Origin of the sequence: Sulfurospirillum deleyianum DSM 6946 (assembly GCF_000024885.1) — a bacterium.
GTDB classification, from domain to species: domain Bacteria; phylum Campylobacterota; class Campylobacteria; order Campylobacterales; family Sulfurospirillaceae; genus Sulfurospirillum; species Sulfurospirillum deleyianum.
This window is the reverse complement of sequence record NC_013512.1, coordinates 575,638-806,323: the sequence shown is the minus strand read 5'-3', so window position 1 is coordinate 806,323 and position 230,686 is coordinate 575,638. Positions and strand designations below refer to the sequence as shown.

The 230,686-nt window shown below is 38.5% G+C and carries 219 protein-coding genes and 4 tRNA genes (2 of these 223 running past the window's edge); 92 read left to right on the top strand and 131 right to left on the bottom strand.

The genetic code is table 11. The features are described from left to right. Positions 1-606 carry the 5' portion of a TorD/DmsD family molecular chaperone gene (locus SDEL_RS04115; RefSeq protein ID WP_012856598.1) on the bottom strand. It extends 138 nt beyond the left edge of the window, so 606 of the gene's 744 nt are visible here — the first part of the coding sequence; it begins with the start codon at positions 604-606; its stop codon lies off the left edge, out of view. 484 nt (positions 607-1,090) lie between these two features. Between SDEL_RS04115 and SDEL_RS04110 the strand changes: the two genes are divergently transcribed. Next, positions 1,091-1,468 carry an ArsR/SmtB family transcription factor gene (locus SDEL_RS04110; protein WP_012856597.1) on the top strand — a complete coding sequence of 126 codons (378 nt, stop codon included), beginning with the start codon at positions 1,091-1,093 and terminating at the stop codon, positions 1,466-1,468. Next, positions 1,455-3,503, top strand: coding sequence for a heavy metal translocating P-type ATPase (locus SDEL_RS04105; protein WP_012856596.1), 2,049 nt, complete (start codon positions 1,455-1,457; stop codon positions 3,501-3,503). Before SDEL_RS04110 ends, SDEL_RS04105 begins: the two co-directional genes overlap by 14 nt. Before the next feature lie 86 nt (positions 3,504-3,589). On the opposite strand, the gene SDEL_RS04100 is transcribed toward SDEL_RS04105, so the two are convergent. From SDEL_RS04100 to SDEL_RS04050, 12 genes are all read right to left on the bottom strand, one after another. After that, positions 3,590-4,054 (bottom strand): threonine/serine exporter family protein, encoded by a 465-nt coding sequence (locus SDEL_RS04100; protein ID WP_012856595.1) that lies wholly within the window; start codon positions 4,052-4,054, stop codon positions 3,590-3,592. 2 nt (positions 4,055-4,056) lie between these two features. Further along, a complete protein-coding gene (locus SDEL_RS04095) occupies positions 4,057-4,788 on the bottom strand; it encodes a threonine/serine exporter family protein (RefSeq protein ID WP_223295843.1) in 732 nt (243 codons plus the stop codon). Positions 4,789-5,093: 305 nt separating this feature from the next. Next, positions 5,094-9,710, bottom strand: coding sequence for a retention module-containing protein (locus SDEL_RS04090; RefSeq protein ID WP_012856593.1), 4,617 nt, complete (start codon positions 9,708-9,710; stop codon positions 5,094-5,096). Positions 9,711-9,869: 159 nt separating this feature from the next. Next, positions 9,870-13,295 carry a VCBS domain-containing protein gene (locus tag SDEL_RS04085; RefSeq protein WP_012856592.1) on the bottom strand — a complete coding sequence of 1,142 codons (3,426 nt, stop codon included), beginning with the start codon at positions 13,293-13,295 and terminating at the stop codon, positions 9,870-9,872. After that, entirely contained in the window at positions 13,292-13,435 is a 144-nt protein-coding gene (locus SDEL_RS12040; RefSeq protein WP_012856591.1) for a hypothetical protein, read from the bottom strand. Before SDEL_RS12040 ends, SDEL_RS04085 begins: the two co-directional genes overlap by 4 nt. Before the next feature lie 117 nt (positions 13,436-13,552). After that, positions 13,553-14,161: a response regulator transcription factor gene (locus tag SDEL_RS04080; RefSeq protein WP_012856590.1), complete on the bottom strand. Its 609-nt coding sequence runs from the start codon at positions 14,159-14,161 to the stop codon at positions 13,553-13,555. Beyond that, entirely contained in the window at positions 14,161-15,483 is a 1,323-nt protein-coding gene (locus tag SDEL_RS04075; protein WP_012856589.1) for an HlyD family type I secretion periplasmic adaptor subunit, read from the bottom strand. The genes SDEL_RS04080 and SDEL_RS04075 overlap by 1 nt, the downstream gene beginning before the upstream one ends. Before the next feature lie 2 nt (positions 15,484-15,485). Then, positions 15,486-17,642: a type I secretion system permease/ATPase gene (locus SDEL_RS04070; protein ID WP_012856588.1), complete on the bottom strand. Its 2,157-nt coding sequence runs from the start codon at positions 17,640-17,642 to the stop codon at positions 15,486-15,488. Positions 17,643-17,644: 2 nt separating this feature from the next. Beyond that, positions 17,645-19,609, bottom strand: a complete 1,965-nt coding sequence (locus SDEL_RS04065) for a bifunctional diguanylate cyclase/phosphodiesterase (RefSeq protein ID WP_012856587.1) — start codon at positions 19,607-19,609, stop codon at positions 17,645-17,647. Further along, positions 19,606-20,247, bottom strand: a complete 642-nt coding sequence (locus SDEL_RS04060) for a transglutaminase-like cysteine peptidase (protein WP_012856586.1) — start codon at positions 20,245-20,247, stop codon at positions 19,606-19,608. Before SDEL_RS04060 ends, SDEL_RS04065 begins: the two co-directional genes overlap by 4 nt. A 25-nt stretch (positions 20,248-20,272) precedes the next feature. Further along, a complete protein-coding gene (locus SDEL_RS04055) occupies positions 20,273-21,595 on the bottom strand; it encodes a TolC family outer membrane protein (protein WP_012856585.1) in 1,323 nt (440 codons plus the stop codon). Positions 21,596-21,824: 229 nt separating this feature from the next. Further along, positions 21,825-22,319, bottom strand: a complete 495-nt coding sequence (locus tag SDEL_RS04050; protein WP_012856584.1) for a CreA family protein — start codon at positions 22,317-22,319, stop codon at positions 21,825-21,827. A 221-nt stretch (positions 22,320-22,540) separates the two neighbouring features. Here SDEL_RS04050 and istA (SDEL_RS04045) point away from each other — a divergent pair, with 221 nt between their 5' ends. The 8 genes from istA (SDEL_RS04045) (at position 22,541) to SDEL_RS04020 (ending at position 26,901) form a co-directional block, all read left to right on the top strand. After that, the gene (istA, locus tag SDEL_RS04045) at positions 22,541-23,389 is read left to right on the top strand and encodes an IS21 family transposase (protein WP_012856583.1); all 849 of its coding nucleotides are present in this window, start codon (positions 22,541-22,543) and stop codon (positions 23,387-23,389) included. A gap of 99 nt (positions 23,390-23,488) precedes the next feature. Continuing rightward, positions 23,489-23,647 carry a hypothetical protein gene (locus tag SDEL_RS12035; protein ID WP_012856582.1) on the top strand — a complete coding sequence of 53 codons (159 nt, stop codon included), beginning with the start codon at positions 23,489-23,491 and terminating at the stop codon, positions 23,645-23,647. Positions 23,648-23,731: 84 nt separating this feature from the next. Further along, on the top strand, positions 23,732-24,301 hold the full coding sequence (locus tag SDEL_RS04040; RefSeq protein WP_041666257.1) for a transposase: 570 nt from the start codon (positions 23,732-23,734) through the stop codon (positions 24,299-24,301). Positions 24,302-24,307: 6 nt separating this feature from the next. Then, entirely contained in the window at positions 24,308-24,595 is a 288-nt protein-coding gene (locus SDEL_RS11760; RefSeq protein ID WP_083762450.1) for a tyrosine-type recombinase/integrase, read from the top strand. A 66-nt stretch (positions 24,596-24,661) separates the two neighbouring features. Beyond that, entirely contained in the window at positions 24,662-25,861 is a 1,200-nt protein-coding gene (locus SDEL_RS04035) for an ATP-binding protein (protein ID WP_012856581.1), read from the top strand. A gap of 18 nt (positions 25,862-25,879) precedes the next feature. Further along, positions 25,880-26,227, top strand: coding sequence for a type II toxin-antitoxin system HicB family antitoxin (locus SDEL_RS11630; protein WP_012856580.1), 348 nt, complete (start codon positions 25,880-25,882; stop codon positions 26,225-26,227). A 66-nt stretch (positions 26,228-26,293) separates the two neighbouring features. Beyond that, positions 26,294-26,605 carry a type II toxin-antitoxin system Phd/YefM family antitoxin gene (locus SDEL_RS04025; RefSeq protein ID WP_012856579.1) on the top strand — a complete coding sequence of 104 codons (312 nt, stop codon included), beginning with the start codon at positions 26,294-26,296 and terminating at the stop codon, positions 26,603-26,605. Beyond that, a complete protein-coding gene (locus tag SDEL_RS04020; protein ID WP_012856578.1) occupies positions 26,605-26,901 on the top strand; it encodes a type II toxin-antitoxin system RelE family toxin in 297 nt (98 codons plus the stop codon). Before SDEL_RS04025 ends, SDEL_RS04020 begins: the two co-directional genes overlap by 1 nt. A gap of 270 nt (positions 26,902-27,171) precedes the next feature. Here SDEL_RS04020 and SDEL_RS04015 read toward each other — a convergent pair whose 3' ends face one another. Next, complete coding sequence (locus SDEL_RS04015) at positions 27,172-27,840, bottom strand: IS982 family transposase (RefSeq protein WP_041666256.1); 669 nt, start codon at positions 27,838-27,840, stop codon at positions 27,172-27,174. Further along, on the bottom strand, positions 27,824-28,009 hold the full coding sequence (locus SDEL_RS12245) for a hypothetical protein (protein WP_041666254.1): 186 nt from the start codon (positions 28,007-28,009) through the stop codon (positions 27,824-27,826). Before SDEL_RS12245 ends, SDEL_RS04015 begins: the two co-directional genes overlap by 17 nt. Before the next feature lie 482 nt (positions 28,010-28,491). Here SDEL_RS12245 and istA (SDEL_RS04005) point away from each other — a divergent pair, with 482 nt between their 5' ends. The 6 genes from istA (SDEL_RS04005) (at position 28,492) to SDEL_RS03985 (ending at position 32,410) form a co-directional block, all read left to right on the top strand. Beyond that, on the top strand, positions 28,492-29,775 hold the full coding sequence (istA, locus tag SDEL_RS04005; RefSeq protein WP_223295842.1) for an IS21 family transposase: 1,284 nt from the start codon (positions 28,492-28,494) through the stop codon (positions 29,773-29,775). 108 nt (positions 29,776-29,883) lie between these two features. After that, positions 29,884-30,039: a hypothetical protein gene (locus SDEL_RS12240; RefSeq protein ID WP_223295841.1), complete on the top strand. Its 156-nt coding sequence runs from the start codon at positions 29,884-29,886 to the stop codon at positions 30,037-30,039. A gap of 13 nt (positions 30,040-30,052) precedes the next feature. Beyond that, complete coding sequence (istB, locus tag SDEL_RS04000; RefSeq protein ID WP_012856575.1) at positions 30,053-30,805, top strand: IS21-like element helper ATPase IstB; 753 nt, start codon at positions 30,053-30,055, stop codon at positions 30,803-30,805. A gap of 179 nt (positions 30,806-30,984) precedes the next feature. After that, on the top strand, positions 30,985-31,470 hold the full coding sequence (locus SDEL_RS03995; RefSeq protein WP_148209242.1) for a hypothetical protein: 486 nt from the start codon (positions 30,985-30,987) through the stop codon (positions 31,468-31,470). Between the two features lie 276 nt (positions 31,471-31,746). After that, positions 31,747-32,046 carry a type II toxin-antitoxin system HigB family toxin gene (locus tag SDEL_RS03990; protein ID WP_012856573.1) on the top strand — a complete coding sequence of 100 codons (300 nt, stop codon included), beginning with the start codon at positions 31,747-31,749 and terminating at the stop codon, positions 32,044-32,046. Position 32,047: 1 nt separating this feature from the next. After that, positions 32,048-32,410 (top strand): helix-turn-helix domain-containing protein, encoded by a 363-nt coding sequence (locus SDEL_RS03985; RefSeq protein WP_012856572.1) that lies wholly within the window; start codon positions 32,048-32,050, stop codon positions 32,408-32,410. A gap of 302 nt (positions 32,411-32,712) precedes the next feature. On the opposite strand, the gene SDEL_RS03980 is transcribed toward SDEL_RS03985, so the two are convergent. Continuing rightward, positions 32,713-33,291, bottom strand: coding sequence for a hypothetical protein (locus SDEL_RS03980; RefSeq protein WP_012856571.1), 579 nt, complete (start codon positions 33,289-33,291; stop codon positions 32,713-32,715). A 482-nt stretch (positions 33,292-33,773) separates the two neighbouring features. On the opposite strand from SDEL_RS03980, the gene SDEL_RS03975 reads away from it, so the two are divergent. From SDEL_RS03975 to SDEL_RS03960, 4 genes are all read left to right on the top strand, one after another. Further along, positions 33,774-34,001, top strand: coding sequence for a hypothetical protein (locus SDEL_RS03975; protein ID WP_012856570.1), 228 nt, complete (start codon positions 33,774-33,776; stop codon positions 33,999-34,001). Between the two features lie 81 nt (positions 34,002-34,082). After that, entirely contained in the window at positions 34,083-34,310 is a 228-nt protein-coding gene (locus SDEL_RS03970; protein ID WP_012856569.1) for a hypothetical protein, read from the top strand. 111 nt (positions 34,311-34,421) lie between these two features. Then, complete coding sequence (locus SDEL_RS03965) at positions 34,422-34,682, top strand: EexN family lipoprotein (RefSeq protein ID WP_012856568.1); 261 nt, start codon at positions 34,422-34,424, stop codon at positions 34,680-34,682. A 19-nt stretch (positions 34,683-34,701) separates the two neighbouring features. Continuing rightward, positions 34,702-35,109 (top strand): hypothetical protein, encoded by a 408-nt coding sequence (locus SDEL_RS03960; RefSeq protein WP_012856567.1) that lies wholly within the window; start codon positions 34,702-34,704, stop codon positions 35,107-35,109. On the opposite strand, the gene SDEL_RS03955 is transcribed toward SDEL_RS03960, so the two are convergent. The 11 genes from SDEL_RS03955 to SDEL_RS03905 all read right to left on the bottom strand — a co-directional run bounded on the left by SDEL_RS03955 (position 35,099) and on the right by SDEL_RS03905 (position 43,621). Continuing rightward, entirely contained in the window at positions 35,099-35,431 is a 333-nt protein-coding gene (locus tag SDEL_RS03955) for an LA2681 family HEPN domain-containing protein (protein ID WP_148209241.1), read from the bottom strand. The genes SDEL_RS03960 and SDEL_RS03955 overlap by 11 nt on opposite strands. Continuing rightward, positions 35,376-36,743, bottom strand: coding sequence for an IS4 family transposase (locus tag SDEL_RS03950; protein WP_012856485.1), 1,368 nt, complete (start codon positions 36,741-36,743; stop codon positions 35,376-35,378). Before SDEL_RS03950 ends, SDEL_RS03955 begins: the two co-directional genes overlap by 56 nt. Before the next feature lie 154 nt (positions 36,744-36,897). Next, positions 36,898-37,455: a hypothetical protein gene (locus SDEL_RS03945; RefSeq protein WP_012856565.1), complete on the bottom strand. Its 558-nt coding sequence runs from the start codon at positions 37,453-37,455 to the stop codon at positions 36,898-36,900. 152 nt (positions 37,456-37,607) lie between these two features. Next, positions 37,608-39,173: a TraI/MobA(P) family conjugative relaxase gene (traI, locus tag SDEL_RS03940; RefSeq protein ID WP_012856564.1), complete on the bottom strand. Its 1,566-nt coding sequence runs from the start codon at positions 39,171-39,173 to the stop codon at positions 37,608-37,610. Next, positions 39,163-39,522, bottom strand: coding sequence for a plasmid mobilization protein (locus tag SDEL_RS03935; RefSeq protein WP_012856563.1), 360 nt, complete (start codon positions 39,520-39,522; stop codon positions 39,163-39,165). The genes traI and SDEL_RS03935 overlap by 11 nt, the downstream gene beginning before the upstream one ends. 211 nt (positions 39,523-39,733) lie before the next feature. Next, positions 39,734-40,417 (bottom strand): hypothetical protein, encoded by a 684-nt coding sequence (locus SDEL_RS03930; RefSeq protein WP_012856562.1) that lies wholly within the window; start codon positions 40,415-40,417, stop codon positions 39,734-39,736. Between the two features lie 3 nt (positions 40,418-40,420). Then, a complete protein-coding gene (locus SDEL_RS03925; protein ID WP_012856561.1) occupies positions 40,421-41,605 on the bottom strand; it encodes a type IV secretion system protein in 1,185 nt (394 codons plus the stop codon). Between the two features lie 7 nt (positions 41,606-41,612). Further along, complete coding sequence (locus SDEL_RS11625; protein ID WP_012856560.1) at positions 41,613-41,978, bottom strand: EexN family lipoprotein; 366 nt, start codon at positions 41,976-41,978, stop codon at positions 41,613-41,615. A 10-nt stretch (positions 41,979-41,988) separates the two neighbouring features. Continuing rightward, a complete protein-coding gene (gene trbJ / locus SDEL_RS03915) occupies positions 41,989-42,765 on the bottom strand; it encodes a P-type conjugative transfer protein TrbJ (protein WP_012856559.1) in 777 nt (258 codons plus the stop codon). A 269-nt stretch (positions 42,766-43,034) separates the two neighbouring features. Further along, positions 43,035-43,424 (bottom strand): hypothetical protein, encoded by a 390-nt coding sequence (locus SDEL_RS03910; protein WP_012856558.1) that lies wholly within the window; start codon positions 43,422-43,424, stop codon positions 43,035-43,037. A gap of 2 nt (positions 43,425-43,426) precedes the next feature. Continuing rightward, positions 43,427-43,621, bottom strand: a complete 195-nt coding sequence (locus SDEL_RS03905) for a helix-turn-helix transcriptional regulator (RefSeq protein WP_012856557.1) — start codon at positions 43,619-43,621, stop codon at positions 43,427-43,429. Between the two features lie 395 nt (positions 43,622-44,016). Between SDEL_RS03905 and SDEL_RS03900 the strand changes: the two genes are divergently transcribed. Continuing rightward, positions 44,017-45,384, top strand: coding sequence for an IS4 family transposase (locus SDEL_RS03900; protein ID WP_012856485.1), 1,368 nt, complete (start codon positions 44,017-44,019; stop codon positions 45,382-45,384). Between the two features lie 182 nt (positions 45,385-45,566). On the opposite strand, the gene SDEL_RS03895 is transcribed toward SDEL_RS03900, so the two are convergent. Both SDEL_RS03895 and SDEL_RS03890 read right to left on the bottom strand, forming a co-directional pair. Beyond that, positions 45,567-46,826, bottom strand: a complete 1,260-nt coding sequence (locus SDEL_RS03895; RefSeq protein ID WP_012856556.1) for a tyrosine-type recombinase/integrase — start codon at positions 46,824-46,826, stop codon at positions 45,567-45,569. A 197-nt stretch (positions 46,827-47,023) separates the two neighbouring features. Beyond that, a tRNA-Met gene (locus SDEL_RS03890) sits at positions 47,024-47,100 on the bottom strand. A gap of 212 nt (positions 47,101-47,312) precedes the next feature. Here SDEL_RS03890 and groES point away from each other — a divergent pair. Genes groES through SDEL_RS03875 form a run of 3 tightly spaced genes read left to right on the top strand, consistent with a single transcriptional unit; the run spans position 47,313 to position 50,094 of the window. Then, positions 47,313-47,579, top strand: coding sequence for a co-chaperone GroES (gene groES / locus SDEL_RS03885; protein ID WP_012856555.1), 267 nt, complete (start codon positions 47,313-47,315; stop codon positions 47,577-47,579). 31 nt (positions 47,580-47,610) lie between these two features. Beyond that, entirely contained in the window at positions 47,611-49,251 is a 1,641-nt protein-coding gene (gene groL, locus SDEL_RS03880; RefSeq protein WP_012856554.1) for a chaperonin GroEL, read from the top strand. A 60-nt stretch (positions 49,252-49,311) separates the two neighbouring features. Continuing rightward, the gene (locus SDEL_RS03875; RefSeq protein WP_012856553.1) at positions 49,312-50,094 is read left to right on the top strand and encodes a hypothetical protein; all 783 of its coding nucleotides are present in this window, start codon (positions 49,312-49,314) and stop codon (positions 50,092-50,094) included. On the opposite strand, the gene SDEL_RS03870 is transcribed toward SDEL_RS03875, so the two are convergent. After that, a complete protein-coding gene (locus tag SDEL_RS03870; protein WP_012856552.1) occupies positions 50,091-50,687 on the bottom strand; it encodes a lactate utilization protein in 597 nt (198 codons plus the stop codon). The two genes, SDEL_RS03875 and SDEL_RS03870, sit on opposite strands and share 4 nt — an antisense overlap. 94 nt (positions 50,688-50,781) lie before the next feature. On the opposite strand from SDEL_RS03870, the gene SDEL_RS03865 reads away from it, so the two are divergent. Continuing rightward, on the top strand, positions 50,782-51,492 hold the full coding sequence (locus tag SDEL_RS03865; protein ID WP_012856551.1) for a YebC/PmpR family DNA-binding transcriptional regulator: 711 nt from the start codon (positions 50,782-50,784) through the stop codon (positions 51,490-51,492). A 62-nt stretch (positions 51,493-51,554) separates the two neighbouring features. Here SDEL_RS03865 and SDEL_RS03860 read toward each other — a convergent pair whose 3' ends face one another. Next, the gene (locus SDEL_RS03860; protein ID WP_012856550.1) at positions 51,555-52,880 is read right to left on the bottom strand and encodes a protein NO VEIN domain-containing protein; all 1,326 of its coding nucleotides are present in this window, start codon (positions 52,878-52,880) and stop codon (positions 51,555-51,557) included. 20 nt (positions 52,881-52,900) lie between these two features. Further along, complete coding sequence (dbpA, locus tag SDEL_RS03855; RefSeq protein WP_012856549.1) at positions 52,901-54,292, bottom strand: ATP-dependent RNA helicase DbpA; 1,392 nt, start codon at positions 54,290-54,292, stop codon at positions 52,901-52,903. A gap of 86 nt (positions 54,293-54,378) precedes the next feature. Here dbpA and SDEL_RS03850 point away from each other — a divergent pair, with 86 nt between their 5' ends. The 7 genes from SDEL_RS03850 (at position 54,379) to SDEL_RS03820 (ending at position 63,823) form a co-directional block, all read left to right on the top strand. Beyond that, positions 54,379-55,266, top strand: coding sequence for a phosphatidylserine decarboxylase (locus SDEL_RS03850; RefSeq protein WP_012856548.1), 888 nt, complete (start codon positions 54,379-54,381; stop codon positions 55,264-55,266). After that, complete coding sequence (locus SDEL_RS03845; protein ID WP_223295840.1) at positions 55,202-57,190, top strand: EAL domain-containing protein; 1,989 nt, start codon at positions 55,202-55,204, stop codon at positions 57,188-57,190. The genes SDEL_RS03850 and SDEL_RS03845 overlap by 65 nt, the downstream gene beginning before the upstream one ends. A 162-nt stretch (positions 57,191-57,352) precedes the next feature. Next, the gene (gene dcuC / locus SDEL_RS03840) at positions 57,353-58,615 is read left to right on the top strand and encodes a C4-dicarboxylate transporter DcuC (RefSeq protein ID WP_223295839.1); all 1,263 of its coding nucleotides are present in this window, start codon (positions 57,353-57,355) and stop codon (positions 58,613-58,615) included. Between the two features lie 9 nt (positions 58,616-58,624). Continuing rightward, positions 58,625-59,863: a Zn-dependent hydrolase gene (locus SDEL_RS03835; protein WP_012856545.1), complete on the top strand. Its 1,239-nt coding sequence runs from the start codon at positions 58,625-58,627 to the stop codon at positions 59,861-59,863. A 3-nt stretch (positions 59,864-59,866) separates the two neighbouring features. Next, complete coding sequence (locus SDEL_RS03830) at positions 59,867-61,180, top strand: amidohydrolase (RefSeq protein ID WP_012856544.1); 1,314 nt, start codon at positions 59,867-59,869, stop codon at positions 61,178-61,180. Between the two features lie 139 nt (positions 61,181-61,319). After that, positions 61,320-63,170: a sensor histidine kinase gene (locus SDEL_RS03825; RefSeq protein ID WP_012856543.1), complete on the top strand. Its 1,851-nt coding sequence runs from the start codon at positions 61,320-61,322 to the stop codon at positions 63,168-63,170. Continuing rightward, positions 63,167-63,823 carry a response regulator transcription factor gene (locus SDEL_RS03820; protein ID WP_012856542.1) on the top strand — a complete coding sequence of 219 codons (657 nt, stop codon included), beginning with the start codon at positions 63,167-63,169 and terminating at the stop codon, positions 63,821-63,823. Before SDEL_RS03825 ends, SDEL_RS03820 begins: the two co-directional genes overlap by 4 nt. Positions 63,824-63,864: 41 nt before the next feature. On the opposite strand, the gene SDEL_RS03815 is transcribed toward SDEL_RS03820, so the two are convergent. From SDEL_RS03815 to SDEL_RS03775, 9 genes are all read right to left on the bottom strand, one after another. After that, on the bottom strand, positions 63,865-64,731 hold the full coding sequence (locus SDEL_RS03815; RefSeq protein ID WP_012856541.1) for a c-type cytochrome: 867 nt from the start codon (positions 64,729-64,731) through the stop codon (positions 63,865-63,867). Continuing rightward, positions 64,728-65,984: a cytochrome b gene (locus SDEL_RS03810; RefSeq protein WP_012856540.1), complete on the bottom strand. Its 1,257-nt coding sequence runs from the start codon at positions 65,982-65,984 to the stop codon at positions 64,728-64,730. The genes SDEL_RS03815 and SDEL_RS03810 overlap by 4 nt, the downstream gene beginning before the upstream one ends. An 11-nt stretch (positions 65,985-65,995) precedes the next feature. Then, a complete protein-coding gene (gene petA, locus SDEL_RS03805) occupies positions 65,996-66,496 on the bottom strand; it encodes a ubiquinol-cytochrome c reductase iron-sulfur subunit (protein ID WP_012856539.1) in 501 nt (166 codons plus the stop codon). A gap of 4 nt (positions 66,497-66,500) precedes the next feature. Further along, positions 66,501-66,794 (bottom strand): c-type cytochrome, encoded by a 294-nt coding sequence (locus SDEL_RS03800; protein ID WP_012856538.1) that lies wholly within the window; start codon positions 66,792-66,794, stop codon positions 66,501-66,503. A 163-nt stretch (positions 66,795-66,957) separates the two neighbouring features. Continuing rightward, the gene (gene torA, locus SDEL_RS03795) at positions 66,958-69,426 is read right to left on the bottom strand and encodes a trimethylamine-N-oxide reductase TorA (RefSeq protein ID WP_012856537.1); all 2,469 of its coding nucleotides are present in this window, start codon (positions 69,424-69,426) and stop codon (positions 66,958-66,960) included. A gap of 9 nt (positions 69,427-69,435) precedes the next feature. Next, entirely contained in the window at positions 69,436-70,026 is a 591-nt protein-coding gene (locus SDEL_RS03790) for a hypothetical protein (RefSeq protein WP_041666250.1), read from the bottom strand. A gap of 109 nt (positions 70,027-70,135) precedes the next feature. Beyond that, entirely contained in the window at positions 70,136-70,846 is a 711-nt protein-coding gene (locus SDEL_RS03785; RefSeq protein ID WP_012856536.1) for a response regulator transcription factor, read from the bottom strand. Beyond that, positions 70,828-72,876, bottom strand: a complete 2,049-nt coding sequence (locus SDEL_RS03780; RefSeq protein ID WP_012856535.1) for a sensor histidine kinase — start codon at positions 72,874-72,876, stop codon at positions 70,828-70,830. Before SDEL_RS03780 ends, SDEL_RS03785 begins: the two co-directional genes overlap by 19 nt. Positions 72,877-72,989: 113 nt before the next feature. Then, positions 72,990-74,144, bottom strand: coding sequence for an OprD family outer membrane porin (locus SDEL_RS03775; protein ID WP_012856534.1), 1,155 nt, complete (start codon positions 74,142-74,144; stop codon positions 72,990-72,992). A 224-nt stretch (positions 74,145-74,368) separates the two neighbouring features. Between SDEL_RS03775 and SDEL_RS03770 the strand changes: the two genes are divergently transcribed. Then, on the top strand, positions 74,369-75,112 hold the full coding sequence (locus SDEL_RS03770) for a ferredoxin-thioredoxin reductase catalytic domain-containing protein (RefSeq protein WP_012856533.1): 744 nt from the start codon (positions 74,369-74,371) through the stop codon (positions 75,110-75,112). Between the two features lie 13 nt (positions 75,113-75,125). Here the strand turns inward: SDEL_RS03770 and SDEL_RS03765 are convergent, their stop codons facing one another. The 9 genes from SDEL_RS03765 to napA all read right to left on the bottom strand — a co-directional run bounded on the left by SDEL_RS03765 (position 75,126) and on the right by napA (position 83,768). Further along, positions 75,126-75,692, bottom strand: coding sequence for a toxin-antitoxin system YwqK family antitoxin (locus SDEL_RS03765; protein WP_012856532.1), 567 nt, complete (start codon positions 75,690-75,692; stop codon positions 75,126-75,128). A gap of 60 nt (positions 75,693-75,752) precedes the next feature. Further along, positions 75,753-76,853 (bottom strand): redox-regulated ATPase YchF, encoded by a 1,101-nt coding sequence (gene ychF, locus SDEL_RS03760; protein WP_012856531.1) that lies wholly within the window; start codon positions 76,851-76,853, stop codon positions 75,753-75,755. Between the two features lie 44 nt (positions 76,854-76,897). Continuing rightward, entirely contained in the window at positions 76,898-77,251 is a 354-nt protein-coding gene (locus tag SDEL_RS03755; protein ID WP_012856530.1) for a chaperone NapD, read from the bottom strand. After that, on the bottom strand, positions 77,248-78,195 hold the full coding sequence (locus SDEL_RS03750; RefSeq protein WP_012856529.1) for a WD40 repeat domain-containing protein: 948 nt from the start codon (positions 78,193-78,195) through the stop codon (positions 77,248-77,250). The genes SDEL_RS03755 and SDEL_RS03750 overlap by 4 nt, the downstream gene beginning before the upstream one ends. After that, complete coding sequence (locus SDEL_RS03745) at positions 78,192-78,707, bottom strand: ferredoxin-type protein NapF (protein ID WP_012856528.1); 516 nt, start codon at positions 78,705-78,707, stop codon at positions 78,192-78,194. The genes SDEL_RS03750 and SDEL_RS03745 overlap by 4 nt, the downstream gene beginning before the upstream one ends. A 2-nt stretch (positions 78,708-78,709) precedes the next feature. Next, on the bottom strand, positions 78,710-79,231 hold the full coding sequence (locus SDEL_RS03740) for a nitrate reductase cytochrome c-type subunit (protein ID WP_012856527.1): 522 nt from the start codon (positions 79,229-79,231) through the stop codon (positions 78,710-78,712). After that, positions 79,224-80,063 (bottom strand): quinol dehydrogenase ferredoxin subunit NapH, encoded by an 840-nt coding sequence (gene napH / locus SDEL_RS03735; RefSeq protein ID WP_012856526.1) that lies wholly within the window; start codon positions 80,061-80,063, stop codon positions 79,224-79,226. The genes SDEL_RS03740 and napH overlap by 8 nt, the downstream gene beginning before the upstream one ends. Further along, positions 80,060-80,875 carry a ferredoxin-type protein NapG gene (gene napG, locus SDEL_RS03730; RefSeq protein ID WP_012856525.1) on the bottom strand — a complete coding sequence of 272 codons (816 nt, stop codon included), beginning with the start codon at positions 80,873-80,875 and terminating at the stop codon, positions 80,060-80,062. The genes napH and napG overlap by 4 nt, the downstream gene beginning before the upstream one ends. A gap of 103 nt (positions 80,876-80,978) precedes the next feature. After that, positions 80,979-83,768, bottom strand: coding sequence for a nitrate reductase catalytic subunit NapA (gene napA / locus SDEL_RS03725; RefSeq protein WP_012856524.1), 2,790 nt, complete (start codon positions 83,766-83,768; stop codon positions 80,979-80,981). A gap of 450 nt (positions 83,769-84,218) precedes the next feature. Here napA and SDEL_RS03720 point away from each other — a divergent pair, with 450 nt between their 5' ends. Together SDEL_RS03720 and SDEL_RS11620 are read left to right on the top strand one after the other, a co-directional pair. Further along, a complete protein-coding gene (locus SDEL_RS03720) occupies positions 84,219-84,917 on the top strand; it encodes a hypothetical protein (protein WP_012856523.1) in 699 nt (232 codons plus the stop codon). A gap of 79 nt (positions 84,918-84,996) precedes the next feature. After that, positions 84,997-87,630, top strand: coding sequence for a lysozyme inhibitor LprI family protein (locus tag SDEL_RS11620; protein WP_012856522.1), 2,634 nt, complete (start codon positions 84,997-84,999; stop codon positions 87,628-87,630). A gap of 126 nt (positions 87,631-87,756) precedes the next feature. Here SDEL_RS11620 and SDEL_RS12235 read toward each other — a convergent pair whose 3' ends face one another. The 3 genes from SDEL_RS12235 to SDEL_RS03700 form a co-directional block, all read right to left on the bottom strand. Beyond that, positions 87,757-87,915: a type II toxin-antitoxin system YafQ family toxin gene (locus tag SDEL_RS12235; RefSeq protein ID WP_148209240.1), complete on the bottom strand. Its 159-nt coding sequence runs from the start codon at positions 87,913-87,915 to the stop codon at positions 87,757-87,759. A 108-nt stretch (positions 87,916-88,023) separates the two neighbouring features. Beyond that, complete coding sequence (locus SDEL_RS03705) at positions 88,024-88,275, bottom strand: type II toxin-antitoxin system RelB/DinJ family antitoxin (protein ID WP_012856521.1); 252 nt, start codon at positions 88,273-88,275, stop codon at positions 88,024-88,026. A 114-nt stretch (positions 88,276-88,389) separates the two neighbouring features. Continuing rightward, positions 88,390-88,584: a CopG family antitoxin gene (locus SDEL_RS03700; protein ID WP_012856520.1), complete on the bottom strand. Its 195-nt coding sequence runs from the start codon at positions 88,582-88,584 to the stop codon at positions 88,390-88,392. A gap of 177 nt (positions 88,585-88,761) precedes the next feature. Between SDEL_RS03700 and SDEL_RS12230 the strand changes: the two genes are divergently transcribed. From SDEL_RS12230 to SDEL_RS03680, 5 genes are read left to right on the top strand one after another with little or no spacing between them, the layout of a single operon-like run. Continuing rightward, a complete protein-coding gene (locus tag SDEL_RS12230) occupies positions 88,762-89,043 on the top strand; it encodes a hypothetical protein (protein WP_049767062.1) in 282 nt (93 codons plus the stop codon). Further along, positions 89,030-90,943 (top strand): TonB-dependent receptor domain-containing protein, encoded by a 1,914-nt coding sequence (locus SDEL_RS03695; RefSeq protein ID WP_049767061.1) that lies wholly within the window; start codon positions 89,030-89,032, stop codon positions 90,941-90,943. Before SDEL_RS12230 ends, SDEL_RS03695 begins: the two co-directional genes overlap by 14 nt. A 12-nt stretch (positions 90,944-90,955) precedes the next feature. Beyond that, positions 90,956-91,384 (top strand): TonB-system energizer ExbB, encoded by a 429-nt coding sequence (gene exbB, locus SDEL_RS03690; protein WP_012856519.1) that lies wholly within the window; start codon positions 90,956-90,958, stop codon positions 91,382-91,384. Beyond that, on the top strand, positions 91,374-91,754 hold the full coding sequence (locus SDEL_RS03685) for a biopolymer transporter ExbD (protein WP_012856518.1): 381 nt from the start codon (positions 91,374-91,376) through the stop codon (positions 91,752-91,754). The genes exbB and SDEL_RS03685 overlap by 11 nt, the downstream gene beginning before the upstream one ends. A 1-nt stretch (position 91,755) precedes the next feature. Continuing rightward, the gene (locus SDEL_RS03680; RefSeq protein ID WP_012856517.1) at positions 91,756-92,394 is read left to right on the top strand and encodes a TonB family protein; all 639 of its coding nucleotides are present in this window, start codon (positions 91,756-91,758) and stop codon (positions 92,392-92,394) included. A 53-nt stretch (positions 92,395-92,447) separates the two neighbouring features. Here the strand turns inward: SDEL_RS03680 and SDEL_RS03675 are convergent, their stop codons facing one another. After that, positions 92,448-93,803: an OprD family outer membrane porin gene (locus SDEL_RS03675; RefSeq protein WP_012856516.1), complete on the bottom strand. Its 1,356-nt coding sequence runs from the start codon at positions 93,801-93,803 to the stop codon at positions 92,448-92,450. Between the two features lie 242 nt (positions 93,804-94,045). On the opposite strand from SDEL_RS03675, the gene SDEL_RS03670 reads away from it, so the two are divergent. Both SDEL_RS03670 and SDEL_RS03665 read left to right on the top strand, forming a co-directional pair. After that, positions 94,046-94,402, top strand: coding sequence for a CidA/LrgA family protein (locus SDEL_RS03670; protein WP_012856515.1), 357 nt, complete (start codon positions 94,046-94,048; stop codon positions 94,400-94,402). Beyond that, positions 94,392-95,102, top strand: coding sequence for an LrgB family protein (locus tag SDEL_RS03665; protein ID WP_012856514.1), 711 nt, complete (start codon positions 94,392-94,394; stop codon positions 95,100-95,102). Before SDEL_RS03670 ends, SDEL_RS03665 begins: the two co-directional genes overlap by 11 nt. Here the strand turns inward: SDEL_RS03665 and SDEL_RS03660 are convergent. The 7 genes from SDEL_RS03660 to nrfH form a co-directional block, all read right to left on the bottom strand. Next, complete coding sequence (locus SDEL_RS03660) at positions 95,099-95,344, bottom strand: CBU_0592 family membrane protein (protein WP_012856513.1); 246 nt, start codon at positions 95,342-95,344, stop codon at positions 95,099-95,101. The two genes, SDEL_RS03665 and SDEL_RS03660, sit on opposite strands and share 4 nt — an antisense overlap. A gap of 73 nt (positions 95,345-95,417) precedes the next feature. Continuing rightward, on the bottom strand, positions 95,418-96,797 hold the full coding sequence (locus SDEL_RS03655; RefSeq protein ID WP_012856512.1) for a type IV pili methyl-accepting chemotaxis transducer N-terminal domain-containing protein: 1,380 nt from the start codon (positions 96,795-96,797) through the stop codon (positions 95,418-95,420). Positions 96,798-96,806: 9 nt separating this feature from the next. Next, positions 96,807-97,472 carry a Crp/Fnr family transcriptional regulator gene (locus tag SDEL_RS03650; RefSeq protein WP_012856511.1) on the bottom strand — a complete coding sequence of 222 codons (666 nt, stop codon included), beginning with the start codon at positions 97,470-97,472 and terminating at the stop codon, positions 96,807-96,809. A 21-nt stretch (positions 97,473-97,493) separates the two neighbouring features. Continuing rightward, positions 97,494-98,144, bottom strand: a complete 651-nt coding sequence (locus SDEL_RS03645) for a hypothetical protein (RefSeq protein ID WP_012856510.1) — start codon at positions 98,142-98,144, stop codon at positions 97,494-97,496. Then, the gene (locus tag SDEL_RS03640) at positions 98,141-100,516 is read right to left on the bottom strand and encodes a cytochrome c biogenesis protein CcsA (RefSeq protein ID WP_012856509.1); all 2,376 of its coding nucleotides are present in this window, start codon (positions 100,514-100,516) and stop codon (positions 98,141-98,143) included. The genes SDEL_RS03645 and SDEL_RS03640 overlap by 4 nt, the downstream gene beginning before the upstream one ends. A gap of 97 nt (positions 100,517-100,613) precedes the next feature. Then, a complete protein-coding gene (gene nrfA / locus SDEL_RS03635; RefSeq protein ID WP_223295838.1) occupies positions 100,614-102,158 on the bottom strand; it encodes an ammonia-forming cytochrome c nitrite reductase in 1,545 nt (514 codons plus the stop codon). A 14-nt stretch (positions 102,159-102,172) separates the two neighbouring features. Then, positions 102,173-102,706, bottom strand: a complete 534-nt coding sequence (nrfH, locus tag SDEL_RS03630; RefSeq protein ID WP_012856507.1) for a cytochrome c nitrite reductase small subunit — start codon at positions 102,704-102,706, stop codon at positions 102,173-102,175. A 401-nt stretch (positions 102,707-103,107) separates the two neighbouring features. On the opposite strand from nrfH, the gene SDEL_RS03625 reads away from it, so the two are divergent. The 14 genes from SDEL_RS03625 to SDEL_RS03560 all read left to right on the top strand — a co-directional run bounded on the left by SDEL_RS03625 (position 103,108) and on the right by SDEL_RS03560 (position 118,064). Then, positions 103,108-103,803, top strand: a complete 696-nt coding sequence (locus SDEL_RS03625) for a response regulator transcription factor (protein ID WP_012856506.1) — start codon at positions 103,108-103,110, stop codon at positions 103,801-103,803. After that, positions 103,787-105,202 carry an ATP-binding protein gene (locus tag SDEL_RS03620; RefSeq protein WP_012856505.1) on the top strand — a complete coding sequence of 472 codons (1,416 nt, stop codon included), beginning with the start codon at positions 103,787-103,789 and terminating at the stop codon, positions 105,200-105,202. Before SDEL_RS03625 ends, SDEL_RS03620 begins: the two co-directional genes overlap by 17 nt. 178 nt (positions 105,203-105,380) lie before the next feature. Beyond that, complete coding sequence (locus SDEL_RS03615) at positions 105,381-107,453, top strand: cytochrome c (protein ID WP_012856504.1); 2,073 nt, start codon at positions 105,381-105,383, stop codon at positions 107,451-107,453. Between the two features lie 78 nt (positions 107,454-107,531). Next, complete coding sequence (locus tag SDEL_RS03610) at positions 107,532-108,323, top strand: FKBP-type peptidyl-prolyl cis-trans isomerase (RefSeq protein ID WP_012856503.1); 792 nt, start codon at positions 107,532-107,534, stop codon at positions 108,321-108,323. 34 nt (positions 108,324-108,357) lie between these two features. Then, the gene (locus tag SDEL_RS03605) at positions 108,358-109,029 is read left to right on the top strand and encodes a 4Fe-4S dicluster domain-containing protein (protein WP_012856502.1); all 672 of its coding nucleotides are present in this window, start codon (positions 108,358-108,360) and stop codon (positions 109,027-109,029) included. Positions 109,030-109,031: 2 nt separating this feature from the next. Next, positions 109,032-109,988 (top strand): NrfD/PsrC family molybdoenzyme membrane anchor subunit, encoded by a 957-nt coding sequence (nrfD, locus tag SDEL_RS03600; protein WP_012856501.1) that lies wholly within the window; start codon positions 109,032-109,034, stop codon positions 109,986-109,988. 9 nt (positions 109,989-109,997) lie between these two features. Next, the gene (locus SDEL_RS03595; RefSeq protein ID WP_012856500.1) at positions 109,998-112,694 is read left to right on the top strand and encodes a cytochrome c biogenesis protein CcsA; all 2,697 of its coding nucleotides are present in this window, start codon (positions 109,998-110,000) and stop codon (positions 112,692-112,694) included. A gap of 33 nt (positions 112,695-112,727) precedes the next feature. Beyond that, the gene (locus SDEL_RS03590; protein ID WP_012856499.1) at positions 112,728-113,576 is read left to right on the top strand and encodes an SEL1-like repeat protein; all 849 of its coding nucleotides are present in this window, start codon (positions 112,728-112,730) and stop codon (positions 113,574-113,576) included. 21 nt (positions 113,577-113,597) lie between these two features. Beyond that, positions 113,598-114,650 (top strand): nitrous oxide reductase accessory protein NosL, encoded by a 1,053-nt coding sequence (locus tag SDEL_RS03585; RefSeq protein WP_012856498.1) that lies wholly within the window; start codon positions 113,598-113,600, stop codon positions 114,648-114,650. Further along, complete coding sequence (locus tag SDEL_RS03580) at positions 114,647-114,835, top strand: hypothetical protein (RefSeq protein ID WP_012856497.1); 189 nt, start codon at positions 114,647-114,649, stop codon at positions 114,833-114,835. The genes SDEL_RS03585 and SDEL_RS03580 overlap by 4 nt, the downstream gene beginning before the upstream one ends. Beyond that, positions 114,825-115,934: an ABC transporter permease gene (locus tag SDEL_RS03575; RefSeq protein ID WP_012856496.1), complete on the top strand. Its 1,110-nt coding sequence runs from the start codon at positions 114,825-114,827 to the stop codon at positions 115,932-115,934. The genes SDEL_RS03580 and SDEL_RS03575 overlap by 11 nt, the downstream gene beginning before the upstream one ends. After that, on the top strand, positions 115,931-116,608 hold the full coding sequence (locus SDEL_RS03570) for an ABC transporter ATP-binding protein (protein ID WP_012856495.1): 678 nt from the start codon (positions 115,931-115,933) through the stop codon (positions 116,606-116,608). Before SDEL_RS03575 ends, SDEL_RS03570 begins: the two co-directional genes overlap by 4 nt. Beyond that, positions 116,605-117,558 carry a hypothetical protein gene (locus SDEL_RS03565; RefSeq protein WP_012856494.1) on the top strand — a complete coding sequence of 318 codons (954 nt, stop codon included), beginning with the start codon at positions 116,605-116,607 and terminating at the stop codon, positions 117,556-117,558. Before SDEL_RS03570 ends, SDEL_RS03565 begins: the two co-directional genes overlap by 4 nt. Continuing rightward, a complete protein-coding gene (locus SDEL_RS03560; RefSeq protein ID WP_012856493.1) occupies positions 117,555-118,064 on the top strand; it encodes a hypothetical protein in 510 nt (169 codons plus the stop codon). The genes SDEL_RS03565 and SDEL_RS03560 overlap by 4 nt, the downstream gene beginning before the upstream one ends. An 83-nt stretch (positions 118,065-118,147) precedes the next feature. Here SDEL_RS03560 and SDEL_RS03555 read toward each other — a convergent pair. From SDEL_RS03555 to SDEL_RS11610, 6 genes are all read right to left on the bottom strand, one after another. Then, positions 118,148-118,222 (bottom strand) — tRNA-Gly (locus SDEL_RS03555). An 18-nt stretch (positions 118,223-118,240) separates the two neighbouring features. Continuing rightward, a complete protein-coding gene (locus tag SDEL_RS03550; protein WP_012856492.1) occupies positions 118,241-118,879 on the bottom strand; it encodes a Crp/Fnr family transcriptional regulator in 639 nt (212 codons plus the stop codon). A gap of 70 nt (positions 118,880-118,949) precedes the next feature. Further along, positions 118,950-120,278, bottom strand: coding sequence for a ShlB/FhaC/HecB family hemolysin secretion/activation protein (locus SDEL_RS03545; protein ID WP_012856491.1), 1,329 nt, complete (start codon positions 120,276-120,278; stop codon positions 118,950-118,952). 83 nt (positions 120,279-120,361) lie between these two features. Beyond that, entirely contained in the window at positions 120,362-120,577 is a 216-nt protein-coding gene (locus SDEL_RS03540) for a hypothetical protein (protein WP_012856490.1), read from the bottom strand. Beyond that, on the bottom strand, positions 120,570-121,490 hold the full coding sequence (locus SDEL_RS03535) for a cache domain-containing protein (protein ID WP_012856489.1): 921 nt from the start codon (positions 121,488-121,490) through the stop codon (positions 120,570-120,572). Before SDEL_RS03535 ends, SDEL_RS03540 begins: the two co-directional genes overlap by 8 nt. Before the next feature lie 82 nt (positions 121,491-121,572). After that, positions 121,573-124,002 (bottom strand): ATP-binding protein, encoded by a 2,430-nt coding sequence (locus SDEL_RS11610; protein WP_190275662.1) that lies wholly within the window; start codon positions 124,000-124,002, stop codon positions 121,573-121,575. Positions 124,003-124,097: 95 nt separating this feature from the next. On the opposite strand from SDEL_RS11610, the gene SDEL_RS03525 reads away from it, so the two are divergent. The 10 genes from SDEL_RS03525 to SDEL_RS03480 all read left to right on the top strand — a co-directional run bounded on the left by SDEL_RS03525 (position 124,098) and on the right by SDEL_RS03480 (position 136,076). Next, on the top strand, positions 124,098-125,534 hold the full coding sequence (locus SDEL_RS03525; RefSeq protein ID WP_012856487.1) for a DASS family sodium-coupled anion symporter: 1,437 nt from the start codon (positions 124,098-124,100) through the stop codon (positions 125,532-125,534). A gap of 12 nt (positions 125,535-125,546) precedes the next feature. Beyond that, positions 125,547-126,257 (top strand): response regulator transcription factor, encoded by a 711-nt coding sequence (locus SDEL_RS03520; protein ID WP_012856486.1) that lies wholly within the window; start codon positions 125,547-125,549, stop codon positions 126,255-126,257. Between the two features lie 118 nt (positions 126,258-126,375). Beyond that, a complete protein-coding gene (locus SDEL_RS03515) occupies positions 126,376-126,972 on the top strand; it encodes an OprD family outer membrane porin (protein WP_049767060.1) in 597 nt (198 codons plus the stop codon). A 154-nt stretch (positions 126,973-127,126) separates the two neighbouring features. Continuing rightward, positions 127,127-128,494: an IS4 family transposase gene (locus tag SDEL_RS03510; protein WP_012856485.1), complete on the top strand. Its 1,368-nt coding sequence runs from the start codon at positions 127,127-127,129 to the stop codon at positions 128,492-128,494. Next, on the top strand, positions 128,491-129,132 hold the full coding sequence (locus SDEL_RS03505) for a hypothetical protein (RefSeq protein WP_041666243.1): 642 nt from the start codon (positions 128,491-128,493) through the stop codon (positions 129,130-129,132). Before SDEL_RS03510 ends, SDEL_RS03505 begins: the two co-directional genes overlap by 4 nt. Before the next feature lie 12 nt (positions 129,133-129,144). Continuing rightward, complete coding sequence (locus SDEL_RS03500; protein WP_012856484.1) at positions 129,145-130,473, top strand: alpha/beta hydrolase; 1,329 nt, start codon at positions 129,145-129,147, stop codon at positions 130,471-130,473. A gap of 295 nt (positions 130,474-130,768) precedes the next feature. Further along, positions 130,769-133,015 carry a glutamine--tRNA ligase/YqeY domain fusion protein gene (locus SDEL_RS03495; protein WP_012856483.1) on the top strand — a complete coding sequence of 749 codons (2,247 nt, stop codon included), beginning with the start codon at positions 130,769-130,771 and terminating at the stop codon, positions 133,013-133,015. Next, a complete protein-coding gene (locus SDEL_RS03490) occupies positions 133,008-134,150 on the top strand; it encodes a glutamate--tRNA ligase family protein (RefSeq protein WP_012856482.1) in 1,143 nt (380 codons plus the stop codon). Before SDEL_RS03495 ends, SDEL_RS03490 begins: the two co-directional genes overlap by 8 nt. Then, positions 134,147-134,443, top strand: a complete 297-nt coding sequence (locus tag SDEL_RS03485; RefSeq protein WP_012856481.1) for a YggT family protein — start codon at positions 134,147-134,149, stop codon at positions 134,441-134,443. Before SDEL_RS03490 ends, SDEL_RS03485 begins: the two co-directional genes overlap by 4 nt. A gap of 34 nt (positions 134,444-134,477) precedes the next feature. Further along, the gene (locus SDEL_RS03480; protein ID WP_223295837.1) at positions 134,478-136,076 is read left to right on the top strand and encodes a lytic transglycosylase domain-containing protein; all 1,599 of its coding nucleotides are present in this window, start codon (positions 134,478-134,480) and stop codon (positions 136,074-136,076) included. Here the strand turns inward: SDEL_RS03480 and SDEL_RS03475 are convergent. Then, positions 136,018-136,497: a hypothetical protein gene (locus SDEL_RS03475; RefSeq protein WP_012856479.1), complete on the bottom strand. Its 480-nt coding sequence runs from the start codon at positions 136,495-136,497 to the stop codon at positions 136,018-136,020. The genes SDEL_RS03480 and SDEL_RS03475 overlap by 59 nt on opposite strands. Positions 136,498-136,608: 111 nt before the next feature. On the opposite strand from SDEL_RS03475, the gene mobB reads away from it, so the two are divergent. From mobB to ybeY, 6 genes are read left to right on the top strand one after another with little or no spacing between them, the layout of a single operon-like run. After that, the gene (mobB, locus tag SDEL_RS03470) at positions 136,609-137,106 is read left to right on the top strand and encodes a molybdopterin-guanine dinucleotide biosynthesis protein B (RefSeq protein WP_012856478.1); all 498 of its coding nucleotides are present in this window, start codon (positions 136,609-136,611) and stop codon (positions 137,104-137,106) included. Between the two features lies 1 nt (position 137,107). After that, entirely contained in the window at positions 137,108-137,944 is an 837-nt protein-coding gene (locus tag SDEL_RS03465) for a class 1 fructose-bisphosphatase (protein ID WP_012856477.1), read from the top strand. After that, positions 137,937-138,134, top strand: a complete 198-nt coding sequence (locus SDEL_RS03460) for a hypothetical protein (RefSeq protein ID WP_012856476.1) — start codon at positions 137,937-137,939, stop codon at positions 138,132-138,134. The genes SDEL_RS03465 and SDEL_RS03460 overlap by 8 nt, the downstream gene beginning before the upstream one ends. 44 nt (positions 138,135-138,178) lie before the next feature. Continuing rightward, a complete protein-coding gene (gene metG / locus SDEL_RS03455; RefSeq protein ID WP_012856475.1) occupies positions 138,179-140,107 on the top strand; it encodes a methionine--tRNA ligase in 1,929 nt (642 codons plus the stop codon). Continuing rightward, positions 140,104-141,117 carry a hypothetical protein gene (locus SDEL_RS03450; RefSeq protein WP_012856474.1) on the top strand — a complete coding sequence of 338 codons (1,014 nt, stop codon included), beginning with the start codon at positions 140,104-140,106 and terminating at the stop codon, positions 141,115-141,117. Before metG ends, SDEL_RS03450 begins: the two co-directional genes overlap by 4 nt. A gap of 10 nt (positions 141,118-141,127) precedes the next feature. Continuing rightward, positions 141,128-141,550: an rRNA maturation RNase YbeY gene (gene ybeY, locus SDEL_RS03445; RefSeq protein ID WP_012856473.1), complete on the top strand. Its 423-nt coding sequence runs from the start codon at positions 141,128-141,130 to the stop codon at positions 141,548-141,550. A gap of 7 nt (positions 141,551-141,557) precedes the next feature. Here the strand turns inward: ybeY and mrdA are convergent, their stop codons facing one another. Genes mrdA through SDEL_RS03375 form a run of 14 tightly spaced genes read right to left on the bottom strand, consistent with a single transcriptional unit; the run spans position 141,558 to position 153,456 of the window. Further along, entirely contained in the window at positions 141,558-143,381 is a 1,824-nt protein-coding gene (mrdA, locus tag SDEL_RS03440; protein WP_012856472.1) for a penicillin-binding protein 2, read from the bottom strand. Beyond that, positions 143,378-143,851, bottom strand: coding sequence for a hypothetical protein (locus SDEL_RS03435; protein ID WP_012856471.1), 474 nt, complete (start codon positions 143,849-143,851; stop codon positions 143,378-143,380). The genes mrdA and SDEL_RS03435 overlap by 4 nt, the downstream gene beginning before the upstream one ends. Then, a complete protein-coding gene (locus SDEL_RS03430) occupies positions 143,818-144,276 on the bottom strand; it encodes an N-acetyltransferase (RefSeq protein WP_012856470.1) in 459 nt (152 codons plus the stop codon). The genes SDEL_RS03435 and SDEL_RS03430 overlap by 34 nt, the downstream gene beginning before the upstream one ends. Further along, positions 144,273-144,875 (bottom strand): ribosome biogenesis GTP-binding protein YihA/YsxC, encoded by a 603-nt coding sequence (gene yihA, locus SDEL_RS03425; RefSeq protein ID WP_012856469.1) that lies wholly within the window; start codon positions 144,873-144,875, stop codon positions 144,273-144,275. Before yihA ends, SDEL_RS03430 begins: the two co-directional genes overlap by 4 nt. Next, entirely contained in the window at positions 144,872-145,336 is a 465-nt protein-coding gene (gene lptA / locus SDEL_RS03420; protein ID WP_012856468.1) for a lipopolysaccharide transport periplasmic protein LptA, read from the bottom strand. Before lptA ends, yihA begins: the two co-directional genes overlap by 4 nt. Continuing rightward, positions 145,337-145,870 (bottom strand): LptA/OstA family protein, encoded by a 534-nt coding sequence (locus SDEL_RS03415; protein WP_012856467.1) that lies wholly within the window; start codon positions 145,868-145,870, stop codon positions 145,337-145,339. Further along, positions 145,861-146,358, bottom strand: coding sequence for a KdsC family phosphatase (locus SDEL_RS03410; RefSeq protein WP_012856466.1), 498 nt, complete (start codon positions 146,356-146,358; stop codon positions 145,861-145,863). The genes SDEL_RS03415 and SDEL_RS03410 overlap by 10 nt, the downstream gene beginning before the upstream one ends. Beyond that, on the bottom strand, positions 146,355-146,927 hold the full coding sequence (hisB, locus tag SDEL_RS03405) for an imidazoleglycerol-phosphate dehydratase HisB (protein WP_012856465.1): 573 nt from the start codon (positions 146,925-146,927) through the stop codon (positions 146,355-146,357). Before hisB ends, SDEL_RS03410 begins: the two co-directional genes overlap by 4 nt. 1 nt (position 146,928) lies before the next feature. Then, positions 146,929-147,723 carry a septal ring lytic transglycosylase RlpA family protein gene (locus SDEL_RS03400; RefSeq protein ID WP_012856464.1) on the bottom strand — a complete coding sequence of 265 codons (795 nt, stop codon included), beginning with the start codon at positions 147,721-147,723 and terminating at the stop codon, positions 146,929-146,931. Beyond that, on the bottom strand, positions 147,704-148,951 hold the full coding sequence (locus SDEL_RS03395; RefSeq protein ID WP_012856463.1) for a lytic transglycosylase domain-containing protein: 1,248 nt from the start codon (positions 148,949-148,951) through the stop codon (positions 147,704-147,706). Before SDEL_RS03395 ends, SDEL_RS03400 begins: the two co-directional genes overlap by 20 nt. A gap of 26 nt (positions 148,952-148,977) precedes the next feature. Then, positions 148,978-149,778, bottom strand: a complete 801-nt coding sequence (locus tag SDEL_RS03390; protein ID WP_012856462.1) for a TatD family hydrolase — start codon at positions 149,776-149,778, stop codon at positions 148,978-148,980. Continuing rightward, the gene (locus SDEL_RS03385; protein ID WP_012856461.1) at positions 149,779-151,032 is read right to left on the bottom strand and encodes a GGDEF domain-containing response regulator; all 1,254 of its coding nucleotides are present in this window, start codon (positions 151,030-151,032) and stop codon (positions 149,779-149,781) included. A 10-nt stretch (positions 151,033-151,042) separates the two neighbouring features. Then, positions 151,043-152,584, bottom strand: a complete 1,542-nt coding sequence (locus tag SDEL_RS03380) for an AAA family ATPase (RefSeq protein WP_012856460.1) — start codon at positions 152,582-152,584, stop codon at positions 151,043-151,045. Continuing rightward, on the bottom strand, positions 152,581-153,456 hold the full coding sequence (locus SDEL_RS03375; RefSeq protein WP_012856459.1) for an NAD(+) kinase: 876 nt from the start codon (positions 153,454-153,456) through the stop codon (positions 152,581-152,583). The genes SDEL_RS03380 and SDEL_RS03375 overlap by 4 nt, the downstream gene beginning before the upstream one ends. Positions 153,457-153,554: 98 nt before the next feature. Between SDEL_RS03375 and SDEL_RS03370 the strand changes: the two genes are divergently transcribed. After that, the gene (locus tag SDEL_RS03370; RefSeq protein WP_012856458.1) at positions 153,555-154,121 is read left to right on the top strand and encodes a YajG family lipoprotein; all 567 of its coding nucleotides are present in this window, start codon (positions 153,555-153,557) and stop codon (positions 154,119-154,121) included. A 25-nt stretch (positions 154,122-154,146) separates the two neighbouring features. Here SDEL_RS03370 and SDEL_RS03365 read toward each other — a convergent pair whose 3' ends face one another. Beyond that, complete coding sequence (locus SDEL_RS03365) at positions 154,147-154,665, bottom strand: GGDEF domain-containing protein (RefSeq protein WP_012856457.1); 519 nt, start codon at positions 154,663-154,665, stop codon at positions 154,147-154,149. A 44-nt stretch (positions 154,666-154,709) separates the two neighbouring features. Then, the gene (locus SDEL_RS03360) at positions 154,710-154,985 is read right to left on the bottom strand and encodes a hypothetical protein (protein ID WP_012856456.1); all 276 of its coding nucleotides are present in this window, start codon (positions 154,983-154,985) and stop codon (positions 154,710-154,712) included. A 168-nt stretch (positions 154,986-155,153) separates the two neighbouring features. Here SDEL_RS03360 and aspS point away from each other — a divergent pair, with 168 nt between their 5' ends. The 3 genes from aspS to SDEL_RS03345 are packed head-to-tail and all read left to right on the top strand — an operon-like array spanning position 155,154 to position 158,224. Further along, complete coding sequence (gene aspS / locus SDEL_RS03355; protein WP_012856455.1) at positions 155,154-156,902, top strand: aspartate--tRNA ligase; 1,749 nt, start codon at positions 155,154-155,156, stop codon at positions 156,900-156,902. A gap of 12 nt (positions 156,903-156,914) precedes the next feature. After that, positions 156,915-157,487 (top strand): adenylate kinase, encoded by a 573-nt coding sequence (locus SDEL_RS03350; RefSeq protein ID WP_012856454.1) that lies wholly within the window; start codon positions 156,915-156,917, stop codon positions 157,485-157,487. Continuing rightward, a complete protein-coding gene (locus SDEL_RS03345; protein ID WP_012856453.1) occupies positions 157,487-158,224 on the top strand; it encodes a competence/damage-inducible protein A in 738 nt (245 codons plus the stop codon). The genes SDEL_RS03350 and SDEL_RS03345 overlap by 1 nt, the downstream gene beginning before the upstream one ends. Here SDEL_RS03345 and SDEL_RS03340 read toward each other — a convergent pair. From SDEL_RS03340 to SDEL_RS03285, 12 genes are all read right to left on the bottom strand, one after another. Beyond that, complete coding sequence (locus tag SDEL_RS03340; RefSeq protein ID WP_012856452.1) at positions 158,208-159,785, bottom strand: N-acetylmuramoyl-L-alanine amidase; 1,578 nt, start codon at positions 159,783-159,785, stop codon at positions 158,208-158,210. The two genes, SDEL_RS03345 and SDEL_RS03340, sit on opposite strands and share 17 nt — an antisense overlap. After that, positions 159,769-160,866 carry a nitronate monooxygenase gene (locus tag SDEL_RS03335; RefSeq protein WP_012856451.1) on the bottom strand — a complete coding sequence of 366 codons (1,098 nt, stop codon included), beginning with the start codon at positions 160,864-160,866 and terminating at the stop codon, positions 159,769-159,771. The genes SDEL_RS03340 and SDEL_RS03335 overlap by 17 nt, the downstream gene beginning before the upstream one ends. Continuing rightward, the gene (tyrS, locus tag SDEL_RS03330) at positions 160,866-162,068 is read right to left on the bottom strand and encodes a tyrosine--tRNA ligase (RefSeq protein WP_223295859.1); all 1,203 of its coding nucleotides are present in this window, start codon (positions 162,066-162,068) and stop codon (positions 160,866-160,868) included. Before tyrS ends, SDEL_RS03335 begins: the two co-directional genes overlap by 1 nt. A 30-nt stretch (positions 162,069-162,098) precedes the next feature. Further along, a complete protein-coding gene (locus SDEL_RS03325) occupies positions 162,099-164,255 on the bottom strand; it encodes a RelA/SpoT family protein (RefSeq protein ID WP_012856449.1) in 2,157 nt (718 codons plus the stop codon). 10 nt (positions 164,256-164,265) lie between these two features. Next, a complete protein-coding gene (locus SDEL_RS03320; RefSeq protein WP_012856448.1) occupies positions 164,266-164,481 on the bottom strand; it encodes a DNA-directed RNA polymerase subunit omega in 216 nt (71 codons plus the stop codon). 9 nt (positions 164,482-164,490) lie between these two features. Next, positions 164,491-165,210: a UMP kinase gene (gene pyrH, locus SDEL_RS03315; protein ID WP_012856447.1), complete on the bottom strand. Its 720-nt coding sequence runs from the start codon at positions 165,208-165,210 to the stop codon at positions 164,491-164,493. Positions 165,211-165,275: 65 nt separating this feature from the next. Continuing rightward, positions 165,276-166,502 (bottom strand): murein hydrolase activator EnvC family protein, encoded by a 1,227-nt coding sequence (locus tag SDEL_RS03310; RefSeq protein WP_012856446.1) that lies wholly within the window; start codon positions 166,500-166,502, stop codon positions 165,276-165,278. Further along, on the bottom strand, positions 166,499-167,308 hold the full coding sequence (locus tag SDEL_RS03305; RefSeq protein WP_012856445.1) for an FtsX-like permease family protein: 810 nt from the start codon (positions 167,306-167,308) through the stop codon (positions 166,499-166,501). Before SDEL_RS03305 ends, SDEL_RS03310 begins: the two co-directional genes overlap by 4 nt. Further along, entirely contained in the window at positions 167,295-167,966 is a 672-nt protein-coding gene (locus SDEL_RS03300) for a cell division ATP-binding protein FtsE (protein ID WP_012856444.1), read from the bottom strand. The genes SDEL_RS03305 and SDEL_RS03300 overlap by 14 nt, the downstream gene beginning before the upstream one ends. Further along, a complete protein-coding gene (trmB, locus tag SDEL_RS03295) occupies positions 167,950-169,128 on the bottom strand; it encodes a tRNA (guanosine(46)-N7)-methyltransferase TrmB (RefSeq protein ID WP_012856443.1) in 1,179 nt (392 codons plus the stop codon). Before trmB ends, SDEL_RS03300 begins: the two co-directional genes overlap by 17 nt. 9 nt (positions 169,129-169,137) lie before the next feature. Then, positions 169,138-170,397, bottom strand: coding sequence for a hypothetical protein (locus SDEL_RS03290; RefSeq protein WP_223295835.1), 1,260 nt, complete (start codon positions 170,395-170,397; stop codon positions 169,138-169,140). Next, entirely contained in the window at positions 170,324-171,304 is a 981-nt protein-coding gene (locus SDEL_RS03285; protein ID WP_012856441.1) for an RluA family pseudouridine synthase, read from the bottom strand. The genes SDEL_RS03290 and SDEL_RS03285 overlap by 74 nt, the downstream gene beginning before the upstream one ends. Positions 171,305-171,441: 137 nt before the next feature. Between SDEL_RS03285 and SDEL_RS03280 the strand changes: the two genes are divergently transcribed. From SDEL_RS03280 to SDEL_RS03260, 5 genes are all read left to right on the top strand, one after another. Continuing rightward, positions 171,442-172,548, top strand: coding sequence for an FtsW/RodA/SpoVE family cell cycle protein (locus SDEL_RS03280; protein WP_012856440.1), 1,107 nt, complete (start codon positions 171,442-171,444; stop codon positions 172,546-172,548). A gap of 80 nt (positions 172,549-172,628) precedes the next feature. Then, positions 172,629-172,705 (top strand) — tRNA-Ile (locus SDEL_RS03275). A 21-nt stretch (positions 172,706-172,726) separates the two neighbouring features. Beyond that, on the top strand, positions 172,727-173,206 hold the full coding sequence (locus SDEL_RS03270; RefSeq protein WP_012856439.1) for a hypothetical protein: 480 nt from the start codon (positions 172,727-172,729) through the stop codon (positions 173,204-173,206). 129 nt (positions 173,207-173,335) lie between these two features. Next, positions 173,336-174,676: an NAD-binding protein gene (locus tag SDEL_RS03265; RefSeq protein WP_012856438.1), complete on the top strand. Its 1,341-nt coding sequence runs from the start codon at positions 173,336-173,338 to the stop codon at positions 174,674-174,676. Positions 174,677-174,690: 14 nt separating this feature from the next. Next, positions 174,691-176,130 (top strand): TrkH family potassium uptake protein, encoded by a 1,440-nt coding sequence (locus SDEL_RS03260; protein WP_012856437.1) that lies wholly within the window; start codon positions 174,691-174,693, stop codon positions 176,128-176,130. Between the two features lie 31 nt (positions 176,131-176,161). Here SDEL_RS03260 and SDEL_RS03255 read toward each other — a convergent pair whose 3' ends face one another. Beyond that, the gene (locus SDEL_RS03255; protein WP_012856436.1) at positions 176,162-177,427 is read right to left on the bottom strand and encodes an aminotransferase class V-fold PLP-dependent enzyme; all 1,266 of its coding nucleotides are present in this window, start codon (positions 177,425-177,427) and stop codon (positions 176,162-176,164) included. A gap of 73 nt (positions 177,428-177,500) precedes the next feature. Between SDEL_RS03255 and SDEL_RS03250 the strand changes: the two genes are divergently transcribed. Beyond that, entirely contained in the window at positions 177,501-178,520 is a 1,020-nt protein-coding gene (locus tag SDEL_RS03250; protein ID WP_041666439.1) for a sensor histidine kinase, read from the top strand. Between the two features lie 6 nt (positions 178,521-178,526). Here the strand turns inward: SDEL_RS03250 and dnaE are convergent, their stop codons facing one another. Beyond that, positions 178,527-182,075, bottom strand: coding sequence for a DNA polymerase III subunit alpha (gene dnaE, locus SDEL_RS03245; protein WP_012856434.1), 3,549 nt, complete (start codon positions 182,073-182,075; stop codon positions 178,527-178,529). 157 nt (positions 182,076-182,232) lie between these two features. Here dnaE and SDEL_RS03240 point away from each other — a divergent pair, with 157 nt between their 5' ends. The 4 genes from SDEL_RS03240 (at position 182,233) to hemJ (ending at position 186,655) form a co-directional block, all read left to right on the top strand. Continuing rightward, a complete protein-coding gene (locus SDEL_RS03240; RefSeq protein WP_012856433.1) occupies positions 182,233-184,203 on the top strand; it encodes a methyl-accepting chemotaxis protein in 1,971 nt (656 codons plus the stop codon). A gap of 211 nt (positions 184,204-184,414) precedes the next feature. Beyond that, positions 184,415-184,849, top strand: coding sequence for a host attachment protein (locus tag SDEL_RS03235; protein ID WP_012856432.1), 435 nt, complete (start codon positions 184,415-184,417; stop codon positions 184,847-184,849). A gap of 163 nt (positions 184,850-185,012) precedes the next feature. Next, entirely contained in the window at positions 185,013-186,044 is a 1,032-nt protein-coding gene (gene amrS / locus SDEL_RS03230) for an AmmeMemoRadiSam system radical SAM enzyme (RefSeq protein WP_012856431.1), read from the top strand. Positions 186,045-186,139: 95 nt separating this feature from the next. Beyond that, on the top strand, positions 186,140-186,655 hold the full coding sequence (gene hemJ / locus SDEL_RS03225; protein ID WP_012856430.1) for a protoporphyrinogen oxidase HemJ: 516 nt from the start codon (positions 186,140-186,142) through the stop codon (positions 186,653-186,655). Here the strand turns inward: hemJ and SDEL_RS03220 are convergent, their stop codons facing one another. Genes SDEL_RS03220 through SDEL_RS03210 form a run of 3 tightly spaced genes read right to left on the bottom strand, consistent with a single transcriptional unit; the run spans position 186,656 to position 189,113 of the window. Then, positions 186,656-187,870, bottom strand: a complete 1,215-nt coding sequence (locus SDEL_RS03220) for a BaiN/RdsA family NAD(P)/FAD-dependent oxidoreductase (protein ID WP_012856429.1) — start codon at positions 187,868-187,870, stop codon at positions 186,656-186,658. Beyond that, entirely contained in the window at positions 187,867-188,706 is an 840-nt protein-coding gene (locus tag SDEL_RS03215; protein ID WP_012856428.1) for a CvfB family protein, read from the bottom strand. The genes SDEL_RS03220 and SDEL_RS03215 overlap by 4 nt, the downstream gene beginning before the upstream one ends. Further along, positions 188,703-189,113 carry a DUF2721 domain-containing protein gene (locus SDEL_RS03210; RefSeq protein ID WP_012856427.1) on the bottom strand — a complete coding sequence of 137 codons (411 nt, stop codon included), beginning with the start codon at positions 189,111-189,113 and terminating at the stop codon, positions 188,703-188,705. The genes SDEL_RS03215 and SDEL_RS03210 overlap by 4 nt, the downstream gene beginning before the upstream one ends. Before the next feature lie 103 nt (positions 189,114-189,216). On the opposite strand from SDEL_RS03210, the gene SDEL_RS03205 reads away from it, so the two are divergent. Continuing rightward, positions 189,217-192,150 carry a MutS-related protein gene (locus SDEL_RS03205; RefSeq protein WP_012856426.1) on the top strand — a complete coding sequence of 978 codons (2,934 nt, stop codon included), beginning with the start codon at positions 189,217-189,219 and terminating at the stop codon, positions 192,148-192,150. A 32-nt stretch (positions 192,151-192,182) separates the two neighbouring features. Here SDEL_RS03205 and SDEL_RS03200 read toward each other — a convergent pair whose 3' ends face one another. Continuing rightward, positions 192,183-192,731 (bottom strand): DJ-1 family glyoxalase III, encoded by a 549-nt coding sequence (locus SDEL_RS03200; protein ID WP_012856425.1) that lies wholly within the window; start codon positions 192,729-192,731, stop codon positions 192,183-192,185. Positions 192,732-192,812: 81 nt separating this feature from the next. Next, positions 192,813-193,376: an elongation factor P gene (efp, locus tag SDEL_RS03195; RefSeq protein WP_012856424.1), complete on the bottom strand. Its 564-nt coding sequence runs from the start codon at positions 193,374-193,376 to the stop codon at positions 192,813-192,815. 221 nt (positions 193,377-193,597) lie between these two features. Between efp and SDEL_RS03190 the strand changes: the two genes are divergently transcribed. Then, entirely contained in the window at positions 193,598-193,846 is a 249-nt protein-coding gene (locus SDEL_RS03190; protein WP_012856423.1) for a hypothetical protein, read from the top strand. After that, the gene (locus SDEL_RS12025; RefSeq protein ID WP_190275661.1) at positions 193,843-194,007 is read left to right on the top strand and encodes a hypothetical protein; all 165 of its coding nucleotides are present in this window, start codon (positions 193,843-193,845) and stop codon (positions 194,005-194,007) included. Before SDEL_RS03190 ends, SDEL_RS12025 begins: the two co-directional genes overlap by 4 nt. 28 nt (positions 194,008-194,035) lie before the next feature. Here the strand turns inward: SDEL_RS12025 and SDEL_RS12365 are convergent, their stop codons facing one another. The 12 genes from SDEL_RS12365 to pheS form a co-directional block, all read right to left on the bottom strand. Then, positions 194,036-195,694, bottom strand: a complete 1,659-nt coding sequence (locus SDEL_RS12365; protein WP_012856422.1) for an efflux RND transporter permease subunit — start codon at positions 195,692-195,694, stop codon at positions 194,036-194,038. After that, positions 195,687-197,276, bottom strand: a complete 1,590-nt coding sequence (locus tag SDEL_RS12360) for an efflux RND transporter permease subunit (protein ID WP_012856421.1) — start codon at positions 197,274-197,276, stop codon at positions 195,687-195,689. The genes SDEL_RS12365 and SDEL_RS12360 overlap by 8 nt, the downstream gene beginning before the upstream one ends. Then, a complete protein-coding gene (locus SDEL_RS03175) occupies positions 197,276-198,082 on the bottom strand; it encodes an efflux RND transporter periplasmic adaptor subunit (protein WP_012856420.1) in 807 nt (268 codons plus the stop codon). The genes SDEL_RS12360 and SDEL_RS03175 overlap by 1 nt, the downstream gene beginning before the upstream one ends. Further along, the gene (locus SDEL_RS03170; protein ID WP_012856419.1) at positions 198,079-199,422 is read right to left on the bottom strand and encodes a TolC family protein; all 1,344 of its coding nucleotides are present in this window, start codon (positions 199,420-199,422) and stop codon (positions 198,079-198,081) included. Before SDEL_RS03170 ends, SDEL_RS03175 begins: the two co-directional genes overlap by 4 nt. A 131-nt stretch (positions 199,423-199,553) precedes the next feature. Next, complete coding sequence (locus SDEL_RS03165) at positions 199,554-200,708, bottom strand: TsoY family (seleno)protein (RefSeq protein WP_012856418.1); 1,155 nt, start codon at positions 200,706-200,708, stop codon at positions 199,554-199,556. Positions 200,709-200,725: 17 nt separating this feature from the next. After that, complete coding sequence (serA, locus tag SDEL_RS03160) at positions 200,726-202,312, bottom strand: phosphoglycerate dehydrogenase (RefSeq protein WP_012856417.1); 1,587 nt, start codon at positions 202,310-202,312, stop codon at positions 200,726-200,728. Next, positions 202,309-202,794: a hypothetical protein gene (locus SDEL_RS03155; protein ID WP_012856416.1), complete on the bottom strand. Its 486-nt coding sequence runs from the start codon at positions 202,792-202,794 to the stop codon at positions 202,309-202,311. Before SDEL_RS03155 ends, serA begins: the two co-directional genes overlap by 4 nt. Before the next feature lie 3 nt (positions 202,795-202,797). After that, positions 202,798-204,474: a 30S ribosomal protein S1 gene (locus SDEL_RS03150; RefSeq protein ID WP_012856415.1), complete on the bottom strand. Its 1,677-nt coding sequence runs from the start codon at positions 204,472-204,474 to the stop codon at positions 202,798-202,800. A gap of 65 nt (positions 204,475-204,539) precedes the next feature. Continuing rightward, on the bottom strand, positions 204,540-205,373 hold the full coding sequence (locus SDEL_RS03145; protein WP_012856414.1) for a 4-hydroxy-3-methylbut-2-enyl diphosphate reductase: 834 nt from the start codon (positions 205,371-205,373) through the stop codon (positions 204,540-204,542). Next, a complete protein-coding gene (gene aroA, locus SDEL_RS03140; protein ID WP_012856413.1) occupies positions 205,370-206,656 on the bottom strand; it encodes a 3-phosphoshikimate 1-carboxyvinyltransferase in 1,287 nt (428 codons plus the stop codon). The genes SDEL_RS03145 and aroA overlap by 4 nt, the downstream gene beginning before the upstream one ends. After that, positions 206,653-208,992 (bottom strand): phenylalanine--tRNA ligase subunit beta, encoded by a 2,340-nt coding sequence (gene pheT / locus SDEL_RS03135; RefSeq protein WP_012856412.1) that lies wholly within the window; start codon positions 208,990-208,992, stop codon positions 206,653-206,655. Before pheT ends, aroA begins: the two co-directional genes overlap by 4 nt. Beyond that, positions 208,989-209,981, bottom strand: a complete 993-nt coding sequence (gene pheS, locus SDEL_RS03130; RefSeq protein ID WP_012856411.1) for a phenylalanine--tRNA ligase subunit alpha — start codon at positions 209,979-209,981, stop codon at positions 208,989-208,991. The genes pheT and pheS overlap by 4 nt, the downstream gene beginning before the upstream one ends. 113 nt (positions 209,982-210,094) lie before the next feature. Between pheS and SDEL_RS03125 the strand changes: the two genes are divergently transcribed. Then, the gene (locus SDEL_RS03125) at positions 210,095-210,451 is read left to right on the top strand and encodes a histidine triad nucleotide-binding protein (RefSeq protein WP_012856410.1); all 357 of its coding nucleotides are present in this window, start codon (positions 210,095-210,097) and stop codon (positions 210,449-210,451) included. Between the two features lie 28 nt (positions 210,452-210,479). On the opposite strand, the gene argH is transcribed toward SDEL_RS03125, so the two are convergent. The 16 genes from argH to nadB form a co-directional block, all read right to left on the bottom strand. Next, positions 210,480-211,871, bottom strand: coding sequence for an argininosuccinate lyase (argH, locus tag SDEL_RS03120; RefSeq protein WP_012856409.1), 1,392 nt, complete (start codon positions 211,869-211,871; stop codon positions 210,480-210,482). Positions 211,872-211,986: 115 nt separating this feature from the next. Further along, positions 211,987-213,564 (bottom strand): phosphoenolpyruvate carboxykinase (ATP), encoded by a 1,578-nt coding sequence (gene pckA, locus SDEL_RS03115; RefSeq protein ID WP_012856408.1) that lies wholly within the window; start codon positions 213,562-213,564, stop codon positions 211,987-211,989. Between the two features lie 21 nt (positions 213,565-213,585). Then, entirely contained in the window at positions 213,586-214,896 is a 1,311-nt protein-coding gene (locus SDEL_RS03110) for a sodium ion-translocating decarboxylase subunit beta (protein WP_012856407.1), read from the bottom strand. A 9-nt stretch (positions 214,897-214,905) separates the two neighbouring features. Next, complete coding sequence (locus SDEL_RS03105; protein ID WP_012856406.1) at positions 214,906-216,711, bottom strand: biotin/lipoyl-containing protein; 1,806 nt, start codon at positions 216,709-216,711, stop codon at positions 214,906-214,908. An 18-nt stretch (positions 216,712-216,729) separates the two neighbouring features. Further along, a complete protein-coding gene (locus tag SDEL_RS03100; RefSeq protein WP_012856405.1) occupies positions 216,730-216,975 on the bottom strand; it encodes an OadG family protein in 246 nt (81 codons plus the stop codon). A 211-nt stretch (positions 216,976-217,186) separates the two neighbouring features. Further along, positions 217,187-217,447: a hypothetical protein gene (locus tag SDEL_RS03095; RefSeq protein WP_012856404.1), complete on the bottom strand. Its 261-nt coding sequence runs from the start codon at positions 217,445-217,447 to the stop codon at positions 217,187-217,189. Positions 217,448-217,589: 142 nt separating this feature from the next. After that, positions 217,590-217,674: transfer RNA gene (locus SDEL_RS03090), tRNA-Leu, on the bottom strand. Positions 217,675-217,720: 46 nt separating this feature from the next. Next, the gene (locus SDEL_RS03085) at positions 217,721-218,023 is read right to left on the bottom strand and encodes a F0F1 ATP synthase subunit C (protein ID WP_012856403.1); all 303 of its coding nucleotides are present in this window, start codon (positions 218,021-218,023) and stop codon (positions 217,721-217,723) included. 101 nt (positions 218,024-218,124) lie between these two features. Next, a complete protein-coding gene (locus SDEL_RS03080) occupies positions 218,125-220,365 on the bottom strand; it encodes a polyribonucleotide nucleotidyltransferase (protein ID WP_012856402.1) in 2,241 nt (746 codons plus the stop codon). A gap of 34 nt (positions 220,366-220,399) precedes the next feature. Continuing rightward, positions 220,400-222,532, bottom strand: coding sequence for an LPS-assembly protein LptD (locus tag SDEL_RS03075; protein ID WP_012856401.1), 2,133 nt, complete (start codon positions 222,530-222,532; stop codon positions 220,400-220,402). Beyond that, positions 222,492-222,947 (bottom strand): RDD family protein, encoded by a 456-nt coding sequence (locus tag SDEL_RS03070; protein ID WP_012856400.1) that lies wholly within the window; start codon positions 222,945-222,947, stop codon positions 222,492-222,494. Before SDEL_RS03070 ends, SDEL_RS03075 begins: the two co-directional genes overlap by 41 nt. Continuing rightward, positions 222,937-224,211, bottom strand: coding sequence for a phosphoribosylamine--glycine ligase (gene purD / locus SDEL_RS03065; RefSeq protein WP_012856399.1), 1,275 nt, complete (start codon positions 224,209-224,211; stop codon positions 222,937-222,939). Before purD ends, SDEL_RS03070 begins: the two co-directional genes overlap by 11 nt. A 280-nt stretch (positions 224,212-224,491) precedes the next feature. After that, positions 224,492-225,136 (bottom strand): uroporphyrinogen-III synthase, encoded by a 645-nt coding sequence (locus tag SDEL_RS03060; RefSeq protein ID WP_012856398.1) that lies wholly within the window; start codon positions 225,134-225,136, stop codon positions 224,492-224,494. Next, positions 225,127-226,662, bottom strand: a complete 1,536-nt coding sequence (guaA, locus tag SDEL_RS03055; protein WP_012856397.1) for a glutamine-hydrolyzing GMP synthase — start codon at positions 226,660-226,662, stop codon at positions 225,127-225,129. Before guaA ends, SDEL_RS03060 begins: the two co-directional genes overlap by 10 nt. A 13-nt stretch (positions 226,663-226,675) precedes the next feature. Next, entirely contained in the window at positions 226,676-228,025 is a 1,350-nt protein-coding gene (gene nhaD / locus SDEL_RS03050; protein ID WP_012856396.1) for a sodium:proton antiporter NhaD, read from the bottom strand. Next, positions 228,026-229,483: an L-aspartate oxidase gene (gene nadB, locus SDEL_RS03045; protein WP_012856395.1), complete on the bottom strand. Its 1,458-nt coding sequence runs from the start codon at positions 229,481-229,483 to the stop codon at positions 228,026-228,028. A 227-nt stretch (positions 229,484-229,710) separates the two neighbouring features. Between nadB and SDEL_RS03040 the strand changes: the two genes are divergently transcribed. Next, positions 229,711-230,037, top strand: coding sequence for a hypothetical protein (locus SDEL_RS03040; protein ID WP_223295834.1), 327 nt, complete (start codon positions 229,711-229,713; stop codon positions 230,035-230,037). Positions 230,038-230,039: 2 nt separating this feature from the next. Further along, positions 230,040-230,686 carry the 5' end (the start) of an excinuclease ABC subunit UvrC gene (gene uvrC, locus SDEL_RS03035; protein WP_041666236.1) on the top strand. It continues 1,156 nt past the right edge of the window, so only the first 647 of its 1,803 coding nucleotides appear in the window; its start codon is at positions 230,040-230,042; the stop codon falls past the right edge of the window.

The following is a 230,686-nucleotide window of genomic DNA, read 5'->3' as shown; positions in this document are numbered from 1 at the left end:
TGCGACATCAAAATAGAGACGCTCAAACGCCATAAACGCATTTAAAACAATGGCGACCGATTTGTAGATACGTGCCATGGGATGCTCATACACTTTGATAATAAACTCATCAATAAAAGGATTAATCACCTCTGTATAAAGGCAGTGTTGCAAAGAGTCATACTCTTTTTGCTCATTCATAATAAGTTCAATCAGCTCATGCATAAAGGTAAAGATAAACCCAACGCTGTCTTCATTCTCTTTAAAATATTGCTCATTACGTCTGATTTTTGTTTTTGCAAGGAAATTTTTTACTTCAAGCTGTTTTCTACCGCTTTCAACCCCTTCATCATAATACGAAGCGGTGTTGCGTACCACTTTATAAGAAGGATTATGAAAAACATCGTCGTATTCTTGAATAAAAGCACTCTCGCCGTTGTGAGCTAAAAAAAGTTGAATTTCCCTTAGCGCCTCACCTGAGTTTTCATCCAATGGATTTTGAGCCATCACTTCCAAAGCCTCACTCAAACCTTCATAACGACTTGGGCTTGTCGTAAAAACAAACAACTTGCTCAGAAAACCATAATAGAGAGAACGGGCTTTATTGACGGATTCTTTATTTAACATGGTTCATTCCTCATTTTTTAAAGTCAATAAAAACAGACCAAAAAGGCTTTTTACATGTAAAGCCTCTCAAACAAGGGAAAACACGGAATCTTTGTAGAAACAAAACCCTATTTTTGTCTTTTTATTTATTCTATCAGTCAAAAGTTTTTGACCAATTTTGAGAAAATGTACCATAGGTAAGCTTAGGCTAAAAAGGTCTAAAAAAAGTAGAAAAAAAACTTAAAAGAAACTTAAATATGCATTTTTAGCATATCGTTTAGAGGGTTGAAGCAGATAAGAGATAGTACATAAAGTTTCCTGAAACTTACCAAAAAGTAGACTTGCCTCTTTTTTATCAGTCAAATATTTTTGACCAAAAAGATTATCTCTCTTTACATGTAAAACATTTTGAGTTCGACTCTCACTTTAAGGATTTTATAATCTACCTTGCTCTAACATATGAATAATTGTTCATATGTACAAACATAAGTAAAAAGGAGCCTTTATGGGTGATGAATTTTGCAGTTGCGATATTTTGCATGAAAACCTCATTGAAATCGTTAAAAAAAAGATGCCACAAGAGGAGAAGCTCTATGATTTGGCGGAGCTTTTTAAAGTCTTTGGCGATACCACACGGGTTAAGATTATCTCTGCACTTTTTGAAGCAGAACTGTGTGTTTGTGACATTGCTGTGCTTTTAGGTATGAGTCAGTCTGCCATTTCTCATCAGCTTCGTGTCCTTCGTCAAGCACGACTTGTCAAACATCGCAAAGAGGGAAAAGTGGTCTTTTACTCCTTGGATGATGAACACATTAAAAGTATTTTCAATCAAGGCTTAGAGCATATATTAGAACCACGAGGATTTGAGCATGCCATTTTCTAAAGAACCCAAAAGCTGTGAGTCAACGCAAAGTTGTTGCTCAAGGTGTGAACCTATCGTTCCAGTCAATGCCAAAAATGAGCACCACCATCATGCACAAGATGAGCATACGCACACCCATGTTTCTCATGACCACGACCACGATGAGCACGACCATCACCATCACCACGGACATAGTGATGAAAGCCTCAAAGAGATGCTTAACTCATCGCAGTTTTATGCCTTTTGTGTCGGGGCTGTTTTATTTGTTTTTGCCCTTTTTATGGATGAGAGCCATCCATGGATGCTTGCAACCTACGTCGCTAGTTTTCTTTTAGTGGGAGGCGAGATTCTCTACGCCGCACTTCGTAATCTTTTTAGAGGAAAACTCTTTGATGAAAACTTTTTGATGGGTTTAGCCACTGTGGGTGCTTTTAGTATCGGCGAGTATCCTGAGGGTGTTTCGGTCATGCTTTTCTTCCGTATTGGTGAGTTTTTTCAAGACTTGGCTGTGGCTCGTTCACGCAAATCCATTACCAAACTCATGGATATTCGCCCCGATTTTGCAAACCTAAAAACAGAGAGTGGAGAGCAAAAAGTCTCCCCCAATGATGTGCCTTTGGGTAGCTTCATCTTGGTTAAAGCAGGGGAAAAAATTCCTTTAGACGGTGTGATTGTGGAGGGTTCATCCACACTTGACACTTCCGCCCTTACCGGTGAAACCCTGCCCAAAGAGGTGAGTAAAGGCGAAGAGGTACTCTCTGGAAGCATCAATAAAACAGGTCTTTTACTGGTTCAAACCACCAAACTTTTTGCCGATTCGACGGTTTCAAAAATTCTCGATTTGGTTCAAAATGCCAGCAATAAAAAGGCTAAAACAGAGCAGTTTATTACCCATTTTGCTAAGTACTACACCCCTTTTGTGGTCATCTCCGCTGCCCTACTCGCCTTTTTACCCCCTCTTTTCATCGAAGGAGCAGAATTTAGTGAGTGGTTTAGGCGTGCTTTAGTCTTTTTAGTTGTCTCTTGCCCTTGCGCACTGGTGGTTTCTATTCCGCTGAGCTTCTTTGGAGGCATTGGTGGGGCATCACGTAATGGTATTTTAATCAAAGGGGGTAACTTTCTTGAAGCCCTTCAAAAGGTCGATACAGTTGTTTTTGATAAAACAGGAACGCTTACCAAAGGTATTTTTAGTGTGACACGCATTCAAGCACTTTCTACCAAAAGTGAAGAAGAGGTGTTAAGACTCGCAGCCCTTGCAGAGATGCACTCCAACCACCCCATAGCACTCTCGATTAAAAGAGCGTATAACGCTTCTCATGAAGGCAACGTCGAACACTATGAAGAGCTTGCGGGGTATGGGGTTAAAGCACACATTGATGGGCAAACCATTCTTGTGGGTAATGATAAACTGCTTCATGAGCAAGGCATTGCGCATGAACGCATTACCACACCGCAGAGCGTTGTTTATGTTGCGTTAGAGGGAGAGTTAGTGGGGTATCTCATCATTGAGGACACCCCAAAAGAAGAGAGTAAAGAAGCTATTTTAGCGCTTCGCTCTTTGGGAATTAACGAAATTATTATGCTCACGGGCGATCATAAAGCCACGGCGCAAAGTGTGGGTGAAAAACTGGGCATTACCCAAATTGAGGCGGAACTTTTACCACATCAAAAAGTAGAAAAACTCGAAGAAATCATGGCACGCAAACAGGGCAAAGGCAAAACCGTTTTTGTCGGCGATGGAATTAATGACGCACCTGTGTTAGCACGCTCTGATGTAGGTATCGCCATGGGTGGAGTTGGCTCTGACGCTGCCATTGAAGCGGCTGACGTGGTGATTATGACCGATGAAATTACCAAAGTCGCCACTGCCCTTAAAATTGCACGTAAAACCCATACGATTGTGTGGCAAAACATCATCTTTGCCCTCGGAGTCAAAGGGGCGATTCTCATTATGGGTGCGTTTGGTGTTGCGACCATGTGGGAAGCGGTTTTTGGCGATGTAGGTGTTGCCCTCATTGCCGTACTTAATGCCACACGAGTACTCACACACAAATAGCTAAAAGCTCCCTTTAGGGGGCTTTTTATTCTTACATGTAAAAAAGATTTTCTATAAAAATGTTCTTTCAAAATAGTATAAAATAACTAAATAATAGGTTTTTTACGCTTGGTATAATACATCGAAGGCAACACCAATCCAAAAGCAATCGCAAATAAAATGCTAATCGCATGCAAACCGTTTTGAATAAAACCAGAAAGCAGAACATCACTCACACCATCACTATTCATTCGAACTAAGCTAATCATCATTTCATACGCATACGTCCCTGGAATCATAGGAATAATAGAAGGAACCGTATACACAGGACGAGGCATCACATAACGACGAGACCAAAAAACACTTATAATGCCTATCGCAGTCGCCGCAATAAACGTCGAAAGTTCAATGGAAAGCGCATTGTTTATCAAGATTTCTCTTAGTCCGTACGTAAACGCACCACCAAAAGCACACAAGGGTAATGTCGAACGAGGCACGTTAAAAATCATCCCAAATCCAACGGAGGGAATCGCTGCCCACAACGCATCTAGTAAAAGAGGTATCCAAGCCATTGTTACCATCCTTTAAGACCTAAAAGCCCCATGGCAAGCATAATGCCAAGAGAAGACATCAGGGTCAATAACGTCGCTTGTGTCCAACGCCCCCATCCCATACTGATATAACCTTTAAAAGCATCCAACATCGAATTGATATAAGGCAAACCTGGAACGAGCAATAAAACACTTGAAGAGAGCACAACACTCTGCGTAGTACTCAGCCCATTATAAAAGGACAAACTACCAATGAGCGTACAGACAAATGCGGTAAAAGCAAAAACGATTAATAAAGAGTAATTGCGATGAGAAAGCTCTCTTCGTACTATCATTCCAACCGAAGCTGCCAAAAAAGTAATCCAAAATCCAGACCAATCCGCACCATGCAAATGGCTAAATGCCGCACACGAAAAACCAATCATAGGAATCAATAACCATACAGGATACGCATCCGCATGAATCGCCATCAATTTTCGCTCAACCGTCATAATATCGCAAGGATTTTTCTCTGTCTCAATGCAAATCGTCACAATTTGATGGACAATAGAGAGATTAATAGGTTGTTCTTGCGCACGTCGTGTTGTCGTCACGGAAGAATCACCAACAAGTGTGGTGAGAACAACCGCAGAGGGAATAAGAGACATCTCAACAGAGGTACACCCTAAAGCAACACCCAAACGAGAAGAGAGCTGTTCAATCAAACGACTTTCAGCACCGTATTCAAGAAGCATCACTGCCACACGAACCACCACCGTCGTGATTCTTGTCTGTTCTTCATGTGAAATCGTAAGGTATCCTTTTTCTATTTTAGAGTTCTTGCAGAACTCTTAGCACACCTTTAAAGCAAAGCTCTAAAGGCTACGTTAACACTAAGTTTTCCTCGGCGGAATGCCCCTGCACACTAGGTGCTTTTCTTTCTTGCAAAAGGAGTTTTGCAAGATGTCTTTTGTAGAGCACATCATAGTCAAAATAGATTTAAACTAAAAGAAGCGATGGTATCGTTATAAAATTTTTTACATGTAAAGAATAAAAGGAGGCAAATCGCCTCCTTTTATCATTAATGAAAGTCGGTATGAACAATGCTCTCTTGCACATCCATTTTAACCACATGGTCACTGCTTTCAAAGCGGGTAAATCCAGCATCTGCGCCCGTGGTTTGGGTCCAGCCTGTGCCATGCAATGTATCATCGCTACCACCCAAAATTTTCAAAATGGTATTACTATCATCGGTGATATTTAAAACATCGGCTGGATTAATGCTCAGCTCAACACTCGCCTTAGTTAAATCCAACACTTCAATGCTCTCTATTTTTCCATCGGTAATGCCGCTTAAATCAACCGTTGCATCGTGAGAAAAGAGCAAAGTATCTACACCATTACCACCATGTATAACACTATCAGCGCTATCGTACACGAAGATGTCATTATTATTTCCACCGTAAAGTTGGTCAACTCCCGCTCCACCATCGAGCGTATCATTGACATTACCTCCATTGAGAATGTCATTCCCTACACCACCATCAAGCGTATCGCTTCCATTACCCCCATTTAATATATCATTTCCTGCACCACCAAAGAGTATATCATTACCGTTATTTCCATTAAGTGTGTCATTACCCGCGTATCCACGCATTAAATCATTTTCATTTGTTCCATTTAATGTATTAGTATTTTCCGTTCCAGAGAGAAGGGATGAAGTCTCGGAAATGGTAACACTCATAATTTCTGAAACACTTGCACTACTGCCATTGGCTTCCGTTGCTGTTGCGGTAATGGAAAGGTTGATCATTCCTGTGTAATTATCAGCAGGTAAGAGGTAAAGATCTTCTAAATCATTCTCACTAAAACTCCATGTACCATCGCTATTTTTTGTTCCACTTGAGAAAGTAGCATTACTCGGAACTCCAGAAATGACTACACTTAGTGTTTCAGAGCCATCTGTATCACCAAGTGTAGCATACAATGAACTGAGCGAAATAGGAGCGCCATAAACCGTATTGTCTCCTGCAAGTTTGAAATTAGCATTTGAAAGGGATAAAGAGGAGTCTTTATTAACATCACTTCCATTTAAAACCAACCATGCAAACGTATAATTTCCTTCCATGCTTGCTGTATAACTGTACGTTCCATTATTAACAAATGTTGTTCCTGTCATTTCAGACGCATTGACGATATAAGAGGTTTTAACGCCTAGAGGATCTGTCACTAAAAGAACCACAATATCATTAAAACCATCCGAAATTTGATTTGCATAATCTTCACCGTTTCTAAAACTGTAATCCCATGAAACACTCATGCCTATACCCATCGTATAGTGTGACTCACTCACTTTACCATCAATAACGTTAACGGTACCACTATCACTTCCATTAGGATTAAAGGTGTCAAGATAGTTAGCATTTACACCTAACTCTACTTCAAGGTTTGTCTGAGATACACCGTTCGAATAGTTTACCCCTTGTGCTGTAATAATTGTATCGCTTTGATGTGTCGATATAACCGTCGCTCCTTGATTAAGGGCAGTGATATTTTGTGTAAACAGCACAGGCGCATCCGCTACAGAAGAGACAACTATACTTACAGTTGCAGCATTTGAAACCGTTGTGCCATCGCTTATGGTATACGTAAAATCTGCTGTACCACTAAAGTTTTCATTAGGGGTAAATGTGATGGTTCCATTGCTGTTTAAAAATGCTGTGCCATTCGTGCCACTGGTCACACTATGAATACTTAAAGCTGAGCTATCAACGTCCGTGTCATTACCCATCAATTGTGCTAAGGTAAATATTGTACTTGTATCTTCTGTTATATTTAATGTATCATTCACCGCTATAGGAGCGTCATTTTTTCCTTCAACATTCATCGTAAACGTCTGTTTTTCAGAAACACCCCCATTGGCATCTCTGATGTAAAAATCAAAACTGCCCGTTGCAACTTCTCCTTGAGGGATAGTATTAAAAGCACTATTTGCTTCGATGCTATACTCTCCATTACTCTTTAATGTCACATTGGCATCAAAGCTCCCTCCACCACTCATATTAAATGTCACGACAATAGGCGCAGAAAAGCTACTGCCATCCGCTTGGGAAATTGTTAAATCTGAAGTTTTACCATCGACATCCGTTGCTCCATTTAAAAGAGAAACGCTTCCTGTCACACCCGTTTGACTCACAACATCTTCATTAAAATTTTCCGTTTGAAACGATGCATTGGATGTAGCACCAGCAACTGCATTTTCGACATTAAATGTCATTTTTCCATTCCACGCCATGGTCTCCGTACCGCTCCTATCCGTGCCACTTGCTATGTAACTTGAAACGCTTTTATCTTCCGCTTGAAGGGTAACTCCACCACTGATTTGAAGCGTACCATTGGCTCCCGTACTCACTGTTCCACCAATGGTAATAGAATCTACAATAAGGTTTCTATCCTCGCTGTAGCCATCACCATCCGTATCGCCACCCCCTTCATACGCATCTTGAACAAACTCAATCGCAATACTCTTTGTGCCTTGCGCCACATCAAAGGTAACGTATTCGTACGAAGTTTGACGTGCTACACTTCCCAAAGAACTTGAAATGTTATAACTACGGAACTCTTCAACGCTAAGGGGTGAGTCATTAAGCTTTACACCATCAACGTAAATATTAAACTTAGGCGCATCGCCTGTGCTCGTGTTAAATCTATCACCTGAGAGTTTAACCATCACAGGAATATCTGCATTTGTTTGCATTGTCTCAAGAGTGGTCACATTCACCTCAGGCGCATCATTTTGTCCTAGAATGGTCATGGTAAATTGTTGTGGTATGGAGAGATTATTGGTTGTTTCACCATCGCTAATGGTGTACCAAAAACTTCCCGTTGCGCTTTGCCCTTCTGGAATAGCATTTAAGAGTTCACTTTGAGAGATGGCATAACTGCCATCGGTATTGATTTTTACGGGAAGATAAATGGTTGAGGTAGCACCTTCTGCATTGGTATAGCTAAAACCTACTTTTATCAGTGTTCCACTGCTACTTACCGCCGTATAATGTGAATTGTCACTGCTAATTTGTGCAATGCTATGCCCACTGCTGGTATCTTCATCACTTAAACCAGCGAGTAAATTGACTCCACCTTGCACAGGGGTAATGGATACAGAAAGCGCATCTTCATTCACACTATCACTTGAAGCGGAAGCAATAGGTGCATCATTAACGACAGTCACGCTAGGGTCAACACTCACGGCACTCCCTAATGTTTTACCATCGTTGGGTGTTAGTGTAAATGCGGGTAAATCACTGCCTGCATTCACCAAAGCTACTCCTGCGGCAGTTAGCGTTACATTGCCACTGCCATCAAGTGCATAGTGCGTCGTATCGCTTAAGTTCACACTCACGCTATCCCCATCCACGTCTGAGGTGCTGTAATGTGCAACAACACTACCTACACCATTACTGCTGGCATCCTCTACAAAGGTAGTGACGGTTGTTACGCTTAATGTCGCAGCCGTATTGTATGGATAATAAGCACCATCTAAAAATTGAAGTTTCTCCACATTTCTAAGCTCTGTGACATCGCCTATGCCATTTCCATCGCTATCACTGCTTACATTTTCACTCACCAAAATAGAACCACTGGCGGTGGTCGTTATGGTATATTCAGAAGCATTTTTGCCAAAGAGAACCGTATCAGCTCCATTGCCCCCATCAATGACAAGTGTATCATTGCTATCGTCTCTATAAGCTATAGGTGAAGCGCTATCGGTGTACACGAGATCATTGCCATCTCCTAAAAGGACAAAATCATCCGTTTGTTCCGTATATGCTCCTGTTCCAGCCCCGTGATAATAGTGTACTGCTGTGCTTTGCGCTGTGGTATTGCCTGAAGCATCCGTTTCTGTGACTTTAAAAAATTCATTGTCACCCACTGGAGTATTAGGGAGATTTGAAATATCCGCATTCCATGTCCCATCAGCTTGAATAATGGCTGTTGCAACCACGTTATTATCTTCATCGTAAAGGGTAATCGTATTGCCCTCTTCTGCGCCTGTTCCACTGATGGTTACTGAAGCATAATTGCCTGTGTTATCAACGATATTGGTAATAGCAAGTTTGGAACTATCAGGAGGCGTAGTATCAGTAATCACTTCACTCATGGATGTGGTGGTTTGAGTCGCTTGTGTATCCGTCAGTATCAAAGGTGTTTCATCGTTGGGCGTTTCATCTATACTTCGTTGTGAAGATTCTACACTGCTCTCATTACCACCTGAAACATAGCGTGCTGTCGCAAAGCCTGACATCAAAGAAGAAGCTGTGGATGTTCCAGCTTCACCGGCAGCGGTTGCTTCTAAGTTTGAAATATCCTCACCTTTTAGCAAAGCAGCTTGTATTTGCTCAACACTTGCTCCAGAAATAATCGCATTCACCGTTTGATTTGCAACTACGGCATCATGCCCAAAACCCTCATTCGATGTATAAACACTCGCATCTATTTTTAAACCATCATTTCCATTTAATGTAATTTCTCGTCCATCAGACAAAGAGAGCATCACACGAGACCCAGCACCTAAGGTACTAATCGTCTCTTCAAAATGAATCGTATCTCCAATAGCTAAAACTCTCTCTTCACCCATAGCATTTTTTACCATGACTAAACCACTTAATTGTTTCACCAAACCCACAGAAAGTGCCATACATTATCCTTCTCTCAGTATTATAAACGCGCGATAATAACAAAATGAGAAGATTTTTAATAGTGTACTTTAGTACAATAAGAAGAGATAACAAGACGCATACAAGGCGTTTATATCTTTACATGTAAAAAGATTCAGAGGGAAAAATCCCTCTGAATTTTAATCAAAATCAGTATGAACAATGCTATCTTGTACATCAATATATACAGGTGTGCTATCTGGCAGTGCACCCTCATAACGTACAAAACCTTCATCAACACCTGTTTGATCCGCAGAGACATTCCATGGTGAATCTTCCCCTGCAATAATCGTACTGGCAACAGCATCACTGCTATCTCCTATAATTTTCAAAATGGTACTGGTATCGTCCGTCATGTCAAAGACGTCTTGTGGATTCAAATTGGTAATGGACACATCTGCTCTTGAGAGGTCAATCACTTCAATATTTTCTAGTTTTGCATCATCAATTAGATTGAAATCAATATTCGAATCCCCAACCAATAGTGTATCTAATCCATCACCGCCATCTATTTGGCTATCAGCGCTATCATAGACTAAGACATCATCATCTACACCACCATAAAGAGCATCTACCCCTTCATCTCCATCAAGAAAATCATCACCCAAACCACCACTTAGGCTATCATTTCCATCATTACCACTGAGTAAATCATCACCTTCGGTTCCAGATAACGTATCATCGCCCAATGTTCCCGAGATTTCATTATAGGAACTTTGCGTTGTTGTCGCGGAATCTGCACCATCCCAAGAGGTAACGCTACTACTAATGGCATTAATTTCATCCACCCCTATATAACGATCTGTCGTAAACGTAATCTCTGCATCTGGGTCAACAACATAGTAGCCATCATTGTCAACGTCATACACCACCACACCGTTTTCATAAAGGCTTGCTCCATCAGGTAATGATGCTTTTTCAATCATAACAGGCGTTAACATTTCACTGCTATCACTCAGTGCGGCATCGATATTGAGAAGATACTCTACGGTAATAGGCGCTACCAAACTCACACTATCAACCTTAAACTCTGCGTTTTTATCACTACCGTCCGCAAAATTGTCGATACGCACCATGTTAAAATACTCATCCGAATCCAAAACAAGCTGTATAGACTGATTATTAGCGGTAGGTAACAACGTATCCATCAAGAATTCTTTGACGAATTCGCCATCTCTTAAAAAGACTATACGTCCTTCATCCACAGAAGTTTTATAACTCTTGATGTCAATGATTGCTTGCTTTGTATAACCATTAAAAAGAATATTTCCCGTTGTTGAGCCAGCATTTAAATGACCGTTAAACACAGGAGCTTCGTACTCAGTACCATAACTGACATCACCTTGTAGCACACTGGTTTGAAGCAACGGCGCATCTGCAACAGGTGTTACATGAATCATCACATCTTGCGTACTGGTTGCCCCACTCGTATCTGTCAGCGTATAACTAAGCTCAATAGCACTACCACTGTAATTATGTGAAGGATTAAACGTATACGTTCCATCACCATTACTGATTAACGTTCCATTGGCTGGATCTTTGAGCGCTACATTATCAATGCTTAAAACATCGTTTGCGTCAATATCACTTGAACCTATCAATAATTGCGCATCCGTAAGGGTAATGGCAGTATCCTCAGCGGTTGTAAATTCATGGTAAGAAGCCACAGGCGTGTCATTGGTACCGGTGATACTCACTTGCACACTGCTATCAACCGTTCCATCCACACTTTTAATGATAAAGGTATCACTAATCACATCACCAGCGTTAAGTTCATTGTAAGCGGCGTTTGCCACATAGCTCCATGTACCATCCGTGGCTAAATTAAAGACACCATAGGTTCCTCCAACATTACTTTGAGCAACGTAAGCGTTTTCACCTGCATCAGGATCAACCACCCCACCAAGGTTTCCACCCGTACTTAAGATCACATCGGTTTCATTAAGTCCTACAATAGCACTGCCTAAAACAGGGGTATCATTGGTACCGGTGATGCTCACTTGTACACTGCTATCAACCGTTCCATCGACACTTTTAATGATAAAGGTATCACTAATCACATCGCCGGCGTTAAGTTCATTGTAAGCGGCGTTTGCCACATAGCTCCATGTACCATCCGTGGCTAAATTAAAGACACCATAGGTTCCTCCAACATTACTTTGAGCAACGTAAGCGTTTTCACCTGCATCAGGATCAACCACCCCACCAAGGTTTCCACCCGTACTTAAGATCACATCAGTTTCATTAAGTCCTACAATAGCACTGCCTAAAACTGGCGTATCATTGGTACCGGTGATGCTCACTTGTACACTGCTATCAACCGTTCCATCCACACTTTTAATGATAAAGGTATCACTAATCACATCGCCGGCGTTAAGTTCATTGTAAGCGGCGTTTGCCACATAGCTCCATGTACCATCCGTGGCTAAATTAAAGACACCATAGGTTCCTCCAACATTACTTTGAGCAACGTAAGCGTTTTCACCTGCATCAGGATCAACCACCCCACCAAGGTTTCCACCCGTACTTAAGATCACATCGGTTTCATTAAGTCCTACAATAGCACTGCCTAAAACAGGGGTATCATTGGTACCGGTGATGCTCACTTGTACACTGCTATCAACCGTTCCATCCACACTTTTAATGATAAAGGTATCACTAATCACATCGCCGGCGTTAAGTTCATTGTAAGCGGCGTTTGCCACATAGCTCCATGTACCATCCGTGGCTAAATTAAAGACACCATAGGTTCCTCCAACATTACTTTGAGCAACGTAAGCGTTTTCACCTGCATCAGGATCAACCACACCACTAAGGGTTCCACCCGTACTTAAGATCACATCGGTTTCATCCAAACCAACTACGGCACTGCCCAGTATTGGCGTGTCATTGATAGGTAAAACATCAATCGAAACGGTATACGTATTACTCGCACCATTACTATCGGTGACACTGTATGTAAAAGAATCTCCACCGTGATAATTGGCATTGGGGGTATAGGTATAGCCTCCATTGTCATTAAGAACAACCGTTCCAGAAGTCGTACCTCCTACCAACGCATAAGTAATGGCATCACCATCCACATCTGTGGCCAAAGGTAGTGTCCCTAAAAGAGGTGTATCCTCATTGGTGACAACACTATCATCCCCTGCTAATGGCGCACTGTTTGCAACGACAACCGTAGCAGCTTCTTCAAGAGGTGCTGTGGGAGGAACATATGTGACATCCTCACCCGTACCTACGTCAAGAGTACGATAATCCGCTACGACATTACTCTCACTACCTCCTGTAAGGTAACGTGCCATCGCATTGGTTGACATCTCACCCCCCACAGGTGCACCACCCTCTCCCGCAGCAGTCGCTTCAAGCTCACTAACATCTTCACCTCTTAAAAGCGCAGCCTGCATCTCTTCAACACTCTTTCCAGACATCACATCACCGACCGTTTGGCTAGAAACGACGGCTTCTTCCCCAAATCCTTCAGCGACATAAACGCTTTTATCTAAGAAAATATCATCATTGCCCGCTAGGGTTATCTCTTTCCCGTCCATCAAAGCAAGAATCACTTTCGAGTCTGCTCCAAAGGTACGTATCGTATCCTCAAAAAGAGTGTGTCACCTACTTTTAATACCCGCTCTTCTCCTTGCATACCTTTTGCAATAACAAGACCTTTAATCTCTTTGATCGTTCCAATTGAAAGTGCCATGATAAAACCCCTTTTATTTGCTTATACAACCATGCTAACACAAAAGAAAAAGGAGGTCTATTGTACCTATGTACAATAGAAACTGACGAAAAATTAAAAATGAAAAAAAGTTTTTTGTTAGAGGACAAGAGCCAAAGCGAGACGGTCTTTAAGACCCGTTTTTTCATAAATAGAGGTTAAATGTGCTTTCACAGTACGCTCAGTAATGCCTTCTCTAAGCGCAATCTCTTTGTTACTCAACCCTTCTTTGATGAGCGAGGCAATCTCTTTCTCTTTGCAAGAGAGTTTTTCAAGAAGATTTTGGTTTACATGTAACGATTTTTGAGAAGAGAGTGTTTGAATCATCGTCTGGATAAATTCAGGATAAAGCCAGACGTTTCCCTTTTTTACAACCAAAAGAGCTTCGTTCAAATGCACCGGTGCCATGTGCGTATTTCCATACGCTTTAATGCCATATTTTAACAGTATAGAACCTTGCGCATAGGTTGGTTTTTGACTTAAAACAATGGTACTTACCCAAGGATACTCATCTCGTAATTGTTCTAAAAAACCTTCCAAATCTTCTCCATAATGACGCTCTTCCATCACTAAAATAGTCTTTACATGTAACGCATTTAAATGAGCAAAAAGCGCTTTCTCATAGTGACACACTTCACACTGTTCAGACGTTAATGCCGCTTGCCATGTTGCAATCACTTCAGGATGTGAAGAGTAGAGTATGACCATTAGCGCTCCCTTAAGGCGTTATGTTTAGCTTTCAAAATGGGTTTTAAAAGGTAATCTAACACGGTCTTTTTCCCTGTTAAAATATCCACACTTGTTGTCATACCGACCATTAATTCCAAAGGTTTTTCAACCGTACCTAAATGATTTTTATCGGTTTTGATATGCACAATATAGTACGTCTCACCCCGCTCATTGGTAATGGTATCAGCACTAATAAAAACTACCTTCCCCGCTAAACCACCATAAATCGAAAAATCATACGCTGTAAATTTCACCATCGCATCAAGCCCTAAACGCAAAAACCCAACATCAGAGGGTTTAACTTTTGCTTCAACCAAAAGGGTGTCTTCACTCGGAACAATCTCCAAAATATCCATACCAGGTTTGACAACGCCTGAGACGGTATTCACTAAAAGTTGCTTAACCGTTCCATCCACAGGGGCACGAACCAACGTTCTTTTTACTCTATCTTCTAAACTGGTTTGGGCTTCATTTAAGCGTGACATTTCTGCAATAATTTCGTTTAACTCTTTTTTAGCTCTGTTTTGAAAATTTAGCTCGGCTTCAAGACGCTTATTTTGAACTTCTGCAATGGCTGATTTCACACGGGGAATAGCCAATCTACTGGTTTGAAGTTCGCCTTGAACATTATTTGTCTGGCGTTTTAACTGTAAAAACTCCATCTCTGAGACCAAGCCTTTTTTGACCAATGGTGCCATAATGTCGATCTCTTTTTTAACCAAATCATAACTGGTACTTAATTGCGCCACTTTGGATTCGAGTTCAGTCAGTTCACTCTCTTTTTGCTTAATCTGCTCATTTAAAATTTGAAATGTTTTTGTCAGTTGTTCTTGATTAGAGTTATATAAACTTTTTTCATACACAATTTGTTGTTGCATTTGCTCATCCAAATCTTGTGAAACCTCAAACGCTTCAGCATTGGCTTCGGCTTCTAAGCGCATGGATTTTGCTTTGAGCTCAATATAACGAAGCCTGTTTTCGCCATACGAACTGGCAAAATTTTTATCATCAATTTTAAGTAAAATCTGCCCTTTTTTAACCCGATCACCCTCTTTGACCAAAATCTCAGAAACAATGCCCCCTTCTAAATTTTGAATCACTTGAAGTTGCTGTGAAGGAATCACCTTCCCTTCTCCTCTGGTTAATTCATCAATCTCCGCAATACTCGCCCAAAGCAGAAGCCACCCAATAGAAATCACCATTATCCAAATCATTTTACGTGAAGAGTTAGGTGCTTTTTGAAGCACTGCTTCACTCAAACTTGACATAAACTCCAAATCATTTTCATTATACTTTGCCATGATTATCTCGTTCCATTTAATTTTGCGAGTACATCTTCTTTTTTACCATCCATCACAATACGTCCATTATCAACCACAATCAAACGATCCACAATCTCTAAAAGAGATATTTTATGCGTAATTAAAAGCGTTGTTTTACCTTCAATATGCTCTTTAAGAAGTTTCTTCGTGTGATTTTCAGCCGTATTGTCCAGTGAATTGGTTGGCTCATCGAGTAAAAGAATAGGCGCATCGAGCAAAAAAGCTCTTGCAATGGCAATACTTTGTCTTTGCCCTAAAGAAAGCCCTTCGCCCCGCTCTAAGATAGGCATATCAAAGCCTAGAGGATGGCTATTAACAAACTCATTAACACCCCCTACTTGTGCCGCCCTTAAAATAGCCTCATCATCGACATAAGGAGCTTTATAAATGATATTTTCTTTAACAGTTCCTTGAAACAAAATGACATCTTGAGGAACATAACCTATATTTTTACGCAAATCCACAGGATCAATCTGATTGATATCAATCCCATCAATCAACACAGACCCTTCAGCAGGTGCGTAAAGCCCTAAAATAAGCTTTTCTATCGTGGTTTTTCCTGAGCCATTGCGTCCTAAAATCGCTACTTTTTCCCCTACGTTAATTTTAAAAGAGACCCCTTCTAAGGAATTTTTTTGCGCTTCAGGATACGCAAATGTGACATTTTTAAACTCTATCGTACCCAAAAGTTTTTCACGACGGACAAAGCGCTTCCCTTCAGGTCGCTCCACAGGCAATTTCATAATGTCATCTAAAGCCTTATACGCCGTTTTGGCTTGTTCGTAGTTGGCAATCAGTGCAGCCACTTGTGCCATCGGCGCAATCGCGCGTGAAGAGAGGATAATCGCCGCAATAAGCCCACCCATCGTTAACTCTACCTCTTTAATCATATACACACCCAAAAGCACCACCACCACAGAATCTAACTGAATCAAAAATGAGGTAACCGTTGTAATAGAGCTCGATAAAATCTTAGCTTTTAAACCACGATTGGCAATCTCTCCTGTGGCTTCTTCCCATTTCCATTGAGCATGACCTCCTGCACTAAAGGCTTTAATGGTCTCTAAGAGCGTTAAACTCTCAATCAAAATGCCATTTTTGACTGCTGAGGCATGGTAAGTGCTCTCAATACTTTGCGTTAAAGCATTTTTCACACTCAGCGTATAAAGCAAAATAAAAATCATCAAAACAATCGGCACTAAAACCATATATCCCGCAATAAAATAGACCATCCCTAAAAAAATCAATGCAAAAGGAAGGTCAATGAGTGCCGCTAAGGTCGAAGAGGTAAAAAAGTTGCGAATCGCATCAAAATCTTTCAGGTTATTGGCAAAGGCACCGACCGATTTTGGACGTGCCGCCATCTTCAAATCCATCACTTTTTCAAACAAAATAGAAGACATAATCACATCGCTCTTTTTTCCTGCGATTTCTAAAAAGTACGAGCGTGTAAACTTTAAAACAATATCCAAAAGATAGACAATAAACACCCCAAGGGCTAAAACCCAGAGTGTTTCTATGGCATTGTTAGGAATCACTCTATCATAAACGTTCATCGTAAATAAGGGACTTGCCAAAATAAAGAGGTTGATTAAAAAAGATGCAATAATCACATCCATGTAAATTTGCTTTGAGCGATTGAGCGTACCCCAAAACCAGCTGGTTCCTGTGTTATTTAAAAGACGTTCCCGAGGGCTATCAAAGGCAAACTCTTTCTTGAGCAAAAAGCAAAACCCCATATACTCTTTTTCAAGAGTGGCTATCTCAACCCAATCCTCACCCTCTGTAATGTCAGGGTGAATAATCTTCGCTTTTGTATGCGTCTCATCAAAACGCTCCAAAATACATGCTGAGCGGTTTTTAAGCACTAAAATACAAGGCAACACCAAAGAAGAGAGTTCATCCAACTCTTTTTGAACCAATTTCGAAACAAATCCCGCACGTTGTGCCGCACGAGAGAAAAGGGATTTTGAGCCCCCTTTTATGGAAAAAAGCTCCACAGAATTAACCCCTTTTTCAATGGGCAAACCCGCCACGAGTGCTTCAGCACTATAAGGAACATTGTAAAGCTTTGTAAAAAGGACTAAGCACGATAACAAAGGATCTTTTGCGTACTCTTTTGCGATTTCTGGTTCCATTCTCATCCTATCATTTTGGGTTCAGCAATCAAACTGCCTTGAATATAATGTATGCCTATTTTTTCGAGTTTCTCTTTTTGTTCAAGCGTTTCAACATTGGTCGCAATAATCTTAATATCCATACTATCCGCAATAATGCCTAAAGAACGATGAGGCGTCTCCAACCCACTCTCACCAAAAAGGTCAATCATATACGAAGCGTGGATTTTAATATACGCAGGATTGATCTGCGCAATCGCTTCGAGCCCCTCTTTGGTCACCACCACATTATCCATTCCCAACCCATACCCAAAGCTACGGATATATTTTGAAAACTTCACCAAAAGCTCAATGGGAACATCCATCCCACACGCAATCTCAAAGTAAAGCTTTGACATCCCTACTTTTTTAAACTTCATAACCGCATTTTCCAGCCATGTCCACTCGTTGCTTTGCAGAAAAATATCTTTCCCTAAATTGATACACAACGCTTTACATGTAAAACGTTTTTCTTCTAAAAGCTCAAGGCTACGCTCAATCACATAATGATCAAGTTGCGCCCCCAATTTCACATCCATCACCATAGGCATAAAATACCCCGCATGGTGAATATGCTGGTGCTGATCTTCAAGGCGCACAAAAAGCTCACTGTGAAAGATATCTTCCACATTATCCAGACGCACAACCTCTTGATGTGCCAGTTTAAAACGCTTTGATTCCATGGCTGCTTTAAGCTCATGCAACCACGCCTCTTTTCCCAGAATCAATGGTACTTCGCCATTCGTCTCTTCAAAATGGTGGATGGAAAAAGCCCCTTTGGCTTTGGAGGCACTGAGCGCAAAATCTGCCTTTGAAAAAAGTTCTTTTGGCTCAATTTTTTGGGTGTAGTGCGCATACCCTATCGTAGTAAAATACTCTTTTTCATCTAAGCCATAACCTTGTTGCATGACTGCTTTGATCGCTGTTGCTATCTCTTCACAAAGCGGCAAAGGAAGTTCAAGAGAGGACAAAGGTACTAAAATCGCAAAATCAGTCTCGTTCAGTTTTGCACACACCGAAGCCTTATACGCCTCTGTGATAGTTTGAATCGCTTCTGCGATAGCTTTGATACACGCCTCACTTTGGGCATATCCTAAATGTGCTTTCATGCCCTCATAATCATTTAACGAGATAAGTATAAGCGCCCCTTGCGCCTCTTTGGATTCACTGCTTAAGTATTCATTGAGTTTTAGGGTAAGATAACGACGATTATAAAGATGTGTAATAGCATCATAATACAAAAGCTCATGATAGCGCTTAACCGCCTCTGCCTCTTTTTCAAAAATTTCTTTGACTTTTCTCACCATACTGTTCATCGCAAAAACAACATTTTTGAGTTCTTGGGTAAAGGGGATGTTTTTTTGAAAGATAAAGTCATTCTCCAAAATTGCTTCTGCTTGCTCTTTGACCCTCGTTAAAGGCTGAAGAATAAGACGTAAAATAAAATGTAAACACACCACACCTAAAAGCGAAACACCCACAAATACGGCTAAAACATCTTTAAAAATTGTCCAAAGCTGACGATATGCATGACCACTGTTTAACTTTACATGTAACATGCCATAAGGCGTCCATCCGAGCATAATCTGAGAACTAGCAACAGGCACATTGACGTTAATATAATCAACAAACCACGCAGGAACATCCGCAACGATAACGGATTGTTCTTTGGAAACCAAAACATTTTTTTCCATATCTTCAAGGAGGATTTTCTCATAATAACCACTGTCAAATACTGAATTAATCATTGTTTCAGCCATGGAAACGTCTTCTAGCGAAGCAACAGAACTAATAGAAAGCCCTAGAGAATTTGCGGTATGAAGCGCATCGGTATAGGCTTGTTCTGTGACGTATTCATTAGAACTGCTGAAGTTAAACCACATCACCGCACCAAAAATAAGCGTTTGAAATATGGATAAAACAATGATTATCTGTTTAAAAAGTGTCATAACTCTTCTCTCCTAATCTTATCGACTAACTCAAACCATTTTTTGTTTTTTTGCATCCCAGAAGGAACAATCTGCCCTAAACCTTGCTGTTTTGCAAGATAAAGCGCATCACCGTTGAAACTGTACACCGGAATCAAATCTTTACGTTTGGTAGCATGCAAAATCTGAAAATTAATATTGTCTAAAACCAAGGGAACGGATTTTGGAGTCTCATAATATGTTAAAACCATGTGTGCTTGTTGAAATTTCACCGCTTTAACATAGGTAAAAAAGAGTTTGGTGGTCGGAACACCTAATTGTTTGAGGGTAAAGTATTTTGCAATCACAAAATCTTCACAATCCCCCGCTCCTTTACCTAAAAACTCCATCCGTGTCGCCCAATAATCTTTTTGTTTCCACAACATTTGATCTGAGACAAATTGCATTTGATTGAAAAAGGCATTGACTTTTTCAAGTTTTTCGCCTTCACTACTCCCTTGCAGTGACGCAAGAAGTGTATTGAGTGATTCAACCCTTCTTTTGGCGTAGAGCCCATATTTTGCTTCAACTTTTTGCAACACTTCTTGTGTAAAAAACGCCTGATTGCAACTGAGTGTTAAAACAACCAGCGCAATCAGAACGAAAAATTTTTTACACATCTTTGCCCCGCTTTATGCCACGGTTCTAAAAAGAAGTACTTTTATGTGAACAAACAGGGACATGATACGTTTTGCCAAAATCATCATAAAAATACTCTGTCAAAACACCCATGTTGTCTAAGAGACGATACTGCGCATAAGCAAAAGTCGCTTCCGCTTCAACCAACGCTTGACGTGCAGAGTAGTACTCACCCTCAGCATCGAGCATATTGATCAAATCACGCTTTCCAATGGCAAACTCTTGCTGATAAGAGTTGAGTGTTTGCTGACTAAAATCTCTATGTTCTTTGAGTAAAGCGATTCTTTTTTGTGTGGAGCTGTAACTCTCCCATGAGAAGGTGACACTCTCCATCAAACCTCTTTGAAGATTGGCTAGAGTCTCTTTTTCTTTGAGCATCAAAACCGCATACTTCTCTTTGTTTAAGAGGTCTGCGCCTTTATTATAGAGGTTATATCGAAATTTAAGCAGTGCAGAATAGGTCTCATCTCTACCATCAATGCCATCCGTATCATGCTCAACCGTACCCGCAAGTTCCAAATCCACTTTCGGGTAAAACGCTGCTTTACTGCCTTCATGTAAGGCATCAGCTAGGCGAATATTGGATTGTTGGACTTTGATAGACGGGTTACATGTAAAGCTTTTTTCTTTAATAAGATCAAAGTTTGCAGGAACAGTTGCATTAAAAATAGGCTTTGCCAACTCATCCGCTTCAACACGTTTTCCATACAATTTTTCAAAGGTAGAAATCGCATCTCTGTAATTATTTTCCTGTGCAATGAGGTTAGACTGCGCTAAAGTATAACGACTCCCTGCTTGTTGCGTTTCAGATAAACGCCCAAATCCCGCATCGGAACGCTCTTTAATTTGCTTATAAATCGCCTCATGCGTTTTGACATTTTCTTGCGCTAAAACCAATAAATCTTTGTGTTTTAAGAGCATAATATACGCATTCACAAACGATAAAATCGTTCTATCAGCTCTCTCCGCAACCCCAAATGCCGCCGCATCAAGTCTACTTTTTTGCTGATGAATGGTATTTTCTGTGGCAAAACCATTAAAAAGATTTTGGTTTAAAACCAGCGAGGTTTCATCCATCAAGCCATCATTATCAATACCCGTTGATGTTTTGACTTTTTCATAACCGTATGAACCCACTAAATCAAGCGTTGGAAAATAACCGTTTTCTGCTATGTTATACTCTTTGAGTACGCCACGGTAAGTTTCAACACTCTCTTTGAACGTTGGATTGGAAGAAAGAATAGATTGAACCCCTTCTTCTAAAGTTAATGAAAAAGCAGCAATAGGGAGCCCAACCAATACCACTGACACTATCTTTGAGAGACGCATAATCTCCTCCTTTTGGTTGATCTAATACAAGAACAAACTCATATTCCTCTCATTGTAACACATTCTCTATAAAGAGTAATCAAATAATATGTATTTCAAAAGTTAAGTGAATCAAAACGAAACGATAACACTTTTTGATAGATAAAAAAGAGGCTTTATTGTTCTACATGTAAAGATTTCATCAGGATATTTGAGGAGAATATACGATGCTATCTACGATTTATCCGTTTCATTTAGACGAAAAAAGTGCATTCGAAATCTGAACCGTTGAAATTGCATTTTTGGGCGAGCCATCAATGAGCTTATCTGAGTAGGTTAAATACACAAGGGTATGACGTTTCGCATCATAAAAACGAACAACTTGAATGTGTTTGAACAAAAAAGAGGTTGATTCTTTAAAAACCCGCTCCCCATCCTTTTTTTTAGATTGAACATCTTGAGGCAAATGAATTATTCCCGTTTGGCGACAAGCAATAGACGCATCTGCCGTATCTTCCGCAATTCCAAATGTCCCTTTCATTCCCCCTGTCTTAGCCCGTGATAAATGGCAAGAGACCCCTGGTATTTTCGGATCGTCAAATGCTTCAACGACGATTTTGTGATTGGCACCAACCAACACAAAAGCAGTATCAACTGAGCCAATTTCTTCTGCATGAAGTGTGATTGCGCCCATTAACACAATGCCACTTATACCTTTAATAAAGTTTGTTATCCTTAAAGCCATTGTATATTCTCCTTTTCTGTCACACACGCATATTTTCATTTGATGAAATTATACATGGCATTAGTAAACATGAGAAATGCATTTAAATCACCTATTGTCAGACGAAGTGCTAAACTCGTCAGTTGAAAATGTAATTTAAGAGTTGCATTTTGATTTAAAACCTTAAGAAACCAAGTTAGATTGGTTAAACTCCATTTTCAGATTTCATGGAAAGGAGTTTGGTGTTAAAAAAAGGTGAAATTAAAATGATAAAGAAGTTTTTAGCTGAGGGATTGAGTAAAAGTGCCATTGCACGAAAGCTAGGTATATCAAGAGATACTGTAAGGCGTTATGCCAATCTTCCTGATGATTATGTTCCTCATATCAATCGACCTCCCGTGATTAATAGTGTTGATCCCTATTTACCCCATATTGCAAAGATGCTAGAGATGTCAGAGCAAACGAAAAGTGAAATCCCATTAACCGTGATTTATGAAGAGATTAAGAAGCTAGGCTATGATGGAAGTTTGCGTTGGTTACAACAAGTGATCCAAAGATATGAGTTAAGAAGTCGAGCCAAATCAGATGAACCTATTATTCGCTTTGAAACCAAACCATCCCAACAGATGCAAGTCGATTGGATTGAGTTTCCTAAAGATAATCTCTCTGCATTTGTGGCAACAATGGGATATTCTAGAGCTTCGTATGTTGAGTATGTTAATAATGAGAAGATTGAGACACTCATTGGATGCCATATGAACGCTTTTAACTACTTTGGAGGTGTTCCAATGGAATGTTTGTATGACAATATGCGAACCGTCATTTTAGGACGTAATAGCTATGGTAGAGGCAAACATAAACTCAATCCACTCTTTGAAGACTTTGCCAAACATTGTCGTTTTAGCATTAAAGTCTGCAAACCATATCGTGCTAAGACCAAAGGAAAAGTGGAGAGATTTAACCACTATCTGCGGTATAACTTTCATAATGGATTGCGTGTGCGACTCTCTATGAAGCATTACACATTAACACTGGAAAATGCCAATGCAGAAGTGTTGAAATGGCTCGATACAACAACAAAAGCTCTTTGACACTTATCCAGCGAAGAAGCGTATCGTTGTTGACTGCGCAAAAGCGTTTATGGCATTGTAGGTTTTTTCTTGAATCAACATCTCAAGCTCAAGGAATTAATGGCACAAAAACGCCTTATTGAAGCTTCCATTGAGACTTTAAAAAAAGAGTTGACGTTTTACCAATTGCCTTCTTTTGAAAAGATTGCTCTGTTTAAAAAACGCTTCTTTGCAAGAGTGGATGTTTACGCCAAAGAGCGCCAAAATAAAAAAGGTTAACCCAAATTGCTAGTTAAAAACGAACAAATGTGGAACGAAAGTTGGTTATTCCATTGGAAAACTTCGTGGCAGAAGGGACTTCCAATGGAACATAAAATTATAGCAACCTATTGTTTAATTGATGAAATGTTAAAAGGCTTAAATGTGAAAAATGATGTGCGTGCTAAAATTACCAATGCTGAGATACTCACTATGGCGTATTTAGCGGTAAGTGATTTTAATGGAAATTACCGTAAAGCACATCTGTATTTAAATTCATCGAAACTCTTCTATCCTATTGATTATTCAAGGTTTATTCGAAGAATCAATGATTTACATTATGTGATTGAAACAGTATTTGGCTATTTATCTGGGCTTTTTTCAACCATACACCCTTCACAAATTTATGCCATTGATTCTTTCCCTGTAGAGTTATGTCAACTCCAAAGAGAAACACAGTGCCAATTGATGCGTCATACGGATTTAAAAGGCTATAACGCTTCAAAGAAGCGATACTTTTATGGCTTCAAAGTGCATATGATAGCGACAACGTCTAAAGAACCCGTGAGTTGCTATATCTCTTTTGGAAAAGTCTCTGATATTAACGTGGCTTATAAACTTATTCCTACACTTCCACAAAATGCAACAGGTATTGGAGATAAGGGTTATGTCTGACACGACATTAATGATACAGAAAAACCTCTATTTGAATCACATAAAAACACCTATGCAAGACATCTTCAAAAAGCACTCAATCTCCTTTTTAATAAAAACTCTAAGATAGATAGAAAACAAAAAGTTGTGCAGCACTCATTAAGGCATACCTTTGCTACAACGGTTTTAAATAATGGTGCTGAGCTCAATACAGTGCGCCATCTTTTAAACCATCGCTCTATTGAGACAAGTTTGCGCTATTCAAAAATGGCTGATTCTACCATGAATAAAGCAGTTGAGAATTTATACGATTAAATATTTATATAAAATAAACAAAAATATACTATAATGTTAATTCTAAATTAACAAAATGGATTTAATATGTTAGACAATATACGAAAACTTGAAAAAAGAATCTTAAATGAGCTTGCAAGCTCTTATAAACGCTACTTGTATGATGCCATAGACTTTTCTTCTCAAATGATAGGCATTGTAGGCGCCCGTGGTGTTGGAAAAACAACGCTTCTTTTACAATATACTCAAACCCTTAAAGAGACAAATGAGCCTTACAAGTCTTTGTATTTTTCATATGACTATCCCACCAACATCGATATTAAGCTCATAGAATTAGCAGAAGAATTTGTGAAGATTGGTGGAACGCACTTAATCATTGATGAGATTCACAAATACACAAATTTTTCTTTGGATTTAAAAGCCATTTATGATTTTTACCCCAAATTTCACGTCATTTTTACAGGCTCATGTGCCACATCGATTTATAATTCACAAGCAGATTTAAGTAGGCGTGTGGTGCTTTATACGATGAATGGTTTATCCTATCGTGAGTTTTTAGAGTTAAAGCATACCATCACACTTCCAAAATACACATTACACGAACTTTTAGAAAACAATGTGGCTATTGTAAATACCCTTGAAAAACAATTTCTGCCCTTAGAATTTTTCAATGAATATTTAACTTTTGGATATTATCCTTTCTATTTTAAAGATACCAATCAATACCTAAGACATCTCAATGCAGTGATTAACCAAACCATTGATATTGATTTGGTCAATTTTGGATTGGTAAAACCTAACTTTACCCATAAACTTAAAAAGTTGCTTCTTATCATTAGTGAATCCGAACCGTTTGAGCTGAACATTACTAAAATTGCGGCAGCCATTGAAGTAAGCCGCAATACCTTGTATGCTTATCTTCACCATCTCCAACTTGGTGGATTGCTCAACATGGTGACAAGTAGTAAAAAAGGCATTAGTAAGCTTAGTAAGCCTGAAAAGCTTTATCTTAATAACACCAATATTTTCTATACTTTTGGCACTGAATCCAAAATAGGCACTATTCGAGAAACTTTTTTTGTCTCTCAACTGTATCATATCCATAAGATTGAAGTGGCTAATAATGGAGATTTTTTAGTGGATAATGCCTATACCTTTGAAGTGGGTGGTGAGAGTAAGAGTTTTAATCAAATCAAAGATATTCCTAACTCATATTTAGTTATAGATACGGATTCAACGGAAAATTCTAAGAAAATTCCTCTTTGGTTATTTGGGTTTTTGTATTAAAAGTTGAAGGGTATTGCTATGAAAAAAGATATCAACTATTACACAAATTTGAACTATGCTATTCTTGTAAAAAAGGTTCAACCAGAAGATGGAAATGGGTGGTTTGCTTATTACAAAGATTTTCAGGGCGTAATGGGGGATGGAAAGAGCAAGGATGAAGCATTACAGGCAGTCAAAGAAGCATTTAAAGCTTATATAGCAATAGCACTTCAAAATAATGATACGATTTTTGAGCCTAATTCTTTTGAAATTTCTGAGTCAGAACTCACCATAGACATAAAAGAAAAAAATGAACTTTCTCAGATTTTAAAGCACGATTCTTTTATTAAAAAAGAGGATTTTATGAAAAAATATAAATTGAGTTAGTAAGCCATACTTGTAATTTACTACTAAATTTACTATAATATTCACATATAAATTAAAGGATACGCCATGACGGTTAAGTATGCTCCTAATGAGCTTTTATCGATTACAGACTTCACTAAAAAAATTGCGGCAATTCTTAAAGGCATCAAAGAAGAATCGTGTGAAAAAATCGGTATTTTAAAAAATAACAAACTTGAAGCAGTGGTCATTTCAACTGATGAATATGAACACCTTAAATCACTTGAAGCACTTTTTGAAGCGATGGAACATCAACAAATTTTTGAAACCATTCAAGCACGAAAAGAGACACCCTTGTCTTCTTATATTCCTCTTGAAGCATTAGCCCAAAAGTTCAATATTGATGTAAAGTCTTTGTAATGTATGCTCTAAAAACCCATCCTTTGGTAGAAGAAGATTTAAAAGCATTTGATAATTCTGTCGTGATTTTAATCTTGAAAAAATTAGCTGGGTTACAACACTCTCCCTTTCGAGGACAACCCCTTGGCAATAAAAATAATCTTGATTTAACAGGCTATTATAAAACTTATGTTTCTAAAAAACAGATACGAATTGTCTATAAAATTATTGACAATGAATTGGTGGTTTATGTTGTTACTATTGGCAAACGAGAAGAGATCGAAGTTTATAAAGAGGCACTTAAAAGACTCAATTGAAACCTATGTTAATTTTTCTATCATTTTTTAACATAGGTTCTAAGCTATGTTAAATTAATCGTCTTTTTTTAACATTTAAAATTAAGCCAAAACTTCATAATCGATTCATTTATTTTGCCCATTTTTAAGTATAATGCGTCTTACAAATTCCCTCATAAGTCTATGCTCTTTGAGGCATAGCTGAGGGTTCTGTCAAAAATCCAAGTTTCCCTATCATATAAGAATTCATTATGAGTTTTTCATTATTTTATATTTCAAAAACCCAAACTGCTAGTTAAACAGAAGAGCTTTTTTGTCATCACTAAGCTTCAAAAAGCAGTTGATAGCATAAGCGGTGATGAAAAGTCTAAGCTTTGTTAAAAAGCCACCAATGGTTGTAGCCTTAATCACTTTACCAAACTTAGCAGTGATCATAGAAAAGGCAGTTTCAACACCTTTTCTAATTCTACGCTTGGTAAAATAATCTTCTTTGTTTTCTTGTTGCATGTTGTTACGCCCAATGGGTGAAAGTACAATCTCAAACTGTTTTAAAAAAGCTTCTAACTTTGATGAAACATACCCTTTATCTCCAATCGTGATTGATTTTTGGGGTAGATGATGCATAAATTGATACCCCGCCGTAACATCGTGTATGGAGCCTTCTGAGATATGTACCATTACAGGCTCTTTATCGGTTGTGACTACCATATGGACTTTAAGCCCATAAAAGAATCTCCCTTTGGATGCATTATAACCTTTCAAAGATGGATCACTCCACAATCTGACTCTGCTTTGCCTTGTGATTTGGTACAATTCAACAGGAAAAGAATCAACAGAGTAAATCTTTGCACTGTTTAATCGCTGAAACAATGAGCCTAAAAACGCAAATAGTGTTGATAACACTTCATTTATTTTGGCTAAGCGACGCAAAAATCTCGTGTAATCAATCCTTTTGACCAACTGCATCCTGATGGGCTTTATAGTAGTTACCACTAAAATCATTCACTGCCATGTACCCAATCAGCAATACCTCTGCGTTACTAATCTCTGCTCTGACATCATCTTTTACACCTGATAGCTTCAAATACTCATCAATCAAGCAATAAACTGTTACAATATCTCGCTCCATAATCTCGCCTCCCACGGCTTTTTATGGAGTCTAAAGCAACTTTCAAACCATTCTCTCAACTAGCAGTTTGGGTTTTATAAGTATGTTGTAAAAGATGCAACATCAATGCACCCACCATTTTCTAGATATGTAGAGTATGACAAGATAGATATAAATGGAACTGTAGTAGTGTCAAAAAAAGAGTTTCTATGTAACTACTTTTAGTAATTTACTTTCTCAATATCTTCTTTCAAAATCTTCACATTCACTTTGTTAGCATAGGTATTCATAGTAATTGAATACTCTTGCGCATGTCCTGCGAGACTGGTAAAAACGGAGTTACTTGGACAGTGATGTCGGTTTTATTTGGACACTAAAACGGTGATTACTTGGACACTTTTTTAGGAACTCCGATAAATCAGTTTCGTTTAAGTAAGGGATATTTTTAAATCTAACTATACTTCAAATAAATCATATTTGGAGTCGAGATGAAAAGGGTATCCATGAGAAAAATCAGTGAGGTGTTACGGCTTCATTTTAAGTTAGGTTTGTCGCTAAGGCAAAGTGCAAATGCCACAGGGACATCAAGAGGAAGTGTGAGTAATTATTGCACACGATTTAAAGAGTTAGCTGTCGATATTGATCGTTTCTTGAGCCTGAATGAAATGATGCAAGAGCAGTTGTTTTACCCAGAGTGTGGATGTGGGATTACGCCACAGGCGTCTAAAGTCATGCCTGATTACATCACCATCCATCATGAACTAAAGAAAAAGCAACAAAGTAAAGTAACCTTAGCGTTGTTGCACGAAGAGTATAAAGAAGCCCATCCCACTAATGCGTATAGCTACACGCAATTTCGTGAACACTACGTGCGGTTTTTAAACCAAATCAACCCATCCATGAGACAAGTGCACATTGCTGGTGAAAAAGTGTTTGTTGATTACAGTGGATTAACCATTCCCATCGTGAATCAAAAGACAGGTGAGGTCTATAAAGCCCAAATCTTTGTAGCGGTTTTAGGAGCAAGTGGGTATACCTTTGTGCATGCCTCCTATTCTCAGAAACAACGAGATTTTATCCTCTCCCATGTATTAGCCTATGACTTTTTTGGAGGTACACCTAAGATTGTAGTGCCTGATAATCTTAAAAGTGCTGTCATCAAACATTCTAAAAAAGAGGGAGTTGTTATTAATGAAAGCTATGCAGCACTGGCCAGACATTACACTATGGCAGTAACACCAGCACGTCCTTATAAGCCCAAAGATAAAGCAAAAGTAGAACTTGGCGTCAAAGGAATACAGCGGTGGATACTAGCAAGGCTAAGGCATCACACCTTTTTTAGTGTGGATGAACTCAATGCAGCACTCTCAAATCTGCTTGATCTTTACAATCATAAAATTATTAAACGCATCGCTAAAAGCAGGACGGAACTTTTTAAAGAACTAGATCAGCCATTTTTACAAGCACTACCACTGCAGCGGTATCTGTATAAAGAATTTAAAGAAGCAACTGTAGCACAAAATTACCATATCTTTTTAGAAGGATGTGAATACTCTGTGCCCTATCAATACCTTGGATTAAGAGTACAAGTATGGCACTCAAGCCATAGTGTTGATATTCATTATAAAGGGACAAAGATAGCCATTCATCCAAAACTGCACTTTGTAGGACAAGTATCAACTCTCCATGAGCATATGCCCTCCCACCATCAGTACCAGAGTGAAAAAACAAATCCAGGACGATTCTTGAATTGGGCCAATACGATTGGTGCCCATACCCTCTCCTAGGTCAAAAAAGAGTTTGAACAAGCTTCGTATCCGCCCAATGCGTATCGCAAACTCAATGCAGTCCTTAGCATGGCAAAACTATACGGGAAAGAGGAACTTGATTTAACGTTGCAATATGCACTGATGCATCACATCAGAGCAACAGCTTCTATCAGATCTATTCTGGATAAAAAACTCTATCTGCAAAAACCTGTCAATAATAGTGTTGCATCAGAAAGTCTGTTTAATAACCACGATAACCTTCGTGGCAATATTTATCATTAGGAGGAAAATCACTATGAATCACACAGCAATACTCAATCTAACGACAGATTTAGGATACAAAGGGTTTAAAGAAGCTTACATGAGGCAAATAGAAGACATAGCCTATCATTCTCTTGGCTTTGAGGAGAGACTCTATCAACTCTTGCAAGCTCAAGATGTTTTTTTAAACAATAAAAGGGTCTTTATGAATTTAAAGCTTTCCAAAATCAAAAATAAACAAGCACTGCTTGAAGATTTAGATTATGACCCAAAACGAAAAATTAACAAAGCACAAATTCTCTCTTTAGCCTCTATGGACTTTATCAGAGCACGCCAAAATATTATCATTAATGGCAAAACGGGTACAGGCAAAACATTTTTAGCCGAAAGCTTTGCGATTCGTGCGATTCAAGAGGGATTTAGTGCTTATTACATTCGAACTGCAACACTGCTTGAAGAGATAAATCTTTCTCGTATTGATGGTAGTTATACAAATCTGGTTAAACGATTTGCACGCTATAAACTTCTTATTCTTGATGACTTTGGCATTTCGCCCATTACAGCAGATGATGCAACCAATCTCTTTGAAATTATTGAAGCACGAAATCAAATGGCTTCAACCATTATTACATCCCAACTTCCCGTTAAAGACTGGTATGATTATTTACAAAACAACACCATCGCTGATGCGATACTTGATAGAGTGGTTAACTCATCCCATAGAGTCTTTATCGATGGTGATTCACTCAGACCAAAATATGGAAAAATTGCAAAAGATTATGAATAATTTTTAGAACACTTGGACACTTTATGCTACAATTAAATTCTAAAAATATCCCTTACCAAAGTGTCCAAGTGTTTCTGACTTTGGTGTCCAAGTTCTCCGATATAGCCAGCTATTTCTCAAAATACAAGTTATTTAGAACTTCTAACTTTTACCATACAACACAAAACAAGATTGACAAGATGTATCAATATTTAAAAGAAAACTATGCTGATATTTTACTTACGATAAAGCAATCAACTACACCTATCTATGAAGTTTTAGAGAAAATGGAAATGGAAAGTATTTTTACATTTGAGATAACCAAAGAGGAAGTAACTTCGTTTGATAGAAAGGCGATTAAAGAGTTTTATGATGCTTACAAAAAAACTTTATCGGATATAGAAATCAAACAAGAGATTTATAACAATTTAGACTTCTTTGAAAAAAAGGCAATACGCTATACTATGTGTCAAGCAATATTTCAAGGGTCAGCTCAAAAGATATTTAATGTGCTTGAATCTTATGAAATTACTTCCAACAAATGGATGGAAGTAGAAATGGATGAAATGCATATGGATCAGTTTTACTATCAAGGGATGTATGAGATTGAGGAATTTTGTTTAGGGAAAGCAATGAAATTATTAAATGACGAAAATGCTATAAAAAATTCACAAAGTTGGAAATAGGTTGGAAAATTCTTTTAAAAGTCTTTTAAAGTGCCTAAATTTAGGGATTATTTGAGTAAGTGGTAAGAGGGGGACTCGAAAAATGCTTATTTTAGGGATTAATATGAATAATTTACTTTTTATACTGTAAAAACTACTGCATAAAAACATTGATACTTATAGATTAAAGCTATTACGATTTCAATGATTTATAAACCGATCTTAAGATATTTCATTTTCTTATGTCGCATGTAAAAACAACTTGACAAATTGGCAACTTAAGAATATAATACGCCCATGAGAGTTATTTCAAAAAAAACCTTACAAGACTTTTATGAGCAAGAGCTATACAAAGATAGCAAGAGCTCTCTTGAATCCTGGTATAAAGAAGCGATCAAGGCCGAGTGGGAAACTCCTAGTCAAATCAAAGAACAATATCGCCATGCAAGTATACTCAAAAACAATAGAGTCGTTTTTAATATTCATGGAAACAAGTATAGGTTGGTTGTCAAAATAAACTTCCCTGCAAAAGTTGTATATATACGTTTTGTGGGCACACATGAGCAGTACGATGCTATAAACGTAGAGGAGATATGAAATGGAAATTACACCAATTAGAACTGACAGTGATTATACGCTAACGTTAAAAAGAATTGATAAACTTATGGATGCCGAGCCTAATACGAAAGAATTTGACGAATTAGATATCTTAGTAACACTTGTTGAAGCCTATGAAGAAAAACACTATAAAATTGATGCTCCAGATCCCATATCTGCTATTAAGTTTAGAATGGAGCAAGATGGACTCAGGCAAAAAGATTTAGTCAGTGCATTGGGTGATGAAACAAGGGTCTCAAAAGTTCTCAAAGGGGAGAGAAGCTTAACAGTAGAAATGATACAAAAGCTCCATTATCAATTTAAAATTCCATTCGAAAGTTTGTTGGGTAAAATAGCTTTTTAGTTCAAAATCTCTTATCAATTTATTAGAGGGTTTAAGAGATCAATGAAAACACTCACATGAAAAGCCAAAATATAGCGATTCTTTGTGAATACAAAGACAAACCTACTACAAAGATGTACCTGAATATTGAACGAGCAATTTGGTCATTCGTCTATTGAAAAAATATATGTTAAAATCAATAGAACCGTAAGAGCTGAAAATAGAGAAATTGCTCACGAAGAAGCAATGGACAAACGAGCCTCATAATATTGGGAAGAATACTGGGTTAGCAAAGTATATTAACTACCCTACTAACCCATCTTTTAATATTGTAAAAACTGAAAATATATAAGTTGTTTACGATCTATATCTTGGTGGATAAGTTGTTTATCATATGCTTTTCTTATCACATAACCTGAACTTTGAAAAGGTTGTTCAACTGGTAGTTTTTTCTCAAATCCATCGAAATTAACTATATTAAAACCATCAAATAAATTAAAATCAATTAAAGCCTTAAAGTCATTTTGAGATATTTGCATATTTAGCGCACTTTGGCAATTAATACTATTTTGAAAATATTGAGGCGTTTTCTCTTTAGTCTTTTCATCTGTAAATACCGTCTTAAAGTCACGATAAGATTTCATATCTTGACATAAATTGAACGTTACATCATAAGGGAATTTATCTATATAGAAAGTTATTTTATCAACTATTTTATCATCAACTTCCTGTACATAAATAAGCGTTGCTATGGCGCTTGCTTTATTTCCAACAATATGGTTTGTATTATTGTATTTCTCAAATCTTTCATTACTATTATGCAAAGTTGTATTCTGTTTTTCAACACAGCCAGTCAAGAAAACCATAACTACAACAAAAACCATTACCCAATTAAACCTCATTTTAATCTCCTATAAAGTTGATATCGATTAAAAAGAATACTATATTAAATATGAAATTTTCATCATATTTTATTTAATTTTCTTAAAAAATCTTATATTATTGTTGAATTAAGCGCAAAAATAGGCATGTATTTTTTAAGACATACTCCAATTTAGTATTTTAAATAGTTTTATCTCGTCATTTGCTTACCTTAAGTAAAAGCTTATAAAAACCTCTTGGGAGCACTATATAGTAAAATTTCTCAACAAATGATTTGGATTACAAATCACTAATAAATGCATGGGGGGGAATATGTGCGTTTTTTTTGGGGGGGGGAAACGTTTTGTATAAAAACCTCTTGAAAGCATCTTACCGTCGAAGTTTAGTAAAAAAGTATTCATATAATTAACCTTAAAGATTACTAAAAAACGATTGATTTATTCACATAATATTATTCTCATAGTACAATATTGAAAATCTATAATCACATAGAGGGGTTAAGATGATTGATTCACCAATAAATAAAGAAGAAAGCATAGCAATTCTTGATGAGTATAAAACTAAACTCACTCAGGAACAATATAGAAGCATTGAACGAGCAATTGGACATTTATCCATTGAAGGCATGTTCCCAAATCGTGTTGAAATTGTTCGATCTGTAAGAACAGTAACCGGAGAAATTACACGAGAACAAGAAATGGCGGAAATTTTGGGAACCAGGGTTGCTTAATATGGGATATATTTTAAAATTCCACTTGAAAGTTTTTGGACAAAATCGCTTTTTAGTTGCCAATCTAGGTGATGTTCTAAAATGATTAATACACCAATAAATAAAGAGGAAAGCATAGCCATTCTTGATGAATACAAAAACAAACTTACCCCTGAGCAGTACAGAAATATCGAATGGATGATTGGCCATTTATCTATTGAAGGAATGTTCCCAAATCGTGTTGAAATTGATCGAGCAGTAAGAACCGAAACTAAAATAATTACCTATGAAGAAGCAACAGCGGAAATTTTGAACATAAGGGGTGCTTAATGTGGATATATGCAGCAAGAACCGAAATTAAATGAATTAAATTTTATGGAGAGTATAAAATATACTCATTTATAGCAATCATTTTTATAACTCAATCTTCAAGGATCATCTATGAGAAAAATTATTTTAAGCACGGTATTTGTTGCAATTGTTTTCAGTTTAACTGGATGTGGAAGCGAAGAAGTCAAAACCGTTGAATATTATAAAACACATATTGCGGAACGAGACGCTAAAATAAAAGAGTGCCTAAATAACCCTGGGGCAAGTAAAGAAAATGCTAATTGCGCTAATGCCGCCTCTGCAAAATTTCATAGTGGTATTGAGATTGACCCAAGCAAAGCAACAGATGCCAAAAAATTTGACAAATTTTAAACCATCAAGGAGGATTAAAATGTCAATTTTAAATAATGCTACATGTGAAAAAATCAAAAAGGCCGCTAGTTTGTATGTCGCAGAGATTAAAGAGATTAATCACTATTTGGTGCAAGAACAAGACACAAATAAGCGTGAAAAGCTTCTATTGCTTAGAACGATCGCAACGATTGAACACGGCAATGCTATTGGCCTTTATAACGACCAGATGGATGATGATTACATGGATGATGATTACATGGATGATGATTACATGGATGATGATTACATGGATGAGCTTACGGTTAAAAATATGGCTTATTGTGCAGAACTTGACACTTCAGAGCTATTCGGCGATATCATGATACTGACAGAGGACACCAAAGAAAAACTCTTCGCTAATCCAACCGGTGAGCGTGAACGCCTGATTAGAGAGCTTAAGATTTAGTCTTTAATTCCTGCAATAAACTAAGATTTTCATTTTTAATACATTCTTCTTGATATATTGTAGCTGATAGATATATTAGAGCTTCACGAGCCATTTGCGCTAAGTGCAATGTCTTCTCTTCTAAATCATCTATCGTTATATCTGGTATTTTTTCTCTATCTGAGTTAGTTATATCTATAGCCTTAATATTGATAAATTTATGTTCCAAATAATTTCTTATTTCATTAATTTTTTGCGCTTCTGGTTCAACAACACTGATAAATAACTCATCTTTCGCACCTAAATCCCAGCAATTCTTGAGTTGCACTTCGTAGTGTAGCAATTATACTGGTAAAATCCTTATTGTTCTTTACAATCTCATCAATTTGTGCTATTTTGTCCATTATTTCAATAAACGCTTGCATAGCAATAGAAAGCGTGTAGAGTTCACACTCCAAATCTTTAAATAATCCACCAATGGTTTTTGGCTCATGGCTGATTCTATTGATGTAGCTGACAATATTGTAAGCAAAGAATGAAAGTGTCATTCTAGCAATCAGTGCTTCATAGATTCTATTTTCTTCTTGTCCAAACCCAAAGTATTCTCTGAGCTCTTTATAGCCTTGTTCTATATCCCATCGTCGTTTATAAATCTCAATAATCTCTTCATCATTGAGTTCTAAATCGGTGGAGACAATAGGGATGAGATTGTCGGTGGTTTTAATAAAAACAATTTTGAGTTTCCCTGCATTTTTATGTTCAACAACGGTTGAAAAATAGCTAAAGCGAATCTTCTTGCCATATGTTCCCACTTTGGCATTTTTAAGCTTTTTGTGTTTTTCATACATGGCATTCAGTGTTTTTTCTTTGTCATTAAAGTTCCAAATCTTAGTGTTGTTAGCAATTCTTGAAATGACCTTTAGACCCAAATCGTTCATCTCTTGGATAAAGGCTGGTTTAGAGTACCAACTGTCAACCAGCAAGTAATCAGCGTATATACCACTGTGTACAGCTCTTTTTACCATAGCCAATGCTATCTTAGACTTACCCTCCATAATCTCCATTCTTCGTTTGTAAGCGTTGCAACGGATATCGAGTTCTGTACTAAACTCTTCAACTTTAACGCGGGCATAGTTTCCCATGCTCATTGCAAAATCTATCATAAAATTTGAATAACCATCACTATAATTCAAAGAAACAACATTGATCCCTCTAATGGTTCGCTTCTCTTTATTGCTCCAAAGTCCATCACGACTCCCCTCTATATATTTACCTGTTTTACCCTCAACCGTATCATCCATAATAAAGACTTTTATTGACGAAGCATCTTGGACTTTATGCAAAAGCTTGATGATTTTTAAAGTGCTTAAAGAGAGAAGTTTTCTCCAGTTGTAGCTACTATTTTGCAAAAGTCTGTAGTAGGTGTCTTTTTTAAAACTCTCATTGCTTTGGTGCATAAACGAAGATATCTTTTTATTCATCACCAACATATAGACAAAGTGTAATACAACAAGATAGGGGGCTACGCCTTCTCTTTTCTTTACAAAGTTAGCACGGTGTAAAATACTCTTGATGTTTAAGAGTTGCAGTGTTTGATATATGGGGTTTTTAAGCGTTGTATTTATGGCCGATAGGATCTGTTCTTGAAGATTCATGGATGATATTCTTTATTTTTATTATAGTTAAAAGTGCCTAATATAGGGCTTTAACAGACTTTTTTCATTTGTCAATATGGAGATGGCACTCTTCTAAACGCTCGAAAGAATAGCCTTTTTAGACTATTCTTTTATTGGAATTAGGTGCGAAAGCTCAGTTATTAATATAAAGAGAAATTTTATTTATTGCTTCTTTTAAATTATCATATGCAAACTTGACAAAAATACTTCTATTGTCTTCATCATGGTCTAACCTCGCATATGTTAAAAAGCATGTACCTCTATTAGCTTGAGCCATGAAAAAATTTGATTCTATATTTAGAGCTTGAGAGTATAATCTTATTGCTTGAATTGTTCTACCAGCATGACTGAAAATATTTGCCAAATTTGTCAGTATAGAACATTGATATTCAATTCGTAATTTCGAGAAATCTTTTTCATTCCTAGCTTTGCGAAGATGAATAATCTCTTGATTCAGTTCATGTTGTTCATAATACCAAATTACAGATGTATTTTGTTCTTGCTTAATTGTTCTTAATGCACTCCAAGCATTTGCTAAAAAATAATATAACGTTGCTTTTATTTTTGAATCAAATAGAGTCTCGACATATTCTTGATTTATTGAAATAATTGTATGTAGCTCTTTTTCGTTTTTTTCTTTACAATCTCTATCAATAATATTTGCTAATTCATCTAATTGAGAGAGTGTCATTGGTCTTCCCTAGTAAAAAGTTATTTGTAATTAAAACTAATGCAAGTACCACTAAATTGGCGATAAAAATACTTATAACATGTAAATAAAACTTTAATATGAATTTTCATTGTTATTTTAACATAGTTATTCTTGATGAAAAAGTGAGTAAATCATAGTTCCATTCCTTTCTTCTCTGATTTTTCATAATCTATTTTTTGATATTGCTTAGGCAACTTTAGTCCCAATTTCATCGATTCATTCAGCACATAAACCATATTTTTAAATTCCGTATTTCCTTGGATTAAAAGCGTGTTCATAGTTCCAAATTTGATTTTTGCCAAATCCATAAACTCCCTAAAAGCAGTTTCACTTTTTTCATATACGAGCTTTAATGTACGCCCAGTATCGATGATTTTGCCTCCGTCAATTTTATAGAAAATCGAACCACTTTTTGATACGTGAGGCTTTTGCCCTGGAAGGATATGTAAAAATAGGCTCTCTTTCGTTTCATCTTGTAAAATGAGCGCATTTACATTTGGATCATCTATGGCTTTGCGGTGTAATGTTTTGACTGCATCGACATTACCAATCGCGACTTTATCAATTAAAAAATCAGTGTATGTTTGGTATCGATTTTTTTGAGAAATTGTTGCTCGCTCTTCATTCAACATTATTTTTAATTCTTTAAAGGCTTTTGCTTGCTCACCATTGAGCAACCGATAGACTTCGCGTTTGACGTAAGGATTTAATTTTGGATCGCTTTTAACCAATGCTCTACGTTCTGCATAATCGTTTTTTAGCTCCGTAAATGCCGTTTTGCTCTTATGTGAATATTGATCGAGTAACTCTTTTTGACTCGTTTGTCTTTCATGCATAATGGTTTTATATTCGGCCCAAAGCGAAGAGCTTTTAGTTCCAAATTGCGTCATAATCGGTTCGTCTATTGATATCTTTGTAAACGTTCCAAAACGTTTGATAAGATTGTTTTTAGAAAGGTCTCGGTCAACATCAGACGCTTTAACATAGAGCGCACGACTTTTATCCGAAATCACTAATCCCGCGCCTCTTTCTCTTAACTCAAGGTTGTATTTATTGAATGATTTTTGTAACGTTTCAAGCGATGCATTTTCATCTTTTATAACGTCTTTGATCTCTTGTAATGCCGATTCTTTGATCCAGGTTAAAAAGCTTTTGACACCAGTGTGTATCTCTTTATCTTTGATTTTTACCGGATCTCTATTTTGGGGAACATGATTGGTTTTTTTAAGGCCATATTTTTCCTCAAGTTCGGCCGCTTTTTCCTGAAGCATACGAATATCTCCAAGCATCTCTTTTTTACATGTAAAGTTTTGAGTATCAATGCGATTAATCGCAATATGCATGTGTAGATTGTTGGTATTGTCGTGAATGACACTTAAGCGTTGATGATATTCAAAGCCAACGGTTTTGACTAATTCATCTTCGATTGATTGCATAATTTCTAGTGAGGGGTTTTCGTCTTCCTGGAATGCCACTATCAAGTGATACGTTGTGTCGCTTTTTGCCGTTGTATTAACTTGCTGAGTGCAATGAATTTCTTTGATATTCAATGAAAAATCATTTTCAAAATTACAATTAGAAAAATGATGTCCCATCACCTTTTCGCCTTCGTGTTTAACGTCTATAAGATAATCAGCTAATCCTGAAAAACTTCCTTGACCGGCTTTCTTCATTTTGGCTATTTTTTTAACGATCATTGAACGCCACCAATTTATGAGTACATGCGATGATTTCGTCTTGTCTCATTTCTATCTTTTCAAGTAATACTTTAACATCCATTTCATCTAATCCCGTACGTCGATTTTTATTGGTAAGCCACATTTTGAGAAGTCCTCCAAGACGGCCGAGGTCTCCTCGACATTTACCCAACTCCAAAAAAGCCATCGCATCAATACGACTGGTGCGTGGATAATTCAGGGCAAGGCTTCTCATATACGTTGATGGCTTCATCCCGAATATATACGCTGAATCTTTTATGTCTTCATACTCACTTTTAGTACATTTAATACCTATAACTTTGTTTCGTATCGTGATTTCATTTTCCATGTTCAATCCTTATTCTATGTCGAACGCAAAGCGTGAGTAAATTCAAGTAGCCAAAGTTAAACTTTGGCCTATCTTGTCCTCATACGTTACGCACTTTTAGCCAATTTTACGCAAATACATTGATTGTAGGTGCATAATTGGCGAAAGTTGCGTTTAATTGCGTATAGTTGGCTAAAGTTGCGAATAGTTGCCTATAATTGTGTAAAAATACCTAATTCTCTCTAATCTTAAGTGCCCTGGGTTGACCATTGCTTATAATTGGCTCTATCAAGAGTAGAAGGTCTGCTTTTGCATTTATTTCTTCAATACCTGATTGATACATTTCAAGCGCCTCTTCGTATTCATCTGTTATATCAAGTGAAATGATCATTGAAAAAACATTTGAGTGGTTGTTTATTTTGTCAAAAATATACAATGCCGCCAAATCAGTAATCCCCGCTTTGATCCATTCGTGATGGATTAAAAGCCTGTAATGCTCAAGTATCAATTGGCAGAATTCAGGATTAAGGACAAGCGTAAACGTCTGTAAATCTTTTGAAATTGCAATAGAGGAAAAAAAAGAAAATCTTTTAGACTGTCCTTTTTCGTTTAACTCCAAAGAAAAGTTTAGGTCACTTCCAAGCAAATTAAATAGCTGATCAATCACGGTTTTGCTTCGATGATCTTCGTTTAAGATAAAATGACGTCTATATTGCTCACTATATGCCGCTTCTTTGATCGAAGAGAAGTTGATCATATCTTTTATCGTATTTGCCTTGATCGTTAAATTTTCCTTATTTGGAGCGTCTAAAAGATACATTCTAAAAAAACAGACAAGGTTATAAAATGCCAATCGTTCCCATTCGCTTAACGAAGGATCATGTTCTTGATGATTAGGTCGGATAATAAGATTCATGGTTTACTCTTTTTGAGATGCGGCAAAAGCTTGCTCTTCATTTTCGCGTTGAAAATTACTTTTTTGTACGCTATCAAATGTGCTTCGTGTTTGTGATTGACCGCTTAGCCCTATAGCACTAGAATGTTTAAAAGCCATACGTCCACCTATGGAACCTCCACCGATATTTTCACCCGCAAAGGATCGTTTGACATCATCAGCAAAAGCGGAGCGGAGATTTTTAAATGTTGATGCCGAAGAATCGCCACCAGCTCTTTGTTCTTTGGCGAGATTTGATGCCACTTTAACTGCCGCACCCATTCCGACCGCACCAACGGCCGCACCAGTCGCTCCACTCATCATAGCTCTTGCAGAGCCAAGCCCGGTGGTTGAATTTGAACCCAAAGAACCTGATAAAATAGCCTCAACTAGTCCTTGGATCATCTGCACAACGCACACCATTAGAATGGCCATTGCTATCATGGTTAAAATTGAGTTGTTATCCGTGTCAACATTAGCCGCAAAATCTTTCATCTTATTAATCGTAAGCCCCATAAACAGCTTTAAAAATAATAATTCAAACCCAACTTTCATAATCGCAAAAATAGGATTATATGCCATTTGTCGAGTTTGACCTAGCCCCCCAAGGGAAAAAACCAATGGGGCAACAGATAAAAGTGCGTACATTTTTACGGTTGTAACAAAGAGTTGAGCACTCATTAAAGCAAAAGAGACGATTAAAATTATTCCCGTAATAACTAAAGCTAATGAATCGCCTATATGAAAGAGGGATATGCCTTTCCAAAGATCATTGACAATATCAATTCCATAATTGAGGACACTATCAACGTCAACAGAAACACCGTTGGCTTGATTTCCAAGTTGACTCAAAGAACTCGGTATTGAAATTAACCAATTGCTATATTGAAACAGTGCAAGGAAAAAACCAACTATAAGAATTTTTCGGAGTAATGGTACAAAAATCGCATCAAATCCAAGCTCTCCTTTGAGTGCAATAAATCCAAATTCAATCACCATGTCAATCGTTACCAATGACCAAAAAACATATTTTGCCGCGGGAAGAAAAGAAGCTCTCCACGAAACACTTGCCACTTGAAAATCAGTTAACAAGGTTTGCGTTTGATTATCGGGGCTTACTGCGGCAAAAATAAAGACCGGTAGGAAAAGAAAGAAAATGATCTTTTTCATTTTAGGCTCATTCTTTGGTGTAGGTTGGCATAAAATCATCCATTGTTTTACCTTTTGGATGAACATGTTTTGTGTCGCTCTCTCGATATGCCGCAATTGCATTAATGCAATTAGGATTTTCTTTCATAACGCCAGGATTATTTTTACACTCTGCTATCTTAGCTTTGCCCTCATCAACATGTGTTTTATAATATTCAACGGTTTTAATCTCTTCGCTACCGCAACCAATTAAGCACAAAATAATTAACAACGGTGGTACAAAAGTAATTAAAAGCATAACCCACCCTGGGACAGGTGTTCTTTTAATTCTCTCAAAACGTGTAGCTTCCTTGACTTCTACAATTGTTTGTGTCATAGGATTAAATTTATACATTGGTAACTCCTTATTTGATAAAAGTATCTATTGATTTGCCATTTGATTTATCTGTTTTTTCAACACTTATGCGACGTTCTGATAAAGCTTGCTGTGCCGTTTCTTTCTCATTCTGTGCCGCGATCCAAGCCGCCTCGGTGCTTGCTTGTGTCATTAAAGTCCAACGGAGTTTTTTATTCTCTTCTGTTTGGTGTAGAGCAATTTCATTCGCCGCTTGTGCTACTTTCATTTGTCCGTCCGCACTTTGACTTTGTGCTTGCAATGTGGCCATTGTTTCATCATCACTTGTAAAGTCCTCCATTTGTAAATTGAGAGACTTGAGCGCGCCGTTAGTGTTCGCCCTGGTACTTGCATTGATGTTTTTGTATTGGTTTGAAAACGTCGTGTTACGGGCTGAATAAGATTGACCGGCAGATGAAAATTGACTGTCATATCCTGGATACATTGTTGAAAATTGACTGTCAAGATTTGACGCGGCGAACGTAACCCCTTGAGACTGTTGCACCAAGTTTTTTAATTGAACAAGATCACGAGAAAACATACTCCATTGTGACGGTGATAGCTGTTGAAGATTTTGGAGCATTGCTTGAGTTTGTTGGATTTGTTGAGATAGGCTACTGAGTTGTGTTGTATATTGCTCAACTTGTTTGGCATATTGCATTATAAGTTGAGCATTATTTAAAATTTGTGTTACCTCACTTGCACCACCAGCCGCCGCACCTCCGAAAACCTTGGTAACCAAGAATAATGAAGCAATTAAGACAATTGAATTTGTTTTCGTTCTCATCTTTGTACTTTCCTTATAATATTTTTTCATTTCAGCTATTCCAAGGATTTGACGATTTGACATTGAAAGTTATATAACTTTTAAAACTCTCATTCTTATCCAAAAGCTTGTTGTGAACACCAAAGAAATAACCATTTTTAGGGTATAGGCCTTTATTATCATTGAATAATTAAGTTTCACTCATAATCCAAATTCAAAATTAGGTAAGTTTTAATAAGTTTTTTAACTTGAAAGTCCTTTTTTTCTTTTTTGGTGTAAAAGAGACTTACCTAGCCTAACCTTACCTTACCTGCGTATCCAACTTGTACACATTCTGTATCCAAAGTGTATACATTATTTGTATCAGTGCCCAAAACTGCCTTTTCTTGGTGAAAAGTAGTTGGCTTGTATCTGTCTTTTTGAATGTAATTGTGAACACGCCAATGACTAATTACAATTACGCCACTTGCAAAAGTGATAATGAATTTTTTAGCAAACAATATACGCATATCATCATCATTCGCATTAATCATTTTTGCAATTTTTTTTGGATTATTAACAAAGCCATCGTCGTCTGCTCTAATCCCTAAATGAAAATATAAGCATTGAGAAGATATTGGCATATCTAAAAATAGGTCACTGTCAATTATTGATTTAGCAAACATTCGTCGCTCAGCCATAATTATTTCTCTATATCTTCAATTCGACTTTGTATAAAGGCATCTAAATCAGATTGTAACCACACAGTCACTTTTGGTGATAATCGTATTGACTTCAATTTACCTTGTCTCGTGTATAGCCAAAGTGTCGACGTAGCGACGGCTAAACGCTCTGCCGCTTTTTTTTCGCGTAATACTGGACTATAAATATTTTCCATTTGTATTCCTTGTAACATGAATGTTTTGATATGTCTTCACTACCAGTTAATACCCAAGAAAGTGAAGTCATTTTCTTCAAACAAGACCATCCTACTACAAACAAAAGAAAATTACAATTATAATAATTTCTTATTTTTGTTGTCAATAAAAATTACAAATATCTATTAATTGTCAATAAAAATTGCAGATAAATCACTCATAATTAAGTATTATGGCTTAAAAGGTTAAATTATATTCTGAGCTTTCGCACCTAATTCCAATAAAAGAATAGTCTAAAAAGGCTATTCTTTCGAGCGTTTAGAAGAGTGCCATCTCCATATTGACAAATGAAAAAAGTCTGTTAAAGCCCTATATTAGGCACTTTTAGCTATAATAAAAATAAAGAATATCATCCATGAATCTTCAAGAACAGATCCTATCGGCCATAAATACAACGCTTAAAAACCCCATATATCAAACACTGCAACTCTTAAACATCAAGAGTATTTTACACCGTGCTAACTTTGTAAAGAAAAGAGAAGGCGTAGCCCCCTATCTTGTTGTATTACACTTTGTCTATATGTTGGTGATGAATAAAAAGATATCTTCGTTTATGCACCAAAGCAATGAGAGTTTTAAAAAAGACACCTACTACAGACTTTTGCAAAATAGTAGCTACAACTGGAGAAAACTTCTCTCTTTAAGCACTTTAAAAATCATCAAGCTTTTGCATAAAGTCCAAGATGCTTCGTCAATAAAAGTCTTTATTATGGATGATACGGTTGAGGGTAAAACAGGTAAATATATAGAGGGGAGTCGTGATGGACTTTGGAGCAATAAAGAGAAGCGAACCATTAGAGGGATCAATGTTGTTTCTTTGAATTATAGTGATGGTTATTCAAATTTTATGATAGATTTTGCAATGAGCATGGGAAACTATGCCCGCGTTAAAGTTGAAGAGTTTAGTACAGAACTCGATATCCGTTGCAACGCTTACAAACGAAGAATGGAGATTATGGAGGGTAAGTCTAAGATAGCATTGGCTATGGTAAAAAGAGCTGTACACAGTGGTATATACGCTGATTACTTGCTGGTTGACAGTTGGTACTCTAAACCAGCCTTTATCCAAGAGATGAACGATTTGGGTCTAAAGGTCATTTCAAGAATTGCTAACAACACTAAGATTTGGAACTTTAATGACAAAGAAAAAACACTGAATGCCATGTATGAAAAACACAAAAAGCTTAAAAATGCCAAAGTGGGAACATATGGCAAGAAGATTCGCTTTAGCTATTTTTCAACCGTTGTTGAACATAAAAATGCAGGGAAACTCAAAATTGTTTTTATTAAAACCACCGACAATCTCATCCCTATTGTCTCCACCGATTTAGAACTCAATGATGAAGAGATTATTGAGATTTATAAACGACGATGGGATATAGAACAAGGCTATAAAGAGCTCAGAGAATACTTTGGGTTTGGACAAGAAGAAAATAGAATCTATGAAGCACTGATTGCTAGAATGACACTTTCATTCTTTGCTTACAATATTGTCAGCTACATCAATAGAATCAGCCATGAGCCAAAAACCATTGGTGGATTATTTAAAGATTTGGAGTGTGAACTCTACACGCTTTCTATTGCTATGCAAGCGTTTATTGAAATAATGGACAAAATAGCACAAATTGATGAGATTGTAAAGAACAATAAGGATTTTACCAGTATAATTGCTACACTACGAAGTGCAACTCAAGAATTGCTGGGATTTAGGTGCGAAAGATGAGTTATATTGTCAAAAATCAGTAAAAAAAGCCTAAAACATTATATTTATTATATTTTTAATATTTAACTATTTTTTTTAAATATAAATTTATTTATTTTGAAGATTATTTGGATAAAAATTTTATTTGAATATGTTTATTTTTGTAACATATATAGAAGATTTTGAAGATTATTAGTTAGAGTTTAAGGCTTATTCATTCTCACTTTATCTAAGAAATTAGCCCACCATTCAATCAATCCACGTCGTTCATTCAAATATTCTGCGCGATTGTATGCTCCTTTGGTTTTATTTTGTTCGCTATGTGCTAAATGACGTTCAATAATATCACTGTGAAAACCATGTTCAGGAATATGTTCATTTGCAATTGTTGAGAACATTGCTCTAAATCCATGAGAGACAATCTCTTCTTTGGTATAACCGAGACGTCGCAATGCTTGATTCATGGTATTTTCACTAATTGGCCGAACATTTGATGTAAGTGCTGGGAACAAATACTGTGATCTATTTTTAGTAAAAGGTTCAAGTTCCCGTAAGATAGTTTTTATTTGTAGAATAATTGGAATAATATGTGGACGTTTCATTTTCATTTTTTCCGCGCTAATCTGCCATACATCTCTTTCTAAGTCAAATTCGTTCCACTCCGCAAAGCGGATATTGTATGGACGTTGTGCCGTCAATATAGCAAGCTTCAACGCGTATTTAGTTGAGATATCACCTGGATATTCGTCAATCATGCGGACAAGTTTTCCTATCTCAACTGGATCAGTGATTGTAGGGAAATGTCGTACCTCTTTTTTGCCTATAACGTAGCGTTTATCAATGTCAGCAATAATGTTATGTGGAGCTAGCTCATGTGTAACAGCATAACGATAAACTTGTTCAATGATATTAAGTATTCGTCGTGCAGTTTCTATTTTATTTGCGGCTTTAAGTCGTTCTAAATGCTCTATAATCATCAAACGACTTACTTGGTCTATAGGAATATTGCCCATGTAAGGAAATATATGATTTTCTAATCGAGCTAGTTTTGATGAGTGATACTTTGGAACAAGTTCGATAGTAATGCTTTCAAAAAAATCTCTTGCAACTTTTTCAAAAGTATTTTGTTTACGTTCCTCTTCGGCATGATCAGCTTCTTTTTCTTCTCTTTGGAGTTCTTTCACTCCCTTTCGTTCTAAAGAGGGATCAACACCTTTTTTAATCTGCTTTTTCAGTTCATCACGCTTTTCTCTTGCCTCGCATAATGTAATTGTAGGATAAGTCCCCAATGAGATAGTGTTACGACCACCATTTGGTCGAGTATAATCTAACCTCCAGCCCTTTGAACCATTAGGTTCTACCAATAAATAAAGCCCTGCACCATCAGTTAAACGGTAGGTTTTTTCTTGAATCTTTGATTTTTTCAATTCTGTATCGGTTAATGGGAGAACTTTTTTGGGCATCGCAGTACCTTTTTTTACAGTAGTTTTTCATAATACTGTATACAGTATTTTCTTCTACTGTAAATCCTACTGCAAAAAATATTATTTTCATCTGAATAATATAAATGCTATTTGTAGGAAAAAATTCAAATGTTGCCTATTTTTAGGTACTTTTAATGATTAAGTTGATGGATATTAAAGTGTATTGTAGGAGTGAGTGGTGTCAAGAGAGGGACTCGAACCCTCGACCTCCGGCTTATGAGACCAGCGCTCTAACCAGCTGAGCTACCTTGACGTGGTTAAAAGAGGTTGGAATTATATAGTTAAGAAACTTATAGTTAGGTTAATTTTGAAATATTTTATATTTTGCATTCAAAAACTAAAAAACATTGAGCATTATAGACTAAACTTTAAGCGTTTTTTTCTTGACTTTTGAATGATTTTCAAGTAAAATTCTGTCACTCGCAACAAACGAGTGCTAAAAATTTTAGTCAAAAGGACGAACACATGACTTTCAAACCACTTGGTAAACGTGTACTTCTTGAGAGAATCGAAGAAGCTACTACAACTGCAACAGGTATTATCATTCCTGACAATGCCAAAGAAAAACCTCTTAGCGGTATTGTTAGAGCTATTAGTCCTAAAGTTGAAGAAAAAGGACTTGTCAAACTTGGAGATAAAGTTGTATTTGGCAAATATGCTGGTACAGAACTAACACTCGATGGGAAAACCTATTTGGTAATGAACCTCGATGATATTTTGGGTGTTTTATAATTAAAATTTAAAAAAAATTTAGGAGAAAAGTATGGCAAAAGAGATTCAATTTTCAGACAATGCAAGAAATGCCCTTTATGAAGGTGTTAAAAAACTCAACGATGCTGTAAAAGTAACCATGGGACCACGTGGTCGCAATGTTTTGATTCAAAAAAGCTTTGGTGCGCCAAGTATTACAAAAGATGGTGTTTCTGTGGCAAAAGAGATCGAGCTTAAAGATACTATTGAAAACATGGGTGCACAACTGGTGAAAGAAGTCGCTTCCAAAACGGCAGACCAAGCGGGTGATGGTACAACCACTGCTACCGTTTTAGCGCATGCTATTTTCAAAGAGGGTCTTAGAAACATCACCGCTGGTGCAAATCCTGTGGAAGTAAAACGTGGTATGGATAAAGCGGCTGAAGCGATTATCGCTGAGCTTAAAGCGATGTCAAAAACTGTTAAAGATAAAAAAGAGATCGCTCAAGTGGCAACCATTTCAGCCAACTCTGACACGGTTATTGGTGAGTTAATTGCTGAAGCAATGGAAAAAGTGGGCAAAGATGGCGTTATTACCGTTGAAGAAGCTAAAGGTATTCAAGATGAGTTAGACGTCGTTGAGGGTATGCAATTTGACCGTGGTTACCTTTCTCCTTACTTTGTAACCAATCCTGAGAAAATGCAAACCGTTTTAGAGCATCCTTATATTTTATTGTTTGATAAAAAAATCTCTAACCTTAAAGATTTACTTCCAGTATTAGAGCAAGTTCAAAAAACAGGTAAACCTCTTTTACTCATTGCTGAAGACATTGATGGTGAAGCGTTGGCAACCCTCGTTGTCAATAAACTCAGAGGTGTTCTAAATATTGCAGCAGTTAAAGCGCCAGGTTTTGGTGATAGAAGAAAAGCAATGCTTGAAGATATCGCTATTATCAGTGGTGGTGAAGTGATTAGCGAAGAGTTGGGACGTACATTAGAGAGTGCAACACTAGCAGACTTAGGTCAAGCTTCTCGCATTGTCATTGATAAAGACAACTCAACCATCGTCAATGGTAACGGTGATAAAGCACGCATTGATGCACGTGTGGCGCAAATCAAAGCACAAATCGCAGAGACTAGCAGTGATTATGATAGAGAAAAACTTCAAGAGCGTTTAGCAAAACTCAGTGGTGGTGTTGCGGTTATTAAAGTGGGGGCTGCGACTGAGACAGAGATGAAAGAGAAAAAAGATAGAGTCGATGACGCTCTTTCTGCGACGAAAGCTGCTGTTGAAGAGGGTATTGTTGTGGGAGGTGGTTCTGCACTTTTACTTGCCAATGCAAAAATCAAGCTTAACGTAAGCGGTGATGAAGCGATTGGTGCAGAAATCGTCACACGTGCGCTTAAAGCTCCTCTAAAACAAATTGCTGAAAATGCAGGATTTGATGCGGGTGTGGTTGCAAACAACGTTCTTACAAGTACTAAAGCAAACTATGGCTTTAACGCTGCAACAGGCGAGTATGTGGATATGTTTGAGGCGGGCATCGTTGATCCGGTTAAAGTATCTCGTATTGCGCTTCAAAATGCGGTTTCTGTGGCAAGTTTACTGTTAACCACAGAAGCGACCATTACCAATGCAAAAGAAGATAAAGCACCTGCAATGCCAGATATGAGCGGCATGGGTGGTATGGGAGGCATGGGCGGAATGATGTAAATCATTCCCTCTGCTTTTTACATGTAAAGCCATTTTTGTGGCTTTACACTCTCACATATCATGAAAAAACTCATTTTTAACTTCATTTTTTTTACCCATACACTTTTTGCAGCTGATACACTCATAGATGCCCTACTCGATGGCAATTTAAGTCATAAAATAAACGCAACGTATGATGAAGGCGTAGAAGATGCAAATCCCTACTCTGCATCACGCACACAAAAACTTCTTTTTCGTTACCAAAGTGCGCCCATAGGAGGCTTAAAAGTTGAACTTGCCACTCAGTCTTTTGCGACACAAACTGCTTTTAGTGAGAGTGAAAACACCCTTTACTACACAGAAGCACTCTATGCAAAAGAATCGTCTGATTTTGGATATAAACTTAGTGCAAACTACTATACAGATACCTATAAGCAAACACTTAGCCAAAGTGATATTTCTATGGTCAATGCGCTGGGTATGAAAGCACAAATGAATTATGAAAATTTTGGAAGCTACGTGGCATACTCGAAAGTGTTTGATGGAATGCATGATGCCAATAGTAATTTAGATGGCAAAGACACCCTTTTGCCCACCTCTTCGACATTAAGCTCCAACAACTACGCACCCAATACGCAGGCCTATGCACTCGATGTTAATTATGCGCTTCGTAAAGATATGTTATTTGGCTCACGCTATGTCATCGCCAATGACACCCAAAACACCCTCTCTTACACAGGCATTTATAGTTCATTTAAACTCAATGAACTTTCAAAAGATTTTAATCTTGGCATTGCTTACGATAAAACAGGCATCGATAAACAAGAAAACCAATTTAGCATCAATTTCACCACAAAATTTTAAAAACCTAAATCCTCATCGACTAAAATAATGCTCGTTCTACCTACCTCATCCCCAGTGATATAACTAAACTTCTGTCCTATCGTTTCAAGAGTATAACGAGGTACTTTTCCCATACTTTTGGCAACGTTGTTCATGCGCTCAAGATTTTTAGGTGCTGCAACCTCACGAATCCGCTTAAATCCATCCTCAATCGTCTCAACCAGTTTATTTTTACCCGCAATAATCAAAACCTTTTTAGGTCCAAACATTTGTGCCGCAACTCTATTTCCACTTCCATCAGCATTAATGAGTTCGCCATTTTTACTCAGTGCATTGGTGCTGCAAATGTACAAATCCACCAAAAGCCCTTGCCTTCTTCGTTCTACATTTTCTTCCATGCTAATGCCTGATTCGTATTGATTAAAGAGCGTAATGTCTTTGCGTGAAGTCACATACTCATACAACCCAATCTCTTTGACACTGGTTGAGCCTCCAAAACCAATGCGCATCTGTGGTTTCACAAAACTCATTGCCACACGAAGCGCCTCTTCTTTGTTAGGAATACAAATTAACTCAAATCCATGCTTTTCATACACTTTTTTTAGATTTTCCATCCCTATTTCCTTTGTTTTTGCAAAATAATACTCTTATTTTTAAAAAGGTATAATTAGAAAAACAAATCATATACTGAAGAAGGAATAAAACCCTATGGGAAGAGCGTTTGAATACCGAAAAGCCGCAAAAATGAAGCGTTGGGGAAATATGTCCCGTGTATTTCCTAGACTTGGCCGTGCCATTATGATGGCAGCAAAAGAGGGAGGTGGTGACCCTGAAAGTAATGCAAAACTTCGTACCGCCATTCTCAATGCCAAAGCGGAAAATATGCCTAAAGACAACATTGATGCCGCCATTAAACGAGCGCTTGGGAAAGATGCCCAAACGCTTAGCGAAGTGACCTATGAGGGCAAAGGACCGCATGGTTCACTCTTTTTTGTCGAATGCGCCACCGATAATAACACCCGAACCGTTGCGAACATTAAAAGTGCCTTTAAAAAATCAGGCGCAGAGATGCTTAACAACGGCTCACTGGATTTTATGTTCTCACGCAAAGCCGTTTTTGAATTTGCTAAAACACCTGACATGGACATTGAAGCACTTGAGTTAGAACTCATTGATGCAGGGCTTGAAGAGATTGAAGAAGAAGATGGCGTGGTACTGGTTTATGCGGATTACACCAACTTTGGAAGCCTAAACAGTGCGTTTGATAGCCTTGGCATCACCCTCACTAAAGCAACCCTAGAGCGCATTGCCAACACCCCTCTTTCATTCACAGAAGAGCAAATGGTGGACATTGAAAAGGTCATTGAAAAAATTGAAGATGACGATGACGTTCAAGCGGTTTATACGAACATTGGTTAACACTTTTTAGGGCTTTACATGTAAAGCCCTCTAGCCTTTTTTCTCTTTACTTGTAAAAGGTTTTAGTTGTTAAAGTGAACTTTAAATTGTATTGTCTCGCATTGCCATGATTGTTGATTATCATACAATGTTTCAAATACTTCTTTAATAGTATCTTTTATATCAATATCATATATGATTTTATCCTTAACAACTTTAACTTGATAATTGTCTAAATGTTTATATGCAAACTTAATTTCACTGCGCGAAAAATATATTTCATTACCTAAAGTACTTTTTACTTCGATAAATATAAGCTCTTGCCCTCTAGTTGAAATGAGATCAAAAGGGGCATATCGATTATAATGTTTTGAGTAATGAATTAATTTATCAAAATTTTCAACAACAATCCCAATCTCTGCATGATAATATTTTACAAAATGATTGACAAATACTTTTTTATCTACATTTTTTTTGATTGACTGATATACTAATTCTTCAGCACTGATTCCATTCTCTAATTTACGTTTTGCATTTTCAAATAAGTCTTCATTGCTATCAGCCGTACAATTAAGTATTATCAAATCATCAGATTTATTATCTTCTTTATCATACTTAATAATTGTTGCTATAGATTTTCTTGTGGAATTATCTTCGTTGTTCAAGACATATTCATAGATACTATCTTCAAAACCAAATTGTGTTTCTCTAATTTGATAAATACAATCATCTATATCTTGTTTAAAGCAATCATAGTTAAAAAACTCAACTATCTTTCGTTTAGATGCAGAATCTACTATCGGTTCATAATAATCGGGATTAAAAAGGTAATTTAGCATATGCCTTGATGGAACAGCTTGAACATTATTAAATTTTTCATCTGAAAGTTCATTTCTTAATTTTGTCAAATTAATATCTTTAATAATATCATGCGGATTTGAGTTTGTTTTACGATATTCTTTTATAAAAAAATGTAAAAAAACGATATCTTCATAAATACGAAATCTCAAGTTTCCATAAGATGCAATACCAGCTTCAGCTAAACTTTTTTCAACATTTTCCTCTATGTAATAAGTATCTAAAAACTGCTTTAATTCATTATGTTTTGTTGCTATCTTTTTATCATAAATTGGATAATCATGTAACCAAGAAAGATTGGCAAAATAATGTCTTACTTTTGCAGATGAACCTTGGAGTTGTTTGAAAAATTTTTCTTCGTGATTTTTAGCAGATGAATCATAATTTGTAATACATCTTTGCTCAAATTCATCAAAAACTTCATCATTATCGAAAAGCTGTATATTTTTATCAAAAAAAGAGAGACCCCTATCAAAGAAGCTCTCTTTAAATTCTAAAAATTTATTATAAATACGCTGATTTTCCCCATTAATAAGCATATATCTAGACATTACTTTCCCTTTTTAAAAACTTACCCCAACTTCCATATCTTAAACCGTCTGTTTTTAATCGTCGTAGCGCAGAGTCCGTTAAAGGCTTTATCGGCGTATTCTCTCTTTATGGCAACGTAGGCGTATTTTTCTAAGATATCAATTTTGCCAATGAGGCTTCCCTCTAAACCAATGTCTTTGGTTAAAACACCTAAAATGTCACCCGCACGCACTTTTTGTTTTTTACCGCCATCGATACACAGCGTGATAAATTCAGCTCTTTTAGGTTTTACATGTAAAGGTAAAATCTCACGTGCATCTTTACATGTAAAGGCAAATCCCACTCTTTCTAGTTCATGCAAAAAGCTCTCTTCGCTAGGTGTCACAAAGCTAATTGCTTTGCCCTCTTTGCCCATGCGCCCCGTTCTGCCGATGCGATGCGTGTAGATTTCTATGGTATGCGGAAGCTCATAGTTGATGACCATCTCCACATCTTTGATATCCAGTCCTCGTGCAGCAAGATCGGTGGCAACTAAAATTTGCGCACTGCCGTTGGCAAAAAGCAGTAAGTTCTCATCTCTGGCTATCTGCTCCAAATCACCATGCAAACAAAGCGCATCAAAACCTGCTTCGTACAGAGAGCTTTGCAATGCTGAAACCGCCACTTTGGTTTTACAAAAGATAATGACCGACTTTGGCATCTCGTTTAATAAAAACGCTTCAAGCGTTGCTTCTTTTTCACGCTCTTCGACCTTTAAGGCGATTTGAGAGATGCTAAGAGGTGCGCTCTTTTGCTCTTCTTCAACGCTTATCTGTAACGCCTCTTTTTGCACCTCTTGACACATCTGCTCTATTTCTCTGGGAAACGTGGCGGAGAAAAGCAAAGTTTGACGCTCTTTGGGCATTTTAGCGATGATTTTTTCGATATCCTCGTAAAAGCCCATATCCAGCATTCTATCTGCTTCATCAAGTACGAGTGTTTTAATGTGCTCAAAGTTGATGGTTTTTTCTTGCAAATGCTGCAAAATGCGCCCCGGTGTGCCGACCACAATGTGTGCGCCATGTTCCAAAGAGATACACTGAGGCACAAAACGAGCGCCCCCGCATAGAGTGACGATTTTAATATTGTGTGTAAAACTCGCTAATTTACGAAGCTCCGCACTCACCTGTTCAGCAAGTTCTCTCGTGGGACACAAAACCACCGATTGGATGCGCATCTGTTTTACATGTAAAGCTAAAAGTAGCGGCAAACCAAAGGCAAGTGTCTTGCCACTGCCTGTTTTTGCTTTGGCAACAATGTCACGTCCTTCTAAAATAAAAGGCAATGAAGCTTCTTGAATAGGGGTCATGTTATGGTACCCCAAACGCGTTAAAGTTTCCAGCATAGCGCTGTTTTGAATCAAATGATTAAAGGGAGTTGTTTGTTTTTTCATGGTGAAAATAGTATCACATTTTTTTATAAAAACCTTACAATCATTTGGTATAATCAATTCTTTAATTACATTTACGAAAGAGTCTTATGCAACGTTATCCAAAATTTAAAAGCTCCATTGCGTCTCGTGTTTTTGGCGTTTTTGCGTCAAAAGAGTTCCCACCAGCCCTTCAAATCGCTATCAACAAAAGCTACGTTTCGACGATGAAAGTTGATTTGAGTGAATTTGAAGAGGCAAAAAACTATCCAAGCCTTAACAAACTCTTTACACGAAAGCTCAAACACAAACGTCTTTTTAATATCAATGAAAAAACGCTTATCTCTCCGTGCGATAGTACCATTAGTGCGTATGGCAAAGTAAAACATGACTTAGCCCTTCAAATTAAAGGCTTTTCGTACAGTGTCCGTGCGCTTTTGGGCGATTATATCGCTAAACAAGAGAAAGATCGCCTTGAAGGTGGTGATTTTGTCAATTTTTATCTCGCTCCAAGGGATTACCACCGTTACCATGTTCCTATTGATATGCGTATTGCCAAAGCGGTACACATTCCTGGAAAACTCTATCCTGTCAATTTTAAATGGCTTAAAAAAATTGAGGGACTATTTGTGGAGAATGAACGTGTGGTGCTAGAGTGCTACACCAAAGAGAACCAACTTTTTTATATGGTTTTTGTCGGGGCGCTCAATGTGGGAAAAATTTCATTTACGTTTGATGAGCGTATTCAAACCAACGCCCAAGGCGCTTTACAACAATGCTATCTTTACGATAATCTTTGGATGAAAAAAGGAGAAGAGCTAGGGATGTTTGAGATGGGATCAACCATTGTGATGCTCTTTGAAAAAGAGTCTGTTTCCTTAGAATTAAAAGATATTGCACATATTAAATTTGGACAAGCACTAGGAGAATTGAGTGGAAAGACCACACATTGCGACACTCAGAGAAATGAGCAAGGAGATGCGCCTCTTATACCTTGAGCATAACGAACATGCCAAAGAGAGTGCGCTACATCTTTTTTCAAAATTTTTCGACCATATCCTCACAGCACAAGATGGTAAAGAGGGGTTTCATCTCTATTTAAACCATCATGACCGTCTTGATGTGATTATTACGACCTTATCCTTGCCATTAATGACAGGGATTGAGGTTATAGAAAAAATTCGTCAGCATAACAGCGATGTTGCTATCATTGTACTCTCGGAATTGCATGAAACGCATCTTTTTCCTCAAACCGTTACCATCGGTGTGGATGGCTACCTTTTTAAACCACTGAGCCTCGCCCAATTTGCAACCACACTTCAAAAAATTCTTGATACGATTATTTTAAGACGAGAAAACCGTCAAAAAACATTGCTTTTAGAACAGTACAAACAGGTGACCAATGCCAGTTCGATTATCTCCAAAACCGATGCAAAAGGTCGAATTATCTATGTCAATGAACAATTTTGCCGCATCTCAGGCTATGAAGAAAAAGAGCTTTTAGGCAAAAGTCATAATATCATTCGCCACCCCGATATGCCACGAAGCACTTTTGAAGAGTTATGGCATACCATTAAAACAGAGAAAAAAATCTGGCAGGGCATCGTTAAAAATCGCTCCAAAAATGGTAAAAGCTACTATGTAAAAACAACCATTCAACCTCTTTTAAACGCACATGGTGAAGTGGAAGAGTATATTTCTCTGCGCCATGATATTACCGCCATTATGAGTGATAAAAAACAACTCTTTGATTTTTTAGAAGCACATAAACTCTGCGTTCTTATCCTCATTCAAATCGAAGATTATGCGATTTTAGAAAAATTTTATGATAAAGCCAGTATCAGCAAAATCGAACAGACATTTTACAAAGCACTTCTTTATCTTATGCCTTCCATTTGTGGATTTCAGAAAGTCTATTTTTTGGAAAATGGCTTATATGCCTTTGTCATTGATAGACGCAGTTGTCAAGCGAGTAAAGAGGAGTTATATGAAACCCTAGAGCAGTTTCTCTCTAGCGTTAAGGAGTATATAATCAAAGTAGATGGCATTGAGTATGATATCTCCGTGGTGTGCAGTTATACCTATGGTGTGTTTAAAATCTTTGAAGATGCAAAAATTGGCATTGACCATGCGATTGCGACCAAAGAGTCGATTATTTATGCAGATGGACTCAGCGACATCGAATATCATACTGCTTTGAAAAATATTGAAACCCTCTATATGATTAAAACGGCGATAGAGAGGCAAAATATCCTCTCCTATTTTCAACCCATCGTCAATAACCAAACCCAACAGATTGAAAAATACGAATCCTTAGTGCGCCTTTTAAATGAAGAAGGAGATGTACTCGCCCCACACGCCTTTTTGGACATTGCGAAAAAAGGGCGCTACTCCACAAAAATTACCAAAATTGTGCTAGAAAATTCTTTTAATGCCTTGGAAAAAATCCCTAAAGTCGCTATTTCTATTAACCTCTCCATGCAAGACATTGAGCAAGAGAGCATTTTAGAGACGATTTACACGCTTTTACAACGCTACAAAAAACACGCCCCTCGCCTTATTTTTGAACTTTTAGAGAGTGAAAATATGAAAGACGTTTTGCAGATCAAACAGTTTATCCACGAGGTGAAAGCACAAGGGGTTAAAATTGCGATTGATGATTTTGGAACGGGATATTCTAACTTTGAGCGCTTACTCTTTTTTGAACCTGATATTTTAAAGATTGATGGCAGTTTAATTAGAAATATTCATACCAATAGAGTCAATCAACATATTGTAGAGACCATTATGCTCTTTGCTAAAAAACAAAAGCTCACAACAGTCGCTGAGTTTGTTGAAAATGAAACTATTTTTAAAATGGTAAAAGATATGGGGATTGATTATTCGCAGGGGTATTTTTTTGGGAAACCTGAGCGTTTATAATCCTTTTTACATGTAAAGATGTAGTGCCACAAAAACGACGTAAAAAGTATCCTAAAAATTCAGAAACATTAATATTTCTTTAAGAAAATACATTATGTAGAAATCTCCTTAAAAGTTTAAACTACTAGGATATTTATCTTTCAAGGAGCGTTCAACATGGAAATGTTAAAGATTGCAATCGCCCTATTTACTATAGTGGCAGTGGTCTATTTTTTGGTTAAAAAATATGACACCAAACTTGTGCTTTTAGTTGCAGGTGTTTTTATGGCATGTTTTGCCCTAGCACCGATGAAAGCTTTTGAATCATTTTCAAAAGTCATGGTTTCAGGTGGTCTGATTCAAGCGATTTGTTCGGTTTTAGGTTTTGCCGCTGTCCTTAAAATTACAGGCTGTGACAAACACTTAGTCGCCCTACTGGGTAATGTACTCAAACGTGCAGGCATATTTCTTGTTCCAGCAGCTTCTTTACTGACATTTTCCATTAACGTAGCCCTTCCCTCAGCCGCAGGTTGTGCCGCAGCGGTGGGTGCTATTTTTATTCCTTTGTTGATTCACTCAGGTGTACGCCCTGCTATGGCTGCGGCTGCGGTCTTTAGTGGAACCTATGGCAGTATGTTAAGTCCAGGACTTTCACACAATCCTTTTGTGGCTGATTTAGCAAAAGTTTCCGTTTTAGAGGTTATCAATACACACAAATTCGCTACGATTAGCAGTATCGTGGTGGCATCTATTGCCTTAGGACTTTTAGCGATTTACCTTAAAGAGCACAAAGGATATGTCTCTGAGGATAAAGACTTTCAAATTGACACAACCTTTAAAATCAACCCTCTTTTTGCACTCGTTAATATCATCCCTCTAGCCATTTTAGTTCTTGGTTTTACAGGCTGGGTACCTTTACTTAAAATGGGCGTGCCTGAAGCGATGCTGATTGGTGCTTTTTTAGCCGTTATTATTACTCGCACCAATCCTGCAAAAGTCTCAGAAGGCTTTTTTAACGGTATGGGTGGGGCGTATGCTCAAATCTTTGGTATTATCATTGCAGCCACCGTATTTGTTTCAGGTCTTCAAGCTTTAGGCGCAGTGAATGCCTTTATTTCTCTACTCATTTCCAACCCTAGCATGGCATCTATTGGCGCAACTGTTGGACCATTTTTACTGGCTGTTGTTACAGGATCAGGTGATGCCGCGGCATTTGCATTTAACAAAGCTGTTACACCATTTGCGGTGGAATTTGGTACAACGATTGAGCGTATGGGCTCTTTAGCCGCCCTTAGTGGTGCCATTGGTCGCACGATGTCTCCTTTAGCAGGTGCTGCCATTATTTGTGCAGGATTTGCAAAAGTTTCTACCTTTGATATGGTCAAACGTACCGCATTAGGAATGGTTTTAGCACTGATCACTGCTTATTTTATGCTTGCATTTTAAGGATGCGATATGATTAATGCAGAGCGATTAAAAAGAGAAATGCAAACCATAAGCACCTTTGGGGCATTACCCCAAGGAGGCATGAGCCGCCTTGCTTTTTCCCAAGAAGAAGCCCAAGCACGTGCTTATATTAAAACATTAATGCAGGCTTTAGGAATGAATATTCGTGAAGATGCCATTGGCAATATTTTTGGGCGTATTGAAGGGGAACTTCCTCTTCCCTCCATTGCCATTGGCTCTCACTTAGATAGCGTTCCTTTGGGTGGCTTTTACGATGGAACGCTAGGGGTCATGTGTGGTCTTGAGGCGATTCGTACCATCAAGGAAAATGGAATTTCTCATAAACGCCCTTTGGAGCTGATTATTTTCTCCTGCGAAGAGTCCAGCCGTTTTAATATGGCAACAGTAGGCAGTAAAGTCATGGCAGGAAAACTCTCCAAAGAGGCATTGAGTCTGCTCAAAGATAAAGAAGGCGTGAGCCTTTATGAAGCAGCCAAAGCGTTTGGATGTGCCGTTGAAACGATAGAGAGTGCAAAACTTTCCCCAGATACCTTTTACGCCTACCTAGAATTACACATCGAACAAGGACCTGTGTTGGAAAACAAAGGCATTCCTGTGGGCATTGTTACAGGTATTGCCGCACCCATTCGCTACGAACTCACCCTGCAAGGCAGAGCTGACCACTCAGGAGCTACGCCCATGAATATGCGCTCCGATGCCCTTGCGTGTGCGGCAGAGATTATTTTACATGTAGAAAAGATTGCCAAAGAAGAAGCCGGGGAGACTACCGTAGCAACAGTGGGTTTTGCCAACGCAACCCCTGGTGTGCTCAATGTCATTCCAGGCAGTGTTCGCATGGGTATTGACATTCGAGATATTGACGCCAAAGCGCTTGAAAAAGCAGCGGTGTTGATTGAAAAAGGCATTGAAGAGATTGCGCAAAAAAGAGGACTCATCTATACCCTCAAAGAGCTCACTCATGATACACCTGTCAGTCTTGATAAAAAAATTATTGAAACCCTTGAAGAAGAAGCAAAAAAACTTCAGATTCCAACCCTAGAGCTTCCAAGCGGCGCAGGACACGATGCGATGCATATGCCTTATGTTGCCACGCACACAGGCATGGTATTTGTACCCTGCAAAGAGGGCATTAGCCACAATATCGCTGAAGAAGTGAATATGGATGATGTTATTTGCGCTACCGAAGTGATAACTAAAACCCTTATTACCTTAGCAAACGAAGGATAAAAAATGGATAGCATTGCACAAAGAGCAAAAAGTTTAGAAAAAGAACTCATAGAAACACGCCGATTTTTTCACCAACACCCTGAAACAGGCTGGTTTACTTTTTTTACCACCGCTAAAATTATTGAAAAACTGAAAACCTATGGCTATACGCTCAAAATGGGGCGTGAGATTATGGTGCCAGAGGCTAGACAAGGTGTGGGGTCTAAAGAGGCACTGGAAGAAGCACTGCTTCGTGCAAAAAAACTTCTCTCCCCCGAAGAGTATACTCTTTTGGATGTGATGGAAGATGGTCTTACGGGCGTTATCGCCGAACTCGATACAGGACGAGAAGGCCCTTGCATAGCGTTTCGTTTTGATATAGACGCTGTGGATGTCACTGAGAGTAAAGACTTAGCGCACCGCCCATTTAAAGAGGGATTTCGTGCGGATATTGATGGGATTGCGCACACGTGCGGACACGATGGACACATTACCATTGGCTTAGGACTGGCTAAACTCATTAGCGAGCATAAAGAGGATTTTAAAGGAACGTTTCGTTTTATTTTCCAAACGGCTGAAGAAGGAACCAGAGGTGCGGTTGCTATGGAAAAAGCGGGAATTTTAAAAGGGGTGGATTATCTTTTGGGTGCACACATCGGCTTTCAGTCTAAAAAAAGTGGAGGTCTTATTTGCGGGGTCAATAACTTTCTTGCCACCTCAAAATTTGACGTCACCTTTCATGGAACCTCTGCTCATGCGGCAGGCGCACCTGAAGAGGGAGCGAACGCTCTTTTAGCCGCTGCTGAAGCAGCGCTTTTAATGCATGGCATTACCCGTCACAGTCAAGGCATTACCCGCATTAACGTGGGTGTTCTAAAAGCGGGAGAAGGACGCAATGTTATTGCACCCAATGCGTTTATGGCATGTGAAACCAGAGGTGTGACCACAGAGCTGAATGATTTTATGAAAGCAAAATGCATGAATATTTTAGAGGGTGTTTCTAAAATTCACTCCGTAGGGTACAGTGTGAAAGATGTGGGTGGTACGAGTGGTGGCGATAGCTCTCCTTTTATCACTGATGTGTATGAAAAAGCAGCCCTTGCCTCACCGTTTATTGACAAGGATTCCATTGTAAAAACGTGCGATTTTGGCGCATGTGAAGACTTTGCTCACTTTATGCAAGCGGTGCAAAATCAAGGCGGACAAAGCGGTTACATGATGATAGGAGCCAAACTGGAAGCGGGACATCATAACCAATCTTTTGACTTTGATGAAAGCTGTTTAGTGACAGGCGTTGATCTCTTTTTACGTGCAGCCTACATGCTAGGTGCCCAATAAAATCATGCGGAGGATTCCTCCTCTGCATCGTTACATGTAAAAAGAATTTATCTACTTTATCGGGTTATTTTTATACAAAAATTTAACCCAAAATCACTAAAATTTCGTTATATTGTTTATTATGATTTTAAGGTTTTTAATGCGACACAACGCTTTTTTCTATGCTTTTTATTTCTTCTTATTTTTCAGTCATACCCTTATGGCGCAGGAAGAAAAACGTGTGCTGATTATTGACTCGTATCCTAAAAATTTTAAATGGAGCAATGATATTATCTTAGGTATCAAAGATGTTTTAGCAAAGTCAGACATTGAGGCGGATGTCATCTATATGAGTGGCAAAGCGGCGACTCCAAAGGATGACTATACCACGCTTCGCAATCTCTTAGAGATCAAACTCAAACATACCCGTTATGATTTGATTATTCCTGTGGATAAACACGCCTATATTTTTTTACTGCGACACTACTATGACTTTTTTGTGAACGAGCGTATTTTATTTTCTAGTATGGACTTTTTTTCCTATGAAGATGCGCTGAAACAAGGTCTTCCCAATAAAATTTCAGGAGTCCTCAAAGAAAGAGCCATTGAGGATAATGTCAAAATCATTCAGACGATGATTCCCTCTCTTAAAAAACTCTATATTTTAAATGAAAAAAATCCTGAAGATAAAACCAACATTTCCATTAAAAATACGCTTGATGCGATGCATTTAAAGTGTAAGATTGAGTATATTGGGGATTTAAGTCTGCAAGAGATGCGGGATAAATTTTCGACTTTTGTACCCGATGAAGCCATTTTATTTATCCCTTTTTACGGTGGAAATTACGACCAGTTTTACAAAAATTATAAAATCGCTTATACGATTGATCTCTTTCAAATTCCTGTTTTTGCCACAGATTCTTTTTTTATCACCAGAGGTATTGTGGGTGGGAAGTCTATTTTAACCTATAAATTAGGAGAAACCACGGCAGAGATGGCACAAGAGATACTCCGCAATCCCTCCACTCCTAACAAAATTGTGACGGATGAAAACCACGAATATATTTTTAACCATGAAAAAATCAACAAATTTAACCTTGAGCCTTTTTTGCTCAACCAGTCCTTGCGCTTTGTCAATACGCCTGTGCGTTTTTTAGACAAACATAAAAAGTATGTCGATGCCATTTTACTCATTTTACCCCTACTCATTTTACTGATTTTAGCGCTGATTCATAACATTTATATGCGTATTAAAGACGAGAAAAAATACCGTGAAATCGAGCTTCAAAAAAACAAACATCAACAGTTTATTATCCAACAATCCAAACTCGCTGAAATTGGAGAGGTATTCTCCTCTATTGCCCATCAATGGAAAAATCCTCTCGTTGAAATTACCGCCTTGGTGCAAAAACACGCCTTTAGTGTCGGCAGTGCCTTTGATGAGAAAAACGATAAATACATTAATGATATTATGGTGCAAGTACGCTATATGACCGATACTATCAACAGTTTTCAAGCCTTTATTATGCCCTCAACTACGAAAATTGTTTTTGATGTCAATGAGGCGATTGAGACCATGATGAGCATTATCTCGCATACGATAAAATATAATTATATTGACGTAAAAATTGACATTAGCCATGCCACCAATTTAATGGTACTTGGTTATAAAAACGAATTTATGCAAACCCTTCTTAACATTGTCAATAACGCTAAAGACCAAATCATGCATCAAAGAGAAGCCAAAAAAATCAAACGAGGACGCATCTCTATTGTCGTTTACAACCATGCGCACGATGTCATTATTGAGATTAGCGACAATGCAGGAGGCATTCCTGAGGAGAAACTTCCTTATATTTTTGATGCGTACTACACGACCAAAGAGCATGGGCATGGTATAGGTCTTTACATGTCAAAAGTTATCTTGGAAAATAAAATGAACGGAAAAATCAAAGCGGACAACACCCCAGAGGGTGCTCGTTTTACGATTACACTAGGAAATGTATCATGAAAATCTTACTTCTTGAAGATAACGCCTCGCTGTGCGATGTTATCAAAGATGTCCTTAGCCAACACGGTTATGATGTGAGAGTCTTTAACGATGGAGAGCAAGCCCTTGAAGAGCTCAATAAAGGATACCACTGTTTTATCATTGACATCAATGTCCCCTCGCTCGATGGCATTAGCATTTTAGAGTCTATTCGTCTGTTTAATAAAGAAGTTCCTGTCATTATCATCAGCTCCAATCACGATTTGGAGAAGATTCAAACCTCTTATGAAATAGGCTGTAATGACTACTTGAAAAAACCTTTTTTTATTTATGAGCTAGTACACAAAATCAAAAAACTCTGTCATATCGAGGCATCCACCGTTGAGTTATGGAAAGGATATGTCTATGATTTCAAAAACCAACGCTTATTTAACCCTCAAAAAGAGGAGATTTTTCTAGGTAGAAAAGAGTATCTCTTTCTTGATTTATTCATCAAAGACACGACACGAACCGTTCCTTTTTTTGAAATTGATGAATACGTTTGGCAAGGTGAAGAGACGACTATTTTTAACATTCGAGCACTCGTGAAACGCTTGCGCTCTAAACTGCCTGAAGGGGCTATTAAAACCATTAAAGAGGTGGGGTATCGTTTGGATAGTATTGTAGAGAAGTAAGCCTTTTAAAGACCTACTTCTTTTTACATGTAAAGAAGTTCCTAGTGAACTTCTCTCCAGATTTTAACTTTCCATAGATACGCTAAGAGTGTAAAGATAATCATAAAGCCAATTAAGCTATAGCCTAAGTCTTCACGTTCTGCTTTTTTACGATCTCCTACTTTTTCCATGTAAGCAATCACTTGTGCTTCAGCCTTTTGGGTCAGTCCTACACGAGGCATAGACGTACCTGGAAGTTGTTTTTGTGGATCGTTAATAAAGGTATGAAGATACTCTTTACTTTTGGCACGAATCATAATAGACAAATCAGGAGGTAAGGTTCCCATATAAGCGCTCAGTGCTGTTTTATCACTTGGGCTTAGGAGTTTGTCATATTTCATATCGTGACATCTCTGACACGCATCAACATAGACTTGTTTATCGTTAATCTCTTTAGGCGCAATACTTTGAAGATACGCCACAATGTCTGCGACTTCTTGATCCAAATCTCCACCTGTACCATAAAACGCAATCATTGGATGAGGACGTGTTTCATCAAATTTATGCTCTACTTTAAGCGCGTTCGTTGGATTTTTAATCAATTCCGCTAAATAGTTTTTATCATAAATAGCACCCGCTGTACTTAAATCAGGTGGTACCACTCCAAAGGAAGCAGAAGCTGAGGCATCATCCATGGGTGCTGGCATACCTGCAACATTGAGTGAGTGACATCCCGTACAGCCTGCACTTAAAAACGTCTCTGCACCTTTGGTCGCATCGCCTATTTTACCTGAAGCGCCTAACTCTTTAAAAGTATAATCCGCGGGGGCAACATGAGGATGCATTTGTGAGTGAGCAAAGGGCTCAACACCCCAATAAACAACAGCGGTAAAGAATACGACAACCGCTAAGATTTTTAATTCTCTCATTTACAACCTCCCTGACATTTTGCTTCCATTTTGGTAATAATTGGTAGGGCAACAAAGAGTAAAATAAAGCTTAATGCCGCAAAGAAACCTACCCATGCATTAGCTCCTGTTGGAGGTAATTTTCCATAAACGGTAAGCACAATCATATCAATGAGTAACAACCAGAACCAAACAAAAAACATGGGACGTTTGTGTGCAGGTGCAACATGGTCTGTATTTCTATCAAGGAATGGAAGAAGCATAAAAATAACATTCGCAAATCCAAATGCTGCTAAACCAATATCCATAGCCGCAATACCACCAATATCAAAGAAGAAGCCACGTAACACTTCATAACTCCACAAGAAGTACCACTCAGGATAGATATGTGCAGGTGTTTTCATGGTATTGGCTGGTTCAAAGTTAATGGGATCCATCGCAAAATCAAAGTGGTAACAGACTAAATAGAAGAAAATAGTAAGGGCAACACCCACAACAAAGAAATCTTTGGAGAGGAATACTGGCCAAAAAGGAACCACTTTAGATTCAGCTTTTTTACCGTCTAAGTATTTTTTAGCTTCCACATCAAAATTAAGCTCTTCTGATTCTTGATTGTTAACGTGAGGAAAACGTAAAGAGTAGAAGTGAATCGCAATGACTAAAATAATGGCTAATGGCAATAAAAGCACGTGCAACATAAAGAAACGTGTCAAGGTCGCATCAGCAACTAAAAAGTCACCTCTAATCCAAATAACCAGTGCTTCACCAATGACTGGAATACCACCAAACAGATTGGTAATAACCTGTGCTGCCCAGTAACTCATCTGTCCCCATGGAAGCATATACCCACTAAAGGCTTCTGCGGAGAAGAGACCAAAAAGTGCCATACCAGTCAGCCAAATCATCTCACGCCCTTTTTTATAAGAGCCATAATAGATACCTGTAAACATATGAATATAAATGACAAGGAAAATAGCAGAGGCTGCTACACCGTGCATATGTCTCCAAAGCCAACCATACTCAACTTCTTGCATAATCGTGTAGTTGACACTATCAAATGCTAGGTTAATGTCAGGTTTGTAGTACATTAAAAGAAAAATACCTGTGACGATAAGAATGGAAAAGAGAACAACCAAAACAACACCCATCGCCCAGAGGAAGTTGATATTTTTGGGAATCCAATACTCTGTCATCATTACACGCATAAACGCTTTAACCGCCAAACGCTGATCGAGCCAATCAACAAACCCATCTGCTTTTCTAATCTCTGCCATGATTGCCTCCTTTATGCTTTTTTAGCGGTTAGTTTTTTATATTCTGGTCCTTCTTCACCGAGAACGAGTTTCTCGCCATCGATTTTAAAAGGAGGAATATCCATAGGACGTGGTGGTGGTCCAAATGTGTTAACACCACTGGCATCAAAGACGCCGCCGTGACAGGCACAGAGAAACTCTTTTTTTGCAGGAACCCATGTTGGAATACATCCTAAGTGCGTACAAAGACCTATAATGACCGTATAGTTTTTATTCCCAGCCACTACATCACGATTTTCATTTTTTTTCATCTCTGCGGTCTTCTTCAAAACGAAGATGGGTTTCCCTCTCCATTGAAGTGTTTTTAACTCTCCCTCTTGCATCGGGGAGAGGTCCACTGTAATAAATCCAGCAGATTGTACGCTGGGAAGTGGATCCCATGTCTTCTTCATGGCTCCTAGCGCCATGACCCCGCCGACAGCCGTGACACCGCCCAATGCCATGCCAATAAAATCGCGTCTGTTTTGTGCCATGGTCTTACTTCTTTGTCACAAAAGAGGCGATCTCTTCAATTTGTGCATTGCTTAGAGCACCGACTTGGGCTTTCATAAGAGCTTTTTGCTCTTTACCGTAAGAGCCATCTTTATAGCCTTGCATCGCTGCTATGAAGTCTGCTTTGCTCATATCTTTAATAATCATACTTTTCCCTAATGCCACTTTCTCCCCCGCTGCACCATGGCAGACAACACACTTCGTGTAAAGGGGTGTTGCTTGAACACTTACACCACAAACTAGTGTAACCATCGCTATTGTTCTTATGATTGGTTTCATTTTACTCTCCTTAAAAATATATTGGCAAAATCATATTAAAAAAAAATAAGAAAAAAATGTTAAGAAAAAAAATAGATAGATTTTCTGACACTATTAACAAATAATAGAAATTCAGAAATAAAGTAGCCTTTTATAAAAGGCTACTTATATCAAATATCAGAAACTATTTTCTTGCAGTTTTAGGTTCTTCAAAAACCGTAATTTTAGGAATAACACCTGTATATTTTTCAATCTCTGCTAGTGCAGTATTTGCAATATTTGCTTGAGCAAGACTTGATGAGCCTTTATCAATTGTTAATTGATTGACATCCCCATGTTTACACATCGTACCAATTTTACCTGCCTCCAATGGATCATACCATCCTCCCTCACACATTCTAAGAACGCCCTTAGATGTTGCGTTAGTGACAATAGCACCTGCTAACGTTGAACCTCTTTCATTAAAGACTCTTACAATGTCACCATTTTTAATACCACGTTTTTTTGCATCTTCTGGGTGAATCCAAATAGGTTCTCTTCCATTCACTTCATAAAGATCACGAATCCACGTATTGCTTAATTGTGAGTGTAAGCGATATTTTGGATGTGGTGAAAGCAGATGAAGTGAGCTTTTTGTCGCTTTTCGACTACCAAGCCATTCTACTGGCTCAAACCACATTGGATGCCCTTTACAATCTTCATATTTAAAGCCATCAACTATTTTTGAGAAAATTTCGATTTTTCCAGAAGGAGTACCTAATGGATTTAACATTGGATTTTCTCTAAAATCAGCATGTCTAACATACTCTTTTGCAGATTGAGGTGTTTCAAATTTCACATAACCTATCTTCCAAAATTCATTAAATTTTGGAATCGAAATATTTTTTTCAACCCCTTGTGCAAGCGCATCACTATAGAACTGCTCTAACCATTGCATTGGTGTTTTGTTCTCAGCAAACTCTTTTTCATATCCCCATCGTTTACAAATCTCTCTACAAATCTCAAAATCATCCTTAGATTCGCCAACAGGTTCAACTGCTTTTTGTAATGCTAAGAAATGGGTTGATGAATAATCACCAACTCTTTCAATATCATTTCTCTCAATCTCTGTCGTTGTTGGAAGAATGATATCTGCCATACGCGCAGTGGATGTCCAATGTGGTTCATGAACGATAACTGTTTCGAGTTTTTTCCACGCTTTGAGCATCGCATTACGATCTTGATGATGATGCATTGGATTTCCACCTGCCCAATAGATCATTTTAATGTCTGGATAGACAATCTCTTTACCATTAAACTGAATTTTTTTACCAGGATTTGCGATCATATCAAACGCTTTTGCGGCTGGAATGTTAAACGGTTTATATTTTGTCCATGGACCTTCTTTATCACTGACGATATTGGTTGAAATACCGGTAAGTCCAGGAGCATCTGCTGTTGGTGTACCACCACCTGCATAATGGTAACTAAATCCAAAACCTCCACCAGGTAAACCGATTTGTCCTATCATCGCACATAACGTTACCATCATCCAGTGAAACTGCTCACCGTGATCTGCTCTTTGGGTTGCCCAACCAGCCATAAGGATAGAGCGTTCTTTCATCAATTTCTCTGCAAATTTTCGTATGGTATTGGCAGAAACACCACAGATTTTCTCCGCCCATTCAGGAGTTTTTGGAGTCTTATCTGTTTCACCGACAAGATACTGCTCAAATTGCTTAAAGCCTACGGTATATTTTTTAATAAATTCTTGGTCATACATTTTTGTTGCATAAAGGTGATGTGCCATACCTAACATCATGGCGACGTCTGTATTAGGTCTTATACGAATATGCTCACCTTCAAAATAACGTTGTGTATCATTTGCAACAGGATCAACAGACATCACGTTGATCTTCTTTGCCTCACTGAGTTTTTTAAGTTCATTCATATAACCATATGCTTCGTGTGCTGGGATCTCCCATGCAATTTGATTCGTTATCATTGGATCAGCTCCCCAAAATACAACATTTTTAGCATGTTTTAGGACCATATCCCATGATGTTTGTTGTTCATACACTTCATTTGTGCCCAATACATGCGGCATAATAACTTGTGCTGCACCCGTTGAGTAATCGCCCGTACGACCGACATAACCACCTGCAATTTTCATCATACGATTCATCAAACGTTGAGGGTTGTTTAGTTTACCAACACAAAACCAACCATAACTTCCTGCATATATGCTTTTATACCCATAGGTATTTTGAACACGCATAACTTCTTTTGCAACAAGTTCCAATGCTTCATCCCAAGACACACGAATAAATTTTTCACTACCTCTTTTTGAGGTATCACTTTTGTGTCCATTTTTCAGATACCCTTCACGTACATAAGGATATTTTACACGTGTTGGAGAGTATGTTCTAGATGGAAGGGCTTGAATCATAGGTGTTGCAAATTTATCATCCACAAAGTCACTTACTCCCGTGAATTGTCCACCTTTTGTATGTGCTTTAAACGCGCCAAAGTGTGACGCGCTGTATTTTTGCGACTCATCCAAAATAGGTCCACTTGCCATATCAACCGCATTTAAAGTATTTACACTACTAACAACCGCTGCACTACCTAATAAACTAGTTTTGAGAAATTCTCTTCTTGCACTGTTTTTCATCTCTCTTCCTTATTTTGCATCTTTTGCATGAGCTTGCATGTATTTTGTTAATTGCCATTGCTGTTCAGGTAAAAGTCCTGCACGATCTTTCATTGCTTTGACAATATTTGGCCATTGATTAACAGTAAATTCATCAGATGGATGTGCTTGATGGCATGAACCACAACGCTCACCAAAGAGTTTGGCTCCCTCTTTCCACACATCTTCTTGATTAGATGTTAAATCAGAATTTTTGACCCACCCTTTAATTTGGCTTGGTATCCATTCTGCATCATAGTCATCTGTCTGACTTTTACCTTTTTCAATATTTTTAAAGGCATTTGGTTTTAAAAGAGCATACACAACACGTTGTCCAATCTTTTGAAAAACAACACTCTCTTCACCATAGGCACTCCAACCACTCACCATAACCAAACTTTTATCGCTTTTTTCATCAAGCTTTATAAGCTTTGAACCTGGTGTAATACTTCCTAATATTTCTCCAGATTCACTTGTCAATTCAAGTGTTGTTTTTGGAAAAACATCTACTGCATTTAACAGCGAACCGGTTAGGAAAGCACTCAAATATAATAATGCTTTAAATCGTACATCTTGTTTCATCAATCATCTCCTTATGATTTAACTTCAAAAACAAGTGTAAAGAAAAAGTGTAAAGAAAGTATAAAAATCAAGAAGCAGTATGCAGATTATAAAAAAAGAAAGGAGAAAATTATTTTTCTAAAGCAATAGATATCTTTGGTAAAAGTTTGTAACCATAGCCTTGTATATTTTCAATGAGCTCATAGTATGTTTTTGAACGAAGTTTATTGATATGCATTCGTATGGTTTCAGGAGTAGCACTTTTGTCGTACCATACGTTACCTTCGATATTTTCAAAACTCACCGTTTTTCCAAAATGTTCTATTAAAATTGATAGCAATTTTGATTCATTTTTTGTTAGATGAATCTCTTTCTCTTCAAAAAAAAGCTCTTTTGATTTTATATTATAAGAGAATCCTCGCATTAGATCAATCCAGTGATTTTTAGAAGCAATTTTCCCAATACACATTAATAATGTGTTGTATAATTGTTCTAATTCAAATGGCTTATGTAAAAAAGCACATGCACATATATCCATTGAAGCATAAATATTATCCGTCGTATCATATGCAGTTAAAATAATGATTGATATCTCTTCATTGACTTTTCTGATCTCGTGAGACATAGTAAGTCCACTCATTTTTGGTAAATTAATATCGCTAATTACTACATTAAAATTTCCATTATGAAAACATTGTAAACCTTCTTCTCCATCTTCAGCACATTGTACATGTTGACAATAAAGACTCAGAGCATCAAAAATAATGCCTCTAAGTAATGTATCGTCTTCTACCAGTAAAATACGTAACTCGCTAAATCGTTTTAAGACATTTTTGTCCATGAATTTCCTTTAGGCAAAAAGAGTGAAAAAATAGTTGGATTGGATAAAGAGTGAACATGAATGCTCCCGCCAAGCTTATTCTCAACCAATAACTTACATAAATAAAGACCATGCCCTGTCCCTTTAGTACCTTTTGTGGTTTGCATTGCCTTAAAAAGTTTTTCTTCAAATTCTACTTGAATACCAAGTCCATCATCTTCAACACAAATCGTATAACCATCTGTACCTTCTTCCAAAGAAATAATAATATGTCCCTCAAAAGAATTACTGTTTTTTTCTAAGATAGCGTCTTTTGCATTTGAGACAAGATTCACTAAAATTTGTTTGAGATAATTAGGGTAAGAAAACAAAGGATAATCTTTTTTGTAATCATATATAAAAGAGAGATCTATATTGTGGATACGTGCAATTGGTTTTAAAATACTGACAACCTCCTCAATCACTGTTGCGCAATCAAAATATTCTCTTTCTTGTCCCGTTTTATAAAAGGACTTAAAAGACTGCAATGTTTGTTCCATAAATTTTACAATTTCAACTGCTTTATCAAAGCTTTCAACCAATCTTTCTTCACTGATCATTTTATCTTTCACTTGAACACGCAACATCCCCATAAGTACTAAAAGAGCGGCTAAAGGCTGGCGCCATTGATGTGTAATGGCTCCCACCATCTCACCCATTGCTGCCATCTTACTATGCTGAATCATAATTTGTTCATGTTCTTTAGCATGTGTCTCTAATCTATATTCATGTGTGATATCATTAATCGTTACAACACATCCTTCTATTTTTTCATTTTTTTCAATAATTGGCATGACTTGAAGAACGTAACATTCTGAAGTTTCTTCATTGGGCAACTGCATTATTTTTGCATTTAGTGTCTCATTCATAACTTCATTTACAGAATCAATGATTGTTTGAATCAAGCCTTGCTTTCCCTCTCTTTCTTGTAAGTAGACAAGAGGTTGTCCTACCTTTATAGATTCATGTAATGCTAGAAAGTTCTTTAAAGGTTCATTAGCTAACACAATATGCTTTTTTTTATCAACAATTGCCATCGCCTGAACATTACTATGAGCAAAAGAGTCTAATAAACGTTTGTGTTCAAAAATTTTACGTGATAAAAATAGAAAGAACAAAACTCCCAAAACACCAAAGAGTCCAAAACAAATAGCCATAATTACATTTCCAAATAATTGTTCGTCCAATTCTCCAAAAATACTTTCTTCATTTAAAACAGTTGCAAAAATCCAATCACTATTTTCTAATGGCTCATAAAATACCAAATATTTTTCACCATTATGAAGATATGTTGTTGTACCTACATTCTTTTCATTGGACAAAATTGCAGAAATTGCAGGCTCACAACCTGAGCATTTGTGTTCACTAAATCCATCAGGGCTTAGAAGAATTTGACCATTTTTACTTACTAAAAATGCAAATCCATTAAAAGGCAAATTAATAGAAAGAATCTCTTTTTGTATAGCATCTAAAATAAGATCACTCGACAATATACCAATCAACTCATGATTTCTATAAACTGGAGAAACAATAGATATAACATCCTTAAATAGATCCGAATCAATATAAGGCAATGTAATGGTCACTTCATTGCGTTTTTTACCAACAGTATACCACGGTCGTTGTGTTGGGAAATAATCTTTAGGTGCATTCCAATTAATACCTGTTACAAAAGCATTATTTTCATATCCGATATAAACACTTCTAAATTCACCTGTTGTAATAGCATTTTGTAAAATTTGTCTTATTTCATGATAGTTTTTTTTTGGATCAAGAGGAGAAAGAAATGTTGAAGCAGAAAATACAATGCGTTTTTTTACGGAAAGCCATTCGTCAATTTGACGTTTATAGCCTTTTACTATATTTAATTGATTTGTTTTAACCAAACCTTCCATCATCGTTTTATTTGCATCATAATTAATAAAAACAAGCACAATATACGCTATAGTGAGTGAACAAAAAATAAAAATAAAAAATAATGTAGGTAAATATTTTTGCTTAAAATGATTCATGTATTAGCTTAATATTAAAATATAATTCGGCAAAACATTATAACGCATTTATTTTTTGGTCTTATCTTCATTGATAAATCAAGAAGCTATAACTTCTTGATTTATCATAAAAACTAGAAATTATAATTTGCTATAAATCTAAAATCATGCTCATTAGGTTTACCTAATTGATTATAGCTGATATCAGCATAACGAAGACGTGTCTCAAACCCTTTCATAGCACCTGAAAATTTATATTTTACATCTATATCCCACTCTTTGGCATCATTGCCAGCATCCACAGAGTTATTAAAAATAGCATAACGTGTCAAAGCACTTAAGCCTTTAATACCAACGTGTTCAAAGTCATAAGAAAGTTTCGCTTGATAGGATTCTGTACCTGCTGTATATCCTGACAACCATTGAACACTGTTGTAAGTCCAATCTGTTCCCTGACCATAACCATATGTTACATCACCATCTTTGGCTGTTTTATTATAGTACGCTGACAAACTAATTCCACCTAATTTTGTTCCTACCATAAAACCATAGAGGTATGAATCTTTTTCACCAACAATATCTGCATAATCACCTAAATACTGTGTACCAATAGTTATTGGAAAATTCATTGGAAACATATATGCCCCATCTACAAACAATAAACTCCTCTCATCCTCTTGAGTCGTACCCTGAAGGGTGATATCCAGTCCTTTAACAGATTTATTACGTGCATATAATGTGTAAATATTGTTGTCATAGTTTTCCATATCACCAAAGCGATACTGGTACTGTGAAATAACACCTAAAATAAGCGTTGTATCAGATAAAGAAGTGTTCGTAATTGTCGCACCTTCCATGATATCGTTATACATACGAGATGTGCTGGTTGAGACAAGTGGGGTATCAATATATTGACGACCCACTTTAATCAATGTTTTATCAAAAGTATAAGAAAGATACGCCTCACTCAAATCACTTTTTGATGTAGCAACACTCGTATCGACTTCTGCTAGATTATTGTTTTTGAGTCCTAATGTATGTGATGTTTGGAACGTAAACCCAGCACCAAAACCATATAATTTGCCCGTAACATAACCTAATTCACCACCCATTGCAAATCCACGACTCTCTTGCCCTGAAATGTCAGCATCTCGATACATCGATTTGATAGTACCGTTTACTTTGCCTTCTTTAAACGCATCGGCTAATGTGTTGGCACCCCATACCTGTGTTCCTAACACTAATGATGCAACCAAAACTGATAAACTGAAACTTCTTGTTGTTGTCACTGTCCACCCCTTTTTATTTAGATTCCAGTGACAATACTAAAAGAAAAGTGTAAAAAAAGTATAAACTTTTATATTATTCAAATAATCCATAAGATTTTGCCTAATCAATATTTTATACCAAAAAGTATTTTTCTTAAGGCTTTACATGTAAAGCCTTTTTTTAATTTCTCTGCAATGCAAACTTCCTATAATACGCCATAAAAAAATAATTAAAAGGAATAGTGTTGATAACTAAAATAGATATGAATTCGCCTGAATTTATCGCAGAACTCGAAAAAACAGAAGCCTTTACCGATAAAGTCTGTGCACAATTTGGCTTTGCTTACACGCCTTTGGATGATGTGAAAGAGTCGATTCAACAAGGCTTAACCCGCAATAAACTGATCTACGGCAAACGCTACTGCCCCTGTTTTATGGTAATTGGAGCAACCAAAGAGGAGCAAATTAAAGCAGGCAATCGTCTCTGCCCCTGTACCCCTGCACTGAGCGTTGAGATTCCCCAAGAAGGCACATGTCACTGTACCATTTTTTGTACCCCAGAATATGCTCAAAAACTTGCTCAAAATGAGAGTGTCGAAGAGATTGCTCATACCCATACACGAGGACTCAGTGAAGAAGAGTGTGCGCTCTTAATGAAAAAAGAACAGCTTGATGGTGATGAACTAGAAGCCTTACTAGAAGCCAGAGAAAAAGGAAGTGTGAACTTTCTTCTTGTGGATACAAGAGAGTGGATGGAGTGGGTTGGAAATCGTATTAAAGGAACGGATGTGCTTATCCCGACGACCAGTTTTCACAACGCCCTCTCTCAACTGAGTGGCGAAGAGAATATTCCTTTGATTTTGTACTGTTACAGTGGAAGCAGAAGTGCGTATTGCCAACGTATCTTAAAACACATGGGCTTTAAAACCGTCCTCAATCTTGAATATGGCATTATGGCGTATTATGGGGAGTGCGAAAGCGGAGAGTAGAAAAAGAGTGAAGTCAGCGTGTCGCTTCACTCAAAGCTTCACGGCTTAACTCTTTTTGATTGCCTTTAGCATCATAATCAAGCCCTTTTACCACTTCACCTTCTTTAAACTCAATGGTACGCATGAGCTTTCCGCTAGGACTGTAAAGCTTTGCAACACCGTTAGCTTTATTGTTTGAGAAGGGGGTTTCACCTTGCAGGGCGCCTGTGGGATAGTAAAATTTCGCTAGACCGTTGGCTTCATCATTTTTAAACTGAATTTCTGTTTGAACCACACCCGATTCATAATACTCTTTTTTCAATCCCTCTATTTTATCGTTCACGAAGGGGGTTTCGCTACGAAGATGCCCTGATTCGTAGTAGGTTTTACCCAACCCTTCTCGCAGACCATTTTTAAAAGGCGTTTGACTCTTCACTTGACCTGACTCATAAAAAAATTGTCCCACACCATTGGCAGGTTTTTTGGTTTGAGTCTCAAGCAGTGTTCCATCCTCACGGACATCCAAATCTTCAACGCCATAATAGCGCTCTGAAGCAAAAAGCATCAGCGCCGAACACAAAAGGCTTAGTATCCATTTCATTACACGAACTCCAAAAAAAGTTTACATGTAAAGATTTTACATGTAAACATCAAACAGTTATTAAACGTTAAATCTAAAGTGCATTACATCGCCATCTTGAACAATGTAATCTTTTCCCTCAAGGCGCATTTTACCCGCCTCTTTTGAGCCTGCTTCACCTTTATAGGCAATAAAATCATCATAGCCAATGACTTCTGCTCGAATAAAGCCTTTTTCAAAATCATTGTGAATCACAGAAGCCGCTTTGGGCGCTTTCCAACCTTTGACAATCGTCCATGCACGCACCTCTTTAACCCCTGCGGTAAAGTACGAAGCCAGACCTAGTTTTTCAAACGCTAAGCGAATAATCTGCTTTAAGCCAGACTCTTTAACGCCAAGCTCCCTTAAGAATTCTTCCGCCTCTTCCTCTTCTAAAGCGACCATTTCCTCTTCGACTTTGGCACACAATACCACGACATCCGCCCCTACTTCTTTAGCATGCGCTTTTACGACTTTGACGTGTTCGTTTTCTTCCAAAAGTCCTGCTTCATCGACATTGGCACCATAAATAATGGTTTTATTGGAGAGAAAACGTAGCTCTTTATCTAAAGCTTGAAAGTTCTCATCGTCTCTTCTAGCAAACGTGCTTACAGGCTTGATTTCATCTAAGTGCGCACGAAGTTCTGTGGCAACTTCCGCTAAGGCTTGCGCACCTTTTTCAAGTTTAGCCTGACGTTTGAGGCGGTCGAGCTTTTTATCGAGTTGTTGCACATCGGCAAAAATAAGCTCACTCTCGATAATTTCAATATCACGAAGGGGATTAATGCTGTTTTCAACGTGGGTAATGTTTTCATCCTCAAAACAACGCACCATATGTAAAATGACTTCAACTTCACGAATGTTTGAGAGAAACTGATTGCCCAGACCCTCGCCTGAACTTGCACCCTTAACCAAACCAGCAATGTCCACAAAATCAACCGTGGAGTGCTGAATACGCTCAGGATTGACAATTTTAGCCAGTTCGTCAAGTCGTGCATCTGGAACAGGCACAATCGCCTTATTTGGTTCAATCGTACAAAAAGGATAATTCGCAGATTCTGCATTTTGCGCTTTGGTGAGCGCATTAAACGTGGTAGACTTTCCAACGTTTGGAAGCCCTACAATACCAACACCTAAACCCATACAATACCTTTATATTTTTTAAAGGTATTGTACCGCTTATGCGCTTAATGTATCTTCTTTTTAAGGTCACCTCGGTAGATAATATCTTCAATTTTGACGTTATCATCGTTTAAAACAGAAGGCACAGCATCAGCATTTTGGAGCTTTTCTCGCTCAATATCAAGTTCATCTTCACTGTATGCCATCATCATCGTAGCGCTAATGACATGCGGTGTAGCTTCTATCTTTTTGAGCTTTTGCATCTCTTCGTCGATGTTTTCACCCTCAATGGTCAAAACAATTTTTCCCGTATTTTCATCGCTAAAATGATAATCACAAAAGTCACTGGCGTCAAACAAATCAATCAACGCTTTTACATGTAAAGGTTTTGCTTGAACTACTATACTCGATATATTCATGGGAGTCTCCAAATCATAATAAATTTATCATCGCTTGAGCTAACAAGCTCTTTTTCTGAGGCAAATAAAATGGTATTGAGTGTACTTTTTTGCCCTTTTAGCGTATGTGTTTTGCTGTGAGTAGGCATATTGAAAAGCACAATGTCATTTTCCTGATTAAACGCAAAAGCAGCATACGTAAGAGAAGGGGAAATGGCTCCTGCATAAATCAAAAAAGGTGCATCAAAACGTATATGAGAACCATCGCTTAAGGTGTAAATCACCCCTCGTCTATCTTGTCCCGCACACAAAATTTTATCTTGTTTAAAATCTACTTTGTAAACATTATCAACATTTGCACCTTTAAGTACCTTCATCATTTTACCGCTATTCACATCATTAATGGTAATTTCACCCGATTCACACGAACTTGCCACTATGTTTCGACTCTCATTGAGTGCAAAATCACTAAAATGAGAAGGATTGAGTTGCGTTCGATACACAGCTTTATTTTTCGCAATATCCCATAAAATGAGTTCATTACTCAAAAGTGCCACCAAAATGCGATTTTTATCAACAAACTTTGCTTTTGAAATAATCAAATTAGCCGCAGCATCAATGAGTACTCGTGGTTTTCCACCCTCGACCACATACAACTCCCTTGCGCCACTGGTTGCTTGAACTACTGCTAAATAACGCTGTTCCATTTTATCAACAGAAAAAATCTTAGGAGCAACTTCATCACCTGTAAAATCTTTAATCTTAGGGAAAAGTATCTTCTCTTGAAGCGTCGCATCACTTAGTTTATACACATCAATGCTTCCCGCACTCGTTCCTGCTAAGAGTTCTGAGCCCCTTACTTCAATCTGATACACAATACCACTCGCTTCAATCGTATGCGATGGAACAATTTCTGCGCCAAAAAGTGTTCCTATAAGAACACATAAGCTTATTAAGTATTTCATCTCTCCTCCTTGGTATAAACACGCATTGCACTGCTTGGACAAATGCTTACGCACATGCCACATCCATTACATATTGTAGCATTTATTTGAGGACGAAAAAGTCCTAAAAACGTAATGGCACGTACGTCACACGCATCTAGGCAACTTTGACACAAACTTTGATGCCATGCCATGCAGGCTAACACGTCAATGGTTACTTTTACATCTAACGCTTTTGTCTCGTTACATGTAAGAGTAAGCACGTTCTCTTCACACGCATTTGCACACGCTTCGCAAAAGGTACAGCCCCCTTTACTAAAATCAAGATAAGGAACATTCGTGGCATCTAAGACCATAATCTCCTCTTCACAGGCTCCTACACACGGATTGCCTTGACACGAGAGACATGCCTTTGAAAAATCAACCCCCTCTTTGTGGTAAGGAGGACGCACACACAACTTATCTTGATTTTTTTCTGCGTCCTTCTTACCAAAAAGAGAGGTAAAAACCTCTCTTCTGCCACGAGTTTGCATGACTACTTCACGCCTTCATTGAGGGTATCAAGAAGGTTAGAACGTGCAGTACCCTCTTTTGAGCGATACTCTGGTGAAAACTCATTTTTAACCAATGGCTGGTTGTTTGATTGTGGCGCATGACATGCGTTACAATTAAAACGTGCTTGACTTAGTTCGCCTAGCATTTTTTTAGTTCGCATATCATAAAAATGCGATTTTGGAATTGGCGTTGCTTTAACGGCTTCCGCCACTTCAGGAAGGTGACAACCGATACATGCGTTATTTTCTTTACTAATTTCAAGCATTCCCTCAACATCATGAGGAATCATCGGAGGAGCATTCTCAAAAGCACGCTCATATACTTTTGACTCACCCGCTGCGACGGTTGAATAAGCTGTTGATTCAGCTACCACTGTTTTTTCACTGTAAAGATCCACTTTTCTAAGCCCTAATTCTTCCTCTGTGTACGACTGAGACGCCGCACATCCTGAAGCCACCAAGACACCTAATAAAGAGACCAATATTAATGTTTTTCTACTCATCATTCTTTTCTCCTACATTTGTGTTAATGTAATTTCTTACACCAAAAAAGAGCGCATGACTCTCACACACCTCAACACATCTGCCACAGTTGGTACACTCTCCTGAAACAATCGTTCCACTGCTTTTTGAAACAATGCCCAATACATGCTTCTCAGGACATACTTCTTTACATTTCATACATGAAGTACATACTGTATGGTCGTGTTTAACACGTACCAAACTCAAGCGCCCAACCAGAGAGTAAAATCCTCCCAAAGGACAAATATGTCCGCACCAGCCATGTTTAACCGCAAATAAATCAAACAAAAAGATACACAATAAGGCTGCGCCACCCATGCCCATACCAAAAATCAATCCTCGATGCAACATACCAATAGGGCTAAGCATTTCAAATGCTGCAACACCCATTGTCAACGAAAGAATAATACTAAGACCTAAAACCCAGTAGCGTACATTACGACTCAACCAGATTTTGCGCTCAACCGCACGATCTAAGAGAAAAAACTTTCGTGTCCAATTTGCCGCATCGGTCACGAGATTCATAGGACAAACCCATGAGCAAAACGCACGACCGCCTACAACCATATAAAAAAGTAAGATAATCAGCGCTCCTAAAAGCACATCCATTCCCACAAGCGCCCCTGCTGCGAACATTTGAAGTACCGCAAACGGATCCGCTAGAGGAATCGTCCCCATCACCAATGAAGAGCTTAGATTTCCACTTAGAAGCATAAAACCATACGCATTTGCAGCCATATAAAGCCCTAAAATGCTCAGTTGCACCACACGTCTTGCCAGAGTAAACCGATGCGTTAGAATCCATGTTTTCATTTGAACAACTCCTCATCCGCATTGAGATAATCTTGAGCGCTTTTTTCGCTACGCTTTGTACGTGTTGTAACATCACTGCTTTGCGTCTCTAAGCGTTTTTCATCCGAAGCATCCCAGCCCTTAATATAATGCCCTCCAATAGCCCCTTTAGCCACTTCTAAAGGCAACACATGAATGGCAGCTTTTTCAGTCACACAGGCGCGTTCACATAGCCCACACCCTGTACACATGGTACTATTGACAATAGGAACCAAATAAGCGTGTTTCCCCGTACGTTCATTACGGCGATACTCTAAAACAATCGCACTATCCATAATCGGACAGGCTCTATAACACGCATCGCATTGAATACCCCAAAAAGCAATACATGACTCAACATCAACGACCGCAAGTCCCATCCGTGCTTTGGTAATATCTAACTCTTTCTTACCTTCCACAACACGTGAGACAGCGTGTTCATTTAACGCACCTGTTGGACACACAGGAACACAAGGAATATCCGTACACATATAGCACGGAACCTCTCTTGGGTTGAAAAACGGCGTACCCAAAGGTTTGTTATCACCAGGTTTTGCAAGGTTTAGCGTATCATAAGGACACGCTTCGACACATTGCCCACACTTAATACACAAACGTAAAAAATCCACCTCTGCAACGGCTCCAGGTGGGCGAAGAATGAGTGGTGCTGATTTTGCTTCAGCAATATAACCACTCCAGACCATACCGCCAAGTGCAGAAAATCCAACGCTTTGTGCCATGAGTGTCAGGAACTTGCGCCTGGCTGTGATTTGTTGTGTTGCATGATTACTCACAAGCTATCCTTTCTATCCTATTTGTGACCTATTCTTGAGTTAAGGAGTTCATTGTCTATTTTTAGAAACACACTTACCTCTTTTTGGTCATACATTATTGCAATTATGCTTTGTACAATTTAACCGCACATTTTTTATAATCGGTTTGTTTTGAGATTGGACATGTCGCATCAAGACAAACTTTATTGATCATAACTTTTTCATCAAACCATGGAACAAATACCAATCCACGTGGTGTTCTGTTACGACCTCTGGTTTCAACACGTGCTTTACATGAACCACGACGACTCTCAATCCAAATCATATCGCCTTGTTTAAGACCTTTTGCTTTGGCATCTTCTGGGTGCATATAACAAAGTGCTTCAGGAACCGCACGGTAGAGTTCAGGAACCCTCATCGTCATCGTTCCACTATGCCAGTGCTCTAACACACGACCTGTACATAACCATGTATCGTACTCTTTATCAGGCATTTCACATGGATCCATATACGGTCTAAAGAAGATTTTTGCTTTATTTTTAAGCGAATAAGTCTCTTCTGTGGTTGGTTTTACCAAGTTACCTTTTTTAAGGGCTTTTGCAAAATCACCATAGAAAGCAAAATCACCATTGCCCGCTTTTGCAGCATACGGATCGTATTTTGCATTAAAACGCCATTGAGTCTCTTTACCATCTACAACAGGCCATTTCAAACCTCTTACTTTATGGTAAGTATCGAAGTCTGCAAGGTCGTGTCCATGACCTAATCCAAACTGGCGGTACTCTTCCCAAATCGATTTTTGAATAAAGAAGCCATACCCTTTCCACTCTTTACCATCACTACCCATAACACCACGGTTATCGCCAAAGACTTCACTGTTATCAAACCCTTTACCAATGGCATCATCTGCTTTAAACTGTTTTGCAAACGGTGTCGCAAAAAGAACATCATACATCGTATCTGTTTCTTTATAACCCATTGCTTTTGCCGCTTCAATGACGCTTGGTATTTTGCCACCTTTAATCGGTTGCTCACCCCATACATCTTTAATTGTAAAGCGTTTTGAAAGCTCAACCCACTGCCATGTATCACTCATCGCATCACCCACAGGCACAACCTGCTGTCTCCAGTGTTGCGTTCTTCGCTCAGCATTGCCGTAAGAACCCCACTTCTCATAAATCATCGCTGTTGGCAAGATAAGATCAGATACCTTAGCTGAAATACCAGGATACGCATCCGAACAAACAATAAAGTTATCGAGTTCACGAGCTGCTTTAATCCAGTGGCTTGCGTTGGCACTGTCTTGGTATGGATTACAAACGTTGACCCATGCAAATTTGATTTTTCCACTTTCAATGTGTCGGTGGATATTCATAATGTGTTGATAACCTACAGGGTTAATTGTCCCTTTTGGCAATTTCCAAATTTTTTCTGTTACTTCTCTGTGTTTTGGAATATGGACATCCATATCTGCAGGTAAACGGTGAGTAAACGTACCTACTTCACGTGCGGTACCACATGCGCTGGGTTGTCCTGTAAGTGAGAATGCGCCATCACCTGGTTTGGCTTGTTTTCCTAAAAGGAAGTGAACCATGTAAGATTGCTCATTAACCCACGTACCTCTTTGGTGTTGGTTAAAGCCCATCGTCCAAAAACTGACTACTTTTCTATTTTTCTCAATATAAAGATTGGCTAATGTTTGAAGTTTTACTTTGAAATCTTCCAGTTTTTCATCTGGATTACCTTTAGAGATTTTAGCGACATAATCCAGTGTATAAGGATCTAACGCTTTTTTGAAATCTTCAAAAGTGATTTCCCAGTGAACAGCAGCAGCACCAGCTTTGTCCATTTTCATGACATCACCTGCTTTAATACCTAAGTGTGCAAGACCTGGAGCCTCTTTTTCAGAAATCACTTTAGCATCTTCTTTTTTAATGACTTCAAGTTCTTTCGCAGAATAACCTAATTTTTTAGCCTCTGCTTCTGTTCGCATACCATAACCAATGTTTGCAAACCCTGTTGTAAAAATAATATTTTTCTTAACAAAGTCCCAATCAATAGATTCTGGATGATTGTACACAATCTCACGTGCAATATAGTTCCAAATCGCCAAATCGGTACTTGGAGAGAAAATAATCTCAATATCTGCAAGATCTGAACAGCGGTGTGTATACGTAGAGAGGTTAACAACTTTGACACGATCAGGGCTTGTGAGTTTTCTATCGCTCACACGTGACCATAAAATCGGGTGCATCTCTGCCATATTAGCGCCCCATGTTACGATAGTATCTGTAATTTCGATATCATCATAACAGCCTGCTGGTTCATCAATACCAAATGTTTGCATAAATCCAGCCACCGCTGACGCCATACAGTGACGAGCATTTGGGTCAATTCCATTCGCACGGAAACCCGCTTTCATCATCTTAGCAGCAGCATATCCTTCTTGAATGGTGTACTGACCTGAACCAAAAACACCAATCGCTTCTGGACCACCCACTTTAAGCGCTGCTTTGATGTGTTTTTCCATCTCATCAAATGCGCGTTTCCATGAAACAGGTTTAAACTGACCTTTTTTATCAAACTCACCTTTATCGTTCATACGAAGAAGGGGTTGTTTTAAACGATCCGCACCGTACATAATTTTGGCGTTAAAATAGCCTTTAATACAGTTAAGACCACGATTGACGGGAGCTGCTGGATCACCTTTGACCGCAACAATTTTACCCTCTTTGGTCGCAACCATAATACCACAACCGGTACCACAGAAACGGCAGACGGCTTTATCCCATCTCCAATTAGCCTCAGCTTGTTCGCCAGCGGCTTTAAGCTCGGCTGGTACACTAATACCTACCGCAGCCGCAGCACTAGCAGCAGCAGATGTTTTTAGAAAGTCTCTTCTTGAAAGCGACATATCAATACCTCCTGATTTGAGTTACGAGGAGATTCTATCACTTAGCAAAAATCCAATCTATGACTTAAGTCAATAATTTAATTCACAAAATTTAATTTTATGGGGATTTCTTCTTTACATGTAAAGAAGAGATGTAAGGTTATTTGCTAGAATTTTATGCATTTGTGGCAGATAAAAAGTAACCTCTCTCGTTCTACTTTTCATTCTAAATTCTAAATTTCTAAACATTAAACGACACTATGTTCAAATAACGCCAAATATAGTTTTAAATGCTTATTGATATGTGAAAAAGTTTAGTACTTTTGAGTATAAAACAGGAAAAAAATCGCATTTTAAAACATTTTAATCCAATAAACGAACATTTTTTATGTTCATTTATTTGGGCATATCAGACTGATTGATATATAATGTTCGTTGAATAAATAGTTAGCATAAGGAAATGAAAACTTCATGAACAACAACGATGTAACAAAAAACAATAAAACAGATATTACTGTTTCTACAATTAAGTCAATTGTTGGACCAATTCCATTTCTAGGTCCTATGCTACAAGAAATGTTTAGTGTAATAATTCCAAATCAAAGATTAGATAGATTATCAAAATATGTAGCAGAATTAGATAAAAAACTTTCCAGTGTTGAAAAGGAACAGTTAGAAAACCAATTGAGAAATGAAGAATTTGTTGATTTGATTGAAGAAAGTGTTTTACAAGCTTCACGAGCATTAAGTTACGAAAGAATTCAATATATTTCTTCTGTAATTGAAAATAGCCTTGATAAAGACCATATTTCTGCAATTGAAAATAAACATTTATTGACAATTTTAAAAGAAATTAATGATATTGAAGTTATTTGGTTAAGATTTTATCTAGTTCCATTATTAAATGGAGATAATGAATTTAGAGATAAACATCAAAATATTTTAGAACTTATAAGACCAACACTTGTCTCTAATCAAGAAGAGCGAGATAAAGCAGCAATTCAAAAAAGTTATAAGGAACATTTAACTTCTTTAGGTTTACTTGAAAGAAAAATTGATATTAAAGTTGGTCAAAGTTCTAAATTAGAAACAAAGGGTTATGAAATAACTCAATTAGGAAGAGTTCTTTTAAAACAAATTGGATTTCAGGATGAACAGTGGTTATGCTAACAAATCATTGGAGAGAAATATTTGACCCTGCGGCTCAAATATTTCTCAACTCAAACGTTATACACAAATAAGGACATATGTGACATTTTGTAAATCAACATCTAAATTAAACACTTTATTTCTTTCCTTAGGCATATTACTCATTCCAATAATTACTAATGCGGCAAGCTTCGATTGTGCAAGAGCAAGCACATTTGTTGAAAAGACTATTTGCACAGACAACCAGTTATCGTTGATGGATGAAGAGTTGAATACACTTTACAAGGAAGGACAGCAAAATAGTATTTATGCCACGCAACGCAAGAAAACTCAATTACTATGGCTCATTGAACGTGATAAATGCAACACAGAATTTTCGAATGATTACCAAAAGTCTAAATGCGTCTCTAATGCATATGAGTCAAGAATAAAAGATTTGAAAACACTACAAGAGCCTAAACAGCCTATATTTGAACTGATTGACAAGGTTTCTTTCCAAACTTATGGAGGTGACCACACTATCTCTGATAACAAAATCATATTTACTAATTATGACTTCAGAACAAGAGATAAATATCAAATTATAGAAGTAGACCCAACAGATTTTACGTTTAGAGTTCTGGAAACCACCAAAGAAGAAAGTACATATATAGCACATAATGAAGCATTTATTGTATACAAATGCCGTGGCTTGGCAGACACGGAAGAATTAATAATAAAAAATCGTAAAACAAACAAAACAGTAGTTAAGAAAAAATTCCGTGACAAAATTATATGGGGTGAAGTTGTTGAAAATAATTCAGTTTTAATTGTACAAAAAACAGAGATATTCATGTTTGATTTAAACAACTTAACAACCACAAAAAGACATGAATTTGAAATGAATTCTTACGTAAGAAATAATAAGTACAGTACTTATGTTTCGAATGTAGCAAAATGGGGGAATAATACTGTAATACTTACACCTGACAATCTTTTAATAATTGACAAAGATCTGAGTGTCGTTGATACTATCGAATTTGGAAGTTCTAATAGCAACAGACGAGATTTGGTTATCGCTGATGGCAAAGCTGTTGTCTCGTTTGAAAAAGATGCAAAGGTTTTTGACTTAAAAACCAAAAAATTATTGTTTTCCCTACAAAAGCCAGGAGCCTTTGTCTCTTACTGTACTATTGATAACTCATTGGTAATTACAGCGAAGGAATCTACTAGCAATACAAATGCACAGGTATATGATTTGAACACAGGAAGACTTCAACTAACTATACCGCTCATCGCCTCAGCGATAGTATATTCGAATGGTAAGATGCTTGCTTATGACTACAAATACCGAGGTAACAGTACACTGACACTCTATAAAGTAGATTCAAAGAATTTAACTAAGCCTGACAATATAAGCGCCCAATTAAAAGAAGCTTACAAACATGCACAAGAAACTTACGCCCAGACAAAAGACATATATGTAGTTTTGGAGATATTAGAAAATGTCAATATAGAAAAATATTTACTAGACAAGAGTTCTATATCGGAAGAAGAAAAAGTGATTTTTCGTCAATATGGAATTTGGTTGAGTCAGACATTGGATAGATTTGATAAAACCAAGTATGTGTTTGATACGGCAGAAATCAACACTAATGATAAAGAAGTTCAGGAGGCACTTCATATAGCGAGAAGTAAAGAGTGCTATTTAATGTCCACTTGTAAAGCAGATGAAGATGATTTAAAAGAAATCTTTGGAAAATTAAAGATTCCAAACAGCAAAATATCAATTAAAATGAGTACAGTTGATAAGCTGTATTTCATTGATGATAAAATATATGTATCAAGGTATAACGAGAGGCAAATAGGCACCAGTATTTATAATACAAATACATTGCAGCATATTAATGACATATTCTTTGCTCCTGATGAACACGGAGAGTACCAGGATAATGTTACAAATGTAATTGATTTTAAAGATAATGTTATCTTACAAATGGATGCGAGATATGATGCAATAAGAGATAACTTCGCAGTTGTAAGCAAACAAAATTCATCTTTAGTATGTAAAGGTCATACATCAGTCAATATTGAAGGATTATCCTATGAAAATGAGAATATATGTGAGTGTCTGAATAGCAAAACACCATACCAAGAAAAGACAAAAGTAATTGATAGAATAGAAGTTATTAAGCAGACTGTGAAAAACAATGCTATAAAGCTCAATCGAAATGAAGAAGTCATTGAGACTTCGAAAGATTATTTTATTACAAGTACACAATGGAGTGAATATAAACTTAATTTCTATCCTTTTGAAAAACATAGTAATGAATCGCCTAAAAAGAGTATGAGACATACGAAATTATTTGTGTTAGAGGGAACAAATAAAATTATATATTCAGATTTCGACATCAACACTGCAATGAAAGACAAAGTCAAGTTTAGCTTTTATGATATTTCAACTAATAAAGATGAAACTCTATTCTATGCAAAGAGAATAGCCAATCAAAAGTATCCACATTCAATTACCTATAAAAACCTTCTTATTATTGGTACAGGCCATGAACTATTTTTTTATGATATCAACAAACGTAAGATTGTGGCATATGATAAGAACTTCATAGAAGAACCTGTATTAGGGCATGTGGATAGGAATAGAATTGATAAGCTTCATATTTACAAAGACAAGTTATATGTTGTCACGTTTAATGGAGAGAATAGTCGAGTGGTTGACTTAAAAAAAATAGCACAATAAAATGTATAACAAAAGGTAGTGTTCAAGATTCTGTGTCAGCATCGAGTAATTCCTAAGATTATATCATAAACTTAAAGCATCATCGAGCCGTCCGAAATTTAGGGGTCAGGGATAAACTTTTAACTTTTATTTAAACAATTTAGCATGAGTCCCAACTTCCACCAAAACCAACTCTACTTCATCGTTATTGATTTTATAGGTGAGTAGCAAATCAGGTTTGATGTGGCACTCTCTGCACCCTTTGTAATTTCCTATCAAAAGATGGTCTTTGTATTTTTCATCCAAATTTTCACCATTGGCAAGAGTTTAAGCACAATGCTTAAAACAAGTTCTTGCTAAGTAAGAGCTTTTTATAGGCTTTTTTAAACGAAGAAGTGCGAAAGATGGCGTATTTCATGACTCAAGGTCAGCCTTAAGGGCTTCAATGGAGTCAAATGACTTTCCTTCTCTTTTTTCAAGCTCTTTGAGTGCTTTTTTCATGCGTTCAGTTGGGACTTTTAACTCAAAAGGAATGGAATAGGTCATGGCAACTTGTTTACAAAAAAGGTTTATTCCTTCACTCAAACTCATACCATACTGCTTCAATACTTCTGAAGCTATAAGCTTTGTCTCTTCATCGATGCGAACACTGGTACTGGTTCTCATGAGATCTCCTTTTTTTGTAAAATTGTACCACAAACGTAGTACAAATACAACCAATATATTCATATTTTAAAAAATTTAGGGGGGCTAAACTTTTAACTTTCTTTACATGTAAACCTAAGCCGTTCGCCCTTTTAACCCTTCTGCGATAATCATTTTAATATAGAACTGATACAGAATATCAAGCTTATTGGCTTGTACTTTGAGCTCTTCTATCCTATCAACAGGTATACGAGTAGAGATGGTTTTGGAAAGCGCATTTTTTTTGGCTTCACGCCAGTCCATAAACTTGCTTGAATCGTGCGTTTTCATAGATACTTCTCTCTTTTTTATTCATTAACCGTGCCAATTCCTTTGAGTTAGCAGAGCGTTTTATCATAAAACAAAAATGAACGCTAAAGTATTACTTAAATTTAATAAATAATAAATACTCTTTTATATAATATTTTATTTAATTTCGTATGATTTAAAAACACTAAAAGGAAATTAATGTTCTCATGTAGTCAGAAAAAGTGCCTTTTTTCGTGTGTTGCCACATCCCTGCTCTGCTCTAGTGTTGCCTCAGCGCAAACGCTTGAAGCAGTCAACATTGAGGCTGAAAAACTCATCACCCCTACCAAACAAGCTAATGAAAGCGTTTATACAGGCAGTGAAGTTACATCTAAAGGGATTGAACTTCAAGGTGTTAAAGCAAGTACCAGTGTTTATGAAGCTATCAGTGTTTTACCTGGAGTCAATGTTGAAAATGTGGATAGCAGTGGAACAAAGTAGCGTGCGTATGCGAGGGGTTAAAAGTTCTATGGGTGCGTTGAGCGTTGAGGGCATTCCTAACTATGGTGGCAATCCCATAGGTCCGAGGGATTATCTGTATGATATGGAAAATATGGACTCTGTATCGGTGTACAAAGGCGGTGTTCCCTCTGACATTGGCGCAGGGGTTGGTTCTCGTGGAGGGGCTATTACCTTGCATCCTAAATGGGCTCAAAAAGCATTTGGCTTTGAAGTGGCACAAAGTCTAGGCAGTGAGGATTACACCAAAAGCTACTTTAGACTGGACAGTGGCACGCTCAATGAGAGTGGCACACGTTTTTCAGGCGCACTCTCTTATGCCTCAGCAGATAAATGGCGAGGAGAAGGAGAGTTAGGTCCTAGAATCAATGGCAATGTCTCGTTGGTTCAACCCTTAGGCGATAAGGCAACCTTGAAAGTATGGTACAACCACAACGACCAAGAACAGCATCTCTATCGACCGCTTAGTTACGCTCAAATCTCTAATGGCAATCTAAGCCATAACTATAAAAATGACTACAACACTGCTTTAACAGGCGTTCCTGCTCAGGATATTTACTACTACAAAAACAACAAAGGAAGTTATAAAAACGATGATCTTTTTGCCGTGATTAATTACGAGATTGATGATACCTTTGAGCTGATTTTTAAACCCTACTATGCCCTTGAAGATAGCGTCATTTCACAAGGAGTCACCAGCGGTGGTGGGCGGATTCAAGAACGTGTGCGAGATATTGAGCGCTATGGCATGATCAGTGAAGTCGATGCAAAATTAGAGCACCTTAAAATGGCGTTAGGGTATCATTATGAAAGCTCCTCCATGGATATTTCAACCAAAAACTACACCACAGCAGGAGCCTATGCAGGTATGGGCGTTGTGGCAACCACGGGTGATACCTACATTCACAGTCCGTATGCGAACATTTCAGGCGATGAGGGGGATTTTCATTGGCAAGCGGGGTTAAAGTATTTTCGTTTTGAAGATTCTGATTCACTAGGCTATCGCAGTGGAGGAGCCCCTGCGTATGACTTGATTCGCACACCTGATTTAGACAGGGAAGCAAAAAGTCATACCATTTGGCTTCCAACGCTAGGTGTTTCCTACGATATGGATGCCTCATGGCAAGCGTATGCCAATTATGGTAAAAACTTTATTCGTCCCTATTCTTACATGCCTCTAGTGAATTATTATCAGAACAATCGTGCAAAATTTCAGGCGATTGGCATGAATGCGCAAGATTTATTTGATGGCTATGGCATTGAAGAGTCTCACAATTTTGATGTAGGTGTACGCTTTAAAGGAGAGATAGTAGAAATCGCACCGACACTTTTTTATGGCAAACATAAAAATCTTTTAACCACCATTACCAATCCCTTAGATTCAACGCTGAGTTACCAACAAAATGTGGGCAAAGCAACGAGTTATGGAATTGAGACGGAGATTAACCTCTTTATGAGCGACACCACAACCCTTTTTATCAACCCAACCTACACCGATTTTACGTATGATGAGGATATTATCGGGATGAAAACCAAAGGCAAACAGTTGGTCGATACCCCAAAATGGATGGCACGCAGTGGGGTTATCTATAAAATAGGCAATTTTGAATTGATTCCTATGGTGCGTTTTTTAGGTGAGCGATATGGCAATGCTACCAACACCGAAAAGGTGGATGAGGCATGGTTGGCGGATTTTAAAGCCATCTACACACAGAAAAATTTCTATGAAAAATCCACGCTGAAACTAAGCCTTGAACTCAATAATATTTTCGACAAAGAGTATATCTCGGTCATTAATGCGAGTGATTATGAAACAGGTACAACCACGTACAGCCAAGGTGCTCCACGCTCTGTGATGCTTAGCGTTGGACTTAAATTCTAAGGAGTGTAAACGATGGAAGAGATAAAGCTCATTGTGGATTATGCTATTTTTGGTATTTTGGGGCTTATGAGCCTCTTATCGCTTACCTACGCACTTGAGCGATGGTTTTTCTATCGCCGTATGGATGTCACGATGTATAGAGTCATGGAAATACTGGAAAATGACCTGACCAAAAACCTTACAGCACTCTCCATCATTAGCTCAAATGCCCCCTATGTTGGACTTTTAGGAACAGTTATTGGCATTATGATTACTTTTTACGATATGGGGCAAGCAGGTGAAATCGAAAGTAAAGTCATTCTCATAGGACTCTCTTTGGCACTGAAAGCAACTGCGTTAGGACTGGTGGTTGCCATTCCTTCTTTGATGGCGTACAGTGCGTGTTTACGAAAATGCGATGTGTTAATAGCCCACTGGAAAGCACACCAACATGCGGCTTAAGCGTCCTGAGGGGATGAATATTATCCCCTTTATTGATATTATGCTGGTTTTACTCACCATTGTTTTAAGTGTTTCTACCTTTATGGCGCATCGCTCTTTGGTTTTGGATATTCCTAAAACCGATACAAACGAAGCGCTCACACAAAAGCGTTCGCATGAAGTGGTGATTGATGCAAATGGGCTACTTTACTGGGATGAAAATCCTTTAGCTCTGGAAGCATTGGATGAAACCTTAAAGAGCCTTCCCAAAGAGGATGAACTCATTTTAAAAGCCGATACAAAAGCTGCTTTTGGTACGTTTATCGAGGTGGTAGATGCACTGAAACGTATCCATCATCCGCATATCAACATTGTTGTTCAGAAAAAATAAAATGCGTTTTTGCTCCTTTTTTGCCCTCTCACTCTTTTTACATGTAAGCCTGTTTGCCCTTTTAAATCAGCTACACTTGCCGGATAAAACCGTGCAAAACAAAGCAAGTTCATTGACGTTAGATATTCAAACGATTCACATTGCCCCACCGCCTCCACTACCACACGAAGCATCACCCAAACCTCAACCGCTACGAACACCCAAAGAGCCTAAAATAACTCCAAAACTTCCCACAAAGCCTCAGAAAATCTCAAAACCTATGGCGACAACACTTCCCGCACCCATAACACAACCCCAAGAGGAAGCGCCACAAGAAGCCCTACAAAACGATACGCAAGAAACGTTACATGTAACGAGTCACATAGAGCGAGAAATGACACTTTATCATGCTATCCATTTAGCTATTATGCAACACAAACACTACCCAAAACGGGCACAACGTGAAGGAATGGAGGGCGAAGTCGTGGTCAGTTTTACCTATGCAAAAGAAGGCATCACCCATCTTAAAATCAAAACGCCATCCAAGCATGCTTTACTTAATGCTTACTGCCTTGAATTAATCAAAGAGGCGTCAGCCGAGTTTCCACAAGTAAACGATTCTTTTGAGATTGTTATACCCGTTGGATTCTTTTTACGATAAGAAGAAACAGTGGTATGACTACCACTGTTTTAGAAAAGATGTAAGCGTATTGATTAGAACTTATAATTGGCTCTAAAACGCATATCGCTGGTATTTTTAGTTGAAGCGGCTTCCACTTTACCATCTTCATACTCCAAAGAAAGTGTTAAACCCTTGATGGTTGGAAGGTCATAGGAAATTTGTCCTTCAAAGTAAGTTGATTCAGTATCAGCAGCGACACCATTAAGGACGACCGTTGTGACTTTATCTTGATCAATTCTCACGTATTGCGCTAAGGCTTTAAGCCCTGCAACACCCACTTTTGAGAAGTCATACCCTACTTCAACTTTGTAGGCATCTGTTCCCGCACCTGAAGTTGCTTCAGCGCCTTTTAGCAGTGGCGCAGTATACGTGGTAGGTCCATTACCCGCACCTAAAAGTACTGATTGATCATCGGATACTGTACTGTACGCAAATGACGCCTTAAAGCCTGCTAGCTCGCTAAATCCAACACGTCCTTGATACATATCGCCCTCAGCATGGAAACTATCAAAAGTAGCATTCGACGTTCTTGAACCACGATAGGTCGCATCTAAAAGCAATTTCATACTGCTTAAAGGCAACGCATAATTACCCTCCGCATAGAAAACATTGGCATCGCCACCGTTGGTTCCTTCCACATCGTTCACAAAGAGGTATTGACCTGTTAATGTCACATTGGTGATAGATTTGTTAATCACAGCAGCCGTGTATGCCCCATCAAATCCAAAAACGTTTGAAGCCCCTGCTGGTGAGCCTAATGAACCTCTTGATGTACCCGCTCCGTAAAAGACTGCTTCTTTTTTAAAGCTAGGCATTTGTGAGTCCGAACCGTCTACACTTCTATCATAATCAGACGTTCTACCTTGAAACTTATCCGAATATCCAGCAACCAAGGTTGTGTTGGGGATATCTGTGTTGATAAGTACGGCGGCTTGAAACGCCTCTTTTATCATACGTGAGCCAGAGCTATTGACCAAGGGACTGGCAATAAACTGACGACCTACTTTAGCCGTTGTTTTTCCTAGTGTATACGTCATATAGGCTTCGGAGAGGACGGCTCCTGAACCGTACATATCGGTTGCGTAAAGATTTTTTGCGTCACTGTTCGCAAAAGGAGCATAGTTTCCTTGAAAGGTTGTACCTAAACTTAACCCATACAAAGAGTCTGTAACGTAACTGAGCATCAAACCTGTTGAAAAAATGTCGGCATCACCTTTGGCAAGTGTTCCATCATTTTTATCATCGGTATCTCGATCAAAATACCAAGCCCTTAATTCACCGGTTACTTTTCCATTCTTGAAGGCATCAGCAAGTGTATCTGCTGCGAATAAGCTAGACGCAAGTCCAGCAACTACGAAAGCCGCCACGCTAAGTTTAACCAATTTCATAAATCCCCCTTTTTAAAGTGTGAACCTTCTTGCACAACCGAATGTCGTCCCATCAATAAAGTTATGTAAGAGATCTGTTAAAATCTTACATAAAATGAGTAGCATGAAAATAGCATAGAAACTTAATGTTTTTTTTAGATACGTAAAATCAAAAAGAGAACTTTACATGTAAAGCGTGGATTGTCTCCTCATTTAAGAGTTTGGAGTATAATTGCCCCTTTAGTTTTTCTGTGAGGATAGTCATGTTAAAAGGTATTTTAACCCTGCTGGTGTTTCAGTTTGTGGGTGAGTGTTTGGCAAAGCTCTTTATGTTAAAGGTTCCAGGGGCGATTATTGGGATGGTGCTCTTGCTCTTTTTTTTAATACTACGCAAACAAAGTTTTCATGCGCTTGATACCTCTGTCTTTTGGTTGCTTCGCTATTTGCCGCTATTTATTTTGCCCTCAGGTGTTGGTATTATCACGCAGTTTGATACGATTGCACATGAGGCACTAGCCATTGTCTGTGCGTTAGTCATTGGCACGTTTATCTCTTTAGGCGTGAGTGCTAAGATTATGGATAGTCTGATTGCTAAAAAGGAACAAAACCATGAACATTGAAGCCCTCCTTTCTTATATCTCTTCTACCCCACTCACATGGCTTATTGTCACGTTAAGTACTTATAAATTAGGGGTTATTTTTTATGAAAAGATGGGTAAAAACGCCCTCTTTCAGCCGATGATTATCGCTTTGATGCTTCTCATTCCAGCCTTAATGCTCAGCGGGGTTTCATTTGAAACTTATTTCAAAGCCAACCACTTATTACACTTTTTTCTAGGACCCGCAACCGTGGCATTAGCCCTTCCACTCTATAAAAATATCGCTTATATTCGAGCCTATTTTTTCCCGATTGTGGTCACGCTTTTTGCAGGAGGACTTTTTGCCATTCTAAGCGCTTTGGGTATTTTATGGCTACTTGATGCCTCCAAAACCACACTGCTTTCCATGACCACGAAGTCTATCACCACACCTATTGGGATTATTGTCGCACAAGATATTGGGGCTGTGGTCTCTTTGTCTATTGGATTTATTGCGATTACAGGACTTTTGGGTGTTTTATTTGGGAACATCATCTTTAAATGGTTTCGCATCAAAAGTGATGCCGCTAAAGGCTTTTCTCTAGGACTTATTGCTCATGCGCTAGGCACATCGAGTGCGGTGGAAATCAGTGAAAAAGCCGCTGCGTTTGCAGCACTGGCTATGGGACTTAATGGCATTGCTATCGCCATCTTGCTTCCCCTAGCGCTTCATTTTTTCTAAAGAGAGTTTTGATGGCGCCTTTTTAAAATACCATAAATCGTAATCACAATCCAAAATACCTCAATGAGAAAAGAACCTAAATTAAAATGAAAACAAAGCGAAATAATCAGTAAAATCGCACCCACGAGATTGAGGTATTGAAACTTCGCATCGTGGCTTGTTACCTTATGGGATTGAAGCAAAAAGTAAGCATACACCACCAACACCATCCCTAATGTGCCAATTACATGATAAATATCCATCAAAAACTCCCTTTAAAAATCGAAGGGCTATTTTAGCCTATTTTTCTTGCTTAAAGGGTTTTACATGTAAAAATTATGCTTCCTTTTTTTCCTCTTGCACAGGAGAATGATCCACCATTTGATTCAAACTTTTTTTGAGCTTTTGTAACATTTTATTCACATGAATCAAATTTTCAGCCGATTGAATCGCAATATCTTCCGTGGCATTTACATTTTTATCGAACTGGCGTTTTTCATTTTCATCAATGCCCATCTCTTCTATCGCATCTTCAACATCTAAAGCAATTTGCTGAAGCTGAGAAACAGCACTTTCTGCTTTTTTCAGCGCATCTTCACTCTCTTTCATCGCTTGATTGACTTTATAAACAAACTGAGAAATATGAGAAGATGCCTCTTTAAGCTCATCTTCACTCTCTTCTGAAAAATGAACATTTTGCTTTGTGATAACACTTAAATCACCCTGCGCTAACTCTTTGGCTTTTTTCACAAAATGCTCCAGATGCTCAATAATCTCTTTCGTCATCACAAACGTGTACAAAATAATAATCATCCCGACCAAAAGCCCAATATATTGGAACTTTAAAAAGGTATCATTCTTCTCTTCGCTGTGGTTAGTATAGAGCCAAACGGCTTCATCCATCGCATTTAAAAGCTGAATATTTTTCTCATAAATATACGCCAAATGCCGATTGATTTGCGCCTCTTTTTCAAGCAAATTTTCTAAAAAAACGCGATACTCTTCCCAATACGCATAATTTTCCTTCACAATCGAATAGACATCAGGAGATTTTTTCACCGCAGGGTCTTCTAAAAAGTCCTGAATGGTCTTTTCATACAACGCTTTTGCGTCTGCATAAACCAACAAATCCTGAGCATTAGCCGTACCTAAATAACGACTGACATAAAGTCCCATACGCTGAGAGAGCATACGCTGACGACCAGAGAGGTCAATGTGAACATTGCTCAGATTTGCACTGACCATATGCTGAACGACCCTATCGGAGAGAAAGAGTAACTTTTCAATACGCCCTGCTAACATCTCCATATCGGGGCGAACCGACTGTATGTCGCTTTTTAGCTCTTCTATGTGAATGCGAAACGGTCGCCAATATCCCATAACCTCTTCTAGCTTTGACTTAATGTTCTCATTTTGTGGGACATAAATGCCTGTGGCTTCGTTGCCATATAAAAGGTCATTTAAACTACTTTCAAAAAGGTTCACAGCGGTATTGAGTTCTCGAAAATCATTCGAGTGTCGATGCACGATAAAAAATGCCTCTTTACTCATCTTTTGAGAAAGCATTCGCTGTTTTCCCGCAATGTTAATAATATACGAATCTTTTTTACTCATCTGATTCATCATTACAGTTAAAACAATAATAAAAATAATGACAAATGAAAGCAGTCCCCCTGCCAAACGCATCTTTGTGCTAATTGTTGTTGGTTTAATCATCGTTTATGCCTATTCATAAATATCTTTTAGTTCTTGCACATTTAAAATCACGACATTGTTTTTATCAATTTCAATCGTACTATTACGGGTCAGTTTGTTGAGAATGCGAGAGAGTGTTTCAGGCTGAATATGCAACATATAAGCAATTTCATGTTTTTTCAAACTGTTAAAAGTATCAAGATCATTCACTAACATATGCGCTACTTTTGCTGTACCATCAAACACCACATCCCGACTAATAATACACTGCATCTGCTGTACCATCTTAAACGACTCTTCTAAGATTTTTCGCATTAACGTGTGATTTTCATAAATCATCAAACGAAAAGGCTCACTTTGAATCGATAAAACCGTACTATCTTCTAAAAACTCCGCATTGGCGTAACAGCTAATAAAAAAACTATCAATCAATTTAGAAACATTAAAAATAAGCGAGTTTGAGTAGAGTTTGTAGAGGAAGATTTCATTATCAAAACGATCGACTTTGTAGAACTTCACAGAGCCTTCGATAATGCAATAGATAGCATCTTTACTATCCTTTTCATAGAAGAGCACATCGCCTTTTTTATACTCTTTTATCGTACAAAAAGAGGCGATATGCTCAATATCCTCAGGCGCTAATGAATCAAAAATAGGTAACGAAGCGACACGTTTGTTACATCCAAGACAAGCCATTGACACCTCTTCACGATTGATTTATTGACGGAAAGTAGCATTTTCTACAATAATCTTATAAATATATCCCGAACCAAAATCTTTGTCAATGGCGACAACGCCTTGTGCTGTTACGATATCACCTACTTTAGGTAATTCTTTTGAGGTAAACACAACACGTCCGACTTCGCCTCCCTCGCCTGTTCCATCTTGAATATGCACCCAATTTCGTCCCATAATATTTTGTGAAGCTTTGACGACTTTTCCACTGACCGAAACACTTTTTCCACTCAAAGTTGGGCGTTTTTGTAACACCTCTTTGACACTCATCGACCCCTCTTTTTGATAGGGAGAGTGCTCGACTACTGCGGTTATAAGCTCTAAGTTTCCTTTCTCAGAAACATTGGTGCGGTGCTGTAAATTTGAAGCGAACATCAACTCATCAAAGGTACGATTTAACGATTTGCTATGAAAGTCTTTTGCACGCATCTCTTCTTGAAAACGTACTTCCAACCCTTTAGGAATATCTACCCCCTCCACAGCAATCCAATAACTCTTTTTGGCATCCTCAATTTCTAGGTATGTATAACCGCCACCGTGAATGACATCTTTAATGACACCCTCATGCAAATCACCTGCATATAAGCTTATGCTACAAGCGAGTGAGACTAAAAGCGTTGTTATTCTTTTCATTTTTCTTCCTTTAAATGTTTGTTTTTATATGAAACGAGAATCAGCAATGTGACACAAAAAAGTGTACCATAAACCCAACGAGGAATCGGCACAGGATCACCCGTGGCATAAGAGTGCATCCCCGCTAAGTAAAAATTCACCCCAAAATAGGTCATTAAAATAGAACTAAATCCCAACAAAGAGAGTACGGCAAAAAGGTAGTGCGAATAGAGTTTTGGAATCAGCCTTACATGTAAAATAATCGTATAAACAATAATCGCAATATACGCCCACGTCTCCTTAGGATCCCACCCCCAGTAACGTCCCCACGACTCATTCGCCCAAATCGCCCCTAAAAAGTTACCAATCACCAAAAGGCTTAAGCCTAAGATAAGCACGACTTCATTCATCACGCTTAAGCTTAAAATGGCTTTTGTAATGTTAGAAGAGCGTTTACATGTAAAGAGTATAAGCGTAAAAAATCCCAGCGCACATGCCAGAGCAAAAAAGCCATAACTAGCCGTAATAATCGAGACATGAAGGCTGAGCCAAAAGGATTTAAGCACAGGCACAAGGTTGGTAATTTCAGGGTCCATGTTTCCTAAATGCGCTACAAACATAAAAATTCCCGCCATCATCACCGAACCAGAGAGCGCAAAAAGTGAATGACGCATAAAGAGCATACAAAAAAGCAAACACGACCATGCAATATAAATCATCGACTCATACGTATCGCTCATCGGTGCGTGAGAGCTAACATACCACCTCAGAGCCAATCCCAATGTATGCAAGATAAAAAGTAAAACTACCCCGTAAAAAAGAGGTTTGAGCCTTTTACATGTAAAGATATGTGGCGCAAAAACCTGCCCAAACGCCGCTATGAGCAATGCGATACTCACCAACACATACGCCAGTGTTAAACGCTCAAAGATTTTCACGTGATTGTAAAAAAGCTCCACCTTCACATGTGTTTTTGAAGGCATAATCTCTGAACCATAGCGTGTTTGAAACGCCTCAAAGGTTTTTACATGTAACGATGCTTTTTCATAGTTTCGCTCAAACAAAGCCGTTGCAAACGCAACGGAGGCTTCTTGCACCTCTTTTTGTTCTTCGCCTTTACCCTTCATAATGAGCTGCTCAAACGCCACCCATGTATGATGTTCATCACCAATGAGAGGAAAGAGTTTAAACAACACCCCTTGGTACATCATAAAGGCTATGCTCAACCTCTCATCGACTTTAATCACGTCGTTTTCAAAGGTTCCTCGTTGGCTAGGCTTCAGCGCTAAAGCTTTTTGCAGAGCCTCTTTTAGTTTATAGCGATGTCCCTCAAAAAAATCCTCAAAACGAAGCAGTTTTTGTGTCGGTGAAACACCAACAAACTCCCTGAGTTTTGGCGTTTTGGTTTGAATCATCGGCAATTTTTTCCACAAACTTGGATGCGAGAGCATTCCTAGCGCAATTTGCGTCGGGCTCATTTCATACAAAGCGCTTTTACCACTGAGTTTATAGAGTACCTCTTGAGCGAGTGTATCAAAAGGTTTCATGCGTCCCATACGAGACTGCACCACAAGCTCTCCAAACGCCTCTGCGACGTGTACACTGTTGGCTCGATGCTCATCCAAATAGGTCTGAACATACGCACTGTGCGAAAAAAGTGGGGTTTGTGTCAAAAGTATCAAAACAACAAGCAAGGAGGTCTGTTTCATCGAAGCAAGAAGCTTTGAAAAGCGTGATGTTTTATCGAAAAGATTAAAAATCAGTCCGAAAAACAAAAGCGCATATCCTACATACGTCACTTCAACCCCAGGGTCTTTGGTTACGGAGAGAATCGTTCCTTTTTCATCAGGGTCATAGAAGGTTTGAAAAAATTTATACCCTTTGTAAGTAAGAGGCTCATTCATGGAAATATGCGCATCAAAACTTACCGTGCCATCTTCAATACGAACATCGCTGTTATACGACGAAGGTGCTTTACTTCCATAGTAACGCTCCATCTCAAAATCTTTAAGATGTACAGTAAAAGGAAGGGTAATTTCTTCATTGAGTTCGGTGGAAAAAATCGTATTTGCACTGCTGTTTTCACGAATTTTCATCACGCCATCCACCCCAAAATAACGGGAGAGTCCTGCGCCAATCAGCAGGAGAATAAACGCTGCATGAAAACTAAAACGGCTTACATGTAAAAACATTTTGGTGCGATAAAGTACCAATGCGATATTTAAAGAGGCTAGACACAAAAGCGCTTCATACCAAAGCGCATCATAGACATAATGCCTCGCAAACGCCGTACCAAAATCATTCTCTAAAAAGGTTGCAACCGCCGCACCTAAGGCTAAAGCGATAAGTACAAACAGCATGGTCTTATACGAACGCAAAATGCTAAGTAACACCACAAAATCCTTTATGTTATACGAAAATAACGTCATCCTTACGTCACTTTAGTATAACATAAAGATGAAGGAGAAACCCCTTCATCTTCAATCATACTTACTTTTTATTCCAAGATGATTTACCATCGTTAATGGTATCAACATCTTTGTAAAGCTCAGGATTCGCTCTTCCTTTTGCTTTTGCTTCTTTTTTCCACTCTTGCTCTAAAGTTTGTTTAAACTTCATTTTCTCAGCAGCCAATGCAGCGATATCCACTTTGGCCAATTTTTGAGCTTTATCTTTGGTATCAAAATCAGGAGCAATATAATCCATTACACCGTGTTTTGCCAAAATTTTCACTAAAAGAAGACGTGCTTTTTGAGCATCATCACTACCCGCTGCGAGTAAACGAAGTGTCTCTTCAGGTGCATGGAAGTAGTTACCATGAGCCGCAATCGCCATATCCGCTTTAAACTGTCCATGACGGATGAGTTTACGCACTTCTTTAAGCTCTTCATCACTTGCACCCGCTTCGATTGCTTTACCTGTCTCTAAGTGAGCTTTACCGATATTATCAAACGCTACTTTGTTTAAGAACTCTTTTCTCTCATATTTTTGGTGAACAATGCCTCTAAGCTTTGACTCACTCTCTCTGTGACAGTTCATACAACTTTGATCCATAGAATCCAATGGATTTTCTTTCACTTGGTGATCAGAATACTTCACGGAACCCTCTTGTGTATAAGGCATATGACAATCGGCACATGAAACACCTTTTTGACCGTGAATTCCAGATTTCCAGAACTCAAAACCAGGGTGTTGCGCTTTTAACATTGGGGTTTTAGAGATATTGTGTGTCCAATCAGAGAAATTAATCTCATCGTAGTACTTAATCATGCCCTCAACGCCTGCATTACCATCTTTACCGACACCATTTGCCCATGGAAGTGTAACCACCATCGCTGTTTTATCCGCACCTTTGGCATCTTTCCACTCGGTTTTTTTGAAATAATACTCAACGTGACACTGTGCACACACCAATGTACGTTTATCTTGGTGGGTTGATTCTTCAAAGGTTTTTAAACCCGCTGCTTGAAGTCCACGATTTAGATGAGGAACACGCACTTTAAGTTCAGCTGTTTTATCATCATGGCAGTTCGCACAACCGATAACATTCACGATTTGAGAACCATATTTTGCCCATTTACCTGTAAAATACTCCAACTCGCCATCTTCTTCAATCAAACGAGGAACATCAGGAGATTTACATGTCCAACACGCTGTTGGCAAAGGACCTGTTTTAGCATCGACAGGTGCTCCTGTTCGAAGACTATTCACATTGTCTTGCAACGCATAGTAGTGTCCACGTGGGGAGTTATAATCTTTAGAAAACGCATAACCAGACCATGCAATAACCAGTGCTGGGTCTTTTGCGAGCATATCAGTGAAACTATCATACTCTTTTGTTTTTTTCCATGAGTCAAACTGACGTGGATAGTATTTTGCCCACTCTTCACTCTTCTCTTTACCAGCAATTCCTGCTTCACTTGGTGCTTTTGCTAACTCAACGCGTTGTTTCTCTTTTTCGTTGATGTTGCTCGCTAAAAGCGCCATCGCACCAACCGCTACCAATGAACCAGCAAGTAATAATTTAAACTTCATCATCATCCTTCCTTTTACTTAACTTCTTTAACACCCAACGCATTAGGTGTTGTGGTAAGACCTCTTACCTTGCCATGAGGTACGCCTTTATGACACTCCCAACATCGTCTGCCCGTAGCGACACTTGGATCATCATAATTATGATACTTATCACTGTTGTTTACCATGCCTGAAGTCAGACTTTTATGGCAAGAGATACAATTATCCTGAACTCTTTGCGCACCATTGTCACTGATTTTAATCGCATTTTTATACGTATTAAACGTAAATGCCATACTATGGTTGTACCCATCAATGGCCTTTGCGATATATTTGTTTACCATGTTGTCCCGTGGTAAGTGACAATCGACACATGTGGCCCGTTCAGCATGTGAACTGTGTTGCCATGTTGCGTATTGCGTGTTCATGACGTGACAGTTGATACAGGCCTTAGGATCACTGGAGAGATACGACAGCGCCTTAGATGCATTAAGCATGTAAACAAAAAAACCAATGGCTACGATAAAAGCACCCAATGCTGCGTATTTTAGGAAATTACTATTTTTCACATTTCCTCCTTTATTCTTTTCGTTAACTTTCCATCTTTACATGTAAAAGCAACAACGCCCAACCCAAACACACATGATCTGCATCATCGTGTAACTAAAGACCTAACCTCCTATTATTAATTTTTATTTAAACGTAAAAGATAATACTAAGATTGTGGTTATTGTATAAATAAAGTGAAAAAAAAACCTTGACTTATATCAATTTTTCTTAATTCAAGAGAAAATGACTCCACTTTATAGAAGAGCTAAAAGCACGATATCTAGGTTATTTCAAAGGAGAAAAAGAGGTAATAACGATAAAAATAAAAAAAATCTTACAAAATAATGTTATAAGAAAAAAGCAGATACTATTTTTCTGTTTTTTTTAAGACCTATTTATTTTTCTTATAAAGATGCACACAATGAACACCTATAACCTTTTAGATATTCTATCAGATAAAAATGTTTTATGCGTAGAAGATGAAGCGATTATTCTCTGCAATATTATGGAGTCTTTGGAACTTTTTTTTGGCAAAGTTGTAGGCGTTAAAGATGGACGTGAAGCGTTAGAAGAAGCCTTAGGCAACATCTATGATGTGTTGATGTTGGATGTTTCTATTCCACACATGGATGGACTTGAAGTGGTTAAAAAAATTCGTCAAGTCAATAAAAAAATTCCTATCATCATTCTCTCAGCCCATACGGAACAAGAGTATCTTTGGCGAGCCGTTGAGCTTAAAATCACACGCTACCTCACCAAACCCTACGATAAAAACACCTTAATTAAAGCATTGGAAGATGTTGCTCTTGAACTGGTTGATCACCAACCTGTGATCTCTATTATGCCTGAGTGCGTGTATGATTATTGTCGTAAAACAATTACTCTTCATCAAAATACCTTGCATCTCTCCAAAAGTGAGAGCCGATTGTTGGAGTACTTTTTAAAACGTCCCAACCAAACCATCACCTATGAACAGCTTTTTGAATACATGTGGGAGTTTGAACAACCCAGCAAAGAAGCCTTAAAATCCATTGTCAAAGAGTTACGCAAAAAGATTCACAGTGATTTCATTAAAAATCTTTATGGGGTAGGATACGTGTGTGAAATACAACTTTAAAGCTATTACCCTCCTTTTTGTGCTTTTGTATGCGATTATTACCCTTTTGTTTTTCAACTTTTATCGAGAACTTGCCCTTAAAGATGCCAGACAAGAGGCAATTACCGTGCTTGATACGATGAATGCTATTCGTGATTATGTCTCCATTGTCCAGCGTCCGCTGATTGAGGAGCTTAAAGAGAAAAAAATGTTAGTGCATGATTTTTTTGATCCACGTTTGCTCTCATCAACGTATATCACCCGCTCTATTTATGAAATTCAGCGTATGAAAAAAAATATCAATTATGATTACAAACTTATTGCCTATAACCCTCTTAATCCCGCCCATGAAGGGAATGACTTTGAGCATGAGATTTTAGATGATTTGAAAGAGGGTGTGTATGAAGAGTATTCGCATATTATTACAGAAAACAAAACTCCTTACTTTTTTGTAGGGCTTCCTATACGCAACTCTCACCCCTCCTGTGTGGAGTGTCATGTTGCCAACAGCGCACCTAAACGCATGGTGGAGCAGTATCATAGTATTCCCGAATTTAAAAGTAACGTAGGTGATGTTATCGCAATGATTACCTTTAAAATCCCCGTTTTGAGCATCCTAACGTATCATGTCAAAGAGTTTATCGTAGGGGGAACGGTCATGCTCATCGTCTTTATGTTGTTTATCTTTTTTCTCTATAAAATTCACAAAAGTGAACTTAAACTACAAGAAAATAATCAAATGCTGATGATGAGTCAAAACAGACTTGCCTCGATGGGCGAAATGATAGGCAATATTTCGCATCAGTGGCGTCAACCCTTAGCACAAGTCAGCGCTATTTTGATTAATCTTGAATTGCACAGTGAAAAAGATAAACTCACCAAAGAAAAACTGACACAAAAAATAAAAGAAGCCAATGAACAGCTAAGTTTCATGTCCAATACGATTGATGATTTTAGAAACTTTTTTGCCCCAAATAGTTCAAAAAAAGAGTTTAGCGCACAAGAAATCATCTATCAAGCAAAGCGATTGCTCAGTGCTTCTTTAGAAAAATACGCCATTGACGTACGTATTGAGATAAAAGAAAATTTTATCCATTTAGGCTATCCCAATGAAATTGTTCAAGTGCTCATTAACATTATGAACAATGCAAAAGAGGCTTTTATAGCGCACCAAACACCTACACGCGTGATAGAAATTAGAGCCTTTGTAGAAAATACAACGCCCATTATTACCCTTTTTAACAATGCAGGCACGATAGACCCTGACCTTATAGATAAAATCTTTGAGCCTCATGTAACGACCAAAGAGTCTAGCAATGGGCTGGGGCTTTATATGAGTCAAATGATTATGCACAAAAACAACGCCTCTTTACATGTAAAAAACAGTGAAGAAGGTGTTATCTTTACACTTATGTTTTAATCTTTCAATTTAACACTAATTTAATACTTCCCCCTTTTCTCCCCTTTTTTCATGTTAGGATTTTTACGAAACATTTCTATACGAAGATGTTTTAATTGTTCACTTCTGAGAGGAAAAATACCCACGATTTTTCCATCAAAGCAGACAATTAAGGTTGGAATGTCTCAAAGGAGGAAACATGAGAAAATGGGACAAAGTGTTACTTGGTTTATTCATGTGTACCAGTCTCTGTGCCATTAGCGCAACCAGCGCTGGTGCTATGGAAGGCATGCAAATGAGTAAGGAGGCAAGAGAGGTCATTGCAAATCCTAAGGGAACAAAAGAGAGCAGAGGCGTTATCTCTTTGCAAGACTATATTGTTGAAGAGAAAGCCATGTATGACTGGCTCTTTAAAAATCACCCTATTTTTACCAAATACGGTGGGAAAACGGTGGGAAAACTCGTCGTTGGAGACCGTGGTCATGAGTGGCTTGAAGAGGGTCATGGGGTTGATTTTTCTAAAGCCTCAAAACGAAGCGGTGGTGAAGGGTTTAGTTCTATGATGTATCGGGTTGCACGTAATTCAACCCTGCAATATCCCAATAAATTCATAGGACCAGAGAAGTGTGGTGAGTGTCACCCTGCGCAGTATGAGACCTGGAGCAGATCACGACACGCCACCACAGTCCGTTTCCCAGGCGAACACCCAGAGGTCAATAACAAACTGAATGAGCCTGTCTTTGACAAAGACACTGCATCCATTTTACCTCAAGGTATTACACCTGATGTCATCTATTGTACTATAGGTCACCTTAGAACAAAAATGGGCTTTTTTGACGCATGGTTGTTACGTGGAACCTACCATGTTGAGGGAGGTTTGTTGAAAAATGGTACAGGTCAAATTACAGCAGGTGCTAACCAATGGCAACGTACATGGGCATACAACTTAAGCCCTGAAGTAGCTAAAAAAATCAAGAAGTGGATACCTGAATTTCCTGTAACGCTTGAAGAGTATGGTGACAATGGTGGATATGTACGAGGCTTAGCATCGTATGCCGCCAAATACAAAAAATCAATGTCATTTCAGGCGTCAACTTCCTATTGTGAAGTATGCCACCCGTGGAAGTTTGATTTTAAAAACCAAAACGAGTTCTATGCCGCATTGGGAAATCCAAAAGAGCTACAAAAACATACCATCTCTAAAGGTGTTTCATGTGAAGAGTGTCATGGCGCAGGAGGTCACTTAGAAGGTAGTTCGGGCTTACTGATTTCTAACTGTGAACGCTGTCACCAACGCTTCTCTTACAGTCCTGATTTAGCAAGAAACAACCCACTTAATGTCGGCAAACCTGATTTGGCATTTAGTTCTAAATTCAAATCCATGGGACCTGGTTGTGGTACTGAGGGTGCGCAATCTTATTTTACAGCACACTACCAAAAAGGTATGCGTTGTGCGACCTGCCATGATCCACACGATGTTACAGGTGATTTAGCAGGGGAAAAAGATGTCAAAGGAATGAATTACAACGCCAACCAAGGCTATTTAAGTTCATTCTATACCAAACCAAAATTGAAAAAAGAGTGTGCGGATTGTCATAAAGAACAAGCCTACATTCATTCAAAATCAGACACACACAGCAAAAACAGTTGTGCGACCTGCCATATGCCATTTTTGATGAGTTGTGAAAACTTCTACGCTATCCAATTCCAAGATCAAGCAGGCTTTGATACCCAACGCCGCTCTCATATGTGGAAAATCGAAGTCGATCCAAAAATGAAAACAATGGTAGCCAGTTCTGCGGCAACAGGTCCTCGTGATACCAAAGATTGGCATTTTGAGCGTAATAAAGATGGCCGTAACTTTGTAGATTTAATGTGGGCATGTGCACGTACAACATGGGCAGATAAAGACCAAGTTGATGCAAAAGGGTGTCATAGTCCTATTAACTCTGAACTCAAAGAGACACTTCACTTTAAAGACCAAAAACAAGTCTATAACGAAGTGATGGGATGGCAAACACCTGTCAAAGACGAATTTACACAAGTCAAAGTGGGTATTCAAGGACTCTACTCTCTGCTTGAAGTGAAAAAATTAGCACCTTCGGATAAAGCACGTGTGTATGAGCTCATCGAAAAAGCTCAAGATACTGTTGATTTAATCGAAAAAGACGGTTCATGGGGTGTGCATGGATTTAAATATACCAAACAACGCTTAGATGCAGCGGTTGAGTATATTAATGAAGCGCAACGGGTCATGAAGAAAAATCTCTAAAAAGGTGTCGCTTAAGCGACTAACTTGTGGGCTAAGCATGAAGCTTAGTCCACCATTTTTTACGGTAAAGGCATGATTATGAGTGGTAAAAAAATCTCTATTGGGTTGTTTCTATTTCTTTGTTTAGCCACAGAAGGGTTTACGGTTGAGCTTAAAACAGATGTGCAAAAAGAATCTTACAGTATGGGCGTATCTACAGGCGCTTATATTGCAAATCAACTTTTTGAACAATCAGAATTTGGTGTCAAAGCAGATATGGAAGCGGTGATTGAAGGCTTTATGGATGCGCTCAAAAAAAAGCAAAAGCTCAGCGATGAAGAAGTTATCACCCATCTTAACAATCGAGCAGAGGGTTTAAATAAAATCAGCCAAGAGAGATTTAAGCAACAGCTCAATACCAATTTAGATGCGGGCAAAAAATATCTTGCGACCAATGCTAAAAACAAACATGTCATCACCACAAAATCAGGACTTCAGTATGAAAAAATCACTGAGGGAAAAGGTGAAAAGCCAAAACCTGAGAGCATTGTCTTGATTCATTATAAAGGAAGCTTACTGGATGGTACAGTCTTTGACAATACGTATGAGAGAAAACAACCCGCACATCTTTCCATGATTAACGTGGTAGATGGCTTACAAGAGGGTTTGATGCTCATGCATGAGGGCGAGAAAGCAAAACTAGTCATTCCTAGCGAATTGGCGTATGGTAATGCGGATGTTCAAGCGATTCCTGCTGGTTCAACGGTCATTTTTGAAGTGGAATTGGTGAAAGTCTTAAAACCAGGTGCCTTGAACAACAGTGCAAAACCACTCAGTGAAGAAGCAAAGAAAGAGGCCTTAGAGACCCATCAACCACTTAAAAAACTGTAGAAGTTCATAGTCACACAAAAAGGGGGAGACGAGAATGGAACAAGATACAAAACGAAGACATTTTTTAAAATATTTAGGAATCAGCTCTCTTGTTTTGAGTACTGTTGGGCACAGTACCCAAACGCAAGAAGAAGAGAAACCTAAAAAACCACACTATGGCATGATTTTTGATCAAAATAAATGTGTGGGCTGTACCGAATGTGAGGTCGCCTGCAAAAAGACCAATGCCGTACCAAAAAAACAAGCACGACTTTATGTCGAAAACAAAACAGACCCCAATACCCCACTGGAAAAACGATACACCCGTGTATCGTGCCAACAGTGCGTGGATGCACCTTGTGTTAATGTCTGTCCCACCAACGCCTGTTACAGGGATGAAAAAACGGGTATTGTCACCATGAATACAAACGATTGTATTGCGTGTAAATATTGCATTGTCGCATGTCCTTATGATGTGCGCTTTATCAACCATGAAACCAAATCCGCAGAGAACTGCAATTTTTGTTTTAACACCAACTTTGCCAAAAACGAAGAACCTGCGTGTGTACAAGCCTGCAAATACAAAGCCTTAGTCTTTGGTGATTTAAACGATGAAGCATCGTATATCAACCAGCTTTTACATGTAAAAGATTCGGTGCGTATGAAACCCTCCTTTGGGACGCAACCAAGTCTTCGCTACATCCCTATTGTTAAGACAGGAGTTTAATGATGAATGAATCCATAGAATTTAGTGTGGGATTTTCACACGGTGTGGAATGGGGTTGGCCCATTGGCGTTTACTTGCTACTAGCTGGTATTTCAGGCGGTGCGCTGATTATCGCACTAGCACTTCGCTACTATCAAAAGCAAACCGAAGAGACCCCACTTTTAAAAGCAGCTTCACTTGTCTCTTTTGTCACGATTGCGCTGGGAATGATTTTTCTAGTAGGCGATTTGGAAAAACCGCTTTACTTTTGGAAAATTCTCATTAACTACAATTTTACATCGGTAATGTCTATTGGTGTTTTAGCACTGTGTCTGTACATTCCACTCACGTTTCTTATCGTTGTTTTGGTTTTTGAGGCATGGATCAAAGAGCGTTTAGGGCAAACACCCCTTGCAAAACTCTTTTTTCTCTTTGCATGGATTAAACCTTTACGTCCAATGATTCACCTCTTAGCCTTTATTTTTGCGTTGGTGGTGTGTGCGTATACAGGTTTTCTTATCTCTGTTTTGGTGCGTTTTCCTCTCTTAAATACCGCTATTTTACCTGCTTTGTTTGTGGTCTCTGGACTCTCAGCAGGAACGGCATTTTCAAGCGTGATTGCTGCGTATTTTTTCAAAGCAGATGCGCATCATGGCGATATGAAAACCCTGCACACCCTTGAGTGGCCTATTATGGCGCTCGAGATGTTGCTTCTTTTTATGCTTTTTGTCTCTTTAATCGTCGGTACAAACGTCGATAAAGATGCAGCGGTTGCCTTTTTTGAAGGAAGTTATCGTCATCTGTTTTGGGTTGGGGTTGTTGGGCTTGGATTTGGTGTGCCTTTGGTACTCAACTTTTTCTTAGGAAAAACAGTGGCGCATAGTCGTATGAGCTTTTATATCAGCGGTATGGCAAGTGTTTTAGGTGTTTTATCACTGCGGCTATTTATTTTATACGCTGGACAAACGTTTAGTGCTTAAGGGGTTTTGATGCGAGTGTTTCAAGGTGTGGTTCGTCTTCTTTTTTCATACGGTATGGTACTGTTTTTATTGGCACTTTTAGGCATTGGTGGCGGTGTTGCGACCTTTATCGAAAGTGCCTACGATACCCAAACCGCTAAAATACTCATCTATGATGCGAGGTGGTATGAAGCGGTCATGGTGCTTTTAATCTTAAGCCTTGTCGGTTTTATCTATAAGACACGGATGTGGAAACGCTTAGGCTCATTTTTGGTACACAGCGCATTTGTGGTGATTTTAATAGGAGCTGGACTCACCCGCTATTTTGGGTATGAAGGGATTATTCACATTCGAGAAGGCGAGCATGAAAATGAGATGATCACGGTTGTGCCGTATTTACACCTTCAAACCTCTGAAGCATCGTTTGAACACCCTTTATTCCTAGGGCAACTAGGAGATAATACGTTTTCTTTTTTACATGTAATCCATGGAAAACCCTTAAGTGTCGCCTATAAAGAGTATCACTATGCAGGAAAAGGGGAACGCTCTAGCCTTGAGGTTTATGTCAGTTATGGCACAGAGATGTTTACCCAAACCTTGCATGGAGGTGCTGGATGGGTTGAAGAGCCTGTGGTCATCTCCTTTAACGAGATGGATGTTGCTCTGACATGGGGATCAAAAGTGGTTCCCCTTCCCTTCTCTTTAGGCTTAAAAGATTTTGAGTTAAAACGCTACCCAGGCTCTATGAGCCCCTCTTCTTACAGTAGTGACATCGAGGTGTTAGATAGCCACCAAAAAGCACTTTTTCCTTACACTATTTTTATGAACCACCCCTTACACTATGAAGGCTACACCTTTTTCCAATCCTCTTACGATTTGGATGAAAAAGGAACCGTTTTAGAAATCAACAAGGACCCCGGAAAATGGCCAACGTATGCGGGGTATTTTCTTTTAACCCTTGGCTTTTTAAGCAACTTTTTTACTCAAAAAAGCCGTTTTTTAACGTTAAAAGCCTCTTTGCAAAAGAGCAAACTGGTGATGGTTTTGCTTTTTTTTGGATGCCTCAGCACACCCATACTCAAGGCAGACACTAACGCCTATTTGGAACAACTCTCACGCAACAGTGCTCTCCATGCCAAAGAGGAGCTAAGTACCCTTTTGGTACAAGATATGCAAGGGCGCATTAAGCCTTTTAGCACGCAAGCGGTAGAACTTATCTACAAACTCAGCGGTCGCAATAGCTTTTATCATTTAAGCGCTGAACAGATGATTTTAGGGATGAGTGCTCAGCCTCAAATGTGGCAAGATATTCCACTCGTCACACTCAACAATGCACGCATTAAAGAGCTACTTAACCTGCCAAAAGAGCAAGCATATGTCGCTTTTTCTCAGGTTTTTGATGCAAATGGTGCCTATAAATTGGCTCAGGCGATCAATGAAGCCAACCAAAAACCTCAATCCAAACGGGGCACCTTTGAAAATGAACTCATTAAATTTGATGAAAAACTCAACATCGCCTACCTCATCTTTAAAGGAGTACTCTTTAAATTTATTCCTCTGCCTGAGGATAAAAACCATACATGGCTAAGCCCCAATGATGCCTTTGCTAACCCTTTAATCGCCCCTGAAATCAAAAATGCGCTGAGTCACTACTTTTCAGGCGTGCAAGAGGGAATTAATCAGAACCAATGGGAAAAAGCTTCTCAAGCGCTTTACACCCTCAAAAATTACCAAACCGTACACGCTTTGGAGATATTACCTTCTCAAACACATGTTCAAGCGGAGGTGCTTTACAACCGTTTAGCCCTCTTTCAAAGACTGATTCCTCTTTATTTCATCTTAGGAGGTATTGCTTTTTGTCTAGCGCTCTTTAGCCTACTGAGTCAAAAACAGTTTGTCTTAGTAGAAAAATCTATCCTTCTGATTTTTGCACTGGCTCTTATCGCTCACACCTTTGCGCTAGGGCTTCGCTGGTATATTTCAGGGCATGCTCCATGGAGTGATTCGTATGAGTCTATGGTCTACATTGGATGGTCAGCAGCGTTTGCGGGAATGGTTGTCTTTAGACGCTCGCTTTTATCGCTGAGTGCTGCGGCTATTTTTGCGGGCATTATGATGTTGGTTGCCCACATGAGTTTTGTCAATCCCCAAATTACCAACCTCGTACCTGTTTTAAAATCGTACTGGCTGAGTATTCATGTCTCGGTGATTACCGCTAGTTATGGATTTTTAGGCTTGGGTGCTCTGCTTGGCATCATAACACTTATGCTAATGGCACTCAAAAAACAAAGCAGTAAAATAGCATTTAACGAGCAAATTAAAACCCTCGCCACCATCAATGAACTTAGCCTCATTATCGGACTTTCCATGCTTACGGTAGGAAACTTTTTTGGGGGTATTTGGGCGAATGAGTCATGGGGCAGGTACTGGGGATGGGATCCTAAAGAGACGTGGTCGTATGTTTCCATTATCGTCTATGCGTTCATTTTGCACCTGCGTTTTGTCCCAAAGATCTACTCGCTCTTCTCCTTCTCGGTGGCGTCTGTGTTTGGGTTTTCCTCCATCCTTATGACCTACTTTGGGGTAAATTTCTACCTCACGGGAATGCACTCGTATGCTGCAACAGGCGAGAGTCCTACTGTTCCAGAGGGAGTGTATTATACGCTTTTAGCACTCATGCTCCTCTGCTTTTTAGCGTATCGTGGACGTCATGTTCGCACGATTTAATTATTTTACATGTAAAGAAAAAAAGGAGTTTTTATGAAAACAAACCGCTTTATAGTTTGCCTAAGCCTCAGTGCGATATGTGCATTTGCAGGGTTTATCAAAGAGGGCATGGAAGCCAAAGAGAATGGAGATCATCAAAAGTTGGTCGAGATTTACGATAAAGCGTGTAAAGAGGGAAAGGCAACAGGGTGTTATAACCTAGGCGTTGTCTATCAAGAGGGCAATGGCAATGTCGCCAAAGACTTTAATAAAGCACGAGAACTCTATGAAAAGGCATGTGAGCAAAACTTTAGTTCCGCATGTTACAACCTAGGGTTGATGTACGTCGAAGCCCAAGGAGTCAAACAAGATTTATCCAAAGCCAAAGCGCTTTATGAGAAAGCCTGCCAAGACGATGATGATGTCGCTTGCAACAGTTTAGGGCTCTTATACGCCAATGGTGCTGGAATCAAACAAGATTACACAAAAGCCAGTGAACTCTATCAAAAAGCGTGTCAAAGTGGTAATGCTTATGCCTGTAACAATCTAGGATTTTTATACGCCAATGGCAGAGGCGTTTTTCAAGACGATAAAAAAGCAAGTGAACTCTACCATCAAGCCTGCGACGCCAACATAGCAATGGCATGTGACAATCTAGGCTTGCTCTACTCCACAGGCAAGGGCGTCATACAAGATTATAAAAAAGCCAGTGAGTATTATCAAAAAGCGTGTAGCAATCACTTTGCTCAAGGATGCAATGATTTGGGCATTTTATATGCGGAGGGAAAAGGCGTTGCTTTGGATGAACAAAAGGCTTATGAGCTTTTTGAGCAAAGCTGTGCACAAGGGCTTCAGGTGGGATGCGACAATGTGCGTATCCTCAAATCTCCTCATAGCCATTAATTTACATGTAAAGGATAAACCATGTTCCAAAAAATCATCATGCTCTTTGCTCTGTGCTTAAATCTAAGCTTTGCACAAGAGATGTTCCAAAGTGTTCCAGAAGAGAAAGCGGTTCTTATTCAAAGCGGTGATGCGAAGCGTTACTGCCCCAACTGCGGTATGGATTTGGTGAAGTTTCAAAAAACCAGCCATGCACACAAAGACCACCAATACTGTTCCATCCACTGTTTAGTCGAAGACACCAAAGGAGTGTTTCCTAAAGATGCCAAAGTGATTGATACCAAAAATTTAGGCTTTATTGAGGCAATCAACGCTTTTTATGTCGTAGGAAGCTCCAAACCTGGCACCATGACTATGAACAGCCAGTATGCCTTTGTAAGAGAAGCCGATGCCAAAACTTTTCAAGAGGAAAATGGTGGTCGCATCGTCAAATTTGAAGAGGCGTATGCCATTGCCAAAGAAGATTTTGCAAAAGATAGTGCCATGCTTAAAAACAAACGTGAGCGCTCTGTCTATGGCATGGGTGAAAAACTCTATAACAACGGTTGTGAAAAAGTCAATGCTGCCTCTTTTGCAAACATAGCGCTTCTAAAAGTAGCCCTCAAAAAAGCATGCCGACTCGAATCAGAAGGTCAATACCAAATGGTCGCTTTGTATCTTTGGGATCATAAAGCAGGCACAACACCCTCTGTAGCGGAAGAAAAAATCATCGTTCCAAGCGATGCAAAATGCCCTGTATGCGGTATGTTCGTTGCCAAATACCCCCAATGGGTTGCTGTGATTGAAACCCCTGAAAAACCGCTCTATTTTGATGGCGTCAAAGATATGATGAAGTATATTTTTGCACAAAAAAAACATTTTGAACACATCTATGTAAGCGATTATTACAGCTTGAAAAAACTCAATGCAACCAAAGCCTTTTATGTCATTGGCGCAAATGTCTATGGGCCCATGGGAGCGGAGCTAATTCCATTTGCGAGCGAAAGTGAAGCCGTTTCGTTTATGAAAGACCACAGTGGAAAACGTCTTTTACGCTTTGATGACATTAGCGAAAAGACGCTCAAAAGCCTATGAAAACCCTACGCTATGTAGCCCTCTTTTTTGGGCTACTCTATAGCGTCATCATCCTCCATGCGTTAAGCTTTGAATTCCAAACCAAAGAAAAAGAGATTCAATCCCTTGCCGCACGGATGAAACACGCAGAGCTCTCCCTTAGTTTTAAAGAGAGCGCTTATAAAGGATTTGTCTATGTTCCCTAAAAACCTGAGTGAATATGCCATTGTCTTACTGCTCAAAGACAAAGCCGATCATCTTTTTAGTTTTTTAATTTTTACGTTTATCGTAACCTTGTTAAGTGGTGTGCTTTTTGTCTCTGATGCCATTCAAAGTGATTTAAAAGCAGCCACCTTATTTCAACCCGATATTGTGGTTGAAAACACCTTAGCAGGGAGAGCCTATACCTTAAGTGAAGAGGATAAAGAAGCCATCGAATCGCTGACGGGAGTCACTGCGGTGGAAGGAGCCGTGGATGGCTACTACTACTTTGCTCAAGGGCGTGTTTGGTTTCATGTCATGGGTGATAGCTCCTTAAGTTTAGGAAAGATGCGAGTAGGCAGTGGTGTCTACACCGCCATTAAAGCGTGGCATTATGAAGATAGTTTTAACTTTTTTACCCCCAAAGGAAAAATCTCCCTTAACATCGAGCAAATCGAATCCAAAGCCACCAACCTTCTGTGTAACGATGTGATCTATATGCATCCTGCCAATGCCAGAGCCGTTTTGGATTTGGGGATGGAGCACTACTCCAAACTCTATGTCACCGTTCCAAACCCTAATGAAGTCGGCGAACTCACCCTTAAAATTGTGGAGACTTTGCCCTATGTGAAAGCTACTTCCAAAGAGGAGATATTGGCAAATTACCAACACCTTTTTTACTACAAAGGAGGCGTATTTATGATTTTATACCTTGTTTGCATGGTCTCTTTTCTCATTTTGCTCAAAAACCAAATCAGCCTTGTCTATGGCGAAAAGAAAAAAGAGATTGCGATTTTGCGTAGCATTGGCTATGGCATTAAAGATATTATTGCAATTAAGTTTATCCAAAACAGCACGGTTGCTTTGAGTGCGTTTTTATCAGGTGTGGGCATTGCTTACCTTTATGTCTTTTTCTTTCAAGCACCTCTGCTTCGCTCGATTTTCTTAGGCTCAGAACTTGAACACAGCGTTGAATTTACCCCCATTGTGGATATGAATATGCTTTTTTTACTCTTTATCTTTAGTGTCATTCCTTTTTTGGCGTGTGTGATTCTTCCCTCATGGAAAATTGCCATTGCTGATATGAGCGAGGCGGTACGATGAAACAGATGATACTAAGAGACATCCATAAAATCTACAACGCCTCTAAACCCAATGCCTTTCATGCCCTCAAAGCGATTAATATTGAGATTGAAAAGGGTGAAATTGTCATTTTAAAAGGGGTGAGTGGCAGTGGAAAAAGCACGCTTCTATCCTTGATGGGAGGACTGAGTAAACCTAGCTCTGGCGATATGATCGTCGAAGAAGAAAACATCGCTAAATTGCCTGATATTTTAAGCTCACGTTACCGCCATGAAAAAATAGGATTTATCTTCCAATCCTTCAATCTTTTAAATGGTCTTTCTGTCGAACAAAATGTACAAGCGCCTTTAATGCTCAGCCATCTTTCGCACACATACATTGAGGAAAAAGTCATGCGAGCTCTTGACATTGCCAATATTGCCCATAAAAAAAGGCAACGGGTATCGGATTTGAGTGGCGGTGAAAAACAACGCTGTGCGATTGCACGGGCTTTAGTGATGAATCCGCCCATCATTTTAGCCGATGAGCCAACCGCTAACTTGGACACCCAAAACAGCCGTCTGTTTATAGAAATGTTAGATACCTTTAAAGCCCTAGGCAAAACCGTTGTTGTCGCAACACATGATGTTTTATTTGAAGAAGCCAAAGCCATTGATAGATACATACACATGAAAGATGGAGAAATAATTCCATGAGTATCTTTTTATCCACTGAAATTGTCGTTTTCTTGCTTATTGAGGTCATTTTATTGCTCTTAATGAGCATTGCACAGGGCAACATTATCCTGATTTTACGCCGTTGGGATTTTGAGAGTAGCACTGCTTTGCAATACCATTTAGAGAAAAAAAATTATCTGGTCAATACCATTTTGTACTTCACGGTTGCGGTTAAAATCATTCTTTTTCTCTTTTTTATCCTCTCCCTTAACTCCCTAGCAGGAGTGGTTCCCGGAGCCATGTGCTCAGCTGGAGTGGTGGGAGCTAACGTGTATGGTAATTTGGTTTTATTTTTAAAGCTGATGCTCATTTTTGGACTAGGACTTTGGTTTCTCATTAACACATTGGATTTAACTGCTCCCAATTTTCCCCATCTCAAACCCAAATATTGGCTTTTTAGCTTTTTATTTATTCTCTTGTGCAGTGAATTTGCCCTAGAAATTATCTATTTTTCAAATATTCCCCTAAAAGTGCCTGTCTTTTGCTGTTCGGTGGTTTTTCAATCCCCCAAACTCCCCTTTGGGTATACCCAAGAATTTTTATTGGCGTTGTACTACCTTCTTTTGGTAAGCATTTTAGTGCTCAACACCCTCAAACAAAAAATCGCAACCTTGCTGTGCAATTTTCTCTTTTTATTTGTGGGATACTATGCCATTACCTACTTCTTTGGTCTGTATATTTACGAAATGCCTAACCACAAATGCCCCTACTGTATGTTACAAAAAGAGTACTACTACATTGGTTATTTTATTTGGGGTTTTCTTTTTTTAGGTATCTTTTTTGGGATGATGCCCTATTTGATTGAGCGTATCACAGGAGCTAAAACCGATAGCCTCTTAAAGTACTCTTCTTTCTTTTTAGTGCTGAGTGCGACGATTTGTACCTTCTATTTTGTGCACTACTATCTCCTTACAGGAGTCCTATTATGATAAAAACCGTGCTGGCACTTCTTTGTGTGGGAGGTATTTTAGGTTTACTCATTGCTTTTAGTGACACCCAACCCTCTAAAATCTACGTCGTCCATAACAACACCGCCAAAGAGCCTTTAGAAATTATCTTAGAGCGATACTACTGTTCTCAAGATAATGTTCCTATTTTAGAGCTTTTCAACACCGCACAAGCGATTAAACCCAATGGCGATACCTACTTTTTTAATGACATTGGAAGCTTTTTTTTGTGGATTGAAAAACAAGAAGAGAAGGAGAATTTAACCCTTTGGGTCTATGCCACCGACACGGAGCGTTATGTCCCTGCTAAAACCGCATGGTATTCACGGGTAGGCATGACACCGATGGGATATGGCTTTAGCCCTTATGAATTTCATGTTTATGATACCGCAGATTACTATTTTGATGAAGTCTATACCTTTGCCCAAAGGGGTGAAACCTTATGGCATCCAATGGTACGCCATCTGCTCGTGGAAAATAGGCTTTAAATGCCTACTTTCATTCACGTTTTGATTCTCAGATACACTAAAGATAATGCGAATATGCAAAAAGAAGGGAAATATGAGATCTATGGAGCGGGTGACGGGGCTCGAACCCGCGACTTTCAGCTTGGGAAGCTAACACTCTACCACTGAGCTACACCCGCATAAAAAAAGAAGTGGCATTATAGCATGATTTCCAAAGAGCTTCTATCTAAAATGTGACAACCATGTTTGTCATCCATCTCAATCAAGCCTGAAGCTTTAAACTTTGAGAGGGTACGAGAGAGGGTTTCAGGAGTTAGATTCAGTAAAGAAGCGATTTGGGTGTTTTTTAATGTGTCAAAAAGCTCCGAATTTTCTAAAATAAACTTTGCTACCTTAGCATCTGCGGTTAAAATCACCTCTTTTTGAATTACATCAAGCAAGATTTTATGCTTAGCAATCAAACTCTTAATAATCTCAAAGGAGATATCAGGATTTTTAAAAAAATCTTTCTCTAAGGCTTTATAATCAATGCGCAAGACCTCACCATCACTCATAAACTCTGCCGTTGCGGGGTAGAGAATATTCTCAAAATTTGCAAGCTCCGCCACTAACCCACCAGGATAAAACTCGTGAAGGAAAATCTGTTGCCCTTTGTGATTGGTTTTATAGACTTTGAGCGTGCCTTGCAACAAAACGTGTAGGTAAAGAGGCTCATCGCCTTCATAAAATAAAATTTCCTTGGCATGATACTTTTTAATGACCGAAATTTTTTTAAGTTTTTCAAGTTGTTCTGCGGTCAATTTTGAAAAAATAGCAATGTTTTTAATACGCTCCATGCCCTAATCCTTAAAAATAAACTGGTACATGGTAGCGTATTGTTTTTGAGAAAGGCTTTACATGTAAAGCCTAATAAACGAAACCTAGTTGCAGTAAAAGTTTCGTAGAGCGTTCACTTTCACTTTCAACCTTTTCTCCACCCATGACTCTAGCCAGTTGCACTTTAGTAAAGAACTGTTTGTAGGAGGCTTGATACCCTAAGCCAATGTCACTAAGTTGTCTGCTCTCACTCGTACCGTTTTTGTTTTGCATGGTGGCGTAGCCAGTATCCACAAAGAGGCTGGCTTTGTGGTTTATGCTCTCATAAGAAGGTAAGGTATAGAAGAGTTCTGCGCCTAGGATGTAGCCATTCTCTGCGGAGTGCTCACCATCAGGAAAGGCTCTTACACCATAGGCTCCACCTAAAGAGAAATCTTCAGAGCCATCGAGGTTTTTATTGCCCAGTGCTTTTTGGAAGCGAAGGCTGGTGATTAGGGCGTATTGGGGTGAGAATGTCATGGTCTCTTCGACACTGCCTGAAACTTTCGCATACGCTCCATCAGTGTCATCATTGCTAGGGCTATCTAACACGCCTTTGGTGAGTTTAAGTTCACTTGAGAGGGTACTGTTTAACCCAAAGAGGGTGTGGTGTTTGAGGTAATTTGCTCCAAGACTCAGTGCATCTGAATCTTTTTTAGTGACATCATCAATACTTTTTATCTCATCTCTCATCTTTTTATGGGCATAGCCTAAGACGAGGTGTAAGCTCTCTAAGCGTGTACGAATGAGTGGATAAGAAAGCGAGGCTTCAAGGCTGGTTGAGTGACCTAGTGCATCTAGGGCTTTATACTCTTCTGCAAGGGAGTACGAGGTTCGTGAGGCAGAGAGTTCACCTCTAAGACCATTTGCCATGAGTGGAAAATTATAATAGACCTTGCCATTTTTCAAGTCTGTTTCAGTGGAGATAACCCCATTGATACCCAACTTATCGCCATAGCCTAAGGGTGAATTGGCACTTAAGCCCACATTGACCCTATAACGTCCTGTGTATTTGGAGCCATAGTTATCGCCTACGATATACGCACTGTAAGGCTCACTTGCTTCAACGACCATATCAAAATCAGAAGTACCCACCCTTTCACCAGGTTTAACATCAGCTCCTGTGACTTTAGCACCAGCGGTATCGTTAATAAGGAGCATCGCTCGCTCTAGGGTATAGGTGCTAATGACATTGTCGCCTTTGACATCATCCAGCATGGCTTGAACCATTCTATTAGAAACCAACGAGCTGTTTTTAAGGTGAAAGTTTCCATACTGTCCCTCTACAACGGCTATCTCTAAAATGCCCTCTTGCATGCGCTGTTGTGGAAGGTATGCACGGGCTACAAAGTAGCCCTCTTCTCGGTACGCTTTGGTCATTAAGGAGGTTATCTTTTGTCAGACGAAGTGCTAAACTCGTCAGTTGAAAATGTAATTTAAGAGTTGCATTTTGATTTAAAACCTTAAGAAACCAAGTTAGATTGGTTAAACTCCATTTTCAGATTTATGGAAAGGAGTTTGGTGTTAAAAAAAGGTGAAATTAAAATGATAAAGAAGTTTTTAGCTGAGGGATTGAGTAAAAGTGCTATTGCACGAAAGTCATAGATGGCCTCAGTTGCGCATACTTCAGTTAAGAAGAAGATACCAAAAACAATGCAGACAAATGCTTTTTTAGCCATGACGTATACTCTTTTGTGTCATACGCATCAACACCATCACCGTTAAAACAATCATCAATACACCCATAATCCAAAGCAATTTTAAAAGTGCATCTACAAAACCATACGCTTTATCATATTCAGTGGAAACCACAACAAACCAACCATTGTGTAATGTTCCAAAACTCATGAGTTCCTTATTATTTTCATCTTCGTAAAGATATAACCCCTCTTCCTCTTCTTGCATCGTTTTATAGAGATTTTTTAACGCATCGTTTTGTTCCGTTAACTGCATCGCTACCATTGATTTATCAGAGTGCATTACCACTTCACCATCTCTATTCACAACAAAAGCATACCCCTCTTCCATGGGAATAGCTTTAATCTTTGCATAGAGTTTATTGACATAAAAAGAAGCAGCGACCACACCTTGCTTGAGCTCTTTTACAAAAACAGGGGTCATAATGGTCAGGGTCAGTTGATTGCTCGCAAAACCAACAAAAGGATTAGAAACAATTGCCTCAGAAACCGCTAAACCTTCATGATACCATGGACGTTTTCGAGGGTCATACCACTCTTTGTTCAGCTCTTTTCCTGTGTCATACATCATTCTGCCATCTTCAATGCCAAAATAGACTTGTACCGCATCAATACTCTTTTTTGCATGCGCAAGCAACGGAACAACATTTTGTTTTTCAAAAGGAGCATACTCCTCCAGCTCTTGAGCAAGTTCCTCAACATGACGCATACTAGGAATCATCCAACTGTGAATATCCAATTGAAGCGTTTTCATGCGTTGTAACTGACGTGCGCTCACCTCTTTATCTACGTAGAATTTTATTTTAAAATAAGCAACACCGCCAAAAAGAAGAAGAAAAAATGTGAGTAATATACCTGAAACAAGCGCAACACGCTGATGAAATGGAAGCACCATAATTTTCCTTACATGTAAACCATTTGAGAAAAAAGCACACCCTTATCGTAAACCAAAAAAGTTGCGTAAAAGTTGCTTTTTTTCATGGAGTTAATACTTTTGGAAGCCTCACACAAAAGAGCGCCCCTTCTTTTTTATTTTTAACACTCATACTGCCATGCATATTGTTTTCCACAATCATTCGAGACATAAAAAGTCCAATGCCCGTACCATTGCTCTTCTCCTTCGTAAAAAAAGGCTCAAAAATATGAGCAAGATTCTCTTCTTCAATGCCCCCTGCATTATCCCATACGACAACAGTGGATGCCATGGCATCTTCATCAATCTCAATGACAATGCGTTTTTTCACGATCCCTCGTGCTACTAAAATATCTTTGGCATTGGAAAGTAAATTAATCATAACCTGTGCATACTCATTTTTAAGTCCATTCGCCATCACATCAAGAAGATGCTCACGCACCTCAACCTCAATGCGATGGTGATGGAAAGTTGCGTTCATAATGTGTAAAGACTCTTTCACAACTGCATTAATGCAAAAACGCTGAAACTCTTTTTGCGGAGAGAAAAAATTTCTAAAATCATCAATAGTATGTGACATAAATTGAATCACTCGGTTAGAAGAGCTAATCGTCTCTATAATCTCTTCATCCCTCAGCTGTTTTTTAAAATGCACTTTTGCTTGTAACTCCATCAAAATTGCAGAGAGTTCCATTAAAGGTTGCCTCCACTGATGAGCAATATTGCCTATCATCTCACCCATGCTCGCAAACCTACTTTGACGGTACATCACCATATCTTTTTCACGACTGATTTTCACCTCTTCTTTGATGCGAGATTCAAGTTCTTGATTTAGAGCATCAAGTGATTGTGTTGCAACTTCTAGCCTGCTTTTTTTAAGCCTCATCTCAAAATAAAGTGCAAAACTTAGCGCTGAGAAGAGCATAAAAAAGAGTACTAATTGAAGTACCACATGGTAATCAAACCCTTTAGGCGAGCGCTCAGGTACCCATTTACGCACCAACGTTTCCATTTCACTTTTAAGAGAATACTTTATACTCTGCTCTAAAATAGCGTGTAACATCTCATTTTCTTTTAAGATGGCAAAACCAAAGGGTATAGAAAGAGGAATTTGTGCGGATACTTTAAGACGGTTGGCAAGATGATGTTGAAAAAGATGAGAAACCACCAAATTGGACGTAATAAACCCATAATATTCCCCATTTTCAACACGCTTTAAGCCTTCAATATTTGATTCGACGCCATCAAGACGCATCAAGGGAACCATCAAACGTAAAGTTTCTATCATGGGATGTTCTTTATGTATCACAAAAGAACGCTCTTGAATCGTCTTAAAATCAGGCACATAGACTTTATCATCACTTGTTAAAACCACTAAAGGAACATCTAAAAAGGAAGAGGTAAAAACAAACCTATCTTCTGCATCGGGTAGGGGTGTCGTCATCGCAATAAAATCACACTGTTTATCACTTAAGGCTTGAAACGATTCTTCTTTATCCTGTGTGGGTAACAGTTGGATAGGAATATCCAAATCATTTTCTAAGCGTTTAATGGTGTCCGCACCTATGCCTTGATAGTGATTTTTCACAATATCCCCATAGGGAAGATGGCGAGGAATAACACAGACATTAAGCATCTGTTTTCCCATTAAAAAGAACCTCTCATCTTGCATCAGAGGAACTTTAATATGTGTTTGTCGAAATGAATCTGAAGGGAAAAAACGTTTACGTGCAAAAACCATTTCAGAATAATCAACGTGTGCCATTGCCTTATTAAGAATTGAAATAAGCCTAATATTCTCCTTATCGGTCGCTAAAACCAATTTAAGTATTGGAAAATCGGCATTATTGCGTAAAGGAATGCTTTGTAGCGTTGCAATGCGCTTTGACTCAAGCAGTGCATGAAAGTGTTCATGCACCCCAATCGCACAATCCACCTCTTGACGTCGTACTTTTTCCACTAATTCCTCAATGCTTTCGACACTTTCAATATTCGCATCAGGATTTTTATCCCTAATCATTGAGTCAAAACCACTCTCTTTTACAACAGCTATGCGCACCTTCTCCATCGACGCTAAATCAGGAAAAGTTTGATAAATTTTGGGCATTAATAAGGCAGGCTGAAGCACACCTACAGGGAATTTACTTAACTGAAATTCTCGTTCATCCAAAGCATACGTCTGCGTCAAAAGAGCTATATCCAACATGCCTAATGCAAGCTGTTTTTTCGCTTCCTCAGGGCTAATATCAAAGATAAAACGAAGCTCGCTATTGAGTTTTTTTGCCAACAAACGCAGGTAATGAATGGCATAACCATTGAGGTAATTATCGTACGTATACGTGTAAAAATAAATATCAGGCTCCACATAGACATTCAGCACTTGTTTTTCATCCATATACGCTTGCTCTTTTTTGTTTAAAAAGGTCTGCGTTTGCGCACATACAGAACTTAACAGTAATGCTAAAAGAAGAGAAAAAAAACAAAGTTGCTTCATGGTGGCTATCATAACATACAAACAAAAAAAAGCTTATTAGCGACTTTTTTTGCTTATAATGTGGTTTAATTTGTTTTTACATGTAAGGATTTAAAGTGCACGAGAGTGTCAAAATCATCCCTCTTTTTACCATCGCACTCATTGCGTCTATTGCATGGTTTATTAAACCAGATACCATCGAATTGCATTCATGGCAAACGCTTATTCTCTTTCTTGCCACCATCAGTGCCATCATGTTTTCCATTATGCCTATGGGGGCTATTGGACTTTTAAGCATTACGCTTTTTGCTATCACAGGTGCGGCAGGAGCAGTTTCATCAAAAAAAGCTATTATGGATGCACTCAGTGGATTTAATAATGAACTTATTTGGCTCATTATCATCGCTTTTTTCATTGCCAAAGGATTTCTTAAAACAGGGCTAGGAGAGCGAATAGCGCTTTTATTGGTGCGCTATTTTGGAAAACGAACTTTAGGACTTGCCTATGCACTTGCCTTTGCAGACCTTATTTTATCTCCAGCAACACCAAGCAGTACCGCTCGTTCAGGGGGCATTATTTATCCTATCACGCAAGCATTAGCACGCCATTTCAACTCCTATCCTAACGATCAGAGTCGCCATAAAATGGGCGCTTACCTCATTATGTGTCTTAGCCATATCAGCGATATTACAGGTGCACTCTTCATTACCGCTTATGCGGCCAATCCTTTAATTGTTAAATTTGCTAGTGGATTTGGCGTAAATCTTAGCTGGTCAGAATGGTTTATTGCCGCAAGTCTTCCTGTATTAATTGCATTCTTCTTTATTCCTATTGCGCTTTATTTCATTATGAAACCTACCATTGAAGAAACCCTAGAAGCACCTCTTTTTGCCCTAACAGCCTTAAAAGAAAAAGGCACGCTTTGTTTGAATGAAATCATTATGCTCATCACGTTTTTTGGGCTTTTAGCTCTTTGGATTTTTGGCTCTTTCTTAAATCTTCATGCAACAACATCTGCACTCATTGCACTAAGTGTTCTTATGATTACGGGAGTGCTCACATGGGATGATATCAAAGGTGAAAAAAACGCATGGGATACACTGATTTGGCTCTGTGCCCTTTTGATGATGGCAGAGTTTTTACATAAACTTGGCTTTACCAAATGGTTTGGCGCCATAATTGGGGAACAGCTTTATGTAATAAATTCTATGCATTGGATATTTATTCTAGTCGCACTCAATGCCATTTATATTTATATCCACTACTTTTTTGCCAGTGGTATAGCTCAAGTGGCAGCCTTATATGTTGTGTTTTTAAGTGTTGGAACAACGCTTGGTATTCCCATTTATCCTCTAGCATTGCTCTTAGGTTTTTCAAGTAGCCTTTATGGTTCTCTTACGCCCTACACCCATACACGAGGAGTCATTCTTTTTGAATCAGGCTACGTCAGTCAAAAAGAGTGGTTGCGTGCTGGTTTTATGATTAATCTTATGAATCAGTTTATTTTCATTGTGGTGGGTCTAGCATGGTGGAAAATGGTTGGATTTTACTAAAAAGGAAGTGACATGGTATATTTAGTTGAAAATGATTTTTCACTGCAAACGACACTCAAATCACTGCATATTCTCTACATCGAAGATGATGCTTCCATTCGTGAAACCATTAGCAAAGTACTTCACTATTTTAGCGACACTATTTTAGCCGTTGCCTCTGCAGAAGAGGCACAAGAGCTCTATGCAACATTTGCGCCAGATATTATTATTTGCGATATTAATTTACCAGGTATGAATGGAATTGATTTTGTAAAATGGCTACGCAGTTTTGATGAAAAATCACAAGTTTTTCTTCTGACGGCATACACCGATAAAGCCTATCTTTTAGAAGCTATTAAACTCTCATTAGTGGATTATCTCACCAAACCCATTGACTTTACTATTTTAGAAAAAACACTCAAAAATGCAGCCCGAAAAGTAATTCAACATAAAACGTTACATGTAAAATTCATTACAGGTGCTCTTTACCTCTATCAACAGCGCACTGTCACCTTTGAGCAGCACATCCATCCCCTCACTGCAAAAGAAGTCAAACTTTTAGACCATCTTATTGCCAATCAAAATCGTATGACTTCCAAAGAAGAGCTCCAAAAAACACTTTGGGAGGATGACATGGGAAGTGAGAGTGCCTTTAAAAGCTTAGTCAATAAACTACGTGCCAAAATAGGTAAAGAGGCGATTGAAAACATCTCAGGCGTAGGATACCGCATTCTCATTTCTTAAATTTTATCTTTACATGTAAAAATTCATCATAGTGTTTTAAAAGCGACTTTCCCGAAACTTTTTTCACCTACACTTCTTCTTGTCTTTCTTGAAATATCATTTAACTTAAGGAGAAGGTATGAAACTAGCTAATCTTAGCTTGGCGGCTATTTTAGTTGCTGGTCTAACCACCAGTTCATTTGCAGCAGACACACTTGCTGACGCATTTAAAGAGGGTAAAGTAAGCGGAGAATTACGTGCATGGTATTTTGACCGTGACCGTGATGCCGATGATGAAAGTGCCAATATTTTTGCAACAGGTCTTAGACTCAATTACATCACAGGTAGTCTTTATGGTTTTTCACTAGGCGCTACGATGCAATCAAGTTTTCAACCCAATGCAAGTGATGATGCAAAAGTGGTGTTTGAAGATGAAATGTATGGCTCAGGGGCACAACTCTCAGAAGCCTATGTCTTATACAAATTAGGCAATACAACCGCAAAAGTTGGTCGTCAATTTATTAAAACGCCTCTTATTGGAAGCAGTACTTCTCGTATGATTACCCAATCCTTTGAAGCAGCCTTACTGACCAATACCGATATTCCACAAACCACTTTAATGGCAGGTGTGGTCACAAAATTTCAAGCGCGAACCGATGGCGATGCAATTGCTGATTTTGAAGCACTCAATAATGACCATGATTATGCTTATACGGCTATGGCTATTAATAACTGAGCTTTCGCACCTAATTCCAATAAAAGAATAGTCTAAAAAGGCTATTCTTTCGAGCGTTTAGAAGAGTGCCATCTCCATATTGACAAATGAAAAAAGTCTGTTAAAGCCCTATATTAGGCACTTTTAGCTATAATAAAAATAAAGAATATCATCCATGAATCTTCAAGAACAGATCCTATCGGCCATAAATACAACGCTTAAAAACCCCATATATCAAACACTGCAACTCTTAAACATCAAGAGTATTTTACACCGTGCTAACTTTGTAAAGAAAAGAGAAGGCGTAGCCCCCTATCTTGTTGTATTACACTTTGTCTATATGTTGGTGATGAATAAAAAGATATCTTCGTTTATGCACCAAAGCAATGAGAGTTTTAAAAAAGACACCTACTACAGACTTTTGCAAAATAGTAGCTACAACTGGAGAAAACTTCTCTCTTTAAGCACTTTAAAAATCATCAAGCTTTTGCATAAAGTCCAAGATGCTTCGTCAATAAAAGTCTTTATTATGGATGATACGGTTGAGGGTAAAACAGGTAAATATATAGAGGGGAGTCGTGATGGACTTTGGAGCAATAAAGAGAAGCGAACCATTAGAGGGATCAATGTTGTTTCTTTGAATTATAGTGATGGTTATTCAAATTTTATGATAGATTTTGCAATGAGCATGGGAAACTATGCCCGCGTTAAAGTTGAAGAGTTTAGTACAGAACTCGATATCCGTTGCAACGCTTACAAACGAAGAATGGAGATTATGGAGGGTAAGTCTAAGATAGCATTGGCTATGGTAAAAAGAGCTGTACACAGTGGTATATACGCTGATTACTTGCTGGTTGACAGTTGGTACTCTAAACCAGCCTTTATCCAAGAGATGAACGATTTGGGTCTAAAGGTCATTTCAAGAATTGCTAACAACACTAAGATTTGGAACTTTAATGACAAAGAAAAAACACTGAATGCCATGTATGAAAAACACAAAAAGCTTAAAAATGCCAAAGTGGGAACATATGGCAAGAAGATTCGCTTTAGCTATTTTTCAACCGTTGTTGAACATAAAAATGCAGGGAAACTCAAAATTGTTTTTATTAAAACCACCGACAATCTCATCCCTATTGTCTCCACCGATTTAGAACTCAATGATGAAGAGATTATTGAGATTTATAAACGACGATGGGATATAGAACAAGGCTATAAAGAGCTCAGAGAATACTTTGGGTTTGGACAAGAAGAAAATAGAATCTATGAAGCACTGATTGCTAGAATGACACTTTCATTCTTTGCTTACAATATTGTCAGCTACATCAATAGAATCAGCCATGAGCCAAAAACCATTGGTGGATTATTTAAAGATTTGGAGTGTGAACTCTACACGCTTTCTATTGCTATGCAAGCGTTTATTGAAATAATGGACAAAATAGCACAAATTGATGAGATTGTAAAGAACAATAAGGATTTTACCAGTATAATTGCTACACTACGAAGTGCAACTCAAGAATTGCTGGGATTTAGGTGCGAAAGATGAGTAATAAATCTATTCCTAACGTTGAGTTAACCGTTCAATATTTAACATTGGATAATGATGCAAAAGGTGCAACTGCGACAAGTAGAAAACAAGGCTATAAAGACTACTACTTTGAAGCAGAATACACCAACAAATACAACCGTTTTAATTACGGAATTGCTGCAAATTATCTTTACACCGATTGGGAAGAATACGATGCAGCCAAAATGTACGGTGTCAAAGTTAATTTAGGCTATGAAAATTTCAAAACCTATGTTGCCTACTCTTCTATCAGCGATGATGATGGCAATAAAGGCGTTAAAGCAGGTCTTGGCGGTGGCGCACAACCTAACTATATCAAAGGTAGACAAGTAAAAGTTGGTACCTTTAGTTCCGACACCTCAGGCTACTCTATTGATGCAAACTACAATTTTAAACAGTTCAATCTTTTAACAGGTGCTCGCTACACGAAACTCGATGTTAATTCAGCTGCATCAAACCGTGACGATCAAAAAATTACAGACTTCTATGCCTCTTATAAATTTACAGGAGCACTCAAAGGTCTAGAATTTGATGCACTTTACACCATTTTAAGCGGTGAATTCACGGATGCGAATAAAGGTGAAGAACTTTGGTTTAAAGCCAATTACAAATTTTAAGGAGAGTCTCTTATGAAAATATCACGTATTGCAGGCTCTTTTTTATTAGGAGCGATGGTTTCATGCGCTATGGCAGCACCAATGGAGCAACCATGCCCTAGCGAAGTAAAAAATTTGCCAACAGGAACAACCTGCTGGGCTGGACAAGATGAAATGGGAGCATATTATTGGATTGCCAAACCTAAAGAGTGGAATGGCAATTTAGTGCTTCATTCACATGGTGGGCCTGCTCTGGGAAAACTTCCAAAAGCAGAACGTGCCATTGCAGATTTTGATCGTTGGTCTATTTGGGTAAGAAGTGGCTCGGCTTTAGCTGTTACTTCGTACCGACAAGGCGGGGTTGAAGTTATGGCGGCCGCTGAAGATACGGCTCGCTTACTTCCCCTTGCGACCAGTGTTCTTGGTAAAACCAATAAAGTGATTTTACACGGACAATCATGGGGTGGTGGCGTTGCGGCAAGAGCCGCTGAAGTGGATGGCCCTTTTTCAAAAATAAGCCCTAAACTTGATGGTGTTCTCTTGACCAATTCACTCCTTGCAGGTGGCACTAAAGCATATGATTTTAGGCTTGATTTACGTGTCGTTTGGCAAGCCGTGTGTGAAAATCACCCACGTGCAAATGAAGTACGATACCCGTTATGGCAGGGACTTCCCAAAGATGCGAAACTGATGAAAAAAGAAGATTTAACACAAAGGGTCAACGAGTGTTTGGGGTTAGATAAACCAGAAAGTGAACGCACTGCCAAACAAAAAGACAACCTTAAAACTATTGTCAATGTCATTAAAATCCCTGAAAAAAACATTCAGGCACATTTAACATGGGCAACGAATCATTTTCAAGACATCGTGTGGAACCGTTTAGATGGTCGTAACCCTTTTGGCAATGAAAACGTCAAATACGTAGGATCAAGCAACGATGATGCGCTTAATAAAAAAGTGCTTCGTTACAAAGCAGACCCCAAAGCTGTAGCTGATTTTGCAAAAGATGCAGACCCAACAGGTAATATCGCCCTTCCAATGGTCAGCATCAATGCGGTCAATGACCCAACGGTTTTTGTTGAAATTGCTGATTTTTGGAAACAAAAAGTTGAAAAAGCAGGCAAAGGTGCCAATTTGGTTCAAACGTTTGCCAACGACAATCAACACAGCTACATCAGTGATGTACATTACGTCTCTATTATGAATGGACTACTTGAGTGGATCAATACAAAGAAAAAACCAACTGCTCACAGTATTGCCAAACAGTGTCAATCTTTAGATGCGAAATGGGATACGAGCGATTGTCGCTTCTTACCAGAATTTAAGCCACAACCTCTTAGTTCACGTGTGCCAATTCGTTAATGTGTATAAGGAAGGGTTATTATCCTTCCCTTCCTTATCTTTTTGAAAGGCGATTTTATGAGTATACAGCTTACGTTCTGTGCAGAAACCTTCGTTAATGTCATTTTAATCTCGTGGACAATTATTGCTATGAACAGCATCCACAAACAAACGCAACATTCATAATCCATACGTCATTTCATTAGACTCAAAAATCTTCAAATCATTATTACATGTAAAAACACTTTTGGGTTAATTAATGCAGAGCATGATAAAATACAAACTATAAGAGTTTTACATCAAAGGTTTTAATAACATGAGCGAAAGTAAAGATTTTTTACGTCTAAAAGTGGAAGAGGATTTAAAAGCAGGCAAGTATCAAAACATTGTAACGAGATTTCCTCCTGAGCCTAATGGCTTTCCGCACATTGGACACGCAAAGTCTATTTGTATCAATTTTGGCATTGCACGTGATTATCAGGGGCAGTGCAACCTCCGCATGGACGACACCAACCCAACCACTGAGGATACCAAATACGTTGAAGCGCTTAAAGATGCGGTGACATGGCTAGGGTTTAACTGGAATGGCAACGTACGTTATGCGTCTGATTATTTTCCTAAAATTTACGATTATGCCGTACAACTCATCCAAATGGGAAAAGCTTACGTCGATAGCCTGAATGAAGAAGAGATACGAGAGTACCGTGGCTCTGTTACAGAAGCTGGGCGTAGAAGTGTGTACGCCAATCGTAGCATTGAAGAGAACTTAGCCCTTTTTAAAGGGATGAAAGAGGGAAAATTTAAAGATGGCGAGCACGTCTTACGGGCTAAAATCGACATGAGTGCGGCAAATATGAAGATGCGTGATCCGCTTTTGTACCGCATTCGTCATTCCCACCATTTTAGAACGGGCGATACATGGTGTATCTACCCGATGTACGATTTTGCGCACTGTTTATCCGACTACATTGAGGGCGTGACGCACTCCATCTGTACCCTAGAATTTGAAAATAACCGTGACATTTACGACTGGGTTTTAGATGCTTTAGAACTTACCCCTCCTCGCCCGTATCAACATGAATTTGCACGTCTTGGTATCAACTACACCGTCATGAGCAAACGAAAGCTTTTAGAACTGGTGAATGGCAATTACGTAAACGGCTGGGATGACCCGAGACTTCCCACTATTGCAGGCTACAAACGCAGAGGCTATACACCAGAATCTATCATCAACTTTTGTGAGCAAATCGGCATCGCCAAAGCCAATTCCATGGTCGATGTGGCGCAACTGGAGTTTTGCATCCGAGATGATTTAAACCAAAAAGTCCCTCGTGTCATGTGCGTGCTTGACCCTTTAAAAGTCACCATCGAAAATTACGAGGGTGAAGAAGAGATAGATGCTTCGTATTACCCACACGATGTGCCAAAAGTTGGTTCACGAAAGCTTCCTTTCTCCCGTGAGATTTACATCGAGCGTGACGATTTTATGGAAAACCCGATAGAGGGCTACCACCGCTTCACGCCAACCCAACCTGTGCGCCTTAAACACGCCTACATTCTTACATGTAAAGAGGTGATTAAAGATGCAAATGGCGCTATTGTCGAACTCAAAGCGACTTATCATCCAGACTCCAAAAGCGGGGCTGACACAAGTGGCATTAAAACAAAAAGTGCGATTCACTGGGTGAGTGCGAAGCATGCCAAACAAATCGAGGTTAGACTCTATGAGCGTTTATACAAAATCGATGCGCCAGAAAACGTGGAAGATTTGAACCCTGATTCTTTACATGTAAACACCCATGCCTTTATAGAACCCGCCGTGATTAGCGAAAAAGTCGATGTTCGTTTTCAGTTTGAAAGACAAGGCTATTTTTACGCTGACCCGATGGATTACACCGATGAACACCCTGTGTTTAACAAAATCGTAGGGTTGAAAGATTCGTGGGCGAAAAAGAGTGAAGCTCCTAAAAACACTCCAAAAGCAGAAGCTAAAAAAGCGCATATTGAGGGTGATGTAGCGCCAATGAGTACAGAAGAGTTAGCACGTTTTGAGCGCTACACCGCCTTAAACCTCAACACAGAAATCGCCAATACCTTAGCTCGTGATGAAGCGCTTAGCCACTTTTTTGATGAAACGCTTTTACATGTAAAAAGCCCAACAACCCTTGCCAATCTAGTCGCTAACGAAGTTGCCAGAGAGCTTAAAAAAGAGCTACCACTGAACTTTGGTGCTACCGAAGTGGCTGAATTGGTCATGATGCTAGATGAAGGAGTTATCTCCTCTAAAATTGCCAAAGAGGTTTTTGAAGCCATAGTACACACGGGCGAAAAACCAAAAGCTATCATTGAGAGTAAAGGCTTGAAACAAATCAGCGACCCTGCTATTATCGCCGTTATGATTGAAGAAGTGATGGCAAAAAACCCTGACAATCTTGCCAAATACCAAGCAGGTAATACCAATCTTTTTGGCTTTTTTGTAGGGCAAGTCTTAAAACAAAGCGGTGGCAAAGCCAACCCAACCATTGTCAATGAACTTGTTTCAAAGAAGCTGAACCATGGTTAGATTTTCGTTTGCACCCACGCATGATATGTTGGCGAGTGAGCTTCGCATCGCCCTTTTGAGCGCTCTTTATGCTCAGCAAAAAAATCTACCGTTGATTGTGCGTATCGAAGATGGAAAAAGAAGCGAAGCAATGGAAGCCAAAGAGGATGCATTCTTAGAGATTTTATCGCTCTTTGGTATTTTTTACACTCAACTCTACTACCAAAGGCATAACTTTAAATACCATCTCCAATTTGCCTCCACGCTTTTGGATAGAAAAAAAGCCTTTATCTGCTTTTGCCCTGAAGAGAAAGCCTCCCCTTATGATGGGACGTGTGAGCATTTAAATAGCGAGGAGATTTTAAACAATCCTAGCCCGTTTGTCATTCGCATGAAGCCCTCACCTACAACCAACGATAGCTTTACCATCATGCAAAGAGACAAATACCCCACGCTCGTGTTTGCTAGGGCGTGTGATGATATGCTTCAAGGTGCAAGCACCCTCATTCGTGAGGAAGCATGCAGAGAAGATGCCGCCAAAGAGAATCTTGTAAGAAAAGCACTGGGCTATGAAGAAGCGCTAAACTACCTTTACGTTCCAAACCTTCAAAACGCTGATACGATTCGTGTCAAAGCCCTTTTGGATGAGGGCTTCATGCCTGAAGCGATTGCTCAGTATCTTTTAGCACTTGGCACAGAATGGTTGAGTAACAAAGAGAAAACAAACACACCTGTGGCGTTTGAAAAAGAAGCACTGCGCCACATGAACAAAGAGTGCATTCAAAACCTAAGCGACATGGAACTTTCAAAACGACTAGGCTATGCGTGTGAAAACATCGGAAAGCTGGCAAAACTCTACACAACAACGCTTAGCACCACAGCTCAAATCAAAGGTGCCATAGACGCTATCTTTGCGAAAAAAGAGCCTTTACAAGACTTTGAAACTGAGAGTACAACGCTTCAAACACTGATTTTAGAAGCACCTTATTTTGAGAGCTATGATGCTTTTGAAACCTATTTGGCAGAAAAAAGTGGTTTAAAAGCAGAAGCGTTTGTCAAACCACTTTGTTATTTACTCATGGGTAAAGCTCAGGGATTAACACTGGCTCAAACCTACCCTCTGATTAAAAATTATCTTAAGGAGATTGTTCGATGATTATTTTAGCAACCCTAATTGAGGCATTTGCCACTATCTTACATACATTAGTTAACATCTATATTTGGGTGGTCATTATTGCAGCACTGATTACGTTCGTGCGCCCTGACCCATACAATCCCATTGTACAGATTTTATTTCGCCTTACCAATCCTGTCTATGCGTTCATTCGCAAATTTGTCCCAACACTTATCGGGGGTGTTGATTTGGCGCCGTTGATTGTTGTCCTTGTGCTTCAATTTGTCGATTTATTTGCTGTTAAACTCTTATTTGCCCTTTCCAATGCACTTTAAACAGACTTTTGGCACGCTGTTTTGCCTCCTTTTCTTGCATCCATTGTTTGCTAGTCAAAATGTCGATTTTGCTTTTTTTCAAGACAAACCGCAATCCTTAGCCAAAGATTTTTATATCTACGAATATCTTCAAAGTGATCGGGTAACACCTAAAGAAGCCACGATGCTTTTTGGGATGGTGCATACCATGAATCTTCGTTTTTTTCATCTCTTTGCTAAAAAAATGGAAAATCCTGAGTTTCAAAAAATCTCTTACTGTATGGATTTGGATATTACCCGTTTAATGAAAGAGGACGATGCGTGTTTAAATATTGGTATTAACAGCGCAAAACTCACCTCTTTACCCAAAAGCCAACTTGCAAACATTAAATCACGATTAAGCCCGAATACTCCTCTGCTTAAACTGTTCCCGATTATGGAGAGTGACAATGTCTATGAAAGTGCTCTAAAAAGTGATGCTCAAACTTTTTTAACCCTTTATACAGGGAGTATTTCGGCGTATAAATTGGCTCATTTCAACCAAAATATACTTCCAAAAGCTTTCCTAGACTCCCTGTCTCTCTCGCCTAAATTTAATGCCATGGTTTATTCTACCGTTCAAAATGATAAGTTAGATATGGTGCAAAAATCACTCTTATATGTCACGCCCTCTTTACATGTAAACGCAAAGTCACTCTTTTACTTAGGACTCAATGCGCTTAAATACCATGAAAACAACAAAGCGATTGCCTTTTTTGAACAATCCATTGAACGTGCAAAGAAACAAGAAGAGAAAGACAGAGCCCTCTTTTGGCAATACCTTATTAGCAATAATGCTTCGTATCTGCAAAAACTTTCCCAAAGCAGTGACATTAACATCTACTCACTGTTTGCACTTGAAACACTATCGCTACCTTTACACAATGTCGTCTCTCCACACCTAGAAGGAACCCATCCCTATTTTGAAGTGAGTGATCCTTTTGCGTGGATAGAGATTATGCAACGTGTCTATCATATGAGTGCGCAAGAGACCGAAATCTTCGCACAAAGCTTTAAATACGCCAATACGCTACCACACTATAGCTATCTTATGGAGCGTGCGACACGTTATAGCAAACATTACTATCCCATTCCTTACCCTGAGGAAATTGCAGATTATTCTACACACAGACAAGCGCTTATGTTAGCGATTGCTCGTCAAGAGAGTCGTTTTTTACCCTCCGTGGTTTCCACCTCGTATGCACTAGGCATGATGCAGTTTATGCCTTTTGTCGCACGGGATATCGCTAAAAAAGAGAAACTCGAAGATTTTAATATCGCCGCTATGTTTAATCCAAAAGTGGCTTATCTTTTTGGGAATATTCATCTTAATTTTTTAGAGCGAAACCTCATCAGTCCTCTCTTTGTCGCTTATGCTTATAATGGGGGAATTGGGTTTACCAAACGGCACCTTCAAGCAGGTGCTTTTTCAGCGGGGATGTATGAGCCATTTTGGAGTATGGAGACGATGATTAATGAAGAGAGCCGTGAATACGGCAAAAAAGTACTCGCCAACTATGTCGTTTATCGTCATCTTTTAGGCGATGACGTCTCTATTAAAAATCTTTTTGAAAAACTACTGATACCCTCTGCGAGTGATCGCTTTCGAAACTAAGCTGCATATTAATCGTCTCGCTATAAGGCGCTTGGACTAAGAGATACTCTGTCCAAGCGTTTGAGGATGAAACCAATTTTAATAAAGGGTCATTCTTATCTAAAGGAGTCACACGAACGCCCTCTTCTTTGCCATTGACTGAAAAATGAGAGAGGGTTGTCGAAGCAGCAGTGTTGCCCTCACCTGTGGCAAGATAGGTTCCTACAATAAATTTCTCGCTCTCGTTGGTGACTAAGGGATGATTTAAAGGATTGAGATAGGTAATAATCACAAATGTTCGTGATTTTTCAGAGTGTTTAATCTCCACTTTTTTACTGTTGGTCATGCCATAATCTAGCACTTTTTCTCCCTCATCATGCGCCAACTTTGACGCACATCCACTCATTAAAAATGCTAAAAAAACCACTATCAAATACCGCATACCAACTCCCCATTTTTCTCGCTTTTAATCCCACTAACTCATCAAAAGCTAAATCTTTTTTTGCTATAATTTTTTACATTACTATGATAATAACATAAAAAGCAGGAAAAAATGAAATCCCTAGCCGTTGCTTTCACAGGCCCTTCCGATAGTGGAAAAACAACACTGATTCTCAAAGTGGCAACACTTCTGAAAGAAAAAAATGTGTTGGCTATTGTTAAAAATGACCCCAGCGATAAAGCTCAATTTGATGTTGAAGGAAAAGATAGCTGGAAATTTGCACAAACAGGCGCAGAGGTTGTCGTCACTTCTCCGACACGAACGACTCTTTTTTCAAAACGCCAAAAAGATTTGGATGCGATTATTGAGCTTTTAGGCGACTTTGACTTTTTACTGGTTGAAGGGCTTAAAAATCTTCCTTTACCTCGTATCGCCATTTTTCGCAATAAGCTCGATGAGAGTTATTTTGAGTGTTCCGATGCTATTGCTGTGGATGGAAGTGTTTGTTTGAGTGATTATGCGATTCCTTCGCATATTGCGATTTTAGATTTAAATAACCCTGAGCACGTTGTGGCTTGGATAGAAAAAAACGCTAAGAAAGTGAAATAATATGACTGAAATTTACGAAGCCATAAAGCGCTCTGCTAAACGGATTAAAGAAGCGATTGAATTTGATGATACGGGCTATTCTGAAAACATCAATGCCACAGGCGATACCCAACTTAAATTGGATATTAAAAGCGACCAGATTATTGAAGAAGAGTTTGCTAAAGTCGCCTCTATTAAAGAGATTATCAGCGAAGAAAAAGAGGAAAAAACATCTTTACATGTAAACGGAATCTACGATGTGGGATATGATCCCTTAGATGGTTCAAGCCTGATTGATGTCAATCTTAGTGTGGGGTCTATTTTTGGAATTTACGAGGGTGGTTATGCAGGTGCTAACCTCAAAGCCGCCGTGTATGTCGTTTATGGTCCTCGTGTGGAGCTGGTGATTGCAGAAAAAGATGTGAAGATGTACCGTATGAACAAAAATGGTGAATTTGTCTTCATTAAAACGATAGAGCTTAAAGAAAAAGGCAAACTCAATGCACCTGGTTCAACCCAACAATGCTGGGAACCTAAACATAAAGCCCTTATTGATGCGATTTTTGCTGATGGGTATCGTTTACGTTACTCTGGAGGCATGGTGCCTGATTTACATCAGATTCTTTTAAAAGGCGGCGGACTTTTCTCTTATCCTGCTACCTCAGATGTACCCAAAGGAAAGCTTAGAATGATTTTTGAGGTCTTCCCTTTTGCGTTTGTTTATGAAAAAGCCGGTGGAGAAGCGATTGATGGTAAGCAAAGAATTTTAGAGCTAAGCCCTTCGCATCCTCACGATACCACACCTTGCTTTTTTGGCTCCAAAGTGGAAATAGAACGTGTTAAGCAGTGCTATGCATAGTAGTGTGAGTGATGTTTTTGAGCAAAATTTGCAAGAAAAAAAAAGACTCCTTCAAGCATGTCAAGATGAAAGAAAAGTAACGACATGCAGTGAGTGTGAAAAAATGTTTGAGTGTGAAACCCGCAAAGCCTACGTCAAAGCCGTCTATGAAAGTATGGCAAAAGGCGAAGGTGGCGGATTTGAGTTTTAACACCATCAATGAATAGAGTTAATCAACATGAATTAGGAAAAACAATGTCCCAAAAAGCTTATATTACGACCCCGATTTATTATGTCAACGATGTCCCTCATATTGGACACGCTTACACCACCATTATCGCCGATACGATGGCTCGTTATTACCGTCTTAAAGGGTATGAAACCTTCTTTTTAACAGGAACCGATGAACACGGTCAAAAAATCGAAGAAGCGGCAAAATCACGAGGCAAAACACCTCAAGCCTATGCGGATGAAATCAGTGGAAAATTTCGTGCCCTTTGGGACGAGTTTGAGATTAGCTACGATAAATTTATTCGTACCACCGATGCTGAACATAAAGCAGGGGTGCAAAAAGCATTTCAAGTGATGTTTGACAAAGGTGACATCTATAAGGGTGAGTATGAGGGGCACTACTGTGTGAGTTGCGAAACCTTCTTTACCGATACACAACTGGTCGATGAGGACAAATGCCCTGATTGTGGAAAACTGACCCGTTTGGTCAAAGAGGAGAGCTACTTTTTTAAACTCTCAAAATATCAAGAAGACCTCATCAAATGGTACAACAGCGATGAAAAATGTGTCCTTCCGAAAGGCAAAAAAAACGAAGTGATTAGCTTCGTCAAACAAGGGCTTCGTGACCTCTCCATTACACGAACCAGTTTTGATTGGGGTGTGAAACTTCCTTCTTCCATGAACGATGATAAACATGTGATGTATGTTTGGTTAGACGCTCTTTTAAACTATACCACGGCACTAGGCTATGGAGGGGATGAAAAAAACATGGAATTTTGGCCTGCAACCATGCACTTGGTGGGAAAAGATATTTTACGCTTTCATGCCATCTACTGGCCTGCCTTTTTAATGAGCCTTGGCTTAGCACTTCCAAAACATGTTGCCGCACACGGTTGGTGGACGAGAAACGGCGAAAAGATGAGTAAAAGCAAAGGGAATGTGGTCAATCCAAAAGAGGTTGCTGATGCTTATGGATTAGAGAATTTTCGCTACTTTATGCTTAGAGAAGTTCCTTTTGGACAAGATGGTGATTTTAGCCAAAAAGCCTTGATGGATCGTATTAACTCAGACCTTGGCAATGAGCTAGGCAATCTTTTAAACCGTATTATTGGCATGAGTGGCAAATACAGCAATGGTGTGGTTAATTCCAAAGATGTCAATACCTTTCATGAGAGCGAATTGGATGCTGTGGAGGAAATTTTAAAGAATGTTGAGAATAACCTTTTAGAGCTTCAAACCAACCGCTATCTTGAAGAGCTTTGGAAAGTACTAAGTATTGCCAATCAAGCGATTACCGTGCATGAACCATGGGTGAAAATTAAAGAAGGCAAAGTAGAACAAGCCCTAGCGCTCGTGGCGTTGGTGTCCAATATTTTAGCCCGTGTCAGTGTTCTTTTACACCCTATCATGCCAAAAACAACCACAACCATTGCCAAAGCACTTGGGTTTGAAATTAATACGGCAAGCTATGACAAATTAGTGGTACGCAAAACCTTGTTAGAGGAATTTACCATTGAGAAAGTACCTCCACTCTTTCCTCGCATTGAAGAGCCTTTAATGGAACAAAGTGCACCTGTGGTAGAAGCCATCCCTACAAAAACTGGTAAAAAAGAGCCTAAAGTGGAATCTATCATTACCATTGAGCAATTTTTTGAAACCTCACTTAAAATTGGAACCATCGTAGAAGCAAATATTTTAGAAGGAAGCGACAGGCTTTTAAAACTCAGTGTCGATTTAGGGGAAGGAATACTTCGTCAGATTGTCGCAGGAATTCGTGAATATTACACTCCTGAAGCGCTGGTCAATACGCAAGTGTGTGTCGTCGCCAACCTTAAACCTGCGACCATTAAAGGGCTCCTTTCTGAGGGAATGTTATTGGCGGCTAAAGATAAAGAAGGACTCTGTTTGATTCGTCCAGAGAATCCACGTAAAAATGGCGCTTCTATTGGATGAAAATAGAAAACTTTGTACGCATCATTGATGGGAAGCTAAGCACTACGCCTCCTATTGATGCGTTTGGAAGTATCTGCCTTGAGATTACGCGCCTAAGTCATGGTGATCTTTTCATCGACACTCAGGCTTCCAGAGAGAATATTCATCAAGCCCTTGAAAAAGGGGCTTATGCTATTGTTACCATTCTTCCTTTTGAGAATGAGGATGAAGAGTGCGCTTGGATAGAGGTCTCTTCCATTGAAGGGATGCTGATTAAACTACTCCGCTACACCATTACCCAAAAATCACTCGAATTCTTACTTCTTTCTCCCGTGCAAGAGGCTTTTTTGGAGATGATTCAAGTCGCACCTAAACCCTTTAAACGCCTTAAAGGAGACGTGGTTTCTATCACCAAAAGCATCTTAATCGCCAAAGAAGAGGAGCGCTTCTTTTTAAGCAATGAACCCCTCGCTCATAAAATTGCGCCCTTGTGTGAACGTATTGAAAATAACTTACATGTAAAACCATTTATTATTCCAAAAGGGTTATTTTTAAGCTCTTTTACGTACAACGAACGCTTTTATGCAGAACAAAAAATTCCTGCCCTTTTTGTGGAAGAACTCATCACCCTGCTTCACTTTTGCGATACACACGATATTGCGTACACGATAGAGCATTTAGGCTTTAGTGAACATTTTTACCCGCAATATATCACCCATAGCTTTGTGAAAAAAGAGTTTGGGACGAGTGATAAAGTGCTTATTTTTGAACCAACGTTTGAACTTTTACCCCGTTTGTGTACCCATCTTTTTTCATCCCTCAAATCGCAACATGCCCTACTCTGTCTGCCTGAGCATTTGCATTACAATTTTCCTTTTGATGGGGAGCGTTTATGGTTTAAAACACCCCAAGAGCTTCTTCGAGAACTTGCCTCAAAATCGTTTACCTATGCGCTGATTGTAAGCTCGAAAGAGTCTTTTGACCTGCTCTTTTCCAAAGAGAGTAGCACCATTCAAGCCACTTTATTTTAAAAGGAACAAGATGTTAATCATCGAAAATGAATCCCATACCCCTTTACATGTAAGTCTCTTAGAAACGATTGTCAATGAACATACCCAAAAAGAAGTGGAGCTTGTATTTATCAACAGTGCTGATATGCATGCTCTTAATTTAGAGCATCGAGGCGTTGATAAAACTACCGATGTGCTTAGTTTTCCCATCGATGATTTTCCCCATGCGCCACTAGGTTCGATTGTGATTAATTACGAATACGCCAAAGAAAAAGCACTGGCGTTAGGGCACTCACATGAAGATGAAATCACTTTGTTGTTTATCCATGGAATGCTACATCTACTAGGGTATGACCATGAAGTCGATCAAGGGGAAATGAGAGAGAAGGAAAAAGCCTTGATTGAGCAGTACGCTCTCCCCAAAAGCCTCATTGTGCGAACGGAAGAAGCGTAAAAATTTTCTACTTTTTCTTCCCTTTGCTCTCTTCTGGAATGGTGATATAGCCCATTTCGTAGAGTTTATCATAAATTTTAGCAGCGATAGGTCCACCCTCACTACCACCGTGCCCACCGTGCTCTACTAAAACGGTAATGACATACTGAGGATTATCATGTGGGGCATAGGTGGTAAGCCATGCGTGTGAGCGGTGAAAATACTCCATATCCTCTTCACGCATACGTTTTTTATCCGTTTGCGAAATGCCTACCACTTGCGCTGTTCCTGTTTTGGCCGCAATCTTAAAAGGAGCTGTGTGCTTAAGATGATTGACTGCTGTTCCACCTGGCGCATTTGCCACTTCATACATGCCTTCTTGAGTCACTTTCAAAAAGCGTTTTTCCTCTTCACTCACCAATGCTGAATCCACAGGAAAGTCAATTTCAACATCGTTGACCTTATGTAAAAAATGAGGTGTAACTCCTTTTCCTGTTGCTAAAAATGCCGTGTACTTAGCAATTTGCATCGGTGTAACAAGAAAATAACCTTGCCCAATGGAGCTAATAAGCGTCTCGCCCTGCGCCCATCCTTTGCCAAAACGCTTCTTCTTCCACTCACGGCTTGGAACAATGCCTAAAAATTCTCGAGGTAAATCAACGCCTGTTTTTTGACCAAATCCTAATTTACTTAAAAAAGGAGCGATATTATCAATGCCCACTTTTAAACTTGTTTTATAAAAATAATCATCACAACTTCTTTGAATTGCCCGAACATAGTTCACCATACCATGTCCCTCTTTTTTCCAATCACGAAACAACCGTCCACCAAGCTCCATCACACCGGTACTCTCAATCAAGGTTGAAGGCGAAATAATCCCCGTATTCAAAATCGCCATTCCCACACCCATTTTAATCACAGAGCCTGGAGGATAGAGACCATTGACCAGCTTATTGGTAAAAGGGTGCTTTAAATCATTGGCTAAACGTGACCACTCCTCTTGAGAAATACCTCCAACAAAGGTATTGAGGTCATATTCAGGAAAACTTGCAGCGGCAAGGATTTCACCATTTTGGGCATTCATTACAATCACTGCACCACTGGCTTCTTCAAAAGAGCTTTCCACATAACGTTGCAATTCCAAATCAAGGCTTAAGACCAAATCATTACTGTGAGGTAAAGTTTTGCTCACCTCTTCAATCGCCTGATTAAACGCTGTGACTTTTGTTTTTTTCTCGCCCTTTACCCCTTGTAAAATGGCGTTATAATACTTTTCAATCCCTGTTTTACCTGAAAATCCTACCAACTTCGCCGTTTCATCTTCTAAAACATCTTGCGTATTGGATTTTCCCACGTAACCAATCACATGCGAAGCCAAAGAAGCATGCGGATAGTGTCGTTTAGAGGTGATTTTGATTTTAAGATTTTCCCTCTGCGCAATTTTGGCAAAATGAGGAATCATTTTATCGTAGGGAACAAAATCAATCACATCCACAAAATCATGGTTATAAGAAGAATCCGCTTTTAAATAAGCTTTGGTTAATCCCTCTTTGGTATATTCTGGCATCAAAGAGGCAAGAAAGGAAATCTCTTCATCCAACATCTCTTGTTTGGATTTTAAACTCATCCGAGGCGTAATTCCAATCGAAAACCCCAGACGATTGACAGAAAGTGGATTGAGCTTGCGATCTAAAATAACCCCTCGAAGTGGCGCTAATTCATCCACTTTAATAGCATTTTGTTGCGCAATTTCTTCATAATAGGCATTGGATTTGATGCTAATATAATAAACACGCACAAGCAGGGCAATACATACCGCAAAGACCATACCTAAAACTATTTTGGTTCTCACCGTGAAATCCTAAAAAACATAAAGGAAAGAATGGAATCAATCGCAATATAATAAAAATAGTAGTGTGAAAAATAGGGAAAATCTTCATTGTTTAAATAGGCGAGAAAAACATTCACCCCAAAATGCCCCAAATACGCCATCACCACGTACGCAGCCAAAATACAATTATTACATGTAAACGTAGCTTGCAGTTTATGCGCTAAAAAGTAATACACCACAATAAAAAGTAATGGGTATGAAAAAAGAAAAAAACCTTTATTTAAATCGTACAAACAAAGGTATAAAAAACCTAAAACCAAAGGTAAGGCATTTTTTTCATGCTGATGCGCATTTAAAACTAAATAGGTAAAAACAACGCCTACAAAAGGAGGTATCAAAGGGTACAAGGCAGAAAGCACATGTCCTATGATAAACCAAAGAGAGAGCCAAAAAAGTTTTAAATAGTTTTGATCAGTGCTATTTCGTCGCATACTGGAAAATGTTTACATTTAATACAATCCGCCCATATTTTATGAGGAGGTAGTTTTTCTTTTGGAATTTCATGAAAACCTAGAGCTTCAAAAAATGCTCTTTGATAGGTCAACGTAAATACTTCTTTTAGCCCCATTGCTCTACCTTCTTCAAGAAGGTTTCCAATAATCCCTTTGCCAACACCTTGACCACGAAAAGCCTCTTTGACAACTAGACTACGGATTTCTGCTAAATTATCCGCATGAAAATGGAGTGCGCCAAACCCAATAATTTCCTGCTCTCTCTTCGCAAGAATATAGGAACGGATATTGGTTGCCATCTCATCAGAACTTCTAAACAAGATAATACCTTTTTCCACTTCAGGCTTCACAACCTCTTGCATCTCACGAATATCACTGAGTTTTGCTTTGGTATATTCAATCATGATTCTACTCCAAAAACTGTTTCAAAAATAGCCTTTAAGGCTCTATCAATCCCCTTTTTACTGCTACTTGAAACCAAGATCGCATCAGGGTAGTTCTTTTTAATCACACTTACATCACTCTGTTTTAACTTATCTGCTTTTGTAAAAATACGTAAAATACGCTGATCAGGTCTCACAATGCCTTCTAAATAAGCATGAACTTCTTTATCACTCTCTAAGAATGGGTGTCTTGAATCAATTAAATGAACAAAAACCCTAATAGAGATACGTCGTTCAATATACTGTGTGAGGTGCTTTTGCCACTCCTCTTTCATGCTGTGTGAAACCCTTGCATAACCAAACCCTGGTAAATCAACAAATTGAAGCGTAAAATCTTTTTCTTCATCACTCAACAACACATTAAAAAAGTTGATTAAACGCGTTTTCCCAGGTGTTGAAGAACTTTTTGCCAAGCCCTTTTTATTGGTTAAGGCATTAATAATGGAGCTTTTACCCACATTGCTACGCCCAATAAATGCCACCTCGCTTAACCCCTCAGGCGTTGTATTGGCTAAAGAAGAAGCAGATGAGATAAAAGAGGCATCTTTGACTCGAATCACTTTTGTTGATCCTCAACTTTAAAGATAAATTTGACAGGTGCACTGTTTTTACTATCGACTTCATAATGTCCTGTGGCTTGATTAACCCGTACAAAATCACCATACACTTTTCTATCTGTATCAATTTCATGTAAAAAAGCTTTTTTTTCAAGGGTATAAAGACTTTTTTGTGGCTCATAGGTCATCTTTTCTGCCTCGCCATAATACTTCTTTTGATTCATGATTAAATTGGCCTTAGCATCACCTGTGGCGATATAGCGAATGGGTTGTTTTTTATCATCAAATTCAACGATAATTTTTTTAGCGGTAATTTTATCGCTCTCTTTCGTCACTTTAACATTTCCCTCAAAAACACTGATTTTTTTCTTTTCATCTGCAAAAAATTTGTCAGCTACAATCTCAACTTGACCGGCAAAAAGCAAACTGGTCAGTCCTAATAAGAGAAGCACTATTTTTTTCATCTATTTTTTTCCTACTTGCTGGATAAAGGAGTGTATATTTGTGGCGTTTATTGTGCCTTCTTTCATCTGATAAACAAATGAATCGCCGTATGTTTTACTCTGCTTTTGCGTAAAGATAAAGGGTTTATTGCTACTTAAGATTTCTGTCTTTAAATTGTAAAAAATATCCTCCCCATCTAAAGAGACGCCATCATCTCTAAAATAGTGAGAATTTGTTTTAAAATGTAAAATACCCTCTTTTAAAATCCCTTCATCGGAGTCTAAAATACCACGCAAACCCTCTTTGGTTTTGTGCCCCGCATGAATACCCTGTAACTGATCAAATCCATCGTAGCGTGCCACCCGTTTAGCCTGAACAATGCTCTCAACACTGCCCTCTTTAAGCTGATAATTTTGGGCATTAAACAGCTCAGTTTCAGGAATAAGTTGACCATCTTTGCCAATCACATGAATGGTATAAGGCTCTTTTAAAATTAAAAAAAATGTCATCCCTAAAAAAAGAAGGGTTGAGTAAATTAAGACTCTTAGTGCCAAAGGTTTACAAATGCCTCACTTAAATTTTCTTTTTCAACAACATAATCAATCATTTCACGCACAACAGCCTTTCCGCCTGCACGACTTAACACAACATCCACACACTCTTGCACAATGCTTACCGCATCTACGGGTGCAAAAGAGAGTCCAACGGCTTCTAAAAGGGCTAAATCATTTAAATCATCACCAATCGCCGCAACATTCTCAAAACCAAGACCCTCTTGCTCTAGAATATGCTGCAACACGGCTTTTTTATCTTTAACATCTTGAAACAGATAGCTAATGCCAAGCTCTTTGGCACGGCGTTCAACCACACGAGAATGTCGTCCTGTAATAATAGCGCTTTTACGTCCCAATTTCATCCACGAGACAATGCCAAAACCATCTTTAACATGAAAGGTCTTAAACTCTTCTGTATCGCTATTTCCATAGGTAATGCCCCCATCGGTTAAACAGCCATCTACATCAAATACCAATAATTCAATCACAAAACACCTTTCGTACTCGGAATGCCCATGCGCTCATTTTTAACTAAACTGCGTCTTAGCGCAACCGCAAACGCTTTAAAACTTGCTTCGAGTAAATGGTGTTTATTTTTGCCTCGACACGCCACAATATGCGCACTAATACCCGCATTGTGCATTAAGGCTCGAAAAAACTCTTCAGAAAGTTCCACATCAAACTCCCCTACTTTTCCCTCCATAGCAACATCATAAAACAGATAAGGGCGATTGCTCAAATCCAAAGCACACTCAACAGCAGCTTCATCCATCACGACCACAGCATTGCCATAGCGTTCTACCTCTTTGATTGGATAAATCGCCGCACGTAAAGCCTGACCTAAAACGATACCCACGTCTTCCACACTGTGGTGAAAATCAACATGGATATCTCCTTTACATGTAAGATTTAAATCGATTAAAGAGTGCTTACTCAACGCTTCTAACATATGATCAAAAAAACCTATACCTGTTTGAATCTTACTCTTCCCTGTTCCATAAATCTCTAATTCAAGGTCAATCTTCGTCTCTTTTGTTATTCTGTGTAATGTTTGCATCTTATTCCCTTACGATAAATGAGCCTTTAAAGAGTCCTTTTGCTATAAAATCAGAAGCTTCTGCTTCACTCGCAAACCCTTTAAGCCATACACGATAAATCGGTTCGTTTTCAAACGTTCCCTCTTTTACAATCGCATTGTAGCGGTTATTAATATTCATATTGCTTTGAGCAAAACGTGTAGCGCCCGCTTTATTTCTAAATGCTCCAATTTGAATCAAATAATCGGTCTCGACCACACTTTGTTTTGGCGCACCCGCAGGAGCAACAACACCCGCAAATCCAATCACTTCCAAACCAACAGGTCCTGTACCATGCGCAACTAATTCTAAACGTGTCGCCGCTGTGTATGACAAATCAATGACCCGTGTTCCCACAAAAGGACCTCTATCATTGACACGAACTACAACACTTTTACTGTTCTTTAAATTGGTAACTTTAAGCATGGTATTCATAGGGAGTGTTTTGTGTGCAGCTGTCATATCGTACATATTGTAGACTTCTCCATTGGAGGTCTTTTTGCCATGAAAATCTTTTCCATACCAACTCGCCACACCACTAAAATAATCCCCTACACTCACCATCGTTGGAGTATATGTTTTACCATCAATGGTATAAGGGCGCATGGTTGCTCGATGCATATTAGGGGTATCAATAATTTTTCCAGAGCCATCCGGTGCCATCGTGGCACCTGAACGATAACTAGGCGAATAGGATGACTTCGAAGCACATCCCACTAAAAAAAACAAACAAAGAAGAGAGCAACATCCATAGGCACTAATTTTTTGGAATAACAAGGCGCTCTCCTACTTTAACCAATGCATTACGTTTTTGATTGGCTTGAAGCAATGAAGCCACAGAAATATCATATTTTTTTGCTACAAGTTGCAGTGTATCACCTGTACGAATGATATGAACCTGTTTTTGTGACTTTGAAGAGGAGGTATTTGTCGTGGGTATTGGAGCTTTGCCATAAGGCACAACCAATGCCATTTTAGGTTTTAACGCTGCACTTTTCAGTGCATTTAAATCCATTAAAGCTTTAACACTCATACCATAATGCTGGGCAAGTTTATGCAATGCATCACCCTTTTTTGTTGTATAAATCGCATACTTTTCAGGCTCTTTGGTTTGATCAAAATTCTGGCTAAATGCAATTTGACGATCTTGAGGAAGATACAAATAGGTTTTATTTCCCATGGGTGCGGTAAATAAATACTTTAAATGCGGATTATAGGCTTTAAGCTCTTTGACACTCACCCCAATACTCTCAGAAACATCCTTAAGTGCAGTCCCACTCTTCACTTCTACTTTTACAAAGGTAGCATTATTCGCACGATTGAGTAAATACTCAGAGCCATTATCGAGCATAAATCCTGTACTGTTCGAAATCACACTCATCATTAAAATTTTTCGAATATACAAACGACTCTCTTTGGGCAAATACTTCTTTGTCTCATCTAATAAAACGCTAATATCATCCGTTCCTGCTTGTGCAATCGCTTTAGAAACAGTTCCTTCTCCGCAGTTATAGGCTAATGCCGCGAGATACCATTTGCCAAACATGGTATGTAAACGTTTCAAATACGAAATGGCCGCTTGCGTTGATTTAATAGGATCACGACGATCATCAACGTACGCATTTTCTACTAAACCATAGCGTTTTGCCGTTGCAGGGATAAATTGCCAAATGCCTGAGGCATTCGCAGGGGAGGAAGAGTAAGGATTAAAACTAGATTCGGTCATGGCTAGGTATAAAAATTCAGCAGGGACACTGGCGTCTTGCATCATTTTTTGTAAAATTGGAACAAACTTCTCACCATTTTCCAATGTTTTTAAAAAATGCTTTGTCTTATAGACTTCCACATCCTCTTTCATAGAGATGAAAATAGGATCTTTCAAAAACGTATTTGGAAGGTCAAAATTTTTAAGCGCAATGAGTTGTTTTTCGTAGTTATTATCGGTATTTAAGAAGGCGTGGAGACTCTGAAAAAGAAAAAAAAGGGTTAAAATAACCTTAAACATGCCTCTCCTTTACTATTATATTTAGCTTAGATTGTACCTAACTTTATCTTTTCTAAAGCTTTAAAGAGTTTTTGAGCATTTTGAGTGGTTATAGTGTGAAGTTCTGTTACATTTACATGTAAAAGCTCTGCCATCTTCCTAGCGACCAATAACGTGTACTCAGGAAGGTTGCGTTCGCCCCGATGAGGCATAGGCGTAAGGTAGGGGGCATCTGTTTCAAGGAGTAATTTATCACGAGGAATCATAGGCAAAACCTCAACCAACTGTTTTGCATTTTTAAAGGTTAAAACACCTCCAATTCCAAAGTAAAACCCCTCATTGGCTAAATCTAAAAGATGTTTGGAAGCATTGTAACAGTGTAAAACACCACCTACTTCAGATGCTTTTTCCTCCACTAAAAGACGTTTACTATCTTCATTAGCATCTCGAATATGGACAATTAAAGGTTTTTTAACCGCTTTGGCGAGTTTGATTTGTTTTACAAATACAGCTTTTTGCGCCTCTTTTTCTGCTTTTTTTTCTCCCTCATCCTCAGGCAAACGAAAATAATCCAATCCACACTCACCCACCGCAATGCACTTCTCATCTTCTAAAAAATACTTTAAACGCTCTTCATCGTATTCGTGGTGATGATACGGATGTACCCCCGCGGCAAAAAAAACATGTTCATAGCGGTGGGCTAAGGCTTGTGCTCTCTCTAAATCCTTACTGTCCGCCCCAGGAATAATAATCCCTCTCACCCCAGCATCATACGCTCTTTGAATCACCACATCTACATCATCAACATAACGCTCATCATCCAAATGGCAATGCGTATCAATAATCATCTACGCAACCTCCACACGGTTTCTACCATTTTTCTTCGCTTTGTATAAGGCTTTATCCGCTTGGTTAATCATCTCTTCCACACTTTCTAAATCATTAAATGTCACCCCAATCGAAACACTCACCCCAACCTTTTCTTCTGCACTCACGGGAATCTCAATTTTTGCTACGGCACATTGAAGCTTAATGAAAAATTCTAAAGCCTTTTTCTGTTCAATATCTTTTAAAACCAAACAAAATTCATCCCCACCAATACGTGCGATAAAATGGTCATGTGTCAGTTGTTCTTTGAGTGTTTTTGCCAACGCAACAATCACTTGGTCTCCCACACGATGACCTAACGTATCGTTGATTTGTTTGAATTTATCCACATCAATCAACCCTAACGCAAATGACTCTTTTTGCTTTCTTGCTTCTTTAAAATACTCTTGCATGGCATCAAAAAAGTAACGACGGTTTGCAAGACCACTTAAAAAGTCATTTTGCGCCATATCTTTGATTTTTGCGATATATTCCAGTGCATCTAACGAGTTATTAATGCGACAAGCAATCTCTTCTCGTGTAAAGGGCTTATTGATAAAATCATTTGCCCCAATTTTCAAAAACTTAGCTGAAATCAACTCGGTATTGGTTCCTGTCATCGCAATAATGGAGAGTTCGTTTTTGCTGTAACGTTTACGCACCTCTTTTGTGAGTTCGACCCCATTCATAACAGGCATTTGAAAATCAGTCAAAATCAGTTTAATATCCGGATTGTTTTCTAAAAAGATAAGCGCTTCCTCTCCGTGTGCAGCCACCATAACATGAAACATTTGGTGCTGCAATAAAGCTCTAATTTGCGAACGTGTTGCCATAGAGTCATCAACCACCATCACTTTAATGGAACGATTTTTATGCAACCGCTCAATCAATGTAAAAATATAATTGACATCATCAATATTGCCCTTATAGACATAATCAATCACATCTTTTTTCAAAATAGCTTCCCGCACTTCTTTATCCATAGAACCGGTAAGAATAATGGAGGGAACCTTGTGTGAGAGAACCATGTCCACGACTTCCCCATCAGGAGCATCGGGAAGATTTAAATCCAAAAGTGCTAAGAAATAATCACTCTTTTTTTCAAGAAGCGCTTTAGCTTCAGCATAACTGTATGCTGCGTCTATCTCAAATTCAAGACTAGACTCCATTTTTTTGATAATTAACTTTGAAAGCGCCTTATTGTCTTCAACCATTAAAATTTTTTCACGTGCCATCATTAGCCTTTTATTTCATCTCATTTTCAAGAAGTGATTTGGCAAAAAGGATTGCTTCTTCACTCACACTCTCACCGCTGACCATTCGCGCCAACTCGTTAATGCGTTCCTCATCTTTAAGCGCATAAACACGGCTTACATGTAAAGTATCTTTGGTCACAAAAAAGTGCTGGTCCGCTCGGGAAGAGAGCTGAGGCTGATGCGAAATCGCAAAGATTTGATACTTTTTAGAGAGTGTTTTGAGCACATTAGCAACACTCATGGATTCTTTACCACTCAAATTCGCATCAATCTCATCTAAAATTAACACGCCTCCATCTGAAAGTAAAAATTCATTGTGTGTCGCTAAAAAAGCAAGACGTACACGATTGTACTCTCCTGAGCTGATTCTTTTCAAATCCACAGTGCCTAAGTTTACATGTAAAACATCCCATCCATTTTCACACAAACCCCCCTGCTCCAAACGAAGACGTAACGCAGGCATGTAAAGTTGCGCCAAATAGCCATTTAATGAGGTTTCCATCCGTGGCAATGCCGCTACTCGAGACGCTGTTATCGTCGCAGCTTTTTCATGAATTTCTAACTCTAAACTCGCAACTTTTTTCGCTAAATGCGCCTTTTCAAACCCAATATTTTCATAGCGTTCAAGCTCTTCTAAACGTTTTTGCTTATGCGCTAAGGCTTCTTCAATCGACCCATAACGCTTTTTTAACTGTGCAATCTTTTCAATACGATCTAACAAAGACTCCACATCAATTTCTTCTAATGCTTCGAGGGTTTCATGTTGTTTCTCAAATAAAAGACGAAGTTCATTCATACACGCATCAAAAAAAGCGCTATCCGCTTCAATGAGACTTAAAACATCATTGACGCTGCTTTCTAAACTAAAAATCTCACCTGCTTTATGCATTGCTTGTTCAATTTTTTCTTTTTTTGAAAGTGATTTTTTAAAACTTAAAAGCTCTTCATCCTCTCCAATTTTAGGAGCAACCTCATCAATTTTAGCGATTTCAAAGCGAGCAAACTCTTTTAAGTCTTCCACTTTCTTCTCTTCTGCCTCAATCGTTTCTAATTCTTCTTTGAGCGTTTTATAGGAGAGATATAGGGCTTCAAACGCTTCCACATTCTTTACATGTAAAGGCTCTTCTCTCACACTAACCCCATCTAAAAGCTTTAAAAGACGGCTGTTTTCAAACTCACTGTTATCTTTAATGGAGAGATAATTCACACACCCTTTGGAGATATCCATCATCCCTTTTTTAGAAACCGCTTGCGCATTGATAAAATAACGCGCGTTTTTTGCTTTTAAAGCTTTAAAAATATTAGGATTCGCCTCTTCAATACCAAACGCCTCAAGATTAAGAGCTTTATCGACACTCGCTTCAATCATATCTGCTTGCACATCTCCATACCCAAATAAAGAGAGTAAGCCATTCAGTAAGACTGATTTTCCAGCACCACTAGGTCCCGTAAAAACTACCAAACCCTTTGTAAATTCAATGTCGCACGCCTCAAACGAAAGATGGTTTTTAATCAACAATCGCTCTATCACAGATGCCCCCAATGCAATTTCTTTTTCAAAATATCAAAATAATCTCGATCTAAACTATGAATTAACTGTGCGCCTTGTTTAGCACTACGCACACACACTCGCTCAATCTCATTCATCTGATACGTATCTTGACCATCCACCACAATCACCGTATCACCATCACTCTCAAACGCAATTTCAAAATCAACAGGTAACACCAGCGGTCTTTGAGAGAGTGAATGAGGGCAAATCGGTGTTAAAATTAAAGCTTCCGTCAAAGGATAGACCACAGGACCTCCGGCGGAGAGATTGTAAGCGGTTGAGCCTGTCGGTGTTGAGACAATCAACCCATCACCATAATAAGAGTTAAATAACTTTCCATCGACATACGCTTTAATCGTACTCATATGGGAAATTTTAGAGCGGGAGAGAACAATGTCATTAAAAGCAACAATTTTCTCAATTTTACCTTTTACATGTAAAGAAATTTCCAGCATCATGCGTGTATCAATACGATAATTCCCGTTAAACAGTCCCTCAATAAAATGACTCATTTCATCGGTCTGAATATCCGTTAAAAATCCTAACTGCCCCGCATGAATACCCAAAACAGGTTTGTGATACGCAAAGCTTCTACGGCAGAGCGAAATCAATGTTCCATCGCCACCTAAAGAGATAAGCAAATCACTTTGAAGGCACATATGCTCAAAAGAGACACCGTCCATTGCTAACATATGCGCACTCTTCTCCTCTATGAGCATCTGCACACCATGGCGTTTTAAGGCGCTTTGAATCTCGCAGACATACGCAAGTAAGGAAGTATCATTAGGCTTGCAAACAAGTCCTACAGTTTTAATAGTCGTTAAAGGATGAGTATGATGAGTTATTTTCATGATTTCATTCTAGCGTGTCTTTTATTAATCAACGATTATGCTATAATTCGCCCTCAATACGAACTTTCCAAGAGTTCAAAATCCAAGGAGAAACCATCATGAAACGCCTCTTTTTTATCGCTCTTTCCCTGCTACTTTTTAGCGGATGTGCGTATAAAAATGAACCATTGACCCTCGCGTCTTACAAATCAGAATACAAAGGTCCTCTTGCACGAGATCACAAAACCATCTATCTGCGTAGTGTGAAAGATTTACGGGTAAAGAAGAATGTGATTGGCTACATTGATCAAAAAGGTGGCGATACCATTCACTTTTTGAGCAATGAAAATTTTGCAGAAAAGTACACAGAAGGGCTAGGCTATGCCTTGAATCTCGCAGGATTTAATACCGACGCCACCAAAAGCGAAGCAACGTTTGTTGTCGAAGTAGCGATTAAAGATATTGAACTCGTTTACAATGACAAAAACTTTGATGCCAATCTCAAAGGCGAAATTGAAATAGAGGTAATTGTACGTAAAGGTGATGAGATGATTACCCAAAACTTCCGCCAAAAAGGAAGCAAATGGATGGCACCTTCTTTTAATTCTAAAGATTTAGAACCCTTTTTATACGCTCTTTTTGCGGATAGCATTGACCAAATCGTCACACGTCTTATTCGTATGTAACCTTAAAAGAGGAGTTCTCTCCTCTTTACCAATTACTGATTACCACCCTATTTCTACCATATTTTTTGGCTAAATAAAGTGCTTGATCACTCTCTTCTAACAAGGCTTCTTGATCTGTAATCACAGCACTTAGCGCACACACCCCAATACTAATTGTCACTTGAACCACTTCTTGCGTGGTCGCAATCGTCGCTACTTTGGTTTGCTCTACCTTCTCACGTAAGCGCTCGGCTAAAATACCCGCATCTTCTTTCGTGGTATTAGGCGTAATAATCACAATCTCTTCACCACCATAACGTGCCACAATATCGCTGTCTCTTACCACACTTAAAATAATCTGTGAAAGTTTTTTAAGCACTTCATCACCCACCGTATGCCCGTAAGTATCGTTGATTTTTTTAAAATGATCCACATCCACAAGCATCAAGGTTAAGGGGAGTTTATACCGCCTAGAAAGGGCGACTTCTTCACTGATACGCTGATCAAAATAGCGTCTATTACGAAGCCCTGTTAATCCATCGGTGATGCTCTCTTGCTTTAACACCGCCAAATCCTTCACATCGTTTGTGGTTTTAAACGCTAATTGCCCTACAAAAAAGACAAAATACCCCCTAAAAACAAAATAGTAACAGGAACTAAAGAGAGGAGTTCAAGCGAAGGACGAAAGCGTAAAAGAAGTATTCCAAAAAGAAGATATCCCCCAATAAAAAGGAAAACAAGCAAGCGCAACAAATGCCATTTTTCTTTTAATTTTCCAGCAGGAAACTCTTCAATAAGTTGCTTAATAGGCGTCAGCGAAAGAACCAAAAAAAGAGCACCTATGCCCAATAACAAAAGTTCGAAGATAGAAAGAAAAGGATACATGTTCCCCCAAAATAGAGATATTTTTTAGCGATTTAGGAATGATTGTACCACAAAAGATAACAAGATAGTCTAAATAAAGTAAAGAAAAGCTACTTTTAGCTATACTCTGTCCTTTAAAAACGACAACCAAAAGGGATGAAATTTTCGCCCTTTATTTAGGAATCAACATTGAGAAGTCATTATTGTACAGATTTAGATGTCGCCAACATTGGCGAGATTGTAGAAGTGTGTGGTTGGGCAAATAGTCATAGAGATCACGGTGGTGTCATTTTTATTGACCTTCGTGACAAGTCAGGGCTTGTACAACTGGTGTGTGACCCAGAAGATAGCACAAAAGCGCATGAAATTGCTTCATCTATCAGAGATGAATTTGTGCTTAAAGCAAAAGGCCGTGTGAGAGCCAGAGGTGAAGGATTAGAAAATCCACGCCTTAAAACAGGCAAAATCGAAATTGTGGTCGATGAACTGATTGTTGAAAATGCCAGTGAAACGGTTCCTTTTGTGATTGGAGATAACAATGTTGGAGAGGATGTTCGTCTTAAATATCGTTATTTAGACCTTCGTAATGCCAAAGCCTATGAAATCTTTAAACTGAGAAGCAAAGCTACGGTTGCGGTGAGAAACTCTTTGGATGCCCAAGGCTTTTTAGAAGTTGAAACGCCTATTTTGACCAAATCCACGCCTGAGGGTGCACGGGATTATCTCGTACCAAGCCGTGTTCACAATGGAGAATTTTACGCCCTTCCTCAATCCCCTCAGCTTTTCAAACAACTTTTAATGTGTGCGGGTTTTGATCGCTACTTTCAAGTAGCAAAATGTTTTCGTGATGAAGACTTACGAGCGGATCGTCAACCTGAATTTACCCAAATTGATATTGAGATGAGCTTTTGTAACCAAGAAGATGTCATGAAAGTAACCGAAAATCTTTTACGTGATGTCTTTAAAGCCTGCGGTTATGAAATTAGCATCCCCTTTAATCGTATTCGTTTTAAAGAAGCGATGGAAAAATACGGCTCAGACAAACCAGACCTTCGTTATGACCTTAGCATGATTGACGTCATCGATATTTTTGCAAACTGTAAAAATGAGATTTTCAGCAACATTGCCAAAGATACAAAGAAAAACCGCATTAAAGCACTCAAAGTTCCTAATGGCGATAACATCTTCTCAAAACGCCAAATGCAAAGTTTTGAAGAATATGTTCGCAAATTTGGCGCACAAGGCTTAGGCTATTTTCAAATGAAAGAAGATGGGCTAAAAGGTCCTTTAACCAAATTCTTTGAAGAGTCTGATTTGCAAAAAATTGTGGATGCAGCAGATTTACATGTAGGCGATGCTATCTTCTTTGGTGCAGGTGAAAAGAAGGTTGTTTTAGATTATATGGGACGCTTTCGTATCTTTTTAGCGGAGCAAATGAACATCATTCCTAAAGATGTGTTTGAGTTTGTTTGGGTGGTTGATTTTGAGATGTTTGAAGTTGAAAATGGTAAAGTAAAAGCGCTTCACCATCCATTTACCATGCCAAAAGATATCGACAATACCCCGATTGATGAGATGGAATCCATTGCCTATGATATCGTCTTAAACGGTGTGGAACTGGGTGGCGGAAGTATTAGAATTCACAAAAAAGAGATTCAACAAAAAGTATTCAAACTTTTAGGCATTGATGATGAAGAGGCGCATGAAAAATTTGAATTCTTACTGGATGCTTTAAAATACGGCGCTCCTCCACATGGTGGTTTGGCAATTGGTTTGGATAGGATGATGATGCTTATTACCAAAAGTGAGAGTATTCGTGATGTTATCGCCTTCCCAAAAACCCAAAAAGCACAATGTCTACTCACACGAGCACCGAGTGAAGTGGAGAGTGACCAGCTTCGAGATTTAGGTATTAGACTTCGAGAAAAATCAAAATAAGGGAGAAACTATATGAAAAAACTGTTTTTAATTATTGGTGCACCAGGCAGTGGCAAAACAACCGATGCGAGTTTGATTGCTGAAAAGAACAGCGAAACCATCGCACACTATTCAACAGGCGAATTACTTCGTGACGAAGTCGCAAGTGGCAGTGAGCTAGGCAAAACGATTGATTCTTATGTCAGTGCTGGTAATCTTGTACCTTTGGACATTGTAATCAACACCATTGTAGGTGCTATTAAAAACAGTCCTAAAGATATTATTCTCATTGATGGTTTTCCTCGTTCAGACGAGCAAATGAAAGCATTAGATGCTATTCTTGCGAATGAAACAACTGTTAAACTCGTTTCTGTTATTGAAGTTGAAGTGAGTGAACAAGTAGCGTGTGACCGTGTTTTAGGTCGTGCACGTGGAGCAGATGATAACGTTCAAGTTTTCAACAACCGTATGAAAGTCTATACAGAGCCTTTAGCTGGTATTCAAGCCTTTTACGGAGCAAAAAATCTCCTTCATAAAATCAATGGCGAACGCACCATCGAAGAGATTGTCTTTGAGATGGAAGCCTTTGTAAAAAGCCATATCTAATGCACCACTTCTACTCTGTGATTATTGGGTCTGAACTCCTTAATGGTCGCAGAGTAGATAAACACTTCGCTTTTATCAATCAAGAATTACGCAATCGTGGTCTTTTACATGTAGGAAATTTTGTGATTGAAGATAAACCTTTTTTGATTCAAAACTGTTTTAACATGATTTTACAAGACCCCAAAAGTGTCATGTTTTCTTTTGGTGGTATCGGCGCAACGCCTGATGATTTAACACGAATGATTGCAAGTGAAGTCTTTACGGGAGAAAAATTAACGTTACATGTAAAAGCAAAAGAGCTGATTGAACAGCAATTTGGGGAAGAAGCCTACCCTCATCGTATCAGTATGGCGATGCTACCACCTCAAGCTGATTTACTCCACAACATCGTCAATAACGTACCAGGCTTTTCTCTTTTTAATCGTTTTTTCTTCACCCCAGGCTTTCCTTCCATGGCATGGCCAATGGTACAAGAAGCTCTCAATCAACACTTTCCCTCTCAAGCACCTCTTTTCAGTGAGACATTCATTGTCGAAGCTCCTGAAAATGATTTGATTGAAATTATGGAAGCACTACCCAAAGAGCTCACTTTTTCCTCTCTTCCTCGTTTTATTGAGGAGAAGCGCATCGTTGAAATTTATCTTGCACATTCTAATGAAGCGTTGGTGCGTCACTGGGCATCATTCTTTCGCTCAGAAGTTTTAAAAATGGGTAAAACGATTAAGGATTGTTTGTAAAATATCGATCCAGTCCATCGCTAATGCCCTCAACAATCAATTTTTGATACGAGGGGTTATGCATATTCATAGATTCTTCTGGATTAGTAATATACCCTATTTCAATTAATACAGAGGGCATCGTTGCCCCTACAAGTACCCAAAACGGTGCTTCTCTGACACCCCCATCTTCAACAGCGTAACGCTTTTTTACCTGTTTGAGCATGCTCGATTGTACATCAATAGCCGCTTTATTGGAGAGAATAATTTTTTCACGATTAAAGACATTTAAAAAAGTCTCCTTAGAGTAATAATCCATCTCTTCCATATCTGACTGGTTTTCTAAAGCCGCAACGTTTTTAGAACGTTCTGAACGATCAGGAGAGAGAAAAAAAGTCTCTAAGCCTTTCATAGAGAGTTTTTTCGCTTCTGTGGGAGCAGCGTTTGCATGCAATGAAATAAATAAATCCGCATTTTTATCGTTTGCCACTTTTGTTCTATCTCTAAGATTAATAAACACATCTTTTTGTCGAGTATAAAAAACTTTATATCCACGACTTTTCAGCTCTTTCCCTAATTGTAAAGCCATCTCTAAAACCAAATGCTTTTCCATATTTTTCTTATAACCAATAGCCCCCGCATCTTTTCCACCATGCCCTGCATCAATCACAATGGTCTTATGACGATTTGGACTTGATGTAGGGGTAGGAAGATCAGACGATGGTACCTTTGAAGCAACCAACGGAACTTTTTTTTCAACATCTCTCATCGGCTCAGGGGAGGATTCTTTTTTGCTAGGCTGTGTTAACTGAGGCTTTTTATCTAAAGAGAGAATAACTTTTCCATCCAATGCACTCACATACGTATCCAAAGAACGTGGCGCATCTATAACAACTCGAATCAGGTCATTGTTATATTGACTAATGCGTAAAGAATTTAGTTTTTGAGGCGTTTTAATCGCCAAAGGAGCATTTAAAATCACCGCTGGAATATCAATGACCTTTTTATAACTCTGTGCACTTTTAAGAATAAAGACTTTCACACTCTTTTCTACAACAGACGAGCCAAAATGTAATATAACTTCATCTTCTGTGGTTTCAACACTTTGTAAAACATTTTTTCCCTTAAAACTTTTGGGCAGTGTCGTTGTCGTTTGATTGGAGAGAAAAGCTCTCGTACTCTCTTGTACCTTTTTTGTTGGAGAAAAAGCAGAGGCTTCTGAAGGCTGATTCATGTTTTCTTTGCGAACTGTAGACGATACAGCCTGTGTTTTAGACGCAGAAGATGAACTTTCTTTCGACATCGTTGCAAGTTCTGATTCATACTTTGAACTATCAAATTTCAGTTGTTTAGACGTTGCAATCAAACGCTCTAGTGTCTCTTTTTTAAGGCTATCGTCGCCTTTGACAATGGACTGAATATAAACAGATTTCAATCCATGAAAAATACGCAAGACTTCATCATGCGTTGCGCCTTTTAGTTGTGCGTCGTACTGTTCTAATTGTTGCATGTAATTTGGCGCCCCAAAAAGCGCCATACATGTCACCATTAAAAGGAAAAATACTTTAATGCGCTTCCCCATAGACCAACTTTTGCATAAGCTCTTTCACACTAATAATTTCATTGAGTCTATAACCATTCGCACCAGTAAAGAAAAGACCTGTCTCTACTTTTCCCATATACGCATCGCTTAAACGATCCGCAATACAATAGCCAACAGCTTTAGCCTCTTGTCCTCTATGACACGGACTCACACAGTTACTAATACATCGAATAGGAGGACCTTCCCTTTTTTCAACCATTTCAATTAAATTGGTTTTGACACCTCGAGCAGGATAGCCCACAGGTGATTTAAAAAGCTGAATATCTTCTTTCTTCGCTTTTAATAGAACTTCTTTAAAATTCTGGTCTGCATCACACTCATGGGTTCCAATAAAGCGTGTTCCCATTTGTACACCATTGGCTCCTAATGCAATCATTTTCATAATATCATCATGATTCCAAACGCCTCCAGCAGCAATTAAAGGAAAATCACCCCACACCTTCACTTCATCACGAATAGGTCCAATGAGATTTTCTAATTGATACTCTTCTTGAGAACATTGCTCATACGTAAAACCTTGATGTCCTCCACTTAAAGGTCCTTCGACCACAATCGCATCAGGCAAACGGTTATATCGTTGTGTCCAGCGCTTACAAATAATTTTTAACGCTTTTGCAGAAGAGACAATAGGAACCAGTGCCACATCAGGATAATCAGCTGTAAATTCTGGCATATTGGTTGGTAAACCAGCTCCCGTAATGATAATATCAACACCTGCTTCACAGGAATCTTTAATCACTCTTTCATAATCATTGATGGCATATAAAATATTCATCGCCAATGGGTTTGAGCCACAAATTTTACGAGCATTCTTAACGATCGCCGTTAGTGCTGTTTTAGAATAAAAATTTTCTGTTTCAAAAGGGCGGGTATTGATATTTTTTTTGCTGTACTGGCGTTGTTCATAATAGCCTGTTCCAACAGAGCTAATAACACCTAACCCACCCTCTAAGCTTACAGTCCCTGCTAGTTTATCCCAACTAATTCCAAGTCCCATACCCCCTTGTACAATAGGGTATTGAATGGTATGTTTTCCAATGTGAAGTGGTTGTAAAGACATCATTGCACCTTTAATTTAGCAAACTTCCGCTTGCCAACTTGAAGAACATACTCGCCACACTCAAGTTGTAACTGTTCATCCTCAACTTTAATCTGATTGAGTTTTACGCCGCCTTGTTTAATATCCCTTCGTGCTTGTGATGTGGATTCTTCCAAACCACAATCCACCAACGCTTTTGCAATCCAAATAGGCTCTTTACATGTAAAGAGTTCAATATCGTGTGGTATCTCATTTTGAGCATGGACACGATTAAATGTTTCTTGTGCTTTTAAAGCTTCATCTGCTCCATGATAACGCGTTACTATCTCCATCGCAATCATCTCTTTAGCATGTTTTGGATGAATTTCCCCCTCTTCAACATCGTGTTTTAAACGAGCAATCTCTTCTAAACTTTTGCTACTTAAAAGCTCATAGTAACGCCACATGAGAACATCAGAAATACTAAGCATCTTTCCAAACATATCCGCAGGTGCTTCTGTCACGCCAATGTAATTGCCTAATGATTTGCTCATCTTATTGACGCCATCCAAACCTTCAAGTAAAGGCATCATCATAACCGCTTGCTCTTTACCAATACCATAAACACGTTGCAAATGACGTCCCATTAACAGATTGAACTTCTGATCCGTTCCACCCATTTCAATGTCACATTTCATCGCCACACTGTCGTATCCTTGTAAAAGAGGGTACAAAAACTCACTAATAGAAATAGGCATTTGAGATTTGTATCGTTTTTCAAAATCTTCACGCTCTAACATACGAGCTACGTTAAACGTTGTAGTAAGCTCAATCAGACTGCTTGCACTCATACTCCCTAACCACTCAGAGTTAAACATAACAACCGTCTTTGCTGGGTCTAAAATTTTAAACACTTGCTCTTTATAAGTTTCAGCGTTTGCTAAAACAACCTCACGTGTTAATTTTTTACGTGTCTCATTTTTACCTGTGGGATCGCCAATCATTCCTGTAAAATCACCAATCAAAAACTGTACAATAGCACCATATTTTTGGAGTAATGCCATTTTTTGAAGTAAGACAGTATGTCCTAAATGTAAATCAGGAGCAGTGGGATCAAAACCAGCCTTGACTAAAAATGTCTCACCTTTTTCAAAATATTTTTTAATTAATGTAACAATGCGCTCTTCATCAATTATTTCGCTGATACCACGTTTAATCTCATTTAACGCATTTTGAATCTTCATCTCCATGGGTACGTCCATTTCCTTCTACAATTATTTATACGCATCATTGACTGAAACAAGTTCAATCACACGGTATTTCCCTTTAAGATTTTCTCGTACAGCACTGATATTTTTATCAGGTAATTCAAGAATCATTTCAAAGTAATCCGCATGCCCCTCTTCTTCAGATTTTCCAAGTTCAATCGTCACAAGATTAATCTGCATTTTAGCCAAATAAGCTAAAAATGAGGCTAAAGAGCCTTTTTTGTTATCCAAACTTACAATAAGTTTATAACGTTCAGGTGCTTCTCTCGTCCATTTTACAAAAACCATTGGCTCATCCGCTTCCATCAAGGAAGTCGCACGTTCACACAATTTATGATGGACAAAAACATCGTTTCCTTTTTTAAAACCAACAATATCATCGCCTCGTTTTGGATGACAACAGTAGTCAAAATAGACATTTGAAATATTATGATTCGAATAAATAACAATATTTTCAAATTTTTGTTTTTTAATGCGATAGCGATCTTTTTTCAATAAAGGAAAAAGAAGTGTATCTTGAAGCGCATACAATTTTAATGTATTGGCCACATCTTGCAAATAGATAGAATCCGTTGCAACCTTAAAAATCTTTTTCATCGCATGTTCTTGCTCGACCCATGACTCAATTTTACTTTGATTGACACTAAAAGTATAAGATAAAATTTTTAATGCCACTTTGTGGTTAATCTCTTTAATTTTCTGGCGGCAGTGCGCTTGAATCGTTGTTTTTGCCTTACCTGTTTTAACGCTATTAACCCATGTGCATCGATATTTTGGCTCTTTTGAAGTTACAATGCGTACGATATCACCATTTTTAAGCTCTGTTAAAAGTGGAACTTTTTGTTTGTTGACAAACGCTTCATCCGCATACATTCCCACTTCCGTATGCACTTCATACGCAAAATCTAAAACAGTCGCTCCACGAGGAAGTGTAAAAATATCCCCTTTGGGAGAAAAAACTGCGATATCTTCACTGTAAAGGTTATCTTTTGCAATCGCATAAAAATCTTCAATATTATCAATCTCTTCATTTTGGGTATTTAAATCATTGAGCCAATCCAACTTTGGATTGAGCCCACCTGATTTATATTTCCAGTGTGCTGCAACACCATATTCAGCTGTTTTATTCATATCATAGGTTCTAATTTGAGATTCAATAATCGATTTATCATCAAATACCGTTGTATGAATCGTCTGATAGCCATTCTCTTTAGGAATAGCGATATAGTCTTTAAAACGAGAAATGAGTGGTCTAAAATGTTGATGCACAATTCCTAAAGCACGATAACAATCAATGGGTGTTCTCACAATAATACGAATCGCTAAGAGATCCAGTACCTCTTCGATACTGACTCCTTTACGTTGCATCTTCAAATAGATAGAATAGTAGTGTTTAACACGCTTTTGAATCGTAAAATCACTCTCAATAAATCCCTCTTTAATCATATGATTTTTAATTTTAGAGATAAAATGATTCAAGCGAAGTTGAAGCTGTTGACCATGTTCTTTGATGTAGGTATCAATCTTGCCATATTCGTTAGGCATCACATAGGCAAAGCTTAAGTCTTCTAAAAGATTTTTAATAGAAGAGATACCTAAACGATGTGCAATGGGTGCATAAACAACTAACGTCTCTTCTGCAATACGTTTTTGTTTAATGGCATCTAATGCAGATAGGGTTAACATATTGTGCAAGCGATCGCATAACTTTACGACTAAAACGCGGACATCACGAATAGAAGCAATTAACATTTTACGAAAGGTTAATGCAGAAGCCACTAATTTATCATTGGAATAAGAGGGAATCAGTTCAATATCTCGAATTTCAACAATCTTAGTTAATCCATCAACAAGATGCCCCACTTCTTCACCAAAAAGTGCTCTAATCTCTTCTGCCGAACAAGAAGTATCTTCGACCACATCATGAAGTAAGCCTGCAACAATCATCGATTCATCACCGCCTAAGTAAGCGACAAAGACACATACCAACAAGGGGTGAACAACATAGGCTTCACCGCTCTTACGATACTGTCCTTGATGTTTCGCAATCGTAAACGCAACTGCTTTTTCAACATTAGGCGTTGGTTTAATATATTTGTATAAGAGTTCAACCGCACTATCAGAGCTTTTGCACTCTTTTACAATCTCAATTAACTCTTCCAAGAGAATTGACTTAACAATCAGTAATAGAATCTAATCTAATTTTACCTTCTGCAATTTCCAAAAGTGCAATGTCGGTAAATTTTTGTTTGTTTTTATCCGCTTTAATCAATGGTTCAGCACCGTTTGAAAGTTGATCAGCTCTTTTAGAAACCATCATCACTAATTTATAACGATCCTGTCCAACCAATTCTAACGCTTTTGCTGTAATTTCTTCTGTTCTTTGCATGTTTTTCCCTTATTTATTTTTAACAATAGAGCAATTTTCTAAATTACCCTCAATAATTTTAAGTAAATTCCCTTTTTCAAACATATTGCACACGACAATAGGCAAATTATTATCTTTTGCGAGTGCAATAGAGGTATCATCCATTACTTTAATGCTATCATCCATGGCTCTTTCATAGGTGAGCTCTGATAATTTTTGAGCATCTAAAAACTTATTAGGATCTTTATCGTAAACACCATCTACTTTCGTAGCTTTAATAATCATATCCGCACCAATTTCAATAGCACGAAGTGTTGCTGCGGTATCCGTTGTAAAGAAAGGATTACCTGTACCTGCTGCAAAAATAACAATACGCTCTTTCTCAAAATGGCGCTGTGCACGTCTTACAATAAATGTTTCACAAATCGCTTCCATCTTAATCGCGCTTTGCACACGCACTTCCATGCCTACGTGTTCTAAGGCTTCTTGCATCGCAACGCTATTGATGACCGTTGCTAACATGCCCATATAATCACCACTGGTACGTTTAATAATACCATCTTTTGCCGCACTCACGCCACGAATGATATTACCACCACCAATAACAATTCCTACTTCAATTCCATGAGTAACAAGTGACTTAATTTCATCAGCGATAAATTTTAAAATGGAAGTATCAATACCAAATCCATTATTCCCAGAGAGTGCTTCTCCGGAGAACTTAACTAAAACCCTTTTTCTCTTTTGCATTGTATATAAACCTTTCTTTTTAGGCATAGAAAACAATTCTATTCTATCTAAAAAGACCTAAAAACTTACTTTGCACCAATGAGTTCTAAAGGGTCGATGTGAAAATTCTTCTGTGTCACTTCAAATGTCAAATCATTGTCAACACGTCCAATCACATACCCTTTTTTAATTTTCTGCCCCACCTGAATAGTAGGAGCAATCTTTGAGAGATGCGCATAAATCGTATGAATTTCATCTCCATGTTCAATAATAATCACTTTTTGCATAGATGCTGTATCTTTAGCAAAAATAACTTTTCCATTTAAAACACTTTTAACAACAGCATCTGATGTTTTTGAACTCAGCACAATGGATTCATTAAAAATTTTGATTTTATAAATAGGATCAACATAATCACCAAAACGACGTTTCACTCGATAACTTTCCAAAGGAGCAATGGTTTTTTCACCCACATATTTTTTAACATGGCTATTTTGATACGAAGAACCAATTTGTCGAATATCTGATTTGTCTGTGGAAACACTTTTTTCTTGTATTTTTTGCTTTTTAGCGTTTTCAGCAGCTAAGCGTTGTGTCTCCTCTTGGGCTTTTATAATTTTAAGCTTTTCCAGTGTCGCCCTAATTTCATCCCGCTCTTTTGCAATATCATCTAACTGTTTTTTATAATTTACTTTTTTAGCATTTAATTGAGCAATAGAACTCTCACGTTTTTTTTCTAAGCTCAGTAACTCATCTTTTTTATTTTTTGCACTTTGAATTTCGGTATAAAGCGTTTTAATTTCACTGCTTTGAGATGTGATTTGGTCATTGATTTGCTTATAATTAGTGCTTAATTGCCCAATTTCCTTGCGCATAATCACATCCATTTTTTGCAACACTTCATCGACCAAAACGCCATCTTCATTATCCATATAATTACTATCAGAGATAAGATAAAAGGAGAAATCTTCAGCAATAATTTTAATCAACTTATGCTCTAAATCTTTCTTTTTTAAGGAAAGAAGTTGTGTATCTTTGACCATGCGTTCAAGATACTCTTGTTTTCGTTGTACACTCTCCTGAGAATCATTGATATTTTGGCTTAAATGTTCAATTTTCTCTTTGATTTTCTCAATATTTTTTTCTTCTTCTAAAATATCATCAGCAATATCTTGTAATTTTCCATGAATCTTTTTTTCTGTTTCAATTTTTGATTCTAATGTCTTTGCATTTTCACTGATTTTTTTACTCGTATTTGCGTATACATCAAGAGTGAGCAGACTCATAAGAAAGAACCAAAACCATTGTTTCATACACGTCCAATCCTACGAGCAACCATCGTCACAGCAAGAAAAGAGAAGAGTAAAGAGACACCTATGAGTGTTCCACCCTCGACTAAAAAATTAAATTCAGGTAAACGAATATCTAACTCGTTGGCAAAATTTTGCACTATCGCCAATTTTGGAGCAATCATATAAACCAGACAAACAGCTATCGCACTCAAGAAAGAATCAACCAATGTCATACGATACAACATCGCACTTTTCATAAAAAAAGATGCCCCAAAAAGAGTCATAATCGACATTCTACGATTGTGTTCATACGTCCAAATACGAATCTGTTTAAAAATCAACAAAATCGCAACAAAGCCGATAAAAAAAGCAAAAACATACACCATCGACTGTAAAAGCAAAAACATTTTAAAGACTTTTTCATGTGTTTTTGCAAAGGTTTCAATGCGCGTAATGCTTGTTATAGAAGCTAATTTTTGTTTGATTGATTCAAGGCGTTTTTGATTGGGGAGTGTCTCTAGTTTTAAAGAATAAAATTTTGGAAGAGCCACTTGTAGCAGTGTTAAATTTTTTGAAGACATATCATTTTTGAGACGATCTAAGATTTTTTTACTGCTAATTTCACTTAAAGAGTGTATTTCAGGAATCTCTTTTTTAAGTGTCTCCTCTGTTAACTCGGATGAAGAAACCAATACAATCGCATAATCATCAATAATTTTCACAGCGTAATCATTCACGATTGTATTGACAACACGTGTAAATTGAAAGGAAAAAAGCAAAATAAAAACAGAAATCATAATAGAAAAATGACTGTTAATTGACTTCATGCAATATGCCACCTTCTAAAAAATAGTGTTTATAATCAATTCCAAGCGTTGAGGGAATATTGTGGGTGACCACCAAAACGGTTGTGCCTAAATGCTCTTTCGCCCCTTTTAATAAATTCCAAATCACTTCGCTAGAATAACTATCTAAATTACCCGTGGGCTCATCCGCTAAAATGAGAATAGGATTGTGTGCTAGTGCTCGTGCCATAGCAACACGTTGTTGTTCACCACCACTGAGTTCATAGGGATATTTATTGATTTTATGCAGTAGTTTGACATGTTTTAATAACTTATGGGCTTGTTTGACACAAACACTTTTTGAAAACCCTCCAATAATCAAAGGCAACATCACGTTTTGTTCAACTGTCCACTCATCAATCAGCTTATAATCTTGAAAAACAACACCCAAATAGCGTCTTAAAATATTAAGCTTCGAGCCTGTAATGTTTTTAAAATCTACACCGCACACATTTAAGTCTCCCATATTGGGAAAAAGTTCTCCATAAAGCGATTTGATAATGGTTGATTTGCCGCTACCACTTTTGCCTGTAATAAACACAAACTCTTGCGCTTTAATTTGCAGACTTGCATCAGTGATAATAGGCTCATCTCGCCCATAACTCAAATTTAAATTATTGGCTTTAATGACATATTCCATGAAACCACTCTTTCATTAAACTGTGTGCTAATTGATTGCTTTTGGTTGCCAAAATAGCATCAGGAAGATACGAAACTTTACCTTGTTCAATCAACAAATAACACTTTTCATTGCGTTCATTTGCACCAAAGGAGATACGAATCAAACCCCGTTCATCATTACTTTCAAACAACTCTTCAAAGTGAACAAAAAAACCATCTCCTCGTAAAAGTTCCTCTTTAAACTGTTTACGAATTTTTGAGAAGTCCACTTTTTCATCAAAAAAGAGCGTTCCCATTTTATCAATAGCTTCAGATTCTCTTTCATTGGTCAAAATGACATCATAAATATCTTTTTCCATTTTTAACCAACGATCTTCATACTTACTGGTAATCTCTAACGCTGCATTTTTTTTGACATGAACTTCTGCTTGAGAGAGGTGCATCATTTGCATGAAAGAAAACTCAAAATAGAGCGCACTGTCGGTTCGAAGCTCCAAAGTTCCGTTTACATGTAAAACCCGAAGCGCCTCTTCGATAAATGCCGCAGAGAAGACTCTTCGATGTGGTTTTTTATCCCACGGAACAGGGAAATGAACAAAAATACGTCCAACGACATTGGAGGGAAGAAACTCCATAAAAAGCCTTGCATCATAATCCACCACTAAAATATTCTCAATGCCCTGTAATTCACACTGTTTTAAAACTTGCTCAATCGAGGGCTTGTGAATCTCTAAGCCAATGAATTGAATATGCGGATTTTTTTTGGCTTGGTGCAGCAGATGTCGTCCACTTCCAAACCCAATCTCAACCCAAATTTCACGCTCTACCTTAAAATCATGGGCAAAAAAATCAATCTCTTTTAAATAAGGAGATGTCTTTACATGTAAAAACTTTTTAGGCTCAATATTTGAATATGTCACATTCGCTTCACTCACATCCCTAAAATCCATCAATACCTTTTGTAAAAAAGAGGCTTGTGTAGGACGAGTGACCTTATCCCCTTTGATGAGAAAACCGCCCTCTTTTTTTGACTGGATACGAATCAGTAATGGCTCCCCTTTAGAAGAAGCCATCACCAATTTATTTCCTCGATGAGAGTGTGCTTCCCATAAAAAAGTTGTTTCTCCAGCATGGCAAGGATACGTAAGTGTTTTGAGATGATTGCTATGAAAATTTGGCATAAATAGCTGTTATTCCTTTGGTATCGTTATCATGACACTATCAGAAGGCTTAGAAGCCATTCCAAATTTGTCAATAGCGATAATATTGTATTTATAGCTTACGCCCACTTGAGTATCGCTATCTTGAAAATTCGTTTCGAAAATACCTGTAAAGTTTTGTTGCTTTGTCTCTCCAGCACTTTTAAACTCTTTGGTAATGCTATATTTAATCGCATTTTCATCTCCATTCCATGTTAGGAAAATGGAACGACCATCGTGTTTAGCGGAGTGTACCAGTGGAGCATTTAAGACAGGTCGTGTCATGCCCACAACAGGATTTGCAGGTTGAGGAGATTCTAAGCCATCACGATCGACTGCAACAATTTTGTAGTAGTACATCTTGCCATTGTCATTAATCAAATCTTCAAATTGCGTGCTGTGTGTCTTGCCATAAAAACTGTAAAAAAGCCCCGATGTTGGTGAACGGTAAATTTTATAGTATGAAAAATCAGCATCCGTTGCAGCTTCCCATGATAAAAGAATTTTTTTCGGCAAATCAGACGTTGCTTTCACACCGACAAGACTTTTAGGGGCTGGTTTGGTGTGCGCTTCAACAACTTGGCTTGGCGCAGAGCGCTTTCCATCAGATGTTTTCACAATCACACGGTAACGATACACATAGTCGTTTTGCAATTCTTTATCAATAAATTCAGCACTTAAACGTCCTTCTACCGTTCCCACTTCATCCCATGACGTTGATTTATACTCATTGCGTTCGATAATGTAAGATTCCACATTAGGATGTGAATGCGGTCTCCAAATAATTTTAGCACGAGCAGGTAAGCCTGTAATGGCCGTAATAAATGAAACAGGCTCTATCCCACCAAGTGTAGGTGCTTTTACCGCAGGAGTTGATGTTGTCGCACTTACCCTCATACTCGGCGCAGATTCGTGTTTGCTTGAAGAGTAAGCGCTCATTTGATAACTATAAGTGGTATTGGGATTAAGTTTGGTATCAACATAATGTGAAACATACTTGTCTTTAATCGTTGCCACTTTTTTCATACGTCCCCCTTCTATGCGATAGAGGTAGTATCCTTCAATTTGATTTGAATAAATCGGTGTCCACTCAAATCCAATATCTGTGCCACTGGCTAATGTCTTAAGGTTTTCAACCACAGGAAGTGACGCATCTACCACAGGCTCTTTGGGTGTGTCAAGTGTTTTTGTGCACCCACTGATCATAAGGCCTAAAGCCATTAATAATCCTATCCATAACGATCGTTTCATGAATGTTTTCCTTATTGAAATGGTGTGTTAAATAGTCATCAAAATCATCCCACAAAGGGGCATGTATATATAACATCTCTTGACTACGTGGATGTTTGAGATACAAAATGTAAGCATGTAACATAACGCGGGGGATTGTACCATTATGGCTCTTAAAGCCGTATAAACTATCCCCTAAAATATGCCGAGAAAGTGCGCTTAAATGAACCCTAATTTGGTGTGTTCGCCCTGTAAATAACTTCGCAGCAATCAGCTCTTTTTTCCCATCATGAGAGAGGGAACATTTACAAAAAGCACTTTTTGCACTTCTTCCTTCCCTCTGAACTGCCATCTTTAAACGATGATTAGGATTGCGACCAATAGGCAAATCGACGACAACATTTTCTTTCAAAGGCAGGTCAATGATAGCAAGATAGTAACGTCCCATACTTTTATCTTCTAACTGAGAGGCAAGTTTGACATGGGCTTCATTGTTTTTGGCAATGACCAATGCCCCACTTGTCTCCTTATCAATGCGATGCACAATGCCATGACGCTCTTCCCCACTAATCGTAGAGAGAGAAATACCTCGATGCTGCAACCAATCCACCAGTGTGGGCTCTTTCACACTTGGTGCGCCATGAACTGTTAAAAAAGGAGGCTTATTAATCACCAAAATATCTTCATCTTCGTATAGAACAGGTACATCAAAATCAATTTCATACGCACTTTTCGAAGCTTCTGCTTCAATAAAATCGTAACGTACCACACTGGATTCTTGAAGCTTTAAACTGCATTTATGGGTTAAAACATCATCGACATAGACACCACTTTTCTTAATCAGCTTTTCGACTTGATTGCGAGGCAAAGCAAGGATTTCGCTCATAGCGACATCTAAGCGTTTTGCCTCTTTACATGTAAACTCCATCTAACCTACTTTCTTCTCTTTTTTTGCTATACTTCTTCTTTTTTACGTGCCACGAAGAACCACACTTCTTACATCTGTCATTCAATGATACCATATACACAAAAAGAGCACATGGAACAATATTTTAAGGGAGTATCGTGTTTCAAATTGATAGGCGAATCTTAACACATTTTGATTTTTTAATTCCTATACTCGTTTTTCCTATTATTGCCCTCTCGTATTACCTCATTTCTGAAGCCAATGAAATGTTAGCAAATAAACAAATTATTTATTACAGCGTAGGATTGTGCGCCTTTGCTTTTTTCTTTATCCTCCCGCTTAAAAAAATTGAGTGGGTTATCCCCTTCTTTTACTGGGTAACGATTGCACTGCTTATTAGCGTTGACATCTTTGGTATTTCAAAACTGGGTGCAAAACGGTGGCTAGAAATTCCTTTTGTGCATTTTACGATTCAACCCTCTGAAATTTTTAAACCTGCGTTTATTTTAATGCTTGCCTACCTCATTAAACAAAACCCGCCTGATGAAACAGGATATGGATGGAAACCTTTTTTTAAACTCAGTTTTTACATTCTTTTACCCTTTATTTTGATTGCAAAAGAGCCTGATTTGGGTACTGCTCTTATTTTGCTTCTTCTAGGGTATGGTATTCTTTTTGTTATTGGCGTCAATAAAAAAATATGGGTTACCTTAGTGATTCTCATTGGTATTAGCAGTCCACTCCTTTACAATAACTTGCATGACTATCAAAAAAAACGTATTTCGGATTTTCTCTCAGAAACGCCTAGTTATCATGTTAGACAGTCTATTATTGCGATTGGTTCAGGCGGACTAACAGGGAAAGACCGCGATGAAGCAACACAAACACATTACAAATTTTTGCCGATTGCGACAAGCGATTTTATTTTTGCTTATACCGTAGAAAGACTTGGTTTTTGGGGAGCTTTAGGACTAATTACCTGCTATGCCCTTTTAATCACCCATCTCATTACCCTCACGTATAAACTCAAAGAGGACTATTTTACACAGGTCATCACCAGTGGCATTTCACTGATGATTTTTTTCTATATGGGAGTTAATATCTCTATGACGATTGGACTCGCACCCGTAGTAGGTGTTCCTCTTCCTTTTTACAGTTATGGAGGGAGTAGTTTTATTACTTTTTTTGCACTTTTTGGCATTTTGGAGAATTTATTGGCATTTCGTTTTGATCCAACCTATCGTTCTATCAAATATTCTCTTTAAGCCCCTATACTGCGCCTTTTTTGCTTCTTGTTTTTATCTTCTTTTAACCTTTTAAAGAGTAAAATTCCACTCTTTAAAATGGGTCCTTAGCTCAGTTGGTTAGAGCACCCCGCTCATAACGGGGTGGTCGAGTGTTCGAGCCACTCAGGACCCACCACCTTCTTCTAAAGGTATAACAATGAAAAAAGCCTTTTTGGTTTTAGCAGTCCTTTCCCACGTAACACTTTTCGCTGGTTTTTTAGATACCCTCATTGGTAAAGATCGTATCTATTTGGAGGAGAATGGTTTTAAATGCACAGAGTTTTCCTGTGTCACGAAAGATCAAAATTTTTTCAATGTAAAATTATTAGACAATGCGGTTGATTTTGTAGAAGTTTATAGTAATCATAAAGATGAAGTTTATAAGGTTGCCGTCTATCTTTATCAAAACGATAAATTGAAAAATAAAGAGCTCGATGAAGCCTTTTTAAAAGCCCTTTCAAAAGTCAATGAAAAAAGTAAATATGCTTATGAACTTACCAAAGTCAGCGATAAATTTGGGGATGAAGCCCTCATTACCATGACCGATACCAAACGTGCCAATGCGTATATCAATGCATTGCGTGATGAGTATATGGAAAGTATGAAACAATACACCGATGCAAGCAGCCAAAAATAATTTTTAGGCTGCTTTGCCCTTGATTTTTCCTCATTTTCTTCTTCTATAAACCCTGAATCTCTTTTTTAAGAGAATGTGATACAATACTTTTTCTACATTTAAAAAATTTCATCATAAGAGTACGAAACGATGCAAGTGATTATCGCAGGTGCTGGAAAAGTTGGATACAACGTTGCCAAACATCTTATGCACAACAATAATGTGACCGTTATTGATCAAAACGAAGATGCCATTTCAAATATTCAAGAAAATCTTGATGTTTTAGGAATTTGTGGAAATATTGAAAACCCCCATACTTACTTTGGTATCAATCCTGAAGTTGACCTTTTCATTGCTGTCACAGATTCTGATGAAGTCAATCTTCTCTCCTCGTTAATTATTGACAATATCGCAACGGTGAAGCGAAAAATTATTCGTCTCAAAAATTCCTTTTTTGCCAGTGATCAAGTTAAAAAGAAACTGAATATCCATGAAACCATAGTCCCCTCTTTTGAAGCGGCACAACCTTTTAAATACCTTGTTGATTTTTCACATGCCTACAACGCAAAAGCATTTGATTACACCAAAGCACTACTCGTTTCCGTACGTTTAAAAGAGGATTTTCAGCCACGTATGATTTCAACATTTATCGGGGAGTTAAACAGTGAAGTCGCTGTTGCGGGTATGGAGCGTAAAAAAGAGTTTTTTGTTCCAAAACCAGTCGAAACACTTCTTCCTAATGATCTCGTCTATGTTTTAGCTTTCCCAAGTGCCATTCTTTCACTGCGTTCATTGGTCTGTGAAATCAGTGAGCCTATGACACCGATTAAAAATTGTGTGATTTTTGGTGCAGACTCACTGGGGGTTGAAATTGCCAAAGTCCTACTTAAAAAAGGGATTGAAGTTCAAATTATGGATAAAAATATTGAGCTGTGTCGTAAAGCCAATATCGAGTTAAAAAACAAAGCAACCGTTTTAAAAACAACCTATGATGCGGATCATATTATTACAAAAAACCGTTTTGACACGGATATGTTTATCGCCGCAACTAAAAATGATGAATACAACATTACAAAATGTATTGAAGCCAAGCAAAGAGGCATTAAAAAAATCATAGGAATTAACAACGATATTGCTTACTCTTCGCTGATGCGCAATCTTAACATTGAAGTCGTTCGGGGTGAAAAAATCAATGCGTATTACTCTATTTTAGAGCGTATTCATTCCAATATTCAATTTGTAGAAAAGAAGTTTTGTGGAGGAGAAGGGTCGATTTTGATGCGTAAAATAGATGAAACCTCCCCTCTTTTAGAGAAAAAACTTCCATTACCTGATAAGATAGACGACAAGGGACACTTTGTGATTTTGCGTAATAGCGATATTTACGAATATCGTCTTATCCCAACGTTTGAAAAAGATGATGTCATTGTTGCGTTTATTAAAGAATCTGATTTTGAGCCTGTATCAAAATGGCTCCAACAAAACTCTTAGGTTAATAGCGTATCATGAGTGTTAAAAGTATTTTGAAGTTTATCTCTGCAGTTGGATTGGTTGTCTTTTTTATCCTTCTTCTACCCCCTTTGGTTGGCTTTTTCTACGATGAAGATGTTTTTATTTATACGCTTGTGATGTTTGCCCTTTTTATTGTCAATCTATCCACCTTTCTCATTCTGAAAAGTAGCGAAATGCATTTAGGCATTAAAGAGAGCATTATCTCTGTCAATCTCATTTGGATTTTACTCGGGATTGGAGGAGCGATTCCTCTGGTTTTATACAGCAAAATTGACCCTGCGGGTGCTTTTTTCGAAGCGATTAGTGGCTTCACAACCACAGGAGCCAGTGTTTACAGAGATGTGGAAATTTTACCCAAATCTATTTTATTTCACAGAAGTCTTACGCATTGGATTGGAGGTATTGGAATTATCGTTTTGGGTGTTGGACTTTTGCCTTTGATTAATCCAAGTGGTTCATTAAGCCTTTTTAAAGCTGAATCCACGGGTATTTCTATTGATAAAATCACCCCTAAAATCAAAGATACCGCTAATCGTATTTGGGCGGTCTATATTCTCTTTACCCTCGTCAATTTTATTCTTTTAATGCTCTTTGGCATGAACTGGTTTGATGCCATAAACCATGCGTTTGCGACGATCTCGACGGGTGGATTTTCTACGAAAAACAGCTCTTTGGGTGGATTTAGTGATGGGGTTATTTGGACGACGACTTTTTTTATGACTATTTCAGGTATTAACTTCTTAGCGCATATTCGTTTTTTTAATGGGGATAAGTATGCCTTTAATACAGAAGAAAACCGCTGGTATTTGGGTTTAATTATCGCTCTTTCATTTATCATGGCATGGCAACATGTCACCATCTCAAAAGACTCCTTTTACTACTCTTTGATGCACTCTTTTTTTACGGTTTCTACCCTAGCGACCACAACAGGATTTGCCTCATTGGATTATGAAAAATGGGGACAATTTACGATGATGATAGCCCTTCTTGCCATGATTATGAGTGCTAATGCAGGTTCAACGGCGGGTGGTATTAAGATGATTCGTTTTGTTCTCTTCTTTAAAAACATCGCTCTTGAAATTAAACGAACCATTCAACCTGATGTAATTACCTCTCTTTTCATTGATGGCAAGCAAATTCGTAGCTCTATTATCAATTCCGTCTTTGGATTTTTCGCTCTCTTTATTATTACCGTATTTTTAGTGATGATGTATCTTTATGCGAGAGGATTTGATTTTTTAACTGCTTTTGCCACGGCTATTTCCATGGTTGGAAATATTGGTCCAGGACTCAATCTCACAGGACCTTCACAAAATTACGCCTTTTTCTCATGGTACGATAAAATTATTCTCTCTTTTGCCATGATTATAGGAAGATTGGAGTGTTATACTGTTTTCATTATGCTAAGTCGCAGTTTTTGGAAAAAGTTTTAATGCGTTCTTGATAGCGTTACATGTAACGCTATCAAGACTCCTTTTTTAAAACACAAACAGCTTCTTGAATTGCTTTTAAAAGGGTGTCTATCTCTTTTTTTGTATGGGTATAATGAATCGAAATACGAAGCCAACCTGGTTTTTCATCGAAACTTTGTCCATCTTCAAGCTCTAACAAATCATGCCCATAAGGTCCTGCACAGCTACATCCAGCCCTCGTTTGAATCCCAAAATGATCCGAGAGATACTGCGAAATCAAATAGGGATTGATTCCCTCGAAATTAAGTGAAAAAATAGGCAATTTATCTTGCGAATATTTACAATAGAGTTTAACTCCATCAATCTTGCGAATGTGTGAACCAAAATAAGATTTTAATAACTCTTCTTGTGCATGAATCACCCCTAAGCCAATCTCATTGCGAAGATTATAAGCTAAAGAGGCTCGAATCAGTTGTAAAATACCAGGCGTTCCCGCATCCTCTATCATTTCAACATCACTCAGAAAATCATGCGAAATACGTGAAACATACGCCACGGTTCCCCCACCTGCAAACGTTGGTATAGATTCAGTGTACAAACTCTTTTTCATCACCAACAACCCACATGAACCCACACCCCCTAAGAGTTTATGGGGTGATAAAAACAGTGCATCATAGTAGTTACAATCGATATTGACATAAGGCGATGCCGCAGCAGAATCTAAAGAAAGCGTGCCTCCATAACGTTTTACCAAGGTATAAATCGCTTTATAATCACTCATAATACCTGTAACGTTAGAAGCAACCGAAAAAGAGGCAATAATTTCTCTGCCTTTATGCACCTCTAACTGAGCTTCTAAAACACCTAAATCAATGCGATCCTCTTCATCCAATGGAATACGTATTAACTCGCACAAACCCTCACGAAAACTCAGTTCATTGGAGTGGTGCTCATACGGTCCCACAAATACCACAGGCAAATTTTCAGGTTTACATGTAAAACGCTTTAGGCTACGAGGTGGAATGTAAATACCCATAAGTTCTTGAAATTTTTTAATGGCTCCAGTAGCTCCTGTACCGCAAGGAAAAAGATAAAATCGCTCATCTATATCTAAGGCTTTTTTCAAATCTTCTCTGGCTTTGGCATAATATGCGCTTGTTTTTAAAGCACTCGATGCTACTTCAGAATGCGTGTTGGCATAGGTTTTTAAAATCTCTTGCATCTTTTTTTCAATAGGCTTATACGCTTGTCCTGAAGCGGTGTAATCAAAATAGAGAATTCCCTTCTCTTTAATAATATTTTTACGTATCTCTTGCACGGCGTTATCCAAAACTTTTTTTGGCTATTATACTCTTTATAAACCTCCAAAAAGATGATGGGAATCAAAAATGATTGATGAAACCTTACTCAATAGCCTGAGCGCCAAAGAAAAAGAACTGTTTAAACAAGGGCTTGAAGACCTTATCAACCAAACCTACGTCATTGAAGATGAGTACAAAAAGCTCAACGAATCCTACACCGCACTGCAAGATTTCATTCGCCAAATTATTGAGGTGCAACCCAATGCGTTATGGGTGCTCGATGAGAAAGGGGATATCTTTCTTCAAAACAGTGAAGCCAAAAAACTGCCTATGCTTTTAAGCCAATTCCCTTTGCAAGAGATGACCAAAGAGATAGAGTTTGAAGGCTGTTTTTACCTACTTAAAAGTGTCAAGCAAGGAGATAAACGCATTATTACCGCCACAGATATTACCGAAGGAAAACGCCATGAACGCCTCGTTTCTATGGGACAAGTAGCTGCCCATCTCTCCCATGAGATTCGCAATCCCATCGGTTCTGTCTCTTTACTGGCTTCGACCCTTTTAAAAAAAGTTGACCCTTCCATTAAACCTATTGTAACGGAGATCAAAAAATCAATTTGGAGGGTGGAGCGTATTATTAAAGCAACGCTTCTTTTTACCAAAAATGTCCAAATCAACCCCTCCTTATTTTACATGGATCGTTTTATCAAGGAGTGTGAACACGCTATTTCACACTACTCTTACACGAAAGAGATTCACTTTCACTTTACGATACCCCATCAAGAGATGAAAGGAGATTTTGAACTTTTAAATCTGGTATTGCAAAATTTTATTTTTAATGCCATTGATGCGATTGAAGAGAGTGAGAGAGAAGAAGGCAATGTTTCCATCGCTTTTGTGGAAGATCCCCTATTTATTATCTTACATGTAAAAGATGATGGAAAAGCGATTGAAAATAAAAATATCCTCTTTCAACCTTTTAAAACGACCAAAACAAAAGGCAATGGCTTAGGACTTGCACTCTCTTTACAGATTATTCAAGCCCATGGCGGACGCATTGATTTACTTGAAAACCCCAAAGGTTTTCAAATCCAAATTCCACGCCTATAGAAGCGGTTACTCAACCACTTCTACCCACTCTAATGCGGCTAATTTCTCATCCAGACTATCATCCACACTCAACGATGTTTCAATCAAAACATCTTGTAATTTTGAGGTAATCAAAAGTTTTAGCGCCCTTCTTCCAGCATGTTGCCTTGCTAATTGATAAACCATTTCTAAGGTCGTCACATCTTCACTCAATCGTAATTTTAAAACCTTTGGCTCCAAAGGCGCTTCGATGACTTTGGTTTCAATTTTCTCTTTTTTAGCCTCTTCTATCTCCATGATTTTCATCACACGCATCTTAAGGCTCTGTCCATCATTGGTAACATCCACTTTAAAACAAAGGGGTCGCTCTAAATCCATTTTGGAGAGCGCTTCAAGCTGTTTTTCAAAGACAGTCAGCTCCATAGAACCATGAAAATCCATCAGAGAAACCACACCAAACTTGTTCCCTTTTTTACTCATCTTCTCTGTAATGCTCTCCACTTTTCCAATAAAAAGCGCTTTTGAACCATCCTCAATTTGGTCTTTCTCGCTGGAGAGCATATAATTCATCTCATCAATCTGAGCCCTAAATGCATCCAAAGGATGTCCTGAAATATAAAACCCAATGGTCTCTTTTTCAAGTTCCAACATACGTTTGCTATCAAATTCACTAATCGGCTCAATTTTGACCGCCACACTGGTCATCTCTTCGCTGTCACCAAAAAGCGAATACTCTGCCATCTTTTTAGCCCTAGAACACTCTCCACTGGCTTCAATAATGGTATCAATGCTCTCTAACAAAGCTCGTCTGCTGTATCCAAAACCATCAAAACTTCCTGATTTAATCAGCGATTCTAAAACTTTTTTATTGACTTTTGAGCCATCAATACGAGAGATAAAATCGCTCATATCAGAGAAAGGAGCATCGGCTCTGGCTTCTAAAATTTTACTAATCGCCGCATTGCCAACCCCTTTAATCGCCCCCATCCCAAACAAAATCGCTTCACACCCATCACTATCCGTAATAGCGCTAAATTCAATGAGTGAATGTTGGATTGAAGGAGGAAGAAGTTTAATGCCTAAACGCTTCACCTCATCAATGTATTTAACGATTTTATCGGTATTGTCTTGCTCTGAGGTCAAAAGCGCTGCCATAAACTCTTGAGGATAGTAGCATTTCAAGTACGCCGTTTGAAAGGTAATCAGTGCGTAAGCGGCAGAGTGCGATTTATTAAAACCATACCCTGCAAACTTTTCAATCAAGCCAAAAAGCTCAATCGCATGGGCTCTATCTAAGCCTTGCTTCACCGCACCATCGGCAAACTCTTCGGCTTTTTGTTTCATATAATCAATCTTTTTCTTACCCATCGCACGACGAATCAAGTCTGATTCACCCAAACTAAATCCACCAATGCTTTGAACAATTTGCATAACCTGTTCTTGATAGACAATCACCCCATAGGTTGGTTCTAAAATAGGCTGTAAAGGTTTGGTAAACTCATCAAAAAAGTAAGTAACCTCTTTACGCCCGTGCTTTCTGTCAATAAAATCATCCAACATACCTGATTCCATAGGCCCTGGACGATACAGTGCTAAGACCGCAATTAAATCTTCAAAGGTGTTGGGCTTTAAACGCTCATTTAACGATTGCATACCGCTGGATTCTATCTGGAAAAGCCCGATGGTATCACCACTTTGAATCAGTTCATACACTTTAGGATCATTCAAATCCAGTGCGTTAAAATCAATGGTTTTGTTATAGCGTGCTTTAATGAGTTTGAGCGCATTATCAATCACCGTCAGTGTTTTAAGTCCCAAAAAGTCGAACTTAATCAAATCCACATCTTCCAAAAAGTTGAGCGAATACTGGGTGACCAAATGATCTTCACCTGAGGGTTGATAGAGTGGTGTTTTATGCCACAACTCTTCATCGCTAATTACCACACCTGCGGCATGCATACCTGAGTTTCGGTTCAGTCCTTCAAGAGCTAAGGCAAATTTCCAGACTCGCTGCATCCTAGGGTCACGCTCAATGAGTTCTCTAAGCTTGGGCTCTTTTTGATAGGCTCCTGCTTTAAACCCCTCTTCGCCCTCAACTCCTATTCCATTTAAGGTAATGCCCAGCTCATCAGGAATGAGCTTTGCCATGGCATCGGCTTCAGCGTAAGGAATCGCTAAAACACGGGCGACATCACGAATAACTCCTTTGGCTAAAAGCTTACCAAAGGTAATCACTTGTGCCACGTTATAACGCCCATACTTTTCTACGACATAATCAATAATCTCACCCCGCCTGCTCTGACAAAAATCCACGTCAATATCGGGCATACTAATACGTTCAGGATTTAAAAACCTTTCAAAAAGCAAGTTATAAGGCATCGGATCAAGATCGGTAATAAAAAGCGAATATGCGACCAAACTCCCCGCCGCAGAACCCCTACCAGGACCTACGGGAACACCTCTGCTTTTGGCTTCACGAATAAAATCCCAAACAATAAGCATATAACCAGGGAATTTCATAGTGCAAATAACGCTAATCTCCCGCTCAAGCCTTGCCTTGTACTCTTCATGCTTACTTGCATCGACGTATTTTAAACGCTCTTTTAAACCCTCACGGCATTTGTGCGCAAAAAAGTCATCATCACTCTCAAAAGAGAGTCCCTCACGAGCGGCATACTCTTTGGTAAATTTAAATTTTGGAGGGGTTGGATCACCTAGTTTAATCTCCAAATTACATTTATCCACAATCTCTTGTGTATTTTCAAGCACTTCAGGAATATCCACAAAAAGATCGGCTATCTGCTCGGGGGATTTGACAAAAAACTCATGGACAGAGTGACGAAGACGATTTGGGTCATCAAACTCTTTGTTCATCGCAATACACATAAACGCCTCGTGCGCTTCTGCATCATCAGGCTCTAAGTAGTGCGTGTCATTGGTCGCAATCACTTTAATGCCTGTCTCTTTGGCAATGCGCAAAATATTATCATCAATAAACATCTGATCATTAATGCCATGGCGCATAATTTCCAAATAAAAATCATCCCCAAAAATCGCCTTGTACTCCAAAGCAACCTCTTTAGCCCTTTCATACCCTTTGGCACCAAATTGAACATTACGTTTGTTATTGAGATTGAGATGCCAATTCACTTCACCTTGCAAACACGCACTCGAGCAAATCAAACCTTCTGAATGCTCTTTTAAGAGCTGTTTGTTAATACGTGGATAGTAATAAAATCCTTTAATGTAGCTCATCGAAGAGAGGTACATTAAATTTTTATAGCCAATCTCATTTTTAGCAAATAAGCAGAGGTGAAAGCGTTGTTTGGTCGTTTTATCGCCAATATCGTCTTGGTTATGAATGTACGCCTCAATGCCAATAATAGGTTTTATCCCCTCTTTTCGCATGGTTTTGTAAAAATCAAGAGCGCCAAACATATTGCCATGGTCGGTAATCGCAACAGAGCCAACCCCTTGGGCTTTCAGTTTTTTCGCTAGTTTGCCTATTTTATTGGCACCATCAAGCAAGGAGTATTCGGTATGTAAATGTAAATGGGTATAGTGTAATTCGCTCATAAAATCTCATTGTAAGTTTTTAATCTATTGTAACAAAAGAGCACTTAAGCGCCTTTGAGAAGGTAAAAATATTTTTACATGTAAACGATGAATCCCATAAAATTCTAAGACTATTTGAGATAAGATAGCCAACATTAGGTTATCTTAAGGAGAAAAAATGAATTCTTTGGCAAAAAAATTATCTGCCATACAGTTATGTATTATCTTTCTATCCATGGCGCTTTTCATCGTCTATATTAGTAGCTACTTGAGCCATTACATTACCAAAGAGACTGAGGGCAAGGTCAATGCCCGTCTATTAGCACTGCAAAAAACAACACAGATTTACAATGGTTCGCTTGAAGAATCCAGTCTAAAACTTTTCGCTGTTTTTAAATCTCATTTTAAACATTTTCACCTCGACACCACCCAAACCACTCTAGTCAAAGAGATTGAGACACCCATTCTTTTCTCGGAGAGTGTGGCATTAAACAACAACTTTGAAGCACTCGATGCTTATACCAAACTCACCGGCGCCATTGCCACTGTGTTTGTTAAAAAAGGGGATGATTTTATTCGTGTTACCACCTCCTTACGCAATGAAAAAAATGAACGAGCACTAGGAACATTCTTGGGCAAAGCAAGTCCTGCGTATGCGCCTATTATGAGCCAAAAACAGTACGTGGGCAATGCGCGTTTGTTTGGTAAAGATTATGTCACCGTTTATGAACCCATTGTGGAAAAAGGCACTGTCATTGGTATTTTATTTATCGGGTATGAGTTTACGCAGGGTTTAAAAACACTTGAAAAAGAGATGCACGAGATGAAAATTGGTGAGCATGGCTATTTTTACGCCTTAAATACCAAAAGCCAAAGTTACGATGTTCACCCAACCCTTGATAGCCAAAAAGTCACCTCCGCACTCGATAAAAAAATCTTAGAGCAAAAAAACGGCTTACTTCATGTCATGGAAGAGGACAAAGAGGTCATTGTCAATTTTCATACCTTTGATAAATGGAATTGGGTTTTAGTCGCTAAAGCGTACAACGCTGATTTTCAAGAAGCAAACGATGCCCTTCGTAACCGACTCGTTTTAGTTGCTTCGCTCATGACGCTTCTTATGCTCGTTGTCATTTGGGTTGCCATTCATAAAATTATCACCCAACCGCTCACAAACCTCATTGAAAAAGCACGTGAACTCTCGAGTGGAGATGGTGATCTTACTCGAAAATTGATGATTGTAGGCAAAGATGAAATCGCACAAGCGAGTGAACAAATCAATCATTTTATTGAAAAAGTACGCATTTTAATTGTCGATGCCAAATCTATTTCAACCGAAAACTCTTCTATTTCTCATGAGCTATCAAGCACCTCAATCGGTGTGGGAAAAGCCGTTGAAACCTCACTGAGTATTGTCACCAATGCCACGGAGCAAGGGGATAAACTTAAAACAGATATGCACGCAAGCATGAATGAAGCTCAAAAGAGCAAAGAAGGGTTAGTAGAAGCCAATCGCTATTTGCATGAAGCCAATACAACCATTTTAACCCTAACCAGTGAAATTCAACAAAGTGCGGCACTTGAAGTTGAATTAGCCTCGAAAATTCAACAACTCTCCAGTGATGCAGAACAGGTTAAAAGTGTGCTAACCGTCATCAGCGAAATTGCCGATCAGACCAACCTCTTAGCCCTCAATGCCGCCATTGAAGCTGCACGTGCGGGTGAACACGGACGAGGTTTTGCCGTCGTTGCGGATGAAGTACGAAAACTCGCAGAACGCACCCAAAGCAGTTTAGCGCAAATCAATGCCACCATTAATGTCATTGTCCAATCTATCGTGGATAGCTCAGAACAGATGAGCCAAAATTCTAAACGTGTCGAATCCCTAGCCCATACTGCCAGTGGGGTTGAATCTAAAATCAATGATATGTTTAAAATCATGGATAAAGCTACCCAAGATTCTGATTTGACGATTGAAAATTATCTTAAAACGGCTAAAGATATTGAAATGATGATTCAAGATGTATCTAAAGTCAATGAACTCTCCCGCCAAAATGCTCGCAGTGTAGAAGAAATCGCAGGAGCGGCAGAGCACTTAAGCCGTATGACGGAAAACCTCAACCTCAAACTCTTCGAATTTAGAACCTAACAACAGAGGCGTTAAAAGCCTCTGTTTCTCTTTAGAAACATCTTTACATGTAAACTAGATTTTTGCAAAAATCTTTAACCATCCTCTCTTCTTTTGAAAGGCTTTGGAGTATAATGAATATAGATGGCAAAAACGGATTGTATTTTCTAAAAATACAGAGGTTCTTGTGCCTTTAAATGTTTAAAATTCTTATCTTTTCAAAGGAGTTCACATGTCATCTAAACTTGTTGTGGTGGTTGATTTACAACACTTTAAACTTTTTCGTATCAACGTAGACCCTTTAGGTAGAGAGTCCCTTGAATGTCTCCTTAGTAGTGACTCTTTAGATATTCATCAAAAACCAAGCGAAAAGCTCTCCGATCAACAAGGTCATTGTAAAACAGCGTGGGGAATTCAAGGTGGCGGAGAAAATCATGCCATGGAAATGGAAGAGGAGCGAAAACGCTTTAAAGAGCTTAGCGAAACCATCTCTAAAGCACTGCTTGAATATCCTCATGAAGCATGGTATTTTGCTGCGCCCAAAGCTATGTATCATACGATTCTTGAAAACTTGGATTTGGCATTGACTAAAAATCTCGCATCCCATGTTTTGCTTGATTTAACCAAAACACCTACTGATGAGATTTTAGAGCATTTTAAACAGTAGACGTCTTGCACTCCCAAGTTTGAAAGAAGCAAAGACGCATGAGTATGCTACGAAAGATTCCCCAATATGAAAGGAATCTTTAAAGCAACGCTTTTTTAAGACGAAGTAGAGATAACATTTCTGCTTCGTTTCTTCTTAAGCGTTTACATGTAAAGGAGTAGGTATGTCTTCACATGCATGGTTAAGCCATTCTCTAAACGATGGAAGAGTAGCGTGTGATGCCTGTCATCATCATTGCAAACTGCATGAGGGAGAGTATGGCATCTGTGGCGTGCGCAAGGTTGAAGAGGGAAAATTGCGCCTTTTAGTTTATGCAAAAGCGGCTGCCGCACACATCGACCCCGTTGAAAAAAAACCTATGTTTCACTTTCTCCCAAACTCCCACGTCTTCTCTTTTGGAACCGTTGGATGTAATTTTTCCTGTCAATTTTGCCAAAATTATGATATTTCTCAATACCCAAAAACCAAAGAACACCGCATTTTTGGAGAAACGCTCACGCCAGAGATGATTGTCGCTTTAGCGCTAAAGCAAGGATGCCAAAGCATTGCTTACACGTACAACGAACCTGCCGTCTTTTTTGAGTACACCTACGATACCGCAAAACTCGCCCATGAAGCAGGGCTTAAAAATATCTATGTGACCAGCGGATATGAAACCCATGAGGCCATTGATGCCATCGCACCTTTTTTAGATGGCATGAATATTGATATCAAGGCTTTTTCACAATCCTTTTACAAAGAGGTATGTGGCGCTTCTTTAAAACCCGTCCTTGATACCCTCACCTATGCTCACCAAAAGGGCATTTGGATAGAAACCACCACACTCATTATCCCCACCCTCAATGACAGCGATGATATGCTTCGAGAAATCGCACATTTTCAAGCAAACCTTGATCCTGCGATGCCGTGGCATATCAGTGCATTTCACCCTACCTATAAAATGCTCCATCTTCCACCCACACCCCATGCGACGCTTACACGTGCCTATGCCATCGGCAAAGAAGCGGGACTAAAATATGTCTATGTAGGCAACGTGGAAGATTCCGCACACGAGTCTACCTACTGTCCACACTGTCACACAAAAGTCATTCAACGTAAAGGACATCTAGGAGAAAAGGTGAGCAATACATTAACCCAAAATGGAGCCTGTCCGCATTGTGGCTATAGTATAGAAGGGATTTGGGAGAAGAGATAAATGTTCTGCAAGAACTCTATCCAATAAAGTCTCGCAAAAAGCTCTTATAATTGTTATAATGCCCTCATATTTTTAATGATGTTTGAGGAAGAGAAATGGAATATTACAGTTGGATACTAAGCTTTCACGTGATGTCGTTTATGTCATGGATGGCGATGCTTTTTTATCTCCCACGGCTTTTTGTTTACCATGTGGAACATGCTCATAAAAGCGAATTTGTAGAAGTAGTCAAAATTCAAGAGTACAAAATTTATAAATACATTGGTTTACCTGCTTTTTGGGCAACACTGCTCAGTGGTGCTGCCATGCTCATTGTCAATCCTGTCTTATTTGAAACAGGCACATGGTTACATGCGAAGATTACTATGGTTGTTCTTCTAAGCGCTTACTCTTTTTCACTGGAATATTTTCGTGTTAAACTTGAAAAAGGGGAATGCGAACGCAGTGGTAAATTTTTTAGAGCGTACAATGAAGTACCAACACTACTCTCACTTTTAATTGTTGGCTATGTGGTGCTGAAAACCTTTTCCTTGCTTTTTACGTCTATCTCCATTGGCATTTTTGCGTTTATTATTTATATGATTATGCAACAAAAAGAGAAGATAGGCTAACTAGAGGCTTTGCCCCACACAAAAGCCTGAAGCCCATGCAAAGTGGAGGTTAAACCCTCCACAATTTCCATCCACATCCAATACTTCCCCACAAAAATAGAGATTTTCCACACGGCGAGACTGTAAACTTTTCGTCTCAATTTCTCGAAGTTCAACCCCTCCCGCACATACCTCAGCACTCTCAAAACCTTTGGTCTTAGTAACAGATAAGCGCAAAGCTTTGAGCGCAAATACAAGCTTTTTAAGCTCTTTAGCACTCAGCTCTGACGCCTCTTTTACATGTAAAAGTTTTTCATGATGAATAATCAACAAGGCTAATTTCTTAGGAATCATCCCCTCAAGCCACAAAGAGAGCGATTTGCCTTGGGCTGTGGCAACTCTTTTTTGAAGCAGACTCTGCAATGCCTCTTTGCTGAGTGTTGGCATCAGATCAAGCACGACATGTACTTTTTCACCTCGCACACTCGCCAGCGAGACTTTTCGGCTGATTTCTAAAATAGCTGAACCTGAGAGTCCATAAGCGGTAAACAAAAGATCACCCGTGGCACGTTGCACCTTTTGATTTTCCACAAAAAGCTCTACCACACCTTCCATCTTCACACCACTGGCGAGTGCCACATGCGCCTCTTCGCAGACGCACTGCACCAAAGAAGGAAAAGGCTCAATCACCTGATGCCCAAAGGCTTTGGCAAAATCATACCCGCTTCCAGAACTTCCAAGATTGGGCATGGCAAGGCTTCCTGTGGCAATGACGCAAGCATCGCACAAATGGGTTTGCTCCTTTACATGTAAAGCAAATTGCCCCTCTTTTTTCTCAATCGCCACCACCTCATTCTCTAAGAAAAAATGCACGCCTAAGCTTCGTGCCTCATGCAAAAGCAGATCGACCACACTGGAGGCTTGATGGCTCATCGGGTACAATTTTCCCTCTTCGCCCTCACGAAATTCTAAGCCTAATTTTGCAAAAAAAGCTTTACATGTAAAGGTGTCAAAGCGCTTTAAAACCTCTTTCATACCAGAAATTGCCTCGCCATGATAAGCTTCAAGCGTGATATTTTGATTGGAGATATTGCACTTGCCATTGCCCGTGGCTAAAATTTTTCGCCCGACTTTACTGTTTTTCTCAAAGACAAAAACCGCATGCCCTTTTCGAGCCGCTTCTATGGCGCACACCAACCCAGAAGCACCCGCACCTACAATCCCAACACGCTTCATATAAGCTTCATACCCTCTTCGCTCACTGCAATTTTCTTCATCTCCACCAAACGTGTTAAAGCTCTCTTAAACGCTTTACGACTGAGCCCCAACTGCGCTTGAACTTCCTCAGGCTCACTCTTATAATGAAGCTCACTTACGCCACCTTTTACATGTAAAAACTCTAAAACTTTTTGAGTGGCGTATTCCTCATTTTTATCGCCAATGGGCTGAAGAGAAATGTCCAGTTTGCCATCGTTGCGCAAAGTTTTAATAAACCCTTTCTTCTCATCACCCACCTCAATCGCTTCAAAAATTTCACTGTGAAAAATCATGCCATCGTAGAGATTGTTCACAATCACTTTAAAGCCCAGAGGCGTTCGCTCACGCACCAAAAGTTTCACCTCTTGATGGAGTTTAAGCGCTTTTAAGTCTTTGCTTAAGAGGTCGTTGTACTTTTGTGAACCAATAATCCGTCCTGTCTCATCATCCAAACAGACACGCACCACCACCTTCATTCCCACATGAAAAGGAAACTTCTGAAGCGCTTTTGGAACGAGTAAATCTTTGGGCAAACCCCAATCCACAAAGGCTCCAAAAGGAGTGACATCGACCACCTCAAAACAGCCAAATTCATCGAGCATCGCTTTAGGAAACACTGTACTTGCCACAATACGATCTTCCGAGTCAAAATAGACAAATGCGTCGATTTCATCGCCCTCTTTCATCGCATAACTCACATAAGCATTGGGGAGTAAAACCTCATCCTTATCTTCACAAATCAAATAAACACCATTATCGGTGTAACGGCTAATTTTCAGGCGATTTTTCTCACCTACAAGTAAGTACTGATTCATTTTTTTCCTGTTTTACATTTATTATGCATGTCGCTCAGTTCCATATTAAGGGCTTTGGTTGAAATCATCAACTCCCAAAGAGAGATCAGCAATGAAAGACACATCGCAATCAAACTTAAGCCAAAAATCTTTTTACCTATCTCTAAATACCCCATAAAAAGCTCTGTCATCGAAAGCGTACAGAGTAACAACGAGAGCACTCCAAAAAATTGCATCCATTTGGTGAGTTCCAAACGGTGTTTGAGATTGGCAATTTGTTGATACTCTTCACAATTTTCACGCTCATTGGATTGGCGGTGCAACATACGAATGAGTTGCGCTACGGCTAAAAAACGATTGGTGTATGCGAGCAAAAGCAGTGAAACCGCAGGAAACAAAAGTGCGGGTGTTGAAATTTCAATTTCCATACCTATCCTTAAAAAAATATGCTTTTATTCTACCCAACAACCCCTTTTTTTATGCTTCCTTTGTGTATAATAAAACCTTAAACCATGCTGTGTAAAGGTTAGAATGCTCGAAAATATCGCTAAATTGCTAAACTCTAAAGAGAAACTTCTCACCGAAATCTATTTTGATTTGCAACGCTTTTTTGAAGAGAAGTATGGTAAAAATACCATTGTTTTTATGGAGATTGGCTCTTTTTTTGAAACCTACGAAGTGAACAATGAAACCCACCAAATCGGTAAAGCCAAAGAGGTTTCAGAACTCTTGAACATTCAACTCACACGCAAAAATAAAGCCATTTTAGAAAACTCCTTGCAAAATCCTCTGCTTGCGGGTATTCCAGCCGTCTCTTTAGATCGCTACCTTGCTCGTTTAGTACAAACCAAAAAATACACCATCGTTCTAGTGCGCCAAAAAGGTGAGCCACCGCATGTCAAGCGTTACATCGCCAATATCATTAGCCCCGGAACCAATTTTGATTATGTCATGGAATCGAGTGAGAACTATTTGGTCTCCTTGCTCATTGACTGCAATCATCAAATTTACTCCATTGGCTACGCAGCGATTGATGTCAGCACGGGTAAGACCATTATTAACGAAGTGCATGGCACCAGAGAAGATAAAACCTACGCCTTAGATGAGATTTTCAACCTTCTGCAAACCTATAAAACCAGCGAAATTGTCCTTACCTATAACAGTGAAAGCATCGATAAAGAGTGGGTGCAAAGCTACCTTGAAATCACTCAAAACACACCGCACAGTCATAACAAAGAGCGTCATAAAGTCGCCTATCAAAATGAGCTTTTTGGACGTATTTACGCCATCCGTTCCCTCCTTTCACCCATTGAGTATTTGGACATTGAACGCTACCCCTATGCCAGTGAATCGCTGGCGATTTTATGCGATTTTATCATTGAACACGATGCCAATATCATTGAGAAAATGAGCCGACCTATCCTTCTTGGCAATAATCGCTACCTCTACATGGGCAATAACGCCCTTGAACAGCTAGACATCATCTCACGCAATCCTATGGAGATGACGCTTTTAAATCTCATCGACCAAAGCTCAACGGCGATGGGCAAACGGCTCTTAAAAGAGCGTCTGCTTAATCCCATCTGCGATTTAAAAACCCTCAACGAACGCTTTGATTTGAGCTCAAAACTAATGGAGGATTATAAAAAATTTGACATCGCTCTTAAACAGGTTTATGATTTGGAGCGCATTTTACGACGCATTGCCCTTAAGAAACTGCACCCTTTAGAATTGGCGTATTTAAGCACCTCTTTAGAGGCTATTTTAGGGATTTTAAAAGAAGCAGAGCTTAAAAAAATGAACCTTCCCAAAAGCCTTTTGGATGAAACCGAAGCGCTTTTTTCCATGCTTCAAAGCACGTTTGTCCTTGATGTGTGCGCTAAGTTTCGCAAAGACCAAATCAATGAAAACCTGTTTCTGACAGGCGTTTATCCGCACATTGATAAAATTGAGCAAAACAAAAATGAACGCTTTAGTGCCTTAGAGCATATTGTCTCGCATATGGAAGCGCTTTTTGAGGAGAGTAATCGCTCGATGATTAGCATTGAGTGGCTTGAGAGCGAGGGGCATTATATTTTGATGAGTAAAAATCGTTTTGCCCTCATTGAAGAGAAACTGATGCAAAGTTTTCTCACCATCGGCGATAAACACTACTTTTTCAAAGATTTTACCTTTAGGCATCTCAAAAACAGTGTCAAAATCTCCGCCTCGTTGATTGAAGAGATATCCCACGACATCACCCTAAATAATCTTCAAATGATAGCTCTAGTCAAAGAGCGTTACGATGAGATGTTAGAGAAAATTGAGACCCATTTTTCACTCACCTTAGAGCATCTCATCTCCTTTGTGGGAACGCTGGATGTCGCCCTGAGCAATGCCAAATGTGCGGTGCATTTTAACTACACTCGCCCTGAGCTTTTGCCCATGGATGAGAAAGAGCGTTTTTTAGAAGCCATTGGGCTTCGTCACCCACTCATTGAATCCCGTGAGGAAAATGGCATCTACATTCCCAACGACCTCTTTTTAGGTCAATGTCCTAAAGAGATGCCACACAATCACATTACCCTTGAAGCCTCCTCCATCAACACCGTGCAAGGCATGTTGCTCTATGGCATTAACTCTAGCGGTAAATCTTCGTTGATGAAAAGCCTTGGCATGGCGATTATCATGGCGCAATCTGGCTTTTTTGTCCCCTGCGCAAGCCTTCGTTTTCATCTGTTCGATAAAATTTTTACCCGCATTATGAGTGCGGACAACCTCTACAAAGGGCTTTCGACTTTTACTGTTGAGATGTTAGAACTTAAAAATATTTTCAATCGAGCCACGCCCTATTCCCTCGTTTTAGGCGATGAAATCAGCCATGGAACAGAGACCGAATCAGCCCTAGCCATTGTGGCAAGTAGCATTAAAAAACTCCACGCTAGGGGTGCTTTATTTGTCTTTGCGACCCATTTGCACCAGCTCATCCAGCTACCGCTCATTACCGAACTTAAAGAGGTCATTGCGCTTCATTTAGGCGTGAGTTACGATGAAGAACAGGACAAACTGCTCTATAACCGAAAACTCGACATTGGCAGTGGAAGTTCCCTGTATGGGTTGGAATTTGCCAAATCCTTACATATGGACAGTGAGTTTATTAAAATGGCGTATGAAATTCGACGCAACCTTGCGGGTGAATTGGGCGAGATGGAGCTTTTAAAACAGAAAAAACGTAGCAAATACAATAAAAATCTCTACCTCGCCAAATGCGCTTTATGCGATGCGTACGTCGAAGAGGTGCATCACATTCATGCGCAAGAGATGGCTGATAAACATGGCAACATTGAGCATTTTCACCAAAACCACCGTTACAACCTCATTCCACTCTGTGCAAAACACCATAAGATGGTGCATGAGGGGAAAATTGTCATTAGTGGATTTGTGATGAGCAGTGAGGGATTAAAACTGCATTATGAAGAAAAGTAAAGCGCTTTAACACGCTTTACATGTAAACCCTTTTAGCCTAAAAGTAAATCCTTAGCGAGTTGCTCACGCACACCCTTTCCACACAACTGCTCAACGAGAGAAAGCGCAAAAAGCATCGCCGTGCTTGGGCCTTGTGAGGTGGTAATATTTTCATCTACGACCACTCTTTTAGAAGCGTCGTAGCCCTCATGGGCAATGTTGGTATGAAACCCTGGATAGCAGGTATAGCGCTTTTTAAGCACTCCAGCAGTATGTAAGGCATACGGCGCAGCGCAAATGGCGGCAATCGCCTTTTTTTTCGCATCAAAAGCTTTAAGTATGCCTTGGAGGGTTGCATCTTTTGCTAAATTGGTCGCACCTGGAAGTCCCCCTGGCAGAGCAATCATATCGTAGGTAGAAGCATCCATATCCGCTAAAAAGGCATCCGCAACGACGATGACACCGTGTGCGCCTTTTACATGTAAAGATTCTAACGCCGCAATACTCACTTCAACATTGGCACGTCTTAGAATATCCACAATGCTAAGTGCTTCAATCTCTTCAAAGCCTTCGGCTAAGGGAACAATGACTTTTTTATGCATTTTAAACTCCTTGAAATGAAACGTGGAAAGGAAAAACAAAGAGGACACAGTGCGTCACAACACACTGTGTAAAGATAAAAATTATTTTACTTTTTCTAAGTATTCGCCACGAACAGTATCGACTTTAATGACATCGCCTTCAACCACGTGGAAAGGTACTTGAACCACCGCACCACTCTCTAGGGTTGCTGGTTTTTTACCGCCTTGTGTATCCCCTTTGAAATTCGGTGGGGTCTCGACAATTTTAAGTTCTACAAACTGAGGGGCTTCCACACTGATAGGTTTACCGTTGTGGTACAACATATCCACATTCATCCCATCAATAATCCAATCAGCCGCCTCACCCACTTGGTCGTGTGTTAATGCGATTTGCTCATAGGTTGCGCTGTCCATGAACTGTAAAAATTCACCATCATCGTACAAAAACTGCATGATTTTATCTTCAAGATTTGGGGTTTCACACTTATCGCCCGCATGAAATGTTTTTTCAATCACTTTGCCATCCATAAACGACTTGATTTTACAACGTACAAACGCCGCACCTTTACCAGGTTTGACATGTTGATACTCAACAATTTTATACGGAGTACCGTTGATTTCGATTTTTAACCCTTTTTTTAAATCGCCCATTGAAATAGAGGCCATATATTCTCCTAAAATTTAGTTTTCGCCATTATAGCGAAAAAAAGAGTGACAACAAAACAGGCTATTTTTATACAATATATTGTATATTTATTATGTTTAAATGTATAATAAATCTCAAATAATTTATATTTAGTCTTTAAAATAGTTTATATTATAAATTTATTTGTATATTTTATACTATTTAATTTATGTTTAATACATTTTAAACTACAATCTTACGAATGAAAACCAACGATATTATTAATCTTTTGCATAACGCCATAGAAGCCGAAAATATGGGGAAAAAAATTTCTCAAAAAAAGATGGCAGAGAACTGTGGCATTTCCATGAGAACCTATCAGGAGTGGCGTCTTGGCAGTAGCGCTCCGATGGCAATTCCTGTGGTTTTTAATATGCTAGGGATGCTCAGTGATGCAGATATTGTAAGGTTAGTACGCAAAATTAATGACGGGCAAAAAGGGGCGGTATGACAAATCTATCCGTGAGTGAAAAGCTAGCGCTTGAAGAGGTATTTGAGTGTTTAAAAGATACACATTGCCGAAAAATGAGTTTTAATAGAAGGATTTTTTCTCATCGCATTATGAGACTTTTGATGATGGCACGTCGAAAATTTTTACATGTAAAGCGATAATATCTTACCCTTTACATGTAAAAATGATTTAAATTGCTTTGGTATTGTCCATGAGTACTGGCACAACAACTAAAGAGACAATCACTGCTGCTATCGTTCCAAAGATAAGCGCCACACCCAATCCTCCAAAAATAGGATCTGTCGCCAAAAGTGTGCTAGCTAAAATAATCGCCGCAGCCGTTAAGAAAATAGGCTTAGCCCGTGTGGCACTCGCAAGCGCAATGGCACGTTTTTTCTCAATGCCTAGTTTCATCATCGACTCGGTAAAATCAATGAGCAAAAGAGAATTGCGAGAGCTAATTCCCATGAGAGCAATAAAACCAATTAAGGATGTTGCTGTTAAAAAAAACGTCTCTTTAGAAAAAAGATCCATCAGCCAATGTCCAAAAATTACCCCAATAATCGAGAGAAAACTTCCTAAAAGTACAATACCAGAAAGCGCAAAACTTTTATAATAAACCACCATCAATAAAAAGATAAGCACCAGTGCGGCAATAAACGCCCCACCCAAATCTCTAAAGGTATCCATGGTAACTTTCATCTCACCATCCCACACCAAATCAAAGACTTCGCCGCTATGTTTATCACGTAAGCGCAAATCAAAAAGATGTGTGTTTTCTACCTCATAACGCTCTTTAAGTGCCTCTTTAATCGCACTTCTAACATCCAGCAAAGGATACACTTGTGAGACTAAATCTGCTTCAGCCACAATGCTTACCATCTTTTGCAAATTTTTTGAGAGAATCGTAGGCGTCGAAGAGACTTCTTCAATACGCACTACTTCACTTAAAGGCACTAACATACCCTGTGCATTGCGTAGGGAAAAAGCACTTAATTTTGCCATGAGCGCCTCTTTGCTCATCGTTGATAAAGCTTTGGAATCATGACTCAAAACCATGTACAAAGGAATCTGTGAAGGAGAGTGCTCACTGTTCTTGTAACTCACGTCCATTCCTTCAAAGCCCATGTACAGCATCTTATGAATATACTCTATACTTAAGCCTGCACGTAAAGCCTTTTCTTGATCAATGTGCAAAGAGAGCTTTGGGTGCACTTCATCTCGCATAATATCAACATCCACCAAATCAGGATGCTGCACAACACTTCGTTTAATTTCATCAGCCAATGCATTTAAAGAGTGACTCTCATCGCCATAAAGCTCAATAACAATGGCCGCTTGTGTTGGAGGTCCTGCTGGTTGCTCTACCATTTTGATAGATGTTTTTTCAACCAATGGCTCACATGTTTTTTGAATAATAGGACGCAAGCGATGCACCATTGCATACGAGGATTCATCTCGATCATGCGCATGACTCAGATTGACCACAATTTCACTGACATGCTCTCCACTTTTAAAGCTTGAGCCTTTGACTAAGCCCGCATAATCCAAAGGAGCGCCCATGCCATTAAACACTTCGATATTCTCTATCTCTTTCTCTTTTTGCAACCATGAAACCACACATTGATTTACTTTTTGCGTCTCATAGTAGGAGCTTCCATTGGGCAAATCAACATATATAGAGAAAGTATTGGTACTTTTAGAAGGAAGCATTTTGGCTAAAACAATCTCGCTTGGAAACATTAAAATAGAAGCAAGAAAAGCCAAAAACGTAATGATAAGCACCCAGCGTTTTTTAACCTTATCACGCAAAATAGCATAAATAAAATGCTCAAAACGCTCAGTCATGGTTTTCTCCTTGAGGAGCTGTTGGTTTTTTTAAAAATTTTCGTGCCAAATAAGGGGTAAAAATGTACGCAATCAGCAACGAAGCGGACATCGCAACAGGTACATTTAACGGGATAGGTTTCATAAACTCACCCATCATTTGCCCTACAAACGCCATAGGAACCATCGTTAAGATAATCGCAATAGTCGCCAGATTCGTGGGTGCACCAATCTCATCAGTCGCTTCAATCAACAACTCATCCATTGATTTCTCTTTTGAAAATTTACTGTGCAAATGGCGATGGATATTTTCAATCACCACAATCACATCATCTACCAAAAGCCCCAGACTGAGCAAAAATGCAAAGAGTGTAATACGATTAATCGTCTGGTCACTCATATACGCAATAAAAATGGTAATCGCCAAAATAGCAGGAACGGTCAAAATAACAATAATCCCCTCTCTCCATCCCAAAATAAAAATCAGCAAAAGCGCAATAATCACAATGGAAATCAATAAGTGAAACACCAATTCATTCACGGCTTCATTGGCTCGTTCACCATAATTGCGTGTCACAATATATCCAATGCCCTCTTGGTCGAATTCACTTTTATATGCCTCTAAACGGGCTAAAACATCCTCGGCAATCACCACCGCATTGGAGCCTTTAAGTTTAGAGATACTCAGTGTCACCTGCTCTTGCAAAGGAGTAAAAGAGCCATCGCTTTGGCGATACGTCATCTGCGCATTTTTAAGATTTTGTTGATCATATCCTAGCGAGATACGAGCCACATCTTTAAGATAAATAGCAGAACCACCCACATGTGCTACCATCACATTTTCAATATCCTCAACACTCTCTAGCACATTTTTAACACCAAAAACAACCCATTTCCCCTCTTTGGTATGATTGCTTACTTCTGGCATTTGTGTACTCAGCGCACTAAGCGCTGAGCTAATCTGCTCCAACCCCAAATGATACGCCCCTAATTTGAAGAGATCAACTTCAATGTTAAACTGCTCTTTATGCTCTCCTTTGAGTTCTGTTTTAGCCAAATTTGGCGCATCACCCAACGTATTACGAAAGGCTTCAACGTGTTTATAGAGCTTCACACTCTCTTGTTGATTGCTATCTTTCGCATAAAAAGCAATGGATAAAATGGGAATGTCAATGTCAATATCAAAGGGTTTCACTAATGGTGTGGAAGCACCTTTTGGGAGTTGATTCATATTTTGCATCACTTTATCATAGAGTTTGAGATTGGAAGCTTCTCGGTTTTCTCCAATGTAATACATCACATTCACAATCCCCACGTTATCGCTAGAAATTCCATAAATATGTTCCACGCCCTTAATCTCTTTAATGCGGCGCTCCAAAGGGCGCACCACCACTTGCTCTATTTCTGCCGCACTCGCACCGGGTAAACTGACCATCACCATACCCCCGCTAATCGAAATCTGCGGGTCTTCCTCACGAGGCATCAATAAAAGTGCTATGACACCTAAGCTGATAAGCGTTACACCTAAAATCATCGTTAAAGGATTACGTAAAAAAAGACGAGCCAAATAACCCGCTAAATATTTTTCTTTATACGTACGCATCACTGTTGACCTAAAAGAAGTGTCGCATACATCCCAGGATACGCCATGCGCTCTTTACATGTAAAACTCGTTTTAATACGAAAAGCATGCGTCATGGGATTGGAACTTGGGACAATCGCTTCAATCACACCCTCACTTTGACACCCAATGGAAGGAATTTCAACGACGGCTTTATCGCCTATATGAATCGTTTTAAGATACGCCTCTGCTATTTCCGCACTAATTTTAAGATGCGAAATATCTGAAAGGACAAAAGCGGGAACACCTGCTAATGCCATTTCCCCCGCATGAATCTGCTTTTTAATCACCACACTATCATTAGGTGCTTTCACATCCAAATAGTGATACTGGTTTTCTACTTCCAAACGTTTCTGCTTGGCTGTTGCAATTTGCTTTTGTGCAATATGGAGCATTGTCTTTAGGTTATTGCACGAAAGCTCTAAATTTTCAACATCAAACTTTGAAACCATATCTTTGGCATACAAACGCTGGTGACGTTCTAAATTTAATTTTGCATTGGTATACTGGGCTTCATACATTACATAAGAGAGCTGTGCTTGTTCGATAGCCAATCGGCTTTGCTCCAATGCACTGTCTATCTCTTTGGAGTCAATACGGTACAACACTTGCCCTTTTTTGACCACATCCCCTTCTTTGACAAACACCTCTTTGACATAGCCCATGTAACGGCTACTGATACTTTTTTCATTATCAGAGATGACACTTCCACTTAAGACTAAAGGCTCTGCACTTAAAAAACTTCCCCCTAGCAAAAATGCTATCAGAGTTACATGTAATGATTTCATACTTCATCCTTCGATGCAATTTTTTCCAATTCAAAAATAATTTCATAATAAGCGTTTTGCGCCTCTTTGAGTTTTAACTTTGTTTGCAACAAATCACTGTGTTTTAACATCACATCATTGATAGAAGCAAGACGTTGCGCATAGCGAGCGACATAATTTTCATAAATAACGTCTAAGAGTGCTACCTCTTTTTTCAAACTAAGAACCTCTTGGGCATAGGTTATTTGTTTGGTTTGGAGCTGTTTTACATGTAAAAGAAGACTTTTTTGCGAAAGGACCAACTCTTGTGCTGCTTTAAGATGCCCTACCCGTGCTTTTTCGATTGAGGCTCTATCCGCACCACCGTTAAAAAGGTTCCATTTCATCTGAACGCCTACCGTATAAGCATCGTTTTGAGACCATTCCCCCATCCAGCGATTATCCGCACTACCATACTGTGCAAACGCTCCAATTTGAGGCAAATACGCACTCTCTTGAAGGGCAATATTCATCTTCGCAATCTCCACCGCTTGTTCTGCTTTTTTCACCGAGAGATTGTCATGGAGGATTTGAGCATCATTGAGCTCAAAATCTAAGCCATCATGCTCTTGTGTGACAATGTGTGTAACAGGTTCATCAAGCAAAAAAGAGAGATAATGATAGAGCAGTTGCGTATTGGCTTTCGTACTGATAAGCTGACGTTGAACATGCGCTAAACGAGCCTCTACTTCAAGAATATCTACTTTTTTAGCATACCCCTCATCCATAAAAGCGTGTGTGGTTTCTAACATCCGCTGCATAGTTTTTTCAATCTCTTCTAAATCAACACGATACGCTTGCATTAAGGCAATGTCATAAAAACTTTTTTTGACTTCATAGATTTTTTGAAGACGCACCTCTTCTTTACTTAAAGAACTAAGATAACGTAAGGCTTTGGTAATTTTCTCATGCTGAGTTATTTTTCCCCCTGTGTACAAAGGGAGAGTATAGGTTAATGTAGTGGAGAAATGGTTACGATCTTGAGGCTCATTTAAATCACTTGGCGTTGATTGGTAATTAGGATTGCTCATATCGAGCTGTTTAAACCCAAAATCAGCAAACGTTGCTTCTCTGGATTGGAGTTTATAGCCAAATACATTAAGAGCATCATTACTCCTCAAAGCATTATGCGCAAAATCAAGCGCACCATAATGGCTCGCTGAAGCAATTTGTGCATCAAGCGTTTTGAGCAATTCATCCATCTTTGCGATATCAATTTCTCTGTTTTTCTCTTTGACTTTTTGAATCGCCCTATCAAGACTCAAAGGCTCTTGGGCAAATAAAAATAAGAAGGAAAAACAGATAGATAGAAAAACTTTCATGCACACATCTCCCTTTTTTAATCAATGTACGATTGTACAGACACTGTAAGGGAGATGGTATCACATTTTGTGTGTAGCTTTATTAATTAGGAAAAATTAAGATAACTCTTTTAGAATTAAATAATTATCTATTAAAAAAATTTATTCTTTAGTTTAAAAAAGTAGTAAATGGTTTTAAATTGAATGTATACAAAAGGCGCCATTATCAGAAAATAAAAAAGCGAATTTTGTGTTAAAACCTGATTTGCCACCAGACCTGTATGGATAAAAAACATACCAAAAACCATAAACGCAACCCCTGGACAAATCAGCGCAAAACTCGTCGGTGAAAGCATTTTTGAATTGACAAATATTTCAAAATAACCAATATTACGCATGACTTTATACCCAATCACACCAAAGATTAGCTGTAAAGAAACCACTAAACTGGTAAACGTAAACATAGAAGCATTGGCCATTTTTTGATCAAAGTGATGATCCAATCCAAAACTCACACGAATAAAAGTAATGCCTAAAAGAGTCAAGATAGGTATCATAATCCACAAGGAAGGACTCGCCTCATTGGAAATACCTTGTTGAAAAATATTTTGGAAACCAAAAACCATCTTAATCAACAGTAACAAAAGCGCAATCGCACTAAAAAAGATAGCACAAAAAATACCAATCGCATTAATTACCAAAGAGTGACTCATCGCTCCAGGCGCTGCAAAACCAACCGCTATCATCGCAAATGAAAAAATCGAAATCATCTGTGAGAGATTGTTATTATTGGCAAAATCAAAATCACCCTTGACAATTAAACGTGTAAAGTAATCAATGAAAAATTTTAAAGCAAAATAGCCACAAAGAGCAAATCCTATTAACGCAAAAGGAAAAAGATACTCTACAATACTCCATAATTTTGGAACAAAAAGCGCACCTAAAACAAAACAAACATTAATCGTCATTGTAAAGGTTAATGGCAATGTCATCAGCGTCACTTCAGCATTGGACTGAATCAAATGCTGATACGCTTCTGTTTTTTTATAAAGGTTATATTGTTTGATATTCCATACCAAAAGCTTAAAATGGTAAAACGCAAAAAAGAGAATACCAAACGCACTCAAAGCAGAAACAACACAGAGCCAATCTTTTTGTTGCAATGCAGCATAAAAAAATTCAAAGGTTGTCATAGGTACCCCATCGTGAGGTACCATAAACATCAAATAGATAAAAAAGGAGACGGAGAGACCTCCCGCTCCTAACGCCGATAAAAAGCAAATAGGGGTAAATTTCTCTCGTAACATCTCATAAATCCTTTCGATTATAAAACAGCGTACTCAACCCAAACGCATGTTTCTAGTTTATTGAGTTCTGTAATAATTTTTTTGTCAATATCCGTATCGACTAAGATAACCGCCATCGCAAATTGATGTGCTCCACGACCTAATCTAAAGTCCGCGATATTGATTCCCTCTTTTGCCAAAATAGAAGTAATATTGGCAATAACGCCAGGAACATCGTTATTTTTAAAGATAATCATTTTACCTTTTGGTTTAAAGTCAAACTTAAATCCATTAATGCCAACAATACGTTGTTCATCTTCACCAAATACTGTACCACTAATACTAATGGCATCTTTATCGGTAACCAGTACCAATGTGACTTTATTTTTATAACCACTCGTACTGCCTAGCACTTCAAATTTACTTTCAATCCCTTTTTCTTTCGCCACAAATTCTGCATTCACATAATTGACGGTTGTCGTATTGGTCTCACTAAGTGCACCCACAATACCAAAGGTTAAAAGAGATTTACCAAATTCAGCAACATCCCCTTCCAGTTCAAGACGAATGGATTTAATTGCAGAACGATTGAGTTGAGCAGCTAAAAAGCCTATTTTCTGGACTAATTCTAGGTAAGGTTTCAAAGAGGCTGGCATATCTTCAGCCTTAATAGGTAAGTTAAGTGCATTAGGATAACTGATACCACGTGCCGCACTCACCGCATTTTCAGCAGCTTGAATCGCAATTTTTTCCTGAGATTCTAGGGTATTTGCACCAAGATGAGGGGTAACACAGACATTTTCTAAATCCAGCAAAGGATGGTTAGTTGCGGGTTCTTTAGAGAAAACATCAATACCAGCAAAAGCTATTTTGCCACTTTTCAACCCTTCATACAACGCATCTTCATTGTACAAGCCACCACGTGCACAGTTGATCAGTCGCACACCCTCTTTCATTTTTGCAATTTCATCGTGAGAAATCATATTGAGTGTTTCTTTGTTTTTAGGAGTATGAATCGTAATAAAATCACACGCTAAGATGTCATTAAAATTGGTAGTGTATGTCATGCCAAGGTCTGTCACTTTTGAGGCAGGGATATAAGGATCATACGCCACAATCTCCATGCCAAATGATTTTGCACGAATCGCTACACGACTGCCGATGTTACCAAACCCTATCACTCCTAACTTTTTATCGCATAACTCTACACCATACCATTTTTCACGATTCCAAATACGATCAATTTTTAGGTGGTTATTGGCATTAGGAAAGCTTCTTGCACAACCTAACATGTGTGCCATAGTCAGTTCAACAGCAGCAATGGTATTGGCAGTGGGAACGTTCATTGCAATGATACCTCTGCGAGAACATCCTTCTTGATCCACATTGTCAACACCCACACCTGCTCTCACAATAGCTTTAAGATTTGTTGCAGCGTTCAAAAATTTTTCATCCACGTCCGTAGAACTGCGAGTAATCGCAACATCACAGTCGCCTATGATTTTCAACAATTCATCTTTTGGAAGCTTGACTGCATCCACAACATCAATATCTTTTTCCGCACGTAAGATTTCAAAACCTTTTTCGTGGATCGCATCACATACAATAATCTTTTTTGTTTTCATAACCAAACCTCGACAATTTTTGATTTTATATCATATTTTTCAAGCTCTAACACAACATTTTCTAACGTCTTTTCACTTTTTGCCTCAACAAAGATGGAGGGAACTTTATCCTCCTTAATCACAATGTAAGGCATACGTAAAGCCGTCAGTGTCTGAATAATACAAAAAAGCGAATACCGATCCGCTCGATCAATCACCAAACGAAAAGATTTCGTTTTCCCACTCCCTGATGGTGCGTTGTTCAAATCAATCTGCATAAAAAGTTCATTCACGGGAAAAATAAATTCACGAGAATCTTTTTGTGCCATTTCTTTAATCCATGCGGTTTCTTGAGAAGTTTGATTGATTTTTGGCAATGGGGAGGGTTCGTACTGAGCACTATCTATTTTTACTTCTACCTCTTTATCGAGAAGATGGGATAAAAAAAATCCCACCCCTACAAAAAGCAATAAAAAAAATGCACCCAGTACTTTTTTTTGCATGGATTATTTTAATTGATCTTTTAAAATATCTCCAAGCGTCATTTTTTCATCTTTATTAATCTCTTTCAACGCTTCTCTCTCTTTCATTTTAGACAATCGTCTAACAGAAAGGCGAATACGATTTTTCTTGTCATCAATAAAGGTAATAGCCGCTTCGATTTCATCGCCTACTTTTAAGTCAGCCTCATTGACTTGACCTAAATCTTCTTTACGAATTAATGCATCAACATTTTCTTCCAATTCCACAAAAATACCAAACTCTTTAATATCTCTGATTTTACCATGCACAATATCACCGTTTTCATGTGATTTAGCATATTTTTGAATTGGACTATCTTCAAGCTCTTTTTTACTCAAAGAAACTTTCTCTGCTTCTTCATCAATTTTAACGATTTTAACTTCTACTTCATCGCCCACTTTGAAAAGCTCTTTACATTTATTGTTACGATCCCAAGAAGCATCTTCATTGTGTAAAAGACCCTCAATACCACCAATTCTTACAAACGCACCAAAAGCAGTAATAGTTGTAATTTCACCCTTAACAACATCCCCTACTTTATATTTCTTGGTAAATTCATCAAATGGTTTTGCAAGTACATTTTTTAAAGAAACACGTAAACGTCTCTCTTTGGCATCAATTTCAATAACCTCAACATCAACCACTTGACCCTCTTCAATATAATCACGTGGATGTTTAATATTTTTATCCCATGAAATTTCAGAAATGTGTAAGAAGCCTTCGATGTCATTACCCAAATCAACAAACGCACCATACGGTTCAATATTGCTAATTGTGACTTGAATAGAATCACCTGTTTCAAGCTCATCTTTAATCTCATCCCAAGGATCTGGCATCGCAGCTTTGACTGAAAGTGATAAATGACGTTTATCTTTATCGTATTTGATAGCTTTAACAGGAATCACTTCACCTTCTTTGTAGAGTGTTCCTGGATTAACTGGACCTTTATAGCTGATTTCACTATAATGAACCAATCCATCAATGCCACCTACATCGACAAACATACCATACGTTGTAATTTTTTTAATCGTTCCTTCAACCACTTCATCACGATCAATCAATTCTTGAACAATCTCTTTACGCTTTTTGCGATCATCATCCAAATATTTTTTACGAGAAACGATGATAGACTCTGTATCACCATCAATCTTAATCACCTTAACTTTGAGTGTTTTACCCATAAGGCTATTCATATCTTTCACAGCCGCTTGAGAACGTGGTAAGAAGAATTCAATGCCTTCTTTATTCTCTGCAATAAAACCACCTTTGTTTTTGCCTGTGATTTTAACATCTAAAACAGCATCGTCTTCTTCTTTAAACTCTGCGATAAATGCTTTAATACGATCTTTACGAAGGGCTTTTTTGTGCGAAACCGCTGGTCTTTCATTTCTGAATCCTGTAATCACTACAGGAATAACATCACCCACTTTACATGTAATGTTACCATTCTCATCTGTTACCTCAGAAGCATTCAGGCGTCCCTCAGACTTCTTGCCCACATCTACTAAAATAACATCTTCTTTAATTGCTACGACAACACCATTGATGAGTGCATCTTTTTCAGAATCTTTAAAAGACTCTTCCAACATCGCCGCAAAATCCATCTCCTCATGCTCGTCTACGGCGTCAGTATGAACAGTTTTGTTCGCCTCTTTTACCATTTGCTACCCTTTTTTGATTGATTTTTAACACATTTAGTTGCATGTAACCATGCAAAAGTTGTCTATTATACTTTAATTTCGCTTATTTTTCCAATTATTTTTTCAATAATCCAATCAGGCGTGGAAGCACCTGCGGTTACTCCACACAGCATTTTTCCTTCAAACCATGAAGGATCCAAATCTTTTTCGCTCTCTACCAAAAAGCTATCAGGACAGTACTCTTTACAAATACTGTGAAGTTGTTTTGTATTAGAAGAGTTCTTCCCTCCAATCACCACGACAACATCCGCCTCTTTCGCAAGTTCGCGTGCAGCATCTTGATTTTCAAACGTTGCATTGCAAATGGTATTAAAAACACGTACCTCTTTGTAATGGGTAATTAAATAACTGGTGATTTCTAAAAATTCACTCACTTTACGTGTTGTTTGAGAGACCACTGCAATTTTACTGCGTTTAAATTTGACATCTGCTAATTCATCGACACTTTGAATCACATGTGCACCATGAATGGCATAACTTTCTACCCCTTTAACCTCAGGATGATTTGCATCACCAAAAATGACAATTTCATACCCCTCTTTACTCATTTTTTCACAAATTTCTTGAGGTTTTGTCACATACGGGCAGGTTGCATTAATCACTTCAACATTGCTTTGCACTAAGGTTTCTAAATCATTTTTGGGAATGCCATGCGTTCTGATAATCGCTTTTTCAACCCCACTGGCTTCGGAAATATCATGTAAAGTTTTAACATTAAAATTTTCACGCAAACGATTAATCTCTTCATTGTTATGAATGAGGGGTCCAATGGTAGAGGCATTTTGCGTATTTTCAGCAATTTTAATCGCACGTTTAACCCCAAAACAAAACCCATAACTCGTTGCTAATTTAATTTTCATAGCTCAATGTTTCCTATCTGAGAGAGAAGCTCAATAAAATTGGGGAAAGAGGTATTAATACACTCAATATCTTCAATACACATCGCTGTTTTTGTCCCTGCTATCGCAAAACTCATCGCAATTCTATGGTCTCCAAAGCTATTAATCGTAGCACTTTGAAGCATACCACCTTCTACCTCGTAACCGTCTGCAAATTCTTGAACTTCAATATGACATAATCGAAGATTTTTAACCACACTTGAAATTCTATCGCTCTCTTTAACACGTAATTCTTCAGCATTTTTAACCACGCTTTTTCCTTTAGCGCAGGCAAATGCAATGGAAAGGGCGGGAAGTTCATCAATGAGCCACGAAATATTTTCACTGACCTCAACCCCCTGTAATGATTTTCCCTTGATTACAATATCTCCCACACTCTCATACTGACTCTCTTTTTCGATAAAAGAGACCTCTGCGCCCATACGTGCAAGTACTTTATAGGCTTCAATACGTGTGGGATTTAGGAGCATGTTGTGTAAAGTAACCATACATCCTTCATGAATGGCTGCGGCCACGGCAAAAAAGAAGCCACTCGAAGGGTCACTTGGTACACGTATATTTAAAGGCTGAAGTGGTTTTTCTTGAGGATAAATGCTTACATGTAACCCTTCTGAAATCACTTTTGCTCCCATACCCCGAAGCATTCGCTCACTGTGATCTCGACTCAACTCGGGTTCACAAAATGTTGAAATGCCATTGGCTTGAAGTGCGGCCAAAATCAGAGCACTTTTCACCTGAGCAGAAGCAATTTTACTTTCATAATGAAAAGCATTGAGTTTTTCTCCTCGAATACCTAAAGGTGCAAAATTGCCGTCATTTCTTCCATCAATATGCGCTCCAATACTGCGCAAAGGATCCGCAACACGTCGCATTGGACGACTAGCTAAATATTTATCTCCATGTAAAACAAAAAAACCTTCACAGGTTGCTAAAAACCCCATAAGCAGTCGCATCGCCGTACCAGAGTTCCCACAATCCAAAATCAACGGTGGTTCACCTACTTTTATTGGAGGCGTAATGGTAAACACACCCTTCTCTTCATGCGTCTGAATCGTCACACCTAAAGCCTCCACAATCTTAAGGGTACAGAGCGTATCTTCTGCTAAAAGATAGTTTTGAATCAAAGAAGGTTGGTCACTTAAGAGTGAAAAAATAGCACACCGATGCGAAATTGACTTATCACTAGCAATCTTATCCGTTGCAAAAGCAAAGTCTCCTTTTGGTTTTACATGTAAGGTTTTCATCGAATCGTAATCCCAAATTTTTCTTGAATTTGTAGCAACAATTTTTCAACCATAGAAGCAATTTCCTCTTCTTCAAAAGTTTTATCCATGGATTGAAATTGAAGTTTAAGTGTTAAACTCACTTTATTTCCTAAACTTTCATGCACATAACGGTCAATCACTGCAAATTTTATCAGTTCTTTTGGAGCGATGGTATTTATAAACGCTTCTAACTGGGCATATTGCATCGTCACATCCACCAAAAGACTTAAATCCCTTGAAGAGGAAGGCAATTTTGAGTACTCTTTGGCAATTTTACGTCCATAAGAGAGCGCATTAAAATCAAGCTCACAGATATACGTACGTGCTAAATCAAGCTCTTTTTCTACTTGGACATTGACTCTGGCCATAAATCCAGCTTCTACCCCATCAATGATCACGCATGCGGCTTCATAAGGACTGCACAAACCATTGACTTCGACAAAAGGGAGCAAGGTAAAATGACCTAAAACATTTTGAATTTTACTTGCAAATGCAAAGAAATCAATCTCACTTGGCTTACCATGATTGGCAATTTCAGGCAGACCATTTTCACCACTAAAAACAAAAGCTATCTTTTTTGACTCTTCTCTTTTGGCACTAAAAACACTACCAACTTCAAAAAGAGCCACACGTTTTTTACCAAATTTTAAGTTATTTGACACCGCATTTAAGATGTTGGGAATCAAAGAACTACGAAGGGTATTCAGCTCACTAGTAATAGGATTAGCAACTTCAAGCGCTTCTTCTAATCGAGGTAAATGGAACTGTTTTGCTTTTTCACTGTCATCGAAGACAAAATGCAGGGTCTCAAAAAAGCCTGCAGCAACCGCACGATACCGATACATTTGTCTCTTTTTAAAATCAAGGTATGGCTGGTTGATTTTTGATTTTTCTGCAAATTCAAATGGCTTAGAGGTAATATTATCAATCCCGACAATACGCACAATCTCTTCACAAATATCTTGAACATTAACCACATCTGTACGGAATTGAGGGATTTTAACATTCATCACATCTTGTTCAAACGCAAAATTTACACCAAATCCTAAATGCTTCAAGATTTTAATAATACGACTTTTAGGAATTTCTTCACCAATCATAGCGGTTAAATCACTTTGGTGTACATTTAACACACGCTCTTCAACATCATGTATCATCTGTTGCGCATCTGCATAGAACATCACGGAAGAGCGTTTGGTTAGCATCTTCATAAAATAATGAATTCCAAAACCCAACGAAGGCTCACTGCCCCTTGATGAACGGTAGAGATGTTTATCCGCACCCAATTTTTTATTGGCACTTAGCGAAGCAATAATCTCTGGATGCGTATAATTAGCCTCCACAATAATACGTTTATCTAACGCATTTGCTTTACATTGACTCATCTGTGCTATGCCTGTAATCGCCACTTTTTCTTTATCTAGCGCATAAAGAGCATCTAAATTATTTTCATCTTTGATAATAACAATTTTTGCTTTATCTTCTTGTTCACAAAAGCAAGCATGATTATAAGCGCGTAACAACACGCCTGTCACATACGTCGAATAATCAATGAGCTTACCTAAAAGACATGAAGATTCAACTTCTGCAATACCTAAACGAAGCTCAACCAATAGGGGTACGGCAATTTCAGTATTGTCAAACACTTTGTACATGTAAGAGCTATTAAGCGCTTCACTGCCTTGAAGATGAAGCACACGACCCACTCCTGGCTGATTTTCCTCTTCTTCTTTTTGATTGAGCGTTTTAACTTCCAAATCAAAATAAACACTTAGATCTCTTGCAACCCCATAAATACTCTGACAATCACCTCGATTAGGGGTAAGCCCAATTTCAATCACATCATCATTCAAAAGAGGATAGTCGCATAAAGGTTTTCCAATTTCAAGTGCGCCAATACTCTCATCTAAAATCATAATGCCATCATTGATTTTAGGAAGTCCCAATTCGGTAGAAGAACAAATCATACCGCAAGACTCTACATCACGCAATTTTGCTTTTTTGATTTTAATACCATCTGGAAGCTCTGCTCCTATTAAAGCAACGGCAACTTTTTGCCCCGCAGCAACATTTTTAGCACCACAGACAATTTGCTGAACACTCTCACCCACATTAACCTGACAAACATTGAGTTTATCTGCATTGGGGTGTTTTTCACAAGAGAGCACTTCCCCTACGACGACATTTTGAGGTAAACGAAGCTGATGAACACCATCAACTTCAAGACCAATAGCATTTAAGGCTAGAACAATTTTGTCAGTATCAATCGCATCAATTTCAATCCATTCATTTAACCACTGTTTTGTTACTATCATTTAAATTGCTCCAATAATCTCAAATCACCCTCAAATAAAGACCGCAAATCTGGAATTTGATGTAAAAGCATCGCAAAACGCTCTACGCCCAAGCCAAACGCATACCCACTCACATCTTTATAACCCACAGCTTTAAAAACATTAGGATCCACAACACCACAGCCTAAAACCTCGAGCCAACCTGTATGCGAACAGACACGACACCCCTCACCTTTACAGAAAATACAACTAATATCTGCCTCTGCACTAGGCTCTGTAAAAGGGAAAAAACTAGGACGAAAACGCACTTTAACATCACCAAACATATACTTCAAAAAGTCTTCCAATATAAATTTTAAATGAGCAAATGAGACTTTTCCCGCTTTATCAACGACCAACCCTTCGACTTGGTGAAACATCGGTGTATGGGTAATATCAAAATCACGTCTAAAAACAGCCCCTGGACAAATCATCCGAATAGGTGCACTTTGTTTAAGCATCGTTCTAATTTGTACAGGAGAGGTGTGCGTACGAAGCAACATCGAATCTTTAAAGTAAAAGGTATCTTGCATATCACGTGCAGGATGGTACTTTGGCAAGTTCAACGCTTCAAAATTGTGAAAATCATCTTCAACCAAAGGTCCTTCTTCGATTGAAAAATTCATGCTGACAAAGTATTCAATGATTTTATCCATTGTATCCATCACAGGATGCAAAGCCCCTGCACTGCTCTCTTGGTTAAACAGTGTTACATCCACACTGCTTTTTTTCATTTCTGATTCAATCATAATGGCTTCAAGCGCACTCTTTTTTTCATTCAGAAGGTCTAAAAATTTCTCTTTGGTGACATTTAGTGTCTGTGCAAACTCTTTTTTTGCATCACCTTCTAACTTTTTGAGCGCTTCAAACTGTGCAGCAAAATGCCCTTTTTTTCCAAAAAGAGAGACTCTTATTTTGTCTAATTCCCCCAGCGACTCACATGCAACAATCGCATTTTCTATCTCTTTCAAAGATCAGCCTTTCATCACAGGATTTTCACTCTATCCTTAGTCTATTCAAGGTCCCATTTTAGTCAAACTTTAATTATAAAAGGTTAAAATCGTCTAAAAAAGAGGAGAGAGAGATGACCATCTTTAGTAAAATCGTTAGCGGAGAGATTCCTTGCAATAAAGTTCTTGAAAATAGTGATTTTTTAGCCTTCCATGACATCAATCCCAAAGCACCCGTTCATATTTTGATTATTCCCAAAAAAGAGTATCAATGTTTTCAAGAGGTTGATCCAAAAATCATGGTGGGATTGACAGAGTTTACCCATCAAGTCGCAAAACTTTTGGGTTTAGATGAGAGCGGGTATCGATTGATTACCAATAACGGCAGCGATGGTGGACAAGAAGTTTTACACCTTCATTTCCATCTTTTAGGAGGGGCGAAACTCTCTTGGGATCATTTAAGTGACAGTGATTCTCGCCAATTTATTTAGCATAAAAAAGAAGAGGCATAGCCTCTTCTTAGGCTTCTTTTCGTGATTGTATCCACGCTTCAAGAAGTTCAATCTGTTTACATGTAGAACTGGTTGCTGTTCCACCTTGTGAGGTTCTTGCATTCATTGAATGGACTAAACTCAAAACTTCTAGCACATCTTCACCAATGCGAGCATCTACTTTTTGAAGCTCTTCCACGCTGAGTTTACTCAAATCTATTCCTAAACTCTCCGCATGGGCAACCGCACGCCCTGTAATAAAATGCGCCTCACGGAAGGGAATATTGCATTTTTGAACCAAATAATCCGCCAAATCAGTGGCACTTAAATGCCCAACTTCGCAGGCCTGACGCATACGTTCATGATTAATGCTCATCGTACGAATCGCCTCTTTGAGAATATTTAAAGAGATAAAAACGGTTTCAACACTGTCAAAAACCCCTTCTTTATCCTCTTGCATATCTTTGTTGTACGCCAAAGGAAGTCCTTTTAACACCGTTAAAAGTGAAATCAGATTACCATTGACACGTCCTGTTTTACCACGTAAAAGTTCAGGCACATCAGGATTTTTCTTTTGTGGCATGATAGAACTTCCCGTTGAGTATTCATCGCTAAGCGTGATAAATTTAAACTCATAACTTGACCACAAAATTAGCTCTTCAGCAAAACGAGAAACATGCATCATAATGGTTGAAATGTTAAAGAGAATTTCTAAAGCAAAATCCCTATCACTAACGGTATCTAAACAATTCACGCTCACACCATCAAATCCTAAAAGTTTTGCAACGTATTCACGGTCGATATTGTGTGGAGTTCCGGCTAAGGCAGCACACCCTAAAGGTAAAATGTTATTGCGTTTATGTGAACTTTCCAAACGCTCAATGTCTCGTTTAAACATCGAGACATAGGCTAAGAGGTGAAACGCAAAGTTAATAGGCTGTGCATGCTGAAGATGTGTCATACCAGGTAAAAGTGTATTTGTATGCTCTTTGGCAATCTGCATTAAGACATCAATTAAAGACTCCAGAACATTGACAATTACTAATGTCTGCTTTTGAACGTATAAACGAAAATCAAGGGCGACTTGATCATTACGGCTTCGAGCGGTATGCAAACGTTTTCCTGCTTCGCCAATCAGTGTAATTAAACGACTCTCCACCGCCATATGAATATCTTCGTGTGCGATGGAAAATTCAAACAGACCCTCTTCAATCTCTTGTTTAATTTGCATCAAACCTTTGGCAATCTCTTCTGCTTCTTCTTGCGTTAAAATGCCCTGTTTTGCAAGCATGGTTGCGTGGGCGATAGAGCCTCTAATATCTTCTTCATACAACTTTTTATCAAAAGGTAATGAAGCATTAAATTCATCAAGTAATTGGGCACCACTTTGGGCAAATCTCCCAGACCATAGTTTTGACATTGACACGTCTCCTTGGATAAATAAACGTCCTGCTTTTGGCAAGAATCGTGTGCCTTAACACAAAGGCTTAGGGGTTACATGTAAAGGGTTTAACCTTTACATGTAACGAGTAAAATTAGAGTTTTGGACCCGCACTTGAGAAGTCAGAATCTGGGGTAATATATTTTTTGAAGTTCTCGATAAACATGCCAGCAAGCTCATCTCTGGTTGCATCATAAAGGCTTTTGTTCTCCCATGTATTTTTAGGATTTAGAACTTCTGTTGGCACACCCTCAAGTGTTTTAGGTACTTGAATATTAAAGACAGGAATAGACTCAAAATCTGAATCATTAATACTTCCATCCAAAATAGCATTGATACACGCACGTGTTGCTTTAATACTCATACGTTTACCCACACCAAAACCACCGCCACTCCAGCCTGTATTGACCAAATAGACATCTACGCCATATTTATCAATTTTTTCACCCAATAGCTTTGCATAAACGGTTGGATGCAAGGGTAAAAAAGCTTCACCAAAACATGCACTAAACGTTGCAACAGGCTCAGTTATACCACGCTCTGTTCCTGCCACTTTGGCAGTATAACCGCTTAAGAAGTAGTACATCGCTTGCTCTTTAGTCAGTTTTGAAACAGGAGGTAAAACACCAAAAGCATCCGCACTTAAAAAGATAATTTTTTTAGGATGTCCTGCTTGAAGTGTTTTTTCATGATTTTCAATGTGATAAATAGGATAAGAGACACGGGTATTTTCTGTTTTAGAACTATCTGCAAAATCAACCACATCGTTTTCATCAATCACGACATTTTCTAAAAGTGCGTCTTTTTTAATCGCACCATAAATTTCAGGCTCACTGTTTGGGTCAAGGTTAATACATTTTGCATAACAGCCACCCTCAAAATTGAAAATGCCCTCATCGTCCCAACCATGCTCATCATCACCAATTAATTTACGTTTTGGGTCTGTGGAAAGGGTTGTTTTTCCTGTCCCAGAGAGTCCAAAGAAAAGTGCTGTATCACCTTTTTCACCCACATTGGCAGAACAGTGCATCGAGAGTTTACCCTCTAATGGCAACCAGTAATTCATCATAGAGAAAATACCTTTTTTAATCTCTCCACCGTACCATGTTCCACCGATAATAGCAACATTCTCTTCCACATTAAAAACTACGAAAACATCTGAATGTAACCCATGCTTTTTATAATCTTCATCTACCACTTTACATGCGTTATAGAGCGTAAAGTCTGGCTTAAATGTCGCCAACTCTTCTTCCGTAGGACGAATAAACATATTTTTAACAAAATGTGCTTGCCATGCCACTTCTGTCACCATACGAATACTTTTACGACTGGCTAAACTTCCACCACTGTACGCATCTTGAATATAAATATCTTTGTTGGAAAGCTGATTTTTGACTTTTTCAAACAGTTCATCAAAAATCTCTTTTGTAATTTTTTGATTAATTTTTCCCCATGAAATGTATTGGTTTGACGGGGCTTGATCAACAAAGTATTTATCTTTCGGACTTCTTCCTGTAAAAATCCCTGTATCGACACTGTAAGTACCATTACGTGTAACGCAACCTTCTTTATTTTTGATTTCATGTTCAAGCAATTCATCATAGCTAATATTGTAATGCACTTTACCAATATTGGTTAAACCAAGCTTTTCTATTTCATTAATCTTTGACATACCCTTTACCCTTAAAAAATCTTATTTAAAAATTGACAACAGCACACCCGCTGCAACCGCCGACCCGATAACACCCGCCACATTTGGACCCATTGCATGCATTAAAAGCATATTCGTTGGATCTTCTTTCATACCTTCCTTATTCGAAACCCTAGCCGCCATAGGAACTGCACTCACACCTGCTGAGCCAATCAACGGATTGATTTTTTGCGTACTAAACTTATTCATAATTTTAGCCATAATCACACCACCTGCTGTACCTATGGAAAAAGCAATCAACCCTAAAACAATAATACCCATTGTCTCAGGTACTAAAAATTTTTCAGCGGCTAATTTAGACCCAACAGAGAGACCTAAAAAGATAGTGACAATATTAATTAATGCATTTTCCATCGTTTCAGAAAGTCTTTTGACCACACCCGATTCACGTGCTAAATTACCAAATGCCAACGCACCAATTAGTGGCGTTGCATCAGGAAGCATTAAAATACATAAAATCATCACGGTCAGAGGAAAAATAATCTTCTCTAATTTTGATACTTCACGTAACTGTTCCATTTTAATTTTACGCTCTTCTTTGGTGGTTAGCGCACGCATAATAGGAGGTTGAATAATAGGCACCAACGCCATATAAGAATACGCTGCAACCGCAATCGCCCCGAGTAAATCAGGCGCTAATCGTGTTGCTACAAAGATAGATGTTGGACCATCCGCCCCACCAATAATACCAATCGCACATGCATCTTTGAGGGAAAAGTTAATAAACCCTGTATATTCAGTTAAGACCGCTGCACCAACAATCGTACCAAAAATACCCAGTTGTGCCGCACCCCCTAAAAGAGCCGTTTTGGGGTTGGCAAGCAGGGGACCAAAATCGGTCATGGCGCCAACGCCCATAAAAATCAATAAAGGAAAAAGCCCTGAACTAATTCCCATATTAAATAAAATCCCTAAAAATCCCTCAGGACCTGCAATATCTGCGACAGGGATATTGGCTAAAAACCCACCAAAGGCTATGGGAATAAGTAGAAGAGGCTCAAACCCTTTTGCAATTGCCAAATAAAAAAGTGTAAAACAAACCCCTATCATAATAATACGTCCCAAACCCTGATTAAACGTAGAGACTTCTACACCATGGCTTTTTAAACCTTCTTGCGGATTGAGCATCGCATTAAGCCCAGTGGATTCATACAGAGCGCCAAAAAGTTCTGTGATACTCTTTGATTTATAATCTTCATTAAGATTTTCTTTACTCACCTCATTAGCGGATAGTGAATGCGTCATAAAACTAAGGCTTAAGAGAACGAAAAATGATAGGAGTAGTTTTTTCATTTTACCTCTTTATAGGACAACAAGCACTTGATTATTGACAATGGTATCGCCTTGTTTGACTTTCACTGCTTTCACAACACCACTGCTTGGAGAGGCTACTTCAATTTCCATTTTCATTGCCTCAATCACAATTACAGCTTGACCCTCTGAGACTTTATCGCCAACATTCACTAAGACCTTAAAAATAGTACCAGGAAGCCCTGCTTTAATTTCAAGACCAGAAGAAGCACTGGTATGAGGGGTAGATGCACAAACGCCTTCCTCGCAGCCTTCTGAAATTTCTATATCATAACTCTCTCCATTAATCACAATAGTAGTACTATCGTTATCAGATTTAACATGATATTTTTCACCATTCACGCTTACTGTAAAATCTGTAATACACGATGGTGTCTCCTCTTTTTTCGCTGAGACTTTTCGTACATTCACTTTAGCTTCACCCTTTAGGAAAGCAATACCTTTTTCTTTACACGCAGCAGCAATCAAAAGGTTTTCTTCGCTTACTTCAAGGTTTTCTTTTTCTAAAATCTGTTTTACATGTAACAAAGATTTGGTATCGTCCGCATCTGCTAAATCAAGTGCATTTTTTGTTGTAGGAGGAAGTTTAAGCTGTTCGCTGGCGAGAGAAACAACCTCAGAATCAGGTGCAACAGGTGTTTTCCCAAAATAACCTAAGACCATTTTGCCATAACCTTCTGCAATTTTTTTCCATGGTCCAAACATCACGTTGTTAAATGCTTGTTGAAAATAAAATTGTGAAACAGGCGTCACACTGGTACCGTATCCGCCTTTTTCAACCACTTCACGCATCGCTTTAATCACGTCTGGAAACTTATGTAAGATGTTATTATCACGAAGCATTTGCGTATTGGCAGTCAACGCACCACCTGGCATTGGCGAAAAAGGAATGAGTGGAGAAACTTGGGTGGCTTCAGGTGGCATAAAATAATCTTTTAAGCACCCTTGTAAAACATCTTCGTATTTGAGGATTTTTTCTAACTCTAACCCACCTAAATCATACTCTTTGCCTTTAACGGCATGAAGCATGGTTAAAATATCTGGTTGAGAAGTACCACCACTCACAGGACTGGCTGCCATATCAATACCATCAACCCCTGCTTCAAGCGCAGCTAAGTAACAGGCAACACTTACACCCGCAGTTTCATGGGTATGAAGTCGTAAATGGGTTCCTTCTGGAACAAGTTTACGTGCCATTTTGATAGTTTCATAAACTTTTTGAGGGCTTGATGTTCCACTGGCATCTTTAAAACAGATACTATGATAGGGAATACCTGAGTCTAAAATTTCACGAAGGGTTTTTTCATAAAAAGCAACATCATGGGCACCAACGCATCCAGGAGGTAAATCCATCATCGTCACAACAATTTCATGTTTTAATCCATGATGTACAATACGTTCACCACTGTATTTAAGATTTTCAACATCATTGAGGGCATCAAAGTTACGGATGGTTGTCGTACCATGTTTTTTAAACATTTTAGCGTGTAAATCAATCAGTTCCCGATTACCTGTATCGAGCATTACTGTATTGACTCCACGAGCAAGGGTTTGTAAATTTGCATCTGGTCCTGCAATTTCTCTAAATTTGTCCATCATGACAAAAGCATCTTCATTGAGGTAGAAATAGAGACTTTGAAAACGTGCCCCTCCCCCAAATTCAAAATGGCTAATACCCGCCTCACGCGCTGCTGCTACTGCTGGAAGAAAATCATCCATCAGTACACGTCCACCAAAAACAGACTGAAATCCATCTCTAAACGTTGTATCCATCACATCGATGTATTTTTTAGCCATCTTATCTCGCCCTTTATGCTATTTTGATTGTTTGTAAGATTTGAGAGAAGCAGCAATAGCTGCGACAATTGCCAAGTTACCTTTTTGTGATAATTCTAAAGTAGAATTACCTACATTGATATTCTCCTTACTGGCAGGAAAATATTTTGTAATGATTTGAGCTTGAAGATTTAACACAAAAACCATCAAAACTAAAAACATAAATACCGTAGACATACCTAAAACAAGAAATTTTAAGCTTTCCGCAATCAGATTAACTTCCATAGACGCAACCTTTTTTGTTTAAATTTAACTAAAAAATATAGTCAAAAGTTAGGTATTTTATCATTTCTTTTATTAAATCAAACCTATAACAAAGAGCTTAAAATAGAGAGAAAAAAGAGTTTAATGCAGCTAATATTACAAAATTATTTCAATGAAAGTTCACGATAAATGTGCACAAAATCTGAGGATAATTAAAAAAGAGATTTAGAAGCTAAATAATAAAGAAATTTTTAGGATTTTTAATAATAGCACCATGTTCAGCAATCGCTTCATCTGCCATATTATACCTCTCATTGAAAATAGAATGATGAAATTGTACTTCATCATTAATAATTTCAAAAACCATGGTCTCATAGACAAGTCTTTTAGAATCTCCATCAAAAAAGGAGTGACGCACATGCATGCTAATCGTAGAAACTAAAAATTCTTTATCTCCAATTTTTAAGATATTCTTCAATTCTAATTCACGCATAAACAACCTTTTTAAAATTTTGATGAGAAAATGGTAGCATAAGTGAGCAATGACTTAACTAAAAAAGAATCCAAAGTTCTAAAAATATCATTCTGATTAGTTTTTCAAATGGAGTAAAATTAAAAAGTTAAAAGAGAGAAAATGGTGCGGTCGGGGGGATTTGAACCCCCACACCCGTAAGGCACTACCACCTCAAGGTAGCGTGTCTACCGTTCCACCACGACCGCATAGAAGAAGAAGGAGCTTAAGTGCTCCTTCAGGATTTACTTTTTATTAACCAAGTAATGGATTTTTGTAAAGAAGAATCAAAGCAATAACAAGTGCATAAATAACTTGTGCTTCAATCATCGCAAGTGCAATAAACATAGTTGTTACAAGTTTACCACCAATACCTGGGTTTCTTGCTGTACCAGAAATAGCTGCAGATGCAGTGTTTCCCATACCAATAGCAGCACCAAACGCAGCAAGACCTAAAACGATACCAACAGTAAGAACTGAATACGCTTTAATAGTTTCAGTTTCACCAGCAAATGCAAATGTTGCAAACGCAGCCATTAAAAAAAGAATCTTTTTCAAAGATTACTCCTCATTTTTTTTCAAAGTCTGTTCGGATAAAACCCCTACTTTCCACTTTGTAGGCGATATTTTATCGAACTAATTGTTAAAAAGCCTTTAAACTAGCGTACAAGCTCTAGTTCTATTTTATTTCCTGCTTGCTTTAAAATTTTTACACGTACTTTTTGCTCTAATGCGAGATAATCACTGACTTTATCAACACGATGATCCGCAATTTTTGAAACATGTAAAAGACCATCAATACCGCCAGGCAATTCAACAAAAGCACCAAAATCTACAATACGTTTTACGGTACCATCCACAACTTCATCTTGAATAAATGTTGGCACTGGTTTACTCTCTTTTGTAGGATACTTATTGTCTCTATCTCGACCATGTCCACCACGACCACCAAAAGAGGCTTTGTTCGTAATCTGAATAATGTGCTCTTTTGCGGCATCCACTTTTTCTTTATTTTCTCCCGCAATTTTAACTTCACCTTTTTCACGATCCAAATCAATCGAAACTTCAAATTTTTCAATAATTTCTCTAATGGTTTTTCCCGCTTGCCCTATAATATCTACGATTTTAGAAGGATCAACATTAAACAGCTCTAATTTAGGAAGTACGGCATTGTTAATAACTATTTCTTCACTTGCTTTTTCCATAATTGCAAGGATATGTTCACGTCCTTCTCTTGCTTGATAAAGTGCCTCTTTTAAAACATCCCTAGAAATTCCACCCAATTTAATGTCCATTTGAAGTGCCGTAATACCATCTTTTGTTCCAGCCACTTTAAAATCCATATCACCATCATGATCTTCTAATCCCATGATATCACTTAAAACAGCGTGTTTATCCCCTTCAAAAACCAGTCCCATTGCAATACCTGCAACCAATTTTTCAATTTCAACACCTGCTGCTTTTAAAGCAAGTGCTCCTCCACAAATCGTTGCCATAGAAGAAGATCCATTGGATTCTAAAATTTCAGAGACTAAACGAATTGTTTGTAGTCTGTTGATATCCACAACGGGTTCTAAAGCACGTCGTGCAAGATTACCATGACCTAATTCTCTACGTCCTGGCGCACGTAAAGGAGAAGCTTCTCCTACTGAAAAGCCTGGGAAGTTATAATTGACCATAAAAGTATCGCTTACACTACTTTTTTCGGTTAATAAGTCGTACATTTGTGCATCTTTGTCATTACCTAATGTTGCGATAACCAATGCTTGTGTCTGACCTCGTGTAAAAAGACATGAACCATGCGCAAGAGGCAACAGATTTGTTTCAATGCTAATAGGTCTAATTTCTGTTAATTTTCTTCCATCCGCACGTACTCTTTTTTCAACAATCATCTCACGCACAATCTTCTTTTTATACGTTTGAAGAACGCTATCAACAAGTGCCTTATCCCAACCTTCGAGCGTAGCAATATTGTCTTTTAAAATCGCATCTACAATCTTACTTAATTCACTCGCTCGCTCGCTTTTTGCCATTTGATTGATAGCGTCATAAACAGCCTCTTTGTAAAACTCATCAATATAAGCAAAAATCGCATCACTGGTCAAATCTTGTTTATAATCAAGAATGGCGTCCTCTTTTTTCAAGGAAACAAATGTGTTCTCATACGCCGTTGTCGCTTCAGTAATAGCATTTTGTGCTGTATCAATCGCAGCTAAAATTGCATCTTCAGGAAATTCATTGATGACTTGCTTAGCCATCATATTTTCTGCTAAAGTCGGATCTAACATCGGGTCAATTGCCATAACAGGTAGGCTAACACTTTCCATAGAAGCAATAGAGCGCATTTCAATCATTAACAACTCTTCTTTTGTTCCAGCCACATATAAATCCAACGTACTTTTTTTGAGGAGAGAATTAGATGGATTCACCACGTACGCTCCATCAACATAACCAATACGAACACCTGCAACTGCTTTATTTACAGGGATATCTGAAAGGTACAATGCAGCACCTGCTGCGTTTAGTGCTGCAACTTGAAGATCAACTTCAGCATCACAACTTAAAACAAAAACGGTAATTTGTGTTGGGTACGCATACCCTTTTGGGAAAAGTGGACGTAAACTTCTATCAATAATACGGGAGGTTAGTGTTTCAAAATCACCTGGTTTTGTCTCTCGTTTAATATATCCGCCAGGAATTTTACCTACAGCATAACTTTTTTCGACATATTGAACCGTCAAAGGCACAAAATTTTCAGAGACTTGCGTATCATCACGTGCAACGGTCGCTAGGATAACCGTATTTTTAATTTTCAATAAAGCAGCACCCGCTGCTTGTTTGGCAACTTTGCCTATATCATAAATCTCTTCTTGATTGTTCACATAAATTTTATATTCCACTTTTTCACTCCTTCGTGATTTAACTCAATTTAACTTATAACCTTTGTTCACTCTCTTGTTCAAACAGTTTGTAATTCATACTTCCCATTGGATAGAGTGTAAACATTAACATGACACCTTTTTTATTGGTGGAATCTACACCTGAGCTGGTTTGTTTAGGGTTCGTAACATCTTTATACACCAGTGAATAATCCCAACATTTTTTAAACTTTTTAATACCCATACTCCATGATTTAAAAATATCTTCCTCGATATCATAATTGACCGTTGCAAACAAATCAATGTTTTCAAAATAACGTGTTTCTGCACTAAACGTCACATAACTATAATCTTTACCTTCATTATTATGTTCATACGATTTATCCACATACGTATAACGCATAGCCCCTGTATATATCGAATCTTTATACGTCAAAGAGACTTGATTACGGGAGAGTTGATGAAAAGTGTTGGAGTAATTTACTGTGTTACCGACATAAAAACGATCCGTTAGATAGTATTTCATATCATTTTCTAAATCCCCATACTCATCTTCTCTATCATAATAATAGGCTTGTTTAATCGTATGGCTAAACTTCTTTTCACCGTCCATATCATAAAAAAATTGTCTAAATTTTAATGCCGTATTTTTCTCTTCAAATTCTAAAGGAATCAACTCATTATTAGCATACGTATAACTCCATGCTCCGCTTTGTTTATCATAGCTAGGAACCGTATGTTCCACACCCATATACATCGTGTGGAAAAAGGTATCATACCCTTTTGAAAGATCCGTATAGAGTGAAAACGTATGGTAGTTATTAAAATACTCTCCTGAGCTTCCCTCATCCGAATCATTCCCATAAGAAACCTGTGTCATATAAACATTCTCTGAGACATTGACATGTAAGTAATCTTCTAAAACTGAGAAATAGAGACTTACAGGGGTTCGAACTTCATTTTGAAATGCAGTCACCCCCTCTTGGCGTGTATAATTTTTAGCTTTATAATCCACCGAATAAAAAAGATTGTCTAATAAAAAAGGATTTGAGAAGTGATGATACTGTAGTGTTGGTAATTCTTGCAAGGTATCATCATTTGATTCTTTGGAAGTATCAATGTAATTTTTTGCATAAATACCCAAATAATCTTCGTCTTTTTTAACATAATAATTGACACGTGAGGTGACAAGTTTATCAGAGGTGCTTGAATCAGCATCGATCGTATTGTAGTAATCAATGTCATTAAGATAGTTAATATCTACCCATAAACCATCTTCAATGCCACTGTATTTTGTGCTCAACAAAGCACTTCTATCATACGAAACACGTACACCATAGTGTGCATCATTGCTTAATTCTTCCTCTTTAGCATAATCACTCTGTTCTTTAAAATAACCCGCCGTTATTTGACCTGAAGAGTACGGAGAATCTACAAAACGATAGGTACTATGAATACCCTCACCACGCTCTGTTCGTATTTGTGGACGTACTTCTAAATCCCAGTTTTCTGCAGGTGCAAAATAAATAGGCTGTAAATAATAAAATCCCTCTGAGCCTCCTATTCCAATTTGAGGAGGTAAGAGCCCCGTACGACGAGTTGTATCTGTTGAAAATGAAAAATAAGGAAGATAAAACACAGGGATATCATTCGCATAAAAAACAGGGTTATAGATATGTAGCCATTTGCTCTCTTTATTAAATTCACCTGTTGTAAACGCAATCTTCCAATCAGGGTCCTGCGTATTACAGCTCGAAACAATTGATTTTTGTGTGATATAAGTATCGGGGTTTAAGATCGCATTCTCACACTTAATCCATAGATTTGATTTCTCTTCAAAAAAGAAAAGGGGTGTAGAAACACCTTTATCTGTATTTAAATTGAGTTTGGTATGACCACTTCTAGAAGCATAGTCCACACCTTCAAGTGTCGTGATATTTCCAAATAATTCAACATCACCGCTCTCATAATCGTAATACGCTTCATCGGCTGTAATGAGATATTTGGGGCTATACAAAACAACATTACCTACGGCATGAACGAGTGTTCCATTTTTTGTTACCGTTTGCGCCAAAACCTCAACATCTTGAACTTCTTGCGGTGCTGCCCAAAGACTACACAAAGAAAGCCCTAAAAGGATAAGTGTTTTAATGCGCATTGACCACCAACGTATTGGCAACTTTATCATGCCATGTCTCTCTTTTTGGATTTAATGCAGCCCATACAAAACCTAAATAAAAAATTGATTCACTAATAATACGAAACGACGCACGACTTAAAGAGAGAAGAAGCGAAGGTTTTTCCAAATCTTCTGTTGAAATAACCCTAATTTTCATAGCGATTCTACCCAATGTCGCACCATACATCCATACAAAAAATGTCTGATATATGACTTTCAAAAGCACAACATAGAAAAACAACCCATTAATCATCTCAATCATCTCTTCGGTACTTGCAGTTTGAGGAATTTGGTCAATATAAATAAACGCAAAGAGAAGAGAAATCAAAATTTCATCAATCGCATATGCAAAGCCACGCTTTTGAAGTGTCGCTAAGCTTATATTTTCACGCTCAAACTTTTCAATTAACTCTTCATTTGTCATATTGAAGTGCCTGATACGCGATATCGCTTCTAAATTGTTTTCCTGCAAAATGAACTTGACCACAGAGTAAATAGGCTCTCTCTCTCGCCTCTTTAATCGTATCACCTACACCTACACATAAAAGCACACGACCTCCCGTCGCATACAACGTACCCTCTTCCAAACTCACACCCGCATACGAAATATGGGTATGTTCAAGCGCTTCATGGGCACTTTTATCGATAATAATCTCAGAAGGTTTTGACGTGCCATAAGGATAGTTTTCACTTGCCATCACCACAGCAATAGCGTATTTATCGTAAAACTCTATCTCTAAATTTTTAAGATTTTGTGTTGCTGCTTTATAAAAAAGCTCACTCGCAGGTGTTTTTAATAAAGGCATTAAAATTTCACACTCAGGGTCACCAAAACGGACATTGTATTCTAAAACAATCGGTTCATTTTTTACAATCATTAACCCAATAAACAAAACACCTTCAAATGGCGTTCCCTCTTTTTGCATCCCTGCTAACGTTGGTTTAATCACACGTTCTTCTACTTTTTTATAAAGCACATCATCAATCAAAGGCGTTGGAGCATACGCACCCATACCACCTGTGTTAGGTCCTATATCATTATCTTTTAAACGTTTATGATCTTGTGCGGCAGGCAAAATTTTATAATCAATACCATCACAAACGACAAATAAGGAAAGTTCATAACCATCTAAAAATTCCTCAACGACAACGCCATGTCCTGCATCACCAAAGCTTTTACCACTGAGCATATCCGCAACAGCTTCTTTTGCTTCTTCCTTGCTCTGTGCAATAATCACACCCTTGCCTGCGCACAATCCATCCGCTTTCACTACAATCGGAAGCGCTAACGTTTCAATAAATGCATTGGCTTTGTTGGCATCATGCGTCTCTATATATTTCGCTGTGGGAATGCCATAAGAAGAGAGAAAATTTTTCATAAAAATCTTTGAGCCCTCTAAACGAGCGGCTGCTTGTGAGGCACCAAAAATGACTAAACCTTTGGCTCTAAAAATATCAACGATACCTTCAACCAACGCCGTCTCTGGACCAACAACCGTTAAATCAATACCTTTTTCTTTAGCAAACGCAGCGAGTTCTTCATAATCTTTACATGTAACATTCTGCCCCAACCAAGGGGTAGCACCATTACCTGGTGCAAAAAAAAGTTCACTGACATTAGGGTCTCTCTTAAGCGCTAAACCTATCGAATACTCTCTTCCACCGCTTCCAACAACCATAACTTTCATCAATGTTCTCTCCAAAAAAATCTTTATCCGTGCTTTACATGTAAAACCCAAGTGAGCGTTCCGAGATTGAAGCGGCCCTAATAAGCCAACTTCTGGGAATTGACCTTTTTTTTAGGCTGCAATTTCTCGCCTTGCAACAAAGCTCAAACGAAACCACAGACACACCAAAAACGTACGAAACTCCACCTATACTAATCGTTGGACCCTCATGAAAACGGTTGTCGCTTCACCCAGGCACAGTAAATAACTTGTTATTTCTCATTATAAATAATCTTAGCTTCTAAAGAGCTTTTGCCAAAGTAATGCAGTGTTCTATCGTTTGAATTTCAGCGATCACGGGTTTTACATGTAACGGCAAAACAGCAGCTGTTTTCGTTCCAATTACAACCACACGATAAGACGCATCCCACGAAAAATTTTTCAAAAAACAGTGCACCGTTGAAGGTGAGGTGAAAATCAAAATAGCCTTAGGTGGTGGAGTCAAAGAAGCATCATAGGTTTTACATACAGTTTCATACATCACCGACTGCGAAATGGTTATCCCCGCCTTTGTTAAGATTTCAAACAATGGCGAAATAACCTCTTTCGCACGTGGGAAAAAAACCCGTTTACCTTGCAATAATGGAATAAGTTCTTCAGCAAAGAGGTCACCATACGAATGATTACATGTAAAGAGCAGATTGCCACCATAGTGCATGATTGTCTGTGCGGTTCCTTCTCCAATTGCGTACGCAGCTTTTGTCTGCCATGCAACCCCTAAGCGCTCGAGTGCCTTAACACTATTTTTAGACGTAAAAACAATCGCATCATAGGCTTCTATATCTACGAAAGCTTGGGTATAGCAGATTTCAAAAAGAGGAAGATGGACGACCTCTTTAGAGCGTGTTTCATCGCTAAAGAGGTAGATAGGCGTTTTTATTCCCATTCGATTGTGGCAGGTGGCTTTGAAGAGATATCATAGACGACACGATTAATGCCACTGACTTCATTAATGATACGTCTGGAGATATTCTCCAAAATGGTGTGAGGAATGTGTGCAAACGTGGCAGTCATACCATCCGTTGCATCCACAATTCTGACACAAATGGTATTATCATAGGTTCGATTATCGCCCATGACACCCACGCTTTTTACATTTAAAAGTACGGTAAAAGCTTGCCATGTTTTCTCATAATAGCCTGTTGAACGAAGCTCCTCAAGCATAATGACATCCGCCGCACGCAACAGTGTCAAATCATCTTTTGTGACCTCACCCATAATACGAATCGCAAGACCAGGACCAGGGAAAGGATGGCGATTTAACATATCGCGTGGCAATCCAAGCTCCGCACCAAGAGTACGTACTTCATCTTTAAAAATTTCACGCAACGGCTCAATCAATTCAAAACTCATCCAATCAGGAAGGCCCCCAACATTGTGATGCGACTTGATGGTTTTAGAAGGACCTTTTACAGAGACAGACTCAATCACATCCGTATAGAGTGTCCCTTGTGCTAAGAACTGAATACCATTGTGCTTTTTCGCCTCTTCATCAAAAACTTCGATGAATGTTTCACCAATAATTTTACGCTTTTTCTCAGGATCACTCACCCCTGCTAAACGGCTTAAAAATTTCTCACTCGCATCCACGGTAATCAAAGGTACCCCACGGCTTTTAAACATCGCTTCGACTTGCGCACGTTCATTGGCACGAAGTAATCCATTGTCCACAAAAACAGAAACAAGCTTATCCCCAATCGCTTCGGCTAAAAGTGTTGCGACCACAGAACTATCGACACCACCACTGACACCACACAGTACTTTTTTATCCCCTACTTGCGCTTGAATTTTAGCGATTTGCTCTTTGGCAAATGAACCCATGTTCCATGTACTTTCACAGCCACAAATATGCTTTGCAAAGTTTTTCAGAAGCTTTGTTCCTTGCTCTGAATGGTAAACCTCTGGATGAAATTGAAACGCATACATATTGCGCTTTTCATCAGCAATCGCCGCATACGGAGAATTCTCACTAAACCCAATTTTTTCAAACCCTTGAGGCAATGCCTCGACTCTGTCCCCGTGACTCATCCAGACAATTTGACCGCATGTCGTGTCTTTAAAAATTTTATGGTCACTCTCAAATTTAAGCTCAGCTTTGCCATATTCTTGATGGGTTGCAGGAATAACGCTTCCACCAAAATGCTGTGTCAAAAGTTGCATACCATAACAAATACCTAAGATAGGCAGACCTAATTCATAGACTTTTTCATCAGGATGATACGCATCTTTAGCATACACCGATGCTGGACCGCCACTTAAAATAATTCCCTTAGGATTTCGTTTTTGAATATCTTCAATCTTTTCATTATAAGGCACAATTTCACAATACACCCCACTTTCACGGAGTTTACGTGCAATCAACTGTGTGTATTGCGACCCAAAATCTAAAACTAAAATAGGTACTTCTTTCATTTATTTCCTTCTGTTAATATAAATCAAGCATTTCAAACTGCACATACCAAATGATTAAGGAGAGCAGATATCCTACCAGTACTGTCCATGCGTACTTCATATGTGAACCAAAGGTATAAATACCTCGAAGTTTTCCCATCACGCCCACACCTGCAGCCGAGCCAAAGCTAATCAAACTGCCACCAATACCTGCGGTCATCGTGACCAATAACCATTGATCCATTCCCATGTCTGGGTTGGCTTTTAAAACCGCACTCATCACAGGAACATTGTCCACAATCGCCGATAAAAATCCAACGCCAATGTTGACCACCGTAGGACCTGCGCTATCATACAATTTTACGGCTAAATCTAAGTATCCTAAAAAGTGAAGTCCACCCACCGCCGCTAAAATACCAAAGAAGAAGAGCAAGGTATCGTGTTCAATTTTTCCAATCATTTTAAAGGTATTAAGCTCTTCACCTTTTTTGCGTTTAAGTCGATAGCTGTAGAGTTTTAACAAAGACAATCCAAATAACATTCCCCACATAGGAGGCAATTTAAAGAGTTGCTGACATAAGACGGCTGATACAATAGTAAGAACCCCTAATGCAATCACTACTTTTCCACCCATTAAGACAGAAACCTTAGGTTCTGTGGTTACATCAAAATGTGGTTTATCAGAAGGAACGTACAATGAAAGTAACCATGCTGTTACTAACCATCCCAAAAACGAAGCTGGGAAGAGGTAAAAGAAATCTGTAAAAGGAGCTTTTTCTGCCATCCATGTCATGAGAGTTGTAATATCTCCAAAAGGGCTCCATGCACCTCCTGCATTGGCAGCAACGACGATGTTAATTGCACCAGGCACTAGAAAACGTGGATTTTCTTTTTCAATGGTGACTAACACGGTTGATAAAATTAACGCTGTTGTTAAGTTGTCTGCCACAGGGCTAATAAAAAAGGCTAATGCGCCTGTTAACCAAAACAATTTTTTATAACTATACCCTTTAGAAACAAGATTGTATTTTAATGTATCAAAGACCTGTCTCTCAATCAAGACTTCTATGTAAGTCATCGCAACCAATAGGAAAAAGAAAATTTGTGAAATTTCCAAAATCAAATGTTCCACACTGTGCGTAAGCGCACTAGGATCAATACCATTACTAAAATTATAGATACCAATCAAAAGAAAAATAAACGTACCCATAAACAGAGCAGGTTTTGCTTTGTTGATATGGTAATTCTCTTCTGCTGCAACCATATAATACCCAACAACAAAGATAATCAAGGAGAGAATTCCCACCCATGTTGTTGTTAAATCTTCCCCATTGGACGCCCAAATGGTGCTAAAACATGCTAATAAAAGCAAGATAATTCGCATCTATTCTTTCCCCTCTATTACATAATGTGCACCTAATGATTTTTTTCGTTTCAGTGCGCTTGTTATAATCTCTTGTGACACCAAAAGACGTAACCTCAATAACTTTCCAATAGGACGTTCCGACATCTCTTCTACCCGTTTTTTCGCTTGACGTAACCCCTTCTCTTCACGTTGTATACCCGCATAAGACCACATCAAATGACGCAGTTCATTTTTTAACTCTTTATCTCCTTCGTGTATTAAAACCTCTTCTTCTTCACTAAAAAAAGGTATTTTTTTATCGGCATCCATCGTTTTCACACTATCCAAAGCAACACGTTTTGAAAAGACCAACCCTTCCAACAACGAATTGCTAGCTAACCTATTAGCCCCATGAACGCCCGTATGAGCACATTCGCCCACAGCATAAAGGTCTTTTACATGTAAAACATGCCCATACAAATCAGTTTGAATACCCCCCATCGAATAGTGAAAAGCAGGAGAAATAGGAATTTTTTGAGAAGGGACATCATAGCCAATATTGGTCATATTAAAATAGATGCTTGGAAAGCGTTTTTTGAAGTGTTCAGAAGAAAAAGCACTTAAGTCCAAATAGACCTCTTTGCCTGTTTTTTGTTTATGCTGAAAAATGGCACGACTTACCACGTCTCTAGGCGCCAATTCACCCCGTGGGTCATACTCAAACGTAAATCGCACACCATCTTCATCAACGATTTTAGCACCCTCACCTCGTAAAGACTCACTTAAGAGCTGTTTACGAACGGTAGGGCTTAAGACAAACGCTGTGGGGTGAAACTGCATCATTTCCATATCCGCTAAAGATAAACCACGACTTAAACAGACCCCTTGCATATCTGCACTAATCGTTCGAGCGTTAGTATGATACTCATAGAGTGAACCCACACCACCACTGGCAATCACCACTTTTTTTGCATAGAGATTAAAAATTTTATCGGCGTGAAACACCCGCACACCATAACAAACACCTTTTTCTATTAACAAATCGGTAACTTGCGTGTTATACAAAATAGGAAAAGGAAGTTGCTGCATTAAAAAAAGGTGAATATACCGCCCCGTAGCATCACCTCCTGCGTGTAAAATGCGATTGGTGCTGTGAGCGGCTTCTTTGGTATAGAGTAATTGACCCGCTTCATCGGTATCAAAACAAAATCCTTTTTCAATCAAGTGTTTAATGGCAAGAGGGCCCTCAGAACACAAAACAGTAACTGCTTCAGGGTTACAATGCCCAGCGCCTGCTTCAAGGGTATCCTTTACATGTAAAGCAATATCCGCTTCATCTTTGGCGACCGCAACACCGCCTTGAGCATAAAAGGTATTGCATTCCCATGCATAATCTTTAGAGATAACCAGCACACTCAAAGATTTTGGTAACGCCAATGCGGTATGAAGCCCTGCAATACCCGTGCCAATAATGAGCACATCGTACGATGTTTTCATGGGTATTAAAATTTCTTTAACGTGTTTGTCGTATTGGTGTCTTTATAAACAGGAGGACCTTTGTAGCCACATCCAAAGAGCGCAAAGCCTAAACATGCTATAATCAACGCATGAAAGATTCTAAAAGTATAATTTCTCATCTCGTACAACAACCTTCTATGAAGAAATATGAGCAGATGCGCTGTTATGACAGATTGCTCAGTGTGCTACCCAAAAGCTTCACAAGTATGATACGTTTTGTGTACACTAAAAACGAAACCCTTTTTTTTGTACTCAATCATCCCTGTGCCAAAATGGAGTTCAATTATAAACGTAATTTAATAAAGAGTCTATTAAAAGAAATTTGCATCCGTTTTCCTGAATGTGAGGCGTTACATGTAAAAGAGATTCAAGCCTTCGTGAGCAATCAACCCCACGAAACAAATACTCTCCAAAATGCTTATTCTTCGCATATTTCTTATCCAGAACAAGCCACAGGAGGGTTTAAAATAGAGTGTGAAGACCCAAAACTTCAAGCGCTTTTTAAAGCCATTCAAGAGACTATTTCCAAGTAAGTATCATGTTAGCGCAGAAAATAAAAAACGCCCCTAAAAGTGCGGGGATTTATCAGTACTTCAATGCTTCAGGAGCACTCCTTTACGTAGGCAAAGCCAAAAATCTCCATAACCGTGTCAAAAGTTATTTTCGTTTTTCAGAACAGCTCTCTGCATCGCCTACTCTTTCTGCTCGTATTACAAAAATGATTCATGAAGTTGAAAATGTTGAGTATATTGTGGTGCAAAGTGAACACGATGCACTGATTTTGGAAAACTCTCTGATTAAACAACTCAAACCCAAATACAATATTTTGCTCAGAGATGACAAAACATATCCTTATATCGCCATCAATTTAGCAGACCCTTTCCCTCGTTTTGAAATCACCCGTAAAATTACGAATGATAAAAATATGAAATATTTTGGTCCTCTTTCAGGCTCTGCCAAAGCTCTTCTTGAAGCACTCTATTTAGCGTTTCCGCTGGTGCAAAAAAAAGGGTGTTTAAAAGAGAAAAAAGCGTGTTTATTTTACCAAATTGGACGTTGTTTAGCCCCTTGTGAAGCAAAAATAGAGACAGCTTCTTATGCAAAAATTGTACAACAAGCCCTTGAATCTTTAAGTGAGCAAAAAAAGCTCTTACATCTTTTACATGTAAAGATGGAAGAGGC

What these genes read in the sequence shown, in the direction of transcription:
- SDEL_RS03720 (WP_012856523.1), top strand. Translation starts at nt 84,219, where the DNA reads ATGAACAACAACGATGTAACAAAAAACAATAAAACAGATATTACTGTT.
- SDEL_RS03075 (WP_012856401.1), bottom strand. Translation starts at nt 222,532, where the DNA reads ATGATAAAGTTGCCAATACGTTGGTGGTCAATGCGCATTAAAACACTT.
- SDEL_RS03975 (WP_012856570.1), top strand. Translation starts at nt 33,774, where the DNA reads ATGATTGATTCACCAATAAATAAAGAAGAAAGCATAGCAATTCTTGAT.
- napH (WP_012856526.1), bottom strand. Translation starts at nt 80,063, where the DNA reads ATGAAAACATGGATTCTAACGCATCGGTTTACTCTGGCAAGACGTGTG.
- SDEL_RS03170 (WP_012856419.1), bottom strand. Translation starts at nt 199,422, where the DNA reads ATGAAAGTTTTTCTATCTATCTGTTTTTCCTTCTTATTTTTATTTGCC.
- SDEL_RS03550 (WP_012856492.1), bottom strand. Translation starts at nt 118,879, where the DNA reads ATGGAGCGTATTAAAAACATTGCTATTTTTTCAAAATTGACCGCAGAA.
- SDEL_RS03335 (WP_012856451.1), bottom strand. Translation starts at nt 160,866, where the DNA reads ATGTCTTTACAACCACTTCACATTGGAAAACATACCATTCAATACCCT.
- SDEL_RS03310 (WP_012856446.1), bottom strand. Translation starts at nt 166,502, where the DNA reads ATGAAACAATGGTTTTGGTTCTTTCTTATGAGTCTGCTCACTCTTGAT.
- SDEL_RS03780 (WP_012856535.1), bottom strand. Translation starts at nt 72,876, where the DNA reads ATGAATCATTTTAAGCAAAAATATTTACCTACATTATTTTTTATTTTT.
- SDEL_RS03835 (WP_012856545.1), top strand. Translation starts at nt 58,625, where the DNA reads ATGATTAATGCAGAGCGATTAAAAAGAGAAATGCAAACCATAAGCACC.
- SDEL_RS04060 (WP_012856586.1), bottom strand. Translation starts at nt 20,247, where the DNA reads ATGTGTAAAAAATTTTTCGTTCTGATTGCGCTGGTTGTTTTAACACTC.
- SDEL_RS03985 (WP_012856572.1), top strand. Translation starts at nt 32,048, where the DNA reads ATGGAAATTACACCAATTAGAACTGACAGTGATTATACGCTAACGTTA.
- SDEL_RS04090 (WP_012856593.1), bottom strand. Translation starts at nt 9,710, where the DNA reads ATGGCACTTTCTGTGGGTTTGGTGAAACAATTAAGTGGTTTAGTCATG.
- SDEL_RS03060 (WP_012856398.1), bottom strand. Translation starts at nt 225,136, where the DNA reads ATGGGAATAAAAACGCCTATCTACCTCTTTAGCGATGAAACACGCTCT.
- SDEL_RS03305 (WP_012856445.1), bottom strand. Translation starts at nt 167,308, where the DNA reads ATGAAGTCAATTAACAGTCATTTTTCTATTATGATTTCTGTTTTTATT.
- SDEL_RS03105 (WP_012856406.1), bottom strand. Translation starts at nt 216,711, where the DNA reads ATGGCTAAAAAATACATCGATGTGATGGATACAACGTTTAGAGATGGA.
- SDEL_RS03495 (WP_012856483.1), top strand. Translation starts at nt 130,769, where the DNA reads ATGAGCGAAAGTAAAGATTTTTTACGTCTAAAAGTGGAAGAGGATTTA.
- SDEL_RS03580 (WP_012856497.1), top strand. Translation starts at nt 114,647, where the DNA reads ATGAAAACCCTACGCTATGTAGCCCTCTTTTTTGGGCTACTCTATAGC.
- SDEL_RS03810 (WP_012856540.1), bottom strand. Translation starts at nt 65,984, where the DNA reads ATGGCAGAGATTAGAAAAGCAGATGGGTTTGTTGATTGGCTCGATCAG.
- SDEL_RS03645 (WP_012856510.1), bottom strand. Translation starts at nt 98,144, where the DNA reads ATGAAAAGAATAACAACGCTTTTAGTCTCACTCGCTTGTAGCATAAGC.
- trbJ (WP_012856559.1), bottom strand. Translation starts at nt 42,765, where the DNA reads ATGAGAACGAAAACAAATTCAATTGTCTTAATTGCTTCATTATTCTTG.
- SDEL_RS03540 (WP_012856490.1), bottom strand. Translation starts at nt 120,577, where the DNA reads ATGGCTAAAAAAGCATTTGTCTGCATTGTTTTTGGTATCTTCTTCTTA.
- petA (WP_012856539.1), bottom strand. Translation starts at nt 66,496, where the DNA reads ATGGCACAAAACAGACGCGATTTTATTGGCATGGCATTGGGCGGTGTC.
- SDEL_RS12365 (WP_012856422.1), bottom strand. Translation starts at nt 195,694, where the DNA reads ATGACTGAGCGTTTTGAGCATTTTATTTATGCTATTTTGCGTGATAAG.
- SDEL_RS03515 (WP_049767060.1), top strand. Translation starts at nt 126,376, where the DNA reads ATGAAACTAGCTAATCTTAGCTTGGCGGCTATTTTAGTTGCTGGTCTA.
- SDEL_RS03765 (WP_012856532.1), bottom strand. Translation starts at nt 75,692, where the DNA reads ATGAAATGGATACTAAGCCTTTTGTGTTCGGCGCTGATGCTTTTTGCT.
- dnaE (WP_012856434.1), bottom strand. Translation starts at nt 182,075, where the DNA reads ATGAGCGAATTACACTATACCCATTTACATTTACATACCGAATACTCC.
- SDEL_RS03175 (WP_012856420.1), bottom strand. Translation starts at nt 198,082, where the DNA reads ATGAAATCATTACATGTAACTCTGATAGCATTTTTGCTAGGGGGAAGT.
- SDEL_RS03565 (WP_012856494.1), top strand. Translation starts at nt 116,605, where the DNA reads ATGAGTATCTTTTTATCCACTGAAATTGTCGTTTTCTTGCTTATTGAG.
- SDEL_RS03260 (WP_012856437.1), top strand. Translation starts at nt 174,691, where the DNA reads ATGAGTGTTAAAAGTATTTTGAAGTTTATCTCTGCAGTTGGATTGGTT.
- SDEL_RS03625 (WP_012856506.1), top strand. Translation starts at nt 103,108, where the DNA reads ATGAACACCTATAACCTTTTAGATATTCTATCAGATAAAAATGTTTTA.
- SDEL_RS03895 (WP_012856556.1), bottom strand. Translation starts at nt 46,826, where the DNA reads ATGCCCAAAAAAGTTCTCCCATTAACCGATACAGAATTGAAAAAATCA.
- SDEL_RS03930 (WP_012856562.1), bottom strand. Translation starts at nt 40,417, where the DNA reads ATGAATCTTATTATCCGACCTAATCATCAAGAACATGATCCTTCGTTA.
- SDEL_RS04050 (WP_012856584.1), bottom strand. Translation starts at nt 22,319, where the DNA reads ATGGCTTTAAGGATAACAAACTTTATTAAAGGTATAAGTGGCATTGTG.
- SDEL_RS03215 (WP_012856428.1), bottom strand. Translation starts at nt 188,706, where the DNA reads ATGAATCAGTACTTACTTGTAGGTGAGAAAAATCGCCTGAAAATTAGC.
- SDEL_RS04080 (WP_012856590.1), bottom strand. Translation starts at nt 14,161, where the DNA reads ATGGTCATACTCTACTCTTCACATCCTGAAGTGATTGCAACATGGCAA.
- SDEL_RS04105 (WP_012856596.1), top strand. Translation starts at nt 1,455, where the DNA reads ATGCCATTTTCTAAAGAACCCAAAAGCTGTGAGTCAACGCAAAGTTGT.
- SDEL_RS12040 (WP_012856591.1), bottom strand. Translation starts at nt 13,435, where the DNA reads ATGGCACTTTCAATTGGAACGATCAAAGAGATTAAAGGTCTTGTTATT.
- SDEL_RS12025 (WP_190275661.1), top strand. Translation starts at nt 193,843, where the DNA reads ATGACAAATCTATCCGTGAGTGAAAAGCTAGCGCTTGAAGAGGTATTT.
- torA (WP_012856537.1), bottom strand. Translation starts at nt 69,426, where the DNA reads ATGAAAAACAGTGCAAGAAGAGAATTTCTCAAAACTAGTTTATTAGGT.
- SDEL_RS03545 (WP_012856491.1), bottom strand. Translation starts at nt 120,278, where the DNA reads ATGACCAAAGCGTACCGAGAAGAGGGCTACTTTGTAGCCCGTGCATAC.
- SDEL_RS03960 (WP_012856567.1), top strand. Translation starts at nt 34,702, where the DNA reads ATGTCAATTTTAAATAATGCTACATGTGAAAAAATCAAAAAGGCCGCT.
- SDEL_RS03680 (WP_012856517.1), top strand. Translation starts at nt 91,756, where the DNA reads ATGCGTTTTTGCTCCTTTTTTGCCCTCTCACTCTTTTTACATGTAAGC.
- SDEL_RS03605 (WP_012856502.1), top strand. Translation starts at nt 108,358, where the DNA reads ATGGAACAAGATACAAAACGAAGACATTTTTTAAAATATTTAGGAATC.
- SDEL_RS03660 (WP_012856513.1), bottom strand. Translation starts at nt 95,344, where the DNA reads ATGGATATTTATCATGTAATTGGCACATTAGGGATGGTGTTGGTGGTG.
- SDEL_RS03320 (WP_012856448.1), bottom strand. Translation starts at nt 164,481, where the DNA reads ATGCAAAGAACAGAAGAAATTACAGCAAAAGCGTTAGAATTGGTTGGA.
- SDEL_RS04025 (WP_012856579.1), top strand. Translation starts at nt 26,294, where the DNA reads ATGACGGTTAAGTATGCTCCTAATGAGCTTTTATCGATTACAGACTTC.
- SDEL_RS03505 (WP_041666243.1), top strand. Translation starts at nt 128,491, where the DNA reads ATGAGTAATAAATCTATTCCTAACGTTGAGTTAACCGTTCAATATTTA.
- SDEL_RS03430 (WP_012856470.1), bottom strand. Translation starts at nt 144,276, where the DNA reads ATGATTGAATATACCAAAGCAAAACTCAGTGATATTCGTGAGATGCAA.
- SDEL_RS03675 (WP_012856516.1), bottom strand. Translation starts at nt 93,803, where the DNA reads ATGAAATTGGTTAAACTTAGCGTGGCGGCTTTCGTAGTTGCTGGACTT.
- exbB (WP_012856519.1), top strand. Translation starts at nt 90,956, where the DNA reads ATGGAAGAGATAAAGCTCATTGTGGATTATGCTATTTTTGGTATTTTG.
- SDEL_RS03125 (WP_012856410.1), top strand. Translation starts at nt 210,095, where the DNA reads ATGACCATCTTTAGTAAAATCGTTAGCGGAGAGATTCCTTGCAATAAA.
- argH (WP_012856409.1), bottom strand. Translation starts at nt 211,871, where the DNA reads ATGTCAAAACTATGGTCTGGGAGATTTGCCCAAAGTGGTGCCCAATTA.
- trmB (WP_012856443.1), bottom strand. Translation starts at nt 169,128, where the DNA reads ATGCCAAATTTTCATAGCAATCATCTCAAAACACTTACGTATCCTTGC.
- SDEL_RS03070 (WP_012856400.1), bottom strand. Translation starts at nt 222,947, where the DNA reads ATGACAAATGAAGAGTTAATTGAAAAGTTTGAGCGTGAAAATATAAGC.
- SDEL_RS03820 (WP_012856542.1), top strand. Translation starts at nt 63,167, where the DNA reads ATGAAAATCTTACTTCTTGAAGATAACGCCTCGCTGTGCGATGTTATC.
- SDEL_RS03750 (WP_012856529.1), bottom strand. Translation starts at nt 78,195, where the DNA reads ATGAAATACTTAATAAGCTTATGTGTTCTTATAGGAACACTTTTTGGC.
- efp (WP_012856424.1), bottom strand. Translation starts at nt 193,376, where the DNA reads ATGGCCTCTATTTCAATGGGCGATTTAAAAAAAGGGTTAAAAATCGAA.
- groL (WP_012856554.1), top strand. Translation starts at nt 47,611, where the DNA reads ATGGCAAAAGAGATTCAATTTTCAGACAATGCAAGAAATGCCCTTTAT.
- ybeY (WP_012856473.1), top strand. Translation starts at nt 141,128, where the DNA reads ATGTTAATCATCGAAAATGAATCCCATACCCCTTTACATGTAAGTCTC.
- SDEL_RS03655 (WP_012856512.1), bottom strand. Translation starts at nt 96,797, where the DNA reads ATGATTAAACCAACAACAATTAGCACAAAGATGCGTTTGGCAGGGGGA.
- SDEL_RS03560 (WP_012856493.1), top strand. Translation starts at nt 117,555, where the DNA reads ATGATAAAAACCGTGCTGGCACTTCTTTGTGTGGGAGGTATTTTAGGT.
- SDEL_RS03935 (WP_012856563.1), bottom strand. Translation starts at nt 39,522, where the DNA reads ATGGAAAATGAAATCACGATACGAAACAAAGTTATAGGTATTAAATGT.
- nrfA (WP_223295838.1), bottom strand. Translation starts at nt 102,158, where the DNA reads ATGAAGTTTAAATTATTACTTGCTGGTTCATTGGTAGCGGTTGGTGCG.
- SDEL_RS03465 (WP_012856477.1), top strand. Translation starts at nt 137,108, where the DNA reads ATGACTGAAATTTACGAAGCCATAAAGCGCTCTGCTAAACGGATTAAA.
- SDEL_RS03350 (WP_012856454.1), top strand. Translation starts at nt 156,915, where the DNA reads ATGAAAAAACTGTTTTTAATTATTGGTGCACCAGGCAGTGGCAAAACA.
- SDEL_RS04070 (WP_012856588.1), bottom strand. Translation starts at nt 17,642, where the DNA reads ATGGAACCAGAAATCGCAAAAGAGTACGCAAAAGATCCTTTGTTATCG.
- istA (WP_223295842.1), top strand. Translation starts at nt 28,492, where the DNA reads ATGAGAAAAATCAGTGAGGTGTTACGGCTTCATTTTAAGTTAGGTTTG.
- serA (WP_012856417.1), bottom strand. Translation starts at nt 202,312, where the DNA reads ATGAAAACAAAAAAGATTATTGTATGTGATGCGATCCACGAAAAAGGT.
- SDEL_RS03100 (WP_012856405.1), bottom strand. Translation starts at nt 216,975, where the DNA reads ATGGAAGTTAATCTGATTGCGGAAAGCTTAAAATTTCTTGTTTTAGGT.
- SDEL_RS03490 (WP_012856482.1), top strand. Translation starts at nt 133,008, where the DNA reads ATGGTTAGATTTTCGTTTGCACCCACGCATGATATGTTGGCGAGTGAG.
- SDEL_RS03815 (WP_012856541.1), bottom strand. Translation starts at nt 64,731, where the DNA reads ATGAGAGAATTAAAAATCTTAGCGGTTGTCGTATTCTTTACCGCTGTT.
- SDEL_RS03945 (WP_012856565.1), bottom strand. Translation starts at nt 37,455, where the DNA reads ATGACACTCTCTCAATTAGATGAATTAGCAAATATTATTGATAGAGAT.
- SDEL_RS03905 (WP_012856557.1), bottom strand. Translation starts at nt 43,621, where the DNA reads ATGGAAAATATTTATAGTCCAGTATTACGCGAAAAAAAAGCGGCAGAG.
- SDEL_RS12230 (WP_049767062.1), top strand. Translation starts at nt 88,762, where the DNA reads ATGTTCTCATGTAGTCAGAAAAAGTGCCTTTTTTCGTGTGTTGCCACA.
- SDEL_RS03300 (WP_012856444.1), bottom strand. Translation starts at nt 167,966, where the DNA reads ATGGAATATGTCATTAAAGCCAATAATTTAAATTTGAGTTATGGGCGA.
- SDEL_RS03900 (WP_012856485.1), top strand. Translation starts at nt 44,017, where the DNA reads ATGAATCTTCAAGAACAGATCCTATCGGCCATAAATACAACGCTTAAA.
- SDEL_RS11625 (WP_012856560.1), bottom strand. Translation starts at nt 41,978, where the DNA reads ATGTATAAATTTAATCCTATGACACAAACAATTGTAGAAGTCAAGGAA.
- SDEL_RS04040 (WP_041666257.1), top strand. Translation starts at nt 23,732, where the DNA reads ATGGAACATAAAATTATAGCAACCTATTGTTTAATTGATGAAATGTTA.
- nadB (WP_012856395.1), bottom strand. Translation starts at nt 229,483, where the DNA reads ATGAAAACATCGTACGATGTGCTCATTATTGGCACGGGTATTGCAGGG.
- SDEL_RS03865 (WP_012856551.1), top strand. Translation starts at nt 50,782, where the DNA reads ATGGGAAGAGCGTTTGAATACCGAAAAGCCGCAAAAATGAAGCGTTGG.
- SDEL_RS04075 (WP_012856589.1), bottom strand. Translation starts at nt 15,483, where the DNA reads ATGGCAAAGTATAATGAAAATGATTTGGAGTTTATGTCAAGTTTGAGT.
- hemJ (WP_012856430.1), top strand. Translation starts at nt 186,140, where the DNA reads ATGGAATATTACAGTTGGATACTAAGCTTTCACGTGATGTCGTTTATG.
- istB (WP_012856575.1), top strand. Translation starts at nt 30,053, where the DNA reads ATGAATCACACAGCAATACTCAATCTAACGACAGATTTAGGATACAAA.
- SDEL_RS03150 (WP_012856415.1), bottom strand. Translation starts at nt 204,474, where the DNA reads ATGGTAAAAGAGGCGAACAAAACTGTTCATACTGACGCCGTAGACGAG.
- SDEL_RS03980 (WP_012856571.1), bottom strand. Translation starts at nt 33,291, where the DNA reads ATGAGGTTTAATTGGGTAATGGTTTTTGTTGTAGTTATGGTTTTCTTG.
- pheT (WP_012856412.1), bottom strand. Translation starts at nt 208,992, where the DNA reads ATGATAGTAACAAAACAGTGGTTAAATGAATGGATTGAAATTGATGCG.
- SDEL_RS03385 (WP_012856461.1), bottom strand. Translation starts at nt 151,032, where the DNA reads ATGGCACGTGAAAAAATTTTAATGGTTGAAGACAATAAGGCGCTTTCA.
- SDEL_RS03830 (WP_012856544.1), top strand. Translation starts at nt 59,867, where the DNA reads ATGGATAGCATTGCACAAAGAGCAAAAAGTTTAGAAAAAGAACTCATA.
- SDEL_RS03285 (WP_012856441.1), bottom strand. Translation starts at nt 171,304, where the DNA reads ATGGAGTTTACATGTAAAGAGGCAAAACGCTTAGATGTCGCTATGAGC.
- SDEL_RS03700 (WP_012856520.1), bottom strand. Translation starts at nt 88,584, where the DNA reads ATGAAAACGCACGATTCAAGCAAGTTTATGGACTGGCGTGAAGCCAAA.
- SDEL_RS03790 (WP_041666250.1), bottom strand. Translation starts at nt 70,026, where the DNA reads ATGAAACAAGATGTACGATTTAAAGCATTATTATATTTGAGTGCTTTC.
- nrfD (WP_012856501.1), top strand. Translation starts at nt 109,032, where the DNA reads ATGAATGAATCCATAGAATTTAGTGTGGGATTTTCACACGGTGTGGAA.
- SDEL_RS03590 (WP_012856499.1), top strand. Translation starts at nt 112,728, where the DNA reads ATGAAAACAAACCGCTTTATAGTTTGCCTAAGCCTCAGTGCGATATGT.
- hisB (WP_012856465.1), bottom strand. Translation starts at nt 146,927, where the DNA reads ATGCAAACATTACACAGAATAACAAAAGAGACGAAGATTGACCTTGAA.
- amrS (WP_012856431.1), top strand. Translation starts at nt 185,013, where the DNA reads ATGTCTTCACATGCATGGTTAAGCCATTCTCTAAACGATGGAAGAGTA.
- SDEL_RS03705 (WP_012856521.1), bottom strand. Translation starts at nt 88,275, where the DNA reads ATGAGAACCAGTACCAGTGTTCGCATCGATGAAGAGACAAAGCTTATA.
- tyrS (WP_223295859.1), bottom strand. Translation starts at nt 162,068, where the DNA reads ATGAAGATTCAAAATGCGTTAAATGAGATTAAACGTGGTATCAGCGAA.
- SDEL_RS03870 (WP_012856552.1), bottom strand. Translation starts at nt 50,687, where the DNA reads ATGGAAAATCTAAAAAAAGTGTATGAAAAGCATGGATTTGAGTTAATT.
- SDEL_RS03270 (WP_012856439.1), top strand. Translation starts at nt 172,727, where the DNA reads ATGAAAAAAGCCTTTTTGGTTTTAGCAGTCCTTTCCCACGTAACACTT.
- lptA (WP_012856468.1), bottom strand. Translation starts at nt 145,336, where the DNA reads ATGAAAAAAATAGTGCTTCTCTTATTAGGACTGACCAGTTTGCTTTTT.
- SDEL_RS03965 (WP_012856568.1), top strand. Translation starts at nt 34,422, where the DNA reads ATGAGAAAAATTATTTTAAGCACGGTATTTGTTGCAATTGTTTTCAGT.
- SDEL_RS04035 (WP_012856581.1), top strand. Translation starts at nt 24,662, where the DNA reads ATGTTAGACAATATACGAAAACTTGAAAAAAGAATCTTAAATGAGCTT.
- SDEL_RS03615 (WP_012856504.1), top strand. Translation starts at nt 105,381, where the DNA reads ATGAGAAAATGGGACAAAGTGTTACTTGGTTTATTCATGTGTACCAGT.
- SDEL_RS03970 (WP_012856569.1), top strand. Translation starts at nt 34,083, where the DNA reads ATGATTAATACACCAATAAATAAAGAGGAAAGCATAGCCATTCTTGAT.
- SDEL_RS03520 (WP_012856486.1), top strand. Translation starts at nt 125,547, where the DNA reads ATGGTATATTTAGTTGAAAATGATTTTTCACTGCAAACGACACTCAAA.
- SDEL_RS03265 (WP_012856438.1), top strand. Translation starts at nt 173,336, where the DNA reads ATGCAAGTGATTATCGCAGGTGCTGGAAAAGTTGGATACAACGTTGCC.
- SDEL_RS03875 (WP_012856553.1), top strand. Translation starts at nt 49,312, where the DNA reads ATGAAAAAACTCATTTTTAACTTCATTTTTTTTACCCATACACTTTTT.
- SDEL_RS03220 (WP_012856429.1), bottom strand. Translation starts at nt 187,870, where the DNA reads ATGAAGCGTGTTGGGATTGTAGGTGCGGGTGCTTCTGGGTTGGTGTGC.
- SDEL_RS11610 (WP_190275662.1), bottom strand. Translation starts at nt 124,002, where the DNA reads ATGAAGCAACTTTGTTTTTTTTCTCTTCTTTTAGCATTACTGTTAAGT.
- SDEL_RS03145 (WP_012856414.1), bottom strand. Translation starts at nt 205,373, where the DNA reads ATGAAAATTAAATTAGCAACGAGTTATGGGTTTTGTTTTGGGGTTAAA.
- SDEL_RS03850 (WP_012856548.1), top strand. Translation starts at nt 54,379, where the DNA reads ATGCAACGTTATCCAAAATTTAAAAGCTCCATTGCGTCTCGTGTTTTT.
- SDEL_RS03500 (WP_012856484.1), top strand. Translation starts at nt 129,145, where the DNA reads ATGAAAATATCACGTATTGCAGGCTCTTTTTTATTAGGAGCGATGGTT.
- SDEL_RS04065 (WP_012856587.1), bottom strand. Translation starts at nt 19,609, where the DNA reads ATGACACTTTTTAAACAGATAATCATTGTTTTATCCATATTTCAAACG.
- nhaD (WP_012856396.1), bottom strand. Translation starts at nt 228,025, where the DNA reads ATGCGAATTATCTTGCTTTTATTAGCATGTTTTAGCACCATTTGGGCG.
- SDEL_RS03155 (WP_012856416.1), bottom strand. Translation starts at nt 202,794, where the DNA reads ATGCAAAAAAAAGTACTGGGTGCATTTTTTTTATTGCTTTTTGTAGGG.
- dcuC (WP_223295839.1), top strand. Translation starts at nt 57,353, where the DNA reads ATGTTAAAGATTGCAATCGCCCTATTTACTATAGTGGCAGTGGTCTAT.
- pckA (WP_012856408.1), bottom strand. Translation starts at nt 213,564, where the DNA reads ATGTCAAAGATTAATGAAATAGAAAAGCTTGGTTTAACCAATATTGGT.
- SDEL_RS03040 (WP_223295834.1), top strand. Translation starts at nt 229,711, where the DNA reads ATGATACGTTTTGTGTACACTAAAAACGAAACCCTTTTTTTTGTACTC.
- SDEL_RS04110 (WP_012856597.1), top strand. Translation starts at nt 1,091, where the DNA reads ATGGGTGATGAATTTTGCAGTTGCGATATTTTGCATGAAAACCTCATT.
- SDEL_RS03650 (WP_012856511.1), bottom strand. Translation starts at nt 97,472, where the DNA reads ATGGCTTGTCTTGGATGTAACAAACGTGTCGCTTCGTTACCTATTTTT.
- SDEL_RS03785 (WP_012856536.1), bottom strand. Translation starts at nt 70,846, where the DNA reads ATGGACAAAAATGTCTTAAAACGATTTAGCGAGTTACGTATTTTACTG.
- traI (WP_012856564.1), bottom strand. Translation starts at nt 39,173, where the DNA reads ATGATCGTTAAAAAAATAGCCAAAATGAAGAAAGCCGGTCAAGGAAGT.
- SDEL_RS03210 (WP_012856427.1), bottom strand. Translation starts at nt 189,113, where the DNA reads ATGGAAATTGAAATTTCAACACCCGCACTTTTGTTTCCTGCGGTTTCA.
- SDEL_RS03585 (WP_012856498.1), top strand. Translation starts at nt 113,598, where the DNA reads ATGTTCCAAAAAATCATCATGCTCTTTGCTCTGTGCTTAAATCTAAGC.
- SDEL_RS03610 (WP_012856503.1), top strand. Translation starts at nt 107,532, where the DNA reads ATGAGTGGTAAAAAAATCTCTATTGGGTTGTTTCTATTTCTTTGTTTA.
- SDEL_RS03950 (WP_012856485.1), bottom strand. Translation starts at nt 36,743, where the DNA reads ATGAATCTTCAAGAACAGATCCTATCGGCCATAAATACAACGCTTAAA.
- SDEL_RS12245 (WP_041666254.1), bottom strand. Translation starts at nt 28,009, where the DNA reads ATGGAGCGAGATATTGTAACAGTTTATTGCTTGATTGATGAGTATTTG.
- SDEL_RS03570 (WP_012856495.1), top strand. Translation starts at nt 115,931, where the DNA reads ATGAAACAGATGATACTAAGAGACATCCATAAAATCTACAACGCCTCT.
- SDEL_RS04020 (WP_012856578.1), top strand. Translation starts at nt 26,605, where the DNA reads ATGTATGCTCTAAAAACCCATCCTTTGGTAGAAGAAGATTTAAAAGCA.
- napA (WP_012856524.1), bottom strand. Translation starts at nt 83,768, where the DNA reads ATGTCGCTTTCAAGAAGAGACTTTCTAAAAACATCTGCTGCTGCTAGT.
- SDEL_RS12360 (WP_012856421.1), bottom strand. Translation starts at nt 197,276, where the DNA reads ATGCGTACGTATAAAGAAAAATATTTAGCGGGTTATTTGGCTCGTCTT.
- SDEL_RS03595 (WP_012856500.1), top strand. Translation starts at nt 109,998, where the DNA reads ATGCGAGTGTTTCAAGGTGTGGTTCGTCTTCTTTTTTCATACGGTATG.
- SDEL_RS03670 (WP_012856515.1), top strand. Translation starts at nt 94,046, where the DNA reads ATGTTAAAAGGTATTTTAACCCTGCTGGTGTTTCAGTTTGTGGGTGAG.
- SDEL_RS03685 (WP_012856518.1), top strand. Translation starts at nt 91,374, where the DNA reads ATGCGGCTTAAGCGTCCTGAGGGGATGAATATTATCCCCTTTATTGAT.
- SDEL_RS03110 (WP_012856407.1), bottom strand. Translation starts at nt 214,896, where the DNA reads ATGAAAAAACTACTCCTATCATTTTTCGTTCTCTTAAGCCTTAGTTTT.
- SDEL_RS03800 (WP_012856538.1), bottom strand. Translation starts at nt 66,794, where the DNA reads ATGAAACCAATCATAAGAACAATAGCGATGGTTACACTAGTTTGTGGT.
- SDEL_RS03755 (WP_012856530.1), bottom strand. Translation starts at nt 77,251, where the DNA reads ATGAATATATCGAGTATAGTAGTTCAAGCAAAACCTTTACATGTAAAA.
- SDEL_RS03200 (WP_012856425.1), bottom strand. Translation starts at nt 192,731, where the DNA reads ATGCATAAAAAAGTCATTGTTCCCTTAGCCGAAGGCTTTGAAGAGATT.
- SDEL_RS03995 (WP_148209242.1), top strand. Translation starts at nt 30,985, where the DNA reads ATGTATCAATATTTAAAAGAAAACTATGCTGATATTTTACTTACGATA.
- purD (WP_012856399.1), bottom strand. Translation starts at nt 224,211, where the DNA reads ATGAAAGTTATGGTTGTTGGAAGCGGTGGAAGAGAGTATTCGATAGGT.
- SDEL_RS03665 (WP_012856514.1), top strand. Translation starts at nt 94,392, where the DNA reads ATGAACATTGAAGCCCTCCTTTCTTATATCTCTTCTACCCCACTCACA.
- SDEL_RS03290 (WP_223295835.1), bottom strand. Translation starts at nt 170,397, where the DNA reads ATGAAACGATCGTTATGGATAGGATTATTAATGGCTTTAGGCCTTATG.
- SDEL_RS03360 (WP_012856456.1), bottom strand. Translation starts at nt 154,985, where the DNA reads ATGTATCCTTTTCTTTCTATCTTCGAACTTTTGTTATTGGGCATAGGT.
- SDEL_RS03190 (WP_012856423.1), top strand. Translation starts at nt 193,598, where the DNA reads ATGAAAACCAACGATATTATTAATCTTTTGCATAACGCCATAGAAGCC.
- SDEL_RS03460 (WP_012856476.1), top strand. Translation starts at nt 137,937, where the DNA reads ATGCATAGTAGTGTGAGTGATGTTTTTGAGCAAAATTTGCAAGAAAAA.
- SDEL_RS03165 (WP_012856418.1), bottom strand. Translation starts at nt 200,708, where the DNA reads ATGTTACGAGAGAAATTTACCCCTATTTGCTTTTTATCGGCGTTAGGA.
- SDEL_RS03205 (WP_012856426.1), top strand. Translation starts at nt 189,217, where the DNA reads ATGCTCGAAAATATCGCTAAATTGCTAAACTCTAAAGAGAAACTTCTC.
- SDEL_RS03435 (WP_012856471.1), bottom strand. Translation starts at nt 143,851, where the DNA reads ATGCGACGAAATAGCACTGATCAAAACTATTTAAAACTTTTTTGGCTC.
- SDEL_RS03510 (WP_012856485.1), top strand. Translation starts at nt 127,127, where the DNA reads ATGAATCTTCAAGAACAGATCCTATCGGCCATAAATACAACGCTTAAA.
- SDEL_RS03235 (WP_012856432.1), top strand. Translation starts at nt 184,415, where the DNA reads ATGTCATCTAAACTTGTTGTGGTGGTTGATTTACAACACTTTAAACTT.
- SDEL_RS11630 (WP_012856580.1), top strand. Translation starts at nt 25,880, where the DNA reads ATGAAAAAAGATATCAACTATTACACAAATTTGAACTATGCTATTCTT.
- SDEL_RS03095 (WP_012856404.1), bottom strand. Translation starts at nt 217,447, where the DNA reads ATGCGTGAATTAGAATTGAAGAATATCTTAAAAATTGGAGATAAAGAA.
- ychF (WP_012856531.1), bottom strand. Translation starts at nt 76,853, where the DNA reads ATGGGTTTAGGTGTTGGTATTGTAGGGCTTCCAAACGTTGGAAAGTCT.
- groES (WP_012856555.1), top strand. Translation starts at nt 47,313, where the DNA reads ATGACTTTCAAACCACTTGGTAAACGTGTACTTCTTGAGAGAATCGAA.
- SDEL_RS03395 (WP_012856463.1), bottom strand. Translation starts at nt 148,951, where the DNA reads ATGTTTAAGGTTATTTTAACCCTTTTTTTTCTTTTTCAGAGTCTCCAC.
- SDEL_RS03860 (WP_012856550.1), bottom strand. Translation starts at nt 52,880, where the DNA reads ATGTCTAGATATATGCTTATTAATGGGGAAAATCAGCGTATTTATAAT.
- SDEL_RS03450 (WP_012856474.1), top strand. Translation starts at nt 140,104, where the DNA reads ATGAAAATAGAAAACTTTGTACGCATCATTGATGGGAAGCTAAGCACT.
- SDEL_RS03535 (WP_012856489.1), bottom strand. Translation starts at nt 121,490, where the DNA reads ATGGTGCTTCCATTTCATCAGCGTGTTGCGCTTGTTTCAGGTATATTA.
- SDEL_RS04100 (WP_012856595.1), bottom strand. Translation starts at nt 4,054, where the DNA reads ATGGCTTGGATACCTCTTTTACTAGATGCGTTGTGGGCAGCGATTCCC.
- pyrH (WP_012856447.1), bottom strand. Translation starts at nt 165,210, where the DNA reads ATGCAAAAGAGAAAAAGGGTTTTAGTTAAGTTCTCCGGAGAAGCACTC.
- SDEL_RS03390 (WP_012856462.1), bottom strand. Translation starts at nt 149,778, where the DNA reads ATGATTATTGATACGCATTGCCATTTGGATGATGAGCGTTATGTTGAT.
- SDEL_RS03745 (WP_012856528.1), bottom strand. Translation starts at nt 78,707, where the DNA reads ATGCAAACTCGTGGCAGAAGAGAGGTTTTTACCTCTCTTTTTGGTAAG.
- SDEL_RS03345 (WP_012856453.1), top strand. Translation starts at nt 157,487, where the DNA reads ATGCACCACTTCTACTCTGTGATTATTGGGTCTGAACTCCTTAATGGT.
- SDEL_RS03910 (WP_012856558.1), bottom strand. Translation starts at nt 43,424, where the DNA reads ATGGCTGAGCGACGAATGTTTGCTAAATCAATAATTGACAGTGACCTA.
- SDEL_RS03925 (WP_012856561.1), bottom strand. Translation starts at nt 41,605, where the DNA reads ATGAAAAAGATCATTTTCTTTCTTTTCCTACCGGTCTTTATTTTTGCC.
- SDEL_RS03370 (WP_012856458.1), top strand. Translation starts at nt 153,555, where the DNA reads ATGAAACGCCTCTTTTTTATCGCTCTTTCCCTGCTACTTTTTAGCGGA.
- SDEL_RS03825 (WP_012856543.1), top strand. Translation starts at nt 61,320, where the DNA reads ATGCGACACAACGCTTTTTTCTATGCTTTTTATTTCTTCTTATTTTTC.
- mobB (WP_012856478.1), top strand. Translation starts at nt 136,609, where the DNA reads ATGAAATCCCTAGCCGTTGCTTTCACAGGCCCTTCCGATAGTGGAAAA.
- SDEL_RS03475 (WP_012856479.1), bottom strand. Translation starts at nt 136,497, where the DNA reads ATGCGGTATTTGATAGTGGTTTTTTTAGCATTTTTAATGAGTGGATGT.
- SDEL_RS03375 (WP_012856459.1), bottom strand. Translation starts at nt 153,456, where the DNA reads ATGAAAATAACTCATCATACTCATCCTTTAACGACTATTAAAACTGTA.
- SDEL_RS03240 (WP_012856433.1), top strand. Translation starts at nt 182,233, where the DNA reads ATGAATTCTTTGGCAAAAAAATTATCTGCCATACAGTTATGTATTATC.
- guaA (WP_012856397.1), bottom strand. Translation starts at nt 226,662, where the DNA reads ATGAAAGAAGTACCTATTTTAGTTTTAGATTTTGGGTCGCAATACACA.
- SDEL_RS03990 (WP_012856573.1), top strand. Translation starts at nt 31,747, where the DNA reads ATGAGAGTTATTTCAAAAAAAACCTTACAAGACTTTTATGAGCAAGAG.
- metG (WP_012856475.1), top strand. Translation starts at nt 138,179, where the DNA reads ATGTCCCAAAAAGCTTATATTACGACCCCGATTTATTATGTCAACGAT.
- SDEL_RS03485 (WP_012856481.1), top strand. Translation starts at nt 134,147, where the DNA reads ATGATTATTTTAGCAACCCTAATTGAGGCATTTGCCACTATCTTACAT.
- dbpA (WP_012856549.1), bottom strand. Translation starts at nt 54,292, where the DNA reads ATGAAAAAACAAACAACTCCCTTTAATCATTTGATTCAAAACAGCGCT.
- SDEL_RS03740 (WP_012856527.1), bottom strand. Translation starts at nt 79,231, where the DNA reads ATGAGTAGAAAAACATTAATATTGGTCTCTTTATTAGGTGTCTTGGTG.
- SDEL_RS12035 (WP_012856582.1), top strand. Translation starts at nt 23,489, where the DNA reads ATGGCACAAAAACGCCTTATTGAAGCTTCCATTGAGACTTTAAAAAAA.
- SDEL_RS03340 (WP_012856452.1), bottom strand. Translation starts at nt 159,785, where the DNA reads ATGGGGAAGCGCATTAAAGTATTTTTCCTTTTAATGGTGACATGTATG.
- SDEL_RS03575 (WP_012856496.1), top strand. Translation starts at nt 114,825, where the DNA reads ATGTTCCCTAAAAACCTGAGTGAATATGCCATTGTCTTACTGCTCAAA.
- aroA (WP_012856413.1), bottom strand. Translation starts at nt 206,656, where the DNA reads ATGAAAACCTTACATGTAAAACCAAAAGGAGACTTTGCTTTTGCAACG.
- SDEL_RS04055 (WP_012856585.1), bottom strand. Translation starts at nt 21,595, where the DNA reads ATGCGTCTCTCAAAGATAGTGTCAGTGGTATTGGTTGGGCTCCCTATT.